This window comes from Streptomyces sp. NPDC102360, from assembly GCF_044766085.1.
GTDB lineage: Bacteria > Actinomycetota > Actinomycetes > Streptomycetales > Streptomycetaceae > Streptomyces.
On the sequence record NZ_JBIWLG010000006.1, the window covers coordinates 153,294 to 380,684 of the forward strand.

General features: G+C 70.6%; 200 protein-coding genes, 1 tRNA gene and 2 pseudogenes (1 of these 203 cut by a window edge). 77 read left to right on the top strand and 126 right to left on the bottom strand.

The window, feature by feature from the left end; translation table 11 throughout:
- Nucleotides 1-156: 156 nt before the first annotated feature.
- On the bottom strand, nt 157-1,107 hold the full coding sequence (locus tag ACIRHA_RS24120) for a heme o synthase (protein ID WP_403850117.1): 951 nt from the start codon (nt 1,105-1,107) through the stop codon (nt 157-159).
- 390 nt (nt 1,108-1,497) lie between these two features.
- On the opposite strand from ACIRHA_RS24120, the gene tkt reads away from it, so the two are divergent.
- From tkt to pgl, 5 genes are read left to right on the top strand one after another with little or no spacing between them, the layout of a single operon-like run.
- Complete coding sequence (gene tkt / locus ACIRHA_RS24125; RefSeq protein ID WP_403849344.1) at nt 1,498-3,585, top strand: transketolase; 2,088 nt, start codon at nt 1,498-1,500, stop codon at nt 3,583-3,585.
- A 34-nt stretch (nt 3,586-3,619) separates the two neighbouring features.
- Entirely contained in the window at nt 3,620-4,738 is a 1,119-nt protein-coding gene (gene tal, locus ACIRHA_RS24130) for a transaldolase (protein ID WP_403849347.1), read from the top strand.
- 4 nt (nt 4,739-4,742) lie between these two features.
- Nucleotides 4,743-6,278 carry a glucose-6-phosphate dehydrogenase gene (gene zwf / locus ACIRHA_RS24135; RefSeq protein WP_403849350.1) on the top strand — a complete coding sequence of 512 codons (1,536 nt, stop codon included), beginning with the start codon at nt 4,743-4,745 and terminating at the stop codon, nt 6,276-6,278.
- A complete protein-coding gene (opcA, locus tag ACIRHA_RS24140) occupies nt 6,275-7,351 on the top strand; it encodes a glucose-6-phosphate dehydrogenase assembly protein OpcA (protein ID WP_403849352.1) in 1,077 nt (358 codons plus the stop codon). The genes zwf and opcA overlap by 4 nt, the downstream gene beginning before the upstream one ends.
- Before the next feature lie 55 nt (nt 7,352-7,406).
- On the top strand, nt 7,407-8,141 hold the full coding sequence (gene pgl / locus ACIRHA_RS24145) for a 6-phosphogluconolactonase (RefSeq protein WP_403850121.1): 735 nt from the start codon (nt 7,407-7,409) through the stop codon (nt 8,139-8,141).
- A gap of 49 nt (nt 8,142-8,190) precedes the next feature.
- Here pgl and ACIRHA_RS24150 read toward each other — a convergent pair whose 3' ends face one another.
- From ACIRHA_RS24150 to uvrC, 12 genes are all read right to left on the bottom strand, one after another.
- Nucleotides 8,191-8,412 (bottom strand): DUF2087 domain-containing protein, encoded by a 222-nt coding sequence (locus tag ACIRHA_RS24150; protein ID WP_403850124.1) that lies wholly within the window; start codon nt 8,410-8,412, stop codon nt 8,191-8,193.
- A 333-nt stretch (nt 8,413-8,745) separates the two neighbouring features.
- Nucleotides 8,746-10,401 (bottom strand): glucose-6-phosphate isomerase, encoded by a 1,656-nt coding sequence (gene pgi, locus ACIRHA_RS24155; protein WP_403849354.1) that lies wholly within the window; start codon nt 10,399-10,401, stop codon nt 8,746-8,748.
- A 157-nt stretch (nt 10,402-10,558) separates the two neighbouring features.
- Nucleotides 10,559-10,894, bottom strand: a complete 336-nt coding sequence (locus ACIRHA_RS24160; RefSeq protein ID WP_266720873.1) for an RNA polymerase-binding protein RbpA — start codon at nt 10,892-10,894, stop codon at nt 10,559-10,561.
- A 230-nt stretch (nt 10,895-11,124) separates the two neighbouring features.
- Nucleotides 11,125-11,355 carry a preprotein translocase subunit SecG gene (gene secG, locus ACIRHA_RS24165; RefSeq protein ID WP_403849356.1) on the bottom strand — a complete coding sequence of 77 codons (231 nt, stop codon included), beginning with the start codon at nt 11,353-11,355 and terminating at the stop codon, nt 11,125-11,127.
- Nucleotides 11,356-11,472: 117 nt separating this feature from the next.
- Complete coding sequence (tpiA, locus tag ACIRHA_RS24170) at nt 11,473-12,261, bottom strand: triose-phosphate isomerase (RefSeq protein WP_403849359.1); 789 nt, start codon at nt 12,259-12,261, stop codon at nt 11,473-11,475.
- A 6-nt stretch (nt 12,262-12,267) separates the two neighbouring features.
- The gene (locus ACIRHA_RS24175) at nt 12,268-13,479 is read right to left on the bottom strand and encodes a phosphoglycerate kinase (RefSeq protein ID WP_403849361.1); all 1,212 of its coding nucleotides are present in this window, start codon (nt 13,477-13,479) and stop codon (nt 12,268-12,270) included.
- A 183-nt stretch (nt 13,480-13,662) separates the two neighbouring features.
- Nucleotides 13,663-14,670 carry a type I glyceraldehyde-3-phosphate dehydrogenase gene (gene gap / locus ACIRHA_RS24180; protein WP_389281022.1) on the bottom strand — a complete coding sequence of 336 codons (1,008 nt, stop codon included), beginning with the start codon at nt 14,668-14,670 and terminating at the stop codon, nt 13,663-13,665.
- A 193-nt stretch (nt 14,671-14,863) separates the two neighbouring features.
- On the bottom strand, nt 14,864-17,791 hold the full coding sequence (locus ACIRHA_RS24185; protein WP_403849364.1) for a M14 family zinc carboxypeptidase: 2,928 nt from the start codon (nt 17,789-17,791) through the stop codon (nt 14,864-14,866).
- Nucleotides 17,792-17,997: 206 nt separating this feature from the next.
- Nucleotides 17,998-19,023: a DNA-binding protein WhiA gene (whiA, locus tag ACIRHA_RS24190; protein WP_403849366.1), complete on the bottom strand. Its 1,026-nt coding sequence runs from the start codon at nt 19,021-19,023 to the stop codon at nt 17,998-18,000.
- On the bottom strand, nt 19,014-20,051 hold the full coding sequence (gene yvcK, locus ACIRHA_RS24195; RefSeq protein WP_403849368.1) for a uridine diphosphate-N-acetylglucosamine-binding protein YvcK: 1,038 nt from the start codon (nt 20,049-20,051) through the stop codon (nt 19,014-19,016). Before yvcK ends, whiA begins: the two co-directional genes overlap by 10 nt.
- Complete coding sequence (rapZ, locus tag ACIRHA_RS24200; RefSeq protein WP_403849371.1) at nt 20,048-21,118, bottom strand: RNase adapter RapZ; 1,071 nt, start codon at nt 21,116-21,118, stop codon at nt 20,048-20,050. Before rapZ ends, yvcK begins: the two co-directional genes overlap by 4 nt.
- On the bottom strand, nt 21,115-23,241 hold the full coding sequence (uvrC, locus tag ACIRHA_RS24205) for an excinuclease ABC subunit UvrC (RefSeq protein ID WP_403850127.1): 2,127 nt from the start codon (nt 23,239-23,241) through the stop codon (nt 21,115-21,117). Before uvrC ends, rapZ begins: the two co-directional genes overlap by 4 nt.
- A 165-nt stretch (nt 23,242-23,406) precedes the next feature.
- Here uvrC and ACIRHA_RS24210 point away from each other — a divergent pair, with 165 nt between their 5' ends.
- Together ACIRHA_RS24210 and ACIRHA_RS24215 are read left to right on the top strand one after the other, a co-directional pair.
- Nucleotides 23,407-24,357, top strand: coding sequence for a hypothetical protein (locus tag ACIRHA_RS24210; protein ID WP_403849374.1), 951 nt, complete (start codon nt 23,407-23,409; stop codon nt 24,355-24,357).
- Between the two features lie 161 nt (nt 24,358-24,518).
- A complete protein-coding gene (locus ACIRHA_RS24215; protein WP_403849377.1) occupies nt 24,519-25,475 on the top strand; it encodes a carbohydrate kinase in 957 nt (318 codons plus the stop codon).
- Between the two features lie 116 nt (nt 25,476-25,591).
- Here ACIRHA_RS24215 and uvrA read toward each other — a convergent pair whose 3' ends face one another.
- Nucleotides 25,592-28,627 (bottom strand): excinuclease ABC subunit UvrA, encoded by a 3,036-nt coding sequence (uvrA, locus tag ACIRHA_RS24220; RefSeq protein WP_403849380.1) that lies wholly within the window; start codon nt 28,625-28,627, stop codon nt 25,592-25,594.
- Between the two features lie 288 nt (nt 28,628-28,915).
- Here uvrA and ACIRHA_RS24225 point away from each other — a divergent pair, with 288 nt between their 5' ends.
- Nucleotides 28,916-29,647 (top strand): maleylpyruvate isomerase family mycothiol-dependent enzyme, encoded by a 732-nt coding sequence (locus tag ACIRHA_RS24225; RefSeq protein ID WP_403849382.1) that lies wholly within the window; start codon nt 28,916-28,918, stop codon nt 29,645-29,647.
- 9 nt (nt 29,648-29,656) lie between these two features.
- Nucleotides 29,657-30,313, top strand: coding sequence for an MBL fold metallo-hydrolase (locus ACIRHA_RS24230; protein ID WP_403849384.1), 657 nt, complete (start codon nt 29,657-29,659; stop codon nt 30,311-30,313).
- A 63-nt stretch (nt 30,314-30,376) separates the two neighbouring features.
- Here ACIRHA_RS24230 and aroQ read toward each other — a convergent pair whose 3' ends face one another.
- From aroQ to ACIRHA_RS24265, 7 genes are all read right to left on the bottom strand, one after another.
- A complete protein-coding gene (gene aroQ / locus ACIRHA_RS24235; protein WP_266720848.1) occupies nt 30,377-30,850 on the bottom strand; it encodes a type II 3-dehydroquinate dehydratase in 474 nt (157 codons plus the stop codon).
- Nucleotides 30,851-30,933: 83 nt separating this feature from the next.
- Nucleotides 30,934-32,034: a calcium:proton antiporter gene (locus tag ACIRHA_RS24240; RefSeq protein ID WP_403849387.1), complete on the bottom strand. Its 1,101-nt coding sequence runs from the start codon at nt 32,032-32,034 to the stop codon at nt 30,934-30,936.
- A gap of 83 nt (nt 32,035-32,117) precedes the next feature.
- On the bottom strand, nt 32,118-32,420 hold the full coding sequence (locus ACIRHA_RS24245; protein WP_403849390.1) for a hypothetical protein: 303 nt from the start codon (nt 32,418-32,420) through the stop codon (nt 32,118-32,120).
- Between the two features lie 129 nt (nt 32,421-32,549).
- Nucleotides 32,550-33,539: a TerC family protein gene (locus ACIRHA_RS24250; RefSeq protein WP_403849394.1), complete on the bottom strand. Its 990-nt coding sequence runs from the start codon at nt 33,537-33,539 to the stop codon at nt 32,550-32,552.
- Nucleotides 33,540-33,834: 295 nt separating this feature from the next.
- Nucleotides 33,835-34,413, bottom strand: a complete 579-nt coding sequence (locus tag ACIRHA_RS24255) for a TerD family protein (protein ID WP_403849397.1) — start codon at nt 34,411-34,413, stop codon at nt 33,835-33,837.
- A 149-nt stretch (nt 34,414-34,562) separates the two neighbouring features.
- Nucleotides 34,563-36,704 carry an excinuclease ABC subunit UvrB gene (gene uvrB, locus ACIRHA_RS24260; RefSeq protein WP_403849400.1) on the bottom strand — a complete coding sequence of 714 codons (2,142 nt, stop codon included), beginning with the start codon at nt 36,702-36,704 and terminating at the stop codon, nt 34,563-34,565.
- 74 nt (nt 36,705-36,778) lie between these two features.
- Entirely contained in the window at nt 36,779-37,630 is an 852-nt protein-coding gene (locus ACIRHA_RS24265) for an MHYT domain-containing protein (protein WP_403849403.1), read from the bottom strand.
- A gap of 269 nt (nt 37,631-37,899) precedes the next feature.
- On the opposite strand from ACIRHA_RS24265, the gene ACIRHA_RS24270 reads away from it, so the two are divergent.
- The 3 genes from ACIRHA_RS24270 (at nt 37,900) to ACIRHA_RS24280 (ending at nt 40,772) form a co-directional block, all read left to right on the top strand.
- A complete protein-coding gene (locus ACIRHA_RS24270) occupies nt 37,900-38,775 on the top strand; it encodes a glycerophosphodiester phosphodiesterase (RefSeq protein ID WP_403849406.1) in 876 nt (291 codons plus the stop codon).
- A gap of 41 nt (nt 38,776-38,816) precedes the next feature.
- Nucleotides 38,817-39,389: a methylated-DNA--[protein]-cysteine S-methyltransferase gene (locus tag ACIRHA_RS24275; protein ID WP_403849409.1), complete on the top strand. Its 573-nt coding sequence runs from the start codon at nt 38,817-38,819 to the stop codon at nt 39,387-39,389.
- Between the two features lie 144 nt (nt 39,390-39,533).
- Nucleotides 39,534-40,772: an MFS transporter gene (locus ACIRHA_RS24280; protein WP_403850130.1), complete on the top strand. Its 1,239-nt coding sequence runs from the start codon at nt 39,534-39,536 to the stop codon at nt 40,770-40,772.
- 24 nt (nt 40,773-40,796) lie between these two features.
- Here the strand turns inward: ACIRHA_RS24280 and ACIRHA_RS24285 are convergent, their stop codons facing one another.
- The gene (locus ACIRHA_RS24285; RefSeq protein ID WP_403849412.1) at nt 40,797-41,171 is read right to left on the bottom strand and encodes a cupin domain-containing protein; all 375 of its coding nucleotides are present in this window, start codon (nt 41,169-41,171) and stop codon (nt 40,797-40,799) included.
- A gap of 206 nt (nt 41,172-41,377) precedes the next feature.
- Between ACIRHA_RS24285 and fdhA the strand changes: the two genes are divergently transcribed.
- Nucleotides 41,378-42,604, top strand: coding sequence for a formaldehyde dehydrogenase, glutathione-independent (fdhA, locus tag ACIRHA_RS24290; protein WP_403849415.1), 1,227 nt, complete (start codon nt 41,378-41,380; stop codon nt 42,602-42,604).
- A 155-nt stretch (nt 42,605-42,759) separates the two neighbouring features.
- On the opposite strand, the gene ACIRHA_RS24295 is transcribed toward fdhA, so the two are convergent.
- On the bottom strand, nt 42,760-43,557 hold the full coding sequence (locus ACIRHA_RS24295) for a methyltransferase domain-containing protein (RefSeq protein WP_403849418.1): 798 nt from the start codon (nt 43,555-43,557) through the stop codon (nt 42,760-42,762).
- Nucleotides 43,558-43,717: 160 nt separating this feature from the next.
- On the opposite strand from ACIRHA_RS24295, the gene ACIRHA_RS24300 reads away from it, so the two are divergent.
- Nucleotides 43,718-44,845: a magnesium and cobalt transport protein CorA gene (locus tag ACIRHA_RS24300; RefSeq protein ID WP_403849421.1), complete on the top strand. Its 1,128-nt coding sequence runs from the start codon at nt 43,718-43,720 to the stop codon at nt 44,843-44,845.
- 42 nt (nt 44,846-44,887) lie between these two features.
- On the opposite strand, the gene ACIRHA_RS24305 is transcribed toward ACIRHA_RS24300, so the two are convergent.
- Nucleotides 44,888-45,520, bottom strand: a complete 633-nt coding sequence (locus tag ACIRHA_RS24305) for a uridine kinase (RefSeq protein WP_403849424.1) — start codon at nt 45,518-45,520, stop codon at nt 44,888-44,890.
- A gap of 65 nt (nt 45,521-45,585) precedes the next feature.
- Here ACIRHA_RS24305 and ACIRHA_RS24310 point away from each other — a divergent pair, with 65 nt between their 5' ends.
- From ACIRHA_RS24310 to ACIRHA_RS24320, 3 genes are all read left to right on the top strand, one after another.
- On the top strand, nt 45,586-46,320 hold the full coding sequence (locus tag ACIRHA_RS24310) for a DUF2293 domain-containing protein (protein ID WP_403849427.1): 735 nt from the start codon (nt 45,586-45,588) through the stop codon (nt 46,318-46,320).
- A 62-nt stretch (nt 46,321-46,382) separates the two neighbouring features.
- Nucleotides 46,383-46,868, top strand: a complete 486-nt coding sequence (locus tag ACIRHA_RS24315; protein WP_403849430.1) for a DUF1772 domain-containing protein — start codon at nt 46,383-46,385, stop codon at nt 46,866-46,868.
- Nucleotides 46,869-46,945: 77 nt separating this feature from the next.
- Nucleotides 46,946-48,520 (top strand): glutamate synthase subunit beta, encoded by a 1,575-nt coding sequence (locus ACIRHA_RS24320; RefSeq protein ID WP_403849433.1) that lies wholly within the window; start codon nt 46,946-46,948, stop codon nt 48,518-48,520.
- An 82-nt stretch (nt 48,521-48,602) separates the two neighbouring features.
- On the opposite strand, the gene ACIRHA_RS24325 is transcribed toward ACIRHA_RS24320, so the two are convergent.
- On the bottom strand, nt 48,603-48,875 hold the full coding sequence (locus ACIRHA_RS24325; protein WP_351337194.1) for a DUF397 domain-containing protein: 273 nt from the start codon (nt 48,873-48,875) through the stop codon (nt 48,603-48,605).
- Nucleotides 48,876-49,745, bottom strand: coding sequence for a helix-turn-helix domain-containing protein (locus ACIRHA_RS24330; protein WP_403849436.1), 870 nt, complete (start codon nt 49,743-49,745; stop codon nt 48,876-48,878).
- Nucleotides 49,746-50,125: 380 nt separating this feature from the next.
- Between ACIRHA_RS24330 and ACIRHA_RS24335 the strand changes: the two genes are divergently transcribed.
- A complete protein-coding gene (locus ACIRHA_RS24335) occupies nt 50,126-50,524 on the top strand; it encodes an ATP-binding protein (RefSeq protein WP_403849439.1) in 399 nt (132 codons plus the stop codon).
- Nucleotides 50,525-50,582: 58 nt separating this feature from the next.
- Entirely contained in the window at nt 50,583-51,059 is a 477-nt protein-coding gene (locus ACIRHA_RS24340; protein WP_403849442.1) for a hypothetical protein, read from the top strand.
- Nucleotides 51,060-51,080: 21 nt separating this feature from the next.
- Here ACIRHA_RS24340 and ACIRHA_RS24345 read toward each other — a convergent pair whose 3' ends face one another.
- The gene (locus tag ACIRHA_RS24345) at nt 51,081-51,263 is read right to left on the bottom strand and encodes a hypothetical protein (RefSeq protein ID WP_403849445.1); all 183 of its coding nucleotides are present in this window, start codon (nt 51,261-51,263) and stop codon (nt 51,081-51,083) included.
- Nucleotides 51,264-51,415: 152 nt separating this feature from the next.
- On the bottom strand, nt 51,416-52,108 hold the full coding sequence (locus ACIRHA_RS24350) for a DUF899 domain-containing protein (RefSeq protein ID WP_403849448.1): 693 nt from the start codon (nt 52,106-52,108) through the stop codon (nt 51,416-51,418).
- Between the two features lie 200 nt (nt 52,109-52,308).
- Here ACIRHA_RS24350 and ACIRHA_RS24355 point away from each other — a divergent pair, with 200 nt between their 5' ends.
- A complete protein-coding gene (locus ACIRHA_RS24355; protein ID WP_403849451.1) occupies nt 52,309-53,274 on the top strand; it encodes an endonuclease/exonuclease/phosphatase family protein in 966 nt (321 codons plus the stop codon).
- 27 nt (nt 53,275-53,301) lie between these two features.
- Here ACIRHA_RS24355 and ACIRHA_RS24360 read toward each other — a convergent pair whose 3' ends face one another.
- On the bottom strand, nt 53,302-55,197 hold the full coding sequence (locus ACIRHA_RS24360; RefSeq protein WP_403849453.1) for an FUSC family protein: 1,896 nt from the start codon (nt 55,195-55,197) through the stop codon (nt 53,302-53,304).
- Between the two features lie 137 nt (nt 55,198-55,334).
- Here ACIRHA_RS24360 and ACIRHA_RS24365 point away from each other — a divergent pair, with 137 nt between their 5' ends.
- Nucleotides 55,335-55,886, top strand: a complete 552-nt coding sequence (locus ACIRHA_RS24365) for a 2'-5' RNA ligase family protein (RefSeq protein ID WP_403849456.1) — start codon at nt 55,335-55,337, stop codon at nt 55,884-55,886.
- Here the strand turns inward: ACIRHA_RS24365 and ACIRHA_RS24370 are convergent.
- Nucleotides 55,880-56,653, bottom strand: coding sequence for a nucleotidyltransferase domain-containing protein (locus ACIRHA_RS24370; RefSeq protein ID WP_403849459.1), 774 nt, complete (start codon nt 56,651-56,653; stop codon nt 55,880-55,882). The two genes, ACIRHA_RS24365 and ACIRHA_RS24370, sit on opposite strands and share 7 nt — an antisense overlap.
- A gap of 17 nt (nt 56,654-56,670) precedes the next feature.
- Here ACIRHA_RS24370 and ACIRHA_RS24375 point away from each other — a divergent pair.
- A pseudogene (locus tag ACIRHA_RS24375) lies at nt 56,671-56,889 on the top strand (hypothetical protein); the annotation flags it as partial.
- 171 nt (nt 56,890-57,060) lie between these two features.
- Here ACIRHA_RS24375 and ACIRHA_RS24380 read toward each other — a convergent pair.
- Nucleotides 57,061-58,512 (bottom strand): NCS1 family nucleobase:cation symporter-1, encoded by a 1,452-nt coding sequence (locus tag ACIRHA_RS24380; RefSeq protein WP_403849461.1) that lies wholly within the window; start codon nt 58,510-58,512, stop codon nt 57,061-57,063.
- Nucleotides 58,513-58,658: 146 nt separating this feature from the next.
- Between ACIRHA_RS24380 and ACIRHA_RS24385 the strand changes: the two genes are divergently transcribed.
- Nucleotides 58,659-59,330 (top strand): GntR family transcriptional regulator, encoded by a 672-nt coding sequence (locus ACIRHA_RS24385; protein ID WP_403849464.1) that lies wholly within the window; start codon nt 58,659-58,661, stop codon nt 59,328-59,330.
- A 75-nt stretch (nt 59,331-59,405) separates the two neighbouring features.
- On the opposite strand, the gene pip is transcribed toward ACIRHA_RS24385, so the two are convergent.
- The 5 genes and pseudogenes from pip to ACIRHA_RS24410 form a co-directional block, all read right to left on the bottom strand.
- Nucleotides 59,406-60,368 (bottom strand): prolyl aminopeptidase, encoded by a 963-nt coding sequence (pip, locus tag ACIRHA_RS24390; RefSeq protein ID WP_403849467.1) that lies wholly within the window; start codon nt 60,366-60,368, stop codon nt 59,406-59,408.
- Between the two features lie 41 nt (nt 60,369-60,409).
- On the bottom strand, nt 60,410-61,612 hold the full coding sequence (locus tag ACIRHA_RS24395) for a nitrate/nitrite transporter (protein ID WP_403849470.1): 1,203 nt from the start codon (nt 61,610-61,612) through the stop codon (nt 60,410-60,412).
- A gap of 9 nt (nt 61,613-61,621) precedes the next feature.
- A complete protein-coding gene (locus ACIRHA_RS24400; protein ID WP_403849473.1) occupies nt 61,622-62,368 on the bottom strand; it encodes a uracil-DNA glycosylase in 747 nt (248 codons plus the stop codon).
- Nucleotides 62,369-62,385: 17 nt separating this feature from the next.
- Nucleotides 62,386-63,918, bottom strand: a pseudogene (locus tag ACIRHA_RS24405) (YfcC family protein).
- Complete coding sequence (locus tag ACIRHA_RS24410; protein WP_403849475.1) at nt 63,915-65,291, bottom strand: M20/M25/M40 family metallo-hydrolase; 1,377 nt, start codon at nt 65,289-65,291, stop codon at nt 63,915-63,917. The pseudogene ACIRHA_RS24405 and the gene ACIRHA_RS24410 overlap by 4 nt, the downstream one beginning before the upstream one ends.
- A 140-nt stretch (nt 65,292-65,431) precedes the next feature.
- Here ACIRHA_RS24410 and ACIRHA_RS24415 point away from each other — a divergent pair, with 140 nt between their 5' ends.
- Nucleotides 65,432-65,890: an RNA-binding S4 domain-containing protein gene (locus tag ACIRHA_RS24415; protein WP_403849478.1), complete on the top strand. Its 459-nt coding sequence runs from the start codon at nt 65,432-65,434 to the stop codon at nt 65,888-65,890.
- A gap of 185 nt (nt 65,891-66,075) precedes the next feature.
- Here ACIRHA_RS24415 and ACIRHA_RS24420 read toward each other — a convergent pair whose 3' ends face one another.
- Complete coding sequence (locus tag ACIRHA_RS24420; RefSeq protein ID WP_403849481.1) at nt 66,076-66,756, bottom strand: class I SAM-dependent methyltransferase; 681 nt, start codon at nt 66,754-66,756, stop codon at nt 66,076-66,078.
- Nucleotides 66,757-66,977: 221 nt separating this feature from the next.
- On the opposite strand from ACIRHA_RS24420, the gene ACIRHA_RS24425 reads away from it, so the two are divergent.
- Nucleotides 66,978-67,232, top strand: coding sequence for a DUF6343 family protein (locus tag ACIRHA_RS24425; protein ID WP_403850133.1), 255 nt, complete (start codon nt 66,978-66,980; stop codon nt 67,230-67,232).
- A 6-nt stretch (nt 67,233-67,238) separates the two neighbouring features.
- On the opposite strand, the gene ACIRHA_RS24430 is transcribed toward ACIRHA_RS24425, so the two are convergent.
- The 6 genes from ACIRHA_RS24430 to rpsA all read right to left on the bottom strand — a co-directional run bounded on the left by ACIRHA_RS24430 (nt 67,239) and on the right by rpsA (nt 73,144).
- Complete coding sequence (locus ACIRHA_RS24430; protein WP_403849484.1) at nt 67,239-67,601, bottom strand: tetratricopeptide repeat protein; 363 nt, start codon at nt 67,599-67,601, stop codon at nt 67,239-67,241.
- Between the two features lie 91 nt (nt 67,602-67,692).
- Complete coding sequence (locus ACIRHA_RS24435) at nt 67,693-68,085, bottom strand: DUF3592 domain-containing protein (RefSeq protein WP_403849487.1); 393 nt, start codon at nt 68,083-68,085, stop codon at nt 67,693-67,695.
- Entirely contained in the window at nt 68,082-68,690 is a 609-nt protein-coding gene (coaE, locus tag ACIRHA_RS24440; RefSeq protein ID WP_403849489.1) for a dephospho-CoA kinase, read from the bottom strand. The genes ACIRHA_RS24435 and coaE overlap by 4 nt, the downstream gene beginning before the upstream one ends.
- A gap of 60 nt (nt 68,691-68,750) precedes the next feature.
- A complete protein-coding gene (locus ACIRHA_RS24445) occupies nt 68,751-69,689 on the bottom strand; it encodes a PAC2 family protein (RefSeq protein ID WP_403849492.1) in 939 nt (312 codons plus the stop codon).
- 125 nt (nt 69,690-69,814) lie between these two features.
- Nucleotides 69,815-71,341, bottom strand: a complete 1,527-nt coding sequence (locus ACIRHA_RS24450; RefSeq protein ID WP_403850136.1) for a flavin monoamine oxidase family protein — start codon at nt 71,339-71,341, stop codon at nt 69,815-69,817.
- A gap of 276 nt (nt 71,342-71,617) precedes the next feature.
- Entirely contained in the window at nt 71,618-73,144 is a 1,527-nt protein-coding gene (rpsA, locus tag ACIRHA_RS24455; RefSeq protein WP_403849494.1) for a 30S ribosomal protein S1, read from the bottom strand.
- A 360-nt stretch (nt 73,145-73,504) separates the two neighbouring features.
- Between rpsA and ACIRHA_RS24460 the strand changes: the two genes are divergently transcribed.
- Both ACIRHA_RS24460 and ACIRHA_RS24465 read left to right on the top strand, forming a co-directional pair.
- Entirely contained in the window at nt 73,505-74,332 is an 828-nt protein-coding gene (locus ACIRHA_RS24460) for a class I SAM-dependent methyltransferase (protein ID WP_403849497.1), read from the top strand.
- Nucleotides 74,333-74,336: 4 nt separating this feature from the next.
- Nucleotides 74,337-77,015 (top strand): ATP-dependent RNA helicase, encoded by a 2,679-nt coding sequence (locus ACIRHA_RS24465; protein ID WP_403849499.1) that lies wholly within the window; start codon nt 74,337-74,339, stop codon nt 77,013-77,015.
- Here the strand turns inward: ACIRHA_RS24465 and ACIRHA_RS24470 are convergent.
- The 3 genes from ACIRHA_RS24470 to ACIRHA_RS24480 all read right to left on the bottom strand — a co-directional run bounded on the left by ACIRHA_RS24470 (nt 77,005) and on the right by ACIRHA_RS24480 (nt 80,078).
- Complete coding sequence (locus ACIRHA_RS24470; protein WP_403849502.1) at nt 77,005-78,009, bottom strand: DUF3068 domain-containing protein; 1,005 nt, start codon at nt 78,007-78,009, stop codon at nt 77,005-77,007. The genes ACIRHA_RS24465 and ACIRHA_RS24470 overlap by 11 nt on opposite strands.
- A 39-nt stretch (nt 78,010-78,048) precedes the next feature.
- On the bottom strand, nt 78,049-78,183 hold the full coding sequence (locus ACIRHA_RS24475; protein ID WP_266720761.1) for an SPW_0924 family protein: 135 nt from the start codon (nt 78,181-78,183) through the stop codon (nt 78,049-78,051).
- Between the two features lie 170 nt (nt 78,184-78,353).
- Nucleotides 78,354-80,078, bottom strand: a complete 1,725-nt coding sequence (locus ACIRHA_RS24480; RefSeq protein WP_403849505.1) for a lytic transglycosylase domain-containing protein — start codon at nt 80,076-80,078, stop codon at nt 78,354-78,356.
- Nucleotides 80,079-80,259: 181 nt separating this feature from the next.
- On the opposite strand from ACIRHA_RS24480, the gene ACIRHA_RS24485 reads away from it, so the two are divergent.
- On the top strand, nt 80,260-81,084 hold the full coding sequence (locus ACIRHA_RS24485) for a DUF4184 family protein (protein ID WP_403849507.1): 825 nt from the start codon (nt 80,260-80,262) through the stop codon (nt 81,082-81,084).
- A gap of 80 nt (nt 81,085-81,164) precedes the next feature.
- On the opposite strand, the gene polA is transcribed toward ACIRHA_RS24485, so the two are convergent.
- Nucleotides 81,165-83,834, bottom strand: coding sequence for a DNA polymerase I (gene polA / locus ACIRHA_RS24490; RefSeq protein WP_403850139.1), 2,670 nt, complete (start codon nt 83,832-83,834; stop codon nt 81,165-81,167).
- A gap of 258 nt (nt 83,835-84,092) precedes the next feature.
- Here polA and ACIRHA_RS24495 point away from each other — a divergent pair, with 258 nt between their 5' ends.
- Nucleotides 84,093-86,372, top strand: coding sequence for an FdhF/YdeP family oxidoreductase (locus ACIRHA_RS24495; RefSeq protein WP_403849509.1), 2,280 nt, complete (start codon nt 84,093-84,095; stop codon nt 86,370-86,372).
- A gap of 76 nt (nt 86,373-86,448) precedes the next feature.
- The gene (locus tag ACIRHA_RS24500; RefSeq protein WP_403849512.1) at nt 86,449-86,919 is read left to right on the top strand and encodes a hotdog fold thioesterase; all 471 of its coding nucleotides are present in this window, start codon (nt 86,449-86,451) and stop codon (nt 86,917-86,919) included.
- An 18-nt stretch (nt 86,920-86,937) separates the two neighbouring features.
- On the opposite strand, the gene ACIRHA_RS24505 is transcribed toward ACIRHA_RS24500, so the two are convergent.
- Entirely contained in the window at nt 86,938-88,866 is a 1,929-nt protein-coding gene (locus tag ACIRHA_RS24505; RefSeq protein WP_403849514.1) for a Xaa-Pro dipeptidyl-peptidase, read from the bottom strand.
- 157 nt (nt 88,867-89,023) lie between these two features.
- On the opposite strand from ACIRHA_RS24505, the gene ACIRHA_RS24510 reads away from it, so the two are divergent.
- From ACIRHA_RS24510 to ACIRHA_RS24535, 6 genes are all read left to right on the top strand, one after another.
- The gene (locus ACIRHA_RS24510; protein ID WP_403849516.1) at nt 89,024-89,638 is read left to right on the top strand and encodes a hypothetical protein; all 615 of its coding nucleotides are present in this window, start codon (nt 89,024-89,026) and stop codon (nt 89,636-89,638) included.
- A 343-nt stretch (nt 89,639-89,981) separates the two neighbouring features.
- On the top strand, nt 89,982-91,220 hold the full coding sequence (locus ACIRHA_RS24515; RefSeq protein ID WP_403849518.1) for a branched-chain amino acid ABC transporter substrate-binding protein: 1,239 nt from the start codon (nt 89,982-89,984) through the stop codon (nt 91,218-91,220).
- Nucleotides 91,221-91,337: 117 nt separating this feature from the next.
- Nucleotides 91,338-92,267: a branched-chain amino acid ABC transporter permease gene (locus ACIRHA_RS24520; protein ID WP_403849520.1), complete on the top strand. Its 930-nt coding sequence runs from the start codon at nt 91,338-91,340 to the stop codon at nt 92,265-92,267.
- A 5-nt stretch (nt 92,268-92,272) separates the two neighbouring features.
- Nucleotides 92,273-94,072, top strand: coding sequence for a branched-chain amino acid ABC transporter permease (locus ACIRHA_RS24525; protein WP_403849523.1), 1,800 nt, complete (start codon nt 92,273-92,275; stop codon nt 94,070-94,072).
- Between the two features lie 5 nt (nt 94,073-94,077).
- The gene (locus ACIRHA_RS24530; RefSeq protein WP_403849526.1) at nt 94,078-94,917 is read left to right on the top strand and encodes an ABC transporter ATP-binding protein; all 840 of its coding nucleotides are present in this window, start codon (nt 94,078-94,080) and stop codon (nt 94,915-94,917) included.
- Nucleotides 94,914-95,630, top strand: coding sequence for an ABC transporter ATP-binding protein (locus ACIRHA_RS24535; protein WP_403849529.1), 717 nt, complete (start codon nt 94,914-94,916; stop codon nt 95,628-95,630). Before ACIRHA_RS24530 ends, ACIRHA_RS24535 begins: the two co-directional genes overlap by 4 nt.
- Nucleotides 95,631-95,710: 80 nt before the next feature.
- Here ACIRHA_RS24535 and ACIRHA_RS24540 read toward each other — a convergent pair whose 3' ends face one another.
- On the bottom strand, nt 95,711-96,367 hold the full coding sequence (locus ACIRHA_RS24540; RefSeq protein ID WP_266720737.1) for an ANTAR domain-containing response regulator: 657 nt from the start codon (nt 96,365-96,367) through the stop codon (nt 95,711-95,713).
- A 109-nt stretch (nt 96,368-96,476) separates the two neighbouring features.
- Here ACIRHA_RS24540 and ACIRHA_RS24545 point away from each other — a divergent pair.
- Nucleotides 96,477-96,549 (top strand) — tRNA-Leu (locus tag ACIRHA_RS24545).
- Nucleotides 96,550-96,655: 106 nt separating this feature from the next.
- On the top strand, nt 96,656-97,441 hold the full coding sequence (locus ACIRHA_RS24550) for a transcriptional regulator (protein WP_403849531.1): 786 nt from the start codon (nt 96,656-96,658) through the stop codon (nt 97,439-97,441).
- Nucleotides 97,442-97,452: 11 nt separating this feature from the next.
- Here ACIRHA_RS24550 and pyk read toward each other — a convergent pair whose 3' ends face one another.
- Both pyk and ACIRHA_RS24560 read right to left on the bottom strand, forming a co-directional pair.
- On the bottom strand, nt 97,453-98,889 hold the full coding sequence (gene pyk, locus ACIRHA_RS24555; RefSeq protein ID WP_403849534.1) for a pyruvate kinase: 1,437 nt from the start codon (nt 98,887-98,889) through the stop codon (nt 97,453-97,455).
- Between the two features lie 144 nt (nt 98,890-99,033).
- On the bottom strand, nt 99,034-99,729 hold the full coding sequence (locus tag ACIRHA_RS24560; RefSeq protein ID WP_403849536.1) for an SIMPL domain-containing protein: 696 nt from the start codon (nt 99,727-99,729) through the stop codon (nt 99,034-99,036).
- Between the two features lie 115 nt (nt 99,730-99,844).
- On the opposite strand from ACIRHA_RS24560, the gene ACIRHA_RS24565 reads away from it, so the two are divergent.
- A complete protein-coding gene (locus ACIRHA_RS24565) occupies nt 99,845-101,650 on the top strand; it encodes a bifunctional metallophosphatase/5'-nucleotidase (protein ID WP_403849538.1) in 1,806 nt (601 codons plus the stop codon).
- A 12-nt stretch (nt 101,651-101,662) separates the two neighbouring features.
- Here the strand turns inward: ACIRHA_RS24565 and ACIRHA_RS24570 are convergent, their stop codons facing one another.
- The 5 genes from ACIRHA_RS24570 to ACIRHA_RS24590 all read right to left on the bottom strand — a co-directional run bounded on the left by ACIRHA_RS24570 (nt 101,663) and on the right by ACIRHA_RS24590 (nt 108,685).
- A complete protein-coding gene (locus tag ACIRHA_RS24570) occupies nt 101,663-103,096 on the bottom strand; it encodes a lysine N(6)-hydroxylase/L-ornithine N(5)-oxygenase family protein (RefSeq protein WP_403849540.1) in 1,434 nt (477 codons plus the stop codon).
- Nucleotides 103,093-104,487 carry a pyridoxal phosphate-dependent decarboxylase family protein gene (locus ACIRHA_RS24575; protein ID WP_403849543.1) on the bottom strand — a complete coding sequence of 465 codons (1,395 nt, stop codon included), beginning with the start codon at nt 104,485-104,487 and terminating at the stop codon, nt 103,093-103,095. The genes ACIRHA_RS24570 and ACIRHA_RS24575 overlap by 4 nt, the downstream gene beginning before the upstream one ends.
- 264 nt (nt 104,488-104,751) lie before the next feature.
- The gene (gene pepN, locus ACIRHA_RS24580; RefSeq protein WP_403849546.1) at nt 104,752-107,256 is read right to left on the bottom strand and encodes an aminopeptidase N; all 2,505 of its coding nucleotides are present in this window, start codon (nt 107,254-107,256) and stop codon (nt 104,752-104,754) included.
- A 151-nt stretch (nt 107,257-107,407) separates the two neighbouring features.
- A complete protein-coding gene (locus tag ACIRHA_RS24585) occupies nt 107,408-107,791 on the bottom strand; it encodes a chorismate mutase (RefSeq protein ID WP_403849549.1) in 384 nt (127 codons plus the stop codon).
- A gap of 6 nt (nt 107,792-107,797) precedes the next feature.
- Nucleotides 107,798-108,685 carry a helix-turn-helix domain-containing protein gene (locus ACIRHA_RS24590; RefSeq protein ID WP_403849552.1) on the bottom strand — a complete coding sequence of 296 codons (888 nt, stop codon included), beginning with the start codon at nt 108,683-108,685 and terminating at the stop codon, nt 107,798-107,800.
- Between the two features lie 137 nt (nt 108,686-108,822).
- Here ACIRHA_RS24590 and ACIRHA_RS24595 point away from each other — a divergent pair, with 137 nt between their 5' ends.
- The gene (locus tag ACIRHA_RS24595) at nt 108,823-110,610 is read left to right on the top strand and encodes a beta-galactosidase family protein (RefSeq protein WP_403849555.1); all 1,788 of its coding nucleotides are present in this window, start codon (nt 108,823-108,825) and stop codon (nt 110,608-110,610) included.
- A gap of 154 nt (nt 110,611-110,764) precedes the next feature.
- On the opposite strand, the gene ACIRHA_RS24600 is transcribed toward ACIRHA_RS24595, so the two are convergent.
- Entirely contained in the window at nt 110,765-113,965 is a 3,201-nt protein-coding gene (locus ACIRHA_RS24600) for an endo-alpha-N-acetylgalactosaminidase family protein (RefSeq protein WP_403849558.1), read from the bottom strand.
- 151 nt (nt 113,966-114,116) lie between these two features.
- Here ACIRHA_RS24600 and ACIRHA_RS24605 point away from each other — a divergent pair, with 151 nt between their 5' ends.
- Nucleotides 114,117-115,031 (top strand): hypothetical protein, encoded by a 915-nt coding sequence (locus ACIRHA_RS24605; protein WP_403849561.1) that lies wholly within the window; start codon nt 114,117-114,119, stop codon nt 115,029-115,031.
- Nucleotides 115,032-115,146: 115 nt separating this feature from the next.
- Here ACIRHA_RS24605 and ACIRHA_RS24610 read toward each other — a convergent pair whose 3' ends face one another.
- Nucleotides 115,147-116,091 carry an SDR family oxidoreductase gene (locus tag ACIRHA_RS24610; protein ID WP_403849564.1) on the bottom strand — a complete coding sequence of 315 codons (945 nt, stop codon included), beginning with the start codon at nt 116,089-116,091 and terminating at the stop codon, nt 115,147-115,149.
- A gap of 1 nt (nt 116,092) precedes the next feature.
- The gene (locus ACIRHA_RS24615) at nt 116,093-116,833 is read right to left on the bottom strand and encodes an SDR family oxidoreductase (protein WP_403849567.1); all 741 of its coding nucleotides are present in this window, start codon (nt 116,831-116,833) and stop codon (nt 116,093-116,095) included.
- A 121-nt stretch (nt 116,834-116,954) separates the two neighbouring features.
- Here ACIRHA_RS24615 and ACIRHA_RS24620 point away from each other — a divergent pair, with 121 nt between their 5' ends.
- From ACIRHA_RS24620 to ACIRHA_RS24640, 5 genes are all read left to right on the top strand, one after another.
- Nucleotides 116,955-117,725, top strand: coding sequence for an enoyl-CoA hydratase family protein (locus tag ACIRHA_RS24620; protein ID WP_403849570.1), 771 nt, complete (start codon nt 116,955-116,957; stop codon nt 117,723-117,725).
- Nucleotides 117,722-118,612 (top strand): CoA transferase subunit A, encoded by an 891-nt coding sequence (locus ACIRHA_RS24625; protein WP_403849573.1) that lies wholly within the window; start codon nt 117,722-117,724, stop codon nt 118,610-118,612. The genes ACIRHA_RS24620 and ACIRHA_RS24625 overlap by 4 nt, the downstream gene beginning before the upstream one ends.
- Nucleotides 118,609-119,376 (top strand): CoA-transferase subunit beta, encoded by a 768-nt coding sequence (locus ACIRHA_RS24630; RefSeq protein ID WP_403849576.1) that lies wholly within the window; start codon nt 118,609-118,611, stop codon nt 119,374-119,376. The genes ACIRHA_RS24625 and ACIRHA_RS24630 overlap by 4 nt, the downstream gene beginning before the upstream one ends.
- 41 nt (nt 119,377-119,417) lie before the next feature.
- Nucleotides 119,418-120,467 (top strand): NAD(P)H-dependent flavin oxidoreductase, encoded by a 1,050-nt coding sequence (locus ACIRHA_RS24635; RefSeq protein ID WP_403850142.1) that lies wholly within the window; start codon nt 119,418-119,420, stop codon nt 120,465-120,467.
- Between the two features lie 61 nt (nt 120,468-120,528).
- Nucleotides 120,529-121,479, top strand: a complete 951-nt coding sequence (locus ACIRHA_RS24640; protein WP_403849579.1) for a tyrosine-protein phosphatase — start codon at nt 120,529-120,531, stop codon at nt 121,477-121,479.
- A 140-nt stretch (nt 121,480-121,619) separates the two neighbouring features.
- Here ACIRHA_RS24640 and ACIRHA_RS24645 read toward each other — a convergent pair whose 3' ends face one another.
- From ACIRHA_RS24645 to hsaA, 7 genes are all read right to left on the bottom strand, one after another.
- Complete coding sequence (locus ACIRHA_RS24645) at nt 121,620-123,194, bottom strand: DEAD/DEAH box helicase (RefSeq protein ID WP_403849582.1); 1,575 nt, start codon at nt 123,192-123,194, stop codon at nt 121,620-121,622.
- Between the two features lie 132 nt (nt 123,195-123,326).
- Nucleotides 123,327-123,530, bottom strand: coding sequence for a cold-shock protein (locus tag ACIRHA_RS24650; RefSeq protein WP_266720703.1), 204 nt, complete (start codon nt 123,528-123,530; stop codon nt 123,327-123,329).
- 174 nt (nt 123,531-123,704) lie between these two features.
- Nucleotides 123,705-124,316 (bottom strand): TetR/AcrR family transcriptional regulator, encoded by a 612-nt coding sequence (locus ACIRHA_RS24655; protein ID WP_403849585.1) that lies wholly within the window; start codon nt 124,314-124,316, stop codon nt 123,705-123,707.
- A gap of 67 nt (nt 124,317-124,383) precedes the next feature.
- Nucleotides 124,384-124,965, bottom strand: coding sequence for a flavin reductase family protein (locus ACIRHA_RS24660; RefSeq protein WP_403849588.1), 582 nt, complete (start codon nt 124,963-124,965; stop codon nt 124,384-124,386).
- Complete coding sequence (locus ACIRHA_RS24665) at nt 124,953-125,870, bottom strand: VOC family protein (RefSeq protein ID WP_403849591.1); 918 nt, start codon at nt 125,868-125,870, stop codon at nt 124,953-124,955. Before ACIRHA_RS24665 ends, ACIRHA_RS24660 begins: the two co-directional genes overlap by 13 nt.
- 24 nt (nt 125,871-125,894) lie before the next feature.
- The gene (gene hsaD / locus ACIRHA_RS24670; RefSeq protein WP_403849594.1) at nt 125,895-126,779 is read right to left on the bottom strand and encodes a 4,5:9,10-diseco-3-hydroxy-5,9,17-trioxoandrosta-1(10),2-diene-4-oate hydrolase; all 885 of its coding nucleotides are present in this window, start codon (nt 126,777-126,779) and stop codon (nt 125,895-125,897) included.
- A complete protein-coding gene (hsaA, locus tag ACIRHA_RS24675; protein ID WP_403849597.1) occupies nt 126,779-127,972 on the bottom strand; it encodes a 3-hydroxy-9,10-secoandrosta-1,3,5(10)-triene-9,17-dione monooxygenase oxygenase subunit in 1,194 nt (397 codons plus the stop codon). Before hsaA ends, hsaD begins: the two co-directional genes overlap by 1 nt.
- Nucleotides 127,973-128,223: 251 nt before the next feature.
- Between hsaA and ACIRHA_RS24680 the strand changes: the two genes are divergently transcribed.
- Nucleotides 128,224-129,114, top strand: coding sequence for an IclR family transcriptional regulator (locus tag ACIRHA_RS24680; RefSeq protein WP_403849600.1), 891 nt, complete (start codon nt 128,224-128,226; stop codon nt 129,112-129,114).
- Nucleotides 129,115-129,132: 18 nt separating this feature from the next.
- Here ACIRHA_RS24680 and ACIRHA_RS24685 read toward each other — a convergent pair whose 3' ends face one another.
- The 7 genes from ACIRHA_RS24685 to ACIRHA_RS24715 form a co-directional block, all read right to left on the bottom strand.
- Nucleotides 129,133-129,945, bottom strand: a complete 813-nt coding sequence (locus ACIRHA_RS24685) for an SDR family oxidoreductase (protein WP_403849603.1) — start codon at nt 129,943-129,945, stop codon at nt 129,133-129,135.
- 77 nt (nt 129,946-130,022) lie between these two features.
- Nucleotides 130,023-131,030 carry a 2Fe-2S iron-sulfur cluster-binding protein gene (locus ACIRHA_RS24690; protein ID WP_403849606.1) on the bottom strand — a complete coding sequence of 336 codons (1,008 nt, stop codon included), beginning with the start codon at nt 131,028-131,030 and terminating at the stop codon, nt 130,023-130,025.
- Nucleotides 131,017-131,220 (bottom strand): hypothetical protein, encoded by a 204-nt coding sequence (locus tag ACIRHA_RS24695; RefSeq protein WP_403849608.1) that lies wholly within the window; start codon nt 131,218-131,220, stop codon nt 131,017-131,019. The genes ACIRHA_RS24690 and ACIRHA_RS24695 overlap by 14 nt, the downstream gene beginning before the upstream one ends.
- Nucleotides 131,217-132,380, bottom strand: a complete 1,164-nt coding sequence (locus ACIRHA_RS24700; RefSeq protein ID WP_403849611.1) for a Rieske 2Fe-2S domain-containing protein — start codon at nt 132,378-132,380, stop codon at nt 131,217-131,219. Before ACIRHA_RS24700 ends, ACIRHA_RS24695 begins: the two co-directional genes overlap by 4 nt.
- Nucleotides 132,381-132,392: 12 nt before the next feature.
- Nucleotides 132,393-133,442 (bottom strand): 4-hydroxy-2-oxovalerate aldolase, encoded by a 1,050-nt coding sequence (dmpG, locus tag ACIRHA_RS24705; protein WP_403849614.1) that lies wholly within the window; start codon nt 133,440-133,442, stop codon nt 132,393-132,395.
- Nucleotides 133,439-134,353 carry an acetaldehyde dehydrogenase (acetylating) gene (locus ACIRHA_RS24710; RefSeq protein ID WP_403849617.1) on the bottom strand — a complete coding sequence of 305 codons (915 nt, stop codon included), beginning with the start codon at nt 134,351-134,353 and terminating at the stop codon, nt 133,439-133,441. The genes dmpG and ACIRHA_RS24710 overlap by 4 nt, the downstream gene beginning before the upstream one ends.
- Nucleotides 134,354-134,361: 8 nt before the next feature.
- Entirely contained in the window at nt 134,362-135,150 is a 789-nt protein-coding gene (locus ACIRHA_RS24715) for a 2-keto-4-pentenoate hydratase (RefSeq protein ID WP_403849620.1), read from the bottom strand.
- A 193-nt stretch (nt 135,151-135,343) separates the two neighbouring features.
- On the opposite strand from ACIRHA_RS24715, the gene ACIRHA_RS24720 reads away from it, so the two are divergent.
- Nucleotides 135,344-136,945 carry a flavin-containing monooxygenase gene (locus tag ACIRHA_RS24720; protein ID WP_403849623.1) on the top strand — a complete coding sequence of 534 codons (1,602 nt, stop codon included), beginning with the start codon at nt 135,344-135,346 and terminating at the stop codon, nt 136,943-136,945.
- Here ACIRHA_RS24720 and ACIRHA_RS24725 read toward each other — a convergent pair.
- The 7 genes from ACIRHA_RS24725 to ACIRHA_RS24755 all read right to left on the bottom strand — a co-directional run bounded on the left by ACIRHA_RS24725 (nt 136,935) and on the right by ACIRHA_RS24755 (nt 143,190).
- The gene (locus tag ACIRHA_RS24725) at nt 136,935-137,900 is read right to left on the bottom strand and encodes an alpha/beta hydrolase (RefSeq protein ID WP_403849625.1); all 966 of its coding nucleotides are present in this window, start codon (nt 137,898-137,900) and stop codon (nt 136,935-136,937) included. The two genes, ACIRHA_RS24720 and ACIRHA_RS24725, sit on opposite strands and share 11 nt — an antisense overlap.
- Nucleotides 137,897-138,688 carry an SDR family NAD(P)-dependent oxidoreductase gene (locus tag ACIRHA_RS24730; protein ID WP_403849628.1) on the bottom strand — a complete coding sequence of 264 codons (792 nt, stop codon included), beginning with the start codon at nt 138,686-138,688 and terminating at the stop codon, nt 137,897-137,899. The genes ACIRHA_RS24725 and ACIRHA_RS24730 overlap by 4 nt, the downstream gene beginning before the upstream one ends.
- A gap of 96 nt (nt 138,689-138,784) precedes the next feature.
- Nucleotides 138,785-140,359 (bottom strand): FAD-dependent oxidoreductase, encoded by a 1,575-nt coding sequence (locus ACIRHA_RS24735; protein ID WP_403849631.1) that lies wholly within the window; start codon nt 140,357-140,359, stop codon nt 138,785-138,787.
- Nucleotides 140,356-140,493 (bottom strand): hypothetical protein, encoded by a 138-nt coding sequence (locus ACIRHA_RS24740; protein WP_403849634.1) that lies wholly within the window; start codon nt 140,491-140,493, stop codon nt 140,356-140,358. The genes ACIRHA_RS24735 and ACIRHA_RS24740 overlap by 4 nt, the downstream gene beginning before the upstream one ends.
- Nucleotides 140,494-140,607: 114 nt before the next feature.
- Complete coding sequence (locus tag ACIRHA_RS24745) at nt 140,608-141,765, bottom strand: acetyl-CoA C-acetyltransferase (protein WP_403849637.1); 1,158 nt, start codon at nt 141,763-141,765, stop codon at nt 140,608-140,610.
- A gap of 22 nt (nt 141,766-141,787) precedes the next feature.
- Nucleotides 141,788-142,381: a TetR/AcrR family transcriptional regulator gene (locus ACIRHA_RS24750; RefSeq protein ID WP_403849640.1), complete on the bottom strand. Its 594-nt coding sequence runs from the start codon at nt 142,379-142,381 to the stop codon at nt 141,788-141,790.
- Nucleotides 142,378-143,190: an SDR family oxidoreductase gene (locus ACIRHA_RS24755; protein ID WP_403849643.1), complete on the bottom strand. Its 813-nt coding sequence runs from the start codon at nt 143,188-143,190 to the stop codon at nt 142,378-142,380. The genes ACIRHA_RS24750 and ACIRHA_RS24755 overlap by 4 nt, the downstream gene beginning before the upstream one ends.
- 47 nt (nt 143,191-143,237) lie before the next feature.
- On the opposite strand from ACIRHA_RS24755, the gene ACIRHA_RS24760 reads away from it, so the two are divergent.
- From ACIRHA_RS24760 to ACIRHA_RS24775, 4 genes are all read left to right on the top strand, one after another.
- Complete coding sequence (locus tag ACIRHA_RS24760; protein ID WP_403849646.1) at nt 143,238-144,095, top strand: enoyl-CoA hydratase; 858 nt, start codon at nt 143,238-143,240, stop codon at nt 144,093-144,095.
- Nucleotides 144,092-145,231: an acyl-CoA dehydrogenase family protein gene (locus tag ACIRHA_RS24765; protein WP_403849649.1), complete on the top strand. Its 1,140-nt coding sequence runs from the start codon at nt 144,092-144,094 to the stop codon at nt 145,229-145,231. Before ACIRHA_RS24760 ends, ACIRHA_RS24765 begins: the two co-directional genes overlap by 4 nt.
- Complete coding sequence (locus ACIRHA_RS24770) at nt 145,231-146,166, top strand: acyl-CoA dehydrogenase family protein (protein WP_403849652.1); 936 nt, start codon at nt 145,231-145,233, stop codon at nt 146,164-146,166. The genes ACIRHA_RS24765 and ACIRHA_RS24770 overlap by 1 nt, the downstream gene beginning before the upstream one ends.
- Nucleotides 146,167-146,409: 243 nt before the next feature.
- Nucleotides 146,410-147,312, top strand: a complete 903-nt coding sequence (locus tag ACIRHA_RS24775; protein WP_403849655.1) for a chitosanase — start codon at nt 146,410-146,412, stop codon at nt 147,310-147,312.
- A gap of 151 nt (nt 147,313-147,463) precedes the next feature.
- On the opposite strand, the gene ACIRHA_RS24780 is transcribed toward ACIRHA_RS24775, so the two are convergent.
- From ACIRHA_RS24780 to ACIRHA_RS24790, 3 genes are all read right to left on the bottom strand, one after another.
- Nucleotides 147,464-148,927, bottom strand: coding sequence for a glutamate synthase subunit beta (locus ACIRHA_RS24780; RefSeq protein ID WP_403849658.1), 1,464 nt, complete (start codon nt 148,925-148,927; stop codon nt 147,464-147,466).
- Nucleotides 148,920-153,539, bottom strand: coding sequence for a glutamate synthase large subunit (gene gltB, locus ACIRHA_RS24785; RefSeq protein WP_403849661.1), 4,620 nt, complete (start codon nt 153,537-153,539; stop codon nt 148,920-148,922). Before gltB ends, ACIRHA_RS24780 begins: the two co-directional genes overlap by 8 nt.
- Before the next feature lie 360 nt (nt 153,540-153,899).
- Nucleotides 153,900-154,631 (bottom strand): VIT1/CCC1 transporter family protein, encoded by a 732-nt coding sequence (locus tag ACIRHA_RS24790; RefSeq protein ID WP_403849664.1) that lies wholly within the window; start codon nt 154,629-154,631, stop codon nt 153,900-153,902.
- Between the two features lie 256 nt (nt 154,632-154,887).
- Here ACIRHA_RS24790 and ACIRHA_RS24795 point away from each other — a divergent pair, with 256 nt between their 5' ends.
- From ACIRHA_RS24795 to ACIRHA_RS24840, 10 genes are all read left to right on the top strand, one after another.
- Nucleotides 154,888-155,907, top strand: coding sequence for a LacI family DNA-binding transcriptional regulator (locus tag ACIRHA_RS24795; protein ID WP_403849667.1), 1,020 nt, complete (start codon nt 154,888-154,890; stop codon nt 155,905-155,907).
- Nucleotides 155,908-155,923: 16 nt separating this feature from the next.
- Nucleotides 155,924-156,892: a carbohydrate ABC transporter permease gene (locus ACIRHA_RS24800; protein WP_403849670.1), complete on the top strand. Its 969-nt coding sequence runs from the start codon at nt 155,924-155,926 to the stop codon at nt 156,890-156,892.
- Nucleotides 156,889-157,737, top strand: a complete 849-nt coding sequence (locus tag ACIRHA_RS24805; protein ID WP_403849673.1) for a carbohydrate ABC transporter permease — start codon at nt 156,889-156,891, stop codon at nt 157,735-157,737. Before ACIRHA_RS24800 ends, ACIRHA_RS24805 begins: the two co-directional genes overlap by 4 nt.
- A complete protein-coding gene (locus ACIRHA_RS24810; protein ID WP_403849676.1) occupies nt 157,737-159,056 on the top strand; it encodes an ABC transporter substrate-binding protein in 1,320 nt (439 codons plus the stop codon). Before ACIRHA_RS24805 ends, ACIRHA_RS24810 begins: the two co-directional genes overlap by 1 nt.
- A 60-nt stretch (nt 159,057-159,116) precedes the next feature.
- Nucleotides 159,117-160,217 (top strand): ADP-ribosylglycohydrolase family protein, encoded by a 1,101-nt coding sequence (locus ACIRHA_RS24815; RefSeq protein ID WP_403849679.1) that lies wholly within the window; start codon nt 159,117-159,119, stop codon nt 160,215-160,217.
- On the top strand, nt 160,214-161,746 hold the full coding sequence (locus tag ACIRHA_RS24820) for an ADP-ribosylglycohydrolase family protein (protein WP_403849682.1): 1,533 nt from the start codon (nt 160,214-160,216) through the stop codon (nt 161,744-161,746). Before ACIRHA_RS24815 ends, ACIRHA_RS24820 begins: the two co-directional genes overlap by 4 nt.
- Nucleotides 161,743-162,891 carry an ADP-ribosylglycohydrolase family protein gene (locus tag ACIRHA_RS24825; protein ID WP_403849685.1) on the top strand — a complete coding sequence of 383 codons (1,149 nt, stop codon included), beginning with the start codon at nt 161,743-161,745 and terminating at the stop codon, nt 162,889-162,891. Before ACIRHA_RS24820 ends, ACIRHA_RS24825 begins: the two co-directional genes overlap by 4 nt.
- Before the next feature lie 299 nt (nt 162,892-163,190).
- Complete coding sequence (locus ACIRHA_RS24830; RefSeq protein ID WP_403850145.1) at nt 163,191-164,681, top strand: ADP-ribosylglycohydrolase family protein; 1,491 nt, start codon at nt 163,191-163,193, stop codon at nt 164,679-164,681.
- Nucleotides 164,678-165,913, top strand: a complete 1,236-nt coding sequence (locus tag ACIRHA_RS24835; RefSeq protein WP_403849688.1) for a CaiB/BaiF CoA transferase family protein — start codon at nt 164,678-164,680, stop codon at nt 165,911-165,913. Before ACIRHA_RS24830 ends, ACIRHA_RS24835 begins: the two co-directional genes overlap by 4 nt.
- On the top strand, nt 165,910-166,749 hold the full coding sequence (locus tag ACIRHA_RS24840; protein ID WP_403849691.1) for an HpcH/HpaI aldolase/citrate lyase family protein: 840 nt from the start codon (nt 165,910-165,912) through the stop codon (nt 166,747-166,749). Before ACIRHA_RS24835 ends, ACIRHA_RS24840 begins: the two co-directional genes overlap by 4 nt.
- A 165-nt stretch (nt 166,750-166,914) precedes the next feature.
- Here the strand turns inward: ACIRHA_RS24840 and lgt are convergent, their stop codons facing one another.
- From lgt to ACIRHA_RS24890, 10 genes are all read right to left on the bottom strand, one after another.
- Nucleotides 166,915-167,829, bottom strand: coding sequence for a prolipoprotein diacylglyceryl transferase (gene lgt, locus ACIRHA_RS24845; protein WP_403849694.1), 915 nt, complete (start codon nt 167,827-167,829; stop codon nt 166,915-166,917).
- Between the two features lie 73 nt (nt 167,830-167,902).
- Nucleotides 167,903-168,679, bottom strand: coding sequence for a DsbA family protein (locus tag ACIRHA_RS24850; protein ID WP_403849697.1), 777 nt, complete (start codon nt 168,677-168,679; stop codon nt 167,903-167,905).
- A gap of 95 nt (nt 168,680-168,774) precedes the next feature.
- Nucleotides 168,775-169,590: a tryptophan synthase subunit alpha gene (trpA, locus tag ACIRHA_RS24855; protein WP_403849699.1), complete on the bottom strand. Its 816-nt coding sequence runs from the start codon at nt 169,588-169,590 to the stop codon at nt 168,775-168,777.
- Entirely contained in the window at nt 169,587-170,873 is a 1,287-nt protein-coding gene (gene trpB / locus ACIRHA_RS24860) for a tryptophan synthase subunit beta (RefSeq protein ID WP_403849702.1), read from the bottom strand. Before trpB ends, trpA begins: the two co-directional genes overlap by 4 nt.
- A gap of 53 nt (nt 170,874-170,926) precedes the next feature.
- On the bottom strand, nt 170,927-171,121 hold the full coding sequence (gene trpM, locus ACIRHA_RS24865; protein WP_403849704.1) for a tryptophan biosynthesis modulator TrpM: 195 nt from the start codon (nt 171,119-171,121) through the stop codon (nt 170,927-170,929).
- A 10-nt stretch (nt 171,122-171,131) separates the two neighbouring features.
- Nucleotides 171,132-171,938 (bottom strand): indole-3-glycerol phosphate synthase TrpC, encoded by an 807-nt coding sequence (gene trpC / locus ACIRHA_RS24870; protein WP_403849707.1) that lies wholly within the window; start codon nt 171,936-171,938, stop codon nt 171,132-171,134.
- Between the two features lie 125 nt (nt 171,939-172,063).
- A complete protein-coding gene (locus tag ACIRHA_RS24875; protein ID WP_403849710.1) occupies nt 172,064-172,537 on the bottom strand; it encodes a DUF2752 domain-containing protein in 474 nt (157 codons plus the stop codon).
- A gap of 94 nt (nt 172,538-172,631) precedes the next feature.
- Entirely contained in the window at nt 172,632-172,883 is a 252-nt protein-coding gene (locus ACIRHA_RS24880) for an HGxxPAAW family protein (protein WP_403849713.1), read from the bottom strand.
- Between the two features lie 115 nt (nt 172,884-172,998).
- A complete protein-coding gene (locus ACIRHA_RS24885) occupies nt 172,999-173,655 on the bottom strand; it encodes a TIGR02234 family membrane protein (RefSeq protein WP_403849716.1) in 657 nt (218 codons plus the stop codon).
- A 71-nt stretch (nt 173,656-173,726) separates the two neighbouring features.
- The gene (locus tag ACIRHA_RS24890) at nt 173,727-175,199 is read right to left on the bottom strand and encodes an anthranilate synthase component I (protein ID WP_403849719.1); all 1,473 of its coding nucleotides are present in this window, start codon (nt 175,197-175,199) and stop codon (nt 173,727-173,729) included.
- A gap of 78 nt (nt 175,200-175,277) precedes the next feature.
- Here ACIRHA_RS24890 and ACIRHA_RS24895 point away from each other — a divergent pair, with 78 nt between their 5' ends.
- Nucleotides 175,278-175,784 carry a hypothetical protein gene (locus tag ACIRHA_RS24895; protein WP_403849722.1) on the top strand — a complete coding sequence of 169 codons (507 nt, stop codon included), beginning with the start codon at nt 175,278-175,280 and terminating at the stop codon, nt 175,782-175,784.
- Here the strand turns inward: ACIRHA_RS24895 and hisI are convergent.
- Nucleotides 175,765-176,142: a phosphoribosyl-AMP cyclohydrolase gene (hisI, locus tag ACIRHA_RS24900; protein ID WP_403849725.1), complete on the bottom strand. Its 378-nt coding sequence runs from the start codon at nt 176,140-176,142 to the stop codon at nt 175,765-175,767. The genes ACIRHA_RS24895 and hisI overlap by 20 nt on opposite strands.
- 71 nt (nt 176,143-176,213) lie before the next feature.
- Here hisI and ACIRHA_RS24905 point away from each other — a divergent pair, with 71 nt between their 5' ends.
- Nucleotides 176,214-176,849: a TIGR03085 family metal-binding protein gene (locus tag ACIRHA_RS24905; RefSeq protein ID WP_403849727.1), complete on the top strand. Its 636-nt coding sequence runs from the start codon at nt 176,214-176,216 to the stop codon at nt 176,847-176,849.
- On the opposite strand, the gene ACIRHA_RS24910 is transcribed toward ACIRHA_RS24905, so the two are convergent.
- From ACIRHA_RS24910 to hisD, 10 genes are all read right to left on the bottom strand, one after another.
- Nucleotides 176,821-178,080, bottom strand: coding sequence for a PucR family transcriptional regulator (locus tag ACIRHA_RS24910; protein ID WP_403849730.1), 1,260 nt, complete (start codon nt 178,078-178,080; stop codon nt 176,821-176,823). The two genes, ACIRHA_RS24905 and ACIRHA_RS24910, sit on opposite strands and share 29 nt — an antisense overlap.
- 204 nt (nt 178,081-178,284) lie before the next feature.
- Nucleotides 178,285-180,516, bottom strand: a complete 2,232-nt coding sequence (locus ACIRHA_RS24915) for a LuxR C-terminal-related transcriptional regulator (protein ID WP_403849733.1) — start codon at nt 180,514-180,516, stop codon at nt 178,285-178,287.
- Nucleotides 180,517-180,617: 101 nt separating this feature from the next.
- Nucleotides 180,618-181,457, bottom strand: coding sequence for an alpha/beta hydrolase family protein (locus ACIRHA_RS24920; RefSeq protein WP_403850149.1), 840 nt, complete (start codon nt 181,455-181,457; stop codon nt 180,618-180,620).
- A gap of 233 nt (nt 181,458-181,690) precedes the next feature.
- A complete protein-coding gene (hisF, locus tag ACIRHA_RS24925; RefSeq protein WP_403849735.1) occupies nt 181,691-182,446 on the bottom strand; it encodes an imidazole glycerol phosphate synthase subunit HisF in 756 nt (251 codons plus the stop codon).
- Nucleotides 182,443-183,204, bottom strand: coding sequence for a bifunctional 1-(5-phosphoribosyl)-5-((5-phosphoribosylamino)methylideneamino)imidazole-4-carboxamide isomerase/phosphoribosylanthranilate isomerase PriA (gene priA / locus ACIRHA_RS24930; RefSeq protein ID WP_403849738.1), 762 nt, complete (start codon nt 183,202-183,204; stop codon nt 182,443-182,445). Before priA ends, hisF begins: the two co-directional genes overlap by 4 nt.
- A complete protein-coding gene (gene hisH, locus ACIRHA_RS24935) occupies nt 183,201-183,848 on the bottom strand; it encodes an imidazole glycerol phosphate synthase subunit HisH (RefSeq protein WP_403849741.1) in 648 nt (215 codons plus the stop codon). The genes priA and hisH overlap by 4 nt, the downstream gene beginning before the upstream one ends.
- Entirely contained in the window at nt 183,848-184,012 is a 165-nt protein-coding gene (locus ACIRHA_RS24940; protein WP_403849744.1) for a hypothetical protein, read from the bottom strand. The genes hisH and ACIRHA_RS24940 overlap by 1 nt, the downstream gene beginning before the upstream one ends.
- Nucleotides 184,009-184,608 carry an imidazoleglycerol-phosphate dehydratase HisB gene (gene hisB, locus ACIRHA_RS24945; RefSeq protein ID WP_403849747.1) on the bottom strand — a complete coding sequence of 200 codons (600 nt, stop codon included), beginning with the start codon at nt 184,606-184,608 and terminating at the stop codon, nt 184,009-184,011. The genes ACIRHA_RS24940 and hisB overlap by 4 nt, the downstream gene beginning before the upstream one ends.
- Complete coding sequence (locus ACIRHA_RS24950) at nt 184,605-185,723, bottom strand: histidinol-phosphate transaminase (protein ID WP_403850152.1); 1,119 nt, start codon at nt 185,721-185,723, stop codon at nt 184,605-184,607. Before ACIRHA_RS24950 ends, hisB begins: the two co-directional genes overlap by 4 nt.
- Nucleotides 185,724-185,734: 11 nt before the next feature.
- Nucleotides 185,735-187,060 (bottom strand): histidinol dehydrogenase, encoded by a 1,326-nt coding sequence (gene hisD, locus ACIRHA_RS24955; protein ID WP_403849750.1) that lies wholly within the window; start codon nt 187,058-187,060, stop codon nt 185,735-185,737.
- 410 nt (nt 187,061-187,470) lie between these two features.
- On the opposite strand from hisD, the gene ACIRHA_RS24960 reads away from it, so the two are divergent.
- The 4 genes from ACIRHA_RS24960 (at nt 187,471) to ybaK (ending at nt 191,611) form a co-directional block, all read left to right on the top strand.
- The gene (locus tag ACIRHA_RS24960) at nt 187,471-188,985 is read left to right on the top strand and encodes an oxidoreductase (protein ID WP_403850155.1); all 1,515 of its coding nucleotides are present in this window, start codon (nt 187,471-187,473) and stop codon (nt 188,983-188,985) included.
- 321 nt (nt 188,986-189,306) lie between these two features.
- The gene (locus tag ACIRHA_RS24965) at nt 189,307-190,284 is read left to right on the top strand and encodes a hypothetical protein (RefSeq protein ID WP_403850158.1); all 978 of its coding nucleotides are present in this window, start codon (nt 189,307-189,309) and stop codon (nt 190,282-190,284) included.
- A gap of 5 nt (nt 190,285-190,289) precedes the next feature.
- Complete coding sequence (locus ACIRHA_RS24970) at nt 190,290-191,075, top strand: LON peptidase substrate-binding domain-containing protein (RefSeq protein WP_403849752.1); 786 nt, start codon at nt 190,290-190,292, stop codon at nt 191,073-191,075.
- A gap of 32 nt (nt 191,076-191,107) precedes the next feature.
- A complete protein-coding gene (ybaK, locus tag ACIRHA_RS24975; RefSeq protein WP_403849755.1) occupies nt 191,108-191,611 on the top strand; it encodes a Cys-tRNA(Pro) deacylase in 504 nt (167 codons plus the stop codon).
- A gap of 119 nt (nt 191,612-191,730) precedes the next feature.
- On the opposite strand, the gene ACIRHA_RS24980 is transcribed toward ybaK, so the two are convergent.
- Nucleotides 191,731-192,417, bottom strand: coding sequence for a FadR/GntR family transcriptional regulator (locus ACIRHA_RS24980; protein ID WP_403849758.1), 687 nt, complete (start codon nt 192,415-192,417; stop codon nt 191,731-191,733).
- Nucleotides 192,418-192,567: 150 nt separating this feature from the next.
- On the opposite strand from ACIRHA_RS24980, the gene ACIRHA_RS24985 reads away from it, so the two are divergent.
- Together ACIRHA_RS24985 and ACIRHA_RS24990 are read left to right on the top strand one after the other, a co-directional pair.
- Nucleotides 192,568-193,509 (top strand): dihydrodipicolinate synthase family protein, encoded by a 942-nt coding sequence (locus tag ACIRHA_RS24985; RefSeq protein ID WP_403849760.1) that lies wholly within the window; start codon nt 192,568-192,570, stop codon nt 193,507-193,509.
- Nucleotides 193,506-194,990, top strand: coding sequence for a sialate:H+ symport family MFS transporter (locus ACIRHA_RS24990; RefSeq protein WP_403849763.1), 1,485 nt, complete (start codon nt 193,506-193,508; stop codon nt 194,988-194,990). The genes ACIRHA_RS24985 and ACIRHA_RS24990 overlap by 4 nt, the downstream gene beginning before the upstream one ends.
- Nucleotides 194,991-195,006: 16 nt before the next feature.
- On the opposite strand, the gene ACIRHA_RS24995 is transcribed toward ACIRHA_RS24990, so the two are convergent.
- The 4 genes from ACIRHA_RS24995 to ACIRHA_RS25010 form a co-directional block, all read right to left on the bottom strand.
- Entirely contained in the window at nt 195,007-195,702 is a 696-nt protein-coding gene (locus ACIRHA_RS24995; protein ID WP_403849766.1) for a DUF2567 domain-containing protein, read from the bottom strand.
- A gap of 34 nt (nt 195,703-195,736) precedes the next feature.
- Nucleotides 195,737-196,573: an ABC transporter permease gene (locus ACIRHA_RS25000; protein ID WP_403849769.1), complete on the bottom strand. Its 837-nt coding sequence runs from the start codon at nt 196,571-196,573 to the stop codon at nt 195,737-195,739.
- Nucleotides 196,570-197,550, bottom strand: coding sequence for an ABC transporter ATP-binding protein (locus ACIRHA_RS25005; protein ID WP_403850160.1), 981 nt, complete (start codon nt 197,548-197,550; stop codon nt 196,570-196,572). Before ACIRHA_RS25005 ends, ACIRHA_RS25000 begins: the two co-directional genes overlap by 4 nt.
- 256 nt (nt 197,551-197,806) lie before the next feature.
- Entirely contained in the window at nt 197,807-199,063 is a 1,257-nt protein-coding gene (locus ACIRHA_RS25010) for an NYN domain-containing protein (protein WP_403849771.1), read from the bottom strand.
- 279 nt (nt 199,064-199,342) lie between these two features.
- Between ACIRHA_RS25010 and ACIRHA_RS25015 the strand changes: the two genes are divergently transcribed.
- The gene (locus ACIRHA_RS25015; protein WP_403849773.1) at nt 199,343-199,519 is read left to right on the top strand and encodes a hypothetical protein; all 177 of its coding nucleotides are present in this window, start codon (nt 199,343-199,345) and stop codon (nt 199,517-199,519) included.
- Nucleotides 199,520-199,600: 81 nt separating this feature from the next.
- Here the strand turns inward: ACIRHA_RS25015 and dnaE are convergent, their stop codons facing one another.
- Complete coding sequence (gene dnaE / locus ACIRHA_RS25020) at nt 199,601-203,140, bottom strand: DNA polymerase III subunit alpha (protein ID WP_403849776.1); 3,540 nt, start codon at nt 203,138-203,140, stop codon at nt 199,601-199,603.
- 239 nt (nt 203,141-203,379) lie between these two features.
- On the opposite strand from dnaE, the gene ACIRHA_RS25025 reads away from it, so the two are divergent.
- From ACIRHA_RS25025 to ACIRHA_RS25040, 4 genes are all read left to right on the top strand, one after another.
- Nucleotides 203,380-204,705 (top strand): DUF2252 domain-containing protein, encoded by a 1,326-nt coding sequence (locus ACIRHA_RS25025; protein ID WP_403849779.1) that lies wholly within the window; start codon nt 203,380-203,382, stop codon nt 204,703-204,705.
- A gap of 55 nt (nt 204,706-204,760) precedes the next feature.
- On the top strand, nt 204,761-205,441 hold the full coding sequence (locus tag ACIRHA_RS25030; RefSeq protein WP_403849782.1) for a hypothetical protein: 681 nt from the start codon (nt 204,761-204,763) through the stop codon (nt 205,439-205,441).
- A 70-nt stretch (nt 205,442-205,511) separates the two neighbouring features.
- Entirely contained in the window at nt 205,512-206,363 is an 852-nt protein-coding gene (locus ACIRHA_RS25035; protein WP_403849785.1) for a thioredoxin domain-containing protein, read from the top strand.
- Nucleotides 206,364-206,447: 84 nt separating this feature from the next.
- A complete protein-coding gene (locus ACIRHA_RS25040) occupies nt 206,448-208,091 on the top strand; it encodes an alkaline phosphatase D family protein (protein WP_403849788.1) in 1,644 nt (547 codons plus the stop codon).
- Nucleotides 208,092-208,097: 6 nt separating this feature from the next.
- Here ACIRHA_RS25040 and ACIRHA_RS25045 read toward each other — a convergent pair whose 3' ends face one another.
- Nucleotides 208,098-208,667: a dienelactone hydrolase family protein gene (locus ACIRHA_RS25045; RefSeq protein ID WP_403849791.1), complete on the bottom strand. Its 570-nt coding sequence runs from the start codon at nt 208,665-208,667 to the stop codon at nt 208,098-208,100.
- Between the two features lie 62 nt (nt 208,668-208,729).
- Between ACIRHA_RS25045 and ACIRHA_RS25050 the strand changes: the two genes are divergently transcribed.
- On the top strand, nt 208,730-209,836 hold the full coding sequence (locus ACIRHA_RS25050) for a mechanosensitive ion channel family protein (RefSeq protein WP_403849794.1): 1,107 nt from the start codon (nt 208,730-208,732) through the stop codon (nt 209,834-209,836).
- Here the strand turns inward: ACIRHA_RS25050 and ACIRHA_RS25055 are convergent.
- The 6 genes from ACIRHA_RS25055 to ACIRHA_RS25080 form a co-directional block, all read right to left on the bottom strand.
- Nucleotides 209,833-210,579: an SDR family NAD(P)-dependent oxidoreductase gene (locus ACIRHA_RS25055; RefSeq protein WP_403849797.1), complete on the bottom strand. Its 747-nt coding sequence runs from the start codon at nt 210,577-210,579 to the stop codon at nt 209,833-209,835. The two genes, ACIRHA_RS25050 and ACIRHA_RS25055, sit on opposite strands and share 4 nt — an antisense overlap.
- 68 nt (nt 210,580-210,647) lie before the next feature.
- Nucleotides 210,648-212,234 (bottom strand): Na+/H+ antiporter, encoded by a 1,587-nt coding sequence (locus tag ACIRHA_RS25060; protein ID WP_403849800.1) that lies wholly within the window; start codon nt 212,232-212,234, stop codon nt 210,648-210,650.
- Between the two features lie 134 nt (nt 212,235-212,368).
- Nucleotides 212,369-212,848 (bottom strand): GNAT family N-acetyltransferase, encoded by a 480-nt coding sequence (locus tag ACIRHA_RS25065; protein WP_403849803.1) that lies wholly within the window; start codon nt 212,846-212,848, stop codon nt 212,369-212,371.
- Nucleotides 212,845-213,786, bottom strand: a complete 942-nt coding sequence (locus ACIRHA_RS25070; RefSeq protein ID WP_403849806.1) for an RluA family pseudouridine synthase — start codon at nt 213,784-213,786, stop codon at nt 212,845-212,847. Before ACIRHA_RS25070 ends, ACIRHA_RS25065 begins: the two co-directional genes overlap by 4 nt.
- 82 nt (nt 213,787-213,868) lie before the next feature.
- A complete protein-coding gene (gene lspA, locus ACIRHA_RS25075; RefSeq protein ID WP_403849809.1) occupies nt 213,869-214,462 on the bottom strand; it encodes a signal peptidase II in 594 nt (197 codons plus the stop codon).
- Between the two features lie 106 nt (nt 214,463-214,568).
- Nucleotides 214,569-215,651 carry a TraR/DksA family transcriptional regulator gene (locus tag ACIRHA_RS25080; RefSeq protein WP_403849812.1) on the bottom strand — a complete coding sequence of 361 codons (1,083 nt, stop codon included), beginning with the start codon at nt 215,649-215,651 and terminating at the stop codon, nt 214,569-214,571.
- A 626-nt stretch (nt 215,652-216,277) separates the two neighbouring features.
- On the opposite strand from ACIRHA_RS25080, the gene ileS reads away from it, so the two are divergent.
- Nucleotides 216,278-219,424: an isoleucine--tRNA ligase gene (ileS, locus tag ACIRHA_RS25085; RefSeq protein ID WP_403849814.1), complete on the top strand. Its 3,147-nt coding sequence runs from the start codon at nt 216,278-216,280 to the stop codon at nt 219,422-219,424.
- A gap of 356 nt (nt 219,425-219,780) precedes the next feature.
- On the opposite strand, the gene ACIRHA_RS25090 is transcribed toward ileS, so the two are convergent.
- The 9 genes from ACIRHA_RS25090 to ftsW all read right to left on the bottom strand — a co-directional run.
- Entirely contained in the window at nt 219,781-220,953 is a 1,173-nt protein-coding gene (locus ACIRHA_RS25090) for a DivIVA domain-containing protein (RefSeq protein ID WP_399234692.1), read from the bottom strand.
- A 55-nt stretch (nt 220,954-221,008) separates the two neighbouring features.
- A complete protein-coding gene (locus ACIRHA_RS25095; RefSeq protein ID WP_403849818.1) occupies nt 221,009-221,290 on the bottom strand; it encodes a YggT family protein in 282 nt (93 codons plus the stop codon).
- Nucleotides 221,291-221,363: 73 nt separating this feature from the next.
- Nucleotides 221,364-222,008, bottom strand: coding sequence for a cell division protein SepF (locus ACIRHA_RS25100; RefSeq protein ID WP_403849820.1), 645 nt, complete (start codon nt 222,006-222,008; stop codon nt 221,364-221,366).
- A 126-nt stretch (nt 222,009-222,134) separates the two neighbouring features.
- The gene (locus ACIRHA_RS25105; RefSeq protein ID WP_403849823.1) at nt 222,135-222,872 is read right to left on the bottom strand and encodes a YggS family pyridoxal phosphate-dependent enzyme; all 738 of its coding nucleotides are present in this window, start codon (nt 222,870-222,872) and stop codon (nt 222,135-222,137) included.
- 6 nt (nt 222,873-222,878) lie between these two features.
- Nucleotides 222,879-223,619, bottom strand: coding sequence for a peptidoglycan editing factor PgeF (gene pgeF / locus ACIRHA_RS25110; protein WP_403849825.1), 741 nt, complete (start codon nt 223,617-223,619; stop codon nt 222,879-222,881).
- Between the two features lie 45 nt (nt 223,620-223,664).
- Entirely contained in the window at nt 223,665-224,912 is a 1,248-nt protein-coding gene (gene ftsZ / locus ACIRHA_RS25115; protein WP_403849828.1) for a cell division protein FtsZ, read from the bottom strand.
- A gap of 298 nt (nt 224,913-225,210) precedes the next feature.
- Nucleotides 225,211-226,014: a cell division protein FtsQ/DivIB gene (locus ACIRHA_RS25120; RefSeq protein WP_403849831.1), complete on the bottom strand. Its 804-nt coding sequence runs from the start codon at nt 226,012-226,014 to the stop codon at nt 225,211-225,213.
- Nucleotides 226,015-226,154: 140 nt separating this feature from the next.
- A complete protein-coding gene (gene murG / locus ACIRHA_RS25125; RefSeq protein WP_403849834.1) occupies nt 226,155-227,246 on the bottom strand; it encodes an undecaprenyldiphospho-muramoylpentapeptide beta-N-acetylglucosaminyltransferase in 1,092 nt (363 codons plus the stop codon).
- A 6-nt stretch (nt 227,247-227,252) separates the two neighbouring features.
- A protein-coding gene (ftsW, locus tag ACIRHA_RS25130; RefSeq protein ID WP_403849837.1) for a putative lipid II flippase FtsW crosses the window boundary here: on the bottom strand, nt 227,253-227,391 show its 3' portion. 1,193 nt of this gene lie beyond the right edge of the window; only the last 139 of its 1,332 coding nucleotides appear in the window; its start codon lies beyond the right edge, outside the window — the gene reads right to left on this strand; the stop codon is at nt 227,253-227,255.

A 227,391-nucleotide genomic window follows, 5' to 3' on the forward strand; every position in this document is an offset into this window, starting at 1 on the left:
CCCGGGCCCGCCCGGCGGGGGCCGCCGGGGGGGGCCCCCAAACCTGTTTTTTGGTGGCATAGTCCCTGCTCCAGCCCCCTACTAAAAAAACCCCCCGGGGGGGGGGGGGGGGGCCCGCCCCCCCCCACCCCACTTATCGAGGACTTCTTATGAAGTTCAGCGCAGGAACGGATCCACCGCGATCGCCACGAACACCAGCGACACATAGGTGATGGACCAGTGGAACAGCCGCATCTCCTTGAGCTTCGCGCCCTGGACCTCGGCCTTCGCGCGGTTCTGCAGCCCGTGCGCCTCCCACAGCCAGAACCCGCCGGCGAGCAGCGCGACCGCCGTGTAGAACCAGCCCGTGTAACCGAGCGGCTGGAGCAGCAGCGACACCGCCACCATCACCCAGCTGTAGGCGACGATCTGCTTGGCCACGACCTTGTTGGAGGCGAGGACCGGAAGCATCGGAACGCCCGCGCGCGCGTAGTCGTCCTTCACCTTCATGGAGAGCGGCCAGTAGTGCGGCGGCGTCCAGAAGAACATGACCCCGAAGAGGATGACCGGCGCCCACGACATGGAGTTCGTGACCGACGACCAGCCGATGAGGACGGGCAGGCAGCCCGCGATGCCGCCCCACACGATGTTCTGCGCCGTACGACGCTTCAGGATCATCGTGTAGACGACTACGTAGAAGAGCAGTGCGCCCAGGGACAGCCAGGCGGACAACCAGTTCACCGCGAAGCCGAACAGCAGCGTCGAGATCACCGCGAGGGCGATGCCGAAGGCCAGGCACTCGTTGGGACTGACCATGCCGGTGACCAGCGGACGCTGCGACGTGCGCTCCATGAGCGCGTCGATGTCGCGGTCGTACCACATGTTCAGGGCATTGGCGCCGCCCGCGGACAGATAACCGCCGAGGCAGGTGATCAGCACGAGCCAGAGGTCGGGCACACCCTGTTCGGCAAGGAACATCACCGGAACGGTGGTGATGAGGAGCAGTTCGATGATCCGTGGCTTGGTCAGCGCCACGAACGCCTTGATGCGGGCCCCGAACGGCCGCTGGCCCCGACTGCTGCTCGTCAGCGCTCCCGCTGGACGGGATTCGACGGCCGTCACGCACACCCCTGACAGAGACTCCAGCGAGCCCCCGGTGCGGACCACTTGATGTGAAGTCCCGGTAACGGCTCGCGCTTACCACGCCACTTTAGACGTTGCCCACACTCAGCCCTTCGCGGGGGTGGGCCGTGTCGGCCCGCATGCCGTAACGCCCTCTCGCGCCCCTCGTCGGCGCCCGTCCGGATGAGCATTTCGGGTCACGGATGAGCCCCCATCTGAGCGGCCGCGTATTCACGTGTCGAAAGCACGCCGATCCCCGTCAGGAGGCGGATCCGACAGACTCCCGGCAGTCTGGAATGACTCGAAAAAAAGCACGTTCCAGCGAAGGTAGGCTCGACACCGGCTGGTGACAGACGTCACCGGCATGAGACATGTGGAGAGGAGCCCTGACCCAGGGTGAGCACCAAGCCGACCACCACAGACTTCGAGTGGACCGATGTGGACCAGCGGGCCGTTGACACCGCTCGCGTCCTGGCCGCCGACGCCGTACAGAAGGTCGGCAACGGCCATCCCGGTACGGCGATGAGCCTGGCCCCGGCCGCGTACACCCTCTTCCAGAAGGTGATGCGACACGACCCGGCGGACGCCGACTGGCCCGGCCGGGACCGTTTCGTCCTGTCCGCGGGCCACTCCTCACTGACCCTCTACATCCAGCTCTACCTGGCCGGCTTCGGCCTGGAGCTGGACGACCTGAAGGCGTTCCGCACCTGGGGCTCCCAGACGCCGGGCCACCCGGAGTACGGGCACACCACCGGTGTGGAGACCACCACGGGCCCGCTCGGCCAGGGTGTCGCCAACGCGGTGGGCATGGCCATGGCCGCCCGCTACGAGCGCGGCCTGTTCGACCCCGAGGCCGCCGCGGGCGAGAGCCCCTTCGACCACTACATCTTCGCGATCGCCGGTGACGGCTGCCTCCAGGAGGGCATCTCCTCCGAGGCCTCGTCCATGGCCGGGCACCAGCAGCTCGGCAACCTGATCCTGCTGTGGGACGACAACCACATCTCGATCGAGGGCGACACCGAGACCGCGGTCTCCGAGGACACCTGCAAGCGCTACGAGGCGTACGGCTGGCACGTCCAGCGCGTCGAGCCGAAGGCGGACGGCGACCTGGACCCCGAGGCGGTCCACAACGCCATCGAGGCCGCCAAGGCCGTGACGGACAAGCCGTCCTTCATCGCCCTGCGCTCGATCATCGCCTGGCCCGCCCCGAACGCGCAGAACACCGAGGCCGCGCACGGCTCGGCGCTCGGCGACGACGAGGTGGCCGCCACCAAGCGCGTCCTCGGCTTCGACCCGGAGAAGTCCTTCGAGGTCTCCGACGAGGTCATCAACCACACGCGCGGCGCCCTGGAGCGCGGCGCGCAGGCCAAGGCCGAGTGGGAGAAGCAGCTCGCCGAGTGGCGCTCCGCCAACCCGGAGCGCGCCGCCGAGTTCGACCGCATCAACGCGGGCGAGCTGCCGGCCGGCTGGGAGGAGAAGCTCCCCGTCTTCGAGACCGGCAAGGGCGTCGCCACCCGCGCCGCCTCCGGCAAGGTGCTCCAGGCGCTCGGCGGTGTGATCCCCGAGCTGTGGGGCGGCTCCGCCGACCTCGCCGGCTCGAACAACACGACGATCGACAAGACGTCGTCGTTCCTGCCGAAGGGCAACCCGCTGCCGGAGGCCGACCCGTACGGCCGCACGATCCACTTCGGTATCCGCGAGCACTCCATGGCCGCGGAGATGAACGGCATCGCGCTGCACGGCCACACGCGCATCTACGGCGGCACCTTCCTGGTGTTCTCCGACTACATGCGCAACGCCGTGCGTCTGTCCGCACTCATGTCGCTGCCCGTCACCTACGTGTGGACGCACGACTCCATCGGCCTCGGCGAGGACGGCCCGACGCACCAGCCGGTCGAGCACCTCGCGTCGCTGCGCGCCATCCCCGGCCTCAACGTCGTCCGCCCCGCGGACGCCAACGAGACGGCGATCGCCTGGCGCGAGATCCTGCGCCGCGGCAAGAAGGAGTACGGCGTCTCGCACCCGCACGGCCTGTCGCTGACCCGCCAGGGCGTGCCGACGTACGAGGCGAACGAGGACACCGCCAAGGGCGGCTACGTCCTCGTCGAGGCCTCCAAGGCGACGCCGGACCTGATCCTGATCGCCACCGGCTCCGAGGTGCACCTGGCCGTCGAGGCCCGCGAGCAGCTGGAGTCCGAGGGCATCGCCACCCGCGTCGTCTCGATGCCGTGCGTCGAGTGGTTCGAGGGCCAGGACCAGGGGTACCGGGACAGCGTCCTGCCGCCGGCCGTGAAGGCGCGCGTCGCCGTCGAGGCCGGGATCGGTCTGACCTGGCACCGCTTCGTCGGGGACGCCGGCCGCATCGTTTCGCTGGAGCACTTCGGTGCGTCCGCGGACGGCAAGGTCCTCTTCAAGGAGTTCGGCTTCACTGCCGAGAACGTCGCCGCCAAGGCGAAGGAATCTCTCGCCGCGGCCAAGCGCTGACGCCTTCGTACACGACATAGGAGATGCAATTTCCATGACAGACGCACTGAAGCGCCTCTCCGAGGAAGGCGTCGCGATCTGGCTGGACGACCTGTCGCGCAAGCGGATCACGTCCGGCAACCTCGCCGAACTGATCGACGAGCAGCACGTCGTGGGCGTCACCACCAACCCGTCGATCTTCCAGAAGGCGATCTCCAGCGGTGACGGTTACGAGCAGCAGCTCGCCGACCTCGCCGCCCGCAAGGTCACCGTGGAAGAAGCCATCCGCATGATCACGACGGCGGACGTCCGCGACGCCGCCGACATCCTGCGCCCGGTCTTCGACGCGACGGGCGGCCAGGACGGCCGCGTGTCGATCGAGGTCGACCCGCGCCTGGCGCACAACACCAGGGCGACGGTCGCCGAGGCCCGCCAGCTCGCGTGGCTGGTGGACCGGCCGAACACGCTGATCAAGATCCCGGCGACCAAGGGCGGTCTGCCCGCGATCACCGAGACGATCGGCAACGGCATCAGCGTCAACGTCACGCTGATCTTCTCCCTCGAGCGCTACCGCGAGGTCATGGACGCCTACCTCGCCGGCCTGGAGAAGGCCAAGGCCAAGGGCCTCGACCTGTCGACGATCCACTCGGTCGCCTCGTTCTTCGTGTCCCGCGTGGACGCCGAGATCGACAAGCGGATCGACGCCCTCGGGACGGACGACGCGAAGGCGGCGCGCGGCAAGGCCGCCCTCGCCAACGCCCGGCTCGCCTACGAGGCGTACGAAGAGGTGTTCGGCAGCGACCGCTGGGCCGCGCTCGACAAGGCGCAGGCCAACAAGCAGCGCCCGCTGTGGGCCTCGACGGGCGTCAAGGACAAGGCGTACAAGGACACCCTGTACGTCGACGACCTGGTCGCTCCCGGCACGGTGAACACCATGCCGGAGGCCACCCTGGAGGCGACGGCCGACCACGGCCAGATCTCCGGGAACACGATCGCGGGCACGTACGACCAGTCCCGCAAGGAGATCGAGGCCGTCGAGAAGCTGGGGATCTCGTACGACGAGGTCGTGCAGCTCCTGGAGGACGAGGGCGTCGAGAAGTTCGAGGCGTCCTGGAACGACCTGCTGAAGTCGACCGAGGCGGAGCTCAAGCGCCTCGCCCCCTCGGAGGGCTGATCCCTTGACCGCACACGGAGCGAACAGCAATCCGCTCCGTGACGCCGCCGACCGACGGCTCCCGCGTATCGCGGGGCCGTCGGGCCTGGTGATTTTCGGCGTTACGGGCGATTTGTCACGTAAGAAGCTGATGCCCGCGGTTTACGACCTCGCGAACCGGGGTCTGCTCCCGCCCGGCTTCTCGCTGATCGGGTTCGCCCGCCGCGAGTGGCAGGACGAGGACTTCGCGCAGGAAGTGCACGACGCGGTCAAGCAGCACGCGCGCACGCCGTTCCGCGAGGAGGTCTGGCAGCAGCTCATCCAGGGGATGCGCTTCGTCCAGGGCAACTTCGACGACGACGACGCGTTCGAGCAGCTCAAGGCGACCATCAACGACCTGGACAAGTCGCAGGGCACGGGCGGCAACTTCGCGTTCTACCTGTCCGTACCGCCGAAGTTCTTCCCGAACGTGGTCCAGCAGCTCAAGAAGCACGGCCTCGCGGACGCCCCCGAAGGATCCTGGCGGCGCGCCGTCATCGAGAAGCCCTTCGGCCACGACCTCGCCTCCGCCAAGGACCTCAACGCGATCGTGCACGAGGTGTTCGACCCGGACCAGGTGTTCCGGATCGACCACTACCTCGGCAAGGAGACCGTCCAGAACATCCTGGCGCTGCGCTTCGCCAACCAGATGTTCGAGCCGATCTGGAACCGGTCGTACGTCGACCACATCCAGATCACGATGGCCGAGGACATCGGCATCGGCGGCCGCGCCGGCTACTACGACGGCATCGGCGCCGCCCGTGACGTCATCCAGAACCACCTCCTCCAGTTGATGGCGCTGACCGCGATGGAGGAGCCCGCCTCCTTCGACGCGGACGCGCTCGTCGCCGAGAAGGCCAAGGTGCTCGGCGCCGTGAAGCTGCCGAAGGACATCGGCAAGGACACGGTGTTCGCGCAGTACGCGGCCGGGTGGCAGGGCGGCGAGAAGGCCGTCGGCTACCTCCAGGAAGACGGCATCGACCCGAAGTCGAAGACCGACACGTACGCGGCCGTCAAGCTGGAGGTGGACAACCGCCGCTGGGCGGGCGTGCCCTTCTACCTGCGTACGGGCAAGCGTCTCGGCCGCAGGGTCACCGAGATCGCCGTCGTCTTCCAGCGGGCGCCGCACTCCCCCTTCGACCACACGGCGACGGAGGAGCTGGGGCAGAACGCGATCGTGATCCGCGTCCAGCCGGACGAGGGCATCACGGTCCGCTTCGGCTCGAAGGTGCCGGGCACGTCGATGGAGATCCGGGACGTGTCGATGGACTTCGCGTACGGCGAGTCCTTCACGGAGTCGAGCCCCGAGGCGTACGAACGGCTCATCCTGGACGTCCTGTTGGGCGACGCCAACCTCTTCCCGCGCACGGAGGAGGTCGAGCTGTCCTGGAACATCCTCGACCCGATCGAGGGCTACTGGGACAAGCACGGCAAGCCCGCGCAGTACCCGTCAGGCACGTGGGGGCCCGCCGAGGCGGACGAAATGCTCGCACGAGACGGACGGAGCTGGCGCCGGCCATGAAGATCGACCTGACGGACACCACGTCCAGCAAGATCAACAAAGCGCTCGTCAAGGGCCGCCGCGCCATCGGCACACCCGCCGTCGGCATGGTGCTGACCCTCGTCATCGTCACCGACGAGGAGAACGCCTACGACGCCCTGAAGGCCGCCAACGAGGCCTCGCGCGAGCACCCCTCGCGCACCCTCGTGGTCATCAAGCGCGTCTCGCGCTCTCCTCGCGACCGCACGAAGTCCCGGCTCGACGCCGAGGTACGGGTCGGCGCCGAGGCGGGCACCGGCGAGACCGTCGTGCTGCGCCTGTACGGCGAGGTGATCAACCACGCCCAGTCGGTCGTGCTCCCGCTGCTGCTGCCCGACGCCCCGACGGTCGTCTGGTGGCCCGTGGACGCGCCTCTGGACCCCGCGAACGACCCGCTCGGCGCACTGGCCCAGCGCCGCGTCACGGACACGTACGCGGCCGAGCAGCCGGTCCACGAGCTGGAGGCGAGGGCCGAGTCCTACGCCCCCGGCGACACCGATCTGTCGTGGACCCGGATCACGCCGTGGCGCTCGATGCTGGCCGCCGCGCTCGACCAGGTGACCTGCGACGTCACCTCGGTCGAGGTCGAGGGCGAGGAGTTCAACCCGAGCTGCGAGCTGCTCGCGATGTGGCTCGCGGACCGGCTCGACGTCCCGGTGCGGCGCAGTCTGTCGGCTGGCCCCGGCCTGACCGGCGTACGCCTGGAGTCCACCTGCGGCCCGATCGTCCTCGACCGGGCCGACGGCACCCTCGCCACGCTCTCCATCCAGGGCCAGCCGGACCGCGCGGTCGCGCTCAAGCGCCGCGAGACGTCCGAGCTGATCGCGGAGGAGCTGCGCCGGCTCGACCCGGACGACACGTACGCGGCCGCGCTGCGGTTCGGCGTGGACCGGCTTGGCGAGCCCGAGGACCAGAAGACGGTGCCGGAGTCGGTGTCGTCGGCAGCCTCGGCCGCTCCCGCGGCGGCGCCCGCCCAGAAGGCGGCCGCGAAGAAGGCGCCGGCCAAGAAGGCCTCCGCCAAGAAGGCCCCGGCCAGGAAGACAACGACGAAGTGAGCGCAGACAAGTGAGTGCAGCACCCCAACTCGTCGTCCACCGCGACAAGGAGCTGATGGCGCAGGCGGCCGCGGCCCGGCTGATCACCAAGATCGTCGACGCCCAGTCCGCCCGCGGCTCCGCCTCCGTCGTCCTGACGGGCGGCCGCAACGGCAACGGTCTGCTGGCCGCGCTGCACGCGGCCCCCGCCAGGGACGCGGTCGACTGGGGGCGCCTCGACCTGTGGTGGGGCGACGAGCGCTTCCTGCCGGACGGCGACCCCGAGCGCAACTACACACAGGCGAAGGAGGCCCTGCTCGACGCGGTGCCACTCGACCCCACGCGCGTGCACCCCATGCCCGCGTCGGACGGTCCCTTCGAGGCGGACGCCGCGGCCGAGGCGTACGCGGCCGAGCTCGCGAACGCCGCGGGGCCCGAGGACCACGGCCCCGTGCCGACCTTCGACGTCCTGATGCTCGGCGTCGGCCCCGACACGCACGTCGCGTCGCTCTTCCCTGAGCTCCCGGCGGTCCGCGAGACGGAGCGCACGGTCGTCGGCGTGCACGGCGCACCCAAGCCCCCGCCCACCCGCACCACGCTCACGCTTCCGGCGATCCGGGCCGCGCGCGAGGTGTGGCTGCTGGCCGCGGGCGAGGACAAGGCGAGGGCCGCCGCGATCGCACTGTCCGGCGCGGGCGAGATCCAGGCCCCCGCCGCGGGCGCGTACGGCCGCTCGCGCACGCTGTGGCTGCTGGACGCGGCCGCGGCGTCGCAGCTGCCGCCGGAGTTGTATCCGCCGGCGATCGCGTAACGACGCCCTACGTAGGCACGTGGGCCCCGCTTCTTAAAGAAGTGGGGCCCTACGCGTGCTGCGGCACCCGGTAGTCCGACCCGTCCTTCTCGCGTACGAGGAGGCCGTCGATGACGCAGTAGCGGCGCAGCGCGGCCGTGTCGTCGTGGACGGTGCGCAGCGCCGCGTTGACCTCGCGCTCGCTGTACGAGCGCTCGGTGTCGAAGAGGGTGCCCGTGAGGTGCACGAGAAGCTCGTGGCGGACGGTGGGTCGCACCGGTATGGCCGTCAGGCGGCCCCGCGAGAAGAACCCCGTGAGGTGACGCGGGACGCCCGTGGTGGGCTCGGGGGTCCGGTGGCGACGGAAGACCTCGGGTCCCGCCCGCAACGAGCCGTCGTCGAGGCGCTCGACGAGGCCGGCGCCGATCAGCTTGCCCAGGTGCTTGCGGGCCACCGGGGAGTCGGCCTCGCGCGGCGGCAGGTCGTCGAGGACGATACGCGCGTAAAGCCTGAGTCGTTCGGGGTCGGCGAGCGCCGACATGAGCTGATCCACAGGGTGCCTCCCGGCAGGGTCACGGACGGGCAGTCTCACCCGCCGGAAGGTCTTTGCGCACCCCAATAATGATTAACGTCCCCGCAGCTCGCGGTACTTCGCGACCAGCGCCTGCGTCGACGTGTCGAGCCCCGGCACCTGCGCCCCCTCGGTGAGCGCCGGCTCCACGCGCTTGGCGAGCACCTTGCCGAGCTCGACGCCCCACTGGTCGAAGGAGTCGATGTTCCAGACGGCACCCTGCACGAACACCTTGTGCTCGTAGAGGGCGACCAACTGCCCGAGCACGGACGGCGTGAGGTCCTTCGCGAGGATCGTGGTCGTCGGGTGGTTGCCCTTGAACGTCTTGTGCGGCACCAGCTCCTCGGGCACCCCCTCGGCACGCACCTCGTCGGGCGTCTTGCCGAACGCCAGCGCCTGGGTCTGCGCGAAGAAGTTGGCCATGAGGAGGTCGTGCTGGGCGACGAGCCCCGGCAGCAGATCGGCGACGGGTTCGGCGAAACCGATGAAGTCCGCCGGAATCAACTTCGTTCCCTGGTGGATGAGTTGGTAGTAGGCGTGCTGCCCGTTCGTGCCGGGCGTGCCCCACACCACGGGGCCGGTCTGCCAGCCGACCTCCTCGCCGTTGCGCTGCACGTACTTGCCGTTCGACTCCATGTCGAGCTGCTGGAGGTACGCCGTGAACTTGGAGAGGTAGTGCGAGTACGGCAGCACGGCGTGCGACTGCGCGTCGTGGAAGTTGCCGTACCAGATGCCCAACAGCCCCATCAGCAATGGGACGTTGGACTCGGCGGGTGCGGTGCGGAAGTGCTCGTCGACGAGGTGGAACCCGTCGAGCATCTCGCGGAACGCGGCCGGGCCGATGGCGATCATCAGCGACAACCCGATCGCCGAGTCATACGAATAACGTCCGCCGACCCAGTCCCAGAACTCGAACATGTTGGCCGTGTCGATGCCGAACTCCGACACCTTCTCGGCGTTCGTCGAAAGCGCCACGAAGTGCTTGGCGACGGCTTCCTGAGGGGCCTTCAGCTCGGTGAGCAGCCAGTTGCGCGCGGACGTCGCGTTGGTGATCGTCTCGATGGTGGTGAAGGTCTTCGAGGCGATGACGAACAGCGTCTCGGCCGGGTCGAGGTCGCGGACGGCCTCGTGCAGGTCCGCCCCGTCGACGTTCGACACGAAGCGGACGGTCAGCTCGCGGTCGGCGAAGGAGCGCAGCACCTCGTACGCCATCGCGGGGCCGAGGTCGGAGCCGCCGATGCCGATGTTCACGACGTTGCGGATCCGCTTGCCGGTGTGCCCGGTCCACTCCCCCGACCTGACCCGGTCGGCGAAGGCGGCCATCTTGTCGAGCACGGCGTGCACGCCCGGCACCACGTTCTCACCGTCGACCTCGATCACGGCGTCACGCGGAGCACGCAGCGCGGTGTGCAGGACCGCCCGGTCCTCGGTCGTGTTGATCTTGTCGCCGCGGAACATGGCGTCGCGCAGGCCGAACACGTCGGTCGCGGCGGCCAGCTCGCGCAGCAGCCGCAGCGTCTCCTCGGTGACCAGGTGCTTGGAGTAATCGACGTGCAGGTCACCGACCCGCAGCGCCCAACCGGACCCGCGCGCGGGATCGGCCTCGAACAAATCCCGCAGCTGTACGTCGCCCAGCTGCTCGCGGTGCTTGACGAGCGCCTGCCATTCGGGCGTCTGCGTGAGTGCTGTCTGCTTGTCGGACGCGTTCATCTCGAACTTCAGCCTTCTCTCGTACCTGCGTACGTACGGTGCCCCGCTGCTGCCGTCCAACCTAATTGATCAGGGTGAATCGGGCCTTTCCGCGGCCACACGAAAGAGGGACGAGAAAGGGCCGGGCACCTTCTCAGGTGCCCGGCCCTTTCATGGGTCAGATCTCGCCCCGCAGTTTCGCGAGCGCCTCGGCGAGGATCGCCTCGCCGTCCGCATCGCTGCGCCGCTCCCGCACGTAGGCCAGATGCGTCTTGTACGGCTCCGTACGCGGCGGGGCCGGCGGGCTGTCCCGGTCCTGCCCGGCCGGGAAGCCGCAGCGCGGACAGTCCCAGGTCTCCGGCACCTGCGCGTCGGAGGCGAAGCTCGGCTGCGTCTCGTGCCCGTTCGAGCACCAGAAGGAGATGCGCAGGCGCGGCGCGGACTCGCCGCGCTCGGCCTCGCCCATCGGCCCCGCCCCGACCCGACTTCCTCGGATCGCGTTGCCACTTGCCACGGTCGTAACTCCCTGCGTGATGGTGCCGCGAAGCGTGTCGGCGTTCGCGCTTCGCCGCGGAGCGCCTCAGTCTACGTAAGGCCCAACGCGCGTCCAGTGCTTGGAGTTACATCGCTCCCCAGACGCAAGCCCCATGATAGGCCGCGTTGTTGAGCGCGTACCGAACATGGGGCTTTACGTAAGAGATATGCGGTTGTGGCGGGCCGGTCCCAGGGACCGGAGCCCGAAAGTCAGTTGTTGATCTTCATCAGAATGCCGAGCACCACGATGCACGCGAACCACAGGAGACCGGTCACGATCGTGATCCGGTCGAGGTTGCGCTCGGCGACCGAGGAGCCGCCGACGGAGGACTGCATGCCGCCACCGAACATGTCGGAGAGGCCGCCGCCCTTTCCCTTGTGCATCAGCACCAGGAGCATCAGCAGCAGGCTGAAGACGATCAGGGCGATCGAGAACCCCATAACCACGGCTGGACCAACTTCCTCGGAACTTTTCGGACGACGGGGCCGAAGCTCGGTAAGAGCATCGGCCCCGCAAGGGTACGACGTATGGCGGCTAGCGCCTACTCGCTGCTCGTGTCACTGCTCGTGGAAGCGAACGATCTTCACGAACTCGTCGGCGTCCAGCGAGGCGCCACCGATCAGCGCGCCGTCGATGTCGGGCTTGGACATGATCTCCGCGACGTTGCCGGACTTCACCGAGCCGCCGTACTGGATGCGGATCTTGTCGGCGACGTCCTGCGAGTACAGATCGGCGAGCTTGCCGCGGATGGCCGCGCAGACCTCCTGCGCGTCGTCGGCGCCGCACACCTTGCCGGTGCCGATGGCCCACACGGGCTCGTAGGCGATGACGATCGTCTCGGCCTGCTCGGCGGGCAGATCCTTGAGGCCGCCCTCGACCTGGCCGAGCGTGTGGGAGACGTGGTCGCCCGCCTCGCGGACGTCCAGCTCCTCACCGACACACAGGATCGGCGTCAGGCCGTGCTTGTACGCGGCCTTCACCTTGCCGTTGACGACCTCGTCGGTCTCGTCGTGGTACTGCCGGCGCTCCGAGTGGCCGATCGCCACGAAGGTGCACTTGAGCTTGGCGAGCATCGGGCCGGAGATCTCGCCGGTGTACGCGCCGGAGTCGTGCGCCGAGAGGTCCTGGGCGCCGTACTTGATCTTGAGCTTGTCGCCGTCGACCAGCGTCTGCACGGAGCGCAGGTCGGTGAACGGCGGCAGAACGGCGACCTCGACGGCGTCGTAGTCCTTGTCCGCGAGAGCGAAAGCGAGCTTCTGGACGTGCGCGATGGCCTCGAGGTGGTTGAGGTTCATCTTCCAGTTGCCCGCCATCAGCGGCGTGCGGCCCTGTACGGGAGCAGTCATGCGGGGTCAGTCCTCCAGTGCGGCGAGACCGGGCAGCGTCTTGCCCTCGAGGTACTCGAGGGAGGCGCCACCGCCGGTCGAGATGTGGCCGAATGCCTTCTCGTCGAAGCCCAGCGTACGGACCGCCGCGGCGGAGTCTCCGCCACCCACCACGGTGAAGCCGGGAGCGTCGATGAGGGCCTGGGCTACCGCCTTGGTGCCCTCGGCGTAGTCGGGGTGCTCGAAGACGCCCATCGGGCCGTTCCAGAACACGGTCTCCGCGTCGGCGAGCTTCGAGGCGTACAGCTTGCGGGTCTCCGGACCGATGTCCAGGCCCTCCTGGTCGGCCGGGATGGCGTCCGCGGCGACGGTGGTGGGGTTGGCCGGGGTCTTGCCCTTGAGGTCGGGGAACTCCGGCGAGACCAGGACATCGACCGGGAGCACGAGCTCCACGCCGTTCTTCTCGGCGCGCTCCATGTACTCCGTGACGGTCGCCAGCTGGTCCTCCTGGAGCAGCGAGATGCCGACCTCGTAGCCCTTGGCCTTGAGGAACGTGTACGCCATGCCGCCGCCGATGAGGAGGCGGTCGGCCTTGCCGAGCAGCTGGTCGATGACGGCCAGCTTGTCGGAGACCTTTGCGCCGCCGAGCGCGACCACGTAGGGGCGCTTGACGTCGTCGGTGAGCTTCTTCAGGACGCCGACCTCGGTGGCGATGAGGTAGCCCGCGTAGTGCGGCAGCCGCTTCGGCAGGTCGTACACGGAGGCGTGCTTGCGGTGCACCGCGCCGAAACCGTCGCCTACGTAGATGTCCGCGAGGTTGGCGAGCTGTTCGGCGAAGTCGCCGCGCTCGGCGTCGTCCTTGCTCGTCTCGCCGGCGTTGAAGCGCAGGTTCTCGATGACGGCGACCTGGCCGGGCTCAAGGCCGTCCACGGCCTCGTTGGCCGCGGGGCCGACCGTGTCCTGGGCGAACGCGACCGGCTTGCCCAGCAGCTCGGCGAGGCGCTCGGCGGCGGGCAGCAGCGAGAACTGCGGGTCCGGGGCGCCCTTGGGCCGGCCCAGGTGGGAGGCGACGATCACCTTGGCGCCCGCGCCGGCCAGGGCCTGCACGGTGGGCAGGACGGCACGGATGCGGCCGTCGTCGGTGATGAGGCCGTCGGCCAGCGGCACGTTGAGGTCGGCGCGGACGAACACCCGCTTCCCGTCGACCCCTTCGGCGAGAAGTTCCTCAATCGTCTTCATGGATGGGCTCCTTGAGAGGGCTGGTCGTGCACGTTCTTGAGAAGGGCGGGCCTCGAAGGCCGAGCCGGGGAGGCTGAGCCATGGAGGCCGACGCGCGAAGGGTCCGGACTGTCGCGCGGCATCGCGCGGGTCCGGACCCTTCGCTCACATCTGAGTGCCTTGCTGCTCCAGAACCTTAGAGGTTCAGAGCTGACCGCCGACGAAGACCGTGAGGTCGACGAGACGGTTGGAGTAGCCCCACTCGTTGTCGTACCAGCCGAGGATCTTCACCGAGTTGCCCTCCTGGACCATGGTCAGGGAGGAGTCGAAGGTGCAGGAGGCCGGCTCGCCGACGATGTCCGAGGACACGATCGGGTCCTCGGTGTAGTACACGATGCCCTTGAGCTCGCCGTCCGCGGCCTTCTTGAACGCGGCGTTGACCTCGTCCTTGGTGGTCTCGCGCTGCAGCTCCACGACCAGGTCGGTGGCCGAGCCGGTCGGGACCGGGACGCGCATCGCGATGCCGTCGAGCTTGCCCTTGAGCTGCGGGAGGACCAGGGCGGTGGCCTTGGCGGCGCCCGTCGTGGTCGGAATGATGTTCTCCGCGGCGGCACGCGCGCGGCGCAGGTCGCTGTGCGGGAAGTCCAGGATGCGCTGGTCGTTCGTGTACGCGTGAACCGTCGTCATCAGGCCACGGACGATGCCGAAGTTCTCGTCGAGCACCTTCGCCATCGGCGCCACACAGTTGGTGGTGCACGACGCGTTCGAGATGACGTGGTGGTTCGCCGGGTCGTACTGGTCCTGGTTGACGCCCATCACGATGGTGATGTCCTCGTCCTTGGCCGGAGCCGAGATGAGGACCTTCTTGGCGCCGCCGGCGATGTGCTTCTCGGCGTCCGCCTTCTTCGTGAAGATGCCCGTGGACTCGATCACCACGTCGACACCCAGCTGGCCCCACGGAATGTCGGCGGGGTTGCGCTCGGACAGCACCTTGATGGTGTGGCCGTCGACCGTGATGGTGTCCTCGGTGTGCGACACCTCGGCCTTGAGTCGGCCCAGGATGGTGTCGTACTTAAGAAGGTGTGCGGTGGTCGCGGTGTCACCCAGGTCGTTGACAGCAACGATCTCGATGTCTGCACCCTGGTCAAGAAGGGCGCGGAAATAATTGCGACCGATGCGGCCAAAGCCGTTGATGCCTACGCGGATCGTCACGAACCGATCTCCTCGTTGGTACGCCGGAGTATCGACGCCGGCGAGATTTATTTGGGATGTCCCCGACCGCCTCCGACCCTACCTCCCATAAAGGCTTGGGGTGACATCGAACGACTCCGTGCAGGACACAGCGGCCCGTACTCATGAGTAACGTACGGGCCGCCGTGTATTTCGCGGGTAATTCAGGCCCCGATCAGTCGCTAATTGAGCGCAGGGCCTTTCGGATGAGCGCATTTCTGTCGGCGGCCATGGTCACGTGTTCCAGGCCGAATCCGAGCAGCACCGTGTCCGGCGTGCTGATCGCGCCGTACGTCGTGAACAGGTCCTTGGCGAGCGCCCAGTCCTTCACGGCGGGCGGGCTGCCCGCGGGCGGCCCGGGGACGCTCCAGACGCCCAGGGACGTCTCGAAGTCCTCGGTCTCGGTGGCCTGTCCCTGGATGACGACGGAGGCGTTGTCGGCGCGCACGCCCTCGCCGCCGGTGCCGGGGTCGCTCACGTAACTCAGGGACACCTCGACGGACTTCCCGGCGTAGGCGCTCAGGTCGTACGTGACCGTCTTCCAGTCGTCCGAGGAGCCGGTGAGGCTGTTCCACTGGCCGGAGGTGCCGGTGTTGCCGCAGGCGGCGCCGTCCGGCGTCAGGTAGCGGGTGAGCGCCGGGTGGTCCTGGATGAAGAACCCTGCCTCGCACTCCGTGGGCACCTTGTTCGAGGTGTAGCCGTCCCTGTCGGGCAGCGTCGTCCAGTCCTCCGCACCGGTCGTGTGCGCCTCCAGGAGTACGTGGTCGTAGCCCGGTTCGGTGTCCCACAGGAGCTGCATCCGCAGGAACGGCTGCTGGGCCGCGGCGACTCCGCTGAGGTCGATGGTGCGGGTCAGGCGCTTGTACGCGTCGTCCGTGTGGACGGCGGCCGCCATGCCCGCACCTTCGTACTGGCCCGCTCCCGCGCTGGTGAACTTCGGCAGCGTGGCGGAGGTCGCCTCGTACAGGCCCGCGCCGTTCAGCGGGTTGCCGGGGGCGTCTCCGAGGGACGCGGCGATCCCGTCGAGGGCGCCGGAACCGTCGAAGCGGGTCGCCACCGGGGAGGCCGTGCGCGAGTAGGCGCCCAGGTAGTACTGGCTGAAGTCGTTCGTCGTGGTGTCACCGATGTCGACGGAGCCGCCCGCCTTCTCGCCCGCCTCGACGAGCTTGCCGCCCTCGTTCAGGTAGTCGCGTATGGCCAGTTGGGTGGCGAGGGCCGGCCGGTCGGCGCTCGTGTAGTGGACGACCGCCTTGAAGTGGCCGAGCACGGCGAGGGGGTCGGGAGCGCCCTGCTTGGCGACGTTCCAGACGACCGGGGAGCGGCCCGCGGCCTTGAGCGCGTCTACGTAGGCAGCCGTTTGCACACCGGCGGAGTCGTTCTCCGCGACGACAAGAGTGTCGCCCTTGTCGCGTGCGGCGACGGTGTAGGTGAAGTGCTCGCTGCTTGTGCTCTTTCCGGATTTCGTCCGTCCCGTGAACCACACCTCTACCTTGTCGCCGACATCGGCGTCCTCGACCTTCGCCCGATAGGCGTCGAAGTGCAGATTGTCGTCGCCTCCGTAGGTCTCGCCGCCCTTCCAGGCGCGCAATTCCTCATCGTGCGAACGGCCGCCATTGACGCGGTAGTTCAGCTCCTTGTCGCGCACCGACTTCCGCGCGGTCACGGAGACTTCCTGGTCACCACCGCGCGCGTACGAAGTCGTGAACTTCGCCGGGGTGAAGTCGGGTGCCTCCATGCCGACCGAGGACGACGGCTGGTCCGGGTGCGAGGCGGTCTCGGCGACCGACATCGCGAAGGGGACGTTCTTCTCGAACTCGGCCTGGATGAGCTTCTCGTCGTCCGGGAACGTGAAGACCGACGCGCAGTCGGCCGCGTTCCACGCGTCGCCCGGGTCGGCGTTCGACGCAGTCTGGCAGGTGCTCATCTCGGGCGTGAACATCGAGACGCCGTTGACGTTGCCGGCGTGCCCGTCGGCCTCGCCGTTCGTCGTGTACAGCTCCGAGGAGACCTGCGGGTGGTAGCCGGGGATCGCGGACTTCTCCGGGGTGCCGGCGAGCGCCTTGTAGAGCACGTCGTCCGGGGTCGGCGTGGCGACCTGCCAGCCCACTCCGTAGAGCAGCAGTTCGGCGGCGGAGTGGTAGTTGATGGCGTAGTCGAAGCCGACGCGCTTCTCGAAGGAGTCGAGGGCCTTGGTCTCCGGCTCGGAGTTCGGGCCGGCGCCGCGGTAGGTCTGGTTGGCGGGTTCGGGTGACGAACCCTCGTCGTCGTAGCCCCACTTGTAGGCGAAGTTGCGGTTGAGGTCGACGCCGTCGCCGGTGGTGTACTTGCCGTCGCCGTTGTTGTCGCGCAGGTTCTTGCGCCACTGGCGGTTGGCCGCGTCCTTGAACGTCCAGTCGTAGCCGTCGGGGTTGGCGGAGAGGACGAACCACATCTCCGTGGAGTCGACGAGCTTCTTGACGCGCGCGTCCTTGGAGTAGTTGTCCACGTAGTGGTGCATCAGTCGGCGGGTCATCTCCGGGGTGATCCACTCGCGCGCGTGCTGGTTCGACATGTAGAGCACGGACGGCTTCGCGCCGTCCTTGACCTTCTTGGCGCCCTTGCTGAGCTTGAGCGCGAGGATGTCCTGGCCCTGGAGCGTCTTGCCGATGGAGACGACCTTGGTCAGGTCGGGATGCTCCTGGGCAGTGCGCAGGACCTCTTCCTGGAGGCCGCCCTTGCCGCTGTACGGGCGGAAGACTCCGTCACCGGCGGCCTCGACGCGGGCCGTGGCCCTGGTGCTCAGCTTGTGCTCGGTGAGCTCGACGCCCTTCTTGCGAAGGCTGTCGGCCTGCTTGTCGGTGAGGTAGACCTCGACCTTCGAAGTGCCCTTGTCGGGTGCCTGCTCGCCGAGTTCGTGGCCGTCCTGGCCGGCCTGGAGGAGCAGCGGTATCTGCTCCTTCGACACCTCGGCGCGGAACACCTTGACGGCGTCCGCGCCGGAACTTTCCTTCGCCGGGCCGTTGTCCGCGTGGGCGACGGGCGCCAGTGCGGCGCCTCCCACCCCCAGAACAAGCGCTCCGACAGCGAGGATCGATCTCGCTCTTCGTCCCGCTCTTCGACGCATGAGCCCCCCTTGCAGTTGTCTGCCACGGTTGTGGCGTGATGCCGCAGAAGCGAACAAACGCCAGAATCATGACCGTTCATGGTCAAGTCAAGGGGGCTTCAAACGTCCTTCGGCGGGGGCTACGCCTCCGCTTCGGGCGCACGGAAAAGCCGGTGGCGGCGCCCGCGAGGGGCGCCGCCACCGGCTCGTCGAAGAGGTGCTGCGAGTCAGCCCGCCAGGTTCTCCGCGAGGCTCTCCGCCATCTCCTCCGTCAGCTCCTCCGCCATGTCCTCCGTGATGTTGGACTCCGTGCTGGGGATGCCGAGGTCCTGGGCCCGCTTGTCCGCCATGGCCAGCAGGCGGCGGATGCGGCCCGCGACGGCGTCCTTGGTCAGCGGCGGGTCGGCGAGCGCGCCCAGCTCCTCCAGGGACGCCTGCTTGTGGTCCATGCGCAGGCGGCCCGCCGCGGCGAGGTGCTCGGGCACGTCGTCGGCGAGGATCTCCAGGGCGCGCTGCACCCGGGCGCCGGCCGCGACCGCGGCGCGGGCGGAGCGGCGCAGGTTCGCATCGTCGAAGTTCGCGAGGCGGTTCGCCGTGGCGCGCACCTCGCGGCGCATCCGCCGCTCCTCCCAGGCGAGCACCGACTCGTGCGCCCCCATACGGGTGAGCAGGGCGCCGATCGCGTCGCCGTCCCGCACCACCACGCGGTCCACACCGCGCACCTCACGGGCCTTGCCCGCGATCTGCAGCCTGCGGGCGGCGCCGACCAGGGCGAGCGCCGCCTCGGGGCCCGGGCACGTCACCTCGAGCGAGCTGGAGCGCCCCGGCTCGGTGAGTGAGCCGTGCGCCAGGAACGCGCCGCGCCAGGCCGCCTCGGCGTCGCAGGTGGCCCCCGAGACCACCTGCGGCGGCAGGCCCCGGATCGGCCGGCCGCGGCCGTCCACCAGGCCCGTCTGGCGGGCCAGCTGGTCGCCGCCCGCCACCACTCGTACAACGAACCGCGAGCCGCGGCGCAGCCCGCCGGGCGCCATCACGATCAGCTCCGAGCTGTGCCCGAAGATCTCGAGAATGTCCCGCTTGAGCCGCCGTGCGGCCATCGCGGTGTCCAGCTCCGCCTCGATCACGATGCGGCCGCTCACCAGGTGAAGGCCGCCCGCAAACCGCAGAATGGCCGATACCTCGGCCTTCCTGCAGCAGGTCCGGGTGACGGGGAGCCGGGAGATCTCGTCCTTCACCGCTGCCGTCATCGCCATGGGCCGATCCTTCCATGCATCCGAAAAATACGGTCGTACGCGGCGGCCAACAGCTCCGGGTCGTGCCTCGGAGTGCCGTCGGGCCTGGCCACCGGCGCCAGCTCGACCGCGGCACCGAAACGCTCACGCGCGGTTTCGGTCAGGGACTCACGATCGGGCACGGCGGCCTCATCGGCCAAAACCACGTCCAGGGCGAGTTTAGGTGCGTGTCGTCCCAAAACTTCCAAATGACGCTGCGGGGAGAACCCCTCAGTTTCTCCGGGTTGCGGCGCGAGGTTGAGCGAGAGGACCGTCCGGGCCTTCGTCTCGACCAGCGCGTCGAGCAGCTCAGGGACCAGCAGATGCGGAATCACGGAGGAGAACCAGGAGCCCGGGCCCAGCACCACCCAGTCCGCGTCGAGCACCGCGGCGACCGCCTCCGGAACGGCCGGCGGATCGCGCGGCACCACATGGACGGACTGGACCTCACCGCGGGTGAGCGCGACCGTCGCCTGACCTCGCACCGTCTCGATGTCGTCCGGGCGTGTCGGATCGTGCCCCTTCACCAGGGCCTGGAGCTCCAGCGGGACGGCGGACATGGGCAGCACCCGCCCCTGCGCGCCGAGCAGCTTGCCGACCAGGTCCAGGGCCTGCACATGATCGCCGAGCTGCTCCCACAGGGCGACGATCAGCAGATTGCCGACCGCGTGCTCGTGCAGCTCGCCCTTGGACTGGAAGCGGTGCTGGATGACGCGGGCCCAGGTCTGGCCCCAGTCGTCGTCCCCGCACAGGGCCGCGAGGGCCTTGCGCAGATCACCGGGCGGCAGCACGCCCAGTTCGTCGCGCAGGCGGCCGCTGGAGCCCCCGTCGTCGGCGACGGTGACGACGGCGGTGAGGTTGTTCGTGATGCGGCGCAGCGCGGCCAGGGACGCCGAAAGACCCATGCCGCCGCCGAGGGCGACGACCTTGGGTGTGGTGCCCCTGCCCGGCTTCACGGGCGAGGTTCGGCGGCGGATCCTGCTGGTGAGCCGCAGGGTACGTCCCGTCATTCCCGTCCCATGTCGCGATGGACGATCACGGTCTCGACGCCTTGCGCGGCGAGGCGGGCGGCGAGCTTCTCCGACGTGGCGACGGAGCGGTGCTTGCCGCCCGTACAGCCGACGGCGATGGTCACATAGCGCTTGCCCTCCCGGCGGTAGCCGGCGGCGATCAGCTGGAGCAGCTCGGTGTAGCGGTCGAGGAATTCCTTGGCGCTGGGCTGCGAGAAGACGTAGTTCGACACCTCCTCGTTCAGGCCGGTGAAGGGGCGCAGCTCGGGGACCCAGTGCGGGTTCGGCAGGAAGCGCATGTCGACCACCAGGTCGGCGTCGACCGGCAGGCCGTACTTGAAGCCGAACGACATGACGGTGGCCCGCAGCTCGGGCTCCTCGTCGCCGGCGAACTGGGCGTCCATCTTGGCGCGCAGTTCGTGGACGTTGAGGCTGGAGGTGTCGATGACCAGGTCCGCGTCGCCGCGCAGCTCGCGCAGCAGCTCGCGCTCGGCGTCGATGCCGTCGACGATGCGGCCGTCGCCCTGGAGGGGGTGCGGCCGGCGCACGGACTCGAAGCGGCGCACCAGTGCCTCGTCGGAGGACTCCAGGAAGACGATGCGGCGCGTGACGTGCTTGGCCTCCAGGTCCGCGAGGGACTGCCGGAGGTTGTCGAAGAAGCGCCGTCCCCGTACGTCGACGACGACCGCGATCCGCGCCACGTTGCCCTGCGAGCGGGCGCCGAGCTCCACCATGGTGGGGATCAGCGCGGGCGGCAGGTTGTCGACGACGAACCAGCCGAGGTCCTCCAGGCACTTCGCCGCCGTGGAGCGGCCCGCGCCCGACATCCCGGAGATGATCACGAGTTCGGGGATGGCGGTGTCGGGGACGCCCGGCGCCTCGGCGGGCTTGCCCGCTCCCGCCGCGGTGTCCCGGTCCGCGCCCGCGTCCGGGTCCGTACCTGGTCCTGTCCCTGATCCGGTGCCCGTGCTCACGTGTGCTCCGTGCTGTGGTTGCGGTTGTTCCTGTGGTGCGGGGCCCTGTGGCGTACCGCTGCTGTCACTGCTCTCGTGGTCCTGCTCGCTCATGACTCCTGCCCCCGTCGTTCCTCCGGGGCGCCCGCACTGACGGGGTTCCCGCCGGCCGGCACGTCCGTCGTGCCGGCCGCTTCGTCTTCGTACTCAATGATCTCTCCGGTGGCCGTGTTCACCGCGGGCGCGGCGGGCTCGGCCTTGGCGAAGGCCACCACGATGGCCTCGGCCGTCTTGCGGCCTATGCCGGGGACCTCGCAGATCTGGTCGATGGTGGCGGCCCGCAGCCGCTTCACCGACCCGAAGTGCTTGAGCAGCGTCTGCTTGCGCGAGTCCCCGAGACCCTGCACATCGTCCAGCGGGCCCGACCTGAAGCGCTTGGCCCGCTTGGTGCGCTGGTAGGTGATCGCGAAGCGGTGCGCCTCGTCCCGCACGCGCTGGAGCAGGTAGAGCCCCTCGCTGGTGCGGGGAAGGACCACCGGGTCCTCCTCGTCCGGCACCCAGACCTCTTCGAGGCGCTTGGCGAGGCCGCACACCGCGATGTCGTCGATGCCGAGCTCGTCCAGGGCCCGCTTGGCCGCCGCGACCTGCGGCTGTCCGCCGTCGACCACGACGAGCTGCGGCGGGTAGGCGAACCGCTTGGGCCGGCCGTCGTCCTCCGTGAGGCGCGACTCCTCGACCACCGGCTCCTCGCCCCCTTCGGCCCTGTCGGCCGAGTCCGGCTCCTCGTCCGACCAGTCGCGCGACTGGTCCTGTGCGGAGAGGTAGCGCTTGAAGCGGCGGGTGATGACCTCGTGCATGGACCGGACGTCGTCCTGGCCCTCGAAGCCCTTGATCTGGAAGCGCCGGTACTCGCTCTTGCGGGCGAGGCCGTCCTCGAAGACGACCATGGAGGCCACGACGTCGTCGCCCTGGAGGTGCGAGATGTCGTAGCACTCGATGCGCAGCGGAGCGCTGTCCAGGTCGAGGGCCGCGGCGATCTCCTCCAGCGCGCGCGAGCGCGTGGTGAGGTCGGAGGCGCGCTTCGTCTTGTGCAGGACGAGTGCCTGCTGCGCGTTCCTGTGGACCGTCTCCATGAGCGCCTTCTTGTCGCCGCGCTGCGGGATGCGCAACGACACGTTCGACCCGCGGCGCTCGGTGAGCCAGGCCTGGACGGGCTCCAGGGGCTCGGGCAGCGCGGGGACGAGGACCTCCTTGGGTACGGCGTCCCCGGTCTCCTCCCCGTAGAGCTGCTGCAGCGCGTGCTCGACGAGGTCACCGCTGGTGACCGCCTCGACCTTGTCGGTGACCCAGCCGCGCTGGCCGCGCACGCGTCCGCCGCGCACGTGGAAGATCTGGACGGCCGCCTCCAGCTCGTCCTCCGCCAGGGCGACGAGATCGGCGTCGGTGGCGTCGGCGAGGACGACCGCGCTCTTCTCCATGGCCTTCTTGAGCGCCTCGACGTCGTCGCGCAGGCGGGCCGCCCGCTCGTACTCCATCTCGTCGGCGGCCGCGGCCATGTCCTTCTCCAGGCGCCGGATGTACGTCCCCGTACGCCCCGCCATGAAGTCGCAGAACTCCTCGGCCAGTTCGCGGTGCTCCTCGGGCGTGACGCGGCTCACGCAGGGCGCCGAGCACTTGCCGATGTAGCCGAGCAGACAGGGCCGGCCCGTGCGCTCCGCGTTGTTGAACACGCCCTTGGAACAGGTGCGTACGGGGAAGACGCGCAGGAGCAGGTCCACGGTGTCGCGGATCGCCCACGCGTGCCCGTAGGGACCGAAGTAGCGCACGCCCTTCTTCTTCTGGCCGCGCATCACCTGGACCCGCGGGAACTCCTCGTTCATGGTCACCGCGAGGTACGGGTAGCTCTTGTCGTCGCGGTACTTGACGTTGAACCGGGGGTCGTACTCCTTGATCCAGGAGTACTCCAGCTGCAGCGCCTCGACCTCCGTGGACACCACCGTCCACTCCACGGACGCGGCCGTGGTGACCATCGTGCGCGTACGGGGGTGCAGGTTCGCCAGGTCCTGGAAGTAGCTCGCCAGGCGCTGGCGCAGGCTCTTCGCCTTCCCGACGTAGATCACCCGGCGGTGCTCGTCGCGGAACCTGTACACCCCTGGGGAGTCGGGGATCTGTCCCGGCTTGGGGCGGTAGCTGGAGGGGTCGGCCATGTCAGACACCCTACTGGCGGGGTGTGACAGTTCGGGGTGCCCGACGGTGGTGGCGCCGCGCTCCCGGGGGCACGCGGCCGCCCGCGGCGTCCGACGCCTGAGCGTGGTCGTCCGGTGGCGTTGAGTGTGGTGCGTATCGAGGCTTGTCGGGCGCGGGCCAACACGCTTCAATGCCGGGTGACTTGAGGCGGTGGGATGCGGCTCGACGAACGACGGACACAAGCGGCCCGAGCGCCGAACCTGGAGGCGGTGCTGCGCTCCGGGCCGTTCCACAGCGCCCTGCGGGCCGCGATCGCCGCCCGGCAGCTGCCCCTGCACCGTGTGCGCCACCACCTGGCCCGCCGGGGCGTCACCATCGGTGTCACCAGCCTGAGTTACTGGCAGCACGGCGCACGGAGGCCGCAGCGCCCCGAGTCGATGCGGGCCGTGCGCGCCCTGGAGGAGATCCTCGAACTGCCCGAGGAATCGCTGATCCGGCTGCTCGGTCCGGTGCCCGGGACGGCCGTGCCCGAGCGTCCCGCGGCCCGCCCGTACCGGTCGCCCATCGAGGCGTCCGGGGCCGTCGAGCGGCTGCTCGCGGAGCTGGAGTCCCCGCTGGACGGCGGAGTGCACACCGTCGGGCACCACGAGCGGGTGCGGATCGGCGCGCGCCGGCAGCTCCTCGGCAGGGATTCGCAGCAGATCGTGCGGGCGCACCGCGACGGCGTGGACCGTTATGTGGCCGTCCACCATGGCGATCCGGGGTGTTCCCCGGCGGATGTGGCGGTCCGCGCCATGGAGAACTGCCGTACGGGGCGGGTGCGCTGGGACGACGAGGCAGGCGTCCTGGTCGCGGAACTGCTGTTCGACGCGCGGCTCCGGGCGGGCGACACGCATCTGTTCCACTACGGCTTCGAGGACGGGACGGCCGGTCCCGCCACCGAGTACGTCCGCGGATTCGGCTTCGCCGGAGGGCAGTACGCGCTCCAGGTCCGGTTCGCGGACGACGCGCTGCCCGTGCGCTGCCACCGCTTCGCGCAGCGGTCGGCCGCGGGCCCGCGCGACGGCCGCCACGAACTCGCGCTGAGCGGCACGCACCGGTCGGCGCACATGGTGGAGCCGCAGGTGCGGGCGGGGCTGGTGGGCATCGGGTGGGACTGGGAGTGACCGTGCCCGGATCCGGGGCGTACGTGCCCGGGTGTGCGGCGCGCGTGCCCGGTTCGGGTGAGGCGGGTGCCGCGCTCGGTGCGAGGCTCTAGCGTCGGCGGTGCCGGCGGACCCCACCGCCTGCCCGCGCCCGCTCGCTCGCCCGCTTGAGAGGAAACACCGTGATTGTCGTCGCCGGAGAGGCACTGATCGACCTCGTCCCCCAGGGCGTGCCCACCGACGGCGGACCGGGCGGGCCTGGCGGGCCTGGTAGCGAGCTGCCCGCCCTCGCCCCGCGGCTCGGCGGCGGCCCGTACAACACGGCGGTGGCGCTCGGCCGCCTCGGCTCGTCCGTGGCGTTCTGCTCGCGGGTTTCGCGGGACGCCTTCGGGGAGTCGCTGCTCGGCGGTCTGCGGGCGGCCGGGGTGGATGTGTCCCCGGTGCAGCGGGGCGACGAACCGACGACGCTCGCCGTGGCCTCGATCGGCGCCGACGGCTCCGCCGGGTACTCCTTCTACGTGGAGGGGACCGCCGACCGGCTCTTCGCGGTGCCCGAGGCGCTACCGGCGGGCACGCGCGCGATGTCGTTCGGCACCTGCTCGCTGGCGCTCGAACCGGGCGCCACCGCGTACGAGGACGTGATGCGCTCGGCCGCCGCGCAGGGCGTCTGCACGGCACTCGACCCGAACATCCGGGCCGGCCTGATCCCGGACGCGGACGCCTACCGGGCCCGCTTCAAGAACTGGCTGGCGTCGACGACGCTATTGAAGCTCTCCGAGGACGACGCCGAGTGGCTGGGCGGCACACCGCAGGAGTGGCTGGCCGCGGGGCCCGCCGCCGTCGTGATCACGCGCGGCGGGGAGGGGCTCACGGTGCTCACACGGGACGGGGGCGAGTACTCGGTGCCGGGCGAGCGGATCGACGTCGTGGACACGATCGGCGCCGGTGACACCGTCAACGCCGCGCTGCTGCACGGGCTTTCGCGCCAGGACGCCCTCTCCCCCGCCGCCATCGCCGGGCTCGGCGGCGACGACTGGTCCCGGCTGCTGAGGTTCGCCGCGCGGGCGGCGGCGGTCACCTGCTCACGGGCGGGCGCGGAGCCGCCGTACGCCACCGAACTGGCAGGCCCGGCGTGGTGAGGACCGGCCTCGGCAGGACCTGCTCCGTAGGGGCCGGCCGGCCCTGAACGCGCGGCGCCCCGCGGGGAGTTCCCACGGGGCGCCGTCGCTCGTCCCTCGCCGGGACCGGACGTGTGTCAGGCCTTACGGGCCTTCCCGGTCGCCTTCTTGGCCGCGGGCTTCTTCGCGGCCGTCTTGGCGGTCGACTTGGCCGTCGTCTTGGCGGTCGCCTTCACCGCGGCCGTCTTCTTGGCCGGGGCCTTCGTCGCCGCCACGGTCTTCTTCGCCGCCTTGCGGGGGCGCGCCACGGGCACGGCCGCGTCGCTGACCCGGTCGGCACCGAGGACGTCGCGCAGGAACTTGCCGGTGTGGCTCGTCGGGACGGCCGCGACCTCCTCCGGAGTGCCCTCCGCGACGACGAGTCCGCCGCCGTTACCACCCTCGGGGCCCATGTCGACGACCCAGTCGGCGGTCTTGATGACGTCGAGGTTGTGCTCGATGACGATGACCGTGTTGCCCTTGTCGACGAGGCCCGAGAGCACCGTGATGAGCTTGCTGATGTCCTCGAAGTGCAGACCGGTCGTCGGCTCGTCGAGCACGTACACCGTGCGGCCCGTGGAACGCTTCTGCAGCTCACTGGCGAGCTTCACACGCTGCGCCTCACCACCGGAGAGCGTCGGCGCGGGCTGCCCGAGCCGGACGTAGCCGAGGCCCACATCGTTGAGCGTCTTGAGGTGGCGGGCGATCGCAGGGACGGCCTCGAAGAAGCTGTGCGCCTCCTCGATCGGCATGTCCAGGACCTCGGAGATGGACTTGCCCTTGTAGTGGACCTCCAGCGTCTCCCGGTTGTAGCGCGCGCCGTGGCAGACCTCGCACGGGACGTACACGTCCGGCAGGAAGTTCATCTCGATCTTGATCGTGCCGTCACCCGAGCAGTTCTCGCAGCGGCCGCCCTTGACGTTGAAGGAGAAACGGCCCGGCAGGTAGCCGCGCACCTTCGCCTCTGTCGTCTCGGCGAACAGCTTGCGGACGTTGTCGAAGACTCCGGTGTACGTCGCCGGGTTCGACCGCGGCGTGCGGCCGATGGGCGACTGGTCGACGTGCACGACCTTGTCGACGAGGTCGTCGCCGTCCACGCGCGTGTGCCGGCCGGGGACGGAGCGCGCCCCGTTCAACTCCCTTGCCAGGTGCGTGTACAGGATGTCGTTCACCAGCGTCGACTTGCCGGATCCGGAGACTCCGGTGACGGCGGTGAGGACGCCCAGCGGGAAGGACACGTCGATGTCCCGCAGGTTGTTCTCCTTGGCGCCGTGCACGGTGAGGCGGCGTCCGGGGTCCACGGGCCGGCGGATGTCCGGCATCTCGATGGCCTTCTTGCCCGCCAGGTACTGGCCGGTCATCGACTCGGGGTTCTCCAGCAGCCCCTTCAACGGACCGCTGTGCACGACCTTGCCGCCGTGCTCGCCCGCGCCGGGGCCGATGTCGACGATCCAGTCGGCGACCTTGATGGTGTCCTCGTCGTGCTCCACCACGATGAGCGTGTTGCCCATGTCGCGGAGCCGGACGAGCGTCTCGATGAGCCGGTGGTTGTCGCGCTGGTGCAGGCCGATGGACGGCTCGTCGAGCACGTACAGGACGCCGACGAGGCCGGAACCGATCTGCGTGGCGAGCCGGATGCGCTGGGCCTCGCCGCCGGAGAGGGTGCCCGCCGCGCGGTTGAGCGACAGGTAGTCGAGGCCGACGTCGACCAGGAATCGCAGCCGCTCGTTGACCTCCTTCAGGACGCGCTCGGCGATCTTCTTGTCGCGCGCGTTCAGCTTCATCTCGCTCAGGAAGTCGGCGCAGTCGCTGATGGACATGGCCGAGACCTCGGCGATCGACTTACCCAGGACCGTGACGGCCAGGATGAGCGGCTTCAGCCGCGTGCCCTCACAGGTCGGGCAGGGCACCTCGCGCATGTAGCCCTCGAAGCGCTCGCGGCTCGTGTCCGACTCGGCCTCGCTGTGGCGGCGCTTCACGAACGGGACGGCGCCCTCGAACGGCGTCGTGTACCGGCGCTCGCGCCCGTACCGGTTGCGGTAGCGGACCTCGATCTGCGTCTTGTGACCGTTCAGGAGCGCCTTCTTGGCGCGCTGCGGGAGGCCGGCGAAGGGGATGTCCGTACGGAAGCCGAGCGCGTCCGCGAGGGCGCCGATGAGGCGGCCGAAGTAGTCCTTCGTGTGGCCGTGCGACCACGGGTGGATGGCGCCCTCGTCGAGCGACTTGTCCTCGTCGGGGACGATCAGCTCGGGGTCGACCTCCATGCGCGTGCCGATGCCGCTGCAGTCGGGGCAGGCGCCGAAGGGCGAGTTGAAGGAGAAGGAGCGCGGCTCCAGCTCTTCGAAGGACAGGTCGTCGTATGTGCAGTACAGGTGCTCCGAGTACATGCGCTCGCGCTCCGGGTCGCCCTCGGGGAGGTCGACGAAGTCGAGCACGACCATGCCGCCGGAGAGGCCGAGCGCGGTCTCCACGGAGTCGGTCAGGCGGCGCTTGGCGGAGCTCTTCACGGTGAGGCGGTCGACGACCACCTCGATCGTGTGCTTCTCCTGCTTCTTCAGCGTCGGCGGCTCGGACAGCTGGATCGTCTGCCCGTCCACGCGCGCGCGGGAGTAGCCCTTGGTCTGCAGGTCGCTGAAGAGGTCGACGAACTCGCCCTTGCGCTCGCGCACGAGCGGCGACAGGACCTGGAAGCGGCTGCCTTCGGGCAGCTCCAGGACCTTGTCGACGATGGCCTGCGGCGACTGGCGGGCGATGGGCCGGCCGCACTGGGGGCAGTGCGGCTTGCCCACGCGCGCGAAGAGCAGGCGCAGGTAGTCGTAGACCTCGGTGATGGTGCCGACCGTGGAGCGCGGGTTGCGCGATGTGGACTTCTGGTCGATCGAGACGGCCGGGGAGAGGCCCTCGATGAAGTCGACGTCCGGCTTGTCCATCTGGCCGAGGAACTGGCGGGCGTACGACGACAGCGACTCGACGTACCGGCGCTGGCCCTCGGCGAAGATCGTGTCGAACGCGAGGGAGGACTTACCGGAGCCGGACAGACCGGTGAAGACGATGAGGGAGTCGCGCGGGAGGTCGAGCGAGACATTCCGAAGATTGTGCTCGCGCGCGCCACGGACGATGAGACGGTCGGCCACGCCGGTCCGCACCTTTCTGGAGATAAGTGACAGGGGCGGGCCCCCGTCTCTCGCGGTCTGACTCTCGAGGGCGCTCACGCCGCGATCGAGGCGGAGCGGCCCTGAGAAGGCTGTCCTTCGAAGACTAGAGGGAGCCACTGACAACGCCGGTCGGATTCCCTGGTTGGTAACAAACCCGGACCACCAAGCATGCCCGACGTCGCCCTCGACCATATAGCACGTACATTCGATTCATGCGGATCGTAGGCCACCTTCACCCGAACGTGTGGCAGGGCTATCGTCGGCGCCATGAGTGATCATGTGCGCGACCTGGCGTCAGTACGCGAAGCGACCGACCGGCTGCTCGCCGCGGTCGGCACCCTGGACAACGCCGCCGTGGCCGAGCCGTCACGGCTCCCGGGGTGGAGCCGCGGGCACGTTCTCGCCCACCTGGCCCGCAACGCGGACGCGCTCGGCAACGTCCTCGCGGGCCGCCCCATGTACGAGAGCGCCCGGTCCCGCGACGCCGGCATCGAACGGGACGCCCCGCGCGGACTGCGCGAGCAGCTCGGCGACGTACAGGACAGCGCCGAGCGCTTCCGCCGCCTGGGGACCGAGGACGCCGACTGGGCCCGCACGGTGGAGCTGCGCAACGGTGTGAAGGATCTCGCGTCGAACGTGCCGTTCCGGCGCTGGGCCGAGGTCGAGCTGCACCACGTGGACCTCGGGATCGGATACGAACTGGAGGATCTCTCGGCCGAGTTCACCCAGCGGGAGATCAACTTCCTCGCGAAGCGCTTCCGCGACCACCCCGGCCTGCCGCCCCTGCTGATCAAGCAGGACGACGGCCGGATGATCTCCACGGGAGCCGTGCAGGCGCTCACCGTCGAGGAGCTCAAGGCCGGCGAGGGCCCGGGCCCCGAGCTCGGCATCGTCGTCAAGGGCCGCCAGGCGGACCTCCTGGGCTGGCTCGCGGGCCGCAGGGACGGCAGCGCTCTCACCGTCGACCGGGGCTCCCTGCCGCCCCTGCCCCCGCTATAGGCTGAATCCATGACGTACAGCGGAACGGTGAAGGTCGGCGGCCCGGCGGATGTGCACGAGCTGCAGGACCTGATGATCTCCAAGGTCGCGGTCGGACCGATGGACAACAACGCCTACTTGTTGCGCTGCCGCGCGACCGATCAGCAGCTCCTGATCGACGCGGCGAACGAGCCGCGGACGCTGCGGAACCTCATCGGTGAGGACGGCATCGCGGCCGTCGTCACCACACACCGGCACGGCGACCACTGGCAGGCCCTGCAGGAGGTCGTGGAGGCGACCGGCGCGCGCACGTACGCGGGGCGCGAGGACGCCGAGGGGATCCCGGTGGCGACCGACGTCGCCGTCGACGACGGGGACACGATCGAGTTCGGCCACATCACGCTCACGGCCCGCCACTTGGTCGGCCACACGCCCGGCTCGATCGCCCTGGTCTACGACGACCCGCACGGCCACCCGCACGTCTTCACGGGTGACTGCCTGTTCCCGGGCGGCGTGGGCAACACGTGGAAGGACCCCGAGGCCTTCGCGAGCCTCATCGACGACGTGGAGACGAAGATCTTCGGCACGCTGCCGGACGAGACGTGGGTCTACCCGGGACACGGGAACGACACGTCGCTGGGCGCCGAGCGTCCCCACGTCCAGGAGTGGCGCGAGCGGGGCTGGTGACCTGTAGGCGGGCTTTCCCGTCTCGGCCCGCCCTGTACGTCTCGGCCCGCCCTGTAGGCGTCGTTACGCCTGCGCCGTCCCCGGCGCGGCGAGCGCCGCCACCCGCTCCACCCCGAACGCGTATCCCTGCACGCCGCACCCGGCGATCACGCCGTCGGCGCGCAGCGACACGTAGGAGTGGTGCCGGAACTCCTCGCGCTGGTGGATGTTGGAGATGTGGACCTCCACCACCGGCATGCCGTCACAGGTGTTGAGCGCGTCCAGGATCGCCACTGAAGTGTGCGAGTAGGCGGCAGGGTTGATGACGACGCCCACGTGGTTCTCGCGCGCCTCATGGATCCAGTCGACGAGCTCGCCCTCGTGGTTGGACTGCCGGAAGTCCACGGTGGCGCCGTGCGCGGCAGCCGCCTTCACGCACAGGGCCTCGACGTCGGCGAGGGTGTCGCGCCCGTAGATCTCCGGCTGGCGCTTGCCGAGCAGGTTCAGGTTCGGGCCGTTGAGAACCATGATCGGGGCGTTGGCGAGGGTGCGCGGCACAGGAGACCTCCGTAGAAGAGCGTTTGCTCCTTGAGGGTAATCACGGCGCCACTACCGCCCGAAGGGCGGTGGGTACAGCGCGGTCAGGGCGTGACGGCGAGTTCGATGTACGCGGCGAGGATCACCAGATGGACGCCGCCCTGCAACGGTGTCGCACGGCCCGGAACGATGGTGAGGGTCGCGACCACCATGGTCAGCGCGAGCAGCACCATGTGCGTGGCGCCGAGCCCGAGGACGAGCGGCCCGGTCAGCCAGATCGAGGCGATGGCGACGGCCGGCACCGTGAGGCCGATGCTGGCCATGGACGAGCCGAGCGCGAGGTTGAGGCTGGTCTGCACCCGGTCCCTGCGGGCCGCCCGGAGCGCCGCGATGGTCTCGGGCAGCAGCACCAGCAGCGCGATGATCACGCCAACCACCGCATGCGGCATGCCGGCCGCCTCCACGCCCCGCTCGATCGTCTTCGAGACGCCCTTGGTGAGTCCGACGACGGCGACCAGGGCGAGCGCGAGCAGTCCGAGGCTGAACAGGGCGGTCCGGGTACTCGGCACTTCGGCGTGGTCGTCGGCGTCGATCACCTCGCCGTGCTTGGTGATCGGCAGGAAGTAGTCGCGGTGGCGCACGGTCTGCGTCGCGACGAAGAGGCCGTACAGGACGAGCGCGGCGACGGCCGAGAAGACCAACTGGGAGGTGGAGAACTCCGGGCCGAGCTTGCTGGTGGTGAAGGTCGGCAGGACCAGGCAGAGCGTCGCGAGCGTGGCCACGGTCGCGAGGGCTCCCCCGGTGCCCTCGGACTGGAAGATCGCCACGCGGTGCCGCAGCGCGGCCGCGAGCAGGCTGACGCCGACGATGCCGTTGCAGGTGATCATGACGGCGGCGAACACGGTGTCGCGGGCGAGCGTGGAACTCTTGGCCCCGCCGTCGGCCATCAAGGTGACGATCAGCGCGACCTCGATGATCGTCACGGCCACGGCGAGCACCAGCGAACCGAAGGGTTCCCCGACGCGGTGGGCGACGACTTCCGCGTGGTGCACGGCCGCGAGCACGGAGGCCGCGAGGACCACCGCGACGACGGCGACCACGGCACCCGGCAGCTCGCGTCCCCACGTGAACGCGAGCAGCACGATCGCGATCAGTGGCACCACCACGGTCCACTGCGTACTCAGCGCCCGCACTCTGGTGATCATTCATCGATGGTGCCCGCGGCCGGGTGGGGTCGCGACTTCACGCGCGCGGCGCCCGGCGGGCGCAGGGCGTCGCGCGCGTCCCGTCACTTGAGCTCGCGCACGTCCTTGAGGTCGCAGTTGGTGAAGGCCGGCGGGCGGGTGCACAGGGCCGAGAGCTGCCGGTTGAGTTCGGCCACCTCGGGGTGTTCGTTGCTGCGCATCGCGTCGTCGTAGGACTCGAACTCGATGATCGCGAGATAGCGGCCAGTGGTGTCCCGGTCCTTGAGCATCATCCGGTGCGTGGGACCGCCCGGAGTGCCCTGCATCCGCTGCTCGAAGGCGTCGAGCAGCTCCCTCATCTCGCCGAACCGCTGGGACTCGAAGTCGATGATCTGGACGAACTTCATGGGGTCCTCCCCCGTCGTGCCCTCGCGCCCCCGCGGGACGCGCTCAGGGCACAAAGAAGCACCGGGAGGGGCCCGCGGCAATCGGCCGCGCACCGCTCCCGGTGCTGGTAATTCCTACGCCCGACGCCGTCAGGCCTCGATGCTGTCCTTCTTAGCCGCCTCGGCCGCGTCCTTCTCGGCCTGCTTCTTCGAGGCGATGAGGCTGGTGATCGTCGTGATGATCAGGACGCCGCAGATGACGGAGAGCGAGACCGGGATGGAGATCTCCGGTACGTGCACTCCGGACTCGTGCAGCGCGTGCAGGACCAGCTTCACGCCGATGAAGGCGAGGATCACCGACAGGCCGTAGCTGAGGTGCACCAGCTTCTTGAGCAGGCCGCCGATGAGGAAGTACAGCTGGCGCAGCCCCATCAGCGCGAACGCGTTCGCCGTGAAGACGACGTACGGGTCCTGGGTCAGGCCGAAGATCGCCGGGATCGAGTCCATCGCGAACAGCACGTCGGTCATGCCGATGGCGAGCATGACGACCAGGAGCGGCGTCATGACCTTCTTGCCGTGCTGCTGGATGAACAGCTTGGTGCCGTGGTACTGGTCCGCGACGCCGAACTTCTTTTCGATCGACTTAAGGACGCGGTTCTCCTCGAACTCCTCGTCCTCCTCGTCGGTCATGGCCTCCTTGATGAGCTTCCACGCGGTGTAGATGAGGAACGCGCCGAAGATGTAGAAGACCCACGAGAAGTTGGCGATGACCGCGGCGCCCGCCGCGATGAAGATCGCCCGCAGTACGAGCGCGATGAGCACACCGAAGAGCAGCACGCGCTGCTGCAACTGGGTGGGGACCGAGAACTTCGCCATGATCAGGATGAAGACGAAGAGGTTGTCCACACTGAGCGACTTCTCGGTGATGAAGCCCGCGAAGAACTCGCCGCCGGCCTGGCCGCTGCCCCAGACCATGAGGCCCACGCCGAACAGCGCGGCGAGCACGATCCAGACGACCGTCCAGATGCCCGCTTCCTTGATCGATACGTCGTGGGGCTTTCGCCCGATGAAGAAATCGACCGCGATCAGGGCGCATAGACCGAGAACGGTCAGCACCCACACACTCATTGATACGTCCACTACTGCGCCTCCGGCGTCGTACGGCTACTGATCAGCGTCGTCGCTGCCGGAGGTCTCTTCCACCCGAGCGCCTGAGCGCGTCTCGAGCCGACGCCCCGGGATCGAAGGCCTTCGGGCCTGTCGTCCGTATTGACGGGAACGCCGCGTTGGAGTACTCCCCTCCGCGTCAAGGAGCGTACTCGAAACACCCATGAAAGGTAAAGGGAAAGGTAAAGTATTCACCAAGTCCGCAGGTCGAAGGTCCGTCAGAGGCCCGCCAAAGACCCCTTCCCGTTCAGCTGCCGTCGTGGGTCCGCTACAGACTGGGCAGGATCGCGGGCATCAGGTCCTGGAAGGTTCGGCCGTTGGAGGGCGCGCCCAGGGCCGTCATCTTCCAGCCGCTGCCGGCCCGGTGCACCTTCGCCATGATCTGCGCCGTGTACTTTCCGCCGCCGTCGAGCGTGTAGCGGGCCAGCTCCTGACCGTTCGTCTCGTCGACCAGGCGGCAGAACGCGTTCTGCACCTCCTGGAAGGTCTGCCCCGTGAAGGAGTTGACCGTGAAGACGATCTGGTCGATGTGGGCCGGGACGCTCTGCAGATCGACGACGATCGACTCGTCGTCGCCGCCCTGTCCCGCACCGCCGACCAGATTGTCCCCGGTGTGCCGCACCGAGCCGTCGTCGCTGATGAGGTGGCGGAAGAAGACCACGTCGACGGGCTGCTTGTCGGCGAAGAGAACCGCTGACGCGTCCAGGTCGATCTGGCGCGTGCGGGTGCCGAACAGGCCGCGCCGAGGAGCCGCCCGCCAGCCGAGTCCCATCCGTACGGCGGTGAGGGTGCCCCCGCCCTGCTTCTCCAGACTGATGGCCTGACCCTTGGTCAAGTCGATGCCCACGCGCTGTCCCCTCTCGAACCGTCCCCTGTTGCCGCGCCATGTGCGTGGCTGGGCCAAACCCTAGAGGGCGGTACTGACAACGCCGCCGCCGTGGACGGGGTTTGTGGCGGTCCTGCGACACGCCCCGGCACCCCGCCCCGCGTGGCAGGTCAGGCGATGCCCGCCTCCTTCATCTGGCGCAGCTCCTTCTTCATCTCCGACACCTCGTCGCGCAGCCGCGCCGCGACCTCGAACTGAAGGTCACCGGCGGCGGCCCGCATCCGCTCGGTCAGCTCCTCGATCTGCTCGGACAGCTCGGCCGCGGGACGGTCGGTGGGAACCGTCTCGTCCGCCTTGCCGCGCTTCTTCTTGGCCGGCGCCTTGTCCGCCTTCCCGGCCGAGGGAACGGGGGCCTTGGCACCCTTTCCGTCCTTGCCGCCCTTGCGGTACCCGGTGCCGAGCAGCGCCTCCGTATCGACGTCCTCGCGCGCGATGGACGCCACGATGTCGTTGATCTTCTTGCGCAGCGGCTGGGGGTCGATCCCGTTCGCCTCGTTGTACGCGACCTGCTTCTCCCGGCGGCGGTTGGTCTCGTCGATGGCCTTCTCCATCGCCGGGGTGATCTTGTCGGCGTACATGTGGACCTGCCCCGAGACGTTTCGCGCCGCGCGGCCGATCGTCTGGATCAGCGACGTGCCGGAGCGCAGGAAGCCCTCCTTGTCGGCGTCGAGGATCGCGACCAGGGACACCTCGGGCAGGTCGAGGCCCTCCCGCAGCAGGTTGATGCCGACCAGCACGTCGAACTCGCCCGCGCGCAGCTCGCGCAGCAGCTCGACGCGGCGCAGCGTGTCGACGTCGCTGTGCAGATAGCGCACCTGGATGCCGAGCTCGATGAAGTAGTCCGTGAGGTCCTCGGCCATCTTCTTGGTGAGCGTGGTGACCAGGACGCGCTCGTCCTTCTCCGTGCGCGTACGGATCTCGTGCACCAGGTCGTCGATCTGGCCCTCCGTGGGCTTCACGACGACTTCCGGGTCGATGAGACCGGTGGGGCGGATGATCTGCTCGACGTGCCCGTCCCCGCGCGAGAGCTCGTACTTGCCGGGGGTCGCCGACAGATAGACGGTCTGGCCGATGCGCTCCTGGAACTCCTCCCACTTCAGGGGTCGGTTGTCGAGCGCGGAGGGCAGGCGGAAACCGTGGTCCACGAGGGTGCGTTTGCGGGAGGCGTCGCCCTCGTACATGGCACCGATCTGCGGCACGGTGACGTGCGACTCGTCGATCACCAGCAGGAAGTCGTCCGGGAAGTAGTCGAGCAGCGTGTTCGGCGCGGAGCCGGGCTCGCGGCCGTCGAAGTGCATCGAGTAGTTCTCCACGCCGGAGCAGGAGCCGATCTGGCGGAGCATCTCGAGGTCGTACGTGGTCCGCATGCGAAGGCGCTGGGCCTCGAGCATCTTGCCCTGCTTCTCGAGCTCGGCGAGGCGCTCCTCCAGCTCCTTCTCGATGTCGTTGGCCGCGCGCTCCAGGCGCTCGGGGCCGGCCACGTAGTGGGTCGCCGGGAAGATGTACAGCGAGTCGTCGTCGCTGATGACCTCGCCGGTGAGGGGGTGGAGCGTGGAGAGCGACTCGATCTCGTCACCGAACATCTCGATGCGGACCGCGAGCTCTTCGTAGACGGGGAAGATCTCGATGGTGTCGCCGCGCACCCGGAAGGTGCCGCGCTGGAACGCCACGTCGTTGCGCGTGTACTGGATGTCCACGAAGCGGCGCAGCAGGTCGTCCCTGTCGATCTCGTCCCCGACCTTCAGGGGGACCATGCGGTCCACGTACTCCTGCGGAGTACCGAGACCGTAGATGCAGGAGACGGAGGCGACCACGACGACGTCCCTGCGGGTCAGCAGCGAGTTCGTCGCGGAGTGGCGCAGGCGCTCCACCTCCTCGTTGATCGAGGAGTCCTTCTCGATGTACGTGTCCGACTGCGGCACGTACGCCTCGGGTTGGTAGTAGTCGTAGTACGAGACGAAGTACTCGACCGCATTGTTCGGCAGGAGCTCGCGGAACTCGTTGGCCAGCTGTGCGGCCAGCGTTTTGTTCGGCGCCATCACGAGCGTGGGCCGCTGGAGCTTCTCGATCATCCACGCCGTGGTGGCGGACTTGCCGGTGCCGGTCGCGCCGAGCAGGACGACGTCCTTCTCGCCTCCCGTCACGCGCTTCTCCAGCTCGGCGATGGCCGCGGGCTGGTCACCGCTGGGCTGGTACGGGCTGACGACCTCGAAGGGTGCCACCGTGCGTTCGATCTTGGATACGGGCCGCATGGAATCCACCGTACGACCCACCACTGACAACCGGGCCCGAACCACTGTCGGGCCCGGCCTTCAGGGGCTCCCGGTCACCAGTCCTGCGGTGCGCGCGAAGCCGACCGGCGCAGGGGGCGGCGCAGGCGCGTGACGGCCGGCGCGGGGGTCCCGAGCCGGTCCTGTGCCGCTCGGCTGTCCCGCCAGTCGGGGCGGCCCGTGACCAGCATCGGGTCGAACACGACGACCACGCCGGCCAGGAGCAGGAAGCTCAGCGGGCCGATCAGCATGGGCCCGAGGATGGCGGTGGCCGAGTCCCCTCCGGGGGAACCGACGGCATCGGTGTGCGCATGGACGCTGACCCCCGCCATCGCCATGTAGTGCATCCCCGAGACGGCGAGCCCCATGACCAGACTCGCGCCGAGGCTCCACAGGATGCCCCGTACCTGGACGGCCGCCCACAGGGCCGCGGTCGCCGCCGCCATGGCGATGATCACGGAGGCGACCACGGTGAACGTGTTGTAACCGACCGTCCCGTGAAGACGCATTCCGGCCATTCCGAGGTAGTGCATGGACGCCACTCCGAGGCCCGTGATGGTGCCTCCGGTGAACAGAGCGGTGCCGGTCGCGCCCTTGTAGCCGACGATGAAGACGCCGATGCCGACCATGAGGATGGCCACACCGAGACTCGCGAACGTCGTCAGCGGGTCGTAGCGGATCGGCATGCCCTCCACGCTGAAGCCCATCATCGCGATGAAGTGCATGGTCCAGATCCCGGAGCCGATCGCCGCGGAGCCCAGCGCGAGCCATCCCACCCGCCAGGTGTGCGCGACGAGCAGGGATCTGGTGGTGCAGCGCAGCCCCAGGGCGCCTCCGAGGCAGGCCATGAGGTACGCCACCACCGGTGTGACGAGCCCGTAACTGAAGCCGTCGACCGAACCCTGCATGTGCGGCAGCCCTTCCGCCTGGTTTCTGTGAGATGTGCAGCTCGTCCCTTCGCGCGCGGCGCCCGGGGCGACCGCGGGTGAGGCAGAAATTAAAGCGCACATGGGAACGTCCGAACGATTTTCCGGCAAAGAAACCGGTCGCACGACACGGGGGTCGACCGCAGTTGAGTGACTCCGTTCAACTCCTGACCATCCTGCGCCTACTCTTCGTTCGCTCTCTGCTGTCAATCTCGTACAGTCCGTGATTCCACGACACATGAGGAGCACACGTGTACGGACGCACAGCAGCCGCCCTGACCGCAGTGGCGGGCTCCGTCGTCACCGGTGTCCTGGTCCTGCCCACCACCGCACAAGCCGCCCCCGCGCACAACAGAACCACGGTCGTCGCCCACCGCGGTGCCTCCGCGTACGCGCCCGAGAACACGCTGGCAGCGATCGACCGGGCGCGCGCCCTGGGGATCACCTGGGTCGAGAACGACGTGCAGCGCACCAAGGACGGCGCCCTGGTGGTCCTCCACGACACCACGCTGGCCCGCACCACCAACGTCGAGCAGGTCTATCCCGACCGCTCCCCGTGGAACGTGGCGGACTTCACCTCGGGCGAGATCGCCAAGCTGGACGCGGGCAGCTGGAAGGGCGTCGAGTACACGGGCGCCCGGATCCCGACGCTCCACGACTACCTGCGGCGCGTCGACCGCAACCACCAGAAGCTGCTCATGGAGATCAAGTCGCCCGAGTTGTATCCGGGCATCGAGAAGCAGATCCTGCGCCAGCTGCGCACGGACGGCTGGCTGGACTCCTGGGACATCAAGCACCGGCTGATCATCCAGAGCTTCAACGCGGACAGCATCCGGACCGTGCACGCGCGGCGCCCGGACATCAAGACGGGCTTCCTCGGCACGCCCAAGACGTCCGAGCTGCCCGCCTACGCGAAGTTCGCCGACCAGATCAATCCCTCGCACACGACGATCTCGGCGGACTACGTCAAGGCGGTGCACGCGCTCAAGGGCCCGCACGGCAAGCCGCTCGAGGCCTACACCTGGACCGTCAACGACGCGAAGACCGCGCAGCAGGTCGACGGCTTCGGCATCGACGGGATCATCAGCAACGCCCCTGACGTGGTGCGGGCGGCCCTCGGCGGCTGACCCGCACGGCGTTGTCAGTGCCCGGCCGTAGCGTGGTCGGCATGAACGCCACTGGAGCAAGCGAGACCGGTCCCGCCGCGCCGGGGCAAGCCGTGTGGGCCGTCGTGCGCAGCGACATCGGCCCACTGCTGCTGGCCGCGACGGACACCGGTCTGGTGAACGTGGTCTTCCACGCCACCGACGCGGTGCGGGACAAGGCACTCGACCGGCTCGGCTCCCGGCTCGGGGCCGAGCCCGTCGAAGCGCCCGGATCGCCCCTGCTCGCCGAGGCGATACCGCAGCTCGCGGAGTACTTCGCCGGGCGCCGGCGCGAGTTCGAGGTGCCGCTCGACTGGTCTCTGATCACCGGGTTCAACCGGGAGGTGCTGCGCGAGCTGTTCGCCGGGGTGCCGTACGGGGCGGTCGTCGGGTACGGGGACCTGGCCCACCGGGTCGGGCAACCGGGAGCCGCGCAGGCCGTGGGCCTGGCGATGGGGTCGAATCCGCTGCCGGTCGTGGTGCCGTGCCACCGGGTCGTGGAGCGTGACGGCGGGATCGGCGGCTTCGGGGGCGGACTCGAGACGAAGCGGAAGCTGCTCGCGCTGGAAGGGGTGTTGCCCGAGCCGTTGTTCTGAGACGGTCCGGGGGCGGGGGCGGATGCGTGGAGTCCGCCGGGTTGATCGGGGCGGGGGCGTGCGTTGAGCACGGATGAGGAGCGACTGCGGCGGCCGGAGGATGTACCCCCGGAGGACGAGCGCGCCGACCCGGTCGGGCGGGCCGTGGACGTCGAGCCGGGGACGGAGGCGCTGCAGCACCGTACGCAGCGGGTGCTTGTCGCCTCGCAGATACTGGGCGGGCTCGGGACCGCGACCGGGATCGCGCTGGCCGCCGTACTCGCCAAGAAGGTCAGCGGGGACGAGGCGCTCTCCGGCCTCGCGTCCACGGCGAGCGTCGCGGGGACCGCGGTGCTCTCGGTGCCGTTGGCCGCGCTGATGAACGCCCGTGGGCGGCGGGCCGGCCTCGTACTGGCCTATCTGATCGGCACGATCGGGGCCGTGGTGACCGTCGTCGCCGCGGTGATCGGCACGTTTCCGCTGCTGCTCATCGGGCTTATGGGCTTCGGCGCGGCGTCCTCCGCCAACCTCCAGGCCCGGTACGCGGCCGCCGACCTGGCAGCGCCCGACCGGCGGGCCCGCGCCATCTCGACGGTCGTGTGGGCCACCACCATCGGCGCCGTCCTCGGACCGAACATCGCGGCGCCCGCGGGCCGCAGCGTCTCCGGGCTCGGCATACCGGCGGAGGCCGGGCCGTTCGTGTGGGCGGCCGGGGTGTTCCTGATATCGGCGGTCGTGGTGCACGTGACGCTGCGCCCCGACCCGCTGCTGACCGCGCGGTCCCTGGCTCCCGCCGAGGAGCAGTCGCCCGCCGCGCGTTCCATCCGGGCGGGGTTCGCGGCCGTGTCCGCCTCTCCGCGTGCCCGGCTCGCGCTGGTGACGGTCGCGGTGTCGCACACGGCGATGGTGTCCGTCATGTCGATGACCCCGGTGGACCTCGAACACCACGGCGCGGGCATCGAGTTGATCGGGCTGGTGATCAGCGGGCACATCGCCGGCATGTACGCGTTCTCGCCGGTGATGGGGCGCCTCGCCGACAAGTTCGGACGGCTCACGGTGATCGGGCTCGCGGTGGGGCTGCTCGCATGTGCGGCGCTGCTCGCCGGGACCGCGGGCGGCAGCCACGGGCAGAGCGCGGCGGCGCTGTTCCTGCTCGGGCTCGGCTGGTCGGCCGGGCTCGTCGCGGGCTCCGCGCTGCTCACCGACTCCGTGCCGCAGGCCGCGCGGGCCGCCGCGCAGGGCCTCTCCGACCTGACGACGAGTCTGTCGGCGGGCATCGGCGGCGCGGCGGCGGGCATCGTGGTGGCGACGGCGAGCTACGCGTGGCTGAACCTGGCCGCGGCGTGCCTGCTGCTCCCGCTCGGGGCGCTGGCGCTGTTCACGCGGCGGACCCAACACCCGTAGCGGGAGCGGATGTTCGTACGCGGATCAGCCCAGGGTGATGTGGTACGCCTTGCGCAGAGTCTCGTGCACGGTCCACGTCGTCCGGTCGCCCTCGCGCAGCACGGCGGCCGTACCCGGGCCGAGTTCCAGGGTGTCGCCGCCCTCGACCGCGACGGTGGCGCGGCCGCTGACGACCACGAACAGCTCGTTCGCCTCGGTGTCGGTGACCACGCCGGGCGTGATCTGCCAGATGCCGCGCAGCTGCTTGCCGTCGGCCGACTCCCACAGCACCTTGCCGGTCACCTCGGGGGCGCCGGAGACGATCTGTGCGGGGTCGAGCGGCTCGGGTTCGAGGTCCACGTCCGGGACGCGGACGGCGAAGGAACCCAGGGCGGTTGCGGATCGATCATTCGTGGTCATGGCCAGTCACCGTAGATGACCTGCGCCCCTCCTCTCACTGGACGGCCTGTGCCGTACCAGCCGCGCGGACTGGACGGCTCGTCGAGGCTTCAACAACTCCGGCCGGAAGGCTCCTCAGAACGCCGTTTCGGTAGCAGACTCCGCCATGCGCACAGCCGGAGCATCCCGCAGAGCGAGTCACGGAGCCGAAGGGACGGCGATCAGGCATGAGCGGAAACAGGGCAGTCGCATATCTCAAGCCGGGAGCGGTGGAGGTCAGGACCATCGAGCACCCGACGCTCGAGCTGAAGGACGGGCCGGGGGTGGCCTCGGCGAACGTGGGCCGGACCTGTCGGCACGGCGTGATCCTCAAGGTGCTCGCCACCAACATCTGCGGCAGCGACCAGCACATGGTGCGCGGCCGCACCACGGCACCCGAGGGCCTCGTCCTGGGCCACGAGATCACCGGTGAGATCGTGGAGAAGGGCCCGGACGTCGAGTTCCTGGATGTCGGGGACATCGTCTCCGTGCCGTTCAACATCGCCTGCGGGCGCTGCCGCAACTGCAAGGAGCGCAAGACCGGCATCTGTCTGAACGTCAACCCGGCACGGCCCGGGGCGGCTTACGGCTATGTCGACATGGGCGGCTGGGTCGGCGGTCAGGCCGAGTACGCGATGATCCCCTACGCGGACTTCAACGCGCTGCGCTTCCCCGACGCCGACCAGGCGCGCGAGAAGCTCCTCGACCTGACCATGCTCTCCGACATCTTCCCCACCGGCTTCCACGGCGCGGTGACGGCGGGCACGAAGGTCGGTTCGACGGTGTACGTGGCCGGGGCCGGGCCCGTCGGGCTCGCGGCGGCGGCATCGGCGCAGCTCCTCGGCGCGGCCGTCGTGATCGTCGGGGACATGAACGCCGAACGGCTCGCGCAGGCACGGAGTTTCGGCTGCGAGACGGTCGACCTCACGCGCGGCACGGTGGAGGAGCAGGTCGCCGAGATCCTCGGCGTCCCCGAGGTGGACGCGGCCGTGGACGCGGTCGGCTTCGAGGCCCGCGCACACGGCCCGGACGCGCCCGAGGCCCCGGCGACGGTCCTCAACTCCCTGATGGGTCTCACGACCGCCGGGGGCGCGCTCGGCATCCCCGGCCTGTACGTCACCGACGATCCGGGCGGCGTCGACCAGGACGCGCGCACCGGAACACTGAAGGTGCGGCTCGGCCTCGGCTGGGCGAAGAGTCACCAGCTCACGACGGGGCAGTGCCCGGTGATGCAGTACAACCGGGGCCTGATGATGGCGATCCTGCACGAGCGCGTGCACATCGCGAAGGCCGTCAACGCGACCGTGATCGGCATCGAGGACGCGCCGCGCGGCTACGCGGAGTTCGACCAGGGCGCGAGCCGTAAGTACGTCCTCGACCCGCACGGCGCGTTGAACGGCGCCCGACCGGTCTGAGGGATGGTGGCTCCACGCGCGCGTGGAGCCACCTTCCGGTCGGCTGGGGCAATCAAGCCTCTGCAGGGGGCACCTCCCAGCGGTAGCTGGGGGAGATTGAGCAGCGGGGTCCGGGGCAGAGCCCCGCGCCGTAGGGAACGTCGACCGCAATGCGCCTACTTCCGCCCCCACGCCGAGATCAGCGGCGCCGTCGCCAGGTCCATGGTCCCGTCGGCGACATTCGCCAGGTGCTGGTCGATCTCGTCGTCCGTCGCCAGGCCCGCCGTCACGAGCTGCGCGCGGATCTGCCCGACCGTCGCCGTCTCCAGCGCCGTGCAAGCCGGCGACGCCAGCGGAAAGTACGCGTCCGCCTCGACCTGACGCAGCCCCGCCGCCCGAAGCAGCCCGGGCAGCTTGCGGCCGTACGACAGATCGGCGCCGCGCTCCGCGAGGAGGGAACGGAACCCGTGCCGCAGGCGGTTGGCCAGCTCCTGCGCGGGACCCGCCTCGTCCGGGCAGAGCAGGGGCTGGAGCGCGGGGTCGGCGTCCTCGATGAGCAGCCGGCCGCCGGGGCGCAGCGCACGGATCATCGACGCCAACGCCCGCTCCCGGTCCGGGACATGGACAAGGACGAGCCGCGCGTGCACCAGGTCGAAACTCTCCGCGGGCGGCTCGTCGACGCCGATGTCGTGGCGTCGCACCTCGACGGGCGTGCGGGGCGTGGCGGTCTGCCAGGACGTGTCGATGTCGGTGGCGAGGACCCGGCCGGTCGGGCCGACCTTCCGCGCGAGCCACGAGACCACCGACGTACCACCGGCCCCGACCTCCCAGCAGCGCCAGCCGGAACCGATACCGAGACGCTCGATGTGCCGGAACGTCGTGGGGTCGAAGAGGACCGAGAAGGCGTCGAAGCGCCGCCCGGCCTCGGGCTGCTGGTTGTCGAGGAGGTACGCGTGCTCGCCTGATCGCATCATGAACCGATCATCCCAGCCCAATCGTTGGATACGGGACATTGCACAGCGGAGCGGAGCCTTCCGTTCCCACAGGGGTGGACGCACTGTCGGTGGCCGCTGGCAGACTGGCCCACACGTCATCTTCGCGACGGAAGCGGAGGGAAAACGGGAGGGGCCGAGCATGTCGATGGCGGGCAATCTGCGGAAGGTCGGCGGTCTGCGCAGGGTGGGCAGCCTGCGCAGGGTCGCGCGGCTCGCGCGGCGCACGCCCAAGGTCGACCTGAGCCACCCGGCACGCTCCCCGCTGGGCTCCGCGGTGGTGAACTGCGTGACCTACCGGGAGGGCGTGCGCGAGTCGGGCGACAGCGGTCTCGTCGAGTCGGTGCGCGCGGTGCGCAAGGCGGCGGACGGGTTCGTCTGGCTGGGGCTGCACGAGCCGTCGGAGCTGGAGTTCGCGGACATCGCCGAGCTGTTCGACCTGCACCCCCTGGCCGTCGAGGACGCGGTGCACGCGCACCAGCGACCCAAGGTGGAGCGGTACGGACAGACGCTCTTCGCGGTACTGAAGACGGTCTGCTACGTCGACCACGCGGAGCTCACCGCGACCAGCGAGGTGGTGGACACCGGCGAGATCATGGTGTTCCTCGGCCAGGACTTCGTGATCACGGTGCGGCACGGCCGGCACGGCTCGCTCGGCCCCGTGCGCGAGCGCATCGAAGCGGACACGGAGCAGTTGGCGAAGGGCCCGGCGGCGGTGCTGCACGCGATCGCGGACAGCGTCGTCGACGATTACCTGACGGTGATCGACGAGGTCCAGGCGGACATCGACGAGGTCGAGGCGGACGTCTTCGCGCAGAACGGCGCGAAGGCCGACCCCGGCCGGATCTATCAACTCAAGCGTGAGCTGCTCGAGTTGAAGCGGGCCGTGGTGCCGCTGTCCCGGCCGATACAGGAGCTCTCGGGGCGCCCCTTCCCCGCCGTACCGCCCGAGATACAGGCGTACTTCCGCGATGTGTCGGACCACTTGCTGCGGGCGGCGGAGCAGATAGCGGCCTTCGACGAACTGCTCAACTCGATCCTGCAGGCCCATCTGGCACAGGTGACGGTCGCGCAGAACGAGGACATGCGCAAGATCACCGCGTGGGCCGCCATCGTGGCCGTGCCGACGATGGGCTGCGGCGTCTACGGCATGAACTTCGAGAACATGCCGGAGCTGCACTGGCGGTTCGGCTATCCGCTGATGATGTCCGTGATAGCGACGATCTGTTTCGTGGTGTACCGGGGGTTCAAGCGCAACGGCTGGCTGTGAGCCACGCGGTCGACCCGCGCCACCCCGCACAGAGCCGAGCCGTCACCCGCTCCACGCGGGGTGGCGCGGGTCGTCCGCGCGGATGACGACGTCGGCGTTCGCCGCGGGTCCGGTCTCGGAGTCATAGCGCTCGAAGGCCGGGAGCGTCCACCGCTCGGACTCGGGGGTACGTCGCCGCAGCGCGCCCTGCGACAGGCTCACGTGCACGGCCAGATCGAAGGGGAACCAGTGGTGCAGGAGCAGCGGGCCGTGCATCAGCAGCACGCCACCGGGAGGGAGTTCGACGTAGCCACTGCGGGTCGCCCGGTCCGTGACCGGGTCCCACAGGTCGGGCAGGACGCGGCCCGTGCCGTCCGGTTCGAGCGGTCCGAACACCTCACGCCACAGGGCGCCCGTGTCGAACCAGCCGCTGTAGTACGCCTCGACGTCCCGGTGCCCGTACTCGAACCGGAGCGAGGCCGGGCGCAGAAAGCCCTCGGTGCCGACCGCGAGCGAAGACCGGCCGCGGGTGCGCAGGGCCTCGGAGACGAGCGCCGCGAGCTCGCCGGGGCGAGCGGCCGGCGCCCCGTCGAGGGCGACCTTCACCCACGGGCCGCCGTCGGCCGGCTTCAGGTCGAGCAGCCGCTCGGCGAGGGCGTCGCCGAGCCGTTCCCAGGTGATCGCTTCGAGTCGCACGCACTCCATGATGCAGGGCACGCACTCCACGATGCAGAGCCCGCCCGGACGGGCATCACACCCGTATGACCAGAGCCACCCCGCCCCCGGCCGGAGCCGCCACACGCAGCCCGCTCAGCCCGCTCGTCTTCCAGCCGGTCAAGCGCAAGCGGTGCGGTGCCTGTCGCCGGGGGCCGCTCGGGCTCCTCACCCTGGAGGGCGGCCGGCCCCGCTGCCTGGACTGCGCCGACCTGGGGCACCTCGTGTTCCTGCCGCGCGGGGACACGGCGCTGACCCGCAGGGCGCGCGAGGAGAGCGGGCTCTCAGCCGTCGTCGTGCGCTTCCACCGGCGGCGCGGGCGGTACGAGCGGCAGGGCGTGCTCGTCGAGGAGCCGGCGCTCGCGCGGGCCGAGGCGCGCTGCCTGGCGGACGCGGAGGCGCGGGCCAGGCGGCGGGCGCGGGACGCGGCGCGGCAGGCGGCGCAGGACGCGGTGTTCGTGGCGGAGTTCGCGGCGCGGATCCGGCGGCTGTTTCCCGGTTGCCCCGAGGGCCGGGCGGCGGCGATCGCCGCGCATGCCGGGGCGCGCGGGAGCGGGCGGGTGGGCCGGAGTGCGGCGGGGCGCGCGTTCTCGGAGGGCGCGGTCGCGGCCGCGGTGCGGGCCGCCGTGCGCCATGTGGACACGCCGTACGACCGGTTGCTGATGGAGGGCGTACCCCGCGGGGAGGCCCGCTCGCGGGTGACCGAGGCCGTGGCGGCGGTACTGGACGACTGGCAGGAACTCCACACAACCACCACAACCGGCACCGTTCGCTCAATGTAATCGTGAAATCACTGTCCACAACCGACAAACTGCGGCATGATCCGTCTTGATGGGGGGAGCGCATGATCGAAGGTCCGTATTTCGTGCTGGTCGTGCTGGGGGCGGTCTGGTGCGGGGTGAGCTCGGGGGTGTTCATCGCGTTCTCCACGTTCGTGATGCGCGGACTGGGCGCACTGCCCGCCGCACAGGGGATCGCCGCGATGAACGCCGTCAACATCGCCGCTCTCACGCCGCCGTTCATGGCCGTATTCCTCGGCGCGGCGGTGCTGTGCGCGGTGATCGCGGTGGTGACGTTCGTGCTCTGGCCCGAAGCGGGCACCGTCGAGCTGCTGCTCGGCTGCGCGCTGTACCTGGTGGGTTCCTTCGGCGTGACGGTCCTGGCGAACGTGCCGCGCAACGCGGCGCTCGCAGGCCTCTCCGGCGACGAGGAGACCGAGAGCAGCGCCGCGCAGTGGCGGGCGTATCTCGTCGAGTGGGTGCGGTGGAACCACGTAAGGGCTGCGACGGGAGCTGTCACCTCGCTGTTGTTCGTACTCGCCCTGACCTGAGCCGGGGCGCCCCGCTCCCACCCGACGTATCGTGACAAAAGAGCCAGAGCCAGCTGTCACGGCGTAGGGAGACGGCCATGGCCGACCCCAAGGGCTTCCTCACCACACCCCGCCGGGAGGCGCCGCGCCGCCCGGTCGGCGAGCGGGTCCGCGACTGGGACGAGGTGTACGTCCCCGGCGGCCTGCTGCCGATCATCGAAGCGCAGGCCGACCGCTGCATGGACTGCGGAATCCCGTTCTGCCACGAGGCGTGCCCGTTGGGGAACCTGATCCCCGAGTGGAACGAGCTGGTCTCGCGGGACGACTGGCGGGCCGCGAGCGAGCGTCTGCACGCCACGAACAACTTCCCGGAGTTCACCGGCCGCCTGTGCCCGGCCCCCTGCGAGGCGGGCTGCGTCCTCGCCATCAACCATCCCGCCCGTCTCCCACCACCACCCTCAACCGAGGCCCTTCGGGCCGCCCCTCCTGCTCCAGTCACCATCAAGAACGTAGAGGTCGCCATCGCCGACCGGGCCTGGGACGAGGGCTTCGTGGCCGCACAGCCGCCCGAGCGGCACAGCGGTCTGACCGTCGCCGTCGTCGGCTCGGGCCCCGCCGGGCTCGCGGCCGCGCAGCAGCTGACGCGGGCCGGGCACACGGTCGTCGTGTACGAGCGGGACGACCAGCCGGGCGGGCTGCTGCGCTACGGGATCCCCGCTTTCAAGATGGAGAAGCACCAACTGGACCGCCGACTCGACCAGTTGGCCAAGGAGGGCGTGCGGTTCCGTATGTCGACGGAGATCGGCCGGGACCTCACGGCCGCCGACCTGCGGGCCCGGCACGACGCCGTGGTGATCGCGACCGGGGCCACGGCCTGGCGCGAACTCGACGTCCCCGGACGGGAGTTGACAGGCATCGAGCAGGCGATGGAGTACCTGCCATGGGCCAACCGCACGTACGAGAACGAGAAGACCACACCACTCAACCCACCACCGGAGACACAAGAGTCACCGCTCACCGCCACCGGCAAACACGTCGTCATCGTCGGCGGCGGCGACACCGGCGCCGACTGCCTGGGCACGGCGGTGCGCGAACGGGCCGCGTCCGTCACGCAATTGGACATCTACGACAGGCCGGGCGAGGCGCGCGACGAGGACGTCGAGCCCTGGCCGACGTACCCGAAGCTGTACCGGCTCTCCGCCGCGCACGAGGAGGCCGGTGAGTTGCGCACGGCCCCGGCGGCCGACGCGGACGCCCGGCTCTTCGCCGCCTCCACGCTGCGCTTCACGGGGGACGCCGCGGGGCATGTGCGTGCGCTGCACCTCGTGGAGGTGGACGCGGCGCGCAGGCCGCTACCGGGAACGGGGCGGACGCTGCCCGCCGATCTGGTGCTGCTCGCGCTCGGCTCCCACGGGCCGGAGCGCCAAACCGGCGGCCTCATCGACCAGTTGGGCCTCGGCGTCGATGAGCGGGGCCGTCTCGCGCGGGACGCCGCCTTCTCGACGGGCGTTCCGGGCGTGTTCGTCGCGGGCGACGCGGGGCGGGGCGCTTCGCTCGTGGTGTGGGCGATCGCCGAGGGAAGGGCGGCGGCCGCCGCGGTCGACCGCTGGCTGACGGGCCGGACGCTGCTGCCGGAGCCGATCGGGGCGCACGACCGCCCGATGACCGTCTGACACGACCGCCCGACGACCGCCTGAACGGCCGTCTGAACGGCCGGGAGGACCGCCCGCCCGAACGCGAACGATCCGCGGCACGTCACGACAGCAGAAAGTCAGCGGCCCCCGTCTTCGCTCCCTCGATGAACGCGGTGATCTCACCAATGGTGTAGATCAGCGCGGGCCCGTCCGGGTCCGACGACTGACGTACGGCGACGCGCCCGTCGGCCAGCTTCATGGCTTCGAGGCAGTTGCCTCCGTTGCCGCCACTCCACGGCTTGTGCCAGCCTTCGCTGCCGAGCTCGCGCGCGGGCATGCCGTTGTAGATCGGCTCGCCGTCGACGCCTCGTATTCGGTCCTTGATCGAGTCCATTCACAGCTCCTTGCGGAGATCGCGGAGGATCTCCTTTGTGCGTTGCGCCGTCGCGGCATGCGCCGCCATGCGGTCCATGACTTCGAGGTGGGTGGCCACCTCGGGGCGCGCGTCGAGGTAGACCGCGCCTGTCAGGTACTCGCTGTAGACCATGTCCGGCAGTTCTGACATGGCAAATCGGAACAGGACGAAGGGTCCGTACGTGCCCGGGTGCGGGCCCGCGGCGAACTCCGCGACCTGAAGCGTCACGTTCGGCAGCTCCATCGCTTCGAGCAGCCGGTCGATCTGGGCGCGCATCACGTCCGCGTCGCCGACCGGGCGGCGCAGGGCGGTCTCGTCCATCACGACCCAGAGTCGGGGCGCGTCCTCGCGGGTGAGCAGGGCCTGGCGCCGCATCCGCAGGGCGACGTGCCGCTCGACGACGTCCGGGTCCTCGGCGAGCGCCCGCCCTATCGCGCCGGAATGCAGCACCCCGCGCGCGTAGTCCTCGGTCTGCAGCAGGCCGGGCACGAAGTGCGGGTCGTACGACCTGATGAGCCGGGCCGCGCCCTCCAGGCTCACGTACATGGAGAACCAGCCGGGCAGGATGTCGTGGTACCGCTGCCACCAGCCCGGCCTGTTCGCCTCCTCCGCGAGCTGCACGAAGGACGTGGTCTCCTCGTCCGCGACGCCGTAGGCCTTCAGGAGCAGCTGGACGTACGGGATTCGCAGCGAGACCTCGGCGGTTTCCATGCGGCGGATCGTCGCGGCGGTCACGCGGAGTACTTTCGCGGCCTCCTCGCGCTTGAGCCCGGCGCCCTCGCGAAGGTCCTGCAGCCGGCGGCCGAGAACGACCTGGCCGACCGTCGGCGCGGACCGAGGTTCGCTCACGCCCCCTACCTCCCAGTAGTTCCAATGTCTGAATCCCGCCATTCTTCATCGCGGGGAAAGGTCCGAAAAACGTCCCTCACCGGCCGTTTCCCTGCGATCAACCCCCGGCGGGGGCCGCGTGGCGCGCTGCTGCGAGCAGTCTGCCATGCCCACTCCACACGGCATACGCCACTCTGCACTTTTCAGAGTGGCTCTTGCCAAGTGTTCATGGCGGGGAGATAGTGGCAAGCGTGACTCCGTCTGCGCCTTTAGGAACAGAAGCCGGCGAAACTACGTTCGGTGACCGTTCGGGTACCCCGACAGGGGCCCACCCGTCGGCGATCCGTCGCAGCAGTTTCGAACTGGCTCCCCATCCGGGCTCCGCCGCTCAGGCCCGGCGCGTGACGCGTACCCACCTCAGTGCGTGGGGCGCGTGCGAGGACACCTGTGACGCGGCGGCCCTTGTCGTGTCCGAACTGGTCACGAACGCGATCGTGCACACCGCGAGCCGGCGCATCCACTGCGAACTTCGCGAGCTGCGCGACGACTCGGGCGACCGGCTGCGCATAGCGGTCAGGGACGAGGGCTGCATCCCCGGTGACGCCCGCGCGGGCCGCGTCGCACCCGAGGAGGAGCATGGCAGAGGACTCCTCCTCGTGGCCGCGGTCGCCACGGCGTGGGGCGCCCAGGAGACCGGCCCCGGCCTCCTCGTCTGGGCCGAACTGCCCCGCGACGAACTGGCCCCGCAGCCGCCGGGCCCCGTACCCGGCGCATCGGACGGCGCCGGATGGGCCTGGTGAACGTCCGCCACTGCCGGACGGCGGGCGGAGGAACGACGAACGTGCGAAACGGGATCGGATGGGCGTGGTGACAACGGGCAAGCGGACGATGCACTTGAACTCGCTGGCCGGACTGGCCAGGAGACGCCGTCCCCGGCGCCCGGAGCACGCGGAGGCTTCACTTCCGGGTCGCACACCGCCCGTGCGGCTCAGCGTGCCCGCGGGCATGACCGCACCGCTGGGGTGCGACGCCGTCGCGGTGCCCGAGGAGTTCGGCCGGGCGATGGCGAAGCGCCTGCCGCGGATGGGCTGTGTGTACGCGGACGAGGCGCACTGGTGGTGGCTCGTGCCGTCGGACTCCGACGTGTCCCTGGAGTGGCCCGCGCCCGCGTGCTACACGGCGGGCGCCGTGGTGCTCGACGCCCCGCGGGCGCCCGACCTGGTGCACTGCCCGGAGGGTTCGGTGCCGTACACGCCACCGATCCCGCTGTACCTCGCGCTGTGCCGGGTCACGGGGACCACGCCGGTGTGGTCGCGGTCGGTCGGCGCCTCGTAGTTCCGGCTTCTTCCACGGGCGTCAGCCCACGGGTTCGGCGACCGGCTCCCGTGCGATCACGAGGAAGGCGTCCGTCGCCAAGTCCATGACGACCTCGACCGGTTGCCCCTCCTGTCGGCGCCGGTTCGCGTACTCCTCCGCGGGCCAGGAGCCTCGGGGCCCGCCCGCCGGGAATCGTTGCAACACCACTCGTCCGTTGATCATCGCTCGTCCCTGCCCCCGTGATCGTGCCGATGTGCGGCGCCCGGAGCGTCCGGGCGCTTCATGAGGGAGAACGTTGACAGTGCCCGTTCCGGCTCGCAACGTGACGAGAATGACACCGAGTTGATACGAGGTCAGCTCATGTGCACGGAGCCTCAGTCGACGTATTCGTCGTGATAGCGCACCCGCGCACTGCCCGCGGGCGCCCCGAGAGCCGACGCGCGCCCCTCCGGTTTCTCCCACTCCTCCTGGCGGCCGAGAGCGGTGAGGTCCAGGAGGTTCGTGGTGAACCCGATGTGGTCCATGCCGCGGGCGAACGTCGAGTACGTATGGAACACCCGCTCCCCCTCGCGCAGGAAGCAGCTGATCGCGGGCTGCTCCTGAGGAGTGCCGTCCTCACCCTCGAACGTGGCGCCGAAGTCCTGGTTGAAATCGCTGAGATGGGACGAGTACCAGGGCACCGTCCAGCCCATCCGCGCCTTGAACGGCAGGATCCGGGTGAACGGCGCGCGGGACACCGCCGCGAACTCCGTGCCACGGGCCCGCAGATGCGCCAGGTGCCCGATCTGGTCGAGGAATCCGGAGCAGCTGCGGCAGCCGGCGTCCCAGTCGGGCGCGAACATGAAGTGGTAGACGACGAGTTGGGGGCGCCCCTCGAACAGGTCGAGCAGCTCCGACTTCCCGTCCGGGCCCTCGAAGACGTACGACTTGTCGATCTCGACCATGGGCAGCTCGCGCCGCCGTGTGTTCAGCGCGTCCCGCGCGCGGGTCGCCGCCTTCTCCAGGGTGAGCAGTTCCTCGCGCGCGGCGCGCCACTCCTCGCGCGTGACCACCTTCGGCAGCCCCATGGTTCCTCCTCCGGTCGTGTTCTCGTGAGGGGTGACCGGAGGGCAGAGCGGAACTCATCGCTGCGGCGAAAGTTTTTCTCACGGGGTCCCGGTTCCCCGAAGGGGCCCTGATTTTCTGCAGGAGTGCTGTCCTCCCGGCGGAGCCGCTGGCACGCTGGCCGCCCCGGCCCGTCCGGGCCGGCCAGAGGACGGAGCACGCCATGCTCGTCGGAACCTGGAACCTGGAGAACCTCTACCGCCCCGGCGGCCCCTACGGCCCCCGCGACAAGGCGACGTACGAGGCGAAACTGGCCTCGCTGGCCGCCACCGTGAACAGTCTGAGCCCCACCCTGCTCGGCGTGCAGGAGATCGGTGACCCGGCGGCGCTCGACGATCTGGTGCAGCTGCTCGACGGCGACTACACGGCGACGCTTTCGCAGTACCCCGACGAGCGCGGGATCCGGGTCGGCTTCCTCGGCGACGTCGGCGTGCGCGTGGTCGCGGACACGGCCGCGTTCCCGGAGGCGGTTCGACCGGTGCAGGTGGACGACGGCGGCGGCAGGACGACGGACCGGGCGGGCCGGGGCGTGCTCGCCGTGCACTTCTCGACGCGGGCGACCTGGCTCACGGCCGCCGTCTGCCACCTCAAGTCGAAGCTGCTCGGCTACCCGGGCGGCCGGTTCGTACCGCGCGACGAGGGCGAGCGGGCGCGCTACGCGGCGTACGCGCTGGAGCGGCGCGCGGCGGAGGCGGCGACCGTACGCGCCCTCGCGGACACCCTCATCGGAGAGGACGGCCGCCGTGAACGCGTCACCGTCCTGGGCGACTTCAACGACGAGATGTCCGCCGCGACCACCCAGATCCTCCAGGGCCCGCCCGGCTCCGAGATCGGCACGCCCGGCTTCGACCACGCCGACAAGGGTGACGCGAAGCGGCTGTGGAACGTGGCGCCGCTGATCCCCGAGGAGCAGCGGTACTCCCGCGTGTACGAGGGCCACCGCGAGCTGATCGACCACATCTTCGTCTCGCACGAACTGCTCGGCCACGTCGTCCGCGCGGGGACGGGCGTGCCACGCGGGGAGGACGCCGTGCTCGAACCGCTGCCGTCGGTGGGCGCGGATCCGCAGGAGCGGCGGGACGCGCCGGGGTCGGACCACGCACCCGTATGGATCGACCTACGGCCCTGATCCTTCTTACGTCTTACGGGCCGGGGCCTACGCGGCGAGTTCCGCGAGCAGCACGTCGATCCTGCGCGCGTGCTGCTCGGGCACCCGCCCCGTGTCGTCGACCTGCACCGCGCACGCGGTCGTCGCGTCAACGAGCCGCTCCAGTACGACGGTCACCTGCCGCGAACCGTCCGAGTGCCGCGCGAGCACCGGCAGTTCGGCGGCGGCGAGGTCCACGGCGGCCCGCGCCTGCGCGAGCGTCCGGTACGCCTCGCGCCGCAGCGCCCACCGGCCGTGCCGGTCGATCCCCTCGGCGCCCGGTGCGGACTCGCTCATTACATGCCGTACGTAGGCGTGGGCGGCGTCGTGCGCGACGGCGAGCCGCACCCGCACCCCGCCGCCGCGGTGCCCGCCCGGCAGCGGCAGATGCCCGGCGACCAGCACGATGGCGCAGGCGAGCAGCGTCTCGGTGATCCGGCCCCAGGACGCCTGCGGCTCCCCGCCCACCATCACCAGGGACAGTACGAGGACGGTGACGACGGCGGTCTGCGCGGCGAAGTGCCGGGTGGCGACCGGAATCAGCGCCCCGCAGGCGGCGACGAGCGCGACGAGCCCGAGGGGGTGGGGCAGCACGGCGGCGAGCCCGGCGAAGAGGACGGCGCCCGCGACGGTCCCGGCCGCCCGGCACAGCGCGCGCGAGGCGAGCGGCCCGAGGTCCGGCTTGACGAGGAAGACGGCGGTGGCGGGCAGCCAGTACCAGTGCAGCGGGTGCAGGGCCTGGGCGACGGCGGCGCTGGCCCCGAAGGACAGCCCGACCCGAACCCCGTACTCACGCCCGGCGGGCCCGACCACCCTGCGCCAATCAAACCTCGCCGGCGATTGAGGCGATCCTTCCAGCCCCGCCGGCGTTTGAGGCGCGGGGTCCGGGGCAGAGCCCCGCGACGTCGGCCCCGGCGCCGGTGTCGCGGCCACGGGGCTCCGCTGCTCAACCGCCGCGCCCGGATGGGCACCGCTCCCGTCGAACGCCTCGGCCGCCCGCAGCAACGCCTCGTCGAGAGCTCGCAGCCCCGCATCGGCCCGCACAGGAGCAGGCAACGCACCGGCCGCCTCCCCAGTCCGCACAGCGGCGGCGAGCCGCCGCGGCCCCTCCCCGGCCCGCGCGGCCACCGGCTGCCCGGCCCAGGCGAGCGCGGTGGCGGCCTCGGCGAGCGGGAGGGCGGCGGAGTACTGGCGGCGCAGGCGCCGGGTGGCCCGCGAGCGGCCGCGCCGCAGGGCGTCCTGCGCCTGGTCGAGCGCGGCGGTCAGCGCGACGCGGCGCGCCTGGGCCTCCGGCCCGCCGACGGCGTCGAGCAGCCGGGCCACGGCCTCGTACACGGAGGCGACGGCGGCACGCTCACCGTCGTAGAGGTACCCGAGCCCCTTCGTGCGTACGGGAGAGGGCAGCAGCAGCCGCAGCAGGATCAGCCACGCGGCGCCCCCGGCGAACAGCAGCGCCCGCTGCCATCCGGGCTCCGGCAGCGGCATCCCTGCGCCTATGGCGACGGTGACGAGGAACTGGGTCCCTGCGGAGGACGCGACGGGCCCGACGGCGCTGAACGCACCGCCCACGAGCCCCAGCACGGCGAAGACGCAGGCGATGAGCGCACCGGTCGGCAGCGCACCGCCGACAAAGCTGCCGACGGTCATCCCCAGGGCACCCGCGAGCGCGGGCCCGCCGAGCCGCGAGACGGCGGCGAGCCGCGGCCCCGGCCGGTCGTTGACCCCGGCGAGCAGCGTCCCGAGCGCGAGCAGCACCCCGCTGGACGGCTGCCCGGCGGCGATGGCGACGAGCAGCAGCGGTCCACCCGCCAGCGCCCCACGCACCACGGCGGGCCAGGGCACGGGCGCACGCTGGGCGCGCAGGGCGTGGCTCAGCCAGGGCGGAAGCGAATGGGGGCGGCGCATGACGGTGGGCAGACTCCTGTCTTACGAACACGGAGGGGTGCCGGGCGCCGTCGGCCAGCCTGAACTGGTTCTCCAAGCGTAAGCGGAGTTGTTGGAGGGGAGGAAACGGCGAGGTTTCCGGAATGTGACACTTGGCCGTGCCCACACGACGTACTGCTCAGGACCACAGCGGCTGGCCGGACCTGCCCGGCGACACGGCCCTGACGATCCACGTCCCGGAGGCGGACGCTTTGGTCCGCACCCCGTCGAGGGCCCACATCACGGTCCTCTACCCGTTCCTGCCGCTGGCCCGGATCACGCCGGACACGGACGACGAGCTGCGCACCCTGTTCGCGGCGACGCTCCCGCTCCCCCTCACTTTCGCCGAGCCTCGCCGCTGGCCGGGCGTCCTCTACCTGCCCCCGACCCCGGACGACGCCGTCCGCGCCCTGACGGAGTCGGTCCGGTCGCGCTGGCCGGAGGCGGTCCCGTACCGGGGAATCTTCGGCGACGACGGCCTGGACCCCCACCTGACGCTGGCGAGCGGCACGGGCACGGACGACATCCCGGATACGGAGTTCACGTCCGCGCTGCCGCTCCACGCCCGGGTCGACTCGGTGAAGCTGATCGTGACGGAGGGTGCGGGGACGGGGTGGCGCGACCTCCGCACGTACCCGCTGGGCGTTCCCGTGGGACTCCCCGGCTACTGAGCGTCGGCGACGGCCTTCGTCATCAACTCCCGCGCCCGGTCGACGACTTCTCCGAGCGGAATCGAGAGATCCCCCACCACCCGGTCGATCCCCCGCAACCCGGCCCGCTCCAGCAACCGCTTCTCGTTGGTCACCCACTCCCCGCGCGCGGCGAGCACGGCATGGGCCGCCTGCATCGCCGCACCGGCGACCGCCCCCACGACCTCGGTGCACCCGCCGAGGGGCGCGTTGTTCCCCTTCGCGTACTCGAGGGTGATCGAGGCGCGCCCCCACCACACCTCGGGAGCGGCCTTGCGCAGGGCGGCCGGATACCCGTCGGGCCGGGGCGTCTCACCCCGCAGCACCCGATTGACGGCGAGCTCGGCGACGACGAGATACGACGGAATCCCGGCGAGGTGAAACATCAACGGCTCGACCCGAAACCGCCCGGCCTCGGCCTCGCCCAGCTCATGCTCGACGACATCCAGATCCCGGTAGTGCACATCGACACGCCGCCCGTCGACACTCAGCCAGGCCCCGCCGTTGAACACCCCGCCACCCCACCCTCCGATCTCGGAGACCTCCCCTTCCCACCCGACGTCCCGCAGGTGCCGGGGCCCGAACAGCCCCTCGCTCCCCCGGTAGTACACGGCGGTGTCCCAGTCACTCGCGTCGCTGTGCGTCCCTTGGGCCCTCGACCCGCCAAGGGTCACGGCGTGCACACCGGGGAGGGCGTCGAGCCGTTCGGCGAGGCGGTCGAGAAAGACGTCATCGGTGTACTCGGGCATGCACCCACGCTACGCCCGGGGCAGCCGCCCCCATCCGGTGCGCAGGCCAGAACCTGTCATGTCACGTCGTACCGCTGGACACGCAGTTCCGCTGCGGTGGCAGTGACTCCTGTCTGCGTTGGGTGGCGCGGCTGTTGGGTCTCGAAGAAGGCGGGGCACCGCCGGCCGCCCTCTGGGCCACCGACCCAGCCGGCTTTGGACAGGTCGGCTGCGTCTACACCGCACAGGGCTTCGAGTGCGCTCTGTATGCGGGCCGGCTCCCGCCCTCACCTCGTCGGCCATGAGCTGGAAGAAGATCTGGCCTTATTGAGGGCTGATTGCGCGAACGGAGCGTGTTCGTTCGCCCAAGCCTGCGAGGGCGGGGCCGCGGCCCCTGGTCAACCGTTCGCCTGAGCCCGCATGACCAATCACGCCACGCCCTCCGTCCGCTCCTTCCGGCACACCACCCCATACAACCCCGCCCCCACAACCGTCCCGATGAACCACGAATACGCCGCCACCGAGTCGAAGTACGGCACCAACGCCAGCACCACGGCCAGCGCCGCCGACGGCACGAACGCGGCCAGTGCCTTCGGGTTCACCCCGTGCCGGTAGTAGTAGCGGGACCCCGGCCGCGCGTCGAAGAGCGCCTCCGTGTCCACCCGGCCCCGCTTCACCCAGAAGTAGTCGAGCATCAGGATTCCGAAGAGGGGGCCGAGGAATGCGCCGAGTCCGCCCAGGAAGTAGTTCACGACGTCCGGGTTCGAGTACAGGTTCCACGGTGTGACCAGCAGGGCGAGGACCGTGGAGATCGCGCCGCCCACCTTGAACGTGATCTTCTGCGGCCAGACGTTCGCCAGGTCGTAGGCCGGGGAGACGAAGTTGGCGACGATGTTCACGCCCATCGTGGCGATCGCGAAGGTGAGGGCGCCGAAGACCAGGACCCAGGTGTTGCCGATCTTCGCCACCAGCATCGCCGGGTCGGTGATCGCCTCACCGAAGACCTCGACGCTGCCCGCCGTGACGACGACGGACAGGACCACGAAGGCAGTTGAGTTGATCGGCAGGCCCCAGAAGTTGCCGCGGCGCACCGTTCGGTAGTCCGGCGCGAAGCGGGAGAAGTCGCAGAAGTTGAGCATCAGCGTGCCGTAGGTGGCCAGGATGAGGCCGATCGCGCCGAACCACTGGCGGAACTGTTCGCCCGTCGACACCGGGTGCGGCGTCGAGGTCAACGAGATCGTCCAGCCCGCCTTCGCCCAGACCCAGATCGCGAGGGCGAGCATCACCACCCAGATCGCGGGGCCGCAGAAGTCCTGGAACTTGCGGACCGATTCCATGCCACGCGTGATGATCAGGGACTGCACCAGCCAGAGCAGCAGGAAGGACGACCAGCCCAGTGCGTGCAGGCCGAGGAACGAGTGGTGCGTCCAGGGCTCCGCGCCCGGGAACGCCGCGAGCACCATCACGTTCACCGCCACCGAGGCCAGGTACGTCTGGATTCCGTACCACATGATGGCGATCACGGCCCGGATGAGGGCCGGGATGTTGGCTCCCCAGACGCCGAAGCTGATCCGGCTGACGACCGGGAACGGGACGCCGTGGCGCTGGCCGATGCGGCCCATCGCGTTGCAGCCGATGTAGATCAGGACGAAGCCGATGAGCAAGGAGGTGAAGACCTGCCAGGCGTTCAGGCCGAGCACCAACAGGCCTGCGGCGAACGTGTAGTTGCCGAGGTTGTGGACGTCGGACATCCACAGGGCGAAGAGGTCGTAGACCTTCCATTTGCGCTCACGGGCCGGCGCCAGATCCTCGTTGGTCAGGCGCGGGTCGGGCGGCACGGGGGCGGCGGACTGGGAGTGCACTGGCTCGGCCACGGACATGGCGGTCCTCCGGCGACAAGGTTTGGTATACCAATACCGCGCGATCGTCCCGCCGCCGACCACATCCGGCAATGTCCGTGCGGTTACATCTCCGTAAACCCACCCCACTCCCCCTGCCCCTCACGGACATCGACGAAGATGGACCCATGACGACGGCAGGATCGGTGGAGCCCCTGGGTGCGGTGCGGGAGCGCGTGCTCGCGGCCTTGCGCGAGGACATCGTCGGCGGGCGCCGGCGGCCGGGCGACCGGCTCGTCGAGCGGGAGCTCGCCGAGCGGTTCGGCGTGTCCCGGGTGCCCGTCCGCGAGGCGATCCGGGCGCTGCTCGCCGAGGGCTTCGTGACGTACGAGACGCCCCGCAGGGCCGTCGTGCGCACCCTGAGCCGCACCGATGTCACCGAACTGTACGAGCTGCGCGAGGCCTTGGAGGTCTACGCCGCCGGGCTCGCGGCCGAGCGGGCCACCAAGGACGATCTGGTGGAGCTGGCGGGGCTGCTCGAACGCGCCACGCGTGCGACGCGCGAGGGCGACGCCGAGACCAACACGGACGTCAACTCCCGTTTCCACGACCGGCTGTTGGAGATGGCGCGCAATGAGCTCATCGTGTCCGTGATGCAGCCCGTCAGCGGGCGGCTCCGCTGGCTGACCCGGCGCAACGAGGAGTGGGCCCAACAGCTCGCCGAACACCGGGAGTTGTACGAGGCGATGTACGAGGGGGACGCGGACCGGGCGCGGGCGGTGACGCTGGCCCACGTCCACACCAATTACCGTTCCACCGTGCGCCACCTCTTCGAGGACGACACCGACCCCGCCACGTAAGTCACGTAGTTCATGTACGTCACGTAGGACCCAGGAGAACCCCTGCTCGAACGTAGTTGAGAGCTTGGGGAAGGGTCAGGCGGCGCCGCTCCCGCTGAACCGGTCGAGAGCGGCGACCAGCTCATCGGTGATGCCGGGCGCGCCCGCGTTGTGCCCGGCATCGTCCACGAGGACGAGCTCCGCGTCCGGCCAGGCCCGCGCCACCCGCCACGGGACACCGAGCAGGTTCCCGAGGTCCACCGTTCCCTGCACGATCACCCCGGGAACGCCCTTGAGCAGCGGAAGGTCGCGCAACACCGTGTCCGGGCCATCCAGGAAGTGGTCGCGCCCCCAGTAGTGCGTGACAGTTCTGGCGAATCCGTAACGGAAGTCCGGGTCCTGGTAGCGGGGCACCGTGCGCGGCGGCTGCGAGGCCACCGCGGTCTCCCAGTCGGTCCAGTCGAGCGCCGCCCGCGCGCGTACGTCCGGGTCGGGCGATTCGAGAAGCCGGTTGTACGCCGCCGCGAGATCACCGGAACCGTCCTCCTCCGGCACTCCGTCCACGAACTTCGCGAACGCCTCCGGGAACACCTTCCCCAACCCCCGCGTCAACAAGTCGACTTCTTCCTGGCTGCCCGTCGCCAGGCCCGTCAGGACGAGTTCGGAGACGGCGTCCCGGTGCGTCTGCGCGTACCGCAGGGCCAGGACGGACCCGAAGGACACGCCCCACACCAGCCAGCGCTCGATGCCGAGGTGGGCGCGGAGCAGCTCCAGGTCGGCCATCAGCTTCGGCAGCGTATTGACGCTCATGTCGGTGTCGTACGCGCTCGCCGGCGGCGTGGAGCGGCCCGCGCCGCGCTGGTCGAGCAGCACGATGCGGTAGCGCTCCGGGTCGAACAGGCGCCGGGTGAAGGGGGTGGCCCCGGATCCGGGGCCGCCGTGCAGCACGACGGCGGGCTTGCCGTGCGGGTTGCCGCAGGTCTCCCAGTGGATCCGGTTGCCGTCACCGACGTCGAGGAGGCCCTGGTCGTACGGTTCGAGGGGCGGGTACAGAGGCATCCGGCGAACCTACTACCGGCCCGCCGCGCACCGCCTCCCGGTTAATCGACCTTGATGCTGCGCATCCGCCCGTACGCGTACACACAGCCCGCGAGCGCCAGGTCGGACAGCAGCATGAAGCCGATGGAGTACGAGTTCTGCGCGCTGTAGATCGCGCCCATGACCAGGGGCGGGACGAAGCCGCCGAGGCCGCCGATGGCGCCGACGATGCCGGTGACCGAGCCGACCTTGGACGGTGGGGTGACTTGTGCGACCAGGGCGAAGACGCTGCCGCTCGCGGTGCCGAGGCCCGCGCCCATGACGAGCATGTCGATGGTGCCGCCGGGCGCCAGATGCGGATTGAAGGCCTGCACGATGGCGAAGACCGCGACGACGGCGAGCGCCCAGGCGGTGACGACCGCCGGGTGGATCCGGTCGGAGAGCCAGCCGCCGATCGGCCGGAAGATGACGGTGACGAGGGCGAACCCGGCGGCCTTGGTGCCCGCGTCGATGGGGTCGAGGTCGTACCAGGTCTTCAGGTACGTGGGCAGATAGGTGCCGTACGCGACGATGCCGCCGAAGCCGATCGCGTAGAGCGCGGACAGCTCCCAGGTCACCTTCAGCTTCCCGGCCTCGCCGAGCCGCTGGCCGAGCGAGGTCGTCGGGATGGTGCGGCCGGGGTGGTCGCTGATGAGGAACCAGGCGACCACCACGTAGGCCGCGAGGGCGATCGCGACGATGTAGAACGGCAGGTTCTCGCCGTGCTTGGCGATGCGGGGCGTGAGGTAGCCGGACAGCGCGGTGCCGCCCATGCCCATGCCGAAGATGCCGATCGCCGCGCCGCGCTTGGCGGGCGGGAACCAGGAGTTCACCAGCGGGACCCCGATGGCGAACGTGGTGCCGCCGAGGCCCAGCAGGAAACCGACGAGGATCATGGCCAGGTACGAGTCCCTGGCCACCGTCACCAGGAGCACGGGGATGATCGTCGCCGCCGTCACCAGCGGGAACATCGTCTTGGCGCCGAACTTGTCGGTCAGGGCGCCGACCGGGATCCGGCCCAGCGAGCCGACGATCACCGGCACGGCGACCAGGAAGGACTGCTCGAACGAGCTGAGCCCCAGGGACTCGCCGAAAGCACTGCCGAGCGGGGCGATGAGGTTCCATGCCCAGAACGTGAGCGCGAAGCCCACGGTCGCCACGATGAGGTTGCGATAGGCCGCCGCGGGCGGCTTGGGTGTCGTCTCCTGCGCTGTCAGTGCTGCCACACCGCCACGCTAGGAAGCGGGGGCGTCCGGGTCTCCCTGGGTTGGACCGAACGGGTGCAACCCGGCCGTGCCCGCCGCGTCCCGCAGCACGCCGCGCAGCATCCGTGGAGTGAGCCTGCCGGTGAACGTGTTGCGCTGGCTGACGTGGAAGCAGCCGAAGAGGGACAGTGGTTCGGCCTTTTCGGTCCCTTCGAGGTCGACGCGGGCACCGTGGGCGAAGACGGGGCGTGGGCGCGGCACCGCCCAGCCCGCCTCGGCGAACGCCGGCAGCGCCGCCTGCCAGCCGAACGCGCCGAGCACGACGACCGCGCGCAGGGTGGGCCGCAGCAGGTTCAGCTCCTGGACCAGCCAGGGGCGGCAGGTGTCACGCTCGGCCGGGGTCGGCTTGTTCGCGGGCGGCGCGCAGTGCACGGGCGAGGTGATCCGGACGCCGTGCAGGGTCAGCCCGTCGTCGGCGCTCACGGCGTCCGGCCGGGACGCGAGCCCGATGTCGTACAGGGCCCGGTAGAGGACGTCGCCCGATCGGTCGCCCGTGAACATGCGGCCCGTGCGGTTGGCGCCGTGCGCGGCGGGCGCGAGGCCGACGATCAGGAGCGACGCGTCGTGCGGGCCGAAGCCGGGCACCGGGCGCCCCCAGTACGCCTGGTCGGCGAAGGCGGCGCGCTTGGTGCGCGCGACCTCTTCACGCCACTCGACGAGCCGCGGGCAGGCCCTGCAGTCGCCGATGCGCTCGTCGAGTTCATCGAGACCGTCCATGCACCCGACGATAGGGGCTACGTGAACGCGGCCCCCAGCGCGACGAACGCGCAGATCAGCACAGACAAGATGGCCAGCAGCGGCCACACGAACCGCAGGTACTTGTCGTAGCCGACCTTGGCGAGGGCCACGCCACCGATGGTCACGGCGGTCGTCGGCACCCACAGGTTCATCCAGCCGCTGGCCGCCTGCCACGCGGTGACGACGACCGCGCGCGAGACACCCGCGAAGTCGGCGAGCGGCGCGAGGATCGGCATGGCGAGGGTGGCGTGCCCGGACGTGGACGGGATGAGGAGGGCGAGCGGCAGGTTCACGAGGAAGACGATGATCGCGAAGACGCCGGACGAGGTGCCCTTCACGACCCCCTCGATGGCGTGCAGCACCGTGTCCGTGATCTTCGAGTTGTTCATGATCACGGTGACACCGCGGGCCAGCAGGATGACGAGCGCGGGCGAGACGAAGTCGGCGGCACCCTGGACGATCGTCGAGCTGAGCTTCTGCTCCCCCATCCGCGCGACGAGCCCGACGAGCACGGCCGCGACCAGGAACAGCGCCGCCAACTGCGGGAAGGACCAGTCGAGTTCGAAGTCGTACGGGGTCGCGTCGGCGTCGCCGGTCAGGGCGCTCGCCCAGGGCACCACCGAGAAGATCATGAAGGCGAAGACCAGCGCCGTGGCGACCAGAACACCCTTGTGCAGGCTGGTCAGTTCGGGGACCTCGGCTGCCTCCGTGGCCGTCTCGTCGAGGTCCCGGTCCCCCGGCAGGAAGCCCGAGAGCGAGCGCTCCGGGTCGCTCCGCACCCGCTTCGCGTAGCGGATGACGTACGCGATGGTGACCCCGGTCAGCACGATCCACATCGCGAACCGCAGCGCGATGCCGTCGCCCAGCGAGATGTCGGCGGCCGAGGAGGCGACGCCGGTCGCGAACGGGTTGACGGTCGAGCACAGCACGCCGACGCCCGCGCCGAGGATGATCGCGCCGACCGCCGTCATCCGGTCCTAGCCGAGCGCGAGCATCAGCGGCACGATCAGACCGTAGAACCCGAGCGTCTCCTCGGCGAAGCCCTCGACCGTGCCGAGGACGGAGAAGACGGCCATGACACCCGCGATGAGCAGCGCCCCGCGCTCGCGCAGCCGGTGGGCGAGACGGCCGATGCCCCGGTCGAGGGCGCCCGTCGCGAAGACGACGGTGATGAAGGCACCGATGGCGAGCACGAACAGGAAGACGCCCGCGCTGCCGTACAGATCACCGGAGTTGTCGGGCGAGACGAGGGCGGTCTTCGGGTCCTGGATGCCGTAGAGGCCGTTGACCGGGGCGAGGAACAGGTCGTTGAGGCGGTCGACGAAGGACTGCCCGGAGTCGACGCGCTGGTACGTGCCCTCGACGGGCGCGCCCTCGCCGTTCCTGTCGTACGCCCCCGACGGGATCAGGAACGCGAGCAGCCAGATCGCGATCGTGACGACGGCGAGGACGGTGAGGGCGCTGGGGAAGGTGAACTTCTTCTTCGACGGGGGCTGTTCGGGGGCCTCGGTGGTGTTCGCGGTGCTCATGCGCCGCTCCGGAAGTCGGCCGCGTACTCCCGCACGAACGCGCACATCGCGACGACCGTCGCGTGCAGTTCGGAGAACAGGACGCGTTCGTTGGGAGCGTGCAGGTTGCAGAGGTTGTCCTGCGCGCCGAAGAGCAGCACCTCGGCGCCCGGTGCGGCCTGTGCGAGGCCGTTGACCAGCGGGATGGAGCCGCCGGTCGCGACGTACGAGGCGTCGGCGCCCCAGGCCTCCTTGAGCGCGGCGCGGGCGGCGCGGTAGGCGGGGCCGCCGGTGTCCGCCTCGTAGCCTGGCCCGGTGTCGCCGGGCGTGACGGTGAGCGCGACGCCGAAGGGGCGCAGCGAGCGCAGATGCCGTACGAGGAGGTCCTGGGCCTCGTTCGGGTCCTGCTGGGGGTGGAAACGCAGGTTCAGCTTGGCGCGGGCGTGCGGGACGACGGCCGAGGCGGCGCCCGCCACGGTCGGTGCGTCGAGGCCGATGACGGTGATCGCGGGGCCGCTCCAGAGGCGTTCGCCGAGGGTGCCGCTGCCGAGGAGCGGGAGGCCCTCCTCGACGCCGGCGAGCTCGCGGAACTCCTCGTCGGTGTAGCCGGCGCCGGTCCACTTCTCGCGCCGCAGTCCTTCGACGGCGACGTCCCCGTGCACGTCGTGGAGCGTGGCGAGGGCTTTGAGGAGGACGAGCAGCGCGTCGGGGGCCGCGCCGCCGAACTCTCCGCTGTGGCGGGCCTCTTCGAGGGTGCGGACCTCGACGGTGACCTCGGCGGCGCCGCGCAGGCCCGTGGTGAGGGTGGGGGTGCCGGGGCGGAGGTTCCCGAGGTCCGCGATGACCATGGCATCGCAGGCGAACCGCTCGGGGTCGGTGGGCGGGTAGCCGTCGAAGGGGCTGCCGTACTCCTCCTGCCCCTCGAAGACGATCTTCACGCCGACCGGCGGGCGGCCCTGGTACGCGCGCAGCATCCCCAGGTGCGCGATGACGTTCGACTTGTCGTCCGCGATGCCGCGCGCCCGCAGCCCGCCCTCGATCGGGGTCGGCGTGAACGGCGGCGACTTCCACAGACTCTCGTCACCGGGCGGCTGCACGTCGTAGTGGGAGTAGAGCAGGACGGTCGGGGCGTCGGGTGTGGGCGGCGGGATCTCGCCGAAGATCACCGGCGCGGTGTCGGGCAGGTCGAGGGTCTCGATGTGCCCCACGCCCGCGTCCCGCAGCAGCCCGACGAGCAGGTCGTGGGCCTCGCGCACCGGCTCCGCCGGATAGCCGGGGAAAGCGATGGAGGGGATGGCGGCCAGCCGCTCCAGATCGGACCGCAGCCCGTCCATCAGCCGGTCGACCGCGGCCCGCGGGTCGCCGTGTGGGTCGATGGCATCCATGCCGTCCATGTCTTCATGCACCCCTCGCTGTCGAATACGCTCGTTTCGCCCGGATTATCCGGGGAGGGCGGGGGCGGTTCGGCCGGGGCTCGCCGAGGGGTGCGACAACGGGTTCGGGGCGCGGCCCACGCGGCGCTATCGTCGGACGCATGGCATCGCAGACACCGGGGACACCACAGGCGCCGGACGGGTCGGGCGGCGGCGGAAGCGTGCGGGTCGACAGCTGGATCTGGGCCGTACGCCTGGTCAAGACGCGCGCGGCGGGGGCGGCGGCCTGCAAGGGCGGGCACGTCAAGGTCAACGGGACGAGCGTCAAGCCCGCGCATGCGCTCCGCGTCGGGGACGAGGTACGGGTGCGCAGGCCCGGCGATCGTGAGCGCCTGGTCGAGGTCAAACGCCTCATCCGCAAGCGGGTCGGGGCGCCGGTCGCCGCGGAGGCCTACGTCGACAACTCTCCGCCGCCGCCCCCGCGCGAGGTGATCGCCCCGGTCGGCATCCGCGACCGCGGCGCAGGCCGCCCGACCAAGCGCGACCGCAGAGAACTGGAACGCCTCCGCGCCACTTTCGGGCAGGGCCCGGGGGCCGAATCAGGCTCCGCCGACGACTGAGGCGTTACGGCCACGGGGCTCCGCCCCGGACCCCGCTGCTCAATCGCCGCAGGGGCTTGAAAAACCCAACCCCCGCGGGTCTGCAGGATCAAGCCCCGCCGGCGATTGAGGCGATTCAGCCCCGCCGGCGTTTGAGGCGCGGGGTCCGGGGCGGAGCCCCGTGGCGTGGGGACGGCGCCGCCCCATCACACCGGCACCGCGGACACCCACGTCCCGTCCTCCGTCAGCACCCGGTCAACCTTCAAACCGGCCTCGGCCAACGCCCGTTCGAACTCCTCCTGGTCAAGCGGGCGGGCTCGATACGTCTGCGTCCACACCACGTCAGGGAACACATACTCGACCTTCACCGAGCGCACGCCATCACCAACCGGCTCCGAGTGCAGCTTGCGAATCGTGAACCCGCCACCGGGCCCGGTCACCTCACGCGGCAGGTTCTCGTGCGCCCCCGGCCGCTCCCGCTGGATCAACACCCGGCCCCCCTCGGCGACATGACGCCGACACGTGTCGAGCATCCCCGCACGCACCTCCGCGTCCCCGGTGTGGATGAGGATGGACCCGAGCAGCACCACGTCGAACGTCTCGCCGAGGTCGAGCCCCTCGATGGCACCGCGCACCGTGCGCGCACCCCGGACCCGCTCCAGCATCTCCGGCGACTCGTCCACCCCCGTCACCCGAAACCCCCGCTCGACGAGCGCGTGCGTCACACGGCCGACCCCGCAACCGAGTTCCAACACGGTCGCCCCGGCGGGCACCGCGCCCGCGACGACATCCGGCTCGTTCTCGACCACGAGCCGCGAGTACAGCTCCACGGCACAGCCGTCCGGCGTGATGGCGCCCGGACCCGTGCCCTCATATCCCGTACGCATCTCAAGACCCATGCCAGCCCAACGAACCGCCCGCACGCACCGTTCCCCGCCCACGGATTCCGCGTGGCACTCTGGAAGGGAAGCCGCGAAAGGGGTGCTCAGGCGCCCCCACCCGTCGCCCACGCGCCGAGGGGATGGTGCCGATGGACCGCACGCATCCGCATCACACACACGGGCCGCAGAGGCCACACGGGCCACACGCACCGCATCCGGCGCACTTCATCCGCACCGGTGACGAGCCAGTCACCGCCCGCAGCCCACTGCGCCTGCGGCTCGGCCTCGCGCTGTTCGGGCTCGTGTGGACGGTCTTCGGCACCGTCGCGTTTCTGCTCGCGCACCGCCCGTGGTGGGCGCTGGCCTGCGGAATCCTGTGGCTGATCACGACGGTCGACCTGTTCATGATCCTGCGGCACATCCGCCAGGGCCCGCACTACCAGCCGGGCCGGGACGTCCCGCCGTACCACAAGCCCCGGTAGCTGCCCTCAGTCGTCGAAGCGCGCAGCGGCCAGGTACTCCGGCTGCGGGTCGAGCGCCGCGGCGAGCCGGAAGTGCCGCCTGGCCTGCTGCGGGCGCGCCCACCGCTCGTACGTCCTGGCCAGCGCGAAATGCGCGAACGCGTTGTCCGGCTCGCGCTCAAGGACGATCGTGAACTCCAGCTCGGCCGCGCGCAGTTGTGCCGCGGCGAAAAACGCGCGGGCCCTCAGCAGCCGGGCAGCCGTGTGCTCAGGGTAGAGGGCCAGCACGTCGTCCAGAAGCTTCACCGCTCCGCGCGGATCGCGCGCGGCCAGGAGCTGCTCGGCGGCGCGATAGTCGATGACGTGTGTCTCCGGCGTGGCTTCGGGCACGACGAACCTCCTCTTGGTGTCGACAAGGTCAACACCGTGGACCGTAAGGGCTATTCCTTCCCACGGCCCGTCGGCAGAACACGCGGTGCGATCAGCGCGAGCGGCTCAGGGACACCGTGATCACCATGCCCACGAGCACGAGAAACGCTCCCGCGATCATGAAGGTCCGGTCCACACCGGGCCGTTCGCCGCCGATCAGCACGGTCTCCCGCGGGTCCTCGGTGTCGTACGCGACGCTGACGGTCCCGCCGGCGGGCAGCGGACGCCGCTTGCTGGGCGGCACGGGCGAGACGACCTCCACGACCTGCCCGTCCTCCGTCTCGAACTGGAGCAACGGCCGCTCGGACCCCGGCTTGGGCGGTTTGACGAGGGCCTGCGCGATGTTCCCCGCACCCTGCACGCGACGGCTGCGCTGCAGTCCGTACGCACCGGCGATCAGCGCCACCAGTCCGCCGAGCGCGGTGCAGGCGGCGAGGACGATCACGCGGTCGCGGCACGCGCCCGGCGCGCCAGCTCCGCCCAGACCTCGTCGACCCGCTCCCGCAGGCGCTCCAGCGGTACGTCGTTGTCGATCACGATGTCCGCGATCTCCAGCCGCTTCTCGCGGGTGGCCTGCGCGGACATCCGGGCCCGCGCGTCCTCCTCGCTCATGCCGCGCAGCCGGGTCAGGCGGTCCAGTTGGGTCTCGGGGCTCGCGTCGACGACGATCACCAGGTCGTAGAGCGGCGCAAGACCGTTCTCGGTGAGCAGCGGCACATCGTGGATGACCACGGAGTCGGCGCCCGCGGTGGCCTCCAGCTCGGCGGAGCGGGTGCCGACCAGCGGGTGCACGATCTTGTTGAGCGTGGCCAGCTTGTCGGCGTCCGCGAACACGACCGAGCCGAGCTTCGGCCGGTCCAGGCTCCCGTCCGGTGCGAGCACCCCGTCACCGAACGCCTCGACGACGGCCGCGAGCCCATCGGTTCCGGGCTCGACGACCTCCCGCGCGATCTTGTCGGCGTCGATCAGTACGGCCCCCCGCTCCACGAGCAGCCGTGACACCTCACTCTTGCCGGCACCAATTCCGCCGGTCAGCCCCACCTTCAACATAAGCGGAAGCTTAGGGCCTGTCCGGCGGAATCGGGGCTCGTGATCAAGACGAGCCCGTGCTCAGGCGTCGCCCTCGCGTTCGGCCAGGAACTTCTCGAACTCCTTGCCGATCTCGTCCGCCGACGGGATGTCCATCGGCTCCGCCAGCATGTTGCCCCGCTGGTCCGCTCCGGCGACCGCGTCGTACTGGTGCTCAAGTCCCTGGACGAGCGAGACCAGTTCCTCGTCGCCCTCCTGGACCTGCCGGTCGATCTCCGTCTGCGTACGGTGCGCGTCCGTGCGCAGTCCGTGCGCGACGCCCGGAAGCACCATGCCGGTCGCCGCGGTGATCGCCTCCAGGACGGTCAGCGCGGCGTCCGGGTACGCGGAGCGCGCGATGTAGTGCGGGACGTGCGCCGCGACGCCGAGGACGTCGTGCCCGGCCTCCATGAGGCGGTACTCGACGAGGGACGCGGCGCTGCCCGGCACCTGCGCCTCGTCGAACGGGCTGAGGTGCCCCGGCACCAGATCGGTGCGGTTGCCGTGCGGCGTGAGGCCGACGGGGCGGGTGTGCGGGACGCCCATCGGGATCCCGTGGAAGTTCACCGAGAGGCGCACCCCAAGACGCTCCACGATCTGCCGCACGGCGGCCGCGAAACGCTCCCACTCGACGTCCGGCTCGGGCCCGGCGAGCAGCAGGAACGGCGCCCCCGTCGCATCCTGCACCAGCCGTACCTCGAGCACCGGCACCTCGTACTCGCTCCACCGGTCGCGCCGGAACGTGAGCAGCGGGCGGCGTGCCCGGTAGTCCACGAGCCGGTCGTGGTCGAAGCGGGCCACCACCTGGTGCGGCAGCTGGTCGATGAGCCGCTCGACGATCTGGTCGCCGGTCTCACCGGCGTCGATGTATCCGTCGAAGTGGTAGAGCATGACCAACCCGGCCGACTCCTGGGCAAGCGCCATGTCCACGGCGGCGAGCCCCTTCGGCTCCCATGAGTACAAATCCTGCGGATCAAGCACAGTGACCGCTCCTCCTCGTGTTCCACCAGAAGAACGCGCGGAGCGGGCGCGGACATTCCCGCCCGCACCCTTTCTCAGCTGTCTCTTACGAAGATGAGCAGCGCGTCGGTCCACGCCGGTCCATGTCAGTCGGCCAGTACGCGCGCGTGCAGCCTGCTCACGGCCCGCCGCGCCGACGTGAACGCCCCGTGCTGCCAGGCGTCGGTGTAGCTGAGCCAGTCGCCGGCGAAATAGACGCGGCCCGTCGGCTCGTTGAGCGGCTTGTAGCGGGGATCGTCGGGACCGCCCGGGGTGTCGTGCCAGGCCGCTTCCAGGTGCGGCGTCTGCCGCCAGTGGTGCGAGAACGAGGTGGCCAGCTCGGTCCGGTACTTCTCGCCGTAGATCTTCACGCCCTGCGCCACGGCCCGCGCCTCGCGCTTTTCGGGCGTGAGCTTCGCGTACGCGTCGGCATCGGTGTCGTAGTTGTAGTAGCCGATCATGAGGCCGCGCTCGCCGTGGAACCCGTACGACGGGTGCCAGATGTGGCTGAGGTCCATGTCGGTCTCGGTGATGCCGCCGTAGATCCGGTGGTCGGTCTCCCACCACCGGCTCCGGTACTCCAGGCCGATCTTCCCCGCGGACTGCGGCGTGATGGCCTCCAGGGCGCTCTGCACGCCGGAGCCGAGGTTGTGCGGGATCTTGGCGAGGATGTTGGGCGGCAGCGCCCCGACACAGAAGTCCGCCTCGACGACCCTGGTCCGCCCACCCTGCGCGTAGGTGACGGCGACCCCGTCGCCCTTGTCCGTGATCCTGCTGACGACTGCCCCAGTACGTACCCGGGAAGCCCCTATCGCGCCCGTCAGCGCCTTCGGTATCCGATCCATCCCGCCGACCGGCTGGAACATCAGCATGGCCTGATCGAAGCCGAACTCGAAGGAGAAGTAGCGCCCGACGCCGCTCGCGAACACCTCGGACGCGGAGGGCACGTCCCCGAGCACCACGCCCGGCGTCCCGGTGGCGGCGGGCACGGTCGAGTACCCGCGCCGGTCACACCCTTCGTAGGCGAGCTTGTCCCCCAGTGCCCCGAAGTCCTTCAGGAACTCGACGAGCCGCTCCTGGTCCACGGAGCTCAACTCCCTGTCCAGGGCTCCCTTGTTGGAAGCCTTGGCGAGCAGCTCCGACACATACCCGTACACATCCGCCTTGGCGGTCCGGTACCGCACGGGCTTGGTCATCCCGGCGCCCTCGTTGAAGAGATACGCGTCGGCATTGGAGTTCGTGAACACCTCGATGGGAACGCCGAGTTCACGGCAGTAGTCGAGCGTCACCATCCACTGCGGAAGTCTCGCAGGACCGGCGTTCATGTACTGCCCGTCACTGAAGCGCGCGGTCTGCCGGTTCCCATACGTGTCGACGGTCGAATCCCCGCCCCGCACGGTGAAGTTGCGCCCACCGGTCCGGCCTCTCGCCTCCAGGACCGTACAGTCGTAGCCGGCCTTGCCCAGCTCGTACGCGGTGGCGAGCCCGGCGATGCCACCCCCCACGATCACGACCTTCGCGGCGCCGCGCCCGCTCAGCGAGAAGTCCCCCGACCGCGGCGCACGGTACGGCGATTCACGCTGCGCGGCCTGCGCGGTGGGCGCGAGCCCCAGGGCGCCCATGGTCGCGAACATGGCCCCGGCACCGCCGCTGACACCCACGTTCCGCAGAAATGCCCGCCGACTTGCTGCCATGTGTCCGGCTCCCCTCAGATCACGTTCGATCTCGACTGATCCGGGGATGGTGGCAACACCGTGTTACGGCACACGCACAACTCGTGTATCCGCCACGTTTCTCTTGCCCAAGGACCGACGCCGCCCCCTGGGGGCGCGGGGAACTGCGCAAAAAAACGGTGGGGCTGCACCTATTGGTGCAGCCCCACCGCTAACTACCTGCTAGCGCAGAGCGTTTCAGCTCTGGCCGCCCGCCAGCTTCTCGCGGAGCGCGGCGAGCGCCTCGTCCGAGGCGAGCGCGCCGGAGTTGTCGGCCGTCTCCGAGGAGTACGAGCCGCCACCGCCGCCGCCACCGCTGCCACCGGAGGCGGCCGGAGCCGCGGCACCGGCGGGAGCCGCAGCGCCCTCGGCCTCGGCCTGAGCGTCGGCCTCGCGGGACTTGATGACCTGAGCCTGGTGCTGCTCGAAGCGCTGCTGCGCCTCGGCGTACTGGGTCTCCCAGGCCTCGCGCTGGGTGTCGAAGCCCTCGAGCCAGTCGTTGGTCTCGGGGTCGAAGCCCTCGGGGTAGATGTAGTTGCCCTGGTCGTCGTACGACGCGGCCATGCCGTACAGGGTCGGGTCGAACTCGACGACCGACGGGTCGGCGCCGAAGGCCTCGTTGGCCTGCTTCAGCGAGAGGCTGATGCGGCGGCGCTCGAGGTCGATGTCGATGACCTTGACGAAGATCTCGTCGTTGACCTGGACGACCTGCTCCGGGATCTCCACGTGGCGCTCGGCCAGCTCGGAGATGTGGACCAGGCCCTCGATGCCCTCGTCGACGCGGACGAACGCACCGAACGGAACCAGCTTCGTGACCTTGCCGGGAACGACCTGGCCGATCTGGTGCGTACGGGCGAACTGCTGCCACGGGTCTTCCTGCGTCGCCTTCAGCGACAGGGAGACACGCTCGCGGTCCATGTCGACGTCGAGAACCTCGACGGTGACTTCCTGGCCGACCTCGACAACCTCGGACGGGTGGTCGATGTGCTTCCAGGAGAGCTCGGAGACGTGGACGAGACCGTCGACGCCACCCAGGTCCACGAAGGCACCGAAGTTGACGATCGAGGAAACGACGCCGGAGCGGACCTGACCCTTCTGCAGGGTGGTGAGGAACGTCTGGCGGACCTCGGACTGGGTCTGCTCGAGCCAGGCACGGCGGGACAGGACCACGTTGTTGCGGTTCTTGTCCAGCTCGATGATCTTCGCCTCGAGCTCCTTGCCCACGTAAGGCTGAAGGTCGCGAACGCGGCGCATCTCGACGAGGGAGGCCGGCAGGAAGCCACGGAGGCCGATGTCGAGGATGAGACCACCCTTGACGACCTCGATGACGGTACCGGTGACGATCCCGTCCTCTTCCTTGATCTTCTCGATCGTGCCCCAGGCACGCTCGTACTGAGCGCGCTTCTTGGACAGGATCAGACGGCCTTCCTTGTCCTCCTTCTGGAGAACGAGGGCCTCGATCTCATCGCCCACGGCGACGACCTCATTGGGGTCGACGTCGTGCTTGATGGAGAGCTCACGGCTCGGGATGACACCTTCGGTCTTGTAACCGATGTCGAGGAGAACCTCGTCCCGGTCAACCTTGACGATGACGCCGTCGACGATGTCGCCATCGTTGAAGTACTTGATCGTCTCGTCGATGGCGGCGAGGAATGCTTCCTCGTTACCGATGTCGTTGACCGCAACCTGCGGGGTGGTGGCGGTGGTCTCGGTGCTGCTCGTCATGTGGGAAAGGGCTCCGGCGGACATTGAAAGTCGGGGGGTACTGCTACGCCGGGAGCCTGTTTCGCACCGAAGAAGCCGGACAGCCTAGGAAGCGCCAAATCCGGGCTCGGAAGAGCCGGTGGCGCCTCGATAACCGAGGGGACATACAACAGATGCGAGCACAGCCTGCTATGTCTGAGGTGCGCAGGCCCGCAGCGCAACTTGTAGCATACGGGGGCAGCCCGACAGGGTCAATGCGCGAAGGCGCACACCGGGGGCGGAACGCCGCATACCCGGCAGAAAACCTGTCTCACGAGGCCACCGGCGCCGCAGAGCCCGCACATTATTACGAGGGAGCCGATCATCCAAGAGTCCGGACCAATGGAAGCGCACGACTCCCCCTCCACCGTCGACGACGACTCGACGGCGACCCGGCGGGACGCGGACACCACGGAGAGCTCGCGGGCCAACCGCGGCTGGTGGGACAGGAACGCGGACGACTACCAGGTGGAGCACGGCACGTTCCTGGGCGACGACCGTTTCGTGTGGTGCCCCGAGGGGCTCGACGAGATGGAGGCCGAACTGCTCGGCCCGCTCGACGACCTCGCAGGCAAGGACATCCTGGAGATCGGGGCGGGCGCCGCGCAGTGCTCGCGCTGGCTGCTCGACCAGGGCGCACGCCCCGTCGCCCTCGACCTCTCGCACCGCCAGCTCCAGCACGCGCTGCGCATCGACGGCGGCAAGGTGCCGCTCGTGGAGGCGGACGCCGGAGTGCTCCCCTTCAAGGACGGCTCCTTCGACCTGGCCTGCTCCGCGTACGGGGCGCTCCCCTTCATCGCGGACCAGGTGCAGGTGATGCGCGAGGTGCACCGTGTGCTGCGGCCCGGCGGCCGGTTCGTCTTCTCCGTCACGCACCCGGTCCGCTGGGCGTTCCCCGACGAGCCGGGCCCCGAGGGCCTGTCCGTCGCCGCCTCGTACTTCGACCGCACTCCTTACGTGGAGCAGGACGACGACGGGCGGGCCGTCTACGTAGAGCACCACCGGACCATCGGGGACCGGGTGCGGGACGTGGTGGCGGGCGGCTTCCGGCTCGTCGACATCGTGGAGCCCGAGTGGCCCGAGTGGAACACACAGGAGTGGGGCGGCTGGTCGCCGCTGCGCGGCAACCTGATCCCGGGGACGTCGATCTTCGTGTGCGAGCGAAACTGAAGGGGTGACCTCACCCCCTTCTTCTGTACGTGACGACGCGCTGCGAGCCCTTCCCGTACGGTCCGCGCTGCCCGCGCTGCGCTCCGCGCTCGACGATGCGGGGGCCGCGGTGCTCGTGGCGCCGCCCGGCACCGGCAAGACGACGCTCGTGCCGCTCGTCCTCGCCGGACTGCTCGACGAGGACGCTCCCGTACGCCGTGTCGTGGTCGCCGAGCCGCGGCGGATCGCGGCCCGTGCGGCGGCCCGGCGGATGGCCTGGCTGCTCGGCGAGAAGGTCGGGGAGCGGGTCGGTTACACGGTGCGCGGCGAGCGCGTCGTCGGGCCGCGTACGTGCGTCGAGGTGGTCACGACGGGTGTGCTGCTGCAACGGCTGCAGCGGGACCAGGAGTTGACCGGCGTCGATGCCGTGATGCTGGACGAGGTGCACGAGCGGCACCTGGACGCGGACACCGTGGCCGCCTTTCTGTGCGACGTACGCGAGGCGCTGCGGCCGGAGCTGAAGCTGGTCGCGGCGTCCGCGACGACGGACGCCGAAGGCTGGGCGTCGCTGCTCGGGGGCGCTCCGGTCGTCGAGGCCGAGGGCGTCTCGTACCCGGTGGATGTGGTGTGGGCGCCGCCCGCGCGTCCGGTGCGGCCGCCGCACGGGATGCGGGTGGATCCGGCGCTGCTCACGCATGTGGCGTCCGTGGTCCGCCGTGCGCTCGCCGAGCGAGACGGGGACGTGCTGTGTTTCCTGCCGGGCGTCGGGGAGATCGCGCGGGTGGCCGGGCAGTTGGGGGGCCTGGGCTCGGATGTGGATGTGTTGCAGGTGCACGGGCGGGCGCCGGCCGCCGTGCAGGACGCGGTGCTCTCGGCGGGTGCGCGGCGGCGGGTCGTGCTGGCCACGGCCGTCGCCGAGTCGTCGTTGACCGTGCCGGGGGTGCGGGCCGTCGTGGACGCGGGGCTCGCGCGGGAGCCGCGGGTGGACCACGCGCGCGGGTTGAGCGCGCTGACGACCGTACGGGCTTCCCGGGCGACCGGGACGCAGCGGGCGGGGCGGGCCGGGCGTGAGGCGCCGGGTGTCGTGTACCGGTGCTGGGACGAGGCGGAGGACGGGCGGCTGCCCAGGTTCCCCTCGCCCGAGATCAAGGTGGCGGATCTGACGGCGTTCGCTCTGCAAGTGGCGTGCTGGGGCGACCCGGACGCGTCGGGTCTCGCGCTGCTCGACGCGCCTCCGGCCGGGGCGATGGCGGCGGCGCGGGCCACTCTGACCGTGGTGGGTGCGGTCGAGGAGGGTTCGGGCCGGGCCACCGAGCGGGGTGGGCGGTTGGCCCGGCTCGGGGTGCACCCGCGGCTGGGGCGGGCCCTGCTGGACGCGGCTCCCGTGGTGGGCGCGCAGCGGGCGGCGGAGGTCGTGGCGCTGCTGAGCGAGGAGCCGCCGAGGGCCTACGGCGATGATCTGGGCGGGGCGTTGCGCTCCGCTCGGCGTGGGGGTGACGCGTATGCCTCGCGGTGGGCGGCTGAGGTTCGGCGGCTGGCCCGCCTGGTGGACGGTTCCGCGCCTGCGGCGCGGGGAGTGACCCTCCCACCCACCCGAAGCGCCGCAACGGATGGCCCGGGTAGCGGCAACGGGGTGGGCGGGGACCGTGAGCGCGGCGGGGCCGGTGGGGCCGGTCAGGCCGGTGGGGTCGGTGGAGTCGGTGGAGTCGGTGGAGTCGGTGGAGTCGGTGGGGATGATCGGGCCACCGGGGTCGTCGCCGCGCTTGCCTTCCCGGAACGCGTGGCCCGGCGCAGTGGCGGTTCGCTGCTCATGGTCTCCGGTACCCGCGCCGACGTTCCCGACGGATCCGCCCTGCGGGACGCCGAGTGGGTCGCCGTCGCCGTCGCCGACCGGCCCGTGGGGGCCGGTCACGCGCGCGTGCGGCTCGGTGCGGTCGTGGACGAGGACGCCGCCCGGCGGGCCGCCGCGTCGCTCTTCCAGGAGGGCGATGAAGTGGCGTGGGCGGACGGCGAGTTGGTGGCCCGCCACGTCACCCGGCTCGGCGCCGTCGAACTCGCCGTACGTCCCCTCAAGAACCCCGCCCCCGGCCTCGTAAGGGACGCCCTGCTCGAAGGGCTGCGGCGCGAAGGGCTCGGGCTGCTGCGGTGGAGCAAGGACGCCGTGGCGCTGCGGCAGCGGCTTGCGTTTCTGCGGCGGCACGTCGGGGAGCCGTGGCCGGACGTGGGCGACGAGGCGCTGCACGCGCGCGTGGACGAGTGGCTGGAGCCGGAGTTGAGCGCGGCGCGGCGCCGGGCGGACCTCGGGCGGATCGACGCCGGGGAGGCGCTGAGGCGGCTGCTGCCGTGGGCGGGGGGCCAGGCGGCGCGTCTGGAGGAGTTGGCGCCGGAGCGGCTCGAGGTGCCGAGCGGGTCGCGGGTGCGGCTCGACTACTCGGATCCCGAACAGCCTGTGCTCGCGGTGAAGTTGCAGGAGATGTTCGGGCTGCGGGAGACGCCGCGGGTGGCCGGGGTCCCGGTGCTCGTGCATCTGCTGTCGCCCGCGGGGCGGCCCGCCGCCGTCACCGCGGACCTCGCCTCGTTCTGGGGCGACGGCTACCGCTCCGTACGGGCCGATCTGCGCGGCCGCTACCCCAAGCATCCGTGGCCCGAGGACCCGGCGGCCGCCGAGCCCACGCGGCACACGAACGCCCGCCTCAGACGCTGACCGGGTCGGGCTCCGGCTCGGCCACCGGCGTCTCCTCCGGCTCGCCGGGGCGCCGGCTGCGGGCCTCCAGCCACAGCGAGAGCGCGAGCAGCAGCCCGCCGAGGATCAGGAAGCCCCACGGCAGGTAGGAGGTGAGGAGAAGGATCAGGACGCGCTGGGACTTGACCAGGTCGACCGTCGACTCGATGAAGTCGGGGCGCATCTTCACGTCGCCGGCGAACGCGGTGACCTTCTTGTCGGGGTCCCCGGCGAGCAGGGTGCCGCCGCGCATCTCTTCCTTGTGCTTCTCCGCGCCGTAGACGGGGGCGCCGGTGGTCGGGTCGACCAGGAAGGTGCGCACCGTCGAGTAGTACATCTTGGTGCCGGTCTTGGCGACGGACTCCGGAGTGATGCCCTTCACGGGCAGCGTCTTGGGGAACGGAACCTTCGTCCACGGGATGGTCTGCTCGAAGCGGTAGATCTTCAGGCCGTGGAAGGTCTCGGTGCCCTTGTACTCGATGGGGCGGGTGACGCGGGCACGCGCGTCGAAGTACTCGTAGTCGCGCGCTTCCGTAAGGAAGGGCCACTTGAACTCGATGCCCTCGCGCTTGACCGGGTCGCCGTCGACGGATTCGCTCTTGTCGTGCACGGGCGCCGAACTGTGGGCGTCGAAGATGTAGCGCTCGGGGATCTCGGTGACCATCTTGCCGTCGGGTCCCACGCCGTAGGTCAGGCCGTCCCAGACGACGACATCGCGCCCGGCGGTCTTCTCCACCTTGTTCGACGCCTCGACGTTGCCCTTCAGCGTCTGGACGATGCTGAGCTTGGGGACCTTCTTCTCCTTCATGGTCCCGTAGTCGATCAGGGTCGCGTTCTTCGCCTCCAGGACCATCGTCTGGTACTGGCTCGGCGGGATCTTCGCCAGGCGCGGGAACGCGTACCAGCGCATCAGCGGGGACATCGCCGTGAAGAAAACGGCGAAGGCGAGCAGGATCAGGCTGGCCTTGCGGCGCATCGCGGCGGCCCTCCTCAGCTACGGGCGTGACACGGGCTTTTACGGGTGTTTGGGCACTGAGTGCAGCAGCGGTTTCGGGGACGTCTCGCCCGGCGGGGCACCGACCGCGGTCATGGTGAGGACCAGGGCGAGCGCCGCGGCGAGACCGATGGCCGCGGCGACGAGAGCACGCATGTCCGACCTCCCTGCAGCCTTGCGGCACACGGAATCTGATGAGGCGTCAGGCCTCTGGGTCGGTGCACCGTAGCAACGCGGAGCGGGAATGAGAACACGTTGTACGGGACGTAGTTGAGCCCCCGACCACGTCCGGGTCGGGGGCTCAACTGCGCGGTGCGCGGGGCGTGTTACGAGGCGGCGGCCTCGGTCACCTTCAGCTCCACCGGGAGCGTCGCGCCGCCCGTCGTGGTGACGCGCAGCACGAACTCGCCGGTCGTGTCGTCCGCGTACAGCTTCGGCAGCGTGAAGTGTCCGTCCGCGTCGGCCTTCAGACCCTTGACGGAGCGGATCGTATTGCCGTCCGCGTCCTTGAAGTAGGGGCCCTTGCCCGCCTCGGTCGCGTCGTCCTTGGACTTGACGAGAGTCGCGGTCGCGCCGACGTTGCCGGCCGCGGCGCCCTTGTACGTGGCCGCCAGTTCGACGGCCTTGTCGAAGGTGCCGCCCGCCTCGCAGGTCAGCGCGTCGGTGCCGACCCGCTCCAGTTTGTCGGCGCGCGCGGTGACCGTCGCCGTGTGGTCGACGCCGGCCACGTTGCGGCCGACGACGGTGGCGCGGACCTTGAACTGGCCGGTCTTCTTCCCCGCCTTGACCGCGGGCGCGGTGGCCACGCCGGAGCTGTTCGTGGTGACGGTGGTACTGGTGATGCCGCCGGTGAACGTGGCGTCCGTGTCGCCGACGATCGCGAAGCGGATCTTCGCGGAGCCGACGGCGGAGCCCGCCGCGTTCTTCGCCTTCACCTTGACCCGCTCGCTGAAGGAGTCGTCCTGCAGGGCGGCGAGGCTGCCGGTGCCCGCGTCGGAGAGCTTGGTGACGGACTCGGTGGGCGTGGGGGTGGGCGTGGGGCTCGTGGTGGGCGGCGAGGTGGTGCCGCCTCCACCGGGGCTGGTCGAACCGCCGCCGCCGGACGGGGTCTTGGGCGGGTTCTTGGACGGGTTCTTGGACGGCGGCTTCGTGGTCGGCGAGTCCGACGGGCCCGCGGAGTTCCGGTTCCGGTCGGTGGGGCTCGGCGACGGGCTCGCGCCGCCGCCCGTGCCGCCGCCGCTCGGGTGCTTGGGCAGCACACCGGTGCCGTCGGGGACCGAGTGGGAGCTCTTGCGGTAGTGCTCGAGCCACTTCAGGACGGTAGCGAGGTAGTCCGAGGAGTTGTTGTAGCTGAGGATCGCCTTGTTGAGGTCCGCGGCGTTCGACAGATCGCGGTCGGCGCGGCACAGGTAGTGGCCCGCGGCGAGGGCGGCGTCGTAGACGTTGTTCGGGTCCTTCTTGCCGTCGCCGTTGCCGTCGCGGCCCGCCCACTCCCAGGTGGAGGGGATGAACTGCATGGGGCCCACGGCACGGTCGTGGACCGTGTCGCCGTCGTAGGAGCCGCCGTCGGTGTCGGTGATCTTCGCGAAGCCGTTGCCGTCCAGGGGCGGGCCCTTGATCGCGTTGATCGTCGTACCGTCCGCGTCGACGTCGCCGCCGTTGGCCTGCCCCGACTCGACCTTGCCGATCGCGGCGAGCAGCTGCCAGTCCAGATTGCAGCCGGGCTTGGTGGTGCCTATCTCGGCGGCGGCCTTCTTGTACGCGTCGAGGACGGTCGCGGGTATGCCGGAGTCGTCGCCGCTCTTCCCGCCCGTGCCGGGCGAGGTGCCGTCGGTGGGGCTGTCCAGCGGCGGCAGGTCGGTGTAGTAGTCCGGGCCCGACGCCGTGTCCGGCGGATTGTCGTCGGAGCGGTCCGCCGCGGAATTGCCGCCGTCCGTGCGCGAAGGGCTCACGCCGGGTGCCTGGGACGCCGACAGGGCCGCCACCGCCGCGGCGGCGACCGCGGCCGTCATGACTCCTCTGCGCAGTCGCCTGCCGAATACCGCCGCCATGCCGCGAGCCCTCCCCTTGTCGCCTGTACCGACCCGCCACGCTCCCCCAGCGCGCGGATCCCGCCGACCCTACGACAACTTCCGCCGCACAGACACCCGTTCGCGCCCGGTATTGAACGATTGCGCCACTACGGATGCCGTACGCTTCCACGCTCGCACGTACGGGACAACAGGGGGACACGTGCCGTTCACCATCAGCCATGCCGCGGCCGTGCTGCCCTTCGTCCGGCGGGACGGGTCGGGGCGCGGGCCGCTCGTTCCCGCACTGCTCGTCGCCGGGTCGTTCGCGCCCGATCTCACGTACTACGCGGCGGGGGCGGTGCCGGGGGCCATGGAATTCGGCGCGTTCACGCACTCGTTCACGGGCGTGTTCACCGTGGACGTGGTGCTCGCGCTCGCCGTGGTGGCCCTGTGGCGGCTGATCCGGGAGCCGGTGCTCGGGCTCGTACCGGGGCGGCTGCGGGGGCGTCTGGGGGCCGTGGTGCGGCCACGGCCCCGTACCGGATGGTGGCCGCTGTGGTGGTACGTCTCCGCGTCGCTCGGCGCCACGACCCACGTGGTGTGGGACGCCTTCACGCACCCGGGGCGCTGGGGGTTGCGCCTCTTCCCCGTCCTCGCCGAGACGTTCGCCGGCTTCCCGCTCTACTGGTACGTCCAGTACGCAGGCTCGGCCGCCGCGCTCATCGTGCTCGCCGCGTTCGCGTGGTGGGCGGTACGGGGCGCGGAGCCCGCCCCGCCGTCGCCGCCCGCAGGGAACCGGTGGCTCGCGTGGACCTTGATCGCGGGCTGCGCGTGCGCGGCCGGCACCCTCCGGGTCGCACGCTGGCTCTCGTACGTGAACGGGGCGGATCTCACGTGGCAGCCGTGGGAGCTCGTCCCGACACTGTGCTTCGGCGCAGGCGCGGGCATCGCGCTGGGCGTGGTGCTGTACGCGCTGGTGACCCGCACCCGGGCCGCTCAGTCCCCACCGGCGAGTGCGGCCATATCAAGCCCTTCCGGCGATTGAGGAGCGGGGCCCGGGGCAGAGCCCCGCGACGTAGGCCCGGTGCGGGCCGCGACAACGCAACCCGCACCGACCGCCGGAGGCTAATGCGCCGCAGACTCCCAGTCCGCACCAAGCCCCACCGACACATCCAACGGCGCGCGGAGCGTCACCGCACCAGCCATCTCACGGCGAACCAACTCCTCCGCCGCGGCAGCCTCCCCAGACGCGATCTCCAGCACAACTTCATCGTGCACCTGGAGCAACATCCGCGACCGGAGCCCAGCCTCCGTAAGCGCCTTGTCGACGTTCAGCATCGCGATCTTCACGATGTCGGCTGCGGTGCCCTGGATCGGCGCGTTGAGAGCCATCCGCTCGGCCATCTCACGCCGCTGCCGGTTGTCCGAGTTCAGGTCGGGCAGATAGCGGCGCCGCCCCAGCATCGTCTCCGTGTACCCGGTGGCACGCGCCTCGTCGACGGCCCGCCGAAGGTAGTCCCGCACCCCGCCGAACCGCTCGAAGTACGTGTCCATGAGGCCGCGCGCCTCGCCCGGGTCGATGCCCAGCTGGCCGGAGAGGCCGAAGGCGGAGAGGCCGTACGCGAGCCCGTACGACATCGCCTTGATCTTGCGGCGCATCTCCGCGTCGACCGCGTCCCGCTCCACGCCGAAGACCTGCGAGGCCACCGTGGTGTGCAGGTCCTCGCCGGAGTTGAACGCCTCCAGAAGGCCCTCGTCCTCCGAAAGGTGCGCCATGACGCGCAGTTCGATCTGGCTGTAGTCGGCCGTCATCAGCGACTCGTAGCCGTCACCCACCACGAATCCGCGCCGAATGGCGCGACCCTCATCGGTGCGGACCGGAATGTTCTGGAGGTTCGGGTCCGTGGACGACAACCGGCCCGTCGCCGCCACCGTCTGGTTGAACGTGGTGTGGATGCGGCCGTCCGCCGCGATCGTCTTGATCAGGCCCTCGACGGTGACGCGGAGCTTGGCCTGCTCACGGTGGCGCAGCATGATCACGGGGAGTTCGTGGTCGGTCTGCGTGGCCAGCCAGGCGAGCGCGTCGGCGTCCGTCGTGTAACCGGTCTTGGTCTTCTTCGTCTTCGGGAGGTCGAGCTTGTTGAAGAAGACTTCCTGGAGCTGCTTCGGGGAGCCGAGGTTGAACTCCTCGCCCACGGAGGCGTGCGCCTCCTTCACCGCCTGCTGCACGGCGCCCGCGAACATCTGCTCCATCGACTCCAGGTGCGCGCGGTCGGCGGCGATGCCGTGCCGCTCCAGGCGGGCGAGGAGCGTGGACGTGGGCAGCTCGATGTCGGTGAGCAGATCGGCCGCGCCGACCTCCTTCAGACGCGTACCGAAGGCCTCGCCGAGGTCGAGGATCGCGCGGGCCTGCACCATGAGCGCGTCGGCCTCGGCCTGGTCGTCCTCGTCGGTACCGAACGCGAGTTGACCGTCGGCCGCGCCGGCCGGGGCCAGCTCGCGACCGAGGTACTCCAGGGACAGGGCGTCGAGCGCGAAGGAGCGGCGGCCCGGCTTGACCAGGTACGCGGCGAGCGCCGTGTCCATGGTGATGCCCTCGACACTCCAGCCGTGCTCGGCGAAGACCCGCATCACGCTCTTCGCGTTGTGCAGCACCTTCGGCTTCTTCACGTCGGCGAGCCAGGCGGCGAACGCCTTCTCATCGGCCTCGTCCAGCGTCGACGGGTCGAACCAGGCGGCCTCTCCCCCGGCGGCGGCCAGCGCGACCTCGGTGACCGAGCCCGTACCGAGCGACCAGGTGTCCACGGACGCCAGGCCCAGGACCGCCTTGCCGTGCTCGGCCAGCCACGGCGCGACCTCGCCCGTCGCCAGCACCGTGCCGTCAAGCTCGACGCCCGGCTCGGCCGGGGTCTCCTCGGCCTCCTCCGCCCCCGGGTCGACGGCGAACAGGCGCTCGCGCAGCGACGGGTTACGGATCTCCAGCGTGTCCAGGATCATCGCGATCGACGTACGGTCGTACGCCTCGCGCTCCAGGTCGGTGACCGTCTTCGGCAGCTCGACGTCACGCACCATCTCGGTGAGCCGCCGGTTCAGCTTCACGGCCTCGATGTGGTCCCGGAAGTTCTGCCCCGCCTTGCCCTTGACCTCCTCGGCGCGCTCGACCAACTCGGCGAACGAACCGAACTGGTTGATCCACTTCGCGGCCGTCTTCTCACCGACCCCGGGGATGCCCGGCAGGTTGTCCGACGGGTCGCCGCGCAGCGCCGCGAAGTCCGGGTACTGGGCCGGTGTGAGCCCGTACTTCTCCTCGACCTTCTCCGGCGTGAAGCGGGTGAGCTCGGAGACGCCCTTGGTGGGGTACAGCACCGTCACGTTCTCCGAGACCAGCTGGAACGAGTCCCGGTCGCCGGTGACGATGAGGACCTCGAAGCCCGCGGCCTCGGCCTGCGTGGCGAGCGTGGCGATGACGTCGTCGGCCTCGAAGCCGTCCACCGCGAAGCGCGGCGTGTGCATCGCGTCGAGCAGCTCGCCGATCAGCTCGACCTGCCCCTTGAACTCGTCCGGCGTCTTCGAGCGGTTCGCCTTGTACTCGGTGAACTCCTCGGAGCGCCACGTCTTGCGCGACACGTCGAACGCCACCGCGAAGTGCGTCGGCTCCTCGTCGCGCAGCGTGTTCGCCAGCATCGACGCGAAACCGTAGATCGCGTTCGTCGGCTGCCCCGTGGCCGTCGTGAAATTCTCCGCCGGCAGCGCGAAGAACGCCCGGTACGCCAGCGAGTGCCCGTCCATGAGCATCAGGCGGGGGCGCCCGCCCGAGCTGCTGTCTGCTGCCTTCGCCACCGGATCCACCGTCTTCTGCCTCGTCTTTGGCGTACTCGCTGCTGCTTTCTCTGCCACGCCCACGATCCTGCCACGCCCCACTGACAGCGCGGCCCACCCCGGACCGGCACGGGCGTTGTCATACCCCCGTGCGAAGATCGGAGACGTAGCTCACAGCACCGAAACAGCACGGCGTCGCAGCATCGCAGGACCTGCTCAAAGGGGAGCCGAACCATGGCAAGCAAGCCGCCCGCATCCGACCCGGTACAGGACGCGCCGCAGGTAGCGGCGCCGCAGCACCATGCCGCCGGGCTCCCCGCCGTGAAGCACTCGCTCAAGATGGCCCGCGAGCAGATGGGCGTGAAGCGGACCGCGCTGACGCTGCTGCGCGTCAACCAGAAGGACGGCTTCGACTGCCCGGGGTGCGCCTGGCCCGAGCCGGAGCACCGGCACGCGGCGGAATTCTGTGAGAACGGGGCGAAGGCGGTCGCCGAGGAGGCCACCCTGCGCCGGGTGACCCCGGAGTTCTTCGCCGCGCACCCGGTCACCGACCTCGCGACGCGCTCCGGGTACTGGCTTGGCCAGCAGGGCCGGCTCACCCACCCCATGTTCTTGGACGAGGGCGGCAGCCACTACGAGCCCGTCACGTGGGAGCGTGCCTTCGATCTGATCGCGGACGAGCTGACCGCGCTCGACTCGCCCGACGAGGCCGTCTTCTACACATCGGGCCGCACCAGCAACGAGGCGGCGTTCCTCTACCAGCTGTTCGCCCGCGAGTTCGGCACGAACAATCTGCCCGACTGTTCGAACATGTGCCACGAGTCGTCCGGCTCCGCGCTCACGGAGACGATCGGCGTCGGCAAGGGCAGCGTCCTCCTGGAGGACCTCTACAAGTCGGATCTGATCATCGTCGCCGGGCAGAACCCGGGCACGAACCATCCGCGGATGCTCTCCGCCCTGGAGAAGGCGAAGGCGGGCGGCGCGAAGATCATCTCCATCAACCCGCTGCCGGAGGCGGGCCTGGAGAAGTTCAAGAACCCGCAGACCCCGAAGGGCCTCACCAAGGGCGCCGCACTCAACGACCTGTTCCTGCAGATCCGGCTCGGCGGCGACCAGGCCCTCTTCCGCCTCCTCAACAAGCTGATCCTCGGTACAGAGGACGCCACCGACGACGCCTTCATCGCCGAGCACACCCACGGCTACGAGGAGTTCACCGAGGCCGCCCGCGCCGCCGACTGGGACGAGACCCTCGCGGCGACCGGCCTGTCCCGCGCCGACATCGAGCGCACCCTGGAAATGGTCCTCGCCTCCAAGCGCACCGTCGTGTGCTGGGCCATGGGCCTCACCCAGCACAAGCACTCCGTGCCGACGATCCGCGAAGTGGTCAACTTCCTGCTGCTGCGCGGCAACATCGGACGGCCCGGAGCCGGCGTGTGCCCCGTGCGCGGCCACTCCAACGTGCAGGGCGACCGCACCATGGGCATCTTCGAGCGCCCCGCCCCCGCGTTTCTCGACGCCCTGGAGAAGGAGTTCGGCTTCGCCCCGCCGCGCGAGCACGGCTTCGACGTCGTGCGCGCCATCCGCGCCCTGCGCGACGGGCAGGCCAAGGTCTTCTTCGCCATGGGCGGCAACTTCGTGGCGGCGTCCCCCGACACCGACGTCACCGAGTCGGCGATGCGCCGCGCCCGCCTCACCGTGCACGTCTCCACGAAGCTGAACCGCTCGCACACCGTCACCGGCGCCCGCGCGCTGATCCTGCCCACACTCGGCCGCACGGAGCGCGATCTTCAGGGCAGCGGCGAGCAGTTCGTGACCGTCGAGGACTCCATGGGCATGGTGCACGCCTCCCGCGGCCGCCTGGACCCGGCGAGCCGGCACCTGCTGTCCGAGCCGGCCATCGTCGCCCGCCTCGCCCGCCGCGTCCTGGGCGCCGAATCGACCACGCCCTGGGAGGAGTTCGAGAAGGACTACGCGACGATCCGCGACCGCATCGGACACGTCATCCCCGGCTTCGAGGACTTCAACGCGCGCGTGGCCGACCCGAGCGGCTTCGCACTCCCGCACGCACCCCGCGACGAGCGCCGCTTCCCCACCGCCACCGGCAAGGCCAACTTCACGGCCGCTCCCGTCGAGTACCCGCGCGTACCCGAGGGCCGCCTCCTCCTCCAGACGCTGCGCTCGCACGACCAGTACAACACCACGATCTACGGCCTGGACGACCGCTACCGCGGCATCAAGAACGGCCGCCGCGTCGTCCTCGTCAACGCGGACGACGCACGCGACCTCGACCTCGCCGAGGGCTCCTACGTAGACCTCGTAAGCGAGTGGGAGGACGGCGTCGAGCGGCGCGCGCCCGGCTTCCGTGTCGTGCACTATCCGACGGCCCGCGGCTGCGCGGCCGCCTACTACCCGGAGACGAACGTGCTGGTGCCGCTGGACGCCACCGCGGACACCAGCAACACACCTGCCAGCAAGTCCGTCGTGGTCCGCCTGGAACAATCCAGGACCGACTGAGCGTTTGCTCAGCCACGTGGAAGCCTCACGCCACGTACACGACTCAAGCAAGACACCACGAACGGAGCCGGGCGCCATGGGCGAGCAGAACCACACGCAGTTCCCGCAAGAGGTCATCGACGAGTACGCGGCACTCGGCATCGACCTCGTCGCCCTGTTCTCCGCCGGACACCTCGGCACGCGCATGGGCATCGAGATGAAGGAGGCCTCGGCCGAGCGCGTCGTCGGCACCATGCCCGTCGAGGGCAACACCCAGCCCTACGGACTGCTGCACGGCGGCGCGTCCGCCGTCCTCGCCGAGACCCTCGGCTCCGTCGGCGCGATGCTGCACGGCGGCAGCGGCAAGATCGCCGTCGGCGTCGACCTGAACTGCACGCACCACCGCGGCGCCCGCTCCGGCCTCGTCACCGGCGTCGCCACACCACTGCACCGCGGCCGCTCCACGGCGACGTACGAGATCGTCATCACCGATGAGCAGGACAGACGGGTCTGCTCGGCCCGCCTGACCTGCATGCTCAAGGAAGTACCGGACGCGCCCACCGCATAGCGGAAGGCGGCACGGCGCCTACCGCTTGGATGTGGGCGCCACCGGCAGCGTCACCGAGCTGTCCCCGGCGCGCACGGTCATCCTCGTGCCCGCCGGATACCGCAGCGTGTAGTCGTAATCGGTGGAGATCAGGACGACGCCGAGCCGGTGCCCGGCCTTGAAGACGTAGTCCTCGGGCTGCATGTCCCACTTCAGCCGGTACTCGCGGCCCTCCACGACCTTGGACTGGTGCTCGTACGACGTCCGGTTCCTGGCATCCAGCCAGCCCCGCGTCACGATCTTGTAGTCGGCGGTCTCCGTGCGGTGCTTCGTGCGGTAGGCGCAGCCCGTCTCACCTGCGAGCCCCGGCACGCCCTCGCCGTAGCAGACCTGCTGCGAGGTGTCCGTGACCGTGCCCGACGTGGCCCGGGTGTCCCGCCCGTAGTCGACGAGCAGCGCCGTCACGTACGGCGACGTACCGGCCAGCGAAGCCCGGACATCGACCTCGGGCACACCATTGAGCCGGACGTCCCTGTCCAGCGCCCCCGTCGTGTACGCGAGCCGGTTCGGGTTCGCGTCGTCCGGCGACGTGACGAGCTTCTCCGCGGCGACCGTCCGGCCCGCGTCGGTCAGCGACTGCACGCGCCTGGGGCCCGCCTTGCTCCCCAGCGTGCCGTCGGCGCGCATCCGAAGCGTCGTCGAGCGCGTACCGGCGGCCGGCCAGTCGCTCTGCTGCTTCCAGCCGAAGTCGGCCTGCTCGACGTCGACCCGGGGCTCGGCGGTGACGCCGTTGTCGACGCCGTACAGATAGTGGTCGAACCAGTGGTGGACCTGGCTCAGCCACTCCTCCATGCGCAACGGCATCGGATTGGCGTGCCCGGCCTGGTGCAGCCACAGCTTCCGCGGCACATGGTTCTTCTTCAGCGCCTCCCACAACTGGCCGGCGTTCTTCGTCTTCACGTTCCAGTCGTTGAGGCCGTGCACGACGAACGTCGCCGCCTTGATCCGGCCGGCGTCCTTCAGATAGTCGCGCTCCTGCCAGTACGGCGACCAGTCACCGCTCACCCGGTCCTGATCACGCTCCAGCGCGTCGAGCACCGGCTTGCAGATCTCCCGGTCGGCCCGCGAGTACACATACCTGGCGAGCACGTCGGTGTCCTCGCCCTGGAACGTGCCGGGCGCCACGACACCGCCGTTCGCGCGGTAGTAGTCGTACCAGGAGGAGATCCCGGAGATCGGCACGATCGCCTTGAGGCCCTCGACTCCCGTACTGGCGACGGCGGTCGGCAGGGTGCCGTTGTACGAGATGCCCATCATGGCGGAGTCACCGGTCGACCAGTCGGCGCGGATCGGGTCGCCGTCGGTGTCCCAGCCCTTCGCCCGGCCGTTCAGCCAGTCGATCGCGGCCTTCGCGCCGAGCGTCTCATTGCGACCGCCCGAGGTCGGACAGCCGGTGGAGCCACCGGTACCGAGGCTGTCGACCTCGGCCACGGCATAACCGCGCGGCAGGAAGTAGTTGTCGTAGTACCCGCCGTACGCCACGGCAGGACCGGTCAACCCTGCCTTGTCCGGCGCCTGTTGGAATCGCTTGCCCGGCTCCGGAAGACCGTCCTCGTCCAGATCGACGACATGGTTCGGGACATCGTTGCCACCCGCCCAGTACGGACTCGCCTCGACGATCGTGGCGACCTTCAGGCCCGCCGTCTCCGTCTCCTTGGGCCGCAGAATCCGCATACGCACGGTGTCGCGCTTCCCGTCACCGTCACTGTCGGCCTCCGTCTGGACGTCGACCTTCTGCAACACGGCGTCCGCGCGCGAGAAGACGGGCTGCGTCTCACGATCCTCGATCTTCAACTCCGCCTGCCGTGCGGGGGGTTGCACGGCATACGCGGACGGGGCGGCCACCGCCGCCACCAGCGCACACACCAGGGCCAGGCCGAAACGTCTCTTACCGGTGGATCTCACCATCGGGCCTCCAAGGGCGCGTTCGGGGAGTTCACTCACGGGACGGGAGGTGACGTGAGGTATTCCACCGCGCCACGCGTCGTCCGGCCAGAGGGCTTCACCAACTCCACCGACCCGCAACGGCATTGGCGGACCCACACCCTCCGCCCTACCGTCGAGCATGACCGGCATCGGACCCGTCGAGCCGCACGAACCGGCCGCCGACAGCCACCCCCTCGCGCCGCACCCCAGCGACATCGTCGACGCCGACTCCCCGCGCCCGTACGAGCGTTGGAACGCGCTGCCCCCACGCAGACGACGCCTCCTCCTCGCCGCAATCGTCACCGCGACCGCCGCCGCGGCCACCCTCCTGCTCCCCCACCCCGAACGGCCCGCCCCCGCCCCACCCGACCCCTGGCCCGCCCAGGTCACCCACCTGAAGTACGAAGGGGCGCACGGCGAGACCTTCCGGTTCACCGTGCGCGTCGACCACGGAGGGCCCGTGACGATCCGCCAGATGAGGTCAGGCGACCCGCGATTGACGCTCACCCCCACGCCCCGCCCACCGATCGAGGCCACCCCTGACACTCGCCGCACCCTCACCGTACGAATCGACGTACGCGACTGCTCCGCCCTGCCCCGCGCCCTCGACATGGCCTACCTGGACCTCATACTGACCAACCGACGCGCCAGGGAACTCCACAGCTTCATCTTCGTCGACCGCTACCCGCACGACCTGCTCACCCTGCTGCGCGCCCGCTGCCGAGAACCCCGCGCCGAACTCACACACTGGTAACACTCGGTTACCTCTGCCGCAACGAAGCAATGCGAACGTCGCACCGCGTAGCCCTGTCGACGCTCACGGGGCGTACGCGACCGTATCGATCTTGAGAACACCCCGTTCCACTGCGGGACTTGAGGTGATCTTGGTCCGCCGCGCCCGAGCGGCACACCCCGGCATAACAAGAACGTCACAGCCTCTTCCGCACCCACGCCCCACCCCGCCACCTGCGCTTATAGTCACGGCCAGTCACCGCGCCGCCGGGCGCTCCACTTGCACGGCCCCTGTACCACTCCGTACGGCCCGGCGAGACACACGGCCCCTGGACCAGGGGACCGCGCCAGGGAGAGGAATGATCGTGCGACACCGTTCTTTGCTCATACTCACTTCCGTGCTCACCACCGGAGCACTCACGCTCACCGCCTGCGGTTCGCGCGACGACGACAAGAAGTCCAGCGGCGGAGACAACACCACCGTGGTCATCGGCGTCGACGCCCCGCTCAGCGGCGACCTCTCGGCCATCGGTATCGGCATCAAGAACTCCGTCGACCTGGCCGCGAAGACCGCCAACAAGAACAAAGAAGTCAACGGCGTCACCTTCAAGACCCAGCCGCTCGACGACGTCGCCAACCCCTCCACCGGCGGACAGAACGCCACCAAGCTCGTCGGCGAGGACGACGTCCTCGGCGTCGTCGGACCGCTGAACTCCAGCGTCGCCCAGTCGATGCAGAAGACCTTCGCCTCCGCCAACCTGGTCCAGGTCTCCCCCGCGAACACCGCACCCGAACTCACCCAGGGCGCCAAGTACGCGACCAAGAAGGCGCGCCAGTTCGACACATACTTCCGCACCGCGACCACCGACGCGCTGCAGGGCCCCTACGCCGCCCAATACGCCTACAACACCCTCAAGTTGAAGACGGTCTACTCCGTCGACGACAAGAAGACCTACGGAGCGGGCCTCGCCCGCACCTTCCGCCAGGAATTCACCAAGCTCGGCGGCAAGGTCATCACCACCGACCACATCAACCCCGACGACCGCGACTTCGGCGCCATCGCCACAAAGATCAAGAACTCCAAGGCCGACTTCGTCTACTACGGCGGCGAATACCCGGCCGGCGCGCCCCTGTCCAAGCAGATCAAGGACGCCGGAGCCAAGATCCCCGTCATCGGCGGCGACGCCCTCCAGAGCGCCGACTACACCAAGCTCGCGGGCAAGGCCGCCGAAGGCGACTTCGCCACCTCCGTCGGCGCCCCGCCCGCGAAGCTCGACACCGCCAAGAAGTTCATCGCCGACTACAAGGCCGCCGGCTACAACGAGCCCTACGAGACCTACGGCGCCCTCTCCTACGACGCCGCCTGGACCATCATCCAGGCCGTCAAGCAGGTCATGGCCGACAACGACGGCAAGCTTCCCAGCGACCCCAAGGAAGCCCGCAAGAAGATCAGCGAAGCCACCCAGAAGGTCTCCTTCAACGGCGTCACCGGCCAGGTCTCCTTCGACCAGTACGGCGACACCACCAACCGCACCCTCACCGTCTACCAGGTCAAGGGCGGCGAGCACACCCCGGTCAAGACCGGCGAGCTGGAAACGCAGTAACCAACAGGGAGCGCCCGGCACCCCGGACACTCCCCCAATGCCGCAGCAAGCGCGGGGGGCCCACCAACAGCCCCCCGCGCACCTGTACTTGACACCACCACCCACGGAGGCCCAGCGGTGCACGATCTGCCGCAACAGCTGGTCAACGGCCTGATCCTCGGAGCCCTGTACGGCCTCATAGCCGTCGGCTACACCATGGTCTACGGCATCATCCAGCTCATCAACTTCGCCCACGGCGAGATCTACATGATCGGCGGCTTCGGCGCCCTCACCATGTGGCTCTGGCTCCCCGGCGGAACATCCCTCACCGTCGCCCTGCCCCTCATGCTCCTGATGGGCATCGCCTGCTCCGTCCTCATCGCCGTCGGCGCGGAACGTTTCGCCTACCGGCCCCTCAGAAACGCCCCACGCCTCGCCCCGCTCATCACCGCCATCGGCCTCTCCATCGCCCTCCAGCAGGCAGTCTGGGCCTTCTACCCCGACGCCAAGGCCGACCGCACCTTCCCCCAGTTCGAGGGCGGCCCCATCGACCTCGGAGCCTTCACCCTCCAACGCGGCGACCTCTTCCTCATCATCGCCGCCCCCCTCTGCATGGCCGGCCTCGCCTACTTCGTCGCCAAGACCCGCACCGGCCGCGCCATGCAAGCCACCTCCCAAGACCCCGACACCGCCAAGCTCATGGGCATCAACACCGACCGCATCGTCGTCACCGCCTTCGCCATCGGCGGCGCCTTCGCAGCCGTCGCCGCCATGGCCTACGGCCTCAAATACGGCCAAGTCGGCTTCAAAATGGGCTTCATCGCCGGCCTCAAAGCCTTCACCGCCGCCGTACTCGGCGGCATCGGCAACATCTACGGCGCCATGATCGGCGGCCTCACCCTCGGCCTCGCCGAAGCCCTCGCCACCGCCTACATCGGGGACATCCCCGGCATGGAACTCTTCGGCGGCGGAGCCTGGAAGGACGTCTGGGCCTTCGCCCTCCTCATCCTCGTCCTCCTGCTGAGGCCCCAAGGCCTACTCGGCGAACGCGTCTCGGACAGGGCGTGACCACCATGACGACAACCACAGCCACAACCACAGCCGGCGCCAAGACCGCCGCCCTCCCGCTCCCCGAAAAGGCAGCCCGCTACGGCACCGCGGCAGGCGCCCTCCTCACCCTCGCCAGCACCTTCCTCGCCTGGACCTGGACAACCGAATTCCCCGGCGACCTCACCGTCACCGGCTACCCCGGCGGACTCCAAGTCCTCACCCTCGTCGGCGCACTCCTCACCCTGCTCCTCGCCCTCTCGGGACTCGGCACCCGCGGCCTCCAATGGCTCACCCCCGGCGGCACCACCGCCCCCACCCTCCTCCTCGCCCTCGGCACCCTCGGCACCACCGGCTACACCATGGGCGCCATCTCCGCGAAACTCGGCGGCACCGCCAACCTCGAACCCGGAGCCTGGATCGCGGGCATCGCAGCCCTCGCCACCACCCTCCTCGCCCTCGGCCTCCCCGCCGACACCCCCGACCCCGAAGCCACCAACCCCTGGACCCGCTTCCGGGCCGCCCTCAAAGCCCCACCCCCACGCCCCAGCACCATCAAGCTCCCCGCGTGGACCGAAATCCTCCTCATCGCCGTCGCCTTCGGCCTCGCCCTCTACGTCTTCACGTACGGCATCGACACCGAATACGGCGAACTCTTCGTCGGCTACCTCATCATCGTCGCCTTCGGCGCAGCAGGCCTCGCCAAAGCCGGCCTCCTCGCCCGCATCACCAGCCTCACCAACAAACACCGCAACATCAGCCTCACCGCCGCCTTCGTCGCCGCGGCCGCCTTCCCCTTCACCCAGACCAACGACACCTACACCAACGTCGCCGCCAACATCCTCGTCTTCGCCACCGTCGCCCTCGGCCTCAACGTCGTCGTCGGCCTCGCAGGACTCCTCGACCTCGGCTACGTAGCCTTCCTCGGCGTCGGCGCCTACGCCGCAGCCCTCGTCTCCGGCAGCCCCGACTCCACCATCGGCGTCCACTTCCCCTTCTGGGCAGCCGTACTCACCGGCGCAGCGGCCTCACTCGTCTTCGGCGTCGCCATCGGAGCCCCCACCCTCCGCCTCCGCGGCGACTACCTCGCCATCGTCACCCTCGGCTTCGGCGAAATCTTCCGCATCACCATGAACAACCTCGACGGCGACTCGGGACCCGACGTCACCAACGGCCCCAACGGCATCCCCAACATCCCCGACCTCAAAATCTTCGGCTTCGACCTCGGCGAAACCCACACCGTCCTCGGCGTCGACCTCGGCCGCTTCGCCAACTACTACCTGCTGATGCTCTTCTTCACGATCATCGTCGTGACCGTCTTCCGCCGCGCCAGCGCCAGCCGCATCGGCCGCGCCTGGGTCGCCATCCGCGAAGACGAAACAGCCGCCCGCGCCATGGGCATCAACGCCTTCCGCCTCAAACTCCTCGCCTTCGCCCTCGGCGCCTCCCTCGCAGGCATGGCCGGCAGCGTCCAGGCCCACGTCCAGTACTCGGTCACCCCCGACCAGTACAAATTCGTCGAGAACGCACCACCCAACTCCGCATTCCTGCTCGCCGCAGTCATCCTCGGCGGCATGGGAACAGTCAGCGGCCCCCTCATCGGCGCGGCCCTGCTCTACCTCATCCCCGCCAAACTCCAGTTCATCGGCGACTACCAACTCCTCCTCTTCGGCATCGCGTTGATCCTCCTCATGCGCTTCCGCCCCGAAGGCCTCGTCGCCGACAAACGCCGGCAACTCGAATTCCACGACACCGGCCAACTCGACGTCCCCGAACAAACAAGCCTCACCGGCGCCAGTACGGCACCCACCAAGGCCGGAGCGTGACCACCATGACCACAGTGCTCCAGGCAAGCGGCGTCACCATGCGCTTCGGCGGCCTCACCGCCGTACGAAACGTCGACCTCCACGTCGACCAAGGCGAAATCGTCGGCCTCATCGGCCCCAACGGCGCCGGAAAAACCACCTTCTTCAACTGCCTCACCGGCCTCTACGTCCCCACCGAAGGCAAAGTCTCCTACCAAGGCAACACCCTCCCGCCCCAGCCCCACCTCGTCACCCAGGCAGGCGTCGCCCGCACCTTCCAGAACATCCGCCTGTTCGCCAACATGACCGTCCTTGAAAATGTGCTGGTGGGTCGCCACACAAGGACCAAAGAAGGCCTGTGGTCAGCCCTCCTACGAGGCCCCGGCTTCCGCAAAGCCGAACGCGGCAGCGAAGAACGCGCCATGGAACTCCTCGACTTCATCGGCCTCTCCCACAAACGCGACCACCTCGCCCGCAACCTCCCCTACGGAGAACAGCGCAAGCTGGAAATCGCGAGGGCACTGGCGAGCGAACCCGGACTCCTGCTCCTCGACGAGCCGACAGCCGGCATGAACCCCCAAGAAACCCGCGCCACCGAAGAGTTGGTCGTCGCCATCCGCGACCAAGGCGTCGCCGTCCTCGTCATCGAGCACGACATGCGCTTCATCTTCAACCTCTGCGACCGAGTGGCCGTACTCGTACAGGGCGAGAAGCTGGTGGAGGGCACCAGCGAGGTGGTCCAGGGCGACGAACGCGTCATCGCCGCCTACCTCGGCACCCCCTTCGAAGGCGCCCCCGAAGACACCGCCATCGAAGAAGTCCAGGCCGCGGAGGCCCAGGCCGGCGGGGAAGGAAACGACCAGTGACCGCACTGCTCGAGGTCGAAGACCTCAAGGTCGCCTACGGCAAGATCGAAGCCGTCAAAGGCATCTCCTTCAGCGTGGAGGAGGGCCAGGTCGTCACCCTCATCGGCACCAACGGCGCCGGCAAGACGACCACGCTGCGAACGTTGTCGGGCTTGCTGAAGCCGTCCGCCGGCAAGATCACCTTCGGCGGGCAGCCACTGGCCTCCGTACCCGCGCACAAAATCGTCGCCATGGGGCTTGCCCACTCCCCCGAAGGCCGAAAGATCTTCCCCCGCCTCACCATCACCGAAAACCTGCAACTCGGCGCCTTCCTCCGACGCGACCAGACAGCCGTCGAAAAGGACATACAACGCGCATACGAGCTGTTCCCGATCCTCGGAGAGCGCAGGAAGCAGGCGGCGGGAACGCTGTCGGGCGGCGAACAGCAAATGCTCGCCATGGGACGGGCGTTGATGTCCCAGCCCAAGCTGTTGATGCTGGACGAGCCCTCCATGGGCCTCTCCCCGATCATGATGCAGAAGATCATGTCGACCATCAACGAACTCAAGGCCCAAGGCACGACGATCCTGCTCGTCGAACAGAACGCGCAGGCGGCACTGTCGCTCGCCGACCAGGGCCACGTCATGGAAGTCGGCTCCATCGTCCTCTCCGGCAGCGGCGAGGACCTCCTCCACGACGAATCCGTACGGAAGGCCTACCTCGGCGAGGACTGATCGCTTTGGCTTTACGTGGATGTGGCTGAGGCCCGCACCCCTGGACCGGGATGCGGGCCTCACACACGTAACGGGCGACGTCAGCCCTTCGACGCCTTCTTCTCCTCGGCGTCCTGAATGACCGCCTCAGCAACCTGCTGCATCGAAAGCCGACGATCCATCGACGTCTTCTGAATCCAACGGAACGCGGCGGGTTCGGTGAGCCCGTACTCCGTTTGCAGAACCGACTTCGCCCGGTCCACCAGCTTCCGCGTCTCAAGCCGCTGCGTAAGGTCCGCGACCTCGTTCTCCAGCGTCTTCAGCTCCGTGAAGCGCGACACGGCCATCTCGATGGCGGGCACCACATCGCTCTTGCTGAACGGCTTCACCAGGTACGCCATCGCGCCGGCGTCACGCGCCCGCTCGACCAGGTCGCGCTGCGAGAACGCGGTCAGCATCAGAACCGGGGCGATCGACTCACCGGCGATCTTCTCCGCCGCACTGATGCCGTCCATCTTCGGCATCTTCACGTCGAGGATCACCAGGTCGGGCTTGTGCTCACGGGCCAGCTCGACGGCCTGCTCACCGTCGCCGGCCTCGCCCACGACGGAGTAGCCCTCTTCCTCAAGCATTTCCTTGAGGTCGAGGCGGATCAGGGCCTCGTCCTCGGCGATGACGACACGGGTCGTCAGCGGCGGGACGTGCGACTTGTCGTCGTCGACGGCGTCTACGGGCTCGGGCGTCTCGGGGGCGGTCACGGGGGCGCTCCTTGGTTAAGCAGGGCGGGGGGTGCTGCTTACAAGAGCCTACCTAGCTGCGATATGGTGGTGCCACGGCGGGTGACCGTCAGCCTTCGTTTCGCAGGGAGCCCCGGTAGCCCAGCGGTAGAGGCGGTGGATTCAAAACCCATACAGCGTCGGTTCGAATCCGACTCGGGGCACTTTTCCTTGGAATCCAAGGTCATAAAAAGAAAGCGGATGTTCACGTTCCCGTGAACATCCGCTTTTTGCTGCGCGTCGCACACCGCGGGCACGCACAGTGACCACATGTACGACATGGGTACACGCAAGCAAGCGCTGGCGCTGGTGGCGCAGGGACGCAGCCTCAACTCCGTGAGCAAGGAAGTCGGCGTCTCTCGGGCCGCGATCCGCGAATGGCAGACCCGGATCGAACCGGCGCCGTGGATACAGGGCGGCCGAGCGACGCCGTGCGTCCGATGCGCCCCGACACCCAGCCCGCCGGCCGAGGCAGCGGCGTACAGCTACCTGCTGGGGCTCTACCTCGGCGACGGCTGCATCAGCGCCGGCGTGCGCTCGGGCTACTTCCTGCGCATCGCCTGCGCCAACGTCTATCCCGGCCTCATCCAGGCCTGCGCGGACGCCGTCGCGACACTCAACCCGAGCGGCAAGGTGTACCGCGTCCAGGCCGTTGGCTGCGTCTCGGTCGTCGGCTACAGCCAACACTGGCCCTGCCTTTTCCCTCAACACGGCCCCGGCAAGAAGCACGATCGCAAGATCACGCTCGCGCCCTGGCAGCGGGAGATCGTCGATGCCCACCCTTGGGAGTTCGTCCGAGGGCTCATCCACTCCGACGGATGCCGGATCACGAACTGGACCACACGCCTCGTCGGTGGTGAGCGGAAGCGCTATGAGTACCCGCGGTACTTCTTCACCAACAAGTCGGACTGCATCCGGGAGCTGTACACCGACACACTCGACCGGCTCGGCGTCACGTGGACGCACTGCACCCGCCACGGGAACCCGTACAACATCTCGGTCGCCCGTAAGCCGGACGTCGCCCTCATGGACGCCCACATCGGGCCCAAGTACTGACCCGCCCACCCCTACTTGGGGCTGTCGTCCTCGCCGATGTGGTGGATGCGGACCAGGTTCGTCGAGCCGGCGACGCCCGGAGGGGAGCCCGCCGTGATGACGACGATGTCGCCCTTCTTGCAGCGGCCGATCTTCAGGAGTTGTTCGTCGACCTGGGCGACCATCGCGTCGGTGGAGTCGACGTGCGGGCCCAGGAACGTCTCCACGCCCCACGTGAGGTTGAGCTGTGAGCGCGTCGCCGAGTCCGGGGTGAAGGCGAGGAGCGGGATCGGGGAGCGATACCTCGACAGGCGCCTGACCGTGTCGCCGGATTGCGTGAAGGCGACCAGGAATTTCGCGCCGAGGAAGTCGCCCATTTCGGCCGCCGCGCGGGCGACCGCGCCGCCCTGCGTGCGGGGCTTGTTGCGTTCGGTCAGGGGCGGGAGGCCCTTCGCGAGGATGTCTTCCTCGGCGGCTTCGACGATGCGGCCCATGACCTTGACCGTTTCGATGGCGTACTTGCCAACGCTGGTTTCGCCCGAGAGCATGACCGCGTCCGTGCCGTCGATCACCGCGTTGGCGACGTCGCTCGCTTCGGCCCTCGTCGGGCGCGAGTTCTCGATCATCGAGTCGAGCATTTGTGTTGCGACGATGACCGGCTTCGCGTTGCGCTTCGCCAGCTTGATGGCGCGCTTTTGGACGATCGGGACTTGCTCGAGGGGCATTTCGACGCCGAGGTCGCCGCGGGCGACCATGATGCCGTCGAATGCGGCGACGATGTCGTCGATGTTGTCGACGGCTTGGGGCTTTTCGACCTTGGCGATGACGGGGAGGCGGCGGCCTTCCTCGTTCATGATGCGGTGGACGTCTTCGATGTCGCGGCCGCTGCGGACGAAGGAGAGCGCGATGACGTCGGCGCCGGTGCGCAGGGCCCAGCGGAGGTCGGCTTCGTCCTTGTCGGAGAGGGCGGGGACGGAGACGGCGACGCCGGGGAGGTTGAGGCCCTTGTGGTCGGAGACCATGCCGCCTTCGATGACGCGGGTGCGGACGCGGGGTCCGTCGACTCCGGTGACTTCGAGGGTGACTTTGCCGTCGTCGACGAGGATGCGTTCGCCGGTGGTGACGTCTTCGGCGAGGCCGTCGTAGGTGGTGCCGCAGGTTTGGCGGTCGCCTTGGATGCCGGTTTCGACGGTGATGGTGAACTCGTCGCCGCGTTCGAGTAGTACGGGTCCTTCGCTGAATCGGCCGAGTCGGATCTTCGGGCCTTGAAGGTCGGCGAGGATTCCGACGCTGCGGCCGGTTTCGTCGGAGGCCTTCCTGACGTGCTGGTAGCGCTCCTCGTGTTCGGCGTAGGTGCCGTGGCTGAGGTTGAAGCGGGCTACGTCCATTCCGGCTTCGACGAGTGCTTTGATCTGCTCGTACGAGTCGGTGGCGGGGCCCAGGGTGCAGACGATCTTTGCTCGGCGCATGTTTCGAGCCTAAACCTTACCGACGGGTAGGGAATTGGTCGGTCATGACTACTCAACAACCTTTGTGTGAAGGGCTATTGACAAGGGTTGAATGTGGGCGGGCTGGTGCTCGGATGAGCGAATGCGGCGCCGGTCCGGTCTCGTTCAGAGGGTCGGTGGGTGCATCGTAAATCGGGCGTTGACCTCGGCTCGTACGCGCTGCCGCTGGGGTTCGAGGTCGAGTGCGGGGGCGGGTTCCGCTGCCTCTCCTGCGTAGGCGGCGGAGCGCATCATGGCGCGGGGCGGGGCGCCGGGTTGGAAGGTTTCGCCTGCGCCGATGTCGGCGATCTCGATGAGTGCGGCGAGGGTGGTGCCGAGGGCTTCAGCGTATTCGCGGGCGCGTTGGACGGCTTCGCGGACGGCTTGTTGCCGCGCTTGGGCGTGTACGGGTGAGGTGGGGCGCAGGGACCAGTAGGGGCCGTCGACGCTGGTGAGGTCGAGGTCGGCGAGGCGGGTGGTGAGTTCGCCGAGTGCGGTGAAGTCGGTGAGGTCGGCGGTGATGTGGACGCGGCCGTGGTAGGTGCGGATGCGTTCGCCGCGGCCGCGTTTGGTGAGTTCGGGGGTGATGGAGAGGGCGCCTGTGGCGGTTTTGTCGATGGCGTCTCCGTAGCTCTTGATGAGGTCGAGTACGTGGGTGTTGCGGCGGGTGAGGTCTTCGAGGGCGGTGCGGCGGTCGGTGCCGCGGGCGGCGACGGTGATGCCGATGCGGGCGAGTTCGGGTTCGGCTTCGATGTGGGCTTCGCCGCGGACCGCGATCCGCGGGGCTTCGGGGGTGGCGGTCTGGTGGTGGTCGTTGGCCATGCGCCCACCTTGTCATCATCGAAATGAAACCTCTTGAGGCTGTTGCGAGTTGGGGTGGGTGAGCAAGAATCTACGCGCGTCGCTTTGGCGCGTTCACGTAGACGAGGAGACCTCGATGTCGTTGGACCGTAGATCGTTTCTCGCCAGGTCGGCCGCCACGGGTGCGGGTGCGGCCCTGACCGGTGCCGTGGTGGCGCCGTCCGCGTCCGCGGCGGCGCCGGAGAAGCGGAAGAAGCGGAAGCGGTACGCGTTCACTGTCATGGGGACGACGGATCTGCACGGTCATGTCTTCAACTGGGACTACTTCAAGAATGCCGACTATGCGGATGCGGACGGCAATGCGCAGGGGCTGGCCCGTATCTCGACGCTGGTGGATCAGGTGCGGGAGGAGAAGGGGCGGGGGAACACCCTTCTCGTGGACGCCGGGGACACGATTCAGGGCACTCCGCTGACGTACTACTACGCGAAGGTGGATCCGATCACGGCGGCGGGTGGTCCGGTGCATCCGATGGCGCGGGCGATGAACGCGATCGGGTATGACGCGGTGGCGCTGGGAAATCACGAGTTCAACTACGGCATCGAGACGCTCAGGAAGTTCGAGTCGCAGTGTGATTTTCCGCTGTTGGGCGCGAATGCGGTGGATGCGAAGACGGAGCGGCCGGCGTTTCCTCCGTACTTCATGAAGCGGCTGCGCACCCCGCACGGCAAGGACGTGAAGGTGGCGGTTCTCGGACTGACCAATCCGGGGATCGCGATCTGGGACAAGGCGTATGTGCAGGGCGTGTTGAAGTTCCCGGGGCTTGAGGAGCAGGCGGCGAAGTGGGTGCCGAAGCTGCGGTCGATGGGGGCGGACGTGGTGATCGTGTCGGCGCATTCGGGGGCGTCGGGGCAGTCTTCGTACGGGGATCAGGTGCCGTATGTGGAGAACGCGGCGGCGAATGTCGCGAAGCAGGTGCCGGGGGTCGACGCGATTCTGGTGGGGCACGCGCATGTCGAGATCGAGCAGCAGTTGGTGACGAACGAGGAGACGGGGAAGACGGTTGTTCTGTCCGAACCGCTTTGCTATGCGGAGCGGTTGACGTTGTTCGACTTCGATCTCGTCTGGGAGAAGGGTCGTTGGGCTGTCGAGTCGGTGAAGGCGTCGCTGCGGAACACGAATGCGGTGGCGGACGATCCGGAGATCTCGAAGCTGCTCGGGGAGCAGCATGAAGCGGTGGTGGAGTACGTCAATCAGGTCGTGGGGACGGCGAAGCTGGCGTTGACGACGGTTGATGCCCGCTACAAGGATGCGCCGATCATCGATTTGATCAACAAGGTGCAGGCGGATGTGGTGGCGAAGGCGCTGGCGTCGTCGGAGTACGCGAAGCTGCCGGTGCTGTCGCAGGCTTCGCCGTTCTCGCGTACGTCGGAGATTCCGGCGGGTGATGTCACCATCCGGGATCTGTCGGGTCTGTATGTGTATGACAACACGTTGGTGGCGAAGTTGCTGACGGGTGCGCAGGTGCGGGCGTATCTGGAGTATTCGGCGGAGTATTTCGTGCGGACGGCGGCGGGTGCGGATGTCGACGTCAACAAGCTGACGAACGCGGGTAATCGGCCGGACTACAACTACGACTATGTGTCGGGGTTGACGTACGACATCGACATCGCGCAGGCGGCGGGTTCACGGATCAAGAACCTGAAGTTCGACGGCAAGGATCTGGATGATGCGGCGCAGTTCGTGTTCGCGGTGAACAACTATCGGGCGAACGGTGGTGGCGCGTTCCCGCATGTGGCGTCGGCGAAGGAGCTGTGGTCGGAGTCGACGGAGATCCGGACGCGGATCGCGGAGTGGGTGACGGCGAAGGGTGTCCTGGATCCGGCCGATTTCGCTTCGGTGGACTGGAAGTTGACGCGGGACGGGGCGCCGGTTTTTCCGTAGTGGTTCGGCCGGTCAGTCCTGGAGTTTGACCATGGTGCCGCGCTCTCCTGTCTGCTGGCCGGGCAGGGGGGTGCGGTGGTCGTGTCCGGTGAGGCCGAAGGTGGTGAAGGCGGTGCGCCGGGGCTGCGGGTAGGGGTCCTTGCCGGTCAGCGAGTTGAGGATGGTGGCGCTGCGCCAGGCGGCGAGTCCGAGGTCGGGGGCGCCGACGCCGTGGGTGTGGCGTTCGGCGTTCTGTACGTAGACGGAGCCTTGGACGCGGTCGTCGAGGACGAGGCGGAAGTGGTCGTCGATGCGGGGGCGTTCGGAGTGGTCGCGGCGCAGGTAGGGGTCGAGTCCGGTGAGCATGCCGCTGAGGGGGCGTTCTTTGTAGCCGGTGGCGAGGACGACGGCGTCGGTGGTGAGGCGGGAGCGGGTGCCTTGTTGGCGGTGTTCGAGGTGGAGTTCGATCTTGGTGGTGGCGACGCGTCCGGCGGTGCGGATGCTGACGCCGGGGGTGAGGGTGGCGTCGGGCCAGCCGCCGTCCAGGGTGCGTTGGTAGAGCTCTTCGTGGATGGCGGCGATGGTGTCGGCGTCGATGCCTTTGTGGAGTTGCCACTGTGCGGGGACGAGGCGGTCGCGTTCGGCTTCGGGCAGGTGGTGGAAGTAGTGGCTGTAGTCGGGGGTGAAGTGTTCGAGGCCGAGTTTGCTGTATTCCATGGGTGCGAAGGCTTCGCTGCGGGCGAGCCAGGTGATCTTTTCGCGGCCTGCGGGGCGGGACCTGAGGAGGTCGAGGAAGATTTCGGCGCCGGATTGGCCGCTGCCGATGACGGTGATGTGTTCGGCGGCGAGCAGGCGTTCGCGGTGGCTGAGGTAGTCGGCTGAGTGGATGACGGGGACGGTGGGGGCGTCGGCCAGGGGCTTGAGGGGTTCGGGGACGTAGGGGGCGGTGCCGACGCCGATGGCGACGTTCTTCGTATACGTACGGCCGAGGGCTTCGGCTTCGCCTTCGGCGTCGAGTTGGGTGAAGTCGACTTCGAAGAGGGCGCGTTCGGCGTTCCAGCGGACGGCGTCGACCTGGTGGGAGAAGTGGAGTCCGGGGAGGTTTTCGCTGACCCAGCGGCAGTAGGCGTCGTATTCGGCGCGCTGGATGTGGAAGCGCTCGGCGAAGTAGAAGGGGAAGAGGCGCTCGCGGGTCTTGAGGTAGTTGAGGAAGCTCCAGTGACTGGTGGGGTCGGCGAGGGTCACCAGGTCGGCGAGGAAGGGGACTTGGAGGGTGGCGCCTTCGATGAGCAGGCCGGGGTGCCAGTGGAAGTCGGGGCGTTGTTCGTAGAAGGCGGTGTCGAGTTCGGTGAGGGGGTGGGCGAGGGCGGCGAGGGAGAGGTTGAAGGGTCCGATGCCGATGCCGACGAGGTCGCGGGGTGCTTCGGTGGTGGGTGTTGCGGGGTTGGGGGTGGGCGCGGCTGTCATCGGGGCGTGTGTCCTTCCACCAGTTCCAGGAGGGCGGTGAGGTCTTCGGGGGTGGCGTGCGGGTTGAGCAGGGTGGCTTTGAGGTGGAGCTTCCCGTCCATGCGGGCGCGGCCGAGGACGGCGCGGCCTTCCGTGAGGAGGGTGCGGCGGATCGCGGCGATGGTCTCGTCGGTGGCGCCGGTGGGGCGGAAGAGGACGGTGGTGAGGGTGGGGGTGTCGTACAGCTCGAAGTGCGGGTGTGCGTCGACGAGTTGTGCCAGGTGGTGGGCGAGCGCGGTGACGTGGTCGACGAGGTCGGCGAGTCCGGTGCGGCCGAGGGCTTTGAAGGTGACGGCCGTTTTGAGGATGTCGGGGCGGCGGGTGGTGCGCAGGGAGCGGCCGAGGAGGTCGGGGAGGCCGGCTTCGGTGTCGTCGTCGGCGTTGAGGTAGTCGGCCTGGTGGCCGAGGGCGCTCGTTTCGGCGGTGTCGCGTACGGCGAGGATGCCGGCGGCGACGGGTTGCCAGCCGAGTTTGTGCAGGTCGAGGGCGACGGTGTGGGCGCGGGCGAGGCCGTGCAGCTTGGGGGCTTCGCGGGGGCTGAAGAGGGCGCCCGCACCGTAGGCGGCGTCGATGTGGAGGCGGGCGCCGTGCCGCTCGCAGATGTCGGCGATTTCGGGGAGCGGGTCGATGAGTCCGGCGTCGGTGGTGCCTGCGGTGGCGGCGACGAGTTTGGGTCCCGGGAGTGCGGTGAGCGCGTCGTCGAGGGCGGCCGGGTCGAGGGTGCCGGCGGGGGCGGGCACGGTGATGGGGTCGGGCAGTCCGAGGAGCCAGGCGGCGCGGGTGAGGCTGTGGTGGGCGTTGGCGCCGACGAGGAGGTGGACGGGTTCGCCGGGGGCGGCGGCTTCGCGGGCGAGGAGGACGGCGAGCTGGTTGGCTTCGGTGCCGCCGGTGGTGACGAGGGCGTCGGGGGTGGGGCCCTGGTCCGGGGGGCCGTAGACCTCGTGGGCGAGGGTGGTGGTGACGAGGGCTTCCAGGGCGGAGGCGGCGGGGGCCTGGTCCCAGGAGTCCATGGAGGGGTTGAGGGCGCTCGCGGCGAGGTCCGCGGCGGTGGCGACGGCGAGCGGCGGGCAGTGCAGGTGGGCGGCGCACAGGGGGTCGGCGGGGTCTGCGGCGCCTTCGGCGAGGGCGGTGACGAGGGTGCGCAGCGCCTCTTCGGGGCCCGTGCCGTGGGTGGGCAGCAACTCTCCTACGTCGTGGTGGAGTTGTGCCGTGACGGCCTCGGGGCCGCCTGCGGGGAGGGGGCCGCCGCGGTGGGCGGCCCCCTTGTGCAGGGCGTCGAGGACGGTGGCGAGCAACGGCCGCAGGGCGTCGGGGCCTTGGGTACCTCCGGCGAGGGGCGGCGGGTTGCGCATACGGGTCCTTTGCGTGGTTGGCGTACGTGATGCATCAGCTTGCCGTTTGCGTGCTGATGCGTCCGCCGGACCGATGAAGCTGACCCGAAAGTGGTAGGGGCGGGCGTGGGGTGGGGGGTGGGTGTGCTACGGACTGCCGTCAGGGGGCGGGCGGGGGTTCCCACGCCACGGGGCTCCGCCCCGGTCCCCGCGCCTCAAACGCCGGCGGGGCTTGAAAAGCCTGCTCAATCGCCGCAGGGGCTTGATACATGGCCTTCGGGGGCGCTACGCCCCGCGGACTCTCAATGCGCGGCTCAGGTCGTCGAGTTGGTCGGCCAGTTTGCGGTGCAGGGCCGGGATGGGCGCGGACGTGGTGTCGGCCAGGCGGGCCTCGCCGACGCTGAGCGTGTCTGGGTCGATGGCGTACACGGGGAACGCGTGGCGGCCCGCCGCCTCGGCGAGCGCGGGGCCGCGGCGTGCGGCGAGCGCGGTGGCGTCGGTGAAGTAGCGGGGGACGTAGCTCCGCAGGAGGTCGGTCTGTTCGGGCTGCCAGAAGCCTTGTGCCGTGGCGGTGAAGAGGTAGTTGGACAGGTCGTCGTCCGGGTTCGTGGTGAACATCGCGGCCCAGGCTTCCGCCTTGGTCTGCGGGTCGGGCAGTGCGGCGCGGCAGCGGGCGGCGCCTTCTTGGCCGGTGGCGCTGGGGTCGTGGGCGAGTTCGGCCTCGATGACGGCTTCGTCGACGGCGCCGAGGACGCTGAGCCGGCCGAGGATGCGCCAGCGCAGTTCGGGGTCGAGTTCGGGTCCGCCGGGGACGGCTCCGGAGTCGTACCAGTCGCGGATGACGTCGGCGTGCCGTGCGGCGTCGATGAGGTGACGTACGGCGGTGAGGCGGAGCCCCGGGTGGCTGCCGTCCTCGGTGCGGCGGACGAGGTCTTCGCACAGGGTGTTGATGACGTCGAGGGCTTCGGGCCGCTCGGCGGGGTGGGTGTACCGGTCGGCGACCTGCGTGTGGGCGAAGGTGAGGACGCCCTGGACGAGGGCGAGGTCGCTCTCCTCGGGGAGGTGGGTGGCGACGGTCTCCAGGTAGGTGGCGGGCTGGAGTTCGCCGTCGCGGACCATGTCGCGCAGTGTGTTCCACACGATGGTGCGGGTGAGTGCGTCGGGGATGCCGGACAGGCCGCGCAGGGCGGCTTCCTCGGATGCGGTGTCGAGGCGGATCTTGGCGTAGGTGAGGTCCTGGTCGTTGGGGACGATCAGGGCGGGGCGGCGGCCGTCGCGGAAGGTCGACTCGCGCTCACCAGAGGGGACCTCCACGTCGAGGCGTTCGCGTAGGACGAATCCGTGTGCGTCGGCGGGGGCGTGGTCGTAGAGGCCGATCGCGATGCGGTGGGGGCGGCTGCCGTCGCGGTCGACGGTGAGTGCCCACGTGCCGTCGCCCTCGGAGACGGATGTGGTGAGGGTGTCGACGCCGGTGGTGCGCAGCCACGCGTCGGCCCAGGCGTGGACGTCGCGTTCGGTGCCGGAGGCGAGGGAATCGATGAAGTCGGCGAGGGTGGCGTTGCCGAACTTGTGGCGCTTGAAGTGGGTGTTGATACCGGCGAGGAAGTCCTTCTCGCCGAGCCAGGTGACCAGTTGGCGCAGCGCCGAGGCGCCCTTGGCGTAGGAGATCCCGTCGAAGTTGAGGAGTGCGGAGGCTGTGTCGGGGACGGATTCGGGGGCGACGGGGTGGGTGGAGGGGCGCTGGTCGGCGTCGTATCCCCAGGATTTGCGGGCGACGCCGAAGTCGATCCAGGTGTCGGTGTAGCGCGTGGCCTCGGTGAGGGTCTGGTAGCCCATGTACTCGGCGAACGACTCGTTGAGCCAGATGTCGTCCCACCACTTGAGAGTGACGAGGTCGCCGAACCACATGTGGGCCATCTCGTGGGCGATGACCATGGCGCGGGTCTGCCGTTCGGTGTCGGTGACGGCGGAGCGGTACACGAACTCGTCGCGGAAGGTGACGAGGCCGGGGTTCTCCATGGCGCCGGCGTTGAACTCGGGGACGAAGGCCTGGTCGTAGGAGTCGAAGGGGTAGGGCTCCTCGAACTTCTCGTGGTAGCGGTCGAAGCACGCGCGCGTGGCGTCGAGGATTTCCTCGGCGTCGGCGTCCAGGTAGGGCGCGAGGGAGCGGCGGCAGTGCAGGCCGAAGGGGAGGCCGCGGTGTTCGGTGCGGACGGAGTGCCAGGGGCCTGCGGCGACGGCGATCAGGTAGGTGGAGAGCAGCGGGGTCGTGGCGGCCTGCCAGCGGCCCTCCCCCAGGTGTTCGGTGACGCCGTTGGCGAGGACGGTCCAGCCTTCGGGGGCGGTGACGGTGAGGTCGAAGGTCGCCTTGAGGTCGGGCTGGTCGAAGGCGGCGAAGACGCGCTGGACGTCTTCCATGAACAGCTGCGTGTACGCGTATGTCTCGCCGTCGGTGGGGTCGGTGAAGCGGTGCATGCCCTCGCCGGTGTGCGAGTAGCGCATGGCGGCGTCGATGCTCAGCTCGTGGGTGCCTTCGGTGAGGCCGGTGAGCGGGAGCCGGTTGTCGGCGAGGGTCGTGGGGTCGAGGGGCTGCCCGTCGAGGGTGGCGGAGCGCAGGTCGGCGGGCTTGAGCTCGACGAAGGTGTCGCCCGCGGTGTGTGCGGTGAACCGGATCACGGTGCGGGAGTCGAAGGTGGTGTCTCCGACGGTGAGGTCGAGGTCCACGGTGTACTGCTGGGCGTCGATGAGCTGGGCTCGGGTTTGCGCTTCGCTGCGTGTCAGTACGGGCATGCGATCATGCTGCCGCATGCCACTGACATCGGGACAGGGTGAGTCGTGTGGCGGGCTGCCGGGGTTGAGCTCTCGGGGCTCTGCCCCGGGCCCCGCTGCTCAAGCGCCGCAGGGGCTGGAAAGATCGGGGCGCTGCCCCGGACCCCGCGCCTCAATCGCCGGCGGGGCTTGAATGGTTGCCAGCGGGGCTTGAATGGTTGTCGGCGGGGCTTGACTGGGCTGCGATTTGTTCGTGGTGGCGGATTACCTCGCTGATGATGAAGTTGAGGAATTTTTCGGCGAAGGCGGGGTCCAGCTTCGCGCTCTCCGCGAGTTGGCGGAGGCGTTCGATCTGGCGGGATTCGCGGGCCGGGTCCGCCGGGGGCAGCTCGTGCTGGGCCTTGAGGTGGCCGACCTGCTGGGTGCACTTGAAGCGCTCGGCGAGCATGTGGACGACGGCGGCGTCGATGTTGTCGATGCTGTCGCGCAGGCGGGCGAGCTCGGCGCGCACGGCCGGGTCGGCTGCCGGCTTGTCGTTCGGCTTGCTGGTGGTCATGACGGATCAGCCTACGTGGAGCATGGGTGGGTCGTCGGGGTCGGGGATCTTGTCGGACCAGCCGCCGGGCACCGCGCGACCCTGTTGTTCGCGGAAGCGGACGGGCGCGGTACCGACGCGGCGGGTGAACAGGCGGGAGAAGTAGGCGGGGTCGTCGTAGCCGACGCGGCGGGCGACGGCGGCGACGGGGAGTTCTGTCGCGGCGAGGAGTTCCTTGGCGCGGCCGAGGCGGATGCCGAGGAGGTAGTCCTTGGGGCTCATGCCTGCGCCGCGGCGGACGGCGGTGCGCAGTTCGGCGGGGGTCATGCCGTGCCGGGCGGCGTGTGCGGCGACGGACAGCGGCTGGAAGGCGTCGCGGGCGAGTGCCTGGAGGACGGGGTCGCCGTCGGGGGCGAGGTCGGCGCGGGCGCGGCGCAGGGAGACGAGGAGTTCGTGGACGGCGGCGCCGGTCTCCACTTCGAGGAGCGGGTTGCCGCGGCGGGCGGCGCGGGCGATGCGGGCGACGGCGGCGCGGGGCTGGGTGGCGTCGGCGAGCGGGACGACGGGGCGGTCGGGTTCGATGTAGCCGAGTTCGGTGTACGTGGTGGTGGCGGGCCCGGTGAAGTCGACGAAGCACTCGTCCCAGCCGGTGTCGGGGTCGGCTCCGTAGTGGTGGGGGCGGCCGGGCGCGAGCCAGATCAGGGCGGGTGCGGTGACGGTGCGGCGGGGTCCTTCGGTGTCCTGGTACCAGCCGCTGCCCGCGGTGACGACGACGGCGACGTGGTGGTCGAGGGTGCGGGGTCCGACGGTGGGCAGCGGCCCGTGCTGGAGTCCGACGCCGAGGCAGACGAGGCCGAGGCGGTGGTGGGCCGGGCTGGGCGTGAAGTACCGCATCCAGGTGTGGTACGTGGGCATTTGTCCCCTCCCGTAGTGGTGCGTGCGGGCGTCCCCGTCCAACACCGGCCGATCTTTGTCCATGGACCCCGTCGGCCGCCAGAGGTGAGGGTGGCGGCCGGTGGGTGCCGCGCCCATCGGTCGATGAGGAGCACGTGATGACGGATTTCCGGGTGGGCGGGGACGACTTCGAGGTGGACGGGCGGCCGGTGCGGCTGCTGTCGGGGGCCTTGCACTACTTCCGGGTGCACGAGGAGCAGTGGGCGCACCGGCTGCGGATGCTGCGGGCGATGGGCCTGAACTGTGTGGAGACGTACGTGCCGTGGAATCTGCACGAGCCGCGCCCCGGTGAGGTGCGCGACGCGGCGGCGGTGGGGCGCTTCCTGGATGCGGCGCATCGGGAGGGGCTGTGGGTGATCGTGCGGCCGGGGCCCTACATCTGTGCGGAGTGGGAGAGCGGGGGGCTTCCGCACTGGGTGACGGGGCCGCTGGGGGCGCGGGCGCGGACCCGTGACGCGGAGTTCATGGCGGCGGTGGAGCGCTGGTTCGGGGTGTTGTTGCCGCAGATCGTCGAGCGGCAGGTCGACCGGGGCGGTCCTGTGCTGATGGTGCAGGTGGAGAACGAGTACGGCAGCTACGGCTCGGACCAGCACTATGTGCGGGCTGTCGCCGACCTTCTTGTGGGGCTCGGGGTGACGGTGCCGCTGTTCACGTCGGACGGGCCCGAGGATCACATGCTGAGCGGGGGTTCGGTTCCGGGGGTGCTTGCGACGGTGAACTTCGGCTCCCGCGCGCGTGAGGCCTTCTCGACGCTACGTAGGCACCAGCCCGAGGGCCCTCTGATGTGCATGGAGTTCTGGTGCGGCTGGTTCGACCACTGGGGTGCGAAGCACGTCGTACGGGATCCGCGGGAGGCGGCGCAGGCGCTGCGGGAGGTCCTGGAGTGCGGGGCGTCCGTGAACCTGTACATGGCGCACGGCGGGACGAGTTTCGGGGGCTGGGCGGGCGCGAACCGGGGTGGTGGCGCGCTGCACGACGGGCCGCTTGAGCCGGATGTCACGTCGTACGACTACGACGCCCCGATCGACGAGTTCGGCCGCCCCACGGAGAAGTTCTGGCTGTTCCGTGAGGTGCTCGCCGCGTACGCGGAAGGCCCGCTGCCGGAGGTGCCGCAGCAGCCGGCGGCGCTCGCGGGCCCGGTCACGGCCGCGCTGACGGCGTTCACGGCCCTGGACGGGGTGTTTGAGGCGCTGGGTGGCCCCGAGACGGAGCACGCGGTGCCGCCGTCGTTCGAGGACCTTGACGTGGACCGTGGCCTGGTGCGGTACGCGGTGACGGTGCCGGGGCCACGGCAGCCGTATCCGCTGCGAGCGCGCGGGCTGCGGGATCTGGCGGTCGTGTACGTCGACGGGGAGCGGGCCGGGGTGCTCACGGAGGAGGAGCCGCAGCTGGCCGAGGACGTGGCCGGGCACGCGCGCGTAGAGCTGTGGGTGGAGTCCCTGGGGCGCGTCAACTACGGGCCGCGCACGGGTGAGCCGAAGGGGATCACCGGCGGGCTGCTGCACGAGCGGCAGTTCCTGCACGGGGTGCGGGCGCGGGGGCTGCGCCTGGACGCCTTCACGGCTTCCGGGGTGGCCGCTCTGCCGTCCACGTCGGTGTCGGCGTCGGCGTCGGTGGCGGTGGCGGTGGCGGTGGCGGTGGAGGGCGAGGGGCGGGGCCTGTACCGGGGCTCCTTCCAGGTGTCCGGGGCCGGGGACGCGGCCCTCGAACTGCCGGGCTGGGGGCGGGGCTTCGTGTGGGTGAACGGCTTCTGCCTGGGCCGCTACTGGTCGGTGGGGCCGCAGGAGGCCCTGTACGTGCCGGGCCCGGTGCTGCGCGAGGGCGCGAACGACGTGTGGGTCCTGGAGCTCGACCGGGCGGGGGACCCACGGGTCGTGTTGCGCTGAGGCGGGCCGGCCCGCGGCGGCCGGCCACGAGACCGACGACCGGGCGGAGGTCGGGCGGCCGGGCAAGCACGCGAGCCGGGCGGCCGCGCGGGCACGCGGTCGCCCGACCTCGGCCGAACCCTCGCCCGGCCCCGCCCGGCCCCCGCCCAGTCGCTCAGGCGAGCTCGGTGGCCTCGAAGGTGTCCAGGACGAATTCGGCGGTGCCGTCGTCGCCCGTCTTGCGCAGCCCGACCCAGGTCTCCCCCTTGTCCGGCGCCGTGAACTCGTAGGTCAGCGTCGTGGGTTCCGTGGCCACGGGCAGCTCCTTGCGGGACAGCTCCTTGGCCTCCGGGTCGTCGACCGCGGTGATCCAGGCGTACTGGCCGGCCTTCTCGTTCTCGTAGCGGAAGGAGACCCGGTACCGCTTGCCGGGCTCGAAGCGGGCTGTGTGCGGGACGGTGCGGTAGACGAGGCCGGTGTTCTCCCCGCGCGACTTGAGGGACTGGGTGCCGTCGACGACGTCGTCGATCGCCTTGCCGTTCCAGCCGCGCTGGGTGTACGGCGCGTGGCGCTGGGCGATGTGGGTGCGCGGGTCGGTGGAGCCTCCCGCGTCGCCCTTCACGAAGGGGCCCCAGCCCTGCGGGACGTGTTCGAAGTCCTCGCGGACCAGCGTGTGTTGTGGGTCGTCGGGTGCGGGCGCCTTGACGATGCGTACGTTGTCGAAGCGGATCCGCGCCGATCCGGCCGCGGCGCGCAGCGCGAGGGTGACGGGGCCGCCGCCGTCCGGCACGGTGAAGTACGTGGTCATCCGCTGGAAGCGGGTGTCGTGCTTGCGGTCGGCTGCGACGTGGTTGCCGGCGGTGGAGGTGTCGGTCCGGTTGGCGGCGCTCACTCCGTCGACGGTGCGCACCTCCAGGGTGGCCGTGCGCCGCTCCCCCGCCTTGGCGCCGACCTCGACCTGGACGGACGCGGCGTAGCCGCCGGGGGCGAGCCGGGTGAGGCGCTGGGAGACGGTGGCGGCGGCGCCGGGGCCGATGACGAGTTCGTGGTCGCCGAGGGTGCTGCGTTCGACCGAGGCGGGTCCGGCGACCGTCCAGCCCTTGAGGGAGCCGGAGTTGAAGCCGGGGTCGTGCAGCGGCGTGCCCTGGCCCCAGGCGGGCTCGCGGGCGAGGTCGTCGCGGTCCCGGTAGAGGACGTAGGGCTGGTCGGCGTCGGCCTTCAGCGTCACCTTGCCGCCGGACACGGTGACGTACGAGACGAAGGCGCGGCCCTGGTCGGTGAGTCGGTACAGGGCCACCTTGCTTCTGCCCTCCCACGCGCGCGGGAGACGCCAACTGGTTCTGCCTCCCTCGGGGTTGTAGTGGTACAGCTTCGCCGGGTCGGCGGCCTTGCGCGGTTCCCACGGCAGCAGGTAGGTGCCGGCGTCGTAGACGAGGCGGCCGTCGGTGGTGATACGGCGGGCGCCGGAGGCGTCGGTGACGCTGGTTCTCGTGGCGCCGAAGAAGGTGATCTCGTGCTCGCCCCAGATCTTGACGGGCTGCGCCTGGAGGTACTTGGCGGGCAGCGAGTGCGTCCAGATGAGGCGGTAGAAGGCGGTCCAGTCGGTCTTGCCGACCCAGCCCTCGAAGTTGCCCATGCGGGCGACGCCGAGGAGGGTGGGCCACTTGTCGGCGAAGACGTCCTTCTGGTGGTGGCGGATGAAGCGGATGAGTTTCGAGTTGATGCCGCGTGAGGTGTCGGGGCCGTAGTCGGTCTCGGTGGCCCAGTGGGACCACAGCGAGGACCGTTCGAAGCCGTGGCCCCATTCGGACGTGACGTTCCAGCCCTGGTCGCGGAAGGTGCGCTGGAGGCGGTCGGAGGTCCAGCCGGACTCGCGGAACACGTCGATGTAGAGGGTGTTGAGGCCGTCGTCGGTGTCGCGGCGCAGGTCGGCGAAGCGCTTGACGATGTCGCCGGAGACGAGGTCGCGGCGCTGGTCGATGCGGTAGCTCTGGTCGAGCCAGTCCCACTGTTCGTCGCTCTTGTCGACGAGTGTCTCGGAGAAGGCGTTGGCGACGGGGTAGGACTCGGTGGCGTTTACGTGGACGCCGAAGTCGCTGTTCCACTTCTTGCCCTCGCGGACCAGGGTGTTGAGGTCGTCGAGGCCGCCCGCGCGCGTGTTGTAGTTCCCGGCGTAGTCGGGGTGCGCGGAGTCGTGGCCCTCGGACTGGTACCCCTTGAGGAGGGTGTACTGGCGCAGTCCGTCGGTGGCCAGGTGGATCCGTTTGACGTTGTCGAGGGTCGCGAGGAACGGATTCGTCGCCTGTGACGCGAAGTTGAACGGGATGTGCGGGACGACGCGCAGGTGCTGTTCGTCGGCGCCGCGCGGGCTGTGGGCGATGTCGCGGAAGGCGATGGCGGCGTCCTGCCAGTCGACCTTGCCGTCGCCGTTGCGGTCCCCGGTGACGACGACCGTCGCGTACGGGAGGGGTTCGGTGGCGTCGACCGGGGCGGTGGCGGCGCGGTGTGTCCATTGGCCGGGGGCGAGGCGGGCGGCGGTGTGGCCGTCGCGGCGCACGGTCTCGCGCCACAGGCGGCCGTTCTCCCAGGTGGTTCCGGCGGCGCCGTCGGGCTTGTCGTAGCTGGTGTTGGTCTCGATCGCGCCGCCGAGCCGGTCGTGGGCGACGACGGCGTAGGCGCACCCGGTGGGCGCCTGGGCGGGGCTTTCGGTGGTCGGGGTGATGAGGGTGTCGCCGCTCTTGGCCTTGTCGAGCTGCACGGTGGCGGCGAGGAGGGCGGCGCCGGGCTGGTCGCTGTGGACGGACAGCAGGGCGAGGCCGGGGAACTGGAGGGTGCCGACGCGCAGTTGCGCGGTGTCGCTGATCTTCGTGACGCGCCAGTCGACCTGGTGCCCGTCGACGGTGATACGGATGTCGATGGTGGTGCCGCCGGTGAGGGTGAGGCGGTAGTCGGCGTGGTCGGCGGCGGGCGTGCACGTCACCTTCGGGGTGTGCTCGGCGCCGTCGATCAGCAGCGTCGTGACCGGATCGGGCTGGGCGTGCAGGACGGCGCCGGTGGCGCGCTCGGTGTAGGAGACGACGAGGGGGAAGGCGGTACTGACGCGGACGACGAGGTCGCGGGAGCGGATGACGGCGACGCCGGAGGCGGCGGTCGCGGTGTCCGTGGTGGTCGCGGCGCGGGCGGTGCCGGTGAGGGTGAGGCCGAGTGCGACGCTCGCCCCGCCGACCGCCCCGGCGGTGACGAGAGCCCTGCGGCTGGGGCCTGTACGGAGACCCTCCGTGGGTTCCCCCGTGGAGACCGGCTCCGCCTCCCCGCCCTTCGAGCTCTCCGAGTTCTCGGCGTTCTCCGGCGGCTGGCCTTGGGGCTGCTCGGGCACGGCGCACTCCTTCTCACGGCGGCTTGGCGTGTCGATCACGATGCGCCGGGCGGGGCGAGGTGCCCATGGACAAAGGGGCGGCAGGTCTTGGATTAATGGCCGTACTCTGGAGTCGCCGGGTACCGGCCCGGCGGACCCAGGGGGTGCGCGCGTGGCGGACGGCGGACCGGTGGTGCACGGCTATCCGCACCTGGAGACGGTGCGGACGGCGATCACGGCGCTCTACAGGCGGCTCTCCTACGACACGGTGCGGACGTTCTCGTCGAGCGTCGCCCCGGCCGACGTGGCGTTCAGTGACGTCGACGATCTGTATCTGGGTGTGCAGCGGGTGGCGCGTGAGCTGGTGCTGCACTACCGGCTCCCCGACGCGCGGATGATCGTGAGTTTCCGGGAGATGCGGCATGCGGCGAGCGTGGAACTGGCGGCGGGCCCGGAGTACTTCATCGAGTTGAACGACCGGTTCCGTACGCATCGCCGGGACATCGGCGCGGCGCTCGCCCACGAGATCATGCACGTGTATCTGCACCGCCTCGATCTGTCGCTGCCGGGGACGCGGGACAACGAGATCCTGACCGATACGGCCGCTACGTATCTGGGTGCGGGCTGGCTGCTCCTTGACGCCTATCGGGAGGATGCGGCGTCTTCACAGAAGCTGGGCTATCTGACGCCGGAGGAGTTCGGGTACGTGCTCGCGAAGCGGGCCCTCACCTTCGGTGAGGGCCCGGAGACGTGGTTCACGAGTCCGCAGGCGTACTCGGCGTACGAGCGGGGTCTTGAGCAGGCGCGGCGCGACGAGCGGCAGCCGCCGTTGACCGCGGCGGGCTGGGCGGGCCGGCGGCGCTACGCCAAGGACCGCCGGTACGCGCAGGACCACGGGCCGCGGGGGCTCGATCCGGCGGGCCCGTACGCGTTCTCGGCCGCGGCGGACGGGTCGTCGGGGCGCAGTGGCGGTCTGCGGGTGGCGTTCGCGTGCCCGACGTGTCATCAGCGGATCCGGGTGCCGGTGCGCGGCAGGGTGCGGGCGCGGTGCGGGCTGTGCCGGACGGTATGGGAGTGCGACACGTAGCCCCTTCGGCGGGGCCGCGGCGGGGCGGGGGCCGCGGGGCTCTGCCCCGGACCCCGCGCCTCAATCGCCGGCGGGGCTTGATGTGGTCGATCGGTGGCAGGGCGCCGCGTGGGTGTTACGACGCCCCGTACACACCTCCCGGTACGGCCGCGCGCGCCAGCAGTTCGCGGGCCGTGTCCCCCGCGCCCGCCGGTGTCCACCGCTCTTCCTTGTCGACGGTCGGGCCGGGCCGCCAGCCCTCCATCACGGTGATCCGGCCCGCCTCCACCTCGAAGACCCGGCCGGTCACCCCGTCCGCGGCGGCCCCCGAGCCGAGCCATACGACGAGCGGTGACACGTTCTCCGGCGCCATCGCGTCGAAGGCTCCGGTCCCGGGCGCCGCCATGGTCTCGGCGAACGTCGCCTCGGTCATCCGGGTGCGGGCGGCCGGCGCTATCGCGTTGACCTGCACGCCGTAGCGCCCCATCTCGGCTGCCGCGACCAGGGTCAGTCCGAGGATCCCGGCCTTCGCCGCGCTGTAGTTGCCCTGCCCGACGGACCCCAACAGGCCTGCTCCGGAGGAGGTGTTGACGACGCGGGCCACCGGGGTACGGCCCGCCTTCGACTCCGCCCGCCAGTACGCGGCGGCGTGCTTGAGCGGCAGGAAGTGGCCCTTGAGGTGGACCCGCATCACGGCGTCCCAGTCGTCCTCGTCGAGGTTGACCAGCATCCGGTCGCGCAGGAACCCGGCGTTGTTCACCAGCGTGTCGAGGCGCCCGAAGGTGTCGACGGCCGCCGCGACGAGTGAGGCGGCACCCTCGGAGGTCGCTATGTCGCCGCCGTGCGCCACCGCCTCGCCGCCCAACGCCGCTATTTCCTGGACCACTTGGGCCGCCGGGCTGTCGGGGGCGGGGGCGCCGTCCAGGCCCACCCCCAGGTCGTTCACGACGACCTTCGCGCCCTCGGCCGCGTACGCGAGGGCGTGCGCGCGCCCGAGTCCGCGCCCCGCTCCCGTGACGGCGACCACCCGCCCCGCGCACAGGCCTCCGCTGCTGCCGTCGGCCGGCTTCGCATCCGTCATCTCACGCCTCCTTGTTGGCAGTTGCCGCGTCCAGGAACGCGGGGAGCTCACCGCCGCCGTGCATCAGCAGGCTCGCCCCGGTGATGTACGAGGCGGCGTCCGACGCCAGGAACACCGCGGCGTCACCGACCTCGCGCGGCTCGGCCAGGCGCCCCATGGGCACGGTCGCGCCCACCGCGGCGATGCCCGCCTCGTCCCCGTAGTGCAGTTCGCTCAGTTCGGTACGGACCATGCCGAGCACCAGCGTGTTCACCCGGATTCGGGGCGCCCACTCCACGGCCATGGACCGCGCGAGGTGCTCCAGGCCCGCCTTCGCCGCTCCGTACGCCGCGCTGCCGGGCGAGGGGCGGCTGCCGCTGACGCTGCCGATCATGACGATCGAGCCGTGCGCGGCGTCGAGTTTCTCGCGGGCGGCCAGGGACGCGGTCAGCGCCGCCGTCAGGTTCAGCTCGAGCACGCGCGCGTGCCGGACCGCGTCCGCCTCCGCGAGCGGGCGGTACGGCGTGCCCCCCGCGTTGTTCACCAGCACGTCCACCCGGTCGAGGCCCGCGAACAGCTCCTCCACGGCTGCCGCGTCCCGCAGGTCGACGGGTATGAACTCGCAGCCGTCCACGGGGGTTTCGGGTGGCCTGCGGGCGCAGGTGATCACCCGCGCCCCGGCCCGCGCGAAGGCGCCCGCGATCCCGGCGCCCACTCCCCTCGTCCCGCCCGTGACGACGACGACCCGACCGCTCAGATCCATCCCGCTCCCTTTCCCGACCCTTTCGGGCCCCTCTCGCGCCGACCCATTCCGCCGGCCCTCGCCGCCTGCTACCGTCATCGGCGTACCAAACAAACGTTAGGTGGAAAGGTAGCTGAACGCCATGGGTGTCTCCACCTCCTCACCCGAAAAGGGCATCACCGTCGTCACGGTCGACTTCCCACCCGTCAACGCACTGCCGGTGCGGGGCTGGTACGACCTGTCGGACGCCGTCCGCGCCGCGGGCCGCGATCCCGATGTGCGCTGCGTCGTGCTGACCGCGGCCGAGACCTCCCGTGGGTTCAACGCGGGGGTGGACATCAAGGAGATGCAGCGCGAGACGGCCTCGGCCTGCGGCGGCCACAGCGCCCTGGTCGGCGCCAACCGCGGCTGCTACGAGGCGTTTTCGGCGGTCTACCAGTGCGAGGTCCCGGTGGTCGCGGCGGTCGCCGGGTTCTGTCTGGGCGGCGGCATCGGCCTCGTGGGGAACGCGGACGCGATCGTGGCGAGCGACGACGCGACGTTCGGCCTGCCCGAGCTGGACCGGGGCGCGCTCGGCGCGGCCACGCACCTGGCCCGCCTCGTCCCGCAGCACTTGATGCGCGCACTGTTCTACACGTCCCGCACGGCGACGGCCGCCGAACTGCAGGCGCACGGCTCGGTGTGGCGGGTCGTACCGAGGGAGCAGCTGCGCGAGGCGGCCCTGGAGCTGGCCCGCGACATCGCCCGCAAGGACGGTTATCTGCTCCGCCTCGCCAAGTCCGCGCTCAACGGGATCGACCCCGTCGACGTGCACCGCAGCTACCGCTTCGAGCAGGGCTTCACCTTCGAGGCGAACCTGAGCGGGGTCGCCGACCGGGTCCGCGACACCTTCGGACAGGAGACCGAGCGATGACCGCACCGGACAAGACGGATACGACAGGCCAGACAGGTGGGACGGACAAGACGCTGACGCCCGAGGACGTGGTCGGGCGGCTGCGCAGCGGCATGACGATCGGCATCGGCGGCTGGGGTTCGCGCCGCAAACCCATGGCGCTGGTGCGGGCGTTGCTGCGTAGTGACATCACGGACCTGACCGTCGTCTCGTACGGGGGTCCGGACGTCGGGCTGCTCGCGGCGGCCGGGAAGATCCGCAAGCTGGTCGCGGCGTTCGCGACGCTCGACTCCATCCCGCTCGAGCCGAACTTCAGGGCGGCGCGCCAGCAGGGTGCGTTCGAGCTGATGGAGGTCGACGAGGCGATGTTCATGTGGGGGCTGCACGCGGCGGCGAACCGGCTGCCGTTCCTGCCTGTTCGGGCGGGGATCGGCTCGGACGTCATGCGCGTCAACCCGGGGCTGCGGACGGTGACGTCGCCGTACGAGGACGGGGAGACGTTCGTCGCGATGCCGGCGCTGCGCCTCGACGCGGCCCTGGTGCACGTGAACCGGGCGGACCGCGCGGGCAACGGCCAGTATCTGGGCCCGGACCCGTACTTCGACGACCTGTTCTGCGAGGCGGCGGACAGCGCGTACGTGTCGTGCGAGCAGCTGGTCGACGGTTTCGGGCCCGACACCGTGCCGCAGACTCTGCTGGTCAAGCGGCATTCCGTGACGGGAGTCGTGGAGACGCCGGGCGGAGCGCACTTCACGTCCTGCGTGCCCGACTACGGACGCGACGAGCCGTTCCAGAAGCTGTACGCGAGCACGCCCTGGCCCGAGTTCGCCGAGCGGTTCCTGCCGCCCGGCGGTGACGAGAAGCAGTACCAGTCCGCCGTCCAGGCCTGGCACGAGGAGCAGAAGTGAGCGTCACCAGCAGTGCCACCACGACAGATGTGTCCCGCGCCGAGTACTGCGTGATCGCGTGCGCCGAGGCCTGGCGGGACAACGGGGAGGTGCTGGCGAGCCCGATGGGCCTGATCCCGTCCGTGGGGGCGCGGCTGGCCAAGCGCACCTTCTCCCCCGGTCTGCTGCTGACCGACGGCGAGGCGATGGTGGTCGGGCTCGACGGCGCGGCGGAGGGCTGGCTCCCGTACCGGCAGCATCTGACGATGGTCACCGGCGGGAAGCGGCACGTGATGATGGGGGCGAGCCAGGTCGACCGGTTCGGCAACCAGAACATCTCGTGCATCGGCGACTGGGAGCGGCCGGACCGGCAGCTCCTCGGAGTGCGCGGTGCCCCGGTCAACACGCTGAACAATCCGGTGAGTTACTGGGTCCCCAAGCACAGCCGCCGGGTCTTCGTCGAGAAGGTCGACATGATCAGCGGGGTGGGCTACGACAGCGCGGCCGCCGCGGGCCCGTCGGCGACGCGGTTCCATCGCATCCCGCGCGTGGTGACGAATCTGGCCGTCCTGGACTTCGACACCGACGACCACGCGATGCGACTGGTGTCCGTGCATCCGGGCGTCACGGTGGCGGAGGTCCAGGAGGCGACAGGGTTCGCGCTGGTGCTCCCCGAGAGCGGCGAGGTGCCGTCCACGCGGGAGCCCACGGCCGAGGAGCTGCGGCTGATCCGGGAGGTCATCGACCCGAAGGCGACGCGGGGCCGGGAGGTCAAGCCGGTATGACGCCGCCTTCCGAACCGGCCCCGGAATCCGCCGCGTTCACGATCCCGACGCCCCTGACCCGGCTCACCGGCGTGCGCCACCCCATCGTGCAGACCGGCATGGGGTGGGTCGCGGGGCCGCGCCTGGTGTCAGCGGCGGCGAACGCGGGGGCGCTCGGCATCCTGGCGTCCGCCACCATGACGCTCGACCAGCTGCGCGCCGCCGTCCGCGAGGTGAAGTCGCGCACGGACCAGCCCTTCGGGGTGAACCTGCGGGCCGACGCGGGGGACGCGCGCGAGCGGGTCAAGGTGATCGTCGACGAGGGCGTGAAGGTCGCCTCGTTCGCGCTGGCCCCCTCGCGCGAGCTGATCGCCGAGCTGAAGGACGCGGGCGCCGTCGTGATCCCGTCGATCGGGGCGCGCCGGCACGCCGAGAAGGTCGCGGCGTGGGGCGCGGACGCGGTGATCGTGCAGGGCGGCGAGGGCGGCGGGCACACCGGGGAGGTGGCGACGTCGGTGCTGCTGCCGCAGGTGGTGGACGCCGTCGACATCCCGGTGGTCGGGGCGGGCGGTTTCCGTGACGGCCGGGGCCTGGTCGCGGCGCTGGCCTACGGGGCGGCGGGGGTCGCCATGGGGACCCGTTTCCTGCTGACGTCGGACTCGACGGTGCCGGGCGCGGTGAAGGCGAAGTACCTGGCGGCGAGCGTCAAGGACGTCACGGTGACGACGGCGGTGGACGGTCTGCCGCACCGCATGCTGCGCTCGGAACTGGTCGACTCCCTGGAGAACGCGGGGCACACGCGCGCGTTGCTGCACGCCGTGCGTCGCGCCACGGGCTTCAAGAAGCTCTCGGGCCTGAGCTGGCCGCAGATGGTGCGGGACGGCCTGGCCATGAAGCACGGCAAGGACCTCACGTGGAGCCAGGTGCTGCTGGCCGCGAACACCCCGATGCTCCTGAGGGCCTCCATGGTCGAGGGCCGCACCGACCTGGGCGTCATGGCCTCCGGACAGGTGGCGGGCCTGATAGAGGACCTGCCCAGCTGCGCGGAGCTGGTCGAGCGTGTGATGACCGAGGCCCGTAAGACGCTGGAGTCGCTTCCCACTCCACCCTGAACCGACCTGGCCACCCTGGCCTGGTCACGACAACTGCCCACCTTTACAAGGGAGTTCATGTATGTCGCACACGTACAGAACAGGGCACGCGCACACAGCGGCGTTCTCGCGGCGTGGTGCGCTCGGCGCCGCGCTCGGCACGGTCGCGGCGCTCGCCGGTGCCCCCGCCGTCGCGGCGGCGCCGTCGCGGGCAAGGCCGGACACCGGGTCGGCCACCGGTGGCATCCGGCAGATCCCGCTCGAAGGGGCGGTGAACGTCCGGGACATCGGCGGCTACCGCGCGCGGGGGCGCGGCCTGGTCCGGTACGGCCTCGTCTACCGGGCCGACGCGCTGAGCGAACTCACCGACGCGGACGTGGCGCGGGTCGCCGGTCTGCGCCTCGACCAAGTGGTCGACTTCCGGGTGCCGTTCGAGGTGCGCTCGGACGGCGCCGACCGGCTGCCCGCGGGTCTGCCGGTGACCGCGCGGTCCGTCTCCGACGGCGGCCAGTACGAGCGGATGATGGCCGCGATCGGCTCCAAGGACCCGGCGGTGCAGCAGGAGGTGCTGGGGGACGGCAAAGCGGCCGCCGCGATGCGTACCACGTACCGGATGTTCGTGACCGACGCAGCCAACCGCGCGCGGTTCGCGGCGACGCTCCGGGATGCGGCGTTCGGTGGGCGCGGCGCGCTGCTCTACCACTGCACGTCGGGCAAGGACCGTACGGGCTGGATGACGTACGTCCTGCTGAGCCTGCTCGGTGTGGGTCAACGGGCGGCGGAGGGTGACTACTTGGCGTCGAACGCGTTTCGCGCCGCGCATGATGCCGAGGTTCGTGAGGGGCTGCGGCAGGCGGGGCTCATGCACCATCCGGAGCTGCTGATACCTGTCCAGGAGGTGCGGATGGAGTATCTGGATGCGGCGCGTCGGCAGGTGCGGAATGCCTTCGGCGGTCTGGAACGGTATGTGGCCGAGGGGCTTGGGGTGGATCGCCGTGTGGTGGGGGTGCTGAGGGCGCGGCTGGTGGGGTGACGTGTTGCGCCGCCACGGGGCGGAGGCCGCGGGGCTCCGCCCCGGACCCCGCGCCTCAATCGCCGGCGGGGCTTGAATTGGCCCCGAACCTCACGTACCGGCGGGGCTTGAACACAACCCCGCCGGGCTTGTGGCTCGGGTCAGGCGGCCTGGCGGGGGCCGCCGCGGCCGCGGGGGCTGCGGCGGTTGCCGGTGGTGGAGGTGGGCTGGCCGGCGTTGGGCGATCCGGAGCGGCGGCGGTTGCCGCCGCCGCCCGAGCCCGTGCGCTGGCCTTCGGTGGCTGCCGCGCGGCCGCCGTTGCCATTGCCGTTGCCGTTGCCCGAACCCCCGCGGGAGCGGCGGGAGCGGCGCGGCTTGGCCGCGGCGGCGGGAGCGGTCGGCTCCGGCACGGCGATGGCCACGGCGACACCGGACGGCTCGCGCGCGCCGGTGATCTGCGTCAGCGCCTCGTCCGTGGAGCGGACCTGCGTCGTGCGCGGCTGGATCTTCGCGTCGCGCATCAGGCGCTGCACGTCGCGCTTCTGCTCGGGCAGGACCAGGGTGACGACGCTGCCGGACTCGCCTGCGCGGGCGGTGCGGCCGCCGCGGTGCAGGTAGTCCTTGTGCTCGGTGGGCGGGTCGACGTTGACGACGAGGCCGAGGTCGTCGACGTGGATGCCGCGGGCGGCGACGTTCGTGGCGACGAGCGCGGTGACCCGGCCGTCCTTGAACTGCTCCAGGGTGCGGTTGCGCTGCGGCTGGCTGCGGCCGCCGTGCAGCGGAGCCGCGTACACGCCGGCGGCGAGGAGCCGCTTGGCCAGCCGGTCGGCGGAGCGCTTGGTGTCGACGAAGAGGATGACGCGTCCCTCGCGGGCGGCGATGCGCGCGGTGACGGCCTTCTTGTCGGTCTCGTCCAGGACGTGCAGGACGTGGTGCTCCATCGTCGTCACCGCGCCCGCGGACGGGTCGACGGAGTGCACGACGGGGTCGTTGAGGAACTGCTTGACGAGCCGGTCCACGTTCTTGTCGAGCGTCGCGGAGAACAGCATCGTCTGGCCGCCCGCCTCGACCTGCTTCAGGAGCGCGGTGACCTGCGGCATGAAGCCCATGTCGGCCATCTGGTCGGCCTCGTCGAGGACCGTCGTACGCACCGAGCCGAGCACGCAGTCGCCGCGCTCGATGAGGTCCTTGAGGCGGCCCGGGGTCGCGACGACGACCTCGGCTCCGCGGCGCAGCTGGCCCGCCTGCCGGGAGATCGACATGCCGCCGACGACCGTCGCGATACGCAGCTTCAGCGCGGTGGCGTATGGGGTGAGGGCGTCGGTGACCTGCTGCGCGAGCTCACGCGTGGGGACGAGGACGAGCGCGAGAGGGGACTTCGGCTCGGCCTTGGCGCCGGTCGTGTGGGTGAGCAGCGGGAGGCCGAAGGCGAGGGTCTTGCCGGAGCCGGTGCGGCCGCGGCCGAGGAGGTCCCGTCCGGCGAGCGAGTTGGGGAGCGTCGCGGCCTGGATGGGGAACGGTTCGGTGACGCCCTGCTCACCCAGCGTCTTCAGAAGGGCGGCCGGCATGTCGAGTTCGGCGAAGCTGTCCACGGCGGGGAGCGCGGGGGTGGTGTTCTCCGGCATCGTGAATTCGGCGGGCGGCGAGGACTGTTGCCTGCGACGCTGCTCGGGGGCACGGCGCTGCCCGGCTGCGGGACGCGGGCTGCGGCGGGACGGGCGGGCAGAACTGGCCATGCGGCGATGCCTTCCGGGACGGGACAGCAGGAACCGGGGCCCGCACCGTAGCGGTGCGGGCCCCGGCCCGGTGATGCTCGATCCGACGCCCGCCGGGTCAGCCCGGCGGCGTCGAGTGATCTACGAGCGAGATCAGGCGGGGAGGATGTTCTCCGCCTGCGGGCCCTTCTGGCCCTGCGTCACGTCGAACGTGACCTTCTGGCCCTCCTGGAGCTCACGGAAGCCCGAGGTGGCGATGTTCGAGTAGTGGGCGAAGACGTCGGCGCCGCCGCCGTCCTGCTCGATGAAGCCGAAGCCCTTTTCCGAGTTGAACCACTTAACGATACCGGTGGCCATGTCGTTCTCCTTAAGAACAGGTAGCAGTCCCCATTCCACGAACGCCCAAATGAACGCCGGAACCGGGAAATTCTCCCGGTGAAAACAATAATGCGCCTGAGGAACATTCCCGTCAGGCGCGCATAAAGTCTATGGGTACCAAAACTGCAACGTCATGAATCCTAGCATGGGACATCACCGCACCGCGATCCCGTCCAGAACCATCGACAGATACTGGCGCGCGATCTCCTCGGGACTGTGCCGCCCGCCGGGCCGGTACCAGGACGCCGCGACCCAGACGGTGTCGCGCACGAACCGGTAGGTGAGGCGGATGTCGAGGTCGGCGCGGAAGACCTGGTCGGCGACGCCGCGCTCCAGGGTGGTCAGCCAGGTCTTCTCGAACCTGCGCTGCGACTCGGCGAGGAACGCGAAGCGTTCCTGCGCGACGAGCTGCTGGGACTCCCGCTGGTAGATGGCGACGGCGGCGCGGTGCCGGTCGATCTCCCGGAAGGACTCGGTGACCAGCGCCTCCAGGGTCTGCCTCGGCCCCAGCTCGTCGTCGAGCACGGTGTCGTAGCCGGACCACAGCTCGTCGAGGAAGGTCCGCAGGATCTCCTCCAGCATCGATTCCTTGGAGTCGAAGTGGTAGTAGAGGCTGCCGGCGAGCATGCCCGCGTGGTCGGCGATCTTGCGGACGGTCGTGGCGTTGTAGCCCTGCTCGGCGAAGACCTCGGCCGCGGTGTGCAGGAGCTCGCCGCGCCGCTCGGGCGCCGCGTTCGTCGACTGGGACTTCTTCTTCGTAGGCACGGGCCCATTGTCCCGTGTGGCACGGCCACCGGTGTTCCGGGTGTCACAGCCACTGGTGTTCCGGGTGTCACAGCCACTGGGCGAAGAGGTCCACCGTTTCCTGGTCCGTGCCGAAGCGGCCGGTACCGAAGAAGGAGCGGAAGAAGAGGAGCGGGCGGCCGTCGGCGCGGGGGGTGGTGAGCGCGGTGACGCGGCCGATGACGATTTCGTGGTCGCCGCCGTCGACGGTGCGTTCGAGCGTGCATTCCAGGTGGGCGAGGGCGCCGTCGATCAGGACGCTGCCGCGGTCCCGCCCGGTGTGCCAGTCGAGGCCGGCGAACTTGTCGGGCCGGCGGGAGCCGAGGGCGCGGCACAGGGCGCGCTGGTCCTCGGCGAGCACGGAGATCCCGAAGCGGCCGGTGGGGGCGATCCGGGCCCAGCTCGTCGACGTACGGGCGACGCAGACGAGGACGAGGGGCGGGTCGAGGGAGAGGGAGGTGAAGGACTGGCAGGCGAGGCCCGCCGGGGCGCCGGCCTCGTCGAGGCCGGCGATGACGGTGACGCCGGAGGCGAACCGGGACAGGGTGTCCCGGTACTCCCCCGAGTCAATGGCCTCCCCGTGCTCCCCCACGTCGGCGGGCGGCGCCATGGTGGTGCTCAGCCGTTCCATTCGTGGCCCCACAGGGAGTCGGCGGTGATCTCCTTGGCCACCCAGGTCTCCGGGTCGACGACGAGGCCGTCCCAGCCGTACTCGACCTGGAAGCCGCCGGGGGCCTGGGCGTAGAAGGACACCATGTGGTCGTTGGAGTGCCGGCCCAGGGAGGAGGCGATCGGGTATCCGGCCTTCTTCATACGGTCGAGGCCGTAGCCAACGTCGTCCAGCTGTTCCAGCTCGACCATGAAGTGGACGATGCCGGGCGGCAGGGCGCCGGGGTAGAGGCCGAGGCTGTGGTGGCGGCGGTTCGGGGAGAGGAAGTACATGCGGTACGTGTCCTGGCCGGGCTTTCCGGTGGGGACGGCGGCCAGCGGGAGCCGCATGGAGTCGCGGAGCTGGAAGCCGAGGAGGTTCTCGTAGAAGTCGACGGCCTCCTCGATCTCCACGGCGGGGAGGACGACGTGGCCGAGGCCGAGGTCGCCGGCGCCCGCCTTGTTGTCGGTGCCGGTGACGAAGCGGTTGCCGTAGGGCGTGGCGAGCGGTGTGTGGTCCTGGGCCTGGCCCCAGTAGATCTCCAGGGGGTTGCCCGCGGGGTCGCCGACGTGGATCAGGCCCTGGACGTGGCGGTCGGCGAGGGTGGCGGCGTCGGCCTCCTTCACGGCGTACCCCGCCGCCTCCAACTCCTGTGCGGCGAGGGCGAGTTCGCGGGCGTTGGCGACCTCGAACCCGGCGGCGAGCAGCCGGTCCCGAGTACCGGAGACGAACTGGAAGCGGTGGATGCGGTCGTCGATGCGGACGTTGAGCTGCGTGTCCGTGCTGCCCTGGGCCTCGGTCATGCCGAGGATGTCGAGGACGTAGGTGCGCCAGGCGGCGAGGTCGGCCGTCTCGATGCGCAGGTGGCCGAGTGCGCGGATGTCCATCCGTAACTCCCGTACGAGGTCGGTTCAGTGGGTGAAGAAGTCGATCGCGAGGCGGTTGAACTCGTCGGCCTTCTCGGTCTGCGCCCAGTGGCCGCACCTCGGGAAGACGTGCAGGCGGGCGTCGGGCATCGTCTTGAGGGCGACGAACGCGCCGTCGATCGGGTTGACGCGGTCCTCGCGGCCCCAGGTCAGCAGCGTCTCGTGGGGGATCTTCCCGGCGTCGCGCCAGATCTGGGTGCGCTCGGCCCACTCCGGGTTGGCGAAGGAGGCGCCCATGCGGGCGGTGCCGAGGCGGACGTCGGGGTCGATGGCGCGCTGGTAGCGCTCCTCGACGAACTCGTCGGTGACGATCGACGTGTCGTACGCGAGTGTGGTGAGGAAGGCCCGCATCTGCTCGCGGGTCGGCTCGGCGGCGGCGTTGAACTCGAAGAGCTGCCGGATGCCCTCGGTGGGGTCGGCGTGGAAGAGGTTGAGGAAGATGCCGCCTGGGCCCATGAGGAGGAGCTTGCGGGCCCGGTCGGGGAAGTCGAGGGCGAGCCGGGCCGCGGTGCCGCCGCCGAGCGAGTTGCCGACGAAGTCGGCCTGTTGGATGCCGAGTTCGTCCATGAGGGCGACGGTGCAGCGGGCGGAGGCCGTCCAGTAGTCGGCGTCGAGCTCGGGCTTGTCGCTGGCGCCGAAGCAGACCTGGTCGAGCAGGATCGTACGGAATCCGGCGGCGGCGAAGACCGGCAGGTTGGCGCCGAAGTTGGACCAGCCGCTCGCGCCGGGGCCGCCGCCGTGCAGGAAGATCACGACGGGTCCGTCGGCGGGACCGGCCTCGTGGTAGGCGAGTTGGATGCCGGCCGCCTTCACGGAGCGCCGGGTGCTCTGCGAGGTGTGCCGGGTGCTCTGCGAGGTGTGGGGCGCCATCACAGCATCACGTCCTGGATCTCCAGGCCGAGGGAGTCCTGGCCGTAGATGAGCAGGGCGCGCTCCGGGTCGTTGGCGGCGTGGCCGCGGCCGGTGTGGATGTCGCGCCAGGCGCGCTGGACGCCGGCGGGGCCCGCGCCGGTGCGCATCGCGTTGCCGCCCGCGTTCTCCATCAGCAGGTCGACGGCGGCCGCGGCGCGCTCGGTGGCGAGGACCTGGTCGCGGCGGGCGCGGGCGCGCAGCTCGGTGGGCAACGGGGCGCCGGAGCAGGCCAGTTCGTACATTTCGGCGATGTTGCCGCGCAGCTGCCGCCAGGCCGCGTCGATGTCGCTCGCGGCGCGGGCGAGGCGGATCTGCGCGAAGGGGTCCTCGGCGACCTTCTGCCCGTAGCTGACGCGGATCCGCTCGCGGGTCGCGGCGACGAAGCCGTTCCAGGCGCCCTGTGCGATGCCGACGATCGGGGTGGAGATGGTGGTGGTGAAGACGCCGGCGTAGGGGAGCTTGTACAGCGGCTCGGGGTTGACCTCGGCGCCGGGCGGGGTGAGGGCGGTGACCGGGCCGAAGGAGAGGGCGCGGTGTTCGGGCACGAAGACGTCCTCGACGACGATGTCGTTGGAGCCCGTGCCGCGCAGGCCGACGGTGTCCCACACGTCCTTGATCGCGTAGTCCTCGCTCGGCAGCAGGAACGAGCGCATGTCGACGAGGTTGCCCTCGGCGTCGGGTACGAGTGCGCCGAGGATCACCCACGTGGCGTGGTCGCAGCCGGACGAGAAGTGCCAGCGGCCGGAGAGCCGGAAGCCGCCGTCGACGGGGGTGACCTTGCCGGTGGGGGCGTATGAGGAGGAGATGCGGGTGTCGGCGCGCTCGCCGTTCTCTCCCCACACCTCGTCCTGCGCCCGGCGCTCGTAGAGGCCCACGTGCCATGGGTGGACGCCGACGACGGAGGCGACCCAGCCGGTGGAGCCGCAGGCCTGGGCGATCTCCTTGACGCCGTCGTAGAAGACGGTGGGGTCGGCGGCGTACCCGCCGTAGCGCTTTGGCTGGAGGAGGCGGAAGAAGCCGGTCGCGGCCAGTTCCTTGACGGTGGACTCGGGGACCTTGCGCAGTTCCTCCGCTTCGGCGGCGCGCTCCGCGATGGCGGGCAGGAGGGCGCGGACGGCGGCGAGGACGTTTGTGGTGGTGGGGTCGGTCATGTCGGCGACGCTAAGTGGCTCCGCCGGGGGTGGACAGGTGAGGTTCCCAGTCAGTGGGAAGGGGCCTACCGACCTACGTCTCGGGGCTCCGCCCCGGACCCCGCGCCTCAATCGCCGGCGGGGCTGAAAGATCGGGGCTCTGCCCCGGACCCCGCTGCTCAAACGCCGCAGGGGCTTGAATTGCCCAAACGCCGGAGGGGCTTGAGGAACAGGGTCTGGATAAGCGGGCTTCGGCGTGGCAAGGTCCGTTCATGGTCGAAACGGCGCTGGAGGCAGGGGCTCCGCTGTCTCTTCTGGAGAAGGCGGAGAAGGTTCTCGCGGCCTTCGACGGTGGCCGCGGCCGGCTGTCGTTGACCGAGATCATCCAGCGTTCCGGCCTGTCGCGGTCGTCCGCGCACCGCATCCTCGACCAGCTCGTGCAGTTGCGCTGGCTGGACCGGGAGGGCCGTGACTACCGGCTCGGCCTGCGGATGCTGGAGCACGGCGGACTCGCCGCGCACCACAACCGGCTGATCCGCACGGCGATCCCGCACCTGGACGCCCTCCACGAGGCCACGGGCAAGCTCGTCCAGCTGTACGTGCTCGACGGCGTGACGGACGTGGTGTGCCTGGAGCGGGCCGGTTCGCTGCCGCAGTCGGTGGGGGACACGACGGACCGGGCGTACCCGGTGCGGATCGGGGCGCGGCTGCCCGCGCACGCCACGGCCGCGGGCAAGGCGATCCTGGCGTTCGGCGACAAGGGCGACATCGAGCAGGTCGTCGCGGCGGGCCTGCGGCCGCGCACGCACCGGACGGTGACGCGGCCCGACGTGTTCTGCTCGGAGCTGTCGCGGGTGCGCACGGCGGGCATCGCGTACGACCGCGGGGAGACGTTCTCGGGGCTGGTGTGCTCGGCGGTGCCGTTGCGCGGCGCGGGCCGGGCGGTGGCCGCCGTGTCGCTGGGCTCGCTCGGCGGGCTGCGGCCGTTGGAGCTGGCGGCGCCGCTGCTGCACGGGGCGGCGCGCGCGATCTGGCGGGATCTGAACGGTCCCGGGCGCGCGGCACGGCACGCGCCCGCCCCGGACGTGACGCCGCACGACGCGGCGGTGGACCGCACCATCCCGAACCTGCTGGGGTGGGTGCGGTCCGACTCCTGGATGTGAGACGTGGGATGTGAACGTCTACAGGCCCTGCGGGTGCCACGCCTTCGGCCAGTCCGTGGCGCGCAGTTGGGCGTCGAGGCCGCCGTCCGCGCAGAAGACGGAGCCGACGCAGTACGCGGACTTCGGCGACAGCAGGAACTCCACGAGTTCGGCGATCTCCTCGGGCCTGCCCGCCCGGCCCGCAGGGATCGAGGCGAGGAACCGCCGGATGCCCTCGGCGGTCGCCGGGTCCTCGGCGGCGGCGCGGGTCATCGGGGTGTCGATGTAGCCGGGCGCGACCGCGTTGAGCCGGATGCCGTCGGCCTGGTGGTGAGCCGCGCGGGTGCGGGCGTACCAGGCGAGGGCGGCCTTGGTGGCCGGGTAGGCGCCGAGGCCGCCGTCCCGCGCGCCCGCCTCGTCGGCGACGCGGCGGGCCTCGGCCTCGTCCCCGGCGAGGCAGGCCTCGGCGACCTGTTCCGGCCAGTCGGGCTGGGTGGTGGTCGAGTTGGAGGAGGCGAGGACGACGGAGGAGGTCCCGGCGGCGGCGAGCGCCGGGCGCAGGCCCTCCAACAGGCGTATCGCGCCGAAGTAGTTGACGGACACGAGCAGGCTCGACGGGCGGCCCGCGCCAGCCGCGAGCCCCGCGAACGGCAGCAGGCCGTCGAGTCTGCCGCCGCAGCGGCGGGTGATCTCGGCGACGGCGTGGCCGCGGCCCTCGGGGTCGCCCAGGTCGGCGGTGACGTCGGCGTTCTTGAGGTCGACGCCGATGACGGTGTGGCCTTGCGTGCGCAGCCGCTCGGTGAGCGTGGCGCCCATGCCGGAACCGGCTCCGGTGACGGCGATCGTGGACATGTGCTCCTCCAGGTGTCCGAACTCTCAGCTGTCCGGACCTTCAGTCATCCGGACACTCGTCGGTACTCGATCCGTGCTCAGTACTCGATCCGTACGCGATCCGTCGTCGGCAGCGCCTGGCAGGCGAGGGTGTAGCCCTCCGCGAGGTCCTCGGCGTCGAGCACCTCGTTGTGCCGCAGGGTCACCGTGCCCTCCACGACCCGGCATGTACAGGCCGCGCAGGCGCCCTCGCGGCAGGAGTACGGGGCCGGGACGCCCGCCGCGAGGAGGGCGTCGAGGAGCGGGGTGTGCTCGTCGCCCGCCGCCTCGTGGGTCTGCCCGTACAGCTCGGCGGTGACCGTCACCGTGGACCCCGCGGGGGCGGGCGCGGTGAACACGTCGCCGGACAGGGAGAAGTACCGCTCCCGGTGCACGGCGGCCGCGCCCGCCTCTCGCAGGACGTCCTCGGCTCCGTCCATCAGCGGCTGCGGCCCGCACAGGTAGGCGGTGCGGCCCGCCGCGAGCGGGGTGAGGAGTGCGCCGAGCGCGCCGCGGGTGGGCAGTCCCTGGAGGGTTTCCAGCCAGTGGACGACCGCGAACCGGCCGGGGTGCTCCTCCGTCAGGCCCCACAGCGCGTCCCGGAAGATCACCGAGTCCTGGTCGCGGTTGGCGTAGACGAGTGTGACCGTGCCGGTGCCGGCGGCGAGCACGGAGCGGGCGATGGACAGGCACGGGGTGATGCCGCTGCCGCCCGCGAGCAGCAGCACGTCCTCGTCGAGGGAGGAGGGTGTGAAGGTCCCGGCGGGCGGCAGGCACTCCAGTACGTCACCGGCCCTGACCTCCTCGCACACCCACCCGGAACCCGCTCCGCCCGGCACCTTCTTCACGGTGACCCGGGGCGGCTCCCCGGTGTGCGGGGAGGAGGCCAGGGAGTAGCAGCGGGCGCCGCCGCCGGGAATCCGCAGCGTGAGGAACTGGCCGGGCAGGTAAGGAAGTTCGGGGGCGTCGAGGACGAGGGAGACGGCGTCGGCGGTCTCGCGTACGACGTCGGCCACCCGCAGGGTGAGCAGGCCCGTGACCGGCTCGGCGAGGTCAGCTCTGGCCACGGCGGGTCACCTCCAGACGCCCCTCGCCGACGGCACGGTCGATCGACGCGCGCAGCTCCGGGCAGCCCTCGGCGCCGAGGCGCGGGCAGCCGGCCGACGCGGCGCGCGTCCACTGGATCTGCAGGTGGTACGGGCTGTACTTCTCGCAGAGCACCTGGCTGCCGCAGGTGCCGCAGCCGACGGGCGTCATGCCCCGCCCCCGGTGACGTACGAGGTGACGCCGCCCGCCGCGATGTTCCGCTCGGCCTCGGCGCGCCAGTTGTCGTTCGCGTGCCGGGTGTCCAGCTCGAACTCGAAGCGGTCCGTCATCTCGTCCTTGACGTCGGCGGCATCGACGTAGAACTGCTCGTACCAGCGCCTCAGTTGGTAGACCGGGCCGTCCTCCTCGGTGAGGAGCGGGTTGTCGATGCGGGTCTTGTTCCTCCAGATCTCGACGTCCTGCTCGAAGCCGACGGCGAGGCCCTCGCTGGTGACGCGGGCGGCCTCGGCGGCCTCCTCGTCGCTCATGCCGGGCAGCTTCTTGACCATGGCTCCGTACATGAGGACGAACCGGTCGGGGCCCACCGGGTAGTGGCAGTTGATGAGGACGGTCTCCATCTCGGCGCCCGGCGCGACCTCCGCGTAGAGCCAGTCGATCATGTACGAGGGGCCGAAGTAGGAGGCCTCGGAGCGCAGTCCGCCGGAGGCGGAGAGGGTGCCGAGGTCGACGTCGGGGCGCGGCTCGGACTTCATGTACTGGGTGGCGACGTGGCCTTCGAAGACGTTCTTGAAGAACACCGGGAACGAGTAGTGCACGTAGTAGAAGTGCGCCATGTCGACGACGTTGTCGACGATCTCGCGGCAGTTGGTGTCGATGGTGACGGAGTTCCACTGCCAGTCGGACCACAGGCTCGTCTCCTCGGACGGGCCGTGGATTCCGGCCAGTTCGGGGATCTCCTGTCCGGCGGGCGGCGGGTTGCCTTCGGGATCGTGCCAGACGAAGAGCTGCTTGTTGCGCTCCAGGGCGTGCCAGGTGCGGGTCTTGGCGCGCGGCGGGACGCGGCGGGCGTACGGGATCTCGCGGCAGCGGCCGTTGCCGCCCCAGCGCCAGTCGTGGAAGGGGCAGGCGAGGGTGTCGCCCTTGACGGTGCCGTGGGCGAGGTTGCCGCCCATGTGCGGGCAGAAGGCGCCCAGGACGTGGAGTTCGTGGTCCTCGGCGCCCTCGAACACGACGAGGGTGGTGCCGAACGCCGCGACCTCGTGCGGCTCTCCGTCGCGGAAGTCGGCGGCGAGGCCGATGCAGTGCCAGCCGCGGGCGAAGCGGGTGGGTGCCGTGCCGGTTTCGATGACGCGTACGTCGTTGTCGGTCATGGCGCGGTCCTCCTAGGAACGGGATGCGAGTGCGACGGCGATGTCGATGAGCTGGTCCTCCTGGCCGCCGACGAGCCGTCGGCGGCCGGCCTCCAGGAGGATGTCGGTGGCGCTGACCCGGTAGCGGGCGGCCTGCCGCTCGGCGTGCTTGAGGAACGAGGAGTACAGGCCCGCGTAGCCGATGAGCAGCGAGTTCCGGTCGAGCAGGCACTCGTCGGCCATGATCGGGCGGATCTCGTCCTCGGCCGCGTCGATGATCTTCAGTACGTCGATGCCGGTGCACCACCCGGACCGCTCGGCGACCGCCGCCCAGGCCTCGGTCGGGGTGTTGCCCGCGCCGGCGCCGAAGCGGCGGGTGGAGGCGTCGATCTGACGGGCGCCCGCGCGGACGGCGGCGATGGAGTTGCCCACGCCGAGGCCGAGGTTCTCGTGGCCGTGGAAGCCGACCTGTGCGTCGTCGCCCAGTTCGGCGACGAGCGCGGAGACCCGGTCGGTGACGCCGTCCATGAGGAGCGCGCCCGCCGAGTCGACGACGTACACGCACTGGCAGCCCGCGTCGGCCATGACGCGGGCCTGTTTCGCCAGCGCCTCCGGGGTGGTGGAGTGGGCCATCATCAGGAAGCCGACGGTCTCCAGGCCCCGTTCGCGGGCGAGCCGGAAGTGCTGTTCGGAGACGTCCGCCTCGGTGCAGTGGGTGGCGATGCGGCAGATCCGCGCGCCGTTGGCGTGGGCCTCGCGGATGTCGTCCTTGGTGCCGAGGCCGGGGAGCATCAGGAAGGCGATCCTGGCGTCGACCGCCGTCTCGACGGCCGCCTTGATGAGCTCCTGCTCGGGGGTGTGCGAGAAGCCGTAGTTGAAGGAGGAGCCGCCGAGGCCGTCGCCGTGGGTGACCTCGATGACGGGGACACCGGCCGCGTCCAGGGCGCCGACGACGGTGCGTACCTGCGCGGCGGTGAATTGGTGGCGGTGGGCGTGGGAGCCGTCGCGGCAGAAGGAGTCGGTGACGCGGATGTCCAGGTCGGCCGAGTAGGGCTTGTCCAACGTGCGGGCAGGGCTGGTCACTTGGTGCTCCCCTTCGCCTTGTTGATCTCCTTCGCGAACTCCTCGCCGACCTTGGTCGCGGCGGCGGTCATGATGTCGAGGTTTCCTGCGTACGGCGGCAGGAAGTCGCCCGCGCCCTCGACCTCCAGGAACAGGGCGACGCGGGCCATGCCGCCGTTCTCGGGGCGGGCCTCGTCGAACTGCGGCTCGGCGCGCAGCCGGTAGCCGGGCACGTACGCGGCGACCTGGGCGGCGACCTCGTCGACGCTGCGCACGATCGCCGCGTGGTCGGCGTCGTCGGGGATGGCGCAGAAGACGGTGTCGCGCATGATGACGGGTGGCTCCGCCGGGTTGAGGATGATGATCGCCTTGCCCTTGCGGGCGCCGCCGATGTCCTCGATGCCGCGGGCGGTGGTGCGGGTGAACTCGTCGATGTTCTGCCGGGTGCCGGGCCCGGCGGAGAGAGAGGCGACCGAGGCGACGATCTCCGCGTACGGCACCGGGACGACCCGGGACACCGCGTACACCATGGGAATGGTGGCCTGGCCGCCGCAGGTGACCATGTTGACGTTGTCGGCGTCGACGTGGGCCGTCAGGTTGGCGGGCGGGACGACGCCGGGGCCGACGGCGGCCGGGGTGAGGTCGATCGCCCTGATGCCCGCTTCCTTGTAGCGGGGGGCGTTCTCCCGGTGCACGTACGCGCTGGTCGCCTCGAAGACGAGATCCGGGAGCTCGTCCTGCGCGAGCAGCCGGTCGACGCCTTCGTGGCTCGCTTCCAGGCCGGCGGCGCGCGCTCTGGCGAGGCCCTCGCTCGCCGGGTCGACGCCGATCATCCAGCGCGGCTCGATGTGCTCGGAGCGCAGGAGTTTGTGGAGGAGGTCGGTTCCGATGTTGCCGGAGCCGACGATGGCGGCGGTCGCCTTCTTCGTCATGGGGGACCTCACTTGGTGAACGTCAGGGACACCGGGCCGAGCCCGGTGAAGTCGGCGGTGTACGTGCGGCCCGGCGCGACGTCGACGGCCCGCGTGCACGAGCCGGGCAGGATCAGGTGCCCTGCCTCGAGGCGCACCCCGAACCGGGCGACCGTGCGGGCGAGCCAGGCGACGGACTCGGCGGGGTCGCCGAGCACGGCGTCGCCGCGCCCGGACGCGAGGTGTGCGCCGGTGTCGTCGGTGAGGTGCGCCGTCACGTCCCTCAGGTCGAGCTCGCCGGTCGGGCGGCCCGCACCGGTCACGTATCCGGCCGACGAGGCGTTGTCGGCGATGGTGTCGGCGATGGCGATGCGCCAGTCCGCGATCCGGGAGTCGATCAACTCCAGTGCGGGTACGACGCGTTCGGTGGCGGCGAGCACGTCGGCGACGGTGCACTCCGCGCCCGGCAGCGCGGCGCCGAGCACGAAGCCGATCTCGACCTCGACGCGCGGCGCGCAGTACCGGCCGACGGGCACGGGGGTGTCCTCGGTCAGCTCCATCGTGTCCAGGAGGTGGCCGTAGTCGGGTTCGTCGACGCCCATCATCCGCTGCATCACGGGCGACGACAGGCCGACCTTGTGGCCGCGGACGGTCCCGCCGGCGGCCAGCCGGTCGCGGATGCCGATGAGCTGGATCTCGTAGGCGTCGACGGTGGTGATGCCGTCGTAGGTCTCGGTCAACGGACGGATCGGCGAGCGCGCGGACTCCGCCGCCGCCAGCTCCTCGGCGGCCTTGCGCCGCTCGGATTCCGTGAGCATCGGGCCCGCTCCTCGCTGCTGGGTTGCTCGGGTGCGGTGAACGTAGGCGGCCCGCGCGGGCGGCGGCGACGGTGTCTTCCCGGTGAGCGGGAAGCCGTGGCTGACCGGTGGCGGCGGCTCTGCGAGCCTCCCGGCGTGACCTGGGGCCGGGCCGCCCAGCCTCCCTCCGCGGAACTTCACGAAAGGACCCGCCATGCCCGAACAGGTGGATGTCGTCATCGTCGGCGCCGGATTCTCCGGCCTCTACGCCGCGTACCGGATGCGTGAACTCGGCCTGGATGTGGCCGGGTTCGAGCGGGGCGAGGACGTGGGCGGGGTCTGGTACTGGAACCGGTATCCGGGCGCGCGCTGCGATGTGGAGTCCGTCGACTACTCGTACTCCTTCGACAAGGACCTGGAGCAGGAGTGGGACTGGTCGGAGAAGTACGCGACGCAGCCGGAGATCCTGCGTTACGTGGAGCATGTCGCGCAACGCCACGACCTGCGGCGGCACTTCACCTTCGGTACGTCCGTGGTCTCCGCCGAACTGGACGAGGAGCGGCTGCGCTGGACGGTGCGCACGGACGGCGGCCGGGTGGTCGAGGCGCGGTACGTGCTGTTCTGCGTCGGCTGTCTGTCCTCCACCCACCTTCCCGAGATCGAGGGCATCGCCGACTTCACCGGAGCCTCGTACCACACGGGTGAATGGCCGCACGAGGGCGTGGACTTCACCGGGCTGCGGGTCGGCGTCGTCGGTACGGGCTCGTCCGGTATCCAGTCGATCCCGGAGATCGCCGCGCAGGCGGCGCGGTTGACGGTGTTCCAGCGCAGCGCCAACTACTCGATCCCGGCGGGGAACAAGCCGCTGAGCGGGCGGGACCGCGCCGCGCAGAAGGCGGAGTACGCCGAGCGGCGCCGCCTCGCCCGACTCTCCGGGGGCGGCTCGCCGCACATGGCGCATCCGCTGAAGACGCTGGAGGCCTCGCCCGAAGAGCGCCGGACGGCGTTCGAGAAGCGCTGGGAGCTGGGCGGGGTGCTGTACTCGAAGACGTTCCCCGACCAGCTCACCGACCGTGCGGCGAACGACGAGGCGCGCCGGTTCTGGGAGGAGAAGGTGCGCGCGGAGATCGCCGACCCGGCCGTCGCCGAGCAGCTCATCCCCACCGACCACCCCATCGGCAGCAAGCGGATCGTCACGGACGACGGCTACTTCGCGACGTACAACCGCGACAACGTGCGCCTGGTGAACCTGCGCGCCAATCCGGTCGAGCGGGTCGAGGCGGCCGGCATCCGGCTCGCGGACGGGACGCTCGTCGAGCTCGACGTGATCGTGTACGCGACCGGTTTCGACGCGATGACCGGCTCCCTGGACCGGATCTCCGTCACCGGCCGGGACGGGCGGACGCTGAAGGAGGCGTGGGCCGCGGGCCCGCGCACGTACCTCGGGCTCGGCGTGGACGGCTTCCCGAATCTCTTCAACCTCGCGGGCCCCGGCTCGCCCTCCGTCCTCGCCAACATGATCCTCTGCGGCGAGCAGCACACCGACTGGATCGCCGTGCTGCTCGGGCATCTGCGCGAGGGCGGCTACGCGGGCGTGGAGGCGCGCGCCGACGCCGTGGACGCGTGGGTGGACGAGTGCCGGGAGCGGGCCGACGGGACGCTGATGACGGCGGCGAACTCCTGGTACCTCGGCGCCAACATCCCTGGAAAGCCACGGGTGTTCATGCCGTTCGTCGGCGGCTTCGGGGTGTACGGCGACATCATCGGGAAGGTCGCGGCGACCGGGTACCAGGGGTTCGAGCTGCTCAGGAGGTGAGGTTCGCCAGCTCGGCGAAGGCCGCCGCGCGGGCCGCCTTCGCCTCGGGCAGCGCGGCGTCCCCGCCCATCGTCATGAAGCCGTGGAACGCCTCGTCGTAGCAGTGGTACCGGGTCGGAACCCCGGCCGCGGCCAGGAGTTCCGCGTATCGCCGGCCCTCGTCGCGCAGCGGGTCGAGGCCCGCGGTGACGACGAACACGGGCGGCAGGCCGTCGAGCCGGCGGGCGGCGAGAGGTGTGGCGCGGGGGTCGCGGGCGTCCTCGGGGCGGGGCAGGTACTGCTGCCAGTACCAGCGCAGATGGTCGGCGGTGACGAAGAACCCGTGCGCGTTCTCCTCGTACGAGGCCGAGGAGCGCTCCGGGTCCAGCATCGGGTAGTACAGGTGCTGGGCGGCGAGCGCGGGCCCGCCGCGGTCCCGGGCGAGCAGCGCGGTGACCGCGGCGAGGGTGCCGCCCGCGCTGTCGCCCGCGACGACGAGGGGCCGGTCCGGGTGGGTCTTCGCGGCCCACAGGAGTGCGGTGTACGCGTCCTCGGGGGCGGCGGGGAACGGGGTTTCGGGGGCGAGCCGGTAGTCGACGGACACCACCGACGCGCCGCTGGCCGCGGCGAGTTCACGGCAGAACCCGTCGTGGGAGTCGAGGGAGCAGAGCACCATGCCGCCACCGTGGAAGAAGACGACGACGGGTGTGGCCCTGGGCTCGGCGGGTGTGTTCCTGTCCCCGCTCCCTCCCTCGCTCCCGGGTTCGTAGACCCGCACGGGCACGCCGTCGGCGTCCAGGTCGGTCACCTGGTGCAGCGCGGGGAGCCGGGGCGGCGGCGGGGCGGGACGGTCCGCGAAGTACGTCCGTACGTCGCGGATGTCGGTGAACTCGGTGCCCAGGGCAGGGAAGTTGGCCGTGCAGGCATCGATGAGCGCCTGCACGTCGGGGCGGGGGCGGCGGCCGGGTGGGGTCATCGGCCGTCCCCCTGCCCGCCGCCGCGCTGCGCGAACGCGGGCATCCGGCCGGCCGACGCGCCGCCGTCCGCTGCGACCTCGGCGCCGGTGAGGTAGGAGGCGTCGTCGGAGGCGAGGAAGGCGACGAGCCGGGCCACCTCCTCGGGCCGGCCGATCCGGCCGAGCGCGGCGGCCGGGTGCTCGGTGGTGCCGAGGTGGGCGGTCATCGCGGTGTCGATGGCTCCGGGGAAGACGGCGTTGACGCGGATGCCGTCGCCGCCGAGTTCGAGGGCGGCGGTCCGGCTCAGTCCGCGCAGACCCCACTTCGCGGCGCCGTACGAACCGTGCCCCCAGATGCCCTGGACCCCGGCCTGCGAGGAGATGTTGACGATCGCGCCGCCCCGCTCCCCCGCCCGCATGGCGGGGACGACGGCCTGGAGCCCCAGGAACGGGCCGACGAGATCGACCTTGAGGATCCGCTCCAGCTGGGCCGGGTCCTCGTCGACGATGGGGGACGTCGTGTAGATGGCGGCGTTGTTGACGAGGATGTCGAGCTGCCCGAACGTGCCGACGGCGACGTCGACGGCGGCCGCCCAGGACGCGGCGTCGGTGACATCGAGGCGCACGAAGCGCGCCGCGTCGTCCCCCAGGTCACCGGCGGCCTTCTCCCCTTCCGCCACGAGGACGTCCCCGAGCACGACCCGCGCCCCGCGTGCCACCAGTTCGCGGGCGATGGCCTCTCCCATGCCGCGCGCCGCACCGGTCACGAGGGCGACCTTTCCGCCCAGTTGTCCTTGCCACTCACTCATCGCTGCACTCCTCCGACTCGGCTGATTCTCTGGCGTGTTGTGGCACTCGGCACGTACGGCGGCCCCCGACCTGGGCGGGGACCGCCGTACGACGTGTCACCCCACCTCGGCCGCCATCCGGCCCGCCGCCCGGTACCCGAACACCATCCCCGTGCCGATCGGCGCCCCCGGCCCCGGGTAGACCGCCCCCGTCACGTTCGCCGCCGTGTTCCCCACCGCGTACAGGCCCTCGATCACGGACCCGTCCTCGCGCAGCACGCGCGCGTCCGTGTCCGTGCCGACGCCGCCCTTCGTGCCCAGGTCGCCGAGCACGATCCGCACCGCGTGGAACGAGCCGGACGACAGCGGCAGCAGGCACGGGTTGGGCGCGCCCTCCTCGCCCTCGCCCGCGAAGAACCGGTCGTAGGGGTCGTCGCCGCGCCCGAACTCCGGGTCGTGGCCCTTCTCGGCGTACTCGTTGAACGCGGCGACGGTCGCGGCGAGGCCTTCGGCCGGCACCCCGATCGCCTCGGCGAGCGCCTCCACCGAGTCCGCGCTGTGCCAGACCCCGGCCGCCTCGAACGACTCCCGGTCGACCGGGACGAGGACGATGCCGGGCGGCTCCTCGCCGTGCCGCGCGTCCCACACCCACCACACGGGGCGCTCCGGCGCGTCCCCGGCGCCCGCCGCGATCATGGCCCGGCCCATCCGGTCGTAGGACAGGCACTCGTTGGCGAACCGGCGGCCCTCGGCGTCGACGAAGACGCCGCCGCGGAAGCCGAGCGCGAACGCCGCCCCGCCGTCGGGGAAGAGCACGGACGGGCACCACCAGCTCTCGCCGAGCAGTGACGTCGCCGCCCCGAGTCCTTGCGCGGCCCGCAGCGCGTCCCCCGTGCCGCCGCCCGCGGGCCCCATCGTCCAGTCGGCCCCAGGCCCGTTGCCCCAGGCGCGGCGCAGCTCGGCGTCCCGCTCGTAGCCGCCGGCGGCGAGCAGCACACCGCGCCGGGCACGGATCCAGGCCGTACGGCCCTGTGCGTCGCGGACCTCGGCGCCCACGACCCGCCCGTCCTCGTCCTGCACGAGACCGGTGAACGCGGTGCGCGTCCGCGCCCGCCCACCGGCCCCCTCCAGCGCGAGCAGCAGCCGGCCGATCAGCGCGCGTCCGTCCTCCAGCGCCCCCTCGGGGGCCGGCACTCCCAGCCGTTCGCTCCACGCGGGCGGGCGGACGGCGTCGAGCAGCGGCTGCTCGCCCGCGGGACGTTCCAGCGGGACGGGGAAGACGCCGCGCCCCGCGTCGAAGCGGCCGGGGCCCGGGTAGTAGTCGGGGAACGGCCGGTACTCGAACCGGAGCAGTTCGTTGCGCTCGAGGAACTCGACCGTGGGCCCGGCCCCGTCGAGGTACGCGTCCTGCATCTCGTGCGGCGTCGAGTCGCCGACGAGGGACCGGAAGTACGCGCGGGCCAGGTCGGCGCTGTCCTCGAGGCCCGCGCGGGCCTGCGCCTGGTTGCCGGGGAGCCACAGGCAGGCCCCGGCGTACGCGGTCGTCCCGCCGAAGTACTCGGTCTTCTCGACGACGAGGGTGTCGAGGCCGTACGCGGCGGCGCTGTACGCGCCGGTCAGGGCGGCGCCGCCGGAGCCGACGACCAGCACGTCGACCGTCTCGTCCCACTCCACGACAGGGGTGCCGCTCACAGCGTCTCGCTCCTCTCGCACCACTCGGAATGGACGGCACGGACGGCGATCCGCCGGACGGGCGGGGCGTCGGCGGTGAGGCGTCGCGGCGCGGGCGCGCCGCCGGGCTCGGAAGGAACAGGAGTACGGGTCATGCCTTCACCCTGTCCGTGCCTCACCCGGCGCTCCACCGCCGGTTCCCGCTCAGCGGGATGCGGGTCCCGCGAGTGCGCTCACAGGGGCGGTCACAGGGACGGTCACAGGGACGGTCACAGGCGCTCGATGATCGTGACGTTGGCCTGGCCGCCGCCCTCGCACATGGTCTGGAGGCCGAACCGGCCGCCGGTGCGCTCCAGTTCGTGAAGGAGGGTCGTCATCAGCTTGCTGCCGGTGGCGCCGAGAGGGTGGCCGAGGGCGATGGCCCCGCCGTTGACGTTGACCTTCTCGGGGTCGGTGCCGGTCTCCTTGAGCCAGGCGAGGACGACCGGGGCGAACGCCTCGTTGATCTCGACGAGGTCGATGTCGTCCATCGTGAGGCCGGTCTTCTTCAGCGCGTACGCGGTCGCCGGGATCGGCGCGGACAGCATCCGGATGGGGTCCTCGCCGCGTACGGAGAGGTGGTGGATGCGGGCCCGGGGCGTCAACCCGTGCTCCCGTACGGCCTGTTCGGAGGCGATCAGCAGGGCCGCCGCGCCGTCCGAGACCTGCGAGGAGCAGGCGGCGGTGATGGTGCCGCCCTCGACGACCGGGTTCAGGCCCGCCATCTTCTCCAGGTTCGTGTCCCGGCGCGGGCCCTCGTCGGCGGTGACGTCCCCGTAGGGGACGGACTCCTTCGCGAACCGGCCCTCGTCGATGGCGCGCAGGGCCCGCTGGTGGGAGCGGAGCGCCCACTCCTCCTGGTCCTGCCGCGTGATGCCCCACTTCTCGGCGATGAGTTCCGCGCCGTGGAACTGGTTGACGGGCGCGTCGCCGTAGCGGGCGCGCCAGCCCTCGCTGCCCAGGTAGGGGCCCTCGGTGAGGCCGAGCGGTTCGGCGGCCTGCCGGGAGGCGTACGCGATCGGGATCATCGACATGTTCTGCGTGCCGCCGGCGACGACGAGGTCCTGCGTCCCGGAGAGCACACCCTGTGCCGCGAAGTGGATGGCCTGCTGGGAGGAGCCGCACTGCCGGTCGACGGTGACGCCGGGCACCTCCTCAGGAAGCCCCGCGGCGAGCCAGCAGGTGCGGGCGATGTCCCCGGCCTGCGGGCCGACGGTGTCGAGGCAGCCGAAGACGACGTCCTCGACGGCCGCCGGGTCGACCCTGGTGCGCGCGACGAGCTCCTTGAGGACATGGGCGCCCAGGTCGGCGGGGTGGACGGCGCTGAGCCCGCCCTTGCGCCGCCCGACGGGCGTACGGACCGCATCGACGATGTAGGCCTCGGCCATGACGCATCAACTCCAGTCTCTTCTAAGAATGGTGGGGCTTGGCTATCCCGTCGAGCACCATCGCCAGGTACTCGCGGGCGATCTCCTCGGGGCTGTGTCTGCCGCCCGGCCGGTACCAGGACGCGGCGACCCACACGGTGTCGCGCACGAACCGGTAGGTGAGCCGGATGTCCAGGTCGGCGCGGAACGATCCGGCCGCCACCCCTTCCTGAAGGGTGGTCAGCCAGGTCTGCTCGAACTTGCGCTGCGAGGCGGCGAGGAACGCGAACCGCTCCCTGGCGGCGAGCGCCTTCGACTCCTTCTGGTAGATGGCGACGGCGGGACCGTGCCGGTCGATCTCCCGGAACGACTCGGTGACCAGGGCCCGCATCGTCTCGCGCGGATCGTGTCCGGCGGCGAGCACGGTGTCGTAGCGGCCCCACAACTCGTCGAGGAAGCCACGCAAGATCTCTTCGACGATCGAGTCCTTGGAGTCGAAGTGGTAGTAGAGGCTGCCCGCGAGCATCCCCGCGGCGTCGGCGATCCGGCGCACGGTAGTGGCGTCGTAGCCCTGCGCCGCGAACACCCCGGCCGCCGTGGCGAGGAGCTCTTGGCGCCGCTCGGGCGAGGGGCTCATGCGCGCTGGCTGCTGACGGAGACGGTCTCGCCGGTCATGTACGAGGAGTAGCCGGAGGCGAGGAAGACCATCACGTTGGCCACTTCCCAGGGCTCCGCGTACCGGCCGAAGGCCTCCTTCTCGGTCAACTCGGCGAGCAGTTCCTCCGATGTGACCTTCACCAGGTGCGGGTGCATGGCGAGGCTGGGCGCCACCGCGTTGACCCGCACTCCGTACTCGGCGGCCTCTATCGCGGCGGTCCTGGTCAGGGCCATCACGCCTGCCTTCGCGGCGGCGTAGTGCGCCTGTCCTGCCTGGGCGCGCCAGCCGATGACGGACGCGTTGTTGACGATCGCGCCGCCGCGCCCGGTGTCGCGGAAGGCGCGCAGGGCGGCCCGTACGCACCGGAAGGTCCCGTTCAAGGTGACGTCAAGGACCTTCGTCCACTGCTCGTCACTCATGTCGACGAGCGCCGAAGTACCGCCGAGGCCCGCGTTGTTGACGACTATGTCCAGCCCGCCATGCCGCTCGGCGGTGTGCGCGAAGAGCGCTTGCACCTGCTCCTCGTCGGTGACATCACAGGCGAGCGCGGAGACCCGCTCGGGGCCGAACTCGGCGGCGAGGGCTTCTTCGCTCTCCTTCAGTCGGCGCGCGTGCGCGTCACTGATGACGACGCGGGCGCCCTCCTCCAGGAAGCGGCGCGCGGTGGCGCCGCCGATCCCGGCGCCGGCGGCCGCGGTGATGACGGCACCGCGCCCGTCGAGCAGTTGGTGGCCCGAGACGTACGCGGGAGTGGTGGAGCGGGATCGGGAGTCCTCGACGCTGTCCATACTCATAAGCTAACCTACCAAACACTTGTTAGGGAAGGATGTCTCCGATGCCCACAGAACACACCGCACCGCAGCCCGTCCTGTTCGAGGTCAGGGGCCGGGTCGCCCACGTGACGATGAACCGGCCGAAGTACCGCAACGCGCAGAACTCGGCGATGACGTACGCCCTGGACTCCGCCTTCTACCGGGCCGCCGAGGACGAGGCCGTCAAGGTCGTCGTCCTCTCGGGCGCGGGCGAGCACTTCTCCGCGGGGCACGACATCGGGACGCCGGAGCGGGACGCGCATCTGCCGTTCGAGCGGCGGGCCGGGCTGTGGTGGGACCACTCCGACAAGCGGGGCGCCGAGTCGCGGTTCGCCCGCGAGTCGGAGGTGTACCTGGGCATGTGCAGGCGCTGGCGCGAGCTGCCGAAGCCGGTGATCGCCTCGGTGCAAGGGGCGTGCGTGGCGGGCGGGTTGATGCTGGCCTGGGTGTGCGACCTGATCGTGGCGAGCGAGGACGCGTTCTTCGCGGACCCCGTCGTCCGGATGGGGATCCCGGGCGTCGAGTACTTCGCGCACCCGTGGGTGATGCCGCCGCGGATCGCCAAGGAGTTCCTGTTCACGGGCGAGCGGATGAGCGCGCGCCGGGCGCACGAGGTGGGGATGGTCAACCGGGTGGTGCCTCGCGACGAACTGGCGGCCGCCGCGCGCGATCTGGCGGACCGGGTCGGCGAGATGCCGCGGCTCGGGCTCGCGCTGACCAAGCGCGCGGTGAACCAGGCGGAGGACCTCCAGGGCATGCACGCGGGCATGGACTCGGTCTTCGGCCTGCACCACCTGGCGCACGCGCACAACGCGGAGACGGCGTCGGACTCACTGGGCGGCATGGACGTGCACGCGATGAAGGAGGCGGGCGCCCGATGAACCTGGATTTCACACCGGACCAGGACGTGTTCCGCGAGGAGGCGCGGGAGTGGCTGGCGGAGCACGTACCGGCCGAGCCGCTGCCCTCCCTGGAGACGGCCGAGGGCTTCGCCGCACACCGCGCGTGGGAGGCCGAACTGTCCGCGGACCGCTGGTCGGTCGTCTCGTGGCCCGAGGAGTTCGGGGGCCGCGGCGTCGACATCTTCAAGTGGCTGATCTTCGAGGAGGAGTACTACGCGGCGGGGGCGCCGGGCCGCGTCTCGCAGAACGGCATCAACCTTCTCGCGCCTACGCTCTTCGACCACGCCACGGACGAGCAGCGGGCGCGCGTGCTGCCGTCGATGGCGAGCGGCGAGGTCATCTGGGCGCAGGCCTGGTCGGAGCCGGAAGCGGGCTCCGATCTGGCGGCGCTGCGCTCGCGGGCGGTGCGCACGGACGGGGGGTGGCTGCTGCGCGGGCAGAAGACGTGGTCGTCGCGGGCCGCGTTCGCCGACCGGGCGTTCGGCATCTTCCGTACGGACCCGGAGGCCGCCAAGCCCCATCACGGGCTCACGTACCTGATGTTCGACCTGCGCGCGCCGGGTGTCACGGTCCGGCCGATCGGCCGCATCGACGGCAAACCGGCCTTCGCCGAGCTGTTCCTCGACGACGTGTTCGTTCCGGACGAGGACGTGATCGGTGAGGTCGGCAACGGCTGGCGGATCGCGATGTCGACGACGGGGAACGAGCGGGGCCTGATGCTCCGCTCCCCCGGCCGTTTCCTCGCCTCCGCCGACCGGCTGCTCGGGCTGTGGCGGGAGCGCGGCGCGGATCCGGCGCTGCGCGACCGGGTGGCGGACGCGGTGGTGGGGGCGCGCGCGTACCAGCTGTTCACGTACGGCAACGCGTCGCGGTTCGCGGCGGGCGAGCAGATCGGGGCGGAGTCGAGCCTGAACAAGGTGTTCTGGTCGGAGTACGACATCGCGCTGCACGAGACGGCACTGGAACTCCTCGGCCCGGACGGCGAGTTGGCGGACGGCGAATGGGCGGAGGGCTACACCTTCTCCCTCGCGGGGCCCATCTACGCCGGTACGAACGAGATCCAGCGCGACATCATCGCCGAGCGCCTGCTCGGCCTGCCGAAGGGACGCCGCTGATGAGGTTCCTCCTGGACGCGGAGCAGGCCGAGTTCGGCCGCACGCTCGACCGGATGCTCACGGCGGCGGACACTCCGTCGGCGGTGCGCGCGTGGGCGGGCGGCGACGCCGGTCCCGGTCGCGCGCTGTGGGGGCGGCTCGCGGAGGCGGGGGTGTTCGCACTGGCCGTCCCGGAGGCATACGAGGGGGTGGGCCCGCTGCCCGTGGAACTAGCGCTGTCCTACGTGGAATTGGGGCGCCACGCGATACCCGGCCCGGTGGTCGAGACGGCGGCGGTGGCGGTGCTACTGAACGGTACGGAGGCCGCGAAGGAGTGGCTGCCCCGGATCGCGGCGGGGGACGTGGTGGCCACACTGGCCTCCGGGCCCTATGCGCTGGACGCGGACTCGGCCGACGCCGTGTTCCTCGTGGAGGGCGACACGGTGCGGCTCGCCGCCGGTCACGGACCACTGCGGGGGTCGGCCGACCCCGCGCGGCGGCTGTTCGTGCCCGAGGGCGGGGAGGTCGTGGCGCGCGGCTCGAAGGTCCGGGAGGCGGTGGAGATGGCATCGCTCCTGACGGCGGCGCAGTCGCTCGGCGTGGGCCTGGAACTGCTGCGCCGCACGGTCGATTACGTCCGGCAGCGCGAGCAGTTCGGCGTGCCGGTCGGCTCCTTCCAGGCGGTCAAGCACCGGCTCGCGGACGCGTTGGTGGGCCTGGAGTTCGCGCGGCCGCTGCTGTTCGGGGCGGCGCTCACGATGACGTCGACCGACATCGCGTCGGCGAAACTCGCGGCGGGCGAGGCGTCCTACGCGGCGGCCCGCGCGGCCCTCCAACTCCACGGAGCCGTGGGCTACACGGAGGAGTTGGACCTGTCCCTGTGGCTCCGCAAGGCACGCCCTTTGCGGGACGCGTGGGGGACACCGGCGGCGTGCCGAGCGGTGGTGGTCGGATAGGCCACCGTTCCTGTTGCGCGGCACCGTGGTGCCGCCTTGCCCACCCTGCCGCCCAAGGCGGCAGATTGCCCAAGGCGACGGGGCAGACGGAGCCGCGCACATCAAGCCCCGCACTTTCGACGAGAGCCAGCGGGGTCCGGGGCGGAGCCCCGATCTTTTCAGCCCCGCCGGCGTTTGAGGCGCGGGGGCCGGGGCAGAGCCCCGAGAGCGCAACGCCGGTGCCGGGCACATAATCTGTGCCGCATGAAACGCGCGGGCTGCCTGCTCCTCTCCCTCGTCGCCGTGGCCCCACTCGCCACGGCCGCCGTCTACCTCCTGTCACCGGACGACGACCCCGCACCGCACGCGCGGACCACCGCCTCCGCCCCCGCCCACCCCGGCAACCAGTCCGAAGCGGAGCGCAAAGCCGACGACAAGGCGATCGCGAGCCTGCCGCCCGGCCTCGCCGCCCCGCGGAAGAAGGACCTGGCCCAGCAGATCGTCGCCAGCGCCGAGAACTCGACCCTCAACTGGCGCGGCCAGTACGGCTACATCGAGGACATCGACGACGGCCAGGGCTACACGGCCGGCATCATCGGCTTCTGCACCGGCACCCACGACCTGCTGACCCTGGTCGAGCGCTACACCAAGGCCCACCCGGACAACGGCCTCGCCCGCTACCTCCCGGCCCTGCGCAAGGTCGACGGCACGGACTCCCACAAGGGCCTCGACCCCGGCTTCACCGCGGCGTGGAAACAGGAGGCCACGCGCAAGGCCTTCCAGGACACCCAGGAGAAGGAACGCGACCGCGGCTACTTCGACCCCGCGGTCCGCCTCGCCAAGCTCGACGGCCTGGGCACGCTCGGCCAGTTCATCTACTACGACGCGATGGTCCTGCACGGCCCCGGCACCGGCCCGCACGGCTTCTACGGCGTGCGCGAGGCCGCGCTCAAGGAGGCCGACACCCCGTCCCAGGGCGGCAAGGAGAAGGCGTACCTGGACATCTTCCTGGACCTGCGCCGCAAGGCCATGAAGGCGAAGAACCCCGACCGGGACACGACCCGCATCGACACGGCGCAACGCCAGTTCCTCTACGACGGCAACCTGTCCCTGAAGGCACCGCTGACCTGGAAGGTCTACGGCGAGACCTTCCACATCCCGGGCTGAACCGACCTGAACCGGGCCGAACGCACCGCGACGCCCGCCCAGCGTCCGGTCGGGGACTATAGGGCGAGCGTCGCGCTCAGTTCCGTACGCCGTTGTACGGGACGTCTATTGACGGCCTGTCAGGCCACGCGGGTCACACGGACCGCAAGGATCACACGGTCAGCGCGCGGTCCGTCGGCCGGATCGGGGCATGCAGCTCCGACGCCCCCGTCAGGAAGCGGTCCACGCCGCGGGCGGCCGAGCGGCCCTCCGCGATGGCCCACACGATGAGGGACTGGCCGCGGCCCGCGTCACCGGCGACGAAGATGCCGGGGACGTTGGTCTGGAACTCGTCGTCGCGGGCGACGTTGCCGCGCGCGTCGAGGTCGAGGCCGAACTGCGAGACCAGACCGTTCTCCTGGTCCGTGCCCGTGAAGCCCATCGCCAGGGTGACCAGCTGAGCCGGGATCTTGCGCTCGCTGCCGGGCTTCGGCGTGAGCTTGCCGTCGATGAACTCGACCTCGTTGAGGTGCAGCCACTGGACGTTGCCGTCCTCGTCGCCCTCGAAGTGGGTGGTGCCCGCCGAGTAGATGCGCTCGCCGCCCTCCTCGTGTGCCGAGGTGACCTTGTAGAGCATCGGGAACGTCGGCCACGGCTGCGTGGTCGTGTTCCGGTCGTCGTTCGGGCGCGGCATGATCTCCAGCTGCGTCACCGAGGCGGCGCCCTGACGGTGGGCGGTGCCCACGCAGTCGGCGCCGGTGTCACCGCCGCCGATCACGACGACGTGCTTGCCCTCGGCGGTGATGGGCGGCTGGACGTAGTCGCCCTCCTGCACCTTGTTGGAGAGCGGCAGGTACTCCATCGCGTAGTGGATGCCGTTCAACTCGCGGCCGGGGACCGGGAGGTCACGGGAGACCGTCGCACCCGCCGCCACGACCACGGCGTCGTAGCGCTTGCGCAGGCCCGCGGCGTCGATGTCGCGGCCGACCTCGACACCGGTGCGGAACTTGGTGCCCTCCGCGCGCATCTGCTCGATGCGGCGGTTGATGTGGCGCTTCTCCATCTTGAACTCGGGGATGCCGTAGCGGAGCAGGCCGCCGATGCGGTCGGCGCGCTCGTAGACGGCGACCGTGTGTCCGGCCCGCGTCAGCTGCTGGGCGGCGGCCAGACCGGCCGGGCCCGAGCCGATGACGGCGACGGTCTTGCCCGACAGGCGCTCGGGGATCTGCGGGGCGACGTCGCCCCGGTCCCACGCCTGGTCGATGATCGAGACCTCGACGTTCTTGATGGTCACGGCCGGCTGGTTGATGCCGAGCACGCACGCCGACTCACAGGGAGCCGGGCAGAGACGACCGGTGAACTCCGGGAAGTTGTTGGTCGCGTGCAGGCGCTCCTGCGCGGCCGACCAGTCCTCGCGGTACGCGTAGTCGTTCCACTCGGGGATCAGGTTCCCCAGCGGGCAGCCGTTGTGGCAGAACGGGATGCCGCAGTCCATGCAGCGGGACGCCTGCTTGCTGATGATGGGCAGCAGGGAACCGGGAACGTAGACCTCGTTCCAGTCCTTGACGCGCTCGTCGACCGGGCGGGTCTGCGCGACCTCGCGGCCATGGTTGAGAAAGCCCTTGGGATCAGCCATTGGTCGCCGCCTCCATCATCTTCTCGGTGGTCTCGGTCTCGGAGAGACCGGCTCGCTCGGCGGCGTCCTTGGCGGCGAGCACTGCCTGGTACGTGCTGGGGATGATCTTGCTGAACCGGGCCACCGAGGCGTCCCAGTCGACGAGGAGCTTCTCGGCCACCGTCGAGCCGGTCTCCTCGGCGTGCCGGCGCACCACGTCGTGCAGCCACTGCTTGTCGGTGTCGTCGAGGGCACCGACCGCCGGCTGGAGCGCGGCGTTCACGTTGTCGGCGTCGAGGTCGATGACGTACGCGATGCCGCCCGACATACCGGCCGCGAAGTTGCGGCCCGTCTCGCCGAGGATCACCGCGTGGCCGCCGGTCATGTACTCGCAGCCGTGGTCGCCCACGCCCTCCGAGACCACCGTGGCACCGGAGTTGCGGACGCAGAAGCGCTCGCCGGTGCGGCCGCGCAGGAACAGCTCGCCGCCCGTCGCGCCGTACGCGATGGTGTTGCCGGCGATCGTCGAGTACTCGGCGAGGTGGTCGGCGCCGCGGTCCGGGCGGACGATGACGCGGCCGCCGGAGAGACCCTTGCCGACGTAGTCGTTGGCGTCGCCCTCCAGCCGCAGGGTCACGCCGCGCGGCACGAAGGCGCCGAAGGACTGGCCCGCGGAGCCCGTGAAGGTGATGTCGATGGTGTCGTCGGGCAGGCCCGCGCCACCGAACTTCTTCGTCACCTCGTGGCCGAGCATGGTGCCGACCGTGCGGTTGATGTTGCGGATGGCGACCTGGGCGCGCACCGGCTGGGCGTCCGTCTGGTCGTTCGTGGCGAGGGCGTCGGCGGCGAGCTTGATCAGCTCGTTGTCGAGCGCCTTCTCCAGGCCGTGGTCCTGCTCGATGATCCGGTGCCGGACGGCGCCCGCAGGCAGGTCCGGCACGTGGAACAGCGGCTCCAGGTCGAGGCCCTGCGCCTTCCAGTGGTTCACGGCCCGCTCAGTGTCGAGGAGTTCGGCGTGGCCGACGGCCTCCTCGATGGAGCGGAAGCCCATCTCGGCGAGCAGCTCGCGGACCTCTTCGGCGATGAACTGGAAGAAGTTGACGATGTACTCGGCCTTGCCGGAGAACCGCTCGCGCAGCGTCGGGTTCTGCGTCGCGATGCCGACCGGGCAGGTGTCCAGGTGGCAGACGCGCATCATGACGCAGCCGGAGACGACGAGCGGCGCGGTCGCGAAACCGAACTCCTCGGCGCCGAGCAGCGCGGCGATCAGCACGTCGCGGCCCGTCTTCAGCTGGCCGTCGGTCTGGACGACGATGCGGTCGCGCAGGCCGTTGAGCAGCAGCGTCTGCTGGGTCTCGGCGAGGCCGAGCTCCCAGGGACCACCGGCGTGCTTGAGCGAGGTGAGCGGCGAGGCACCCGTGCCGCCGTCGTGACCCGAGATCAGGACGACGTCCGCGTGCGCCTTGGACACACCGGCCGCGACCGTACCCACGCCGACCTCGGAGACCAGCTTCACGTGGATGCGGGCCTGCGGGTTGGCGTTCTTGAGGTCGTGGATCAGCTGAGCCAGGTCCTCGATGGAGTAGATGTCGTGGTGCGGCGGCGGGGAGATCAGGCCCACGCCCGGCGTCGAGTGACGCGTCTTGGCGACCCACGGGTACACCTTGTGGCCGGGCAGCTGGCCGCCCTCGCCGGGCTTGGCGCCCTGGGCCATCTTGATCTGGATGTCGTCGGAGTTGACCAGGTACTCGGAGGTCACACCGAAGCGGCCGGAGGCGACCTGCTTGATCGACGAGCGGCGCGCCGGGTCGTACAGGCGCTCCGCGTCCTCGCCGCCCTCACCGGTGTTGGACTTGCCGCCCAACTGGTTCATGGCGATGGCCATCGTCTCGTGCGCCTCTTGCGAGATCGAGCCGTACGACATGGCGCCGGTCGAGAAGCGCTTGACGATCTCGGAGGCCGGCTCGACCTCGTCGATGGAGATCGGCTCGCGGCCCTCGGACTTGAAGTTGAACAGGCCGCGCAGCGTCATCAGACGCTCGGACTGCTCGTTCACGCGGTCCGTGTACTTCTTGAAGATGTCGTAGCTGCCCGAGCGCGTGGCGTGCTGGAGGCGGAAGACGGTCTCCGGGTCGAACAGGTGCGGCTCGCCCTCGCGGCGCCACTGGTACTCGCCGCCGATGTCGAGCGCGCGGTGCGCGGGCGCGATGCCGGAGGCGGGGTACGCCTTGGCGTGCCGGGCGGCGACCTCCTCGGCGATGACGCGCAGGTCGGCGCCGCCGATCTTGGTGGTGGTGCCGTTGAAGTACTTCTCGACGAAGGCCTCGTCGAGGCCGACGGCCTCGAAGACCTGCGCGCCGCGGTAGGAGGCGACGGTCGAGATGCCCATCTTGGACATGACCTTGAGGACGCCCTTGCCGAGCGCGTAGATCAGGTTCCGGATCGCGTCCTCGGCCTCTATGTCCTTGAGGAACGTACCGGCGCGAACCAGGTCCTCGACCGACTCCATGGCGAGGTACGGGTTGACGGCCGCGGCACCGAAACCGATGAGCAGCGCGACGTGGTGGACCTCGCGCACATCACCGGCCTCGACGAGGAGGCCCACCTGGGTGCGCTTCTTCGTACGGATGAGGTGGTGGTGGACGGCCGCGGTGAGCAGCAGCGAGGGGATCGGCGCGTGCTCGGCGTCCGAGTGCCGGTCGGAGAGCACGATGAGGCGGGCGCCGGCCTCGAGGGCGGCGTCGGCCTCGGCGCAGATCTCGTCGATCCGGGCGGCGAGCGAGTCGCCGCCGCCGTGCACCCGGTACAGGCCGGACAGAGTCACGGCCTTCATGCCGGGCATGTCGCCGTCGGCGTTGATGTGGATGAGCTTGGCAAGCTCGTCGTTGTCGATCACCGGGAAGGGCAGGGTGACCGCGCGGCACGTGGCGGCCGTGGGCTCAAGGAGGTTGCTGCCGGGGCCCAGCGGGGAGCGCAGCGAGGTGACGAGCTCCTCGCGGATGGCGTCCAGCGGCGGGTTGGTGACCTGCGCGAACAGCTGCGTGAAGTAGTCGAAGAGCAGCCGCGGGCGGGCGGAGAGCGCCGCGATCGGGGTGTCCGTGCCCATCGAGCCGATCGGCTCGGCGGCGGCCTTGGCCATCGGCGCGACGAGGATGCGGAGCTCTTCCTCGGTGTAGCCGAAGGTCTGCTGGCGGCGCGTGACGGAGGCGTGCGTGTGCACGATGTGCTCGCGCTCGGGGAGGTCGGAGAGCTCGATCTCGCCGGCCTCGAGCCACTCCTCGTAGGGGTGCTCGGAGGCGAGAGCGTTCTTGATCTCGTCGTCCTCGATGATGCGGTGCTCGGCGGTGTCCACGAGGAACATCCGGCCGGGCTGGAGCCGGCCCTTCTTGACGACCTTGGCCGGGTCGATATCGAGGACGCCCACCTCGGAGCCGAGGACGACGAGGCCCTCGTCGGTCACCCAGTAACGCCCTGGACGCAGACCGTTGCGGTCGAGAACGGCGCCGACCTGGGTGCCGTCGGTGAAGGTGACGCAGGCCGGGCCGTCCCAGGGCTCCATCAGGTTGGAGTGGTACTGGTAGAAGGCGCGCCGGGCCGGGTCCATGGAGGCGTGGTTCTCCCAGGCCTCCGGGATCATCATCAGGACGCTGTGCGGCAGCGAACGGCCACCGAGGTGCAGCAGCTCAAGGACCTCGTCGAAGGAGGCGGAGTCGGAGGCGTCCGGCGTACAGACCGGGAAGATCCGCGAGAGGTCCTCGGCGTTGCCCTTCGCGCCGAACAGCTCGGAGCCGAGCTGCGACTCACGGGCACGCATCCAGTTGCGGTTGCCCTTGACGGTGTTGATCTCACCGTTGTGCGCGACGAAGCGGTACGGGTGCGCGAGCGGCCACGACGGGAACGTGTTCGTGGAGAACCGGGAGTGCACGAGCGCGATCGCGGATGCGAAGCGGCGGTCGGACAGGTCCGGGAAGAAGGGCTCCAGCTGGCCGGTGGTCAGCATGCCCTTGTAGACGATCGTGCGCGCGGAGAGCGACGGGAAGTACACGTCGGCCTCGCGCTCGGCGCGCTTGCGCAGCACGAAGGCCTTGCGGTCGAGCGCGATGTCCTTCGAGGCGCCGTCCGCGACGAAGATCTGGCGGAACGCGGGCATCGTCGAGCGGGCGGTGGCGCCGAGGAGCTGCGGGGCGACCGGGACCTCGCGCCAGCCGAGGACGTTCAGGCCCTCTTCGGACGCGATCGTCTCGATCTTCGAGACCGCGCTTTCGGCCTCCTCGGTGGCGTCGTCCCCGGGCAGGAAGGCGATACCGACGGCGTACGCACCGGCCTCGGGGAGGTCGAAGTCGACCACCTCGCGCAGGAAGGCGTCCGGAACCTGGGACAGGATGCCCGCGCCGTCGCCCGAGTCGGGCTCGGAGCCGGTGGCACCGCGGTGCTCCAGGTTTCGCAGAACGGTCAGCGCCTGCTCGACCAGCGTGTGGCTCGCCTCGCCGGTGAGGGTGGCCACGAACCCGACGCCACAGGCGTCGTGCTCATTACGCGGGTCGTACATGCCCTGGGCAGCAGGGCGAGCATCCATGTGCGACCAGGTCTGGCCGCTGTTGGAATGCTGGGACGGCTGGCGCGAGGTACGCATCGGCTCTCCCGTCGTCGTCGTGGCAAGGAACGTGCCGAGGGACGACGTTGGCCCTCTGCTGAGAAGTGCAGCTCACTGCGGAGAAGTGCAGCTCAAAAAATTTCGTGCAGATTACATGATGGGTCGGTTCTCGGGAACCGGATACTGCGTTCCAACATGCGGACACCGCGGGTGGCGGCGGAAGAGGCCTCGCCGGGCAGATCGATGACCGAGGGCCGGGGTGGTGCTGGCGTGCGCCGCGGGCCTCATTGCCCCCAGCGCTTACGGCTCATGCCCCGTGGTCAAGTAATCGAAACCGCGCGGTAACGACTACTTATGCAAGAGGCTGTATAGGCATCTTCAGGCCACGGCCGCGACCCGTCAACCAGCAAAAGTCCCGAAGACGCTCCCCAGGAGATACGTCACACCCGCCGCGGCGGCACCGAGGGCCAACTGCCGCAAGCCGCTGAACCACCAGGAACGCGCCGTCACCTTGGCCACGACCGCCCCGCACGCGAAGAGTCCGACGAGCGCGAGCAGCACGGCGGGCCACAGCGCGCTCGCCCCGAGCAGATAGGGCAGCACCGGGATCAGGGCGCCGAGCGCGAACGACCCGAAGGACGAGACGGCGGCGACCATCGGCGAGGGAAGATCACCGGGGTCGATGCCCAGCTCCTCGCGCGCATGGATCTCCAGGGCCTGCTCGGGGTCGCGCGAGAGCTGCCTCGCCACCTCGTGCGCGAGCTTCGGTTCGACGCCACGGGAGACGTACAGCGCGGCGAGCTCCTTCTCCTCGTCGGCCGGATGCTTCCGCAACTCGCGGCGCTCGACGTCGAGTTCGGCCTCGACCAGCTCGCGCTGGGAGGCGACGGAGGTGTACTCGCCGGCGGCCATGGAGAAGGCTCCGGCGGCGAGGCCCGACAGGCCGGTGATGACGATGACCTGCTGCGAGGCGGCGCCGCCCGCGACGCCGGCCATGAGCGCGAAGTTGGAGACGAGCCCGTCCATCGCGCCGAAGACCGCGGGACGCAGCCAGCCACCGTTGACATCACGGTGTGTGTGGTTGTCCCGGTGGGCGTCGTGCAGTGCTGCCCCGGTCTCGATGATGGTCATGCTCGTGAACCCCACTCCCCTGCGACTGCTGTTTCTACGAGTCCGAAAGTACGCGCGAAAAATCGGCCCTGCCAGCAAGGAAGGCCGTACTTACCTGCGGTTTTGCGCCCTGCGCAACACGCTGACCTCCACCTTCCCGAACGGGCCGGTGACTTGGATCACAGGAAACACGCGTTGACGGGCCGGAAACGGGGGAGCAACATCCGTAAACGTTTCCAGCAACGGAAAACGTTTACAGAAGACGGGGAGGAACGCGGTGCCGAAGCCGACGATCATCTCCATCGCCGAGCGCGCCGGGGTCTCCATCGCGTCCGTCTCCCGCGTGCTCAACGGGATCGGGGCCCGCCCCGCGACCGTCGAGAAGGTCGAGCGCGCCGCCGCCGAACTCGGCTATGTGCCCAACGCGGTGGCCCGCTCCCTCAAGGACGGCCGCACCCGCCAGCTCACCTTCGCGATGCCCGACATCGGCAACCCCGTGTACGTGGCGATGGTCCGCGCCATCCAGTCCGTCGCGAAGGCCGCCGGGTACCGCCTCCTCCTGCACTCCACGGACGCCGTCGCCGAGGACGAGCTGGCCGTGCTCCGCAGCCTCGGCGACCGCACCAGCGACGGCCTCATCCTGTGCCCCATCCGCATCACGGACGCCCATGTGGACGCGCTGCGCTCGGCCTCGGGACCGGTCGTCGTGATCGGTTCGCTGCCCGGCGGCGTACCGGTCGACAGCGTGCGTGCCGACTCCGTCGAGGGCGTCGCGCTCGCCGTGCGCCATCTGTACGAGACGGGCCGGCGCCGCATCGCCTTCGTCAACGGCCCCGCGGACACGGTCCCCGGGCGCAAGCGCGGCGAGGGCTTCCGCAAGGCCGTCGCGGACTGCGGCCTCGCATACGAACCGGAGCTCGTCGTGCACACGGACTTCGGCATCGAGTCCGGGGCCGCGGCCACCGAGGCGCTCCTCGACCTGAGGCCCGACGCGGTCTTCGGCGCCAACGACCAGCTGGCGCTCGGCGCGGCCCGCGCCCTGCACGCCCGCGGACTGCGGATCCCCGAGGACGTCGCCGTCGCGGGGATGGACGACAGCGAGCTCGCGCAGGCCGGCTGGCCCCCGCTGACCAGCGTCGACCTGGGCTCCACGGAGCGCGGGCGGCGCGCGGCCGAAATGCTGCTGCACCGCCTGACCAGTACCGAAAGCCCCGAGAACCCCGTCCCTCACAGCACCACCGCCCGTCCCCGCCTCGTCGTCCGCGCCTCCACGGGCCGGGCGGCGCCCGACAGTTGAGACATCGAGGATTGTCATGAGTCTCACCGCGCCACGGGACAGTGCCGTCCCTGGCAGCCGCGGCACACCACCTCCCCGTACGCCGGGTCAGCGCAAGCGAGCGCTGGGCCTGGACCGGGGCGCGTGGTTCCTGCTGATGCCCGCGCTGATCCCGATTCTGATCCTCAGCGTGGGCCCGCTCCTGTACGGCCTCTCACTCGCGTTCACCGACTCGCAGGCGGGCCGGACCTCGCCCACGCAGTTCGTCGGCCTGGACAACTTCCTCGACCTGCGCCACGACTCGCTGTTCTGGGAGTCGTTCCGGATCGGCCTGGTGTGGGCGGTGTCCGTGACGGCACTCCAATTCGTGCTGGCGCTCGGCCTCGCGCTGCTGCTCAACCAGAATCTGCGTTTCCGCTGGCTGGCCCGCACCCTGGCGCTCGTCCCGTGGGCGATGCCGGAGGTCGTCGTCGGCATCATGTGGCGGCTCGTCTACCACTCGGACGCGGGCGTCCTGAACAAGACGCTGACCCAGTTGGGGATCATCCACGAGAACGTCGACTGGCTCGCGGACCTGTCGTACGCGCTGCCCGCCGTGATCGTCGTGGGCGTGTGGGCGGGCATGCCGCAGACGACGGTGGTGCTCCTCGCCGGGCTGCAGAACGTGCCGGTGGAGCTGCGGGAGGCCGCTCAGCTGGACGGCGCGGGCCTGTGGCGCCGCTTCGCGGCCGTGACCTGGCCGGCCCTGAAGCCGGTGGTCATCGCCATCACGGCGCTCAACTTCATCTGGAACTTCAACTCCTTCGGCCTGGTCTACGTGCTGACGCAGGGCGGGCCCGGCGGCCAGACCCGGCTCCCGATGCTGTTCGCGTACGAAGAGGCCTTCAAGTACGGGCAGTTCGGATACGCCGCCGCGATGGGCCTGGCGATGGTCGCGGTGATCGCGGTGCTGCTGACGCTGTTCCTCCGTAAGAAGTTGAAGGAAGATGTGGAGGCGGCAGCATGAGCGCGAGTACGACACTCCCCCGGGTCGCGGGCCGTACAGGTCAGTACGCAGCGCTGCTCTGCTACATGATCTTCCTCGCCTTCCCGTTCCTCTGGCTGATCTCGACGTCGTTCAAGTCCCCGCAGGAGCTGGGCGCGATCGACCCGAGCTGGCTGCCGCGGCATCCGAGCCTGGACAACTACCGCGCCGCGTTCGACGCGCAGCCACTGCTCCGCTCCGCGCTCAACAGCCTGGTCGTCGCGGTCAGCGCCTCCGTGATCTCGGTGGCGATCGCGGTCCCGGCCTCGTACGTCATGGTCCGGTACAGGACCCGCGTCAGCCAGGCGGGCACGGGCTGGATCCTGGTCAGCCAGATGTTCCCGTTCGTGCTGATCATCATCCCGCTGTTCCTGGTCCTGAAGAACCTGCAAATGATCGACAGCCTCTTCGGCCTGATCATCGTCTACGTCGTCTGGAACCTGCCCTTCTCGCTCTGGATGCTCCAGGGCTACGTGAAGTCGGTGCCGCGTGAGCTGGAGGAGGCGGCGGCGATGGACGGCGCGGGCCGCCTGCGCACCCTCACGAGCGTGGTGCTCCCGCTGCTCACTCCCGGCCTGGTGGCGACGCTGATGTTCAGCTTCGTGACCGCCTGGAACGAGTTCTTCTTCGCCCTCGTCCTCCTCAAGTCCCCGGAGAACCAGACGATGTCGGTCATCCTCACCCGCTTCCTCGGCGCCGAGGGCGTCGCCGACCTCGGGCCGCTCGCCGCGGCCTCGGTCCTCGCCACGATCCCCAGCCTCGTCTTCTTCGCGCTGCTCCAGCGGCGGCTTGTGGGCGGCATGCTCAGCGGGGCGGTGAAGGGCTGATGCGCGTACGGAAGTTCACCGCGGCGGCCGCGGCCGCGCTCTCGCTCGCCCTGGTCACCGGCTGCTCCGGGTCCGGTTCGGACTCCGAGTCGGCGGACGGCACGGTCACCCTCGAATTCCTCAGCCTCGCCTGGCAGAAGGAGTCGATCGAGGCCAACAAGGCGCTGGTGAAGCAGTGGAACGACACCCACGACAAGGTCAAGGTCAAGTACGTCCAGGGCGTCTGGGACAGCATCCACGACCAGATGCTGACCTCCTTCGAGGGCGGCAAGGCGCCGGACATCTTCCACGACGACGCCTCCGACCTCACCGACTTCGGGCACGGCGGCTACCTCGCCGATCTGAGCCCCTACCTGCCGAAGTCGCTGCGCGCGGACATCCCGAAGGCGTCCTGGGCCACGACGACGTACGGGAAGAAGATCTACGGCATCCCGTTCCTCCAGGAACCGCGCGTGCTCGTCGTGAACGAGAAGCTCCTGAAGCGCTCGGGGGTGCGTGTGCCAACCGTCCAACACCCTTGGTCCTGGGCCGAGTTCGAGCAGGTGAGCAAGAAGCTCACACGCGACAAGAACGGTGACGGAAAGCCCGAACAGTACGGCGTCGCCTGGTCGATGAAGGAGCCCGTCACCCAGTCCGTGAACCTCGCACAGTCCACCGGCGGCAAGATCTTCTACAAGGACGCGGACGGCAGGAACGAGATCCGCTACGGCGCCGCGGACTCGGCCGTCGCACGGCTGATCAACCGGCAGGTCGACAAGGCGCACACCGCGCCGAAATCGGCGCTCGGCATGGCCGGCTCGGACACGCTGCCCGGCTTCTTCGCGGGCAAGTACGCGATGCTGCCGCTCAATTTCTCGTTCCGGCAGCAGGTCCAGCAGCAGGCCCCCAAGGGCTTCGACTGGACCGTCCTGCCGATGCCCGCGGGCTCGGGCGGACTGGCCCAGGGCGTCGCCCCGCAGACCCTGTCCGTCTCCGAGGACAGCAAGCACAAGAAGGCGGCGGCCCGGTTCATCGCCTTCCTCACGCAGGCCGACCACCAGGTCCAACTGGCGCGCGGCGACTGGCTGTTGCCCACCAGCAGGCAGGCCCTGAAGGACCCGTCGCTCACCACGGAGAAGTACGGCTGGAGGACCGGCTCGGAGCTGGCCGCCTCGCTGCGCCCGTCCCCGGTGCTCGGGGTGCGGGGCTACGCCGAATGGAAGGACAAGATCGCCACTCCGGCCTTCCAGGAGTACTACAACGGCGCGTTCGGCGTAACAGAGCTGCGCAAGCGCCTGGCGGACGACGGCAATCTGATTCTGAACCGCTACCAACGCTGAGCCGCCCCATCGCCCCATCGGTACGACCAGCACAACCCCAGAGATGAGCACGAACACACCATGAGCGTCAGCGTCGAACCGGATCCTCCGGCGGACGACACGGCGGGACCGCGCAGACTCCACACGGTCCCGCCCCCTCAGCCCCCTGCCGCGATCTCCCTGCGGGACCGCGCCCGCGGGGCGCTCCTCGGCCTCGCCGTCGGTGACGCGCTCGGCGCACCCGCGGAGAACATGAAGCCGTCCCAGATCCGCGAACGCTGGGGCCGCATCGAGGACTTCGTCTCCGCCGACCCGGCGGGCACGGACGACACCGAGTACGCGATCTTCTCGGGCCTCCTCCTCGCCGAGCACGGCGCGGGCCTCACCATCGAGCACGTCGAGCGGGCCTGGCACACGTGGATCGCGGACCGCGACGAGGGCCCGTTCAAGGGCGCCGGTTTCAGCGAACGCGGCACGCTCGAGAACCTCCGCCGGGGCCTCGCCGCCCCCATCTCCGCCCAGCACCGGCACGCCTGGAGCGACGGCCTCGCGATGCGCGCGGCGCCCTTCGGGGTGTACGCGGCGGGCCGCCCCGCCGAGGCGGCCCGTCTGGTGTCGATCGACGGCACGGTGTCGCACGACGGGGAGGGCATCCACGGCGGCCGCGCGGTCGCGGCGGGGGTCGCGGCGGCGATGGTCAGCCACAACCCGGACGCGGTGGTGCAGGCGGCGCTCTCGGTCGTCCCCGACGACTCGTGGACGGCACGCTCCCTGCACCGCGCGGTCTCGGCGGCGCGGCGGGCCCGCCGTGACCCGGACGGCACGCAGCTCTCCATGGAACGGGCGGTCCGCAAGGCCGTCGTCATCGGCGGCTACCCGTGGACGGACCTGGCCCCGGAGGCGGTCGGCCTGGCCTTCGGCGCGTTCGCGGTGGCCCGCGGCGACTTCCGCGAATCGGTCCTCACAGCGGTCAACATGGGCCGCGACGCGGATACGACGGCGGCGGTGGCGGGCGCGCTTGCCGGTGCCCTGTGCGGCGAGTCGTCCATCCCGCCGGCCTGGGCGTCCGCGATCGGCCCGGTCCGCGGCAGCTGCCTCCCGTCGATGGCGGGCCGCCACGTCCTCGACGTAGCGGACCACCTGACACCTCCGCCGCCGGACCGGACGGGGGCCGTGGCATGAACCCCGATCACGCCACGGGGCTCCGCCCCGGACCCCGCGCCTCAAACACCGGCGGGGCTGATATTGCCGATCCGACCCCCGATGAAGCCCCTGCGGCCCACTCAGGCGCAGCCCCGGAAAATCAAGCCCCTGCGGCGATTGAGCAGCGGGGTCCGGGGCAGAGCCCCGATCTTGAAGCCCCGCCGGCGATTGAGGCACAGGGTTCGGGGCCGAGCCCCGACTTTCAAGCCCCGCCGGCGTTTGAGGCGCGGGGTCCGGGGCAGAGCCCCGATCTTTCAGCCCCTGCGGCGATTGAGCCGAATCAAGCCCCGCCGGCGATTGAGGCGCGGGGTCCGGGGCAGAGCCCCGAGGCCGCAACCGCATCCGCCGCAACAGCAACGGCAGACCGCATCCACGGCCTCCTCCTGGGAATCGCCGCAGGGGACGCCGCCGGCTGGCCGTCAGGGCGGCACCGTGCGGCACGGCTCCCCGACTGGACCCGCCGCCTCACCCGCGAACTCGACACCTTCGCCGAGCAGAACGCCACCACCACCCTCCCCGTCCCCATCGCCCTGAACCAACCCCCGGAACCCCTCCGCCTCGGCCCCTCCGACGACGCCGAATGGGCCGCGTTCACCGCCTTCGCCGTCCTCTCCGCCCACGCCGACGGCCTCGGCGACCTCGACCCCGACCACCGCGTCCGCTCCTCCCTCTCCCTCGCCTGGAACACCCTCGCCGACGAGATCTCCGCGGCAGCGGCCCACGCCGACGAGATCGAATCCGCCGACATCCCCCTGCGCGCCCGCATCTCGGTCCGCGCCGGCCTCGGCAACCTCGCCGCGGGCCTGCGCCCACCCGCCACCGGCCACGACAACCCGCACTACTTCGACGACGCGGCCTGCGTCCGCGCCGCGGTCCTCGCGGTCGTTCACCCGGGCAGGCCCGAACTCGCCGCGGACCTCGCCGAGTTCGACGCCCGCTACACCCAGGACGGCGACGGCGTGCACGGCGCCCGCGCCATGGCGGCGGCCGTCGCGACCGCGCTCGGCGGCGCCGACGTCGACACCTGCGTGGACGCCGCACTCGCCCAGCTACCGGCCGGCACCGAGATCCACCGCAACGCCCACCGAGCCGTGGAACTCGGCCGCGCCGCGGCGGCGGACCGCCCAGGACAGCCCGGCAACGCGTTCGCGCTGGTCCCCGTCCTGGAACACGAGATCGTCGACCACGTCTACAGCTACGGCATCGCGGCGGCCGAAACCGTCCCGGTGGCGCTCGCGATGGCGACGGCGGCCGCGGGGTCGGTCACCGAGGCCGTACCCACCGCGGCCTGCCTGTCCCGCGTCGCGGACTCGGCGCCCGCCCTGACCGGCGCCCTCACCGGCGCGATCGGCGGCGCCCAGGCGCTGCCGCACACCTGGCGGGACGCCTGCGACATCCTCGCGGGCTGCGCGCTGCCGCAACTCGCGGGAACCGAGCTGACGACCCTGGCCGGACGGCTCGCCCGCGCCACCACCAACTCCCTTGCAGCGGAAGGAACTTCGGCATGACCACCGTTTCCCTGGAGGACCGCACCACCGGCGCCCTGGTCGGCGCGGCCGTGGGCGACGCGCTCGGCGGCCCCGTCGAGGGCTGGACGCCGGAGGCCATCGCGGAGCGGCACGGCGGCCGGGTCCGCGGCATCGTCGAACCCTTCTACAAGGACGACTGGAAGACGGCCCGCCCCATCGCCCCGTACCACAAGGGCGACGGCCACGTCACCGACGACACCTTGATGACGCACGCGCTCGTCCGGGTCTACGAGAAGGTCCGTGACCACCTCGACGCGTACGCGGTCGCCGACCACCTCGTCCCCGACCTGATCACCACCCCCCGCTGGATCCCCGAACTCGAGGCGGAGGCCCTCCCCCTCCAGCGCCTCTTCCTCGCCGAGAAGTGGATCGTCGCGCGCATCCACTACGGGCATGTGGACCCGCGCGAGGCGGGCGTCGGCAACATCGTGAACTGCGGCGCGGCGATGTACATGGCCCCGGTCGGCGCGGTCAACGCGGGCAACCCGCTGAAGGCGTACGAAGAAGCCCTCGACGTCGCCGGCGCGCACCAGTCCTCGTACGGCCGGGAGGCGGCGGGCGTCTTCGCGGCGGCGGTCGCGGCGGCGTACAAGCCGGGCGCGACGCCCGAGTCCGTCGTCGAGGACGCCCTCGCCCTCGCCAAGGACGGCACGCGGTCGGCGATCGAGGCGGTCTGCGAAGTGGCCTCCCGCCACGACGACTTCGAGAACGCGCTGAAGCCCCTCCGGGAAGCGGTCACCCCCTTCGACACGGTCGGCCCCGAGTACCGCAAGCCGTCGCTCGGCGCCCGCCGCCCCTCCCGCCTGCACGCCATCGAGGAACTCCCGGTCGCCCTCGGCATGCTCCTGGTCGGCCGCGGCGACTTCCGCCACACCGTCCTCGGCTCGGTCAACTACGGCCGCGACTGCGACTCGATCGCCACGATGAGCGGGGCGATCGTCGGCGCGCTGTACGGGGAGGGGGCCGTGCCCAAGGAGTGGAGCGCCGAGATCGCGCGGGCCAGCAAGTTGGACCTGCACGGTCCTGCGGCCTCGCTCGCGCGGGTCACGCGTGAGGTGTACGCGAAGGACCTCGACCGGCGCCGCGCCCATGATGCCGCGTTCGCGGCGGTGGCGGGGTCGTGATGCTCCGGCTGACGTGGGTCCAGCCCGAGGATCTGATCGGTCACGAGTTGCGCCAGGCGGTGCAGGACGGCCGGGACGCGTCTTCGGTGGAAGCTCGTTGGTTGGCGGCGGGCGGCCACCTGGCCCCGGACCGGGCGGGTTCGTCCACCACCCCGGCGAGCCCCGCCCTTCGGCAGCTGGCCGAGCACCTCCTCGACGACCTCGCCGCGCTCCCCTCCCCTCTGCCGGAACCGACGGACCTGGCGCGAATCCAGTCGCTGACCAAGCAACCTCCCCCACCCCACCCCTTCCCGAAAGTCCTGCCGGACGGGCCGCCTCAATCGCCGGCGGGGCTGACAGATCAGCCCCGCCGGGACGGGGACGCGAGGGCGGAAGCGCCGCTACTTCAGCCCTCAGATCAGCCCTTCCAGGACAGAGACCCGAGAGCGAAAGCGCCACTACTTCAGCCCTCAGACCAGCCCCGCCGGGACGGGGACCCGAAGGCGGAAGCGCCGCCATTTCAGCCCTCAGACCAGCCCTTCCAGGACAGAGACCCGAGAGCGAAAGCGCCACTATTTCAGCCCTCAGATCAGCCCCGCCGGGACGAGGACCCGAAGGCAGAAGCGCCACTATTTCAGCCCGCAGATCAGCCCCACCGGGACGAGGACCCGAAGGCGGAAGCGCCGCTATTTCAGCCCCTCCGGCGATTGAGGAGCGGGGGTCCGGGGGCGGAGCCCCCGGTTTCGGGAAGGGGCGGGGTGGGGGAGGTCTCCCGGCTGCACGCCGCCTGGCTGGGGCGGGCCGTTGGGTGCCTGCTGGGCAAGCCCGTGGAGAAGCTGCCGCTCGACGGGATTCGGGCCATCGCCCGCTCGACCGGGAACTGGCCGCTGAGCGGCTGGTTCACCGAACGCAACCTGGACCCCGCGGTAGCGGCAACGTACCCCTGGAACCGCCGCAGCGCCCCCACCTCCCTCGCCGAGAACATCAACGGCATGCCGGAGGACGACGACCTCAACTACCCCCTCCTCGCCCTGCTCCTGATCCAACGCCACGGCACCACCTTCACCACCTCCGACGTCGCCAAACTCTGGCTCGACGAACTCCCCGCAGGCCGCACCTTCACCGCCGAACGCATCGCCTACCGCAACCTCCTCACCGGCCTCGAACCCCCGCACACGGCCACGTACCGCAACCCCTTCCGCGAATGGATCGGCGCCCAGATCCGCGCCGACCTCTTCGGCTGGATCACCCCCGGTGACCCGGCCCACGCGGCCCGTCTCGCCCACCGGGACGCCGTTCTCACACACACCGCGAACGGCGTGTACGGCGCGATGTTCACGGCCGCCGCCATCGCGACCGCCGCCTCGGGCACCGCGGACGTACACACAGCACTCCATGCGGGCCTCGCCGTCGTACCCCCGCACTCGCGCTACGCACGAGCCGTCCGCCTCGGCATCGAACTGGCAGAAGAACACCCGGACTTCGACACCGTCGTCGACGAACTGCACACCGTCTACGCCGACCACCACTGGGTCCACGTCCTCCCCAACGCCGCCCTGCTCGCCGCCGCCCTCACCCACGCCGACGGCGACTTCGAGGGCTCCATCTGCCGCGCGGTGTCCGGTGGCTGGGACACCGATTCCAACGGCGCGACCGCCGGCTCGGTCGCCGGTCTGCTCGCCGGCCATCCGGACGCGCTCGGCGACCGCTGGACGGCCCCACTCAAGAACCGCCTCGCGACGACAGTCGGCGGATTCGACGGCATCGGCTTCGACGAACTGGCCCGGCTCACCCTGGAGGCCCGCGCATGACGCACCCTCAAGAACCCACCCAGCCGCACCCGCAAGAACCCACCCAGCCGGGCCCTCTGTCCGGCCTGCGCGTCCTCGATCTCGCCACCCTCTTCGCCGGGCCGATCTGCGCCACGATGCTCGGCGACTTCGGCGCCGAGGTCATCAAGGTGGAACACCCCCGCAGGCCAGACCCCTCCCGCGGCCACGGCCCCTCCAAGGACGGCGTCGGCCTGTGGTGGAAGACCCTCGGCCGCAACAAGAAGAACCTCACCCTCGACCTGTCCTCCCCCGGCGGCCGCGAGATCCTCCTCAAGCTGGCGGCGGACTCGGACGTCGTCATCGAGAACTTCCGCCCCGGCACCCTGGAGAAGTGGCACCTCGGCTGGGACGAGCTGAGCGCCGCCAACCCGCGCCTCGTCCTCGCCCGCGTCACCGGCTTCGGACAGTTCGGCCCGTACGCGCACCGCCCCGGATTCGGCACGCTCGCGGAGGCCATGTCCGGCTTCGCCGCGATCACCGGGCAGCCCGACGGGCCGCCGACGCTCCCGCCGTTCGGCCTCGCCGACTCCATCGCCGCGCTCGCCACCTCGTACGCGATCATGGCGGCGCTGCGCGGCCGGGACACGACAGGGCGTGGCCAGGTCGTCGACATGGCGATCATCGAGCCGATGCTGTCGATTCTCGGCCCGCAGGCCACCTGGTACGACCAGCTCGGCTACGTCCAGCCGCGCACCGGCAACCGCTCGACGAACAACGCCCCGCGCAACACGTACCGCACCCGCGACGAGAAGTGGGTCGCGGTGTCGACGTCCGCGCAGTCGATCGCGGAACGCGTGATGCACCTGGTCGAGCGGCCCGAGTTCATCGACGAGGAGTGGTTCGCGACGGGCGCGGGCCGCGCGCTGCACGCCGACGAGCTCGACGCGGCGGTCGGCGGCTGGATCGGGCAGCACACCCGCGACGAGGTGGTCGCGGCCTTCGAGAAGGCGGAGGCCGCCATCGCCCCCGTCTACGACATCCGCGACGTCCTGGCCGACGAGCAGTACCGGGCCCTCGACTCGATCACCGAGCTCCCCGATCCGGACCTCGGCACGGTCAAGATGCAGAACGTCCTCTTCCGCCTCTCCGAGACCCCCGGCGCCATCCAGTGGACGGGCCGCCCGCACGGCTCGGACACCGACGAGATCCTCGGCGGTCTCGGCCTGTCGGAGGCGGACGTCGCGTCCCTGCGGGAGGCTGGTGCGGTATGAGCGAGTCGCTGGAAAAGACGTACCTGACCTGGCTGTACGTGCCCGGGGACCGCCCCGACGTCGTCGCCAAGGCGCTCGGCTCGGGCGCCGATGTGGTCCTCGTCGACCTGGAGGACGCGGTCGCCCCCGACCGCAAGGCGTACGCGCTCGACGCCACCGTCGAACTCCTCGCCGACAAGCACAAGGCGCCGGTGCACGTCCGCGTCAACGCGCTGGACGGTCCGCTCGCCGAGCAGGAGGTACGCCGCCTCACCCCGCTCCCCGGCCTCGACGCGCTGCGCCTGCCGAAGGTGGGCGGCCCCGCGGACCTGACCCGCGTACAGGACTGGGCGGTGGAAGTGCCGCCCCTGTACGCCCTGTTGGAGTCGGCGACGGGCGTCGAGCACGCCTACGACATCGCCGCGCACCACGGCGTGCACGGCATCGCGCTCGGCGAGGCGGACCTGCGCGCCGACCTCGGCGTCACGGACGCGGCGGGCCTCGCGTGGGTACGCGGCCGGGCGGTCGTGGCGGCGCGAGCGGCACGGCTGCCGCCACCGCCGCAGTCCGTCTACCCGGACGTCCGCGACACGGAGGGCCTGGCCCGTTCCTGCGCCGAGGGCCGCGCCCTGGGCTTCCTCGGCCGCACCGCGATCCACCCCCGCCAGCTCCCGGTGATCGCGGAGGCCTTCCGCCCCACCGAGGCGGAGGTGGCGGCGGCCCGGGAGATCGTGTGCGCGGCGGCCACGGAGGCAGGCGCCCTGGCCCTCCCGGACGGCCGCTTCGTCGACGCGGCGGTCGTGGCGGCCGCACGCCGAACACTGCGACTGGCACACCCAAGCCCGTCCAACATTTGAGGACAGCCCATTCACATTCGGAGCCCGTCCAGCGCTTGAGGACAGCCCGTCCACATCCAAGCCCGTCCGGCGTTTGAGGACAGTCTGTTCAGGCGGCCGACCGCAACGGCAAAGGGCGCCGAACCAACCGGCCCGGCGCCCTCACCCACGTACAGCCGAAGACCGTCAGGTCTTCTTCGCCTCGCTCTTCTCGCTCTTCGAAAGGTCGACGTCGTCCTCGACGTCCTCGACGTCACCGCCGCCCTCGTCCGCCGAACCGTCGGAGACACCCGGTTCCACGATCTCCTCGCGGCCCGGCCGCTTCCGCGCGGACACCACCATGTAGATCACGGCGAGCACGAAGACGCCCAGCGCCGTCCAGCAGTTGAGGCGCAGACCGAGGATGTGGTGCGCGTCGTCCACGCGCATGTACTCGATCCAGAACCGGCCCACGCAGTACGACGCGACGTACAGCGCGAACGCCCGCCCGTGGCCGAGCCGGAACCTCCGGTCGGCCCAGATGACGAGCAGCGCGACGCCGATGCACCACAACGACTCGTACAGGAACGTCGGGTGGTACGTGCCCGGCACCCGCCCGTCCGTGTCCGAGGTGATCTTGAGGGCCCACGGCACGTTGGTGGCCCGCCCGTACAGCTCCTGGTTGAACCAGTTGCCCCAGCGGCCGATGGCCTGGGCGAGGACGATGCCGGGCGCGAGGGCGTCGGCGTAGGCCGGCAGCGGGATGCCGCGGCGACGGCAGCCGATCCAGGCACCGACCGCGCCGAGCGCGATGGCGCCCCAGATACCGAGGCCGCCCTCCCAGACCTTGAAGGCGTCCACCCAGTCACGGCCCGGGCTGAAGTACAGCTCGTAGTCCGTGATCACGTGGTAGAGGCGACCGCCGACCAGGCCGAAGGGCACCGCCCATACGGCGATGTCGGCAACCGTGCCGGTCCGCCCGCCGCGGGCGATCCAGCGCCGGTTTCCGAGCCAGACGGCCACGAAGACGCCGATGATGATGCAGAACGCGTAGCCGCGCAGCGGAATGGGTCCGAGATAGACCACTCCGCGCTCGGGGCTGGGAATGAAGGCAAGTTCCATGGCAGGTCCGACGCTACCGTGCCGGACCGCGGCCACGACGGGCAGCCCGGCAACGGCTGAGTAACGGCTCCGACTACTTGTTCGCCTCCTCGACCATCTTCTTGAACTTGGCCGGGGTCAGGCTCTGGTCGCTCAGGATGTCCTTGCCGTTGAGCCGGACCGTCGGCGTGCCGGTGTGCTTCGCGTCCTGGAAGGCCTTGTACGACTTGTTCACCCAGCTGTCGTGCGTGCCCTTGTTCACACACGACTTGAACGTGCCCGTGTCGAGGCCGTCGACCTTTCCGGCGAGCTCGATCAGCTTGTCGTTCTTCGCGAAGGCGTCGTCGGTTTCCTCCGGCTGGTTCTCGAACAGCACGTCGTGGTAATCGCGGAACTTCCCGGCGGTCTGCGAGCACGCCGCCGCGTTGGCCGCGCGCAGCGAGCCCGTGCCCTGCATGTTCGAGTCGATCAGCGTGACCAGGTGGTACTGGACCCTCAGCTCACCCGCGTCGGCGAGTTCGTGGATCGTCGAGCGGTAGGTGTCCTCGAAGGTCTTGCAGGCGGGGCAGCGGAAGTCCTCCCAGACCTCCAGCGTCGACTTCGCACCGGCCTTGCCGACGGGAATCGCCAGATCGTCCTTGCCGTCGGCGCCCTTTGGCGCGACCACGGGGCCCGATGCCGCGTCACCAGAACTGTCGTCACCCGAATTCGCGGCGACCACCCCGATCACCGCGGCCAGGCCGAGCACACACACCACGGTCGCGCCCACGATCAACGTCCTGCGCCGCTTCTCAGCGGTCTTCTGCTTCTGGCGCTCGGCGGCAAGGCGTTCGCGGGCCGCGCGCTTTCCCTCTCGGTTCTTCTCGCTCACACCAGCGCCAACGAACCGGGAAGGCACGAGCGTGCCTCCCCGGTCCGGTTTCCATCCGTATGGGTGACGTGACTCCCTGTTACTACGGGTGGTTTCTAGCCCTTCGCCCTTACGCCCGCGGCGAGTTCACCCGCGAGGGCGCGCACCGCTTCGAGGCCGGCCCTCTCGTCGGGGGCGTCCAGCATCCGCTTCACGAACGCCGAGCCGACGATGACCCCGTCCGCGAAGCCGGCGACCTCCCTGGCCTGCGTCGCGTTGGAGACGCCGAGGCCCACGCACACCGGAAGGTCGGTCGTGGCCTTGGTGCGCTCGACGAGCTCCTTGGCCTGGTTGCCGACGGACTCACGGGTGCCGGTGACGCCCATCAGGGACGCCGCGTACACGAAGCCCGAACCGGCCGCCGTGATGGTGGCCAGGCGCTCGTCCTTGCTGCTGGGCGCGACGACGAAGACGGTCGCGAGACCGTGCTTGTCGGCGTGCTCGCGCCACACCGCCGACTCCTGCACCGGCAGGTCCGGCAGAATGCAGCCCGCGCCGCCCGCCTCGGCGAGCTCGGCGGTGAACCGCTCGATGCCGTAGCGGTCGATGGGGTTCCAGTACGTCATGACGAGGACCGGCTTGCCGGTGGCCTCGTGCGCCTCGCGGACGGTGCGCATGACGTCCTTGATCTTCAGGCCGCCGCGCAGCGCGATGTCGTCGGCGGTCTGGATGACCGGGCCGTCGAGCACCGGGTCGGAGTGCGGCAGGCCCACCTCGACCACGTCGGCGCCGCCGTCGAAGGCGGCCTTGACCGCCTCGATGCCGCCGTCGACGGTCGGGAAACCGGCGGGCAGGTAGGCGATGAGGGCGGAGCGGCCCTCGGCCTTCGCGCCGGCGAGGGTGTCGTTGAGAAGCTCGATGTTTCCGCTCACTTGGCGTCTCCCTCGATCTCGGCCACCTCGGTGTCGGCGTTCGCCGCCACGGCGCCGTCCGTGCCGTACAGGCCGAAGTAACGGGCCGCCGTGTCCATGTCCTTGTCGCCGCGCCCGGACAGGTTGATGATGATCAGCCCGTCCTTGCCCAGCTCCTTGCCGACCTCCAGCGCGCCCGCGAGGGCGTGCGCGGACTCGATGGCCGGGATGATGCCCTCGGTCTGCGACAGCAGGCGCAGTGACTGCATCGCGGCGTCGTCCGTGACCGCGCGGTACTCGCCGCGGCCGGAGTCCTTGAGGTAGGCGTGCTCGGGGCCGATGCCCGGGTAGTCCAGGCCCGCCGAGATCGAGTACGGCTCGGTGATCTGGCCCTCCTCGTCCTGGAGGACGTAGGAGCGGGAGCCGTGCAGGATGCCGGGCTCGCCCGCGCTGAGCGTCGCCGCGTGCTCGCCGGTCTCGATGCCGTGTCCGGCCGGCTCGCAGCCGATCAGGCGGACGTCGGCGTCGGGGATGAACGCGTGGAACAGGCCGATGGCGTTGGAGCCGCCGCCGACGCAGGCGATCGCGGCGTCGGGCAGCCGGCCGGCGCGCTCCAGGATCTGGCGGCGCGCCTCGACGCCGATGACCCGGTGGAAGTCGCGGACCATCGCCGGGAACGGGTGCGGGCCCGCGACCGTGCCGAACAGGTAGTGCGTGTTGTCGACGTTGGCGACCCAGTCGCGGAACGCCTCGTTGATGGCGTCCTTGAGGGTGCGGGAGCCGGACTTCACGGCCTCGACCTCGGCGCCCAGCATGCGCATCCGGGCCACATTCAGGGCCTGGCGCTCGGTGTCGATCTCGCCCATGTAGATCTTGCACTCGAGGCCGAGCAGCGCGCAGGCGGTGGCCGTCGCGACACCGTGCTGGCCCGCGCCGGTCTCGGCGATGACGCGGGTCTTGCCCATGCGCTTGGTGAGCAGGGCCTGGCCGAGCACGTTGTTGATCTTGTGCGAACCGGTGTGGTTGAGGTCCTCGCGCTTGAGGAAGACGCGGGCGCCACCGGCGTGCTCGGCGAACCGGGGCACCTCGGTGAGGGCCGACGGACGGCCGGTGTAGTTGACCAGGAGGTCGTCGAGCTCGGCGGCGAAGGCCGGGTCGTTCTTGGCCTTGTCGTACTCGACGGCGACCTCGTCCACGGCGGCGACGAGGGCCTCCGGGATGAACTTGCCGCCGAACGCGCCGAAGTAGCCCTCTCCGTTGGGCACTTGGCCTTCGGGGTCAGGGATGAAGTAGTCGCTGGACATGCGTGTGCCTCACGGTAGGTGTGTGATCACTAAAGGCCGTGGGGCGTGCGGAGTCACGCAGGTGACGGTTGCCCGTTCTCTGCGCAGTTCCCCGCGCCCCTTATAGGGGCGCTCTGCCATCGCATTCCGTTGATCTGGCCCGGTTCCGCTCCGATGTGGTAGCGGACCCGGCGGCCGCGCACACGCCTCGCCGGCGCGCGGCAGCCGCGGGGGCGGCAGCCGGGGGCGAGGCGGGAGGCGATGGGCATGGCGGTGAGTTTAGCGTCCGTGCCGCAGGGCCGGGTGGGCACCCGCGGCGACGAGGTCGGCGACGGCGGACTTCGGGTCGCGGCCGGTCACCAGGGACTCGCCGACGAGGACGGCGTCCGCCCCCGCGTTGGCGTACGCGATCAGGTCGTGCGGGCCGCGCACGCCGGACTCGGCCACCTTGACGATGTGGTCCGGGATGTCCGGGGCGACGCGCTCGAACGTGCCGCGGTCGACCGAAAGGTCCTTGAGGTTGCGGGTGTTGATGCCGATGATCTTGGCCCCGGCGTCGATCGCCCGCTCCACCTCGTCCTCGTCGTGCGCCTCGACGAGCGGCGTGAGGCCGATGGACACGGCGCGCTCGATGAGGGACTCCAGGGCGGGCTGCTCCAGAGCCGCGACGATCAGCAGCGCGAGGTCGGCGCCGTACGCGCGGGCCTCCCACAGCTGGTACGACGTGACGATGAAGTCCTTGCGCAGGATCGGGATGTCGACCTTGGCGCGGACGGCCTCCAGGTCGGCGAGCGAGCCGCCGAAGCGGCGCTGCTCGGTGAGCACGGAGATGACGGCCGCGCCGCCCGCCTCGTAGTCGGCCGCGAGGGCTGCCGGGTCGGCGATCGCGGCGAGCGCGCCCTTGGAGGGGCTGGACCGCTTGACCTCGCAGATCACCTTGACGCCGTCGCCCTTGAGCGCGGCCACCCCGTCCTTGGCCGGGCGAGCCTGCGCCGCGCGCTCCTTGAGCTCGTCGAGGCTGACGCGCGCCTGCCGCTCCGCAAGGTCGGCACGGACTCCGTCGATGATCTCGTCGAGCACACTCACGCGAGCGGACTCCTTTCCGGGCATCCCCTGGGCGTTCATCTGGTCTTTGTGAATGGTATCCGTCGAAGGGCGAAGGTCCCGCATCCGGTTGACGCCGGTCCCACTACCTGGACAAACACTGTTGATCAAGGGCTTAGGAAGCCACCGAACGGCAGGTTCCGGACAACGGTGAAGGCGAGCACGACCCCGCCGACGATCCACAGCTGTACGCGACCGAGCGCGAGGCTCACGGCCCTGCCGCGGGCCGCCCGCACCGCCCACACCGTCCAGACCACGGCGAACAGCGCGTAGCCGACGACGGCGAGGGCATTGGCGCCGAGCGCGCCCCCGAGGTCCCCGTGCGCCACCGCGTGCGCGCTGCGCAGCCCGCCGCAGCCGGGGCAGTAGGCGCCGGTGAGCTGGAGGAACGGGCAGGCCGGGTAGTGGCCGGGTTCATTCGGGTCGACGGCGCCCACATAGGCGAAGGCGAGTGCGACACCGCCGAGCACGCCGAGCGGCACGGCCAGCCGGCGCAGGGCTCCGAAGCGGGCGGGCACGGCGTCGAGGTCGGGATCGGCATCGGTGTCGGTCGTCTCCACGGTCACCCGTGAATTCTGCATCCGCGGGGCCGGGACCGCTCCCCGGAAAACGCGAAAGGGGCGGGACGGCCGGTCGGTCGGCCGCTCCACCCCTTTCGCGGGTATGTGGGAGGACTCAGGCCCCCGAGCCCGCGGGCTGCGCCGCCCCGGCGGACTTGAGCTGCAGCTCGGCACGCTTCGGCTTGCCCATGCCCATGGCGCTCATCACGCCGCCGACGATCGCGGAGAGCGCCAGCAGGGCCATGCCGACCCAGAAACCGGCGACGTTGCTCATCACCATGAAGGCGCCCGCGACACAGAAACCGATGAAGGCGATGATGACACCGGTCCAGGCGGCCGGGGTGTGTCCGTGGCTGCTGTCCGCCATGGCTTGCTCCTCGTTGCTAATGGCCTATGCGTACGCATGACGTACGACGTTCCTATCTATTGTCCCGTACGCGCGACCGTGCTCGGCACGCGGGGTCGGGACGCCAGGCCCTGCTCTACGCGCCGGTCGGGTCCTCGCCGCGGTCGAGGGCCTTCCAGAGCTCCTCGGGGCGCTCCGGGTCCACGGCCTTGGCGCGGCGCGGCCTCGGGGCGCCGGAGCGCTCGTAGCGGCCGCCCATCGACGGCCAGGCCGCGCCGTAGACCACGGCGAGGATCCCGGCGATCAGGATGAGTGCGCCGCCGACCGCCGAGACGTACGGCCATGCGGTGTTGCTGAGCGCGTGGATGGTGGCGGAGGCGTCACCCGCGGCCTGCGCCGCCTTCTCGTCGAGCGCGGCGCTGTCGCCCGCGCCGAGCACGGCGGCGGCGACGGCGCCCGCGCCGCTGAGCGCGAGCAGCACGGCGACCAGGACGCGGCCGACCTTGCGGACCGCGAACACGGCGACGAGCGCGGCGAGGCCCACTATGGCGAGGGCCGCCGGGACGCCCGTGACGTCGCTGCCCTTGGCCGTCAGCGGCAGCTTGCCGCCGGCGACGGCGGCGACGCCCGAGCACCACTCCTGCCGGGAGGCGAGCAGCGCGATCGCGGCTCCCGCGGCCCCGCAGAGCAGGGCGACGGCGAGGCTGCGCCGGCCGTTCGACGAGGAAGCGGCCGACTCGGCCGACTCGGCGGCATCGGTACGGGGGTGCGGTACAGCAGTCACGTACTCCACTATCGCCTGTCTGTACGGGTTTACGTGAGCCGGGGCCCGGAGTCGTGCGTCACGTCACAGGGCGTGCTTCCTCACATCCGGTTCGCGGTGTGCACGGCGCGCAGTACCGCCGCCGCCTTGTTGCGGCACTCGGTGTCCTCTGCGACCGGGTCGGAGTCGGCGACGACACCCGCTCCCGCCTGCACGTACGCGGTGCCCTCGCGCAGCAGCGCGGTGCGGATGGCGATGGCGGTGTCCGAGTCCCCGGCGAAGTCGAGGTAGCCGACGCAGCCGCCGTAGACGCCGCGGCGTGACGGCTCCAGCTCGTCGATGATCTGCAGCGCGCGCGGCTTGGGGGCGCCGGAGAGGGTGCCGGCCGGGAAGCAGGAGGTCAGCACGTCGAAGGCGGTGTGCTCCTCGCGGACCTGTCCCGTCACCGTCGACACGATGTGCATGACGTGGCTGTACTTCTCGATGGACATGAAGTCGACGACCTCGACGGAGCCGGGCTCGCAGACTCGCCCCAGGTCGTTGCGCCCGAGGTCGACGAGCATCAGGTGCTCGGCCCGCTCCTTGGGGTCGCCGAGCAGCTCCTCGGCGAGGTCGTGGTCCTCCTGCGGGGTCGCGCCGCGCGGCCTGGTCCCGGCGATCGGGTGCACCATGGCGCGCCCGTCCTCGACCTTGACGAGAGCCTCGGGAGACGAACCCACGACGTCGAAGCCGTCGAAGCGGAACAGGTACATGTACGGGGAAGGGTTGGTCGCCCGCAGGACCCGGTACACGTCCAACGCGCTTGCGGTGCAAGGGGTTTCGAAGCGCTGGGACGGTACGACCTGGAAGGCCTCGCCCGCCCGGATGCGCTCCTTGATGTCCTCGACGGCGTCCTGGTACTGCTTGCCGCCCCAGAGGGCGGTGAATTCGGGGAGCTCGGACGGCGGGAGCGCGGCCGGGGCGGACTCGACCGGCTTCGCGAGGTCGGCCTCCATGGCGTCGAGGCGGGCGACGGCGTCGGCGTAGGACTCGTCGACGCCGGTCTCCAGGTCGTTGTGGTTGATCGCGTTGGCGATCAGCAGAACCGACCCGTCCCAGTGGTCGAGCACGGCGAGGTCGCTGGTGAGCAGCATCGTCAGTTCGGGGAGCTTCAGGTCGTCGCGCTCCCCCGGGCCGACCTTCTCCAGGCGGCGCACGATGTCGTACCCGAGATAGCCGACCATGCCGCCGGTGAACGGGGGCAGGCCCTCGTAGCGCGGGGTGTGCAGCGCCTGCACGGTGGCACGCAGGGCTGCGAGGGGGTCGCCGTCGACGGGGACGCCGACGGGCGGCGTGCCCAGCCAGTGGGCCTGCCCGTCGCGCTCGGTCAGCGTCCCCGCCGAGCGCACGCCGACGAACGAGTAGCGGGACCAGGAGCGACCGTTCTCCGCGGACTCCAGGAGGAACGTGCCGGGCCGCTCGGCGGCGAGCTTGCGGTACAGACCGACGGGCGTGTCACCGTCCGCGAGGAGCTTGCGGCTGACGGGGATCACTCGGCGGTCGGTCGCGAGCTTGCGGAAGGTCTCGAGGTCCATGGCAGGAGCCTACTTCCGTCGGGGGGACGCCCCGCGCGCCTGGTCGAGGGGTGGACGACACCCCGCTAGAAGGGAGCGGTGACGAAGACCAAGAGCCACCGAAACCCCCGCATCGTGAACGCCCTGTCCGGGATCGCCCTCGCCGCCGTCGCCGTGACCGCGCTGACCGGCGCCGCGCCCGCCTCCGCCTCCGCCTCCGGTGACTGGGCCGCGCCCGCTCCCCGCGACGTCGAGGCGCGGGTCCAGGCCGCGGGCCTGGAGATGCTCGACTCCGAGAAGCTGACCATGCACATCCACCCGCACCTCACCGTGTACGCGGGCGGCCGTCAGGTGACCGTCCCCGCCGACATCGGCATCGACCGCTCGGGCAAGAAGCCCCGTTTCAGCCCGCTGCACACGCACGACACCAGTGGCACCGTGCACGTGGAGTCGGCCACGTGGCAGGACTTCACGCTCGGGCAGTTCCTCACGGAGTGGGGCGTGCGTCCCACGTGCCTGGCCGAGGTCGACGGCAGCCCGGTGGCCGGGGACCCGGCCCGGATCGTCCTCCGGGACCGTCAGGAGATCACGCTGCGCTGTCGCTGACCGGCAGTTCGTCGCGGTCGAAGCAGGTGCGGGCGCCGGTGTGGCAGGCGGCGCCCACCTGGTCGACCTTCACGAGCACGGTGTCGGCGTCGCAGTCGAGGGCGACCGACTTCACGTGCTGGAAGTGCCCTGAGGTGTCGCCCTTGACCCAGTACTCCTGGCGGCTGCGCGACCAGTACGTGCAGCGGCCGGTGGTCAGGGTGCGGTGCAGCGCCTCGTCGTCCATCCAGCCGAGCATGAGCACCTCGCCGGTGTCGTACTGCTGGGCGATGGCGGGGACCAGGCCGTCGGCGCTCCGCTTGAGGCGGGCGGCGATGGCCGGGTCGAGGCTGCTGCTGGGTTCGGGCGCGCTGGTCATGTGGACCATTGTGCCGCGCCGTGCCGGACGTCCACTGTCCGGTGCGGCGCGGCCGGTCGTAGGCTGGCGGCATGTCGACCCATGCCAAGCGTGAACGACTTCTGCTCGCCGATCTGTTGGAGGCGTCGGGCCCTGACGCCCCCACCCTCTGTGAGGGCTGGAACACCCGGGACCTCGCGGCGCACGTGGTGGTGCGCGAGCGCCGCCCGGACGCCGCGGGCGGCCTCCTCGTCAAACAGCTCGAGTCGCGCCTGGAACGGGTGCAGGCCGAGTTCGCGGAGAAGCCGTACGAGGAGCTGATCCAGCTGATCCGTACCGGGCCGCCGCGCTTCTCGCCCTTCTCGCTCAAGCAGATCGACGAGGCGTCGAACGCGATCGAGTTCTATGTCCACACCGAGGACGTGCGCCGTGCGCAGCCCGACTGGACGCCGCGCGAGCTCGACCCGGTCTTCGCCGACGTCCTGTGGTCGCGCCTGGAGCGGATGGCGCGGGTGATGGGCCGCAAGGCGCCCGTCGGCCTGGTGCTGCGCCGCCCCGACGGCCAGACGGCGGTGGCCCACCGCGGCGCTCCCGTGGTCACGGTGACGGGCGCGCCCTCGGAGCTGGTGATGTTCGCGTTCGGCCGGCAGGAGGCGGCGGACGTGGAGATGGAGGGCGAGAAGTCGGCGGTCGAGCGGCTCACGGAGACGAAGGCGCTGGGGCTGTAGGCGGCCTTTCGGGCGCGAAGCGGTGTGCGTGCAGTGCCAGGCCCAGTTCCACCAGGTCGGCGGGGCGGGCGAGGCTGCGCCCCGTGAGCTGTTCGCAGCGGCGCAGCCGGTTCAGGACGGTGTTGCGGTGGCAGTAGAGGCGGGTGGCGGCGCGCTGCGCGGAGCCGTCGCAGTCCAGCCAGGCCGTCAGGGTGTCGAGCAGCAGGGTCCGGTCGGCCGGCGGCAGGGCGAGCAGCGGGCCGAGCACGCGGTCGGCGAGGATCCGGCCGAGCGCGGGCGCGGCGGCGACGAGCGCGGCGGGCAACTGCTCGTCCAGGAGTACGGTGCCGCCGCCCTCCGGACAGATGCGCAGCGCGGTCTCGGCGAGCCGCCGGGCACCGCCCACCGCGGCGAGTCCTTCGACGGCGGGGCTGATGCCGACGCGCAGGCCGGGCTTGTGGTGGCAGAACTCCCGTAGCTCGGCGGCGAGTTGAGACGTGTCCAGCCTCCCGAGGTCGACGATGGCACGTTCGGTCCCGGCGGCGGTGTGCCACACGGCCCGTACGGCGCCCGGCAGGGTGGGCCGCGGCGCGCCCCGGCCGCCTCCGACCATGGCCAGCACCGCGTACCGGCCGCCTTCCGGCAGGTCGAGCGCGGTGGCGGCGTCGGGGAGGTCGGCGATGCGGATCGCGCCGTCGAGGAGGGCGGCGGCCATGAGCCGGCGCCGGTTCTCGCGCCGCCAGGTGAGCTCGTGCTCGGCGCGCCGGTAGGACGCGGCGACGTGCGTGCAGTGTTCGTCGACGAAATTCCACACATCGACGGCGAGGTGGACCAGCAGGTGCGCGTCCTCGGGATGGCGCAGGGTCACCTCGTCGACGAGCGCCTGCCAGACCAGGGCGCCGCCGAGCCGGAAGGCGTGCGACACGGCGTCGAGCGGAAACCCGCGGGCCGCGCGGTCGGCGCCGATCCGGGCGGAGCAGGCGCGGGCGGCGTCCCGGTTGCGCGCCGGGTCGAGCAGCGAGGCGATGCTGTGCCGCAGGGAACGCTGGATCTCGGCGCGTACGTCGCCGGGGTCGGTCTCGAGGACGGCACGGTAGGCCGGCTCCTGCTCGTGCAGCTGGGCCGTCAACCGGTCGGTGAGCGCCGGGAGTTGGCCGAGGAGCGGGCGCGCGGCGCGACGCAGGACGGCGACCGCGTCCGACCCGGCGCCGACCCGTGCGTGGGGTCGGGGACGTACGAGATGCGCGGGCATGGCGGTCCTCCACGGCTCGGCTCACGAGCCCGCAGAATGACATACCGTCTGGTCGGTCTCCAGCCCTGGCGACAAACGTGCAGGTGAACGGGGGCCAGCGGGGCTATTTACAGCCCCTGCAGGGGGCATCTCCCAGCGTTAGCTGGGGGAGATTGAGCAGGCCCGTCCGGCGGGACTTTCGGGAAGGGGTGGGGCGGGGGGCATTCAGGGGCGTCCCGCCACCTCCGTGCGGTCCACCAGACGGGTCAGTTCGACACGGGAGCGGACACCCAGCCGGTCGAAGACGTTGCGCAGGTGGTGGTCCACCGTGCGGGGGCTCACCGAGAGGCGGCGGGCGACCTCGCGGTTGGTGTCGCCCTTCGCGACGCAGCGGGCGATGCGGAGCTGTTGCGGCGTCAACTCGGCGAGCCTGCCGGGCGGTTCGGCGTCGTCCGGGGATTCACCCGTGGCCCGCAGCTCGGCGGCCGCCTGCTCGGCCCAGACCGAGGCGCCGCACCGTTCGAAGGCGACAAGGGCGTCACGCAGCAGCGCACGGGCACGTGCCGGGCGGCGGGTGCGGCGCAGCCACTTGCCGTAGAGGGCGAGGGTGCGGGCCCGTTCGAAGTCGCCGCCCGCGTGTTCGTGGCGGTCGAGCGCCTCGTCGAAGCGGGACTCCGCGGTGGGCGGGTCGTCCCACGCCAACAGGGCCTGGCAGCGGGCGAGTTGCGCCGGGGCGAGCGGGTCGTGGCCACGTTCGACCCACACCGTGAACTCGCCGACCGCGGCTCGTGCCCCGTCCGGCCGCCCCGCGAGGACGGCGGCTTCCACCAAGCACGGAACGGCGAGCATCCGTACGGCGAAGTGACCGCAGCGGGGTCCGGGGCCGATGAGCGGGCCGAGCCGGGCGGCGGCCCGCGCCGCGTCGCCGCGCGCCAGGTCGGCGCGGGCCAGGGCCCATTGCGCGAGGGTCGCGGCCTGCACGAGACCGTGCGGGCCCGCGATGTCCTGCGCGGCGGCGGCGTGCCGGGCGACGGTGTGGACGTCGCCGTCGAGCGAGGCGACGAGGGCGAGGACGGCGTGCTGGTGCGCGAGGACGTTGCGCTGCCCTGCGGCGAGCGCGGCCCGCACTCCCTCCTCGGCGTGGGCGCGAGCGCGGGCGTGCCGTCCGGAGCGCAGCTCACCGTAGGCCAACAGCTCCAGGGTGCGCGGCAGTTCGGCCCCCGCGTCCCGGTCCCGCGCGGCGGCGAGGGCACGGCTGCCCAGGCGGCAGGCCGCGTCGACGTCCCCGGCGACCAGGGCCGCGGCCCCGGCGAGCAGCAGCGCGCCCGGCTCCCGCGCCCCGGCGGACCGCGCCACGACCCGCCGCAACGCGACCCGTCCCACCCCGGCCCGCTCCCCCAGCGACGCGGCCATGCCGACCCGGTAGTCGAGGGCGGAGCGGGCGGAGCTCTCCGCAAGCCCCCGGCCACCGTCTCCGGCGGCTGCGTCGTCCGGGCCGCAGCTCCGGGCCCCGGCACCCCACGGGCCCCCGGCCGACCCTGCCGCCTGCAGATACCCGTCGGCGTCGCCCATGGCCCACGACGCCTCCGCCGCGCCGAGGCGGGCTTCGAGGGAGGCCGGTTCGGCACAGAGGTGGGCCGCGAGCAGAAGGGATTCGCGGGCGTCGGCCACCGGCCCGTCACGCAACGCGAGAAGCCCACGGACCAGGGCACCCCGGCCACGCAACCTCTCCGCGGCGAACACGACGCAACCTCGCCCACCATCCGGGACGGCGCCAGCGCAACCCCGAACGGAATCCGGGACGGCGACAGCGCACCCCCGCACGGAACCCGGCACCAGCCTGGCGCAGCCCTGTACGGAATCCGACACCGACGCGGCACAGCCCCGCACGGAATCCAGCACCACCCCGGCACACCCCCACGCGGCGCAGGCCCGTACCGCGTCCGGGTTTGCCATCTCGCCCACCTGGCCCAGGAGTTCACGTGCCCGGTGCGGGCGGCCCGCGAGGCGGGCGTGGTTCGCTGCCGCGATCAGGCGCTCGGCGCGGACCGTCGGGTCGTCGGCGAGCCGGGCCGCGTGGGCGAGGGCCGTGGCCCGCTCCCCGTGCGGCGCGCCTTCGGCCGCCGCGAGCCGCGCGCCGAGCCCCGCGTCCGGGTAGGCCGCGCCGAGCAGCCGGTGCAGCAGCGCCGCCGACCCCGTCGCCGCGGCGGCCAGCAACCGGTGCGCGGCCCTGCGCCGTTCCGGCCGCGTGGCCTCGTACAGCCTGCGGCGGCCGGGGAGTCGAAGCCGGCCGTCGGGCCCGCGGCGCAGGCCCGCCCGCTCGGCCGCGTCCAGGGCGTCCGCGCCGAGCCCTGCGGCCACGGCCGCCCGCAGCACGAGCCCCGCGTCGACGCCGGGCCCCTCGGGGTCGGTCTCGTACGCGGCGGCGGCAAGCAACAGGACGTATCTTCCGCTCACTTGCCGCACACTACGGTCGAACCACCGCATGCGCGACGCCGGTTGGGCAGAAACCCAACCGGCGCGTGCGAACGCTGTGTCGGCACACAGATCTCAGAACGTCACGACGTGTGCGGGCAGTTGCCCCGGTACTCCGCGATCGTCAGGCTCGACTGTGGCAGCGGGCAGAGGAACTGCTCGTACCGGGTGTCGTTGTCGACGAAGCGCTTCAGCCACGAAATGCTGTACTTCGCGATCGTGGTGTTGGACGTGTTCGGCGTGAAGTGCGTGGCACCGCGCAGCTCCAGATACGCCTTGTCAAGCGAGCCGGGAAGGCTCTGGTAGAAGGGCTCGGAGTGCGAGGCCACCGGCGCGATGGTGTCGCCGTCGGCGCCCACGACGAGCGTCGGGGTCTTGACCTCGGGCCAGGTCTTGTCGAGGTTCCAGCCGGTGAGCGGGATCGCCGCCTGGAGCGAGGGCCGGCTCTTGGCCGCCTCCAGCGTTCCGCCGCCGCCCATGGAGTGGCCCATGACGCCGAGCCGACTGGTGTCGATGCGGCTGCGCACCGAACTCTTCTCCGTCAAGTAGTCGAGCGCGGAAAGGAGTTGCTTGCCGCGACTGTCCGGCTGGTCGAGCGTGGTGTTGGTGTCGATGGTGAAGACGACGAAGCCCTGCGAGGCGAGGCGCGGACCGAGCCAGGCGATGGACGACTGGTACGCCGTGTAGCCCGGCGAGATCGCGACCGCGCCGAACGTGCCGTCCGCCGTCGACGTCGGATAGTAGATGGTGCCGCCGCCGAAGCCGCTCACGCTCAGCGAGGAGACGTCGGCCTGCGAGACGGCGTAGGAGCCGCGCGAGGCCTCGATGCTGGAGACGGTCGGGGCGGGTCCCCGCTCGTAGGGGTTCTCTGCCGCCTCGGCGGTCAGGGCCTGCTGGGTGGCGAGGCCGCCGAGGGCCAGCAGGGTGGCAAGTCCCGTACGGATGAGGCGGGTTCGGAACTTGTTCGCGGCTCGCCCGGCGTGCACGGGGGGCGCCGCACTTCTGTGCTGCTGCACGATGACGGGTTCCTCTCGGAAGGGCGGAGCCCATCCCGAGGGCGCCGCCGTGGTCACTGACAGCGACCACGGTGGCGCCGGTATCGCCTCATCCGCATCGGCGAAATCACCGGTCTCGTGCGGCAGTTGACTGCTCTGCCTCAGCGGACCGGGTGCCCCGCCCCGCGCAGCGTGTCCTTGACCTCACCGATGCGAAGGTCGCCGAAGTGGAAGACGGAGGCGGCGAGCACCGCGTCCGCGCCCGCGGCGACGGCCGGCGGGAAGTGGTCGAGACGGCCCGCGCCGCCCGACGCGATCACCGGCACCGACACGTGCTTACGGACGGCCTCGATCATCTCGATGTCGTAGCCGTCCTTGGTGCCGTCGGCGTCCATCGAGTTGAGCAGGATCTCGCCCGCGCCCAGTTCGGCGGCCTGGTGCGCCCATTCGACGGCGTCGATGCCGGCGGACTTGCGCCCGCCGTGCGTCGTCACCTCGAACGAACCCGAGTCGGTGCGGCGCGCGTCCACGGAGAGGACGAGCACCTGGCGGCCGAAGCGCTCGGCGATCTCGCGGATCAGGTCCGGGCGGGCGATGGCGGCGGTGTTGACGCCGACCTTGTCCGCGCCGGCGCGCAGCAGCTTGTCCACGTCCTCGGCGGTGCGCACGCCGCCGCCGACCGTGAGCGGGATGAAGACCTGCTCGGCGGTGCGGCGCACCACGTCGTACGTGGTCTCGCGGTTGCCGGAGGACGCGGTGATGTCCAGGAAGGTCAACTCGTCGGCGCCCTCGGCGTCGTAGACCTTCGCCATCTCGACGGGGTCGCCCGCGTCGCGCAGGTTCTGGAAGTTGACGCCCTTGACGACGCGGCCGTTGTCCACGTCGAGGCAGGGGATGACGCGTACCGCGAGGGTCATGTCGCGGACACCGCCTCCAGGGCCTCTTCCAGCGTGAACGCCTTGGCGTACAGCGCCTTGCCGACGATGGAGCCCTCGACGCCGAGCGGGACGAGCGAGGCGATCTCGCGCAGGTCGTCCAGGGAGGACACGCCGCCCGAGGCCACGACCGGGCGGTCCGTCGCCGAGCAGACGCTGCGCAGCAGCTCCAGGTTCGGGCCCTGCAGCGTGCCGTCCTTGGCGATGTCCGTGACGACGTACCGGGAGCAGCCCTCGGAGTCGAGGCGCTCCAGGGTCTCGTACAGGTCGCCGCCGTCGCGGGTCCAGCCGCGGCCGCGCAGCGTCGTGCCGCGGACGTCCAGGCCGACCGCGATCTTGTCGCCGTGCTCGGCGATGATCTTGGCGACCCACTCGGGGTCCTCCAGGGCGGCGGTGCCGATGTTGACGCGGGTGGCGCCGGTGGCGAGGGCGGCGGCGAGCGAGTCGTCGTCGCGGATGCCGCCGGAGAGCTCGACCTTGATGTCCATGGCCTCGGCGACCTCGCGGATCAGCGCGCGGTTGTCGCCGGTGCCGAACGCGGCGTCGAGGTCGACCAGGTGCAGCCACTCGGCGCCGGAGCGCTGCCAGGCGAGGGCCGCCTCCAGCGGGGAGCCGTAGGAGGTCTCGCTGCCGGACTCGCCGTGCACGAGACGGACGGCCTGCCCGTCGCGGACGTCGACGGCGGGGAGGAGTTCGAGCTTGTTGCTCCGGGAGCTCGGGGAACTCTGGGAAACGGTCACAGTACGGAGATCCAGTTCTTCAGCAGCTGCGCTCCGGCGTCGCCGGACTTCTCGGGGTGGAACTGCGTCGCCCACAGCGCGCCGTTCTCGACGGCGGCCACGAACGGGCCGCCGTGCGTGGACCAGGTGACCTTGGGCGCACGCATGGAGGGGTTGTGGACTTCGAGCTCCCAGTTCTGCACGGCGTACGAGTGCACGAAGTAGTAGCGCTCGTCGGTGTCGACGCCCGCGAACAGCTGGGAGCCCTGCGGCGCGTCCACGGTGTTCCAGCCCATGTGCGGGACGACATCGGCCTTGAGCGGTTCGACGACGCCGGGCCACTCGTCGAGGCCCTCGGCCTCCACGCCGTGCTCGATGCCGCGCGCGAACAGGATCTGCATGCCGACGCAGATGCCCATCACGGGGCGGCCGCCGGCGAGGCGGCGGCCGACGATCCAGTCGCCGCGCGCGTCCTTGAGGCCGTTCATGCAGGCGGCGAACGCGCCGACGCCGGGCACGAGCAGCCCGTCCGCGTTCATGGCCCTGTCGAAGTCGCGGGTGATCTCGACGTCGGCGCCCGCGCGGGCGAGGGCGCGCTCGGCGGAGCGCACGTTCCCGAAGCCGTAGTCGAAGACGACGACGCTCTTGGTCTTGTCGGCCGACATCAGTAGAGCCACTCCATCCGCAGGACTCCGGCGACGAGGCACATCGCGGCACCGATTCCCATCAGCACCACGAGTCCCTTGGGCAGTTTCTGCTTCCAGAAGGACCAGGCGCCGCCGGCGAGGAAGAGGCCGACGAAGATCAGAATTGCCGACAGGCCACTCACAGCGCGCCCTTCGTGGAGGGAAGGATGCCGGCGGCGGCCGCGCGCGGGTCGATCTCGCTCGCGTAGCGCAGGGCGCGCGCGAGGGCCTTGAACTGGCACTCGACGATGTGGTGCGCGTTGCGCCCGTACGGGACGTGGACGTGCAGCGCGATCTGGGCCTGCGCGACGAAGGACTCCAGGATGTGCCGGGTCATCGTCGTGTCGTACTCGCCGATCATCGGCGCCAGCTTCTCGGGCTCGGTGTGCACGAGGTACGGGCGGCCCGACAGGTCGACGGTCACCTGTGCGAGGGACTCGTCCAGCGGGACCGTGCAGTTGCCGAACCGGTAGATGCCGACCTTGTCGCCGAGCGCCTGCTTGAAGGCGGCGCCGAGGGCGAGGGCGGTGTCCTCGATGGTGTGGTGCGAGTCGATGTGCAGATCGCCCTCGGTCTTCACCGTGAGGTCGAACAGGCCGTGCTTGCCGAGCTGGTCGAGCATGTGGTCGTAGAAACCGACCCCGGTGGCGACATCGACCTTTCCGGTGCCGTCGAGGTCGATCTCGACGAGGACCGAGGTCTCCTTGGTCGTGCGCTCTACGCGTCCTACGCGGCTCATGCGCCCCGCTCCTGACTGTTCATTCGGTCCTTTTTCACTTCGCGTGCCGCGTCCAGGAACGCGTCGTTCTCTTCGGGGGTGCCGACGGTCACCCGCAGGCGCCCCGGGACTCCGTTGTCACGGATGAGGACGCCGCGGTCGAGGATGGCCTGCCACACGGCGTGCGGGTCATCGAAGACGCCGAACTGGATGAAGTTGGCGTCGGCGACGGTGACATCGAAGCCGAGCCCTTCCAACTCCCCGACGACACGGTCGCGTTCGGTCTTCAGCTGCTCCACGTACTGGAGCAGCGTGTCGGTGTACTCCAGGGCGGCGAGCGCCGTCGCCTGGTTCACGGCCGACAAGTGGTAGGGCAGGCGCACCAGTTGGACGGCGTCGACCACGGCCGGGTCGGCGGCGAGGTAGCCGAGCCGCAGTCCGGCCGCGCCGAAGGCCTTGGACATCGTCCGCGAGATGACGAGGTTCGGGCGGCCGTCGAGCAGGGAGAGGAGCGAGGTTCCGTGGCTGAACTCGGTGTACGCCTCGTCGACGACGACGATCGCGTCCCGCCCCGCGGCCTCGTACAGCGCGAGGACGTCCTCGGCCGCGACCGCGTTGCCGGTGGGGTTGTTGGGGCTGGTGATGAAGACGACGTGCGGCTTGTGCGTCCGGATCGCCTCGACGGCGGCCGGCACGTCGAGCGAGAAGTCCTCGCGCCGCGGGGCGCTCACCCAGCCGGTGTTGGTGCCTCGGGCGAGCAGCGGGTGCATCGAGTACGAGGGCTCGAAGCCGAGCGCCAGACGGCCGGGGCCGCCGAAGGCCTGGAGGAGCTGCTGGAGCACCTCGTTCGACCCGTTGGCCGCCCACACCTGCTCATACGTGACCTCGTGGCCGGTCGTACGGGTCAGGTACTTGGCGAGTTCCGTGCGCAGCTCGACCGCGTCCCGGTCCGGGTAGCGGTTGAGGTGGCGGGCCTCGTCCGCGACGCGCTCGGCGATCCGTTGCACGAGGGGCTCGGGCAGCGGGTACGGGTTCTCGTTCGTGTTGAGGCGTACGGCGACGTCCAACTGGGGCGCGCCGTAAGGGGACTTGCCGCGCAGTTCGTCGCGTACGGGAAGGTCGTCGATCTTGGTCACTCGGTCCTCGCTCACTTGCTCTGCGGCACCTTCCACTCGAAGCGAGCCTTGATCGCCGCGCCGTGCGCCGGCAGGTCCTCGGCGTCGGCGAGCGTCACCACGGTGGACGCGACCTCGGCGAGGGCGTCCTTCGTGTAGTCGACGATGTGGATGCCGCGCAGGAAGGACTGGACGGACAGGCCGGACGAGTGGCAGGCACAGCCGCCCGTCGGCAGTACGTGGTTGGACCCGGCGGCGTAGTCACCGAGGGAGACGGGCGCCCACGGGCCGACGAAGATCGCGCCCGCGTTCTTGACCCGCTGGGCCACGGCGGAGGCGTCGGCGGTCTGGATCTCCAGGTGCTCGGCCCCGTACGCGTCGACGACCTTGAGGCCGTCGTCCAGCGAGTCGACGAGGACGATCGCGGACTGCTGCCCCTTGAGGGCGGGCACGATCCGGTCATCGACGTGCTTGGTGGCGGCGACCTGGGGTTCGAGTTCCTTCTCGACGGCTTCGGCGAGTTCGGGAGAGTCCGTGACGAGCACGGCCGCGGCCAGCGGGTCGTGCTCGGCCTGGCTGATCAGGTCGGAGGCGACGTGCACCGGGTCGGCCGTCGAGTCGGCCAGGACCGCGATCTCGGTGGGGCCCGCCTCGGCGTCGATGCCGATGCGTCCCGTGAAGTAGCGCTTGGCGGCGGCCACCCAGATGTTGCCGGGGCCGGTCACCATGTTCGCCGGGGCGCAGGACTCGGTGCCGTACGCGTACATGGCGACGGCCTGGGCGCCGCCGACCGCGTACACCTCGTCGACGCCGAGCAGCGCGCACGCGGCGAGGATCGTCGGGTGCGGCAGGCCGCCGAAGTCCTTCTGCGGCGGCGAGGCCAGCGCGACGGACTCGACGCCCGCCTCCTGCGCCGGGACCGCGTTCATGATCACGGACGACGGGTAGACGGACCGGCCGCCCGGCGCGTACAGGCCGACGCGCTCGACCGGCACCCACTTCTCGGTGACGGAGCCGCCCGGCACGACCTGCGTCGTGTGGCTGCCGCGGCGCTGCTCGCGGTGGACGATGCGGGCCCGGCGGATGGACTCCTCCAGGGCGGCGCGCACGGCGGGGTCGAGGTCGGCGAGCGCCTTGGCGATGGCCACGGCTGGAACCCGGACGGATTCCAGCGTCACTCCGTCGAATTTCTCCCCGTACTCGATCAGCGCCGCGTCGCCGCGATGATGCACGTCCTCGCAGATCGGACGCACCTTCTCCAGGGCGGCCGAGACGTCGAAGTCGGCTCGGGGCAGCAGCGAGCGCAGGGCCTGGCCCTCGGGGAGGGCGGCGCCGCGCAGATCGATTCGAGAGATCACAGAACAATTCTCTCAGACGCGGGTTTACGCTCGGCGCCCCGTATCAGTGGCTGATATCGCGGCAGGCGACCTGACCACCGGCGTTCAGACGGTCACACAGCGGGCATGAACGGTTGTACGAACCAGGTCTAGGGCCTGTCTTCAAACTCCCGTCGTCGCCCGAAGGGCGGCCTGGCGGCGCATGGTGCGTGCGATCGCAAGGCGCCGGGAAGTCCTAGTAGCGGAGCTACTCGGGCTTTTCGGCAACGCCGCGAGCGTGCGTGCCATGCGCCGCCAGGCAGGCGGGAGTTTGAAGACAGGCCCTTCAGGGCCTGGCGGTCGCACGGGGAGGCAGAGCAGGCGTGGTCGAGGGGACGACCGGCAACGACAACGGGGACGTGCCGGACGAGCTGACCGCCACCGAGGTCGGGATGTGGCAGGCGTTCCGCAACGGAAGCGTCTACGACCTGCGCACCGGGAACAGCGAGCGGGACGATCCGCACGGCGGCCACCCCTGGGGCCCCGAGCGCAGCGTGCGGGCGCGCATCGTGGCGTGGCTGCTGCTCGCGGGACCGCCCGCCCTCGACGGCCGGGTCTCCTCGCTCAAGCTCCAGGGCGTGCAGATCACGGACGTGTTCGACCTCGCGGGCGGCAACGTCGTCCCGTACGTGGAGATGAAGGGCTGCCGTTTCGAGAAGGAGGTGCTCCTCCCGGAGGCACACTTCACGACGGTGCGCCTCATCGACTGCTCGGTGCCCCGCCTGGAGGGCGCGCGCGTCCACACGGAGGGCGATCTGCACCTCGCCCGCTGCCGCTTCCACAACGGGATCCGGCTCACGGACGCGCACATCGGCACGGACCTGCTGCTCAACCAGGCCGTCGTGTTCAGCGACCGGCGCGGAAAGTCGATCATGGCGGACGGGCTCACGGTCGGCCAGGACCTCCAGGCCGAGCTGCTGGAGACGCACGGCGAGCTGAGCCTGCGCGGCGCGACGGTGGGCGTCTCGCTGTCGCTGCGGGGCGCCAGGCTGAGCAACAGCCGGGGCCGCCGGGCCCTGAACGCTCCCCAGATGACGGTCGAGCGGACGCTGTACCTCGGCCCCGCCGCGCTCGGCGGCCCGCTCCAGAACGGCGGCGGGACGCCGGCCCGCGGCACCCGCGTGCAGCCCTTCCAATGCGTGGGCGGGATGCGGCTCGACGACGGCCGGTTCGGCGATGCGGTCGACCTGGACTCGGCGCACTTCACGATGGAGAACGAGCAGGAGGTCTCGATGCGCCGCGTCCAGACCCCGGAACTGCGCTTCCTCTGCGACAGACCGGAGCGCGGGCGGATCGTGCTGTCGGGCGCGCGGACGACGAACCTGGTCGACAAGTCGACCAGCTGGCCGGGCCCCGGCCAGCTCCGTCTCGGCGGTTTCCAGTACGAGAACCTCATCCCGTCCGGCTCCTTCCCCCTCGCCCGCCGCCTCGACTGGCTCGCCGCCGCGACACCCGAGTACAGCCCGGAGCCGTACGAGTGTCTGGCGACGGTGCTGCGGGGCAGTGGCGAGGACTCCGACGCGCGCGAGGTGCTGCTCGCCAAGCAGCGCAGGCGCCGCGAGACGCTGCCGATCGCGGCGAAGGTGTGGGGCTACGTCCAGGACTGGACGGTGGCGTACGGGTACCGGCCCGGGCGGGCCGCGCTGTGGATGGCGGTCCTCTGGGCGCTCAGCGCGGTCGTCTTCTCCCAGGCGCCGCACCCCCGCATCAAGCCCGGCGAGGGTCCGGTCTGGGACCCGGCCCTCTTCACCCTGGACCTGCTCCTCCCCGTCATCGACCTCGGCCAGGCCGCCGCGTGGCAGCTCCGCGGCCCCTGGCAATGGGCCTCAGCCATCCTGGTCCTCCTGGGCTGGACCCTGGCGACAACGGTCGCAGCCGGCGCGACGAGACTGCTCCGCAGAAGCTAGGCCTGCTTACGGGAGCCGCTCCCCCGGTCTCGGGGCTCCGCCCCGGACCCCGCTGCTCAAACGCCGCAGGGGCTTGAAAGATCGCCTCAATCGCCGGCGGGGCTTAATAGATCAAGCCCCGCCGACGATTGGTACTTCAAGCCCCTCCGGCGATTGAGGAGCGGGGTACGGGGCAGAGCCCCGGAACCACGGTGCCGCGCAACAGGGGCGCGAGGCCCAGCCACGACGTGGCAAAAAGCGGGCCGCGCCGTGCAACCTTCCGCCCGCCCCGACCGTCATCCCACCGTGCCCTTCCTGCGCGCCCTCATCCGCACCACCCGCATGCTCCGCCACACCTCCGCCCTGGGCCACGGCCTCCCCCCGGACGAGGAGCTGCTTCTCGACGCCCCGGACGACCGCCTCGCCCCCGCCCTCGTGGCCGCGGGCCGCGGCGACCACGGCCCCGCCGCGAAGGCCCTCGCCCTCACCCGCGACGCCGCCGAGTGGGAGAACCGGGACCGCGCGGTACAGCGCCTCGCCGCGTTCGCCGCCGCCCGCCCGGAGTGGTTCGAGGCCTGGCAGGAGGCCTCGCCGCACGACCCCGACCTGCTCCTGGTCAAGGCCGAGCTCGCCGTCACCCGCGCCCTCGCCGCCCCCGCCCACGCCGAGCTGCTGCGCGAGGTCACCCCGCTGATCCTGGCCGCGGCCGAGTCCGACCCCCGCGACCCGGTCCCCTGGCGCATCGCCCTCGACCACGCCCGCGGCACCAACGCCCCGCACACCGAGTTCGAGCAGCTGTGGGCGCGGGCGGTGCGCCGCTCCCCGCACCACTACGGCTGCCATGTCGCGGCCCTGCGCTATCTGTCGGCCGCCTGGTACGGCTCGCACAAGGAGTGCTTCGACTTCGCGGAGCGCGCCGCCCAGGACGCCCTGCCGGGCTCGCTCCTCCAGGCGCTCCCGGCCCGCGCGGCCCTCGCGTATCTGACCTCCGGCGCCCCGCGCACCGGCGTCCCCCGCGCCCGCCTGGACGCCGCCGCCGACCTCGCCGCGGAGCTCTCCCGCTCGTACGAGCCCGCGGACCCGTGGCCCGCCGAGGTCCGCAACCTGCTGACCTGCGTACTGGTCGAACTCGAACGCTGGGAGGACGCTCTCGAGCAGCTGCGGCTCATCGGCCCGTACGCGACGACGTTCCCCTGGGACCGGCTCACGGACGACCCGCTGGGCCATTTCATGGAGCTGCGCGGACAGGTCCGCCTTGAAGTCGCGGCGGCGATGCCGCTGCGCGGCGGACCGGTCCGCTCCGACGACCATTACGCTTGACCGACGTGACCACCGTCCGACTTCCGCTGTTCCCGCTCAACTCGGTGCTGTTCCCGGGACTCGTGCTCCCGCTGAACGTGTTCGAGGAGCGCTATCGCGCCATGATGCGCGATCTGTTGAAGGCGTCGCCCGACGATCCGTCGGAGCCCGACACCGAACCGTCCACCTCTGAGGAGCCCCGCCAGTTCGTGGTCGTCGCGATCCGCGACGGCCACGAGGTCGCGCCCAGCGCGTCCGGCATGCCGAACGAGGTGACCACGAAGGAGGCGGGAGCGGGCCCGGCCGCGGGCTTCGGCGACGACCCCATCGCGTCCTTCCACGCCGTCGGCTGCATCGCGGACGCCGCGACGATCCGAGAGCGCGCGGACGGCAGCTTCGAGGTGCTCGCCACCGGCACGCGCCGGGTGAAGCTGCACTCGGTCGACGCCTCGGGCCCGTATCTGACGGCCGAGGTGGAGGAGCTGCCCGAGGAGGACGGCGAGGAGGCGGGCGCCCTCGCGGAGGGCGTGCTGCGCGCGTTCCGCTCGTACCAGAAGCGTCTCGCGGGCGCCCGTGAGCGCTCGCTGACGACGGGCGCGGAGCTGCCGGACGAGCCGTCGGTGGTGTCGTACCTGGTCGCGGCGGCCGCGGTCCTCGACGTACCGACGAAGCAGCGGCTGTTGCAGGCCGACGACGTGGCGTCCCGGCTGCGCGAGGAACTGACGCTGCTGCGCGCGGAGACGGCGATCATCCGCCATCTGCCCTCGCTGCCGGCGACGGAACTCACCCGGAATTCGACCAGCCTCAACTGACGTCCACTCAACTCACGTAGGGAAACGGCACGTTGGCGAAGAAGGCCAAGAAGCAGAACCAGTCCGGCGGTACGCCCGCGACCGTCGCCCTCACCACCGCCGGCACCGATTTCACGGTCCACTCCTACGAGCACGACCCCGCGCACGCCTCGTACGGCGAGGAGGCCGCGGAGGCGATGGGCGTGTCCCCGGACCGGGTGTTCAAGACGCTCGTCGCGGACGTGGACGGCGCGCTCGTCGTCGGCGTCGTGCCGGTGGCGGGGCAGCTCGACCTGAAGGCGCTCGCGGCGGCGGTCGGCGGCAAGCGCGCCACGATGGCCGATCCGGCGCTCGCGGAACGCACGACCGGGTACGTACGCGGTGGCATCTCGCCGCTCGGGCAGCGCAAGAAGCTGCGTACGGTCATCGACTCCTCCGCCGGCGGGCACGACACGATCTGCGTCTCGGCGGGCCGCCGCGGGCTCGAGGTCGAGCTGGCGCCGGGGGACCTCGCGGCGCTCACGGACGCGGTCCTCGCACCCGTCGGACGTGCGTGACCCCTCGACGTACCCCGCCACTTCGGCTAGACACCCAGGACATGTCGAAGAAGACGCGCAAGCGCAAGTGGCGGATCAAAAAGGGCAAGGCCAACCACGGGCACCGGCCCGCCTGACGCTCACCGTTTGCTCAACCGGCCGCGGATGTCGTCGAAGTGCTGATGCACGGCGGCCTCCGCGGCCTCCGCGTCCCCGCCGCGCACCGCGTCGACGATCCGGCCGTGCATCCGGGCCAGCTCCGCGCCGTCGGCAGGCTGCCCGACGTCCTGCGCCCGCGACTGGTGAAAGGCGCTCCAGAACGCGTCGAGCAACTCGCTGAGCAGCCGGTTCGCCAGCGGCCCGTACAGCGCGAGATGGAACTCCCTGTCGGTCGCGGCGTCGATCGCCCCGCCCCCCGCGACCTCCTCGTGCATCCGCTGTACGAGCCCGTCGAGCACGGCGAGTTCCGCCTCGCCGAGCCGCCCGACGAGGCTGCTCATCAGGCCCGCCTCCAGCGCCTCCCGCATCTGCAGCAGTTCGAGCAGGCTGTCCTCGCCCCTGCGGTGCCCGACGACGGTGCGGAACGCGAGGCCGTCGATCAGCGGTTCGAGGGACATCGACCCGACGTACGTGCCGAACCCGCGCCGGATCTCGACGATGTGCTTGGCCTGCAGCGACTTCAGGGCCTCGCGCAGCGAGTTGCGGCTGACCCCGAACCGCTCCATCAGCTCGGTCTCGGTCGGCAGCGGATCGCCGGGTCCCAGGCCGCCCTCGACGATGAATTCCTTGATCTTCTGCTGCGCGTCGTCCGCGACCAGCGCTCGCATCCAGGCCCCTCCTGTGATCTTTCCCGTGATCTGCCGGGCTCTTCGAACCCTTGACAGTGTCCACGACGGTGGAGCACTGTCACCTCCAGGACGTAGGACATCCTACGTCCCATCTCCGTACACCGTCGGTTAACCCTGGAGACCACCGCCATGACTCTCCGAGCCCCGCTCCCCGCCCCCTTCCGGGGCGTCGTTCCGCCGCTGGTCACCCCGCTCACCGCCGAGGGGGAGGTGGACGTCGCGTCGGTGCGGCGGCTCGCCGGTCACCTCATCGGCGCCGGGGTGCACGGCCTGTTCATGCTGGGCTCCAGCGGCGAGACCGCCTACCTCACGGACGCCCAGCGCCGCACCGCCCTGGAGGCCGCCGTCGAGGCGTCGGCGGGCCGGGTCCCGGTCCTCGCCGGCGTCATCGAGACGACCACGGCCCGGGTCCTTGAGCGGGCCCAGGACGCGGTGAAGGCGGGCGCCGACGCGCTCGTGGCGACCGCGCCGTTCTACACCCGCACCCACCCGGCCGAGATCGCGAACCACTTCCGCCGCATCCGCTCCGGCGCCGATCTGCCCCTGTTCGCGTACGACATCCCGGTCGCGGTGCACAGCAAGCTCGGCCGCGACACGATCCTCGAACTGGCCGCCGACGGCACGCTCGCAGGGCTCAAGGACTCCAGCGGCGACGAGGGCTCCCTGCGCCGCCTGCTCGCCCCGCTGCGCGCGACGGCCCCCGCGTTCTCGGTGTTCACGGGCGCCGAACTGACCGTGGACGGCGCCCTGTTGGCGGGCGTCGACGGCGTGGTCCCGGGCCTGGGCAATGTGGACGCGCACGGCTATGTCCGGCTCTACGAGGCCGCGCGCGCCGGCGACTGGGACGCGGCCCGCGCCGAGCAGAACCGGCTCGCCGCGCTCTTCTCGATCACGGACGCCGGCGACCCGGCCGTCATGGGCGGCTCGTCCTCCGCGCTCGGCGCGTTCAAGGCCGCCGTGCACCTCCAGGGCGTCATCGACTGCCCCGCGACGGCAGCGCCGCAGATCCCGCTGGGCGAGGCCGAGTTCGCGTACGTGCGCCGGCACCTGGTCGAGGCGGGGCTGCTGTGACGGCGGCCGTGCGGGAGCCCTGGTACCGGGAGATCGGCCCCACGCGGTGGAAGTCCTTCTTCGCCGCCTGGATCGGCTACTTCCTCGACGGCTTCGACTTCGTCCTGATCACCCTCGTACTGACCGAGATCGGCGACGAGTTCGGCCTGTCCGGGGTCGAGCAGGCCAGCCTGGTCTCCGGCGCGTTCATCACGCGCTGGCTGGGCGGCGCCGTCCTCGGCGCGCTCGGCGACCGGTACGGCCGCAAGGCGGCGATGGTCGCCTCGATCCTGCTCTACTCGGTCGGCACGTTCGCCTGCGGCTTCGCGTGGGACTACACGAGCCTGTTCACCGCGCGCCTGCTGATCGGCATGGGCATGGCCGGTGAGTACAGCGCGAGCGCCACGTACGTCCTGGAGAGCTGGCCCGCGAAGCTGCGCAACCGCGCCTCCGGCTTCCTGATCTCCGGCTTCTCGCTCGGCGGCGTCCTCGCGGCCGAGGTGTACGAGCAGGTGGTGCCCGCCCACGGCTGGCGCTGGCTGTTCTACATCGGCCTGTTCCCCGTGGCGATCGCCCTGTGGGTGCGGCGGGCGCTGCCCGAGGCGGAGGAGTGGCAGGAGCGGTTCGCCGACACCGACGCCGGTCAGCGCCCCAACCCGTTCCGGCCGCTGTTCGCCACGCGCCGCCTCGCGACGGTCAACACGGTCCTCGCCGTCGTGGCGACGGCCGCCCTGTTCGCGGTGTTCACGCCGCTCGGCGGGGGCGCGGTGCCGCTGCTCTCCGTGGTGGCGGCGGCCTGTCTGCTGGCCTTCACGGTCCAGTTGGGCGGCCGCAAGCGGTGGCTGCTGTACGTGGCGCTGACGGTGACCGTGTTCTGCGCGTTCCTCTACAGCTGGCCGGTGCAGGCGCTGCTGCCGACGTACCTGAAGACCGAGCTGGGCTACTCCCCCTCCGAGGTCACCGACGCCCTGTTCTGGGCGGGCTTCGGAACGGCGGTCGGCTGCGTCGTGGCGGGCTTCATCGGCGACCGGTTCGGCACGCGGCGCGCGTACGCGGTGACGCTGGTCGTCGGTATCGCCTTCGTCTTCCCGGTGTTCGCCGTCCAGGACAGCCCGGTGGGGCTCGGCATCCTGCTGTTCTGCATGCTCGCGTGCATGCAGGGCATCTCGGGCCTGCTCCCGAAGTACATCGCGGGCCACTTCCCGACCGAGACGCGCGCGGCGTCCCTCGGCTTCACGTACAACGTGGGGGCGCTGGGCGGCGCCGTCGCCCCGGTGCTCGGGGCGAAGCTGGCCTCGGGGATGTCGCTCGGCCAGTCCCTGGCGATCCTGACGTTCGCCCTCACGCTGGTGGTGATCGTCCTCATCGGCTTCGACGTCCCGAACCGACTGGCACGCTTGGTGAGCGACGAGGGCCCGGCGGACCATCTGGCCGATGAGTCGACAACCAAGCCCCTGCGGCGATTGAGCAGCGGGGTCCGGGGCAGGGCCCCGAATCCGTAACGGTACGGCTGAGCCGCTACGGGGCGGTGGGCGTTGCCCCACCGTCCCCCTGCACCCCGTACGGCGTCGCGAAATACGGGTCCGGGTCCCGCGGCCCGAACAGGCCGGTGAGGCCCAGGTGCACCACCAACGCGGCGAGCGGCCACGCGAGCAACGCCCCCTTGGCGTTCAGTTCCAGGGGGGCGTCGAACACCACACCCTTGCCGACCTCCTTGGCGTGCGCGGCCACGTTCTGCGCCGGCCCGAGCCAGACGCCGAAGCGCCACGCGAGCACCCCGCCGAGCAGGCTGCCCACGGCCAGCGCCACGACCAGCGGCACGCCCCCACGCCTGCGCCACAAGAAGACGGCGGCGCCGGTGACGACGCCGAACGCGAGCCCGAGCAGGGCGAACGTTCCGTCGATGCCGATCGCCTGCTCGCCCTCGGTGTCCTTGAGGTAGACCGCCGAGGCGTCCGAGACCAGCGGAACCCGGGGCGCGAGCCACAGCCACAGCGCGCCGAGCGCGAGCCCCACCACGGCGACGGCGACCGTCACGGCCACGGCCTGCTTGATCTCGGCGCGCATCCCGGGGCCGTCGTCCTCCCCGTACTCCTGCGGGGCGGCGGGCGCGGGAGGCAGATGTCCGGTCATGGGGTCGGGGGCCTGCCAGGGGTCGCTGTGCCCGTTGTTGTGCGGGGGCTGATGGGGTGGCGGTGTCAGCGGTGCGGTCACCCTGCCATCGTGCCAGGCGTCGCTGTGCGGCGCGTCACCGGACGGCGGCCCGGCGGTAGGCCCATGTTGCCACCGCCAGTGAGGCGACGCCGACGGCCGCGCAGACGCCCAGGTCGAGCAGGACCACGCCCCAGTCGGGGTGCGCGGCGAAGGTACGCGCGAAGGCCTCGACCCCGTACGTCGACGGGAGCAGGTCCCGCGTCCACTGCACGAACTCCGGCATCCGGTCGGCCGGCAGCACACCGAGCAGCAGCGCCGCCGACATGCCCAACTGGCCGAGCAGCGTGGCCAGTTCGGGCCGGGGCGCGAGCAGCCCGAGCGCGGCGCCGAGCCCCGCGAGAGCGGCGCCGGCCAGCGGGATCACCGCGGCGAGCACCCACAGGTGGGCGAGCGGCAGCTGGAACATCGCGCAGCCGACGACCGCGGTGACCACGGTCCCCGGCACGGTGAACGAGGCGTAGGCGCCCGCGGCGCCGAGCACCACGGAGGCGGGTGGCACCGGCAGCGTCGCGTAGTGGTCGAGGCCGCCGGCCGCCCGCAGCTGTCCGAAGTACTGGGCGAGCAGGTTCAGCGCGACGAACGCGACGACGAGCACCGCGGACCCGGCCACCACGGCCTGCGCCTCACGGCCGCCCTGCTCGACGACGCCGCGCATCAGGATCATGATGCCGATGCTCTGGAACGTCGCCACGAACAGCAGCGGGATCCGGGCCACGCGGGCCCGGCTGAGCTGCGCCCGGTAGACGGCGGCGAGCGAGGGCAGGAAGCGGGCGCGGGGCGCGAGCGTTTCCTCGGCGGGGCCGGGCGCGGGCGCCGGCCGCGCGGGCGCGAGCTCGGAGGCGACCGCGGGAGCGGTGGGAACGACGCTCATGCCTTCACCAGGCCCTTCACACCGCTGCGGCTCCCGCCGAGCGCCAGGTACACGTCCTCCAGGCTCGGCGTCGCGAGCGTGAAGTCGTCCAAGAAGTCGAAGGCCGGGCCGCCGGTGACGGCGGCGACGGCGGAGCGGGCCGCCTCCGGTTCGAGCCGCAGCGACCAGCGCCGCCCTGATTCCACGGCGTGCGCGCGCAGCCGCGCCACCTCTTCGAGCTCCATCGGAGCCTCCTGGCGCCACACGAGTTCCACGCGCACCTCGCCGGCGACGCGTTCCTTGAGGCCTGCCGGGGTGTCGCAGGCGATGACGCGGCCCTGGTCGAGCACGGCCACTCGGTCGAGCACGGTCTCGGCCTCGATCACGTTGTGCGTGACGAGCAGTACGGTCGCGCCGTGCTCGGCCCGCCGCCGGTCGACGGCGGCCCAGACCGCCCGCCGCGCGACGGGGTCCATCCCGGTGGTCGGCTCGTCGAGCACGAGCAACGGCCGCTCCCCGACGAGGGCGGCCGCGAAGCAGGCGAGCCGCCGCTCCCCGCCGGACAGCTTCTTGATCGGCCGGGAGGCGAGCGTCGTGAGCCCCAGCTCGTCCAGCACGTCGTCGCGGGCGGCCCGGGCGTCCTTGAGCGAGAGACCGCGCAGCCGACCGGTGGTCTCGGCGGCCAGCGCGACGGTCAGCTCGTCCAGCGCGGTCGACTCCTGTCCGAGGTAGGCGAGGATCCGGGAGGCGCGCTCGGGGTGCCGCACGATGTCGTGCCCGAGGATCTCGACGCTTCCCGCGTCGGGGCGCATCAGCCCGGTCAGCTGCCGTACGAGGGTGGACTTGCCGGCGCCGTTCGGCCCGAGCAGCCCGAAGATCTCGCCGCGCCGGACGTCGAGCCGGACGTCGTCCGTGGCCCGCAGTTCCGGCGTGCCGGGGGCGCCGCGGCGCCCGCGCGAGGCCGGGTAGGTCTTGCGCAGGCCCCGCACCGCGCACACGACAGCGCCCGCGTTACGCTTCGGGGCGACGTCATCGGTGCGCATACTCACGAGGAACGAGCCTACGGGGTCCGGCGTTCACGATTGCACGCGGGGCGGGACATATCCCACGCATGCCGTACTCCAAAGATCGGGGCTCCGCCCCGCACCCCGCTGCTCAATCGCCGCAGGGGCTATAAATAGCCCCTGCGGCGATTGAGCAGGCCCGTCCGGCAGGACATTCGGAAGTGGCCCGCCCCACCCCGACCCCGGCCCGCTAATCCGCGGCAGCCGCGTGTTCGGCCGTGCGGATGTCGATCTCGCGCCAGAAGCCCGCCCGGATCGCATACCGGTCGTGCTCGTCGATCTGGTCGTCCTTGTGCGCGAGCAGCCCGAACCGCGCCGCGTACCGCAGCAGCTCACCGTCGATCCGGTGCGGCACCCGCGGATACATGGTCGCCAGCTTCTGCAACTGCGTCTGGTCCCCGAGCCGCTCCCGCCACCGCCGCGCGAACACCTGCCCGACCTCGTACGGATCCCCGCCGATCGCGGTGATGTCCTCCTCGCGGTCTGCCCACCGCTGCTCCGCCGTGGTGAGCTGCGCCAACGTCGGCAAGGACGCCACATCGGCCGGCTCCCCGCCGCCCCCGGGCCGCTCGACCCAGCCCTTGTCGGACGACCACCTCAACGTCGCGTTCGCCGGATGCTGCGCGGCCTGCGCCCCCGGTCCGCGCAGCGCGGCGAGGTCCTTGGGCGTGGGCACGCCCTTGCCGCCGCCCGCCCGGTCCTCGTCCGGCGCCGGCGGGGCCGCCGTCCCGTTCTCGCCGTGCGCGGCCGGCGCGTGCTGCACGGGCCCCGCACCCCCGGCCTCCGCCACGGGACGCCCCGTGGAGGAGAGCGCCGACTCGGGCAGCGGCGCGGACAGGATCGCGGCGATCTCGGGGCGCGGCACGGGCGGCGGGGCACAGATCCCGTGCCCGCCGAGCTCCTTGGCGCGTACGGCCTTGGTGATCCAGGTCCGGTCGAGCACCCGCCGCTCGTCGGCCTCCGCGACCAGGTCCTCGGACTGGTTGTAGTCGCCGTCGGCGGCCTGCACCGCCCACAGGTGGACGGCGACGCCGTGCTCCTTGGCGGCCATCATGCCGGGCAGCAGGTCCCCGTCCCCGGTCACGAGCACAATGTCCGAGCAGGCACGATTACGGGCCAGCTCGGTCAGCTCCGCGTGCATCGCGGCGTCGACGCCCTTCTGCGCCCACCGCCCGTCGGAGCGCGTCAACGCGCCGAGCCGCACCGTGACCCGCGGCATCACCCGCAGCCGCCGGTGCTCGGGCTGCGGCACGCGGTCGGGCGCCCCGTCGAACCAGTAGATGCGCAGCAGTTCCCGCCCGGTCTCGGCCTCGGCGCGCTCGCGCAGGCCCTGGATGAGGGCGGCGTGATCGACATGAATCCGGGAGCGGGACGGCTCGCCCGCGAGCAGGCTCGCCGCGGCCCCCAGCAGATATCCGGCATCCACCAGAACGATGCAACGATCCACGCGATCCACCCTCTTTCCGCCGACTTGCCACCAGTCCGGACACGCTCCGCGGGACGGCTCCCGCGGCTTCGCTTCGGGTTTCCTTCGAGTCTGCCCGACCGCGGTGGGGTTAACGGCCCGAACTGGATCTTCGGCGTGGCGGAAGCCGTGAACTCGGGGTGCGCGCTCCGCAACCGAGGACCGTTACGAACGGTAATACGCCGAAATGCGTTCTTCGTCCGACTGTGTGAATCTGAAGCCGGCCCTGGCCCCTAGATCCCCCGCAGGAGGCAGATCACCATGGCCAAGAACCGTAAGCAGAATCGCCATCAGCAGAAGGCGGCGGCCCAGGAGGCCGCCGAGCCTCAGGAGCAGGCCCGCTCCTCGGCCATGGAGGCCCAGGCCAAGTCGGCTGTGGAAGCCACGCCGGGCGACGTGGCCCGTAAGCACCGCGAGCGTCGCTTCGGTCACAACTGAGGCGCCGCGCAGGGCAGTTGGCACACAGCGAGGGGCGTACCCGGAAGTCCGGGTACGCCCCTCGCGCGTGTCTCGGCGTGCTCAGCCCGTCAGGCAGGACGGGCCCAGCAGCACCTTCAGGTCGCCGTACAGCGCCGGGTCGGGCTTCACCCGGTGCCGGTCGAGCCGCAGCACCGTGGTCTTGCGCGGCCCCTGGAGCTTGATCCGCACCTCGCTGTCGCCCCGGTGGTTGGTGAGGATCTCGCCGAGCCGGCTGATCATCGGCGGGGTCACCCTCAGGGCCGGGATCGTGAGGATCACCGGCGCGTTGGTCCCCGCGTTCGACAGGTCGGGGACCTGCATCTCCATGGCGACCAGGCGCGGCACGTCCTCCCGCTTGTCGAGGCGGCCCTTCACGAAGACCACGGCGTCCTCGACGAGCTGCGTGGACACCAGCTGGTACGTCGCCGGGAAGAACATGCACTCGATGGAACCGGCGAGGTCCTCGACGGTCGCGATCGCCCAGGCGTTGCCCTGCTTGGTCATCTTGCGCTGGAGGCCCGAGATGATGCCGCCGACCGTGACGACCGCGCCGTCACCGAAGTCACCGCCCGTCAGCTGCCCGATGCCCGCGTCCGCCTTGTCGGAGAGCACGTGCTCCAGGCCGAAGAGCGGGTGGTCGGAGACGTACAGGCCGAGCATCTCGCGCTCCTGGGCGAGCAGATACGTCTTGTCCCACTCGTCGGTGGAGAACTCGACGTCGAGGCCGAAGCCCGGCTCGTCGCTCTCCCCCTCGCCCATGCCGCCGAAGAGGTCGAACTGGCCCTCGGCCTCCTTGCGCTTCACCGCCACGACGTTGTCGATCATCGGCTCGTACTGGGCGGTGAGGCCCTTGCGGGTGTGGTTCATCGCATCGAAGGCGCCGGCCTTGATCAGCGATTCCGTCGTCCGCTTGTTGCAGGCCGCGGCCTCGATCTTGTCCAGGTAGTCGGGGAACGAGGTGAACTTCCCCTTCGCCTTGCGGGCCCGGACGATCGACTCCACCACGTTCGACCCGACGTTGCGGACCGCCTCAAGGCCGAAGAGGATCACGTCGTCGCCCTGGGCGGCGAAGTTGTGCACCGACTCGTTCACGTCCGGCGGGAGGACCTTGATCTTCATCCGTCGGCACTCGTTGAGGTAGACGGCCGACTTGTCCTTGTCGTCCTTCACCGAGGTGAGCAGCGCGGCCATGTACTCGGCGGGGTAGTTCGCCTTCAGGTACGCGGTCCAGTAGGTGACCAGGCCGTACGCGGAGGAGTGCGCCTTGTTGAACGCGTATCCGGCGAACGGGACCAGTACGTCCCACAGGGCCTGGATCGCCGCGTCGGAGAAGCCCTTCTTCTTCGCGCCCTCCTGGAACAGGACGAAGTTCTTGGCCAGTTCCTCGGGCTTCTTCTTGCCCATCACGCGGCGCAGCACGTCGGCCTCGCCGAGCGAGTAGCCCGCGATGATCTGCGCGGCCTTCTGCACCTGCTCCTGGTACACGATGAGGCCGTGGGTCAGGCCGAGCGTCTCCTTCAGGGGCTCTTCGAGCTCCGGGTGGATCGGCGTGATCTCCTGGCGGCCGTTCTTGCGCTCCGCGTAGTTGATGTGCGAGTTCATGCCCATCGGGCCCGGCCGGTACAGGGCCGAGACGGCGGAAATGTCCTCGAAGTTGTCGGGCTGCATCTGGCGGAGCAGCGAGCGCATCGGGCCGCCGTCGAACTGGAACACGCCCAGCGTGTCGCCGCGGCAGAGCAGTTCGTACGTCTTCGGGTCGTCGAGCGGAAGATCGAGCATCTCCAGGTCGATGCCCTTGTTGGACCGCACCATCTTGACGGCGTCGTCCATGATGGTCAGGTTCCTGAGGCCCAGGAAGTCCATCTTCAGGAGGCCGAGCGACTCGCACTGCGGGTAGTCCCACTGCGTGATCGTCACGCCGTCCGTGTGCCGGGTCCACAGCGGGGCGTGGTCGACGATCGGCTCGCTGGACATGATGACGCCGGCCGCGTGCACACCCATCTGCCGGACCAGGCCCTCGACGCCCTTGGCGGTGTCGATGACCTTCTTGACGTCCGGCTCGTTCTCGTACATCCCGCGGATCTCACCGGCTTCGCCGTAGCGCGGGTGCTTGGGGTCGGTGATGCCGGAGAGGTCGATGCCCTTGCCGAGGACGTCGGCGGGCATGGCCTTGGTGAGGCGGTCGCCCATCGCGTACGGGTAGCCGAGCACGCGCGCGGAGTCCTTGATCGCGTTCTTGGCCTTGATCTTGCCGTAGGTACCGATCATGGCGACCTTGTCGGCGCCGTACTTCTCCGTCACGTACCTGATCACCTCGACGCGCCTGCGCTCGTCGAAGTCGATGTCGACGTCGGGCATGGAGACGCGCTCGGGGTTGAGGAACCGCTCGAAGATCAGGCCGTGCGTGATCGGGTCGAGGTCGGTGATGCCCATGGCGTACGCGACGATCGAACCGGCCGCGGAGCCACGGCCGGGGCCCACCGCGATGCCGTTGTTCTTGGCCCACATGATGAAGTCGGCGACGACCAGGAAGTACCCCGGGAACCCCATCTGGATGATGATGTCCATCTCGTACTCGACCTGCTTCTGGCGGTCCTCGGGGACGCCGCCCGGGTAGCGGCGGTTCATGCCGACCCGGACCTCCTCCTGGAACCAGGTGATCTCCGTGAAGCCGTCCGGGATGTCGAACTTCGGCATGAGGTCGCGCTTCTCGAACATGCCGGTCGTGTCGATCTGCTCGGCCACGAGCAGCGTGTTGCGGCAGCCCTCCTGCCAGGCGTCCGAGGAGTCGATGGCGTACATCTCGTCCGTCGACTTCAGGTAGTAGCCCGTGCCGTTGAACCGGAAGCGGTCCGGGTCGGAGAGGTTCTTGCCGGTCTGGATGCACAGCAGCGCGTCGTGCGCGGTCGCCTCGTCCGCGTACGTGTAGTGCGAGTCGTTCGTCACCAGCGGCGGGATGCCGACCTTCTTGCCGACCCGCAGGAGGTCCTCGCGGACCCGGTGCTCGATGTCGATGCCGTGGTCCATCAGCTCCAGGAAGTACCGGTCCTTGCCGAAGATGTCCTGGTACTCGGCGGCCGCCTTGACCGCCTCGTCGAACTGGCCGAGGCGCAGGCGGGTCTGCAGCTCACCGGAGGGGCAGCCGGTGGACGCGATGATGCCCTCGCTCCACTGGGAGAGCGTCTCCTTGTCCATGCGCGGCCACTTCTGCAGCCAGCCCTCGGCGTACGCGTCCGAGGACAGCTTGAACAGGTTGTGCAGCCCCGTGCTGTTCGCCGCCCACATCGTCTTGTGGGTGTAACCACCGGAACCGGAGACGTCGTCGCGCTTCTGGTGCGGCTGGCCCCACTGGACCTTCCGCTTGTTGCGCCGGGACTCCGGGGCGACGTACGCCTCGATGCCGATGATCGGCGTGATGCCCGCCTTCTCCGCGGTGTGGAAGAAGTCATACGCCCCGTGCAGGTTGCCGTGGTCGGACATCGCGATGTGCGTCATGCCCATGTCGCCGGCGGCCTTGAACATGTCGTTGAGCCGCGCCGCGCCGTCCAGCAGCGAGTACTGGGTGTGCACATGCAGGTGCGTGAAGGGCGGCTTGGACACGGTGGGGGCCTCCAATGGAAAACACCGGGCGACAGTCTGGGGGACAGCTTGGAAGTCTACGACCGGTCACTGACATCGAAGAGGAGTACGGCGACGCGAAGCGTCTCGATGAGGGGCGGTGGTCGGGTGACGGGTGGGCGGGCACTCGGGAGTACGGTCGTGCGTTGGACAGACCAGAACATCTGTCCCACGCGTCAGTACGGCGTACCGGACCATCCCGCACCAGGAGGCACCCAGCGATGTCGGAACCGCAGCCCACCGCTGAGCAGCGCGGCGAGCAGATCCTGTCCGTCTTCGACACCGCGTTCGGCGAGCTCCTCGCCGCCGACCCCGCGGCCTTCCGGGTCAAGTTCCGCAAGATGGCGGCCTCGGCCTTCGCCTTCTACCGGGGCACGGCCTGCCTCTTCTACGGGGACGTGGAGCGCGAGCAGCACGGCGGGCCCTACCTGGACGAGCGCACCAGCCGGGTGTGGATCCACGGCGACCTGCACGCGGAGAACTTCGGCACGTACATGGACTCCACGGGCCGGCTGATCTTCAACGTGAACGACTTCGACGAGGCGTACGTGGGCCCCTTCACCTGGGACCTCAAGCGCTTCGCCGCCTCGGTGGCGCTGGTCGGCTACTCCAAGGCGCTGAGCGACGAGCAGATCACGGACCTCGTACGCACGTACGCGGCGGCCTACCGCGAGCGCATCCACGCGCTCGCGACCGGCGCCAAGAGCGACGAGGTGCCGCCCTTCACGCTGGACACGGCCGAAGGACCGCTCCTGGAGGCGCTGCGCGACGCCCGCTCGCTGACCCGTTTCTCCCTGCTCGAGTCCATGACGGAGATCCGCGAGTTCGAGCGCCGCTTCGCGGAGGGCGGCGGCTCCATCGAGCTGGACGCGGCGACGCGCTACAAGGTGCTCGCGGCGTTCGACGGATACCTGGAGACGCTGCCGGACTCCTCCCTCTCCCGCCCCGACTCGTACCGGGTGAAGGACGTGGTCGGGCGCCGCGGCATCGGTATCGGCTCCGCGGGCCTCCCCTCGTACAACATCCTGCTGGAGGGCAACAGCGACGCCCTCGAGAACGATGTCGTGATCTACATGAAGCAGGCCCAGACCCCGGCCGTGTCGCGGCACATCACCGACCCGGCGATCCGCGGCTACTTCCAGCACGAGGGCCACCGCACGGTCATCTCGCAGCGCGCCCTGCAGGCGCACGCCGACCCGTGGCTCGGGTGGACGGAGCTCGACGGCGCCGGGCAGCTGGTCGCCGAGATCTCGCCGTACGCGGTGGACCTGGACTGGGGCGACATCGACGATCCGGAGGAGATCGCGGCGGTCGTCGCCGACCTCGGCCGGGCCACGGCGACGATGCACGCGGCGGCGGACGACCAGTCCGGCGAGTCGCTCGTGCCGTTCTCCACGGAGCGCGCCATCGACGCGGCGATCGCGGCCGACGAGGAGGGCTTCGCGCCTCTGCTGGTCGACTTCGCGCACTCCTACGGGGCACGCGCGCGTGCGGACCACCAGATCTTCGTGGACCTGTTCCGCAACGGCCGCATCCCGGGCCTGTAACGCACAGGAACCCTTTAGGCATCGTTTACCGGAAGGCATGGCACACTCCTCCGCGATGGACGACATATCCGGGACCCAGCTACGAGTGATGCGCGCGGCGCTGTTCACGGCATGCGCCGTGACGCTGTCCGCCGCGTCGCACGTGCTGCTGTCCCGGGCTCCGCTGCCGCTCACGACGGTCGCCGCGATCGCCGCGGCCGTCTTCGTGATCGCGTACGCGCTGGCAGGACGTGAGCGCGGCTTCGGCCGGATCGCGGCTCTGCTCGTACCGCTGGAACTGGCCGCCGACACGGTCTTCACGACCGGCCAGCACGTCTGTTACGGCCAGGCCGGCGGCCCCGTCGCGGGCCCGCTGCGCCAGTTCGGCTTCGACGTGCTGTGCGCGGGGAACGTGGGCACACCGCTGGCCCGTATGACGGGCGGCAGCACGGAGCGGGCCGCCGCGCTCTTCGCGCACACCGACCCGGCGGCCTCCTGGCTGCTCCTTGGCGCACACGTCGCCGTCGGCCTGCTCGCGGCCGCCTGGCTGCGCCGCGGTGAGCAGGCCCTGGCCCAACTGCTGCGCGCGGTGGCCGCCTTCGCCTTCCGGCCGCTGCTCATCGCGTTCGCCACGGTCACCGTCCGGCGCGAGCCCGGCGTTCGGCTGCCGCGCCCCGCCACGCGCGTACCGGCCTCCCGCACCCGGCTCTGGGTGCACTCCGTAGGACGGCGCGGACCGCCGTGCCTCGCCGCCTGAGCCACCTTCCGGCTCGGGCCCCGGCACGGCAGTCCCCCATACGCACGTCACTTACCTACGGAGCACCACCATGAGCAAGCGCAACACCCAGGAGGCGAAGACCGCGGCCCGAGAGCGGCTGCGCGCCGAACGCGAGCGCCAGGCCAAGCGGGAGAAGACGAAGCGGCAGGCGATCGTCGGCGTCTCCATCGTCGCGGTCCTCGCGATCGCCGGCGGCGTCGGCTACGCGGTGATGCAGGCCAACAAGCCGTCCCAGTGGGAGACGGCGATGGACGCCAAGTCCTCCGCCGTGAAGGCGCCCAAGAACACCTCGGGCAAGGACGGCACGACCGTCGTCATCGGCAAGGCCGACGCCAAGAAGACCATGAAGATCTACGAGGACTCGCGCTGCCCGGTCTGCGCCTCCTTCGAGCAGACCGTCGGCCCGCAGCTCCACAAGGACGTCGAGGCCGGCAAGTTCAAGCTCCAGTACATCGGCGGCACGTTCCTCGACGGCGACAGCGCGGCCAAGGGCGACGTCGGCACCAACGGCGAGGGCTCGAAGAACGCGCTGAGCGCGCTCGGCGCGGCCCTCAACGTGAGCCAGGACGCCTTCCTCGACTACAAGACGGCGCTCTACTCGGCGAAGTTCCACCCCGAGGAGAGCGACGACAAGTTCAAGGACGACGACTACCTGATCAAGATCGCCGACACCGTGGACTCCCTCAAGGGCAACAAGGCGTTCCAGAAGGCCGTCCAGGACGGTACGTACGACGACTGGGCCATGAAGATGTCCAAGTCGTTCGACACGAACAAGGACGAGGTCACCGGCACCCCGAGCCTGGTCATGGACGGCAAGAAGCTGACCGGTTCGGACGGCCAGAACGCTCCGATGACCGTGGCCGAGTACAAGACCGCGACGGAGAAGGCCCTCAAGGGCTGACTGTGGCCGAGGGATGATGAAGAGCGGGCGAACCTTTCGGGTTCGCCCGTTCTCTGTATCTACCAGTCAGTAGTCTGACCGGCTGTGACCAGTCGATTCCATGAAAACGCCCCGAGCCGCCGTACGGTCGTCAAGGCCGCGGCCGCGGGTGCCGCGCTCGCCGCACCGCTCGCCGCCGCGGTCCCCGCCCACGCCGCCGAGGCCCCCGCCTTCCTGCACGGCGTCGCGTCCGGCGATCCGCTGCCCGACGGGATCCTGCTCTGGACGCGCGTGACGCCCAACGCCGACGCGGTGCCCGGCTCCGGCAAGGGCCCCGATGTGCGGGTGGCCTGGGAGATAGCCGAGGACAAGGCCTTCCGGCAGCTCGTCGGCCGGGGAACCGTGACCGCGAGCGCCGCCTCCGACCACACGGTCAAGGCCGATGTAAGGGGCCTGCGCCCGGCGACCGCCTATTACTTCCGCTTCTCCGTGGACGCCACCCGCTCCCCCGTGGGCCGCACCCGCACCACCCCCGCTACCGACGCGTCCCCCGACAAACTGCGCTTCGGCGTCGTCTCCTGCGCGAACTGGGAGGCCGGGTACTACTCCTCGTACCGGCACCTGGCCGCCCGCACCGACCTGGACGCGGTCCTGCACCTGGGCGACTACCTCTACGAGTACAAGACGGGCGAGTACCCGACCGCCGACTACACCGTCCGGCAGCACCTGCCGACCCACGAGATCGTCACACTCGCCGACTACCGCACCCGGCACGGCCAGACCAAGACCGACGCCGACGTCCAGGCCATGCAGGCCGCGCATCCGCTGATCGCGATCTGGGACGACCACGAGTTCGCCAACGACGCCTGGTCGGGCGGCGCCGAGAACCACACGCCGGACACCGAGGGCTCCTGGCAGGCGCGCCAACAGGCCGCGAAGCAGGCCTACTTCGAGTGGATGCCGGTCCGCCCGTCCACGGCCGGCACGGTCTTCAGGCGGCTCAAGTTCGGCTCACTCGCCGACCTGCACCTGCTCGACCTGCGCTCGTTCCGCTCCGAGCAGTCGAGCATCGGCAACGGGGCGGTGGACTCCCCGGAGCGTACGATCACCGGCCGCGCCCAGCTCGACTGGCTGAAGTCCGGCCTCACCGCGTCCGACGCGCGCTGGAAGCTGGTCGGCACCTCGGTGATGATCTCGCCGGTCGCCTTCGGTTCGCTGCCCGCCCACATCGCGGGCCCGCTGGCCGAGCTGCTCGGCCTCCCGAAGGAGGGCCTGGCGATCAACGTCGACCAGTGGGACGGCTACACGCACGACCGCGCCGAACTCATCTCCCACCTGCGCGAGCACGCCGTCCGCGACACCGTCTTCCTGACCGGCGACATCCACATGGCGTGGGCCAACGACGTGCCGGTCAAGGCGGCGACGTATCCGCTGTCCCCCTCCGCCGCGACGGAGTTCGTGGTCACGTCCGTGACCTCCGACAACCTGGACGACATCCTGCACGTCGCCCCGGACACGCTCTCCACGGTCGCCGAGGGCGCCATCAAGGCGGCCAACCGGCACGTGCGCTGGCTGGACATGGACCGCCACGGGTACGGCGTCCTGGACGTCACGGCCGAGCGGACGCAGATGGACTTCTACGTGATCTCCGACCGCGCGGACCGGAACGCGACGTCCGCCTGGCAGCGCTCGTACCGCACCCTCACGGGCACCCAGAAGGTCGAGCGGGCGGACGCGCCCGTGGCGTAAGAGGTCCTAAAGGGTTTCGAGGAAGCCGAGCGCCACCCGCCAGGTGGCCTCGGCGGCCTCCTCGTCGTAGTCCGGGAGGTCGGGATCGGTGTAGAGGTGGCCCGCCCCGGCGTACCGGTAGACCTCGACGTCGGCTCCCGTGCGGCCCATCTGCAGGTACCAGGCGGTCAGCCAGTCGTCCGTCTCGAAGGGGTCGGGCTCGGCGACGTGCAGCTGGACCGGGAGCTCGTCCACCGTGACGCCCTCCGCGATGTCGGACGTGCCGTGCAGGAGCAGCAGCCCCTTCGCCTTGTCGTCGCCGAGGGCGAGGGTCTGCGCGGTCGCGGCGCCGAACGAGAACCCGGCGTATACGAGACCTCGGTCGGAGTACGGCGCGGATGCCAGGACGGCACGCTTGAGCAGCTCGTCCTTGCCGATCTCGTCCTTGAAGGCCATGCCCTCCTCGACGGTGTCGAACGTGCGGCCCTCGAAGAGATCAGGGGTCCACACCTCGTGCCCGGCGGCGCGCAGCCGGTCGGCAGCGGCCTCGACGGCGGGCCGCAATCCGAACGCCGAATGGAAAAGCATGATGTTCATGCGCTCCATGGTGCCAGGGCCCCCGCAGGTTGGGCGCGCCCGATCCCGGTTACGGTCGTGGCATGGAGAACGTACTGCGTCCACTGATCGTCATTGGTGGCTCGGTCGTGCTCACGCTGTTGGTGGGGTGGGCGGTCGACCGGTTGCTGCTCCGCACCGACCAGCGCCACCACGAGACACCGCTGTGGGGTCTGCTGCGCCGCTGCCGGCTGCCGCTCCAGGTCGTGCTCTGCGCGGCGCTGCTGAGGGGCTCGTACGACCAGGCGGGCGTCACGAAGGGGAACGGCGGCACCATTGGGGAAACGCTCAACCTGGTCCTGATCGGCGCCACCGCCTGGCTCGCCGTCCGGATCTCCTCCGCCATAGTCGAGTCGTCCTACGCCCGGTACGCCACCGCCCAGCGCGATCCGGCCCGGGTCCGCCGCGTGCGCACCCAGGTCACCCTGATCCAGCGCGTCGTCATCGCGGTCGTCGGTGTGGTCGCGGTGTCCGCGATGCTCCTGACGTTCCCGTCCTTCAGAGCGGCCGGGGCCTCACTGCTGGCCTCGGCGGGCGTCCTGGGCATCGTCGCCGGTGTCGCCGCGCAGTCCACGCTCGGCAACCTCTTCGCGGGCCTGCAGATCGCGTTCGGCGACATGGTGCGGATCGGCGACACCGTGGTCGTGGACGGCGAGTGGGGCACGGTCGAGGAGATCACCCTCACCTTCCTCGCCGTGCGCACCTGGGACGAGCGCCGCATCACCATGCCGGTCTCGTACTTCACGTCGAAGCCGTTCGAGAACTGGTCGCGCGGCGGCGTCCAGATGACCGGCACCGTCTTCTTCCACCTCGACCACAGCGCGCCCGTGCCCGAGATGCGCGAGAAGCTGCACGACATCCTGCGCGAGTGCGCCGCCTGGGACGGCCGTGACTGGGGCCTCGCCGTCACCGACACGACGCCCAGCACGCTGCAGGTCCGCGCCCTGGTCACCGCCAAGGACGCGGACGACATCTGGACGGTGCGGGTCACGGTCCGCGAGCAGCTCGTGCGCTGGCTGACCGACCAGCACCCGTACGCGCTGCCGCGGATCAACACGGCGACGGCCCTGGTCGCCCCGGACGAAGCGGACTCCCTGCCGGAGCACGTACTCAGCCGCAACGGCCGCGCACCCCGGACGGGCCGGGGCTAACGCCCCAGGAACTCCCCACCGTTGACCTGGACGATCTGGCCGCTGACATGGCCGCCGCCCGGCGACGCCAGCCACAGCACGGTGGCCGCGATGTCCTCGGGCGTCCCGGCGCGGCCGGTCGGGATGGCGTCGACCCGGCGCCGGTACTCCGCCTCGGGCATCGAGGGCCCGAAGAACTCGGTGTCCTCGATGTAGCCGGGCGCGACGGTGTTCACGGTGATGCCGCGCGGGCCGAGGGCCCTGGCGAGGTCGTACGTGTACGGGTGCAGGGCCGCCTTGGCCGCGCCGTACGAGCCCTGGCTCGAGCCGCGCAGCGCGGCGATGGAGGACACGAACACGATCCGGCCGCCCGGCGAGGCGAGGTGCTCGCGCAGTGCCTCGGTGAGCAGGACCGACGTGAGCGTGTTGATCCGGAAGTTGGCGTCCCAGTCGTGGGCCACGGCTTCGAGCGGATCGGCCCCTTCCGGAGCCGGGAGCGTCCGGCCGCCGAATCCGCCGGCGCTGTGCACCATCACGTCGACCGTGCCGTCGAACGCCTCGAGCGCGAAGTCGGCGGCGCCGCGCGCCCCTTCGACCGTACTGAGGTCGGCCGGGTACTTCAGGGCGCCGGTCACTCCGGCCTTCTCCAGGACCTCGATCCGCCGCCCGACCAGCAGCACCCGGTCCCCCTCCGCGGCGAAGGCCTTCGCCGCCGCGAGCCCGATTCCCGTACCGCCACCGGTGATAATCACGTTGCGTGCCATACACACGAGCCTAGGCCGTCGAGCACGCTCAAGGCGGAGGATCCAGAGCCTGATCCAAACGACAGGTCCTAGCGCAGACTGCGCACGTCCAGTTTCCTGAGTACCCGGTCGACCACTTCCGGGTCGGAACCCGGTTCGCTGCGGGCCGCGAGGACCTCGTGCCGGGCCGCCGACATCATCTCCGCCTGAATCCGGCGGATCCGCTTGATCCGGTCGACCCGCTTGGTCTGCTTCTCGCGCCGCTCGTCCGCGCCGATCTCCGGGTTGATGCGCAGGCCGATGTCGAACGCGCGGCGCAGCATCTGCTCCTGCACCTCGTCCGGCAGCTCCTCGACCTCCTCGATCTCCTTGAACCGCCGCTTCGCGGCCTTCGCGGCCCGCACCGCGAGCTGCCGCTCGAACTCCCGCTCGGCGGTGTCGTCGCTGCGCACCCCGAGCTTGCGCACCAGCCACGGCAGGCTCAGGCCCTGCAGCACCAGGGTCGCCATGATCACCCCGAACGCGAGGAAGACGATCTCGTCCCGCTGCGGGAAGGGCGAGCCGTCGTCCATGGTCAGCGGGATGGCGAGGGCCAGGGCCACCGAGGCCACGCCGCGCATTCCGGCCCACCACATGACGACCGTCTCGCGCCAGCTGACCGGGATGTCCTCGTCGACATCGCGCCTCATGTGCATCCGCCGTGTCACCCACGTCATCGGCAACAGCCACAACAGCCGTACGACGATGACGACCCCGACGACCGCGGCCGCCCAGCCGAACATCTCGCCCCAGCGGCCCTGCGCGGTCCTGACGACGTTGTGCACCTCCAGGCCGATGAGGCCGAACGCGACGCCCGTGACGAGGGTGTCCACGACGTCCCAGAAGGCCCGCCCGGTGAGCCGCGTCAGCACGTCGTCGGCGTCGAAGGCGTGCTCGGCCAGGAACATGGCCGTGGTCAGGACCGCGAGCACGCCCGAGCCCTTGAGCTCCTCGGCGAGTACGTACGAGGCGTAGGGGATCAGGAGCGTGAGGCCGATCTGGAGCGTGGCGTCGCCGAGATAGCCGATGAGCTTGTTGGCGGCCCAGCCGAGCGCCCAGCCGACCGCGATGGCCACGACCGCGGACAGGACGAGTTCCAGCGCGGCGTGCGGCAGCGAGAAGGTGCCGCTGACGGCGGCGGCGATCGCTACGTGGTACAGCACGATCGCGGTCACATCGTTGAACAGGCCCTCGCCCTCCAGGATCGACACCATGCGCCGGGGCAGGCCGAGTTGGCCCGCGACGGCGGTCGCGGCGACCGGGTCGGGCGGCGCCACCAGCGCGCCGAGCGCGACGGCCGCGGCGACCGGCAGGCCCGGCACGATGGCGTCGGCGACGAAGGCGACCGCGGCCGTGGTGACGAAGACCAGGGCGACGGCGAGCAGGAAGATCGGCCGTTTGTTGGCCGCGAACTGCCGCCAGGACGTGCGGTGCACGGCCGCGTAAAGCAGCGGTGGCAGCACCAGCGGAAGGATCAGGTCCGGGTTGATGTCGACATTCGGCACCGCCTGGATCAGCGCCAGAGCGATGCCGAGCAGGGTCATCAGGACTGGGGACGGCAGGCCGAGCCGGTCACCGATCGGGACGGTCAGCACGGCCCCGAGCAACAGCACGAACAGCAGGGCCAATTGATCCACCGGGGGCTCCGACCAGACTCGACGATCATGTGCGTTCCGGCCCCAAGGGTGCCACGCGCTTCAGATCAAAACGGTCTTATCGGGGCCCGGGGCCACGATGCCGCGCTACCGCGACGCCACGAAGCCGCCGCTGCCTAGCCGAGCGTCTTCCGCATCGCGCGGTGGTCGATGCCGGCATCGAGGAACTCGGGCCCGTACGCGACGTACCCCAGGCGCTCGTAGAACCCCAGCGCGTGCGTCTGCGCGTGCAGGTCCACGGCGGCGAGCCCGCGCGCGCGGGCCGCGTCCTCGATGGCCCGCACCAGCGCGGCGCCGACGCCGAGGCCGCGCGCCGCCTGCGTCACGGCGAGCCGCCCGAGAGCGCCGACGTCCCGCGCCCCGCCGTTCTTCACGGCGGCGGCCTCGCCCGTCAGCAGCCGCCCGGTGCCGAGCGGCTCCCCGTCCTGCCGGACGGCCAGGACGTGCACGGCCCCGGCGTCGTATGCGTCGTACTCAAGGTCCTCGGGCACGCGCTGTTCGACGACGAAGACCTCCTTGCGGACGGCGAAACAGGCCTGCCGGTCCGCATCGTCCTCGGCGACACGGGTCACATACGCGGGAAGCGGCGTGCTCATGCGCTCTCGGCCCTGACCCGGTCCAGGGCCGTCTGCAGGTCCTCCGGGTAGTCGCTCTCGAACTCGACCCACCGACCGTCCGCCGGGTGCTCGAAGCCGAGCCGCACCGCGTGCAGCCACTGCCGCGTGAGACCGAGCCGCTTGGCGATCGTGGGGTCCGCGCCGTACGTCAGGTCGCCGACGCACGGGTGCCGGTGCGCCGACATGTGGACGCGGATCTGGTGGGTGCGGCCCGTCTCCAGCTTGATGTCCAGGAGCGAGGCGGCACGGAAGGCCTCGATGAGGTCGTAGTGCGTGACGGAGGGCTTGCCCTCGGCGGTCACGGCCCACTTGTAGTCGTGGTTCGGGTGCCGCCCGATCGGGGCGTCGATGGTGCCGCTCATGGGGTCGGGGTGGCCCTGCACCAGCGCGTGGTAGCGCTTGTCCGGGACCCGCTCCTTGAACTGACGCTTCAGCGAGGTGTACGCCCGCTCCGACTTGGCGACGGCCATCAGTCCCGACGTGCCCACGTCGAGCCGGTGCACGATGCCCTGGCGCTCGGCGGCGCCGGACGTCGAGATCCGGTACCCGGCGGCGGCGAGGCCACCGATCACGGTCGTCCCGGTCCAGCCGGGGCTGGGGTGGGCGGCGACCCCCACGGGCTTCATGATCACGACGATGTCGTCGTCGTCGTGCACGATCTCCATGCCTTCGACGGGCTCGGCGACGATCTGCACGGGAGCGGGCGCCTGCGGCATCTCCACTTCCATCCAGGCGCCGCCGTGCACCCGCTCGGACTTGCCCACGACCGAGCCGTCCACCGCGACCTTCCCGGCGGCGGCGAGCTCGGCGGCCTTGGTGCGGGAGAAACCGAACATGCGGGAGATGGCGGCGTCTACGCGCTCGCCCTCCAGGCCTTCGGGTACGGGCAGGGTGCGGACCTCGGGAATCGTGCTCACGCATCGAGTATGCAGGAGCCCACCGACACTCCCGCACACGAGCCCCGTGACCTCGGCCTTTGCCGGGCCTCGCTCGGGGACCTCAGTCCTTGTGGACCGTCCCGTCGGGGTCGATGCCGCGGAAGGACAGCACCACGATCAGGATGCCGCCGCACACGATCGCCGAGTCGGCGAGGTTGAAGACCGGGTAGTGCGCCGGCGCGATGAAGTCCACCACGGCGCCCTCGAAGACACCCGGGGCCCGGAAGATCCGGTCCGTGAGGTTGCCGAGGGCCCCGCCGAGCAGCAGGCCGAGGGCGATCGCCCAGGGCGTGCTGTAGAGCTTCTTCGCCAGCCGCGCGATGACCACGATCACCGCGGCCGCGATCAGCGTGAAGACGATCGTGAACGCCTCGCCGATGCCCCAGGCTGCCCCCGGATTCCTGATCACCTCGAGCTGCAGCCAGTCACCGATGATGTGGACGGCGTCGCGGTGCTCCAGCTTCGCCACCACGATCAGCTTGCTGCCCAGGTCCAGGACGTACGCGAGTGCGGCCACGGCGAACAGCACGGCGATCCGCCGCCTGCCCTTGGGCCGGTCCTGGACCTGCTCGTCGACCTCAGCGGGCCGCTCGGGCTCGGCTGCCCCCGCATCCGGGGAATCCGGCGTACCGATGATGCGCTCCGCCTCTGCCACGTGAGTCCCTCAACCTAGTACCTGACTGAGGACGAGAGTACGTCACGCGTGGTCGCGCCCCCATGGGCCGGTGCCCCTGAGTCCCCGGCGCGGGCAGGGCGGTCGCTCAGTACCGGCGCTCCTGCTTCTGCTTGCACTCGACGCACAGGGTCGCGCGCGGGAACGCCTGCATGCGCGCCTTGCCGATCGGGTTCCCACAGTTCTCGCAGAGCCCGTACGTCCCCGCGTCGAGCCGCTCCAGCGCCCGCTCGGTCTGTTCCAGCATCTCCCGCGCGTTGGCCGCGAGCGACATCTCGTGCTCGCGGGTGATGTTCTTGGTGCCGGTGTCGGCGTCGTCGTCGCCGGCCCCGTCCCCGGAGTCGCGCATCAGCCCCGCGAGGCCCTCCTCGGCGGTGGCGATCTCGCTCCCGAGCCGCAGCACCTCGGTCTGCAGCTCGGCGCGCGCCTCCTCGGCCTCCTCCGGGGTCCACGGATCCTCGCCCGGACGGACGGCCAGTTCGCCGGGTTCGGCGGTGCCGCGCGCCTTGGGAACCGCGCCCGGCTTCTTGGTGGCCGTGGCCGTGCCCTGAGTCTTCTTCGCAACCACTGTCGTGGCTCCCGTCGTCTTCGCGGCCTCGGCCGCGTCCTCGGCCGCGGAGGCGACCGTCTTCTTCGCGCCCTTGCGCCCGCCTGCACGGCCGGCGCCGTTCTTCTCTTCCGCGACGGTCCCCGCACCCTCGGCAGGGGGCTCCGCCGTCTTCCCCTCCGCCTTGGCCGCGGCGCCGGTCGACTTGGCCGCGGCCTTCTTCCTGGTACCCGTCTTCTTGGCGGCCGCGGACGTGGACGCGGCCGAAGCCGCAGCCTCCTCGGCCCCGTCCGCCGCTTTGCCCACGGCCGCCTTCTTGGTACCGGCCTTCTTTGCCGCCGCCTTCGTAGTCGTGCCTCTCTCCGCCGCCACCTTCGTAGTCGCGCCTTTCTCCGGCGCCACCTTCAAAGTCGCGCCTTTCTCCGGCGCCGTCTTCGAAGCCGACGTCTTCTTGGCCGCGGCCTTCTTCTTGCCGGTCGGCGTCTCCTTCGCGCGCGCCGAAGCCTTCGCTCCGGCCGCCGCCGAATCCTTGGCCCCGCCGGACGCACTGGCGCCACCGGAGGCCGCCGCGCCCGTTCTTCTTCCGGACTCCGACTGCTGAACGGCGGTCTTCTTCGCCACCATGGTCGCGGCCCCTTCACAATTTGTGATCTTGCTCGCGAATCGTGCTGGGACGATAAATCGACTCCAGGTCCGCGGCAACGGGGCGCACCACAGGACCCGGCCCCTCGCGACGGTCTCGTGACCGACCCGCGACGAACCTGCAAGCGTTGTGCCCAGCTCCCCGCTTGGTAATCCGCCGGTCCCCCGTCCGCCTCCGGCCCACCCGGTGACCGGCCGGGATCGGACAGCCGACGTATGGCCATTCGGGTCACCGGACGCACCCGCACCCCGTCCGCCGGACCCCCGCGAAAACCGGTCGGCCGCGACCTTCCCGGCGCCGTACACTGGGTGGAGCGAAAAGCGTGGATGGGGCCGAGTAGCGGCGTACGCAGCCAAGAGCGAACCGGGGACGGTGGGAGCCCGGTGGCGAGCGCGACGCGAAGATCACCCCGGAGCCGCCGGAAGAACGCCGCAGCGCACAGCCAGCGGCCAGTAGACCCGGCATCGCGACCCCAATGAGGGGGCTCACCGGAGCGCACCACGCCCCGGCGGGCCAAGGAGGGTGGTACCGCGGGAGCGCGCCGCACACGGCGCAGCAGCCTCTCGTCCCTCCGACGGAAGAAGGCAGATCCGCCGGAGGAAGACTGATGACGCAGTACCGCCAGGTGCCCGCCCAGGTCGACCTGCCCGCCCTCGAGCACGCGGTGCTCGACTTCTGGGACGAGCAGAAGATCTTCGCCAAGACCCTGGAGCAGTCCGAGGGGCGCCCCGAGTGGGTGTTCTACGAGGGCCCGCCCACGGCCAACGGCATGCCGGGCGCCCACCACATCGAGGCCCGCGTCTTCAAGGACGTGTTCCCCCGGTTCCGCACGATGCGCGGCTACCACGTGGCCCGTAAGGCGGGCTGGGACTGCCACGGCCTCCCGGTGGAGCTGGCGGTCGAGAAGGAGCTCGGCTTCAGCGGCAAGAAGGACATCGAGGCGTACGGCATCGCCGAGTTCAACGCCAAGTGCCGCGAGTCCGTGACCCGGCACACCGACGCCTTCTCCGACCTGACGACCCGCATGGGTTACTGGGTGGACCTCGACGACGCGTACCGGACGATGAACCCGGAGTACGTCGACTCGGTCTGGTGGTCGCTGAAGGAGATCTTCAACAAGGGCCTCCTGGTCCAGGACCACCGCGTCGCTCCCTGGTGCCCGCGCTGCGGCACCGGCCTCTCGGACCACGAGCTGGCCCAGGGCTACGAGACGGTCGTGGACCCCTCGGTCTATGTCCGTTTCCCCCTCACCTCCGGTCCGCTGGCGGGCCAGGCCTCGCTGCTGATCTGGACGACGACGCCGTGGACCCTGGTGTCCAACACGGCCGTCGCCGCGCACCCCGACGTGACGTACGTCGTCGCCACGAACGGCGAGGAGAAGCTCGTCGTCGCCGAGCCCCTCGTCGAGAAGTCGCTCGGCGAGGGCTGGGAGACGACCGGCGAGTCCTTCACCGGCGCGGAGATGGAGCGCTGGAAGTACCAACGTCCGTTCGAGCTGGTTGAGTTCCCGGAGGAGCCGGCGGCCCACTACGTCGTCAACGCCGAGTACGTGACGACCGAGGACGGTACGGGTCTGGTCCACCAGTCCCCCGCCTTCGGTGAGGACGACCTCAAGGTCTGCCGCTCGTACGGCATGCCGGTCGTCAACCCGGTCCGCCCCGACGGCACCTTCGAGGAGGACCTGGAGCTCGTGGGCGGCGTCTTCTTCAAGAAGGCCGACGAACAGCTGACCGAGGACCTCGGCGCCCGCGGCCTCCTCTTCAAGCACGTCCCGTACGAGCACAGCTACCCGCACTGCTGGCGCTGTCACACGGCGCTGCTCTACTACGCGCAGCCGTCCTGGTACATCCGCACCACAGCGGTCAAGGACCGGCTCCTCCAGGAGAACGAGAAGACCAACTGGTTCCCGGAGACCGTGAAGAACGGCCGCTTCGGCGACTGGCTGCAGAACAACATCGACTGGGCGCTGTCCCGCAACCGCTACTGGGGCACCCCGCTGCCGATCTGGCGCTGCGAGGAGAACCACCTCACCTGCGTCGGCTCGCGCGAGGAGCTGGGCGAGCTGACCGGCACCGACCAGTCGTCCCTCGACCCGCACCGCCCGTACATCGACGTCGTCACGTTCACGTGCACCCACGAGGGCTGCTCCCTCGAAGCGGTGCGCGTGCCCGAGGTCATCGACGCCTGGTACGACTCGGGCTCCATGCCGTTCGCACAGTGGGGCTACCCGTACAAGAACAAGGAACTGTTCGAGTCCCGCTACCCGGCGCAGTTCATCTCCGAGGCCATCGACCAGACGCGCGGCTGGTTCTACACGCTGATGGCGATCGGCACCCTGGTCTTCGACAAGTCGTCGTACGAGAACGTGGTGTGCCTCGGCCACATCCTCGCCGAGGACGGCCGCAAGATGTCCAAGCACCTGGGCAATACGCTGGACCCGATCCCGCTGATGGACCGGCACGGCGCCGACGCGGTGCGCTGGTTCATGGCGGCCGGCGGCTCCCCGTGGGCGGCCCGGCGCGTCGGCCACGGCACCATCCAGGAGGTCGTCCGCAAGACCCTCCTGACGTACTGGAACACGGTCGCCTTCCAGGCCCTGTACGCGCGTACGTCGGGGTGGGCGCCGAGCGAGGCGGACCCGGCTCCGGCCGACCGCACGGTGCTCGACCGCTGGCTGCTGTCCGAGCTGCACCAGCTCACGGCCGAGGTCACCACGTCCCTGGAGGCGTACGACACCCAGCGCGCCGGCAAGCTGCTCTCCGCGTTCGTCGACGACCTGTCCAACTGGTACGTGCGTCGCTCGCGCCGCCGCTTCTGGCAGGGCGACAAGGCCGCGCTGCGCACCCTGCACGACGTGGTGGTGACGATCACTCAGCTGATGGCGCCGCTCACGCCGTTCATCGCGGAGCGTGTGTGGCAGGACCTGGTCGTGCCGGTCACCCCGGACGCCCCGGAGTCGGTGCACCTGTCGTCGTGGCCGGAGGCCGACACGTCGGCGATCGACCCGACCCTGTCCACGCAGATGGCGCTGGTCCGCCGACTCGTGGAGCTCGGTCGCGCCACGCGCGCGGAGTCGGGCGTCAAGACCCGCCAGCCGCTCTCGCGCGCGCTGGTCGCGGCAACGGGCTTCGCCGGCCTCTCCCCCGAGCTCCAGGCCCAGATCACGGAGGAGCTGAACGTCTCCTCCCTGGCCTCGCTCTCGGACGTCGGCGGCAGCCTGGTGGACACGACCGCCAAGGCGAACTTCCGGGCTCTCGGCAAGCGGTTCGGCAAGCGCGTCCAGGACGTGGCGAAGGCGGTCGCGAACGCGGACGCCGCGGCACTCTCCCTGGCCCTGCGCGAGGGCAACGCCTCGGTCGAGGTCGACGGCGAGAAGATCGACCTCGCCCCGGATGAGGTCATCATCACGGAGACCCCGCGCGAGGGCTGGTCCGTGGCCTCGGACTCCGGTGCCACGGTGGCGCTCGACCTGGAGCTCACGGAGGAGCTGCGGCAGGCGGGCCTGGCCCGTGACGCGATCCGCCTGATCCAGGAGGCCCGCAAGAACAGCGGCCTGGACGTCGCGGACCGGATCGCCCTGTGCTGGACGTCCACGGACCCGGCGGTGATCTCGGCGCTGTCCGAGCACGCGGGTCTGATCGCCGACGAGGTCCTGGCGACGGACTTCGTCCAGTCCGAGCCGGCCGACGCCACGTACGGCTCCGCCTTCACCGACGAGGGCCTGAGCCTGACGTTCCACCTCCGCAAGGTGTAGCCGCACCGGCGTTGCGCACCCAGGGGCTCCGCCCCCGGACCCCCTTGCCCTCAATCGCCGGGCGGGCTTGATATCTCAAGCCCGCCCGGCGATCGCATATCAGCCCGAATCAAGCCCCTCCGGCGATTGAGGAGCGGGGTCCGGGGCGGAGCCCCGAGACCGAAGGGGCGGTTGGCCAGAAACGTTTTTCTGGCCAACCGCCCCTTCGGCGTTTCGTACCCCCTCCGCACACCAGAACGCCCACCCCCGGCGGACCGCAAAAAGGCCTTGGCCCGGATCGCAGAAACGATCCGGGCCAAGGCCTGAATGAATGCCGACGCCTAGCTACTACCAGGCACTACGAGCAAACGCGCCGCTCAGTTGTCGTCCTCGTCGATGAGGAACCCACGCATCGGCGACGGAGCCTGCCCCATCGGCGACGGCCCCTGCGGCCGCACCGGAGCCATCGGCTGCGTCATCGCGGGCGACATCTGCTGCTGGCCACCGCCGTACGACGGACCGCCGCTCTGCTGGTTGCCACCCATCGACTGGTTGCCACCGTAGGACGGCGCACCCGCACCGGCCGGAGCCATCGAAGGCGCCGGGGACGGCGGCAGCGAGGCGGTCGCCGGAGTACGCGGCGGAGCCAGCGAGTCGTCGGCCTGGGTCTCCAGCTGGCGCAGCTGCGACTCCAGGTACGACTTCAGACGCGTGCGGTACTCGCGCTCGAAGCCCCGCAGGTCCTCGACCTTGCGCTCCAGCGTGGCGCGGGCGGACTCCAGGGAGCCCATCGCCACGCGGTGCTTCTCCTGCGCGTCCCGCTCCAGGGCGTCGGCCTTGGCACGGGCGTCACGCTCAAGACCCTCGGCACGGCTGCGCGCCTCGCCGACGATCTTGTTCGCCTCGGAGCGGGCCTCGGCGATCGCCTGGTCGGCGGTCTGCTGGGCCAGCGAGAGGACACGGGCGGCGCTGTCGCCACCGGGGCCCTGACCGGGCTGCGGCAGCTGCGGGCCACCGTGGCCGCCCATGGGACCGCCCATCGGGCCGCCCAGCTGGGGCTGCTGGCCCATCGGACCCTGGCCCATCGGGCCGGGACCCTGCGGACCACCCTGCGGACCGTGTCCACCAGGACCGGCCGGCAGCTGCGGGGCACCGCTCGGCAGCTGGGGCGGGCCACCCATGGGGCCGCCCATCTGCTGCTGCGGCGGGCCCGATATACCCGCGGGCACCGGAGCGCCCGGGCCTCGCATGCCCTGCGGGGGACCCTGCTGCTGGTCCTGCGGACCCTCGGGTCCACCGGGACCGCCAGGTCCACCGGGGCCACCAGGACCACCGGGTCCCTTGCGCATGCCGCCCTGCTGCTGGTTCTGGGCAGCTGCACGGGTGGCTGCGGCAAGTTTCGCCCGCAAGTCCTCGTTCTCACGTAGGAGACGGGTCAGTTCGGCTTCGACCTCATCGAGGAAGGCATCGACCTCGTCCTCGTCATAGCCTTCTCGGAGGCGGACGGTCGTGAACTGCTTGTTCCGCACGTCCTCGGGGGTCAACGGCATCTCTTCACCTCAACGTTGTCGTCGGCATTCGGCAAGACCGTAGTTGACATCGCGCTCACACCGGGACCACAGCGATCAGGATGTAGACGATGATCATCAGTACGAAGAAGGACAGGTCGAGCGCCACGCCCCCGAGACGCAGCGGCGGAATGACCCGCCGCAGAAGCTTGAGCGGTGGGTCAGTGACAGTGTAGGTGGCCTCCAGAACGACCACCATCGCCTTGCCGGGTTGCCACGAGCGGGCGAACTGGAAGACGTAGTCCATGACCAGCCGGAAGATCAACACGATGAGGAAACACATCAGCGCGATGTAGACCACATCAAAAAACACGCCCATGTCGGCGGTTCCCTCTCCCCTGTGTCTCGTGCCTGTGACTAGTTGGTTGCTAGCCGTCGAACTTTGCTGCGTCTCAGCTCTGGTTGAAGAACCCGCCCTCTGCGATACGGGCCTTGTCCTCCGCCGTGACATCGACGTTAGCAGGCGACAACAGGAACACCTTCTGTGTCACTCGCTCGATGCTCCCGTGAAGACCGAACACAAGACCGGCCGCAAAGTCGACAAGTCGCTTCGCATCGGTGTCGTCCATCTCCGTCAGATTCATGATCACCGGAGTGCCCTCACGGAAGTGTTCCCCGATGGTACGGGCCTCGTTGTAGGTCCGGGGGTGCAATGTGGTGATGCGGTAGGGCTCCCGCTCGGACACGACCTTGGGCATGATCACCGGTGCGTTCTTCTCCAGGCTCTGACGTTCAGGTGTGATGGATGCCACGGGGGCGATTCGTGCGGGACGTCCGGATTCAGCGGCGAGCGAAGCAGGTTGGCGCGCCGGTTCACGCTGCGCCGGAGGCTGCACTACTCTGACCGATTCCTCCACATCCGTGGCGGCATGGGAGCTGTGTGACTGATGCGACGGCTCGTGCCGTCGGCGGTCGCGCTCGGGCTCCGGGTCGAGTTCGGGCTCGAAGTCGTCATCGGGGTCGAATCCCCGGCCGTCGTACCCATCGTCCTCCACGAGGCCGAGGTAGACCGCCATCTTGCGCATCGCGCCGGCCATTCTCTGAGTCCTCCGCTCTGTGGTGGATCGGCTGACGTCAACCAAAGTGCCCGCGATCCACGTGGCCTCCCCGCCCATCAGCGAGAATGACCATATTTTCTGCTGTGGTCCGACTTCTTCGCGACGTTACCCGAGCCGGGGTCGGACGCCGAGGACCGCGGTACCGACGCGCACATGTGTCGCTCCGGCCGCCACAGCCTGCTCGAGGTCCGAACTCATCCCTGCCGAGACCATGTTCGCAGCCGGATGGGCCGCGCGCAGGGCAGTCGACAAATCCATGAGCCGCTCGAACGCCGCCTGTTGCCGCCCCGCGTAGCCCCCGGTGAGCGGCGCGACGGTCATCAGTCCGTCGAGCCGCAACCCCGGAGCCTCGGCCACGCGAGCGGCCAACTCCTGCACTCCGCCGGGGCCGATACCCCCGCGCTCTCCCCGGCCGTCACCCTCGCGGCTGTCCGCGTCGAGTGCGACCTGGATCAGACAACCCAGTTCGCGTTCGGCCCGCACCGCCTCCTTGGAGAGCGCCGTGACGAGCTTGCCCCGGTCGATGGATTGCACCAGATCGGCATAACTCGCCACGGAACGGACCTTGTTGGTCTGGAGCTGACCGACAAAGTGCCAAGTAAGCGGCAGATCCGAGCATTCCGCCGCCTTGGGCGCCGCGTCCTGGTCCCGGTTCTCCGCAACGTGCCGCACACCGAGGCCGGACAGGATCCGCACGTCGCTCGCGGGGTAGGTCTTGGTGACCACGATGAGGGTCACGTCGTCCCGCTTGCGCCCGGCCGCCGCGCAGGCCGCGGAGATACGTTCCTCCACCGTGACCAGGTTCGCGGCGAGCTCTGCCGTACGTTCCTGAAGGTTCGTCATGTCGTCTCAGTCCAGCCAGACATAGCCGGCGAGTCGGCCGGTGGCCTTGTCGCGGCGGTACGAGAAGTGATCGTGCGACTCAAGTGTGCACACCGGCGACCGCTCCCGGTCACGCACCCCGAGCCGCTCCAGCTGGGCGTGCACCCCCGCGGTCACATCGACGGCCGGAGTGCCCCAGCTGGTCTCGGCGTACGCCGCCGGTTCCACCGCCGCGACCTCGGCCCGCATCCCGGCCGGCACCTCGTAGCAGCGCCCGCAGACCGCGGGCCCCGTACGGGCGATGATCCGGGAAGGCTCGGCGCCCCGCTCCACCATCGCCCGGACCGCGGCCGGCACCACCCCGGCAACCATGCCGGGGCGTCCCGCGTGCGCGGCGGCGACGACCCCGGCGACCGGGTCGGCGAGGAGAACGGGGGTGCAGTCCGCCGTGAGCACGGCGAGCGCGAGTCCGCGCCGCGTGGTGACGAGGGCGTCGACACACGGAATGTCGGCTTCGGCGGGCCAGGGCCCGTCCACCACCGTCACGTCGGGGCCGTGCACCTGGTTCATCCACACGACACGGGAGGCGTCGAGACCGAGCGCCTTCGCGGCCAGCTCCCGGTTGCGCAGCACGGCCTCGGGGTCGTCGCCGACCGCGCCGCCGAGATTCAGCTCCTCGAACGGAGCGGCGCTCACCCCGCCCCACCGGTCGGTGAAGGCGAAGTGCGCGCCACTCTCGGAAGACACTGTGTGGTGTTGTCCTGTCACTGCGGTGATCCGACCTGCTCCACGATCACGCTCACAGACGCGTGATCACTTGAGGAAGTCCGGCACGTCGAGCTCCTCGGCCTGGCTGTCCGGGTAGGACGGCCGCGGAACCTGCGGCGGGGCGGGCGGGGCCACCGGCGCCTCGTTCACCGGGGCGGGTGCCTCGGCCGGCGGCGCCGGGGTCGGCGTCTGCGGCTGGGACTCCTCGCGCTGGGTGACGCTGCCGAGGTTGCCAAAGGCCGGACGCGCGGGCTCGGGGGCCGGCGTCGAAGGCCGCGCCGGCGTCGCCGGCTCCTCGCGCTTGGCGGTCGACGAACCCACCACGTTGTCCCGCTTGTTCGGCGGCTGCCCGCCGTCGAAGCCCGCGGCGATGACGGTGACCCGCACCTCGTCGCCGAGCGCGTCGTCGATGACGGCGCCGAAGATGATGTTCGCCTCGGGGTGGGCCGCCTCGCTGACCAGCTGCGCGGCCTCGTTGATCTCGAAGAGACCGAGGTCCGAGCCACCGGAGATGGAGAGCAGCACGCCGCGGGCGCCGTCGATGGACGCCTCGAGGAGCGGCGAGGAGATCGCCATCTCGGCGGCGGCCACCGCGCGGTCGTCGCCACGGGCGGAGCCGATGCCCATCAGGGCCGAACCCGCCTCGGACATCACGGACTTCACGTCCGCGAAGTCGAGGTTGATGAGCCCCGGGGTGGTGATGAGGTCGGTGATGCCCTGGACACCGGAGAGCAGGACCTGGTCCGCCGACTTGAAGGCGTCGAGGACGGAGACCTGCCGGTCCGAGATGGACAGGAGCCGGTCGTTCGGAATGACGATGAGGGTGTCGACCTCTTCGCGGAGCTCGGCGATGCCGTCCTCCGCCTGGTTCGCCCGGCGCCGGCCCTCGAAGGTGAACGGCCGCGTGACCACACCGATCGTGAGGGCGCCCAGCGAGCGCGCGATGTTGGCCACGACGGGTGCGCCGCCGGTGCCGGTGCCGCCACCTTCACCGGCGGTGACGAAGACCATGTCGGCCCCCTTGAGGACCTCCTCGATCTCCTCGCGGTGGTCCTCGGCCGCCTTGCGGCCGACGCCCGGATTGGCTCCGGCGCCGAGTCCGCGGGTGAGTTCACGGCCGACGTCGAGCTTGACGTCCGCGTCGCTCATCAACAGGGCTTGCGCATCGGTGTTGATGGCGATGAACTCGACGCCCTTGAGACCGACCTCGATCATCCGGTTGATGGCATTGACACCACCGCCGCCGACACCGATGACTTTGATGACTGCGAGGTAGTTCTGCGGTGCTGCCACGTCGAAGGCCTCTCGCCTCGAGTTACGTGTCGCCGCCTCGCGTCCTGCGGTGCGACGACTGATGCCGAATTGGGGCGGTCCGGACTACTAGTTGACTACTAGTCGACTGCCGACCCGAACCCTAACGCTGAAGTTTAGGGTTACCAGTGTGTCTGTTTCCTGGACTCTTCCGAACCTGACACTAAGTCGACAAGTGGCGCCCGTTCAACGAACACGCCGAACCTCCCGTTTTTCTTTTCACCCTATGTGATCAGCCGTGTCGATGCCCAACCAGGGTGCTGGCCTGCATCAATGTGCGTCAACTCCCGGACGCGGCAGGGGCCGTGGGAACACTCACGTCCAAGTGCCTGGCCTTCGGGGACGCTTTCATGAGAGCGGTGAGAGTGCGCGCTTTCGTGTCACCCAGCTCGGCGCTCCCCCAGTCGACGGCCCGCCCTCCGGTCAACTCCAGCGAGATGTCGTCGTACGAACGGACCTTGACGGCCCGCGTGTCACGCGCGACCGGCTTCGGAAGCTGCCCGGCGACCCGCACCGCTTCCCGTACGAGCCGACTGGGGCCGAAACGCCGCAGGCTCGCCTCGGCGCCGCCCTGATCCGGCGTCAATTCGAGGAGGGGTACGTGCTTCAGCGGCCTGTCGACCGTCGCGAAACGAACACCTTCGCGGTCGACTTCGACGAACTTGTCTGAATTTCTGCCGTCTTCGACAATCAGGACCGGCTTGCGCTCCGTCACTTTCAACCCGATTCCGTGCGGCCATGAACGGACCACATCAACCGAGTCAATTCGGGGCAATTTCCGGCGCAGCCGGTCCTCAATGGCATCCGTGTCGACGGAGACGAGCGGGGCGCCGACCGGTACCGCGGCCGCGTCCCGGACCTGAGACGGCGTCAGAACCCGGGTGCCGGAGGGCTTGACGCGCTCCACGCGCAGCCACGGCGAGCCGTACAGCAGCCAGGTGCCGCCCGCGCCGAGCAGCACGAGCAGCACTCCGGTCACGACAAGGGTGCGCACGCTCGGCATGCGCACCCATCCCGCGGCGGGGGGCGGCTCGGACGCCTCGGACGACTCTCGTTCGCGATCCGTCGTTGTGGGTCCGGCCACGTGCACTCCCTTTTTGGGGCTCGGTTCGCCTCCGGGGCGCGAATGTCGGTGTCGAGAGCCCGACCGTGCTCAACCCTTCGGGCCTCCGCGCGCTCGAACTCTCGACACCGACGCGCCCCTTCGGCTCACTCGCCGAGACGTCAGTGGCGACGCGAGTTGATCGCCTCGTACACCATCCCGACGAGCAGGTCGTCGGCGTCCCTGCGGCCGAACTCGGCGGCCGCGCGGGACATCTCGTACAGCCGGTGCGGATCGGCGAGCACGGGCAGGACATTGGCCTGGACCCACTCGGGGGTCAGCTCCGCGTCGTCGACCAGCAGGCCGCCGCCGGCCTTGACCACCGGCTGGGCGTTGAGCCGCTGTTCGCCGTTGCCGATGGGCAGCGGGACGTACGCGGCCGGCAGCCCGACGGCGGAGAGTTCGGCGACGGTCATCGCGCCCGCGCGGCAGAGCATCATGTCGGCCGCGGCGTACGCGAGGTCCATCCGGTCCACGTACGGTACCGGGATGTACGGGGGCATCCCCGGCATCTGCTGGACCTGCGGCAGTTCGTTCTTGGGGCCGACCACGTGCAGCACCTGGATGCCGGACCGCTGGAGGAGCGGCGCGACGCGCGTGACGACCTCGTTCAGGTGGCGGGCGCCCTGGGAGCCGCCGGAGACGAGCAGCGTCGGCAGGTTCGGGTCGAGGCCGAACGCGGCGCGGGCCTCCGGGCGTACCCGCGCCCGGTCGAGCGTCGCGATGGTGCGGCGCAGCGGAATGCCGATGTAGCGCGAATTGCGCAGCTTGCTGTCGGGCGAGGAGACCGCGACCTGCGCCGCGTACCGCGAACCGATCTTGTTGGCCAGGCCCGGCCGCGCGTTGGCCTCGTGCACCACGATCGGCACACCGAGCCGCTTGGCGGCGAGGTAGCCGGGCAGCGCCACATATCCGCCGAAGCCGACGACCGCGTCCGCCTTGGTGCGCTCCATGACCTGCTCGGCCGCCTTGATGGTGCCGCGCAGCCGGCCGGGAACCGTGATCAGTTCGGGCGTGGGCTTGCGCGGCAGCGGTACGGCGGGGATCAGCGCCAGGTCGTAGCCGCGCTCCGGCACGAGACGGGTCTCAAGGCCGCGTTCCGTGCCCAGGGCCGTGATGCCCACGGTCGGGTCCTGCCTGCGCAGGGCGTCCGCGAGGGCGAGCGCCGGCTCGATGTGGCCGGCGGTCCCCCCACCGGCGAGTACGACATGCACCGAAATTCACCGCTCTCTGGACGGGCGCGCCGAGGCGCGCCGTCGCATCGTGTTCCATCTCATCCCCCGGCCTCCCGGGCTCCGCCGCATGGCGAGGGCCGCACGCGCCGCCGGCTCGTCCCGCGCGAACGCGATCAGCAGCCCC

Bases quoted from the DNA above. Each gene is read 5' to 3' on its own strand.
- tal (WP_403849347.1), top strand. From the start codon at position 3,620: ATGACAGACGCACTGAAGCGCCTCTCCGAGGAAGGCGTCGCGATCTGG.
- opcA (WP_403849352.1), top strand. From the start codon at position 6,275: ATGAAGATCGACCTGACGGACACCACGTCCAGCAAGATCAACAAAGCG.
- pgl (WP_403850121.1), top strand. From the start codon at position 7,407: ATGGCGCAGGCGGCCGCGGCCCGGCTGATCACCAAGATCGTCGACGCC.
- pgi (WP_403849354.1), bottom strand. From the start codon at position 10,401: ATGAACGCGTCCGACAAGCAGACAGCACTCACGCAGACGCCCGAATGG.
- secG (WP_403849356.1), bottom strand. From the start codon at position 11,355: ATGGGGTTCTCGATCGCCCTGATCGTCTTCAGCCTGCTGCTGATGCTC.
- tpiA (WP_403849359.1), bottom strand. From the start codon at position 12,261: ATGACTGCTCCCGTACAGGGCCGCACGCCGCTGATGGCGGGCAACTGG.
- ACIRHA_RS24175 (WP_403849361.1), bottom strand. From the start codon at position 13,479: ATGAAGACGATTGAGGAACTTCTCGCCGAAGGGGTCGACGGGAAGCGG.
- ACIRHA_RS24185 (WP_403849364.1), bottom strand. From the start codon at position 17,791: ATGCGTCGAAGAGCGGGACGAAGAGCGAGATCGATCCTCGCTGTCGGA.
- whiA (WP_403849366.1), bottom strand. From the start codon at position 19,023: ATGGCGATGACGGCAGCGGTGAAGGACGAGATCTCCCGGCTCCCCGTC.
- yvcK (WP_403849368.1), bottom strand. From the start codon at position 20,051: ATGACGGGACGTACCCTGCGGCTCACCAGCAGGATCCGCCGCCGAACC.
- rapZ (WP_403849371.1), bottom strand. From the start codon at position 21,118: ATGAGCGAGCAGGACCACGAGAGCAGTGACAGCAGCGGTACGCCACAG.
- ACIRHA_RS24210 (WP_403849374.1), top strand. From the start codon at position 23,407: ATGCGGCTCGACGAACGACGGACACAAGCGGCCCGAGCGCCGAACCTG.
- ACIRHA_RS24225 (WP_403849382.1), top strand. From the start codon at position 28,916: ATGAGTGATCATGTGCGCGACCTGGCGTCAGTACGCGAAGCGACCGAC.
- ACIRHA_RS24230 (WP_403849384.1), top strand. From the start codon at position 29,657: ATGACGTACAGCGGAACGGTGAAGGTCGGCGGCCCGGCGGATGTGCAC.
- ACIRHA_RS24240 (WP_403849387.1), bottom strand. From the start codon at position 32,034: ATGATCACCAGAGTGCGGGCGCTGAGTACGCAGTGGACCGTGGTGGTG.
- ACIRHA_RS24245 (WP_403849390.1), bottom strand. From the start codon at position 32,420: ATGAAGTTCGTCCAGATCATCGACTTCGAGTCCCAGCGGTTCGGCGAG.
- uvrB (WP_403849400.1), bottom strand. From the start codon at position 36,704: ATGCGGCCCGTATCCAAGATCGAACGCACGGTGGCACCCTTCGAGGTC.
- ACIRHA_RS24265 (WP_403849403.1), bottom strand. From the start codon at position 37,630: ATGCAGGGTTCGGTCGACGGCTTCAGTTACGGGCTCGTCACACCGGTG.
- ACIRHA_RS24275 (WP_403849409.1), top strand. From the start codon at position 38,817: ATGAACGCCACTGGAGCAAGCGAGACCGGTCCCGCCGCGCCGGGGCAA.
- ACIRHA_RS24285 (WP_403849412.1), bottom strand. From the start codon at position 41,171: ATGACCACGAATGATCGATCCGCAACCGCCCTGGGTTCCTTCGCCGTC.
- fdhA (WP_403849415.1), top strand. From the start codon at position 41,378: ATGAGCGGAAACAGGGCAGTCGCATATCTCAAGCCGGGAGCGGTGGAG.
- ACIRHA_RS24295 (WP_403849418.1), bottom strand. From the start codon at position 43,557: ATGATGCGATCAGGCGAGCACGCGTACCTCCTCGACAACCAGCAGCCC.
- ACIRHA_RS24300 (WP_403849421.1), top strand. From the start codon at position 43,718: ATGTCGATGGCGGGCAATCTGCGGAAGGTCGGCGGTCTGCGCAGGGTG.
- ACIRHA_RS24310 (WP_403849427.1), top strand. From the start codon at position 45,586: ATGACCAGAGCCACCCCGCCCCCGGCCGGAGCCGCCACACGCAGCCCG.
- ACIRHA_RS24315 (WP_403849430.1), top strand. From the start codon at position 46,383: ATGATCGAAGGTCCGTATTTCGTGCTGGTCGTGCTGGGGGCGGTCTGG.
- ACIRHA_RS24320 (WP_403849433.1), top strand. From the start codon at position 46,946: ATGGCCGACCCCAAGGGCTTCCTCACCACACCCCGCCGGGAGGCGCCG.
- ACIRHA_RS24325 (WP_351337194.1), bottom strand. From the start codon at position 48,875: ATGGACTCGATCAAGGACCGAATACGAGGCGTCGACGGCGAGCCGATC.
- ACIRHA_RS24340 (WP_403849442.1), top strand. From the start codon at position 50,583: ATGGGCGTGGTGACAACGGGCAAGCGGACGATGCACTTGAACTCGCTG.
- ACIRHA_RS24345 (WP_403849445.1), bottom strand. From the start codon at position 51,263: ATGATCAACGGACGAGTGGTGTTGCAACGATTCCCGGCGGGCGGGCCC.
- ACIRHA_RS24350 (WP_403849448.1), bottom strand. From the start codon at position 52,108: ATGGGGCTGCCGAAGGTGGTCACGCGCGAGGAGTGGCGCGCCGCGCGC.
- ACIRHA_RS24355 (WP_403849451.1), top strand. From the start codon at position 52,309: ATGCTCGTCGGAACCTGGAACCTGGAGAACCTCTACCGCCCCGGCGGC.
- ACIRHA_RS24360 (WP_403849453.1), bottom strand. From the start codon at position 55,197: ATGCGCCGCCCCCATTCGCTTCCGCCCTGGCTGAGCCACGCCCTGCGC.
- ACIRHA_RS24370 (WP_403849459.1), bottom strand. From the start codon at position 56,653: ATGCCCGAGTACACCGATGACGTCTTTCTCGACCGCCTCGCCGAACGG.
- ACIRHA_RS24380 (WP_403849461.1), bottom strand. From the start codon at position 58,512: ATGTCCGTGGCCGAGCCAGTGCACTCCCAGTCCGCCGCCCCCGTGCCG.
- ACIRHA_RS24385 (WP_403849464.1), top strand. From the start codon at position 58,659: ATGACGACGGCAGGATCGGTGGAGCCCCTGGGTGCGGTGCGGGAGCGC.
- pip (WP_403849467.1), bottom strand. From the start codon at position 60,368: ATGCCTCTGTACCCGCCCCTCGAACCGTACGACCAGGGCCTCCTCGAC.
- ACIRHA_RS24400 (WP_403849473.1), bottom strand. From the start codon at position 62,368: ATGGACGGTCTCGATGAACTCGACGAGCGCATCGGCGACTGCAGGGCC.
- ACIRHA_RS24410 (WP_403849475.1), bottom strand. From the start codon at position 65,291: ATGGACGGCATGGATGCCATCGACCCACACGGCGACCCGCGGGCCGCG.
- ACIRHA_RS24415 (WP_403849478.1), top strand. From the start codon at position 65,432: ATGGCATCGCAGACACCGGGGACACCACAGGCGCCGGACGGGTCGGGC.
- ACIRHA_RS24420 (WP_403849481.1), bottom strand. From the start codon at position 66,756: ATGCGTACGGGATATGAGGGCACGGGTCCGGGCGCCATCACGCCGGAC.
- coaE (WP_403849489.1), bottom strand. From the start codon at position 68,690: ATGTTGAAGGTGGGGCTGACCGGCGGAATTGGTGCCGGCAAGAGTGAG.
- ACIRHA_RS24450 (WP_403850136.1), bottom strand. From the start codon at position 71,341: ATGTTCGCGACCATGGGCGCCCTGGGGCTCGCGCCCACCGCGCAGGCC.
- rpsA (WP_403849494.1), bottom strand. From the start codon at position 73,144: ATGACGAGCAGCACCGAGACCACCGCCACCACCCCGCAGGTTGCGGTC.
- ACIRHA_RS24460 (WP_403849497.1), top strand. From the start codon at position 73,505: ATGGAAGCGCACGACTCCCCCTCCACCGTCGACGACGACTCGACGGCG.
- ACIRHA_RS24470 (WP_403849502.1), bottom strand. From the start codon at position 78,009: ATGCGCCGCAAGGCCAGCCTGATCCTGCTCGCCTTCGCCGTTTTCTTC.
- ACIRHA_RS24475 (WP_266720761.1), bottom strand. From the start codon at position 78,183: ATGCGTGCTCTCGTCGCCGCGGCCATCGGTCTCGCCGCGGCGCTCGCC.
- ACIRHA_RS24480 (WP_403849505.1), bottom strand. From the start codon at position 80,078: ATGGCGGCGGTATTCGGCAGGCGACTGCGCAGAGGAGTCATGACGGCC.
- polA (WP_403850139.1), bottom strand. From the start codon at position 83,834: ATGCTCATGGACGGGCACTCGCTGGCGTACCGGGCGTTCTTCGCGCTG.
- ACIRHA_RS24495 (WP_403849509.1), top strand. From the start codon at position 84,093: ATGGCAAGCAAGCCGCCCGCATCCGACCCGGTACAGGACGCGCCGCAG.
- ACIRHA_RS24500 (WP_403849512.1), top strand. From the start codon at position 86,449: ATGGGCGAGCAGAACCACACGCAGTTCCCGCAAGAGGTCATCGACGAG.
- ACIRHA_RS24505 (WP_403849514.1), bottom strand. From the start codon at position 88,866: ATGGTGAGATCCACCGGTAAGAGACGTTTCGGCCTGGCCCTGGTGTGT.
- ACIRHA_RS24510 (WP_403849516.1), top strand. From the start codon at position 89,024: ATGACCGGCATCGGACCCGTCGAGCCGCACGAACCGGCCGCCGACAGC.
- ACIRHA_RS24525 (WP_403849523.1), top strand. From the start codon at position 92,273: ATGACGACAACCACAGCCACAACCACAGCCGGCGCCAAGACCGCCGCC.
- ACIRHA_RS24530 (WP_403849526.1), top strand. From the start codon at position 94,078: ATGACCACAGTGCTCCAGGCAAGCGGCGTCACCATGCGCTTCGGCGGC.
- ACIRHA_RS24550 (WP_403849531.1), top strand. From the start codon at position 96,656: ATGTACGACATGGGTACACGCAAGCAAGCGCTGGCGCTGGTGGCGCAG.
- pyk (WP_403849534.1), bottom strand. From the start codon at position 98,889: ATGCGCCGAGCAAAGATCGTCTGCACCCTGGGCCCCGCCACCGACTCG.
- ACIRHA_RS24560 (WP_403849536.1), bottom strand. From the start codon at position 99,729: ATGGCCAACGACCACCACCAGACCGCCACCCCCGAAGCCCCGCGGATC.
- ACIRHA_RS24565 (WP_403849538.1), top strand. From the start codon at position 99,845: ATGTCGTTGGACCGTAGATCGTTTCTCGCCAGGTCGGCCGCCACGGGT.
- ACIRHA_RS24570 (WP_403849540.1), bottom strand. From the start codon at position 103,096: ATGACAGCCGCGCCCACCCCCAACCCCGCAACACCCACCACCGAAGCA.
- ACIRHA_RS24575 (WP_403849543.1), bottom strand. From the start codon at position 104,487: ATGCGCAACCCGCCGCCCCTCGCCGGAGGTACCCAAGGCCCCGACGCC.
- pepN (WP_403849546.1), bottom strand. From the start codon at position 107,256: ATGCCCGTACTGACACGCAGCGAAGCGCAAACCCGAGCCCAGCTCATC.
- ACIRHA_RS24585 (WP_403849549.1), bottom strand. From the start codon at position 107,791: ATGACCACCAGCAAGCCGAACGACAAGCCGGCAGCCGACCCGGCCGTG.
- ACIRHA_RS24590 (WP_403849552.1), bottom strand. From the start codon at position 108,685: ATGCCCACGTACCACACCTGGATGCGGTACTTCACGCCCAGCCCGGCC.
- ACIRHA_RS24595 (WP_403849555.1), top strand. From the start codon at position 108,823: ATGACGGATTTCCGGGTGGGCGGGGACGACTTCGAGGTGGACGGGCGG.
- ACIRHA_RS24610 (WP_403849564.1), bottom strand. From the start codon at position 116,091: ATGACGGATGCGAAGCCGGCCGACGGCAGCAGCGGAGGCCTGTGCGCG.
- ACIRHA_RS24615 (WP_403849567.1), bottom strand. From the start codon at position 116,833: ATGGATCTGAGCGGTCGGGTCGTCGTCGTCACGGGCGGGACGAGGGGA.
- ACIRHA_RS24620 (WP_403849570.1), top strand. From the start codon at position 116,955: ATGGGTGTCTCCACCTCCTCACCCGAAAAGGGCATCACCGTCGTCACG.
- ACIRHA_RS24625 (WP_403849573.1), top strand. From the start codon at position 117,722: ATGACCGCACCGGACAAGACGGATACGACAGGCCAGACAGGTGGGACG.
- ACIRHA_RS24640 (WP_403849579.1), top strand. From the start codon at position 120,529: ATGTCGCACACGTACAGAACAGGGCACGCGCACACAGCGGCGTTCTCG.
- ACIRHA_RS24645 (WP_403849582.1), bottom strand. From the start codon at position 123,194: ATGGCCAGTTCTGCCCGCCCGTCCCGCCGCAGCCCGCGTCCCGCAGCC.
- ACIRHA_RS24650 (WP_266720703.1), bottom strand. From the start codon at position 123,530: ATGGCCACCGGTATCGTTAAGTGGTTCAACTCGGAAAAGGGCTTCGGC.
- ACIRHA_RS24660 (WP_403849588.1), bottom strand. From the start codon at position 124,965: ATGGAACGGCTGAGCACCACCATGGCGCCGCCCGCCGACGTGGGGGAG.
- ACIRHA_RS24665 (WP_403849591.1), bottom strand. From the start codon at position 125,870: ATGGACATCCGCGCACTCGGCCACCTGCGCATCGAGACGGCCGACCTC.
- hsaD (WP_403849594.1), bottom strand. From the start codon at position 126,779: ATGGCGCCCCACACCTCGCAGAGCACCCGGCACACCTCGCAGAGCACC.
- hsaA (WP_403849597.1), bottom strand. From the start codon at position 127,972: ATGACCGACCCCACCACCACAAACGTCCTCGCCGCCGTCCGCGCCCTC.
- ACIRHA_RS24680 (WP_403849600.1), top strand. From the start codon at position 128,224: ATGGTCGAAACGGCGCTGGAGGCAGGGGCTCCGCTGTCTCTTCTGGAG.
- ACIRHA_RS24685 (WP_403849603.1), bottom strand. From the start codon at position 129,945: ATGTCCACGATCGCCGTCACCGGAGCCGGTTCCGGCATGGGCGCCACG.
- ACIRHA_RS24695 (WP_403849608.1), bottom strand. From the start codon at position 131,220: ATGACGCCCGTCGGCTGCGGCACCTGCGGCAGCCAGGTGCTCTGCGAG.
- ACIRHA_RS24700 (WP_403849611.1), bottom strand. From the start codon at position 132,380: ATGACCGACAACGACGTACGCGTCATCGAAACCGGCACGGCACCCACC.
- ACIRHA_RS24710 (WP_403849617.1), bottom strand. From the start codon at position 134,353: ATGACGAAGAAGGCGACCGCCGCCATCGTCGGCTCCGGCAACATCGGA.
- ACIRHA_RS24715 (WP_403849620.1), bottom strand. From the start codon at position 135,150: ATGCTCACGGAATCCGAGCGGCGCAAGGCCGCCGAGGAGCTGGCGGCG.
- ACIRHA_RS24720 (WP_403849623.1), top strand. From the start codon at position 135,344: ATGCCCGAACAGGTGGATGTCGTCATCGTCGGCGCCGGATTCTCCGGC.
- ACIRHA_RS24725 (WP_403849625.1), bottom strand. From the start codon at position 137,900: ATGACCCCACCCGGCCGCCGCCCCCGCCCCGACGTGCAGGCGCTCATC.
- ACIRHA_RS24730 (WP_403849628.1), bottom strand. From the start codon at position 138,688: ATGAGTGAGTGGCAAGGACAACTGGGCGGAAAGGTCGCCCTCGTGACC.
- ACIRHA_RS24740 (WP_403849634.1), bottom strand. From the start codon at position 140,493: ATGACCCGTACTCCTGTTCCTTCCGAGCCCGGCGGCGCGCCCGCGCCG.
- ACIRHA_RS24745 (WP_403849637.1), bottom strand. From the start codon at position 141,765: ATGGCCGAGGCCTACATCGTCGATGCGGTCCGTACGCCCGTCGGGCGG.
- ACIRHA_RS24750 (WP_403849640.1), bottom strand. From the start codon at position 142,381: ATGAGCCCCTCGCCCGAGCGGCGCCAAGAGCTCCTCGCCACGGCGGCC.
- ACIRHA_RS24755 (WP_403849643.1), bottom strand. From the start codon at position 143,190: ATGGACAGCGTCGAGGACTCCCGATCCCGCTCCACCACTCCCGCGTAC.
- ACIRHA_RS24760 (WP_403849646.1), top strand. From the start codon at position 143,238: ATGCCCACAGAACACACCGCACCGCAGCCCGTCCTGTTCGAGGTCAGG.
- ACIRHA_RS24765 (WP_403849649.1), top strand. From the start codon at position 144,092: ATGAACCTGGATTTCACACCGGACCAGGACGTGTTCCGCGAGGAGGCG.
- ACIRHA_RS24770 (WP_403849652.1), top strand. From the start codon at position 145,231: ATGAGGTTCCTCCTGGACGCGGAGCAGGCCGAGTTCGGCCGCACGCTC.
- ACIRHA_RS24775 (WP_403849655.1), top strand. From the start codon at position 146,410: ATGAAACGCGCGGGCTGCCTGCTCCTCTCCCTCGTCGCCGTGGCCCCA.
- ACIRHA_RS24780 (WP_403849658.1), bottom strand. From the start codon at position 148,927: ATGGCTGATCCCAAGGGCTTTCTCAACCATGGCCGCGAGGTCGCGCAG.
- gltB (WP_403849661.1), bottom strand. From the start codon at position 153,539: ATGCGTACCTCGCGCCAGCCGTCCCAGCATTCCAACAGCGGCCAGACC.
- ACIRHA_RS24790 (WP_403849664.1), bottom strand. From the start codon at position 154,631: ATGACCATCATCGAGACCGGGGCAGCACTGCACGACGCCCACCGGGAC.
- ACIRHA_RS24800 (WP_403849670.1), top strand. From the start codon at position 155,924: ATGAGTCTCACCGCGCCACGGGACAGTGCCGTCCCTGGCAGCCGCGGC.
- ACIRHA_RS24805 (WP_403849673.1), top strand. From the start codon at position 156,889: ATGAGCGCGAGTACGACACTCCCCCGGGTCGCGGGCCGTACAGGTCAG.
- ACIRHA_RS24810 (WP_403849676.1), top strand. From the start codon at position 157,737: ATGCGCGTACGGAAGTTCACCGCGGCGGCCGCGGCCGCGCTCTCGCTC.
- ACIRHA_RS24815 (WP_403849679.1), top strand. From the start codon at position 159,117: ATGAGCGTCAGCGTCGAACCGGATCCTCCGGCGGACGACACGGCGGGA.
- ACIRHA_RS24820 (WP_403849682.1), top strand. From the start codon at position 160,214: ATGAACCCCGATCACGCCACGGGGCTCCGCCCCGGACCCCGCGCCTCA.
- ACIRHA_RS24825 (WP_403849685.1), top strand. From the start codon at position 161,743: ATGACCACCGTTTCCCTGGAGGACCGCACCACCGGCGCCCTGGTCGGC.
- ACIRHA_RS24835 (WP_403849688.1), top strand. From the start codon at position 164,678: ATGACGCACCCTCAAGAACCCACCCAGCCGCACCCGCAAGAACCCACC.
- ACIRHA_RS24840 (WP_403849691.1), top strand. From the start codon at position 165,910: ATGAGCGAGTCGCTGGAAAAGACGTACCTGACCTGGCTGTACGTGCCC.
- lgt (WP_403849694.1), bottom strand. From the start codon at position 167,829: ATGGAACTTGCCTTCATTCCCAGCCCCGAGCGCGGAGTGGTCTATCTC.
- trpB (WP_403849702.1), bottom strand. From the start codon at position 170,873: ATGTCCAGCGACTACTTCATCCCTGACCCCGAAGGCCAAGTGCCCAAC.
- trpM (WP_403849704.1), bottom strand. From the start codon at position 171,121: ATGCCCATCGCCTCCCGCCTCGCCCCCGGCTGCCGCCCCCGCGGCTGC.
- ACIRHA_RS24875 (WP_403849710.1), bottom strand. From the start codon at position 172,537: ATGCAGAATTCACGGGTGACCGTGGAGACGACCGACACCGATGCCGAT.
- ACIRHA_RS24880 (WP_403849713.1), bottom strand. From the start codon at position 172,883: ATGGCGGACAGCAGCCACGGACACACCCCGGCCGCCTGGACCGGTGTC.
- ACIRHA_RS24890 (WP_403849719.1), bottom strand. From the start codon at position 175,199: ATGGACCTCGAGACCTTCCGCAAGCTCGCGACCGACCGCCGAGTGATC.
- hisI (WP_403849725.1), bottom strand. From the start codon at position 176,142: ATGACCAGCGCGCCCGAACCCAGCAGCAGCCTCGACCCGGCCATCGCC.
- ACIRHA_RS24905 (WP_403849727.1), top strand. From the start codon at position 176,214: ATGTCGACCCATGCCAAGCGTGAACGACTTCTGCTCGCCGATCTGTTG.
- ACIRHA_RS24910 (WP_403849730.1), bottom strand. From the start codon at position 178,080: ATGCCCGCGCATCTCGTACGTCCCCGACCCCACGCACGGGTCGGCGCC.
- hisF (WP_403849735.1), bottom strand. From the start codon at position 182,446: ATGACCCTCGCGGTACGCGTCATCCCCTGCCTCGACGTGGACAACGGC.
- hisH (WP_403849741.1), bottom strand. From the start codon at position 183,848: ATGTCGGCCGACAAGACCAAGAGCGTCGTCGTCTTCGACTACGGCTTC.
- hisB (WP_403849747.1), bottom strand. From the start codon at position 184,608: ATGAGCCGCGTAGGACGCGTAGAGCGCACGACCAAGGAGACCTCGGTC.
- ACIRHA_RS24960 (WP_403850155.1), top strand. From the start codon at position 187,471: ATGTGGCAGGCGTTCCGCAACGGAAGCGTCTACGACCTGCGCACCGGG.
- ACIRHA_RS24965 (WP_403850158.1), top strand. From the start codon at position 189,307: ATGCTCCGCCACACCTCCGCCCTGGGCCACGGCCTCCCCCCGGACGAG.
- ACIRHA_RS24980 (WP_403849758.1), bottom strand. From the start codon at position 192,417: ATGCGAGCGCTGGTCGCGGACGACGCGCAGCAGAAGATCAAGGAATTC.
- ACIRHA_RS24985 (WP_403849760.1), top strand. From the start codon at position 192,568: ATGACTCTCCGAGCCCCGCTCCCCGCCCCCTTCCGGGGCGTCGTTCCG.
- ACIRHA_RS25000 (WP_403849769.1), bottom strand. From the start codon at position 196,573: ATGAGCGTCGTTCCCACCGCTCCCGCGGTCGCCTCCGAGCTCGCGCCC.
- ACIRHA_RS25015 (WP_403849773.1), top strand. From the start codon at position 199,343: ATGGCCAAGAACCGTAAGCAGAATCGCCATCAGCAGAAGGCGGCGGCC.
- ACIRHA_RS25025 (WP_403849779.1), top strand. From the start codon at position 203,380: ATGTCGGAACCGCAGCCCACCGCTGAGCAGCGCGGCGAGCAGATCCTG.
- ACIRHA_RS25030 (WP_403849782.1), top strand. From the start codon at position 204,761: ATGGACGACATATCCGGGACCCAGCTACGAGTGATGCGCGCGGCGCTG.
- ACIRHA_RS25035 (WP_403849785.1), top strand. From the start codon at position 205,512: ATGAGCAAGCGCAACACCCAGGAGGCGAAGACCGCGGCCCGAGAGCGG.
- ACIRHA_RS25045 (WP_403849791.1), bottom strand. From the start codon at position 208,667: ATGAACATCATGCTTTTCCATTCGGCGTTCGGATTGCGGCCCGCCGTC.
- ACIRHA_RS25050 (WP_403849794.1), top strand. From the start codon at position 208,730: ATGGAGAACGTACTGCGTCCACTGATCGTCATTGGTGGCTCGGTCGTG.
- ACIRHA_RS25055 (WP_403849797.1), bottom strand. From the start codon at position 210,579: ATGGCACGCAACGTGATTATCACCGGTGGCGGTACGGGAATCGGGCTC.
- ACIRHA_RS25065 (WP_403849803.1), bottom strand. From the start codon at position 212,848: ATGAGCACGCCGCTTCCCGCGTATGTGACCCGTGTCGCCGAGGACGAT.
- ACIRHA_RS25080 (WP_403849812.1), bottom strand. From the start codon at position 215,651: ATGGTGGCGAAGAAGACCGCCGTTCAGCAGTCGGAGTCCGGAAGAAGA.
- ileS (WP_403849814.1), top strand. From the start codon at position 216,278: ATGACGCAGTACCGCCAGGTGCCCGCCCAGGTCGACCTGCCCGCCCTC.
- ACIRHA_RS25090 (WP_399234692.1), bottom strand. From the start codon at position 220,953: ATGCCGTTGACCCCCGAGGACGTGCGGAACAAGCAGTTCACGACCGTC.
- ACIRHA_RS25095 (WP_403849818.1), bottom strand. From the start codon at position 221,290: ATGGGCGTGTTTTTTGATGTGGTCTACATCGCGCTGATGTGTTTCCTC.
- ACIRHA_RS25100 (WP_403849820.1), bottom strand. From the start codon at position 222,008: ATGGCCGGCGCGATGCGCAAGATGGCGGTCTACCTCGGCCTCGTGGAG.
- ACIRHA_RS25105 (WP_403849823.1), bottom strand. From the start codon at position 222,872: ATGACGAACCTTCAGGAACGTACGGCAGAGCTCGCCGCGAACCTGGTC.